Genomic DNA, 221,217 nt, shown 5'->3' on the forward strand with positions numbered 1-221,217 from the left:
ACACGGCGAACGTCCGCGCGGCCGTGCCGAGCGCCTCGGTGAGCACCCCGCCGAGCAGGGCGCCGACCGGGATGGCGCCCCAGACGACCGTGCGCCAGACCCCGAGCACCCGGCCGAGCAGCTCGCCGGGTACCAGCGTGTGCCGGGCGGTGGCGAGCACGACGTTCACCGCGACGACCGCGGCCGCGAACAGGCCGAACAGCGCCGCGCCGGCCACCGGCGAGCGCACCAGGCCCATCCCGCCGAACCCGGCGCCGCAGCACAGGATCCCGCCGACCACGACCGCCCGCCGCCCGGCCGCGCGCACCAGCCGCGGCGCGATGCCCGCGCCGGCCAGCCCGCCGATCCCGCCGACGAACGCGAAGAGCCCGTACGTCGCGTCGGAGAGGTGGAGGTCGTCGAGCGCGTAGAGCACCAGCTGCGCCTGCGCGAGCTCGCTGACCAGGCTCAACAGTCCGGCGACGACGACCAGCCGCAGCAGCAGCGCGTGCCCGCGCAGCCAGCGCAGGCCGTCCGCCAGCTCGGTGCGCAGCCTGGCCGGCGCCGCCTCGCCGCGGCCGCGGTAGGTGCCGGCGAGCCCGAGCAGCACGGCGGCGGCGATGGCGAAACCCGCGGAGTTGAGGATGAACGGGAAGGCGGCGAAGAGCGCGAAGGTCAGGCTGCCGATCGGGCCGCCGAGGAACGTCTGGCCGACGATCTCGCAGGCCTGCAGCTTGCTGTTGGCCGCGTCGAGCGAGCCGTCGCCGACGACCGCCGGGATCAGGGCGTTGGCCGCGCTGTCCGCGATCGTCTCGGCCGTCCCGATGACCAGGGCCGTGAGGTAGACCAGCCAGATCGTCATCCCGCCCGTGGCGACCAGCACGGCGAGGACGCCGACCACGGCGGCGCGGGCGGAGTTCGCGACGATCATCGCGCGCCGCCGGTCGATCCGGTCGACCAGCGCGCCGGCGACGGCGGCGAACAGCAGCCAGGGCAGGAACTGGGTGGCGGACAGCCCGGCGATGAGCACGGGGTCGTGCGTCAGCGTCGTGGCGAGCAGGGGCAGGGCCACTTTGCCGATGCCGTCGCCGAGGTGGGACGACGCGCTCGACGTCAGCAGCCACGTCAGTCTTCGGGTGTTGTCCATCCGGCCCCCCAGGCACGTATCGCAGTCGCCCCATGACTTCGGGTAACAGGATAAGCGCGTGGTCAGCCGATGGTGGTCACGTTGTCGCTACTAGTGGGAGCTCAGCCCCAGCCGAGCTCGTGGAGGCGGGCGTCGTCGATGCCGAAGTGGTGGCCCAGCTCGTGCACGACGGTGACGAGGACCTCCTCGACGACCTCGTCCTCGTCCTCGCACATCGAGAGGATCGGCTGCCGGTAGATCGAGATCCGGTCGGGCAGCACCCCACCGTACGACGAGGTCCGCTCGGTCAGCGCGATGCCGTGGTAGAGCCCGAGGATGTCCGGCGCCTCTTCGTTGAACTCCTCGACGAGCACGACCACGTTGTCCATCGCCTTGGCGAACTCGGCCGGCACCTCGTCCAGGGCTTCCGAGACCAGTTCCTCGAACCGCTCCCGGCTCATCTCGACGGGCATCAGCCGGACGTCTTCGTGGACGGCGGGGCCGAGCTCGACGTCGCCGGGCCGCCGCCGCCGTCCGAAGGCTGGCCGCCGTCCTGGGGCTGGCCGCCGTCGGGACCGCCGGGGGCCGCCTTGACGCTGCCGGTGACCGCCTGCAGGCCGCTCTTGTCCGGCAGCAGGGCCGCCACCTTGCAGTTGACCTTGGCCGACCCGGCGTCCCAGCTCTCCTGCTCCCGCAGGTCCCAGGTCAGGATCAGCTTCTTCGCGTCCAGGTCGGCGCCGCCGGTGTAGTCCGCCGCCTGCTTGGTGCACTCGGTGTCGAGCCAGGCCTTCTGGTCGTTCTGGGAGGGGTAGCCCTCCTTGAACTTGTCCTGCAGGTTCAGCGTCGCGATGATCTCGTACGAGTGCGGCTGCGCGCAGTCGATCGGGTCGCCGACGCCCTTGCCCTGCAGTGCGAGGCAGGTGCCCGGCTCGAAGACCAGGGACTGGTCCTGGCTCTTCGCCGGCCCGGTGGTCGGCAGCAGCTTGCCGCCCGGGCCCGCCCACTGCAGCCCGCACCGCAGCTGGCGGTCGCCGTCGTCCCACTGCGACGTCGTCGGGCGCAGCAGGTTCGTCGTGAGCTTCCCGTACGGGTCGAGCGGGTGGCCGAGGTAGGGCTTCACGTCCGCGGTGCACTTCTGCTGCGCGATCTGCTGCCACTGGTCCAGCGAGGGCACCGGCGCGCCGGCCGGGAACTGGGCGCCGATGTCGACCAGCGTGGTCACCTCGAACAGGTGCGGCTGGGTGCAAGCGACCTTGCGCGCGTCGCTCGCGTCCGGGTTGTCCCAGCTCAGGCAGCTGCCGGGGGGTGAGTGGAAGGCTGCTTCGGCCTCGGCCGAGAGCTTGCCGGCGCCGCCACCGGCCCCGCCGGCGATGCCGTCGCTCCACGAGAAGACGACACTGAGGGCGAGCGCGATGAGCGCGCCCGCGAAGATCCCGCCCATCACGACGCGGGTGCGCAGCGTCTGCGTGGCGGTGGGGAACCGATCGGCGCTGGGAGACATCGCAGTCCATGATGCCCGCGCCGCGCGCGACGTGCGCGATCCGGGTGGTTAGGGTGGTCACGGTTTCGTGGTGGCCGGTGATTACGGAGCGCACATGACGCAGGACAACAGTACTGGGGACCAGCCGCCCCCCGAGCCGCCCAGGCGCGGTTCGATGAGGTTTCAGGACTCGAACACGCAACCCAAGCAACCCTCGATCGCGGAACAGCGGGCGCGCCAGCAGGCGATCGCCCAGCAGGAACGCGACGACGAACTCGCCCGCCAGGCCGACGCGAAGGCGGCCACGCGGCGCAAGATCCTGATCGGCAGCGGCGTCACGGTCGGCCTCGTCGGCCTGGTCGCGACGTTCTACTCGGTCGCCAGGACGGAGAACGTCACCGCCGTCTGCACCGACGCGAGCGGTGTCGTCCAGAACGACGACAACTGCGACGAGAACTACGTCACGAGCCATCACGGCTACTCCAGCGGCGGGTTCTGGTTCATCCCGATCGGCAACGGCAACTACCAGAGCTACCGGTACAACTACGGCGGCACTGGCTCGATCGGGCAGCACGTCTCCGGCGGCAGCTACGACGCGCCGTCGTCGCGCACCAACGTCAACACGAAGTCCGGCAAGTCCGTCCAGCGCGGCGGCTTCGGCATCAGCGGCAAGAGCGGCAGCACCGGGGGCACCGGCGGCAGCGGCAAGAGCGGGGGATCGTAGGTGTACCGGGACCGGCGTGAGCCGCGGCGCGACTGGCAGCGGATCGTCGAGGAACAGGGACTCGTCTACGGCACGCCGGCCCGCGACAGCAGCGGCCGCATGCGGCCGTACTGGGACGAGTCGGTGCACTACGTCTTCGACATGGACGAGGTCCTCTCGCTCGAAGCGGACGTCGAACTGCTCCATTCGATGTGCCTGGAGGCCGTCGACAACGTCGTGACGACCGAGGGCTACCAGCGCTTCGGCATCCCGGAGTGGGTCTGGCCGCACATCGCCGAGTCGTGGAAGCGGCAGGACCCGCACGTCTACGGCCGGTTCGACCTGCGCTACGACGGCAAGTCGCCGGCGAAGCTGCTCGAGTACAACGCGGACACGCCGACCACGCTGCTGGAAGCGTCGCTGCTGCAGTGGCACTGGAAGACCGACGTCTTCCCGGACGACGACCAGTGGAACTCCATCCACGAGAAGCTCGTCGAGCGCTGGGGGCAGCTGCAGGACAAGCTGCCGTCGAACGAGCTGCACTTCACCTGGTCGGCCGCCGACCCGACCGGCGAGGACAACGTCACCACGGCGTACCTGCAGGAGACCGCGGCCGAAGCCGGGCTCGACACGGTGGGCCTGGCGATCGAGGAGATCGGCTGGGACCCGGTGCTCAAGCGGTTCGTCGACCTCGAAGAGTCCCAGATGGCGACCGTGCTGAAGCTGTACCCGTGGGAGTGGGTGGTCGACGAGGAGTTCGGCCGCCACGCCGTCGAGTCGCTGCCGCGGACGCTGTGGATCGAGCCGCTCTGGAAGATGATCCTCTCCAACAAGACGCTGCTGGCGATCCTGTGGGAGAACTACCCGGGCCACCCGAACCTGCTGCCCGCGTTCGCCGACGACCCCGGCCTGCTCACCGAGTACGTCCGCAAGCCGAAGCTGGGCCGCGAGGGCGCGAACGTCCAGATCGTCGCGACCGGCTACGAGACCCAGACGGACGGCGTCTACGGCGCCGAAGGGTTCGTCTACCAGGCGTTCGACCCGCTGCCCGAGTTCGACGGCTACCGGCCGGCGCTGGGCGCGTGGATCGTCGGCGACGGCTCCGCCGGCCTGGGCATCCGGGAGACCGGTGGGCTCGTCACCGACGACGGTGCCGCATTTGTCCCACATCGCATCCCCGAAGCGTGATACAACACCGTCGCTGATCAGCCCTTTCTCCTGGGAGACAATTCGTGAACACGACCCTTGCGCTGTCCGACACGTTCGGCTCCGACCTCGTGCGGGGGATCGGTGCGATCCTGCTGTACGGCGTCGTCGGCCTGCTGCTGATGTTCGCCGGCTTCTACGCGATCGACTGGACCACGCCGGGCAAGCTGTCGAAGCTGGTGCACGCGGGCCTGCCGAACGCCGTGATCATCACCGCGTCCGGGCTGCTCGCGATGTCGTTCATCATCGTGGTGGCGATCTTCAACTCGGCCAGCGACCTGACCGGCGGTCTGATCACGTCGCTCGTCTACGGCCTGCTCGGGATCGCCGTGCAGGTGATCGCGGTGCGGCTGCTGGAGTGGGCGACCCGGATCGACGTCGGCTCGATGATCGAGAGTGAGAAGTTCGAACCGGCCAGCGTCGTGGTCGCGGCCGCGCACATCGCGCTGGGTCTCGTGATCGCGGTCGGCATCTCCTGATCCGCTCGTCGTGGGCCATCCGGTGGGGATGGCCCACGGGCGTGGCCGCGTTCGCCCGTTCGCACTAGCGTGGGGTTCGTGCGCCTGCTGAGGACACCGGACGACCGGTTCACGGACCTGCCCGACTTCCCCTTCGAGCCGAAGTACGCGGAGCTCGACGACCCGTACGACGGCGTGATCAGAGTGGGGTACGTGGAGGCCGGACCGGCGGACGGTCCCGTGGTGCTGCTGCTGCACGGCGAGCCGAGCTGGTCCTACCTCTACCGCAAGATGCTCCCGGTCCTGGCAGCCGCGGGCTTGCGCGCGATCGCGCCGGACCTGGTCGGCTTCGGCCGGTCCGACAAGCCGGGCGACCTGGTGGACCACACCTACGCGCGGCACGTGGAGTGGATGCGTGCCTTCGCGTTCGACGCCCTCGACCTGCGGGACGTGACCCTGGTCGGCCAGGACTGGGGCGGCCTGATCGGGCTGCGCCTGGTCGCGGAGAACCCCTCGCGCTTCGCCCGGGTGGTGGCGGCCAACACGGGCCTGCCCACCGGCGACGTCGACATGCCGCCGGTGTGGCACAAGTTCCGCGAAGCCGTCGAGAACGCCCAGGTGCTCGACATCGCGCGCTTCGTCCAATCGGGGTGCCGGTCAACGTTGTCGGACGAGGAGCGCGCGGCCTACGACGCACCGTTCCCGAACGAGATGTACAAGGCCGCCCCGCGCGCGATGCCGTCCCTGGTCCCGTACCGCCCGGACGACCCGGCGTCGGAAGCGAACCGCGCGGCGTGGAAGACGTTGACGGAGCTGGAAATCCCGTTCCTGGTGGCCTTCTCCGACGGCGACCCGATCACGGGCGGAATGGCCCCGATCCTGCAGCGCTCGATGAAGGGCGCCCAGGGCCTGGAACACCCGGTGATCGCCGGCGCCGGCCACTTCCTGCAGGAAGACGCGGGCGAGGAACTGGCCCGGCACGTCGTGACCTTCGTGCGGGGCTGAGCTCGGTTCGGATCTTGCCCGGAACCGGCCGCGAGGAGGACTTCCAGGTCAAGGTGGCCGAGCTCAAGAAGCGGTACTACGAATGACAAGACGAAAGCTCCTGGTCGTGGCCGCGGTCGTGGTGGTCGCCGCCGGTGGGGTGACCGCTGTGGTGCTGTCGGCTCGGGGTGAACCGGCGGCGGGGCCGTGTGACATCCCGGCGTCGGTTCGCGAGGCGCCGGTGCCCGTGACGGGCGGGATCGAAGTCGAGGACAAAGGGGTTTCGACCGCCGGTTTGGTGAGCATGGGGGCGGTCCTGCGCAACACGGGTGATCGGATCGCCTACCGGACCAGGGTGACGCTCAAGGTCGTCGTGTCGGTCGACGGGTTGCCTCCGGGGCCCGTCCAGGGGCCGCTGATGACGATGGAGATCCCGGTGCTCATGCCGGGTCAGCGCGTGGGTGTGGGCCGGCCGCTCATCGGCGTCAGCGCGACGAACCGGGTCGTCTCGGCGGACGTCGAGGTGGGCACGACCACCTGGCTGCCCGCCGGGGCGCTCGGTGCGTTCAGTCCGGTGACGGACACCTACGAGTCCACCACGCGGGCCACGGCCTCGGTGCCCGCCGACGTCGTCCGGTACACCGAGCGGTCGGCCAACTGCCGGGCGCTGGCCGGCCGCCGGACCGCGGTGGTGTTCCGCGATGCCGGCGGCAAGATCGTCGGTGGCGGGCTGCTGCCGCCCGATGGGAAGGGCAACCCGGCCGGCAGCCCGCAGCCGGCGCCGGCGAGTCCGTCCTGCTCACCCGGCGAACGCAGCACCTGGGTCGTGCCCCTGCAGAACATCCCGCCCGGCACCGACGACAAGCGCACCGAGCTGTTCTCTTACTGCGATCTCGACGCGCCGCCGTCCGACGTGAACGCGGTCGACTAGACCTCCAGGGACTGGGTGCCGAGGACGGTGGCGAGCTCCAAGCGGTCGGCGTCCTCGGTGCCGGGCTCCGCCGTGTAGACGCTGATGCGCAGGTCGTCGAGGGTGACCAGCAGGGTGTCGCAGTCGAGGGTGATCGGGCCGACCGCCGGGTGGTCGATCGTCTTGCGGCGGGAGGGGTCCGTCAACGGTGGTGGGGCTTCGGCGTTCCACAGCTCGGCGAAGCGCGGGCTGCCCGCGGTCAGGTCCGCGACCAAGCGCCGCAGGGCGTGGTCGGCGGGGTAGCGCGACGCCGTCAGGCGCAGGTCGGCGACGAGCCTGGCCTCGTGTTCGGCCTGCTCCTGCGGGGTGTGGACGACCCGGGACGGCAGGTGCGTGACGGTGCGCCAGACGGCGTTGCGGTCCAGGCCGCGCCAGCTCGTCGTGTCGCCCATCAGCGCGTTGAACGGCGCGTTCGCCAGCACGAGCGTCCAGGTGGCGTCGTAGACGACCACCGGGGTGTGCGACAGCCGGTCGAGCAGCCGCTGCACGCTCGGCGTGATCCGCGACGGCACGACGTCCGGGCCCGGGGCCGCGTGGCCCGCCAGGCGGTGGAGCAGGTCGCGTTCGACGTCGGACACGCGCAGTGCCCGGGCCAGCGACTCCACGACCTGCGCCGACGGGGCCGTCGCGCGGCCCTGCTCGAGGCGGGTCAGGTAGTCGGCCGAGATGCCGGCGAGGGCGGCCAGCTCTTCGCGGCGCAGCCCGCTGGCCCGGCGCCGGCGGCCCGCCGGGACGCCGACGTCCTCGGGCGCCAGGCGGTCTCGCCAGCGGCGCACCGTCCGGCCGAACTCCCACTCCTCCACGCCGTCCATTCTGGACGAGCCGACGCCGGTTGTCCTGGCCCTGGCAGTCCTACGAAAACCGGACGACTGGTTGCCGTCCGGCCGTTTTCGCAGGCTGGAGCCATGACCGAACCCGGAACCGTGCTCATCACCGGCCCCACCCGCAACCTGGGCCGCCACGCCGTGCTGGCCCTCGCCGCCCGCCCCGAACGGCCAGATCTGCTGCTCGTCGGACGTGCCGGACCCGACCTGACCGCCGTCGCCGACGAAGCCCGCTCGCTTGGCGCCACCGTCCGCGAGATCGGCTGCGACCTGGCGAGCCTCGCCGACGTCCGCGCCGCCGCGGCCACCGCGCGCGAGCTGCTCGAAACCGGTGCGGTGCGGCCGCTGCGCGCGCTGGTCGCCAACGCCGGCGTGATGTCGGCCGACACCCGGCGTGCCTCGGCCGACGGCTACGAGCTGACCTTCGCCGTCAACCACCTCGCGCACGCCCAGCTCATCGGCGACCTGCTCGGTTCGTTCGCCGCCCCGGCGCGGATCGTGCTGATCGGCTCGAACACCTACCACGCCAACTTCTGGCGCAAGCTCCTCCACGTGGCCGAGGCCGACTGGGCCGACCCGCTCGAACTCGCCCGCCCGGGCACCGGCGAGCCCGGCATGGCGGCCTCCGGCGTCGCCTACTCGAACGCCAAGCTGGCGATCCTCTACTACGCCCACGAGCTGCAGCGGCACACGGACGTCCACGTGTCCGTGTTCGAACCGGGCTGGATGCCCGGCACCGCGCTGGGCCGCGGCGCCCCCGCGGCGTTCCAGGCGATCAGCCGCGCCCTGGCCCGGATCCCCGGCGTCTCGACGCCGCAACGCTCGGGGCCGCTGCTCGCCGCGATGGCCGTCGACGAGAAGTGGGCCCACCTGCGCGACGGCGCGTTCGTGGTGAAGGACAAGCTCACGGAGGTCCAGCCGGTCGCCCACGACCGTGGTCGTGAGCGCCGGCTGTGGGAGGCGACCGCCGAGCTGCTAGGCGAGCGCCGCGTGGGTGGCCGCCAGTGAGTCGACCAGGATGTCCAGCCCTTCCTGGGCTTCGTCGGCGGTGAGGGTCATCGGCGGGCCCAGGCGCAGGACGTTGCCGTGCAGGCCGCCCTTGCCGATCAGCAGGCCGCGCTTCTTCGTCTCCTCGAGCATCCGCGCGGCCGCCGCCACGAACGGCTCGGTGGTGCCCGGCTTGATCAGCTCGACGCCGATCATCAGGCCCTTGCCACGCACCTCCGCCACCAGCGGCGACGACGCGGCGCGCAGCCCATCGAGCAGCTGCGACCCGCGGGCCGCACAGTTCGCCTGCAGGTCGTGGTCCTTGATGTAGTCGAGCACCGCCGTCGCGCCGGCCATCGAGACCGGGTTGCCGCCGAACGTGGAGAACGACTGGGCCTGGAAGCAGTCCAGGACATCTCCGCGGGCGACCACGCCGCCCACCGCGAGGCCGTTCCCGAGGCCCTTCGCGAACGTCATCATGTCCGGCGTGACGCCGTGCGCGTCGATGCCCCAGAAGTGCTCGCCCGTGCGGCCCCAGCCGGTCTGGACCTCGTCGGAGACGAAGAGCACGCCGTAGGAGTCGAGGACCTCCTTCATGGCGCGGAACAGGCCGTCCGGCGGCAGGCTGAACCCGCCGACGCCCTGGATCGGCTCGGCGATCAGGCAGGCGACGTCGCCCGCGGTCGCCGTGTCGAGCACGTCGACGAGGTCCGCGACGCAGGCCTTGATGTAGTCCGCGTCCGACAGGTCCCGGAACGGGCTGCGGTAGCGGTAGCCGCCGTGGACGTAGTTGACCTTCACCGGGCTCAGCGCCGACGCCGACCAGCCGCGGTTGCCGGTGATCGCGACCGTCCCGAAGGACCGGCCGTGGTAGGAGTTCCGCATCGCCAGCACCTGGTTGCTGCGCCGGAACTGCGTCGCCAGCATCAACGCCGTGTCGTTGGCCTCGCTGCCGGAGTTGGTGAAGAACACCTTGGCGTCCGGGATGTTCGACAGCTTCGCGATCCGCTCGGCCAGCTCGACCTGCGAGCGGATCAGGTACAGCGTCGAGGTGTGCAGGATGCCGGTGTCGAGCTGCTTGCGGACCGCGTCGCCGATCTCCGCGACGTCGTAGCCCATCGAGTTGGTCAGCACCCCGGCGAAGAAGTCGAGGTACGTGCGGCCCTGCGAGTCCGTCATCCGCCGGTCGTGCGCGTGCACGATCTCGATCGGCTCTTCGTAGAGCAGCGACATCCAGGACGGCATGACAGCGCGGTGCCGGGCGAGCAGCTCGTCGGTCATCGAACGCCTCCTCTGCGGTTTCCCTGGAGTATGAGGAGGCCGTGAACAGCGCTTCAACGATCAGACTGTCGGGATAACCCAGTAGGGCCGCACAGTCTGTACGGACTACCCTTTGTCCTCGTGATTGACCCCAGGACACTGCGCGAAGACCCGGAGGCCGTGCGCGCGTCGCAGCGCGCCCGTGGTGAAGACGAGGGAGTGGTCGACAAGCTGCTCTCCCTCGACTCCCGGCGCCGGTCTTCGATCGCGGCTGCCGACAAGCTGCGCAACGAGCAGAAGCTCCTGGGCAAGCAGATCCCGAAGGCGCCGCCGGAGGAGAAGCAGCAGCTGCTGGCCACGGCCAAGGAGCTCGCCGCGCAGGTCAAGGCCGCCGAAGCCGAGCAGAACACGGCGTCGGAGGAGTTCGACCAGCTCTTCCGCACCCTGCCGAACCTCGTGCACCCGGACGCGCCGGTCGGCGGCGAAGACGATTTCACCGTGCTCAAGCACGTCGGCGAGCCGACGAAGTTCGAGTTCGCCCCGAAGGACCACCTCGAGCTGCTCGAAGCCCTCGGCGGCGTCGACATGGAACGCGGCGCCAAGGTTTCGGGCTCGCGGTTCTACTTCCTCACCGGCGTCGGCGCGCAGCTGCAGCTCGGCCTGCTCAACATGGCCATCGCGCAGGCACTCGAAAACGGCTTCACGCCGATGATCACGCCGTCGCTGGTCCGCCCGGAGATCATGGCCGGCACCGGCTTCCTCGGCCAGCACTCGAGCGAGATCTACCACCTCGAGGACGACGACCTGTACCTCGTCGGCACGTCGGAGGTGCCGCTCGCGGGCTTCCACGCCGACGAGATCCTCGACCTGAACGACGGCCCGAACCGCTACGCGGGCTGGTCGTCCTGCTACCGCCGCGAAGCGGGCTCGTACGGCAAGGACACCCGCGGCATCATCCGCGTCCACCAGTTCGACAAGGTGGAGATGTTCGTCTACGCCAAGCCGGAGGACGCCGAAGCGGAGCACGAGCGGCTGCTCGGCTGGGAAGAGCAGATGCTCGCGAAGATCGAGGTGCCCTACCGGGTGATCGACACCGCGACCGGCGACCTCGGCACGTCCGCGCACCGCAAGTTCGACTGCGAGGCGTGGATCCCGACCCAGGACACCTACCGCGAGCTGACCTCGACGTCCAACTGCACGACGTTCCAGGCCCGCCGCCTCTCGGTCCGCTACCGCGGCGAGAACGGCAAGCCCCAGATCGCCGCGACGCTCAACGGCACCCTGGCCACCACGCGGTGGATCGTCGCGATCGTCGAGAACCACCAGCAGGAAGACGGCTCCGTCCGGGTGCCCGAGGCGCTGCGGCCGTTCGTCGGCGGCAAGGAAGTCCTGACGCCGCGCTGAATCGGGCGGATCCCCGCTGCTCGCCCGTTCGTCCCAGTAGGGTGCGGCCGAACGGGAGGACTCATCGCATGCGCATGAAGTGGCAGGTCGTGGCGGCTCTGGCGGCCCTGACCGTGGTGTCCGGCTGCACGGTGGCCGTCGGCGGCTCGGCGGCACCGGTGCCCGGCCAGGGCCCGGTCGTCACGACCGTCGACGCCTGCAAGCTGCTGGACCAGGCCCAGATCGACGCGCTCGGTTACCAGTCCCCGGGGCGGTCGGTGCCGGAGGACAAGGACCGCCTCCAGCCGCCGATGTGCCTGTGGCACTCCAACGAAGACGTCGAGCCGTCGCAGATCCTCAACGTCGGCCTGGCGAAGGACATGGACTTCAACGAGTACATCGCCGGCGCCGTCCCGAAGTCCGCGCCGCAGCAGCTCGGCGGGTTCACCTGGACGCAGTACCCGTCGATCCTCGCCGACGACTGCTCGATGTACGCCCTGCTCGGCGACAAGTCCTTCGCGTTCGTCAGCGTTTCGGGGCCGCCGATCGACAAGTCGTGCGAGCTGGCGAAGACCGTCATCCCGCAGTTCGCGGCGCACCTGCCGGGTGGTCAGGACGCGCCGCCGCTCACGCCGTCGACGTCGGCGAAGCCGGAGCCGGGCGGGCCGCTGCTGTCGCTGGACCCGTGCACGATGCTGAAGCCGGACCAGGTGGCGCAGCTGAAGAACATCTCGCCGACCGGGGAGAAGGACAGCTCGTCGGCCGTGCCCAACGCGATGTACTGCCTGTGGGACGACACCGACGGCGACCAGGGGCAGAAGGCGTTCGAAGTCTGGCTCGGCCCGAGCACGCCGGTCACCGAATGGCCGGGCGCGAAGGGCGTCACCGCGACCGAGACCATCGACGTCGGCGGCCGGAAGTGGGGCCTCTTCCCGAACATGGGCGGCCTGCGCGTCACCTGCGGGGCGACCCTGCCGATCACCGACACGTCGTCGATCCAGGTGGTCAGCGGGTTCATCGGCGACGACACCAAGACCTGCGACCTGGTCAGGCAGGCACTGCCGCTGGTGACGGCGAACCTGCCGGGCTAGGCGGACACCTGGTCGGCGATGTGGCGCGCGATCTCCAGCGCGCTCGTCGCCGCCGGGGAGGGCGCGTTCAGGACGTGCACCTGGTCGCGCGCGGTCTCGATCAGGAAGTCGTCGACGAGGGAGCCGTCGCGGCGCATGGCCTGCGCGCGCACGCCTGAGCCGTGGCGGACGATGTCGTCCTCGGTGACGGCCGGCACGAGCCGCGCGAGGCTCGCGGCGAACCGCTTCTTCGAGAACGAGCGCCGGACCTCGTCGAGCCCGGTCGGGAACGCGTACTTCTTCGCGAGCCGCCAAGCCCCGGGGAAGGCCGCCACCTCGGCGACGTCCTTCGCGGAGAAATCGGCCCACCGGTAGCCCTCGCGGCGCAGGGCCAGCACGGCGTTCGGGCCGGCGTGGACGCTGCCGTCGAGCATCCGCGTGAGGTGCACGCCGAGGAACGGCAGGGTCGGGTCCGGCACCGGGTAGATCAGGCCCTTGACCAGGCCGCGGCGCTCGGGCTTGAGCTCGTAGTACTCGCCGCGGAACGGCACGATCTTCGCCGAGGGCGTGATCCCCGCCATCCGCGCGACCCGGTCGGAGTGCAGCCCGGCGCAGTTCACGAGGGCGTCGGCGACGACGACGTCGGAGCCGGTGGCGACCTCGACCCCGCCGTTCGCGCCCGCCCGGATGGCCAGCGCGGGGCTGTTCAGGCGCAGGTCGACGCCGGCTTCGTCGAGCAGCCGGACGAGCGCCTCGCAGACGCCAGGGAAGTCGATGATCCCAGTGGACTCGACCCGCAGGGCGGCGACGCAGGCCACCTCGGGCTCGTACTCGCGCGCCTCGGCGGGGGTGATCTTCTTCGCCGGGACGCCGTTCGCCTCGGCCCGCTCGGCGAGCGTGTTCAGCGCCGGGACCTCGCGTTCGTCGGTGGCGACGACGAGCTTCCCGCACACCTCGACGGGCACGCCGTACTGGCGCGCGAAGTCCACGATGGACCGGTTCCCGGCCACGGACATCCGCGCCTTGAAGGACCCCGGCTTGTAGTACAGGCCGGCATGGACGACGTTCGAGTTGTGCCCGGTCTGGTGAGCAGCCCAGCGGGACTCCTTCTCCAGCACCGTGACGTCCAGCCCGCGCCTGGTCAGCTCCCAAGCCACGGCCAGACCGACGATCCCGCCCCCGATGACCACCACGTTGCGCACGATCGACCAGGCTACGCGAACCGGGTGGCCGTCAGTCCGCCAGCCCGGCCGTGGTCAGCGCCTTCTGCGCGCTCATGCCCGCCCCGGTGCCGTACGCGCGCTCGAACGCCTCGGCGCCGAGCGCCGCCACGACCCGGGCCCGCACCGACGCGACGTCCGGGTCGCCGCTGATCGCCGTCCCGCGCACGGCCACCGCGCTGCCCAGGAGCAGCGCCGCCTGCTCGGGGCGGGCCTCCGCCGCGGCGACCCCGGCCAGGCCCTCCAGGGCGAACGCCACGACGTCCCCGGCGTGCCTGCGCCGCCCGGTGAGCAGGGCCTCGCGGTGCCACCGCGCGGCTTCGCCCGGGCGTCCTTCGACGACCGCGAGCCAGCCGAGGGCGATCATCGCCGCCGCGCGGACCGACTCCGCCGAGAACGAGCCCGCCGGGCTTTCGGTCAGGGCGCGCTCGCACAGCTCCCGGGCCGCGGCCAGATCGCCGGACAGCCGCGCGAGGGTCGCCAGGCCGACGTAGGCCGCCGAGCGCGACTCGGGCATCCCGGTGCGGCGGGCCGTCGCCGCCGCCAGCTCGTAGTCCGCGCGGGCGCCGGCGCGGTCGCCCGCCAGCAGCCGGGTCCCGGCGCGACGGCAGATCAGGTCCGCGACGTCGTCGCGTGCGCCGATCTCGTGCATCAGGCCCAGCGCCTCGTCCATCATCGGCAGCGCGGCGCCGTGCTCGCCGCGCCACGACAGCAGCTGCGACAGGTGGTCGAGCGCCATCGACAGGCCCCACCGCTCACCCAGCGCGCGGAACTGCGCCGCGCCCTCGCGCAGCCCCTCCTCGGCGCCGGCCAGATCGCCGGACATCATCGCGCGCAGGCCCATGCCGGTCGGCAGCAGCGCCCACGACCACGGGTCGCCCTGGGCCAGCAGCGCCTCGCCGCGGCCGAGCAGCTGCTCGTCGTCGCCCGGCGGGCCGGCGACCACGCCCAGCAGCATCACCAGGATCGGGTGCCGGGGCGCCCAGTCCACGCTCGTCGCGTAGCGGTGCACCAGCGGCAGGTACTGCTCCAGCGACTCGTCCGGCTGCCCGGACAGCGCGCCGAGCACGCACACCAAGAACTCCTCGACGTACTCCTCGCGGGCTTCCGGCCCGCAGCGCTCCACCACGGCCAGCGACAGCACCGCGCCCTCGAACCGCCGTCCGCGCATCCACCAGTACATCGCCAGCAGCGGCACCAGCCGCAGCGCGAGCGGGACGTCGTGCCCGGTCGCCCAGCGCAGGGCGGCCAGGAGGTTGTCGTACTCGGCGTCGATCCGGTCGAGCCACGCCAGCTGCGCGGCGGTCCGCAGCATCGGGTCGGCTTCTTCCGCTAACCGCAGGAAGTACTCGGCGTGCGCGCGGTGGAACGAGTCCGTCTCGCCCGCTTCGGCGAGCTTCTCCGCGCCGAACGCGCGGATCGTCTCGAGCATCCGGAACCGCCCGCCGACGGCTTCGACGAAGGACTTGTCCGCCAGCTCGAGCAGCAGGTCCGCGTCGGCGCCGCAGACTTCGGCCGCCGCGTCGAGGGTCGCGCCGCCGGGGAACACCGTCAGCCGGCGCGCGAGTTCGCGTTCGTCGTCGCCGAGCAGGTCCCAGCTCCACTCGACGACGCCCCGCAGCGAGCGGTGCCGCTCCTCGGCCGTCCGGCTGCCCCGGGCGAGCAGCCGGAACCGGTCGTCGAGCCGGGCCGCGACGTCCCCGAGCTCGAGACTCCGGACGCGCGCCGCGGCCAGCTCCAGGGCCAGCGGAAGGCCGTCGAGCGCCGCGCAGACGTGCTGGACGTCGCCGATCGTCGTGTCGTCGACGGTGAAGGCCGGGTTGCTCGCGGCCGCTCGGTCGGCGAAGAGCCGGATCGCCGGGTACGCCAGTGCCTCGGCGGCCGGCGTACCCGGCGGCGGGACGGCCAGCCGCGGTACGGGCGCCAGCTGCTCGCCGGTGATGCCGAGCGGCTCGCGGCTGGTGGCCAGCACCCGCAGGCCGGGGCAGGCGCCGAGCAGCCGCGCCGTCAGCCGGGCCGCGACGTCGACGACGTGCTCGCAGTTGTCGAGCACCAGCAGCACCGAGCGGTCGCGCAACGCCGAGACCAGCCGCTCGGCCGGGTCCGAAGAGGAGCGCTCCCGCAGTCCGAGTGCGCCGAGGACCGCGCGGGCGACGTCGGCGTCCCCGTGCGGGGCGAGCTCGACGAAAGCGACCGGGCCGGCCTCGGCGGCGCTCAGCTCGACGGCCAGCCGCGTCTTGCCGGTGCCGCCCGGGCCGGTCAGCGTCACGAGCCGGCTGCGCGTCAACAGGTCCGCCACCTGCCGCAGCTCGTCGGTCCGGCCGACGAAGCTGGTCAGCTGCGCGGGCAGCGCCGGGATCGCCGGCTGCCCGGTTTCGCCGCGAAGCACGGCGAGGTGGGCTTCGGCGAGTTCCGGGCCGGGGTCGGCGCCCAGCTCGTCGGCCAGGGTGCGCCGGGCGTCCTCGAACGCGGCGAGCGCGTCGGCCGGCCGGCCCGCGGCGGCCAGCGCGCGCACCAGCTGGGCCCGCGGCCGTTCCCGCAGCGGGTGCGCGGCGACGGTTTCCCGCAGCCCGGCGACGACGTCGTCGGCCTGCCCGAGGGCCAGCCGGGCTTCGACGAGGTCGTCCACCGCCTCGGCCCGCAGTTCACCGAGCCGGGTGGCCTGGACCACCGCGAACGGCGCGCCGGCCAGGTCGGTGAAGGCCGCCCCGCGCCACAGCGCCAGCGCCTCGCCCAAAGTGGACGCGGCCCGGGCGTGCCCGCCGTCCTTCAGCAGCCAACGGCCTTCGCGCACCAGGCGTTCGAAGGCGAGAACGTCCACTTCGCCCGGTTCGACGACCAACCGGTACCCGGCGGCGGTGAACTCGACCGGCGCGAGGTCCTTCAGCGCCACCCGCAGCCGTGAGACCTGGGACTGCAGGGCGTTGGCCGCGCCGTCCGGCGGGTGGTCGCCGTACATGCCGTCGATCAGCCGCTCGGCCGGGACGAACCGGCCGGCCTCCAGCGCGAGCAACGCGAGCAACGTCCGGGAGCGCGGACCGCCCACCGCGACGGGCGTGCCGTCCTCGCGCCACGCCGCGACGGCCCCCAGAACTCCGAAACGCATGATGAAAGCCTAAAGCGTCCCCCGACCAGGGGAAGTTGTCACTCGAAAGTGGCCTTCGGTGTGGGCCTGTGAATCACCTGAGCGGGCGTCTATACACTTTGGCGGGTCCCCACGCAATGGGAGAGGTATGTCGTCCGAAAGCATCGCTCTTGGCCAGCCGACCGTCGGTGAGGAAGAACTCGCCGCGGTCGCCGAAGTCTTCCGCTCCGGCTGGCTGGCCGGCGCCGGCCCCGCGTGCCGCCGTTTCGAAGAGCGGTTCGCCCACACCACGGGCACCGCGCACGCGCTCACGACCGCGAACTGCGGCTCGGCGCTCTTCCTCGGCCTCCAGGTCCTGGGCGTCAAGCCCGGCGACGAGGTCATCGTCGGGGACTACACGTTCCCGGCCACCGGGCACGCCGTCGTGCAGGCCGGCGCGAAGCCGGTGTTCGCCGACATCCGCCCGGACATCTTCAGCGCCGACCCGGCGCACGTCGAGTCCCTGATCACCCCGAAGACGGTCGGCATCCTCGCCGTCGACGTCGCGGGCCAGCCGGGTGACTTCGACGAATACCGCGCGATCGCCGACAAGCACGGCCTCTGGCTGTTCGAGGACGCCGCGTGCGCCGCGGGCGCGACGTACAAGACGCGCCCGGCCGGCAGCCTCGCCGACCTCGCCGCGTTCTCCTTCCACGGCCGCAAGGGCATCACCGCCGGTGAGGGCGGCGCGCTGGTCTCCGACCGCGAAGACCTCATCGCGCACGCCCGCAAGCTGCACACCTACGGCATCGAGCCGGCGATCAGCCGTGAAGGCTCGAACACGCTGCCGATCCCGGAGTTCCACGAGCTCGGCTACAACTTCCGCATGTCGGACGTGCAGGCCGCGATCATGAACGTCCAGCTCGACCGCCTGCCGGACCTGCTGGCCGCGCGCCGCTCGGTCGCCAAGCGCTACCACGAGGCGTTCGAAGACCTCGACGCGCTGACCGTGCCAGTCGAGCTCCCGGACCGCGAACACCCGTGGCAGGCCTACCTGCTCACGGTCGCCCCGGAGGTCAGCCGCGACACCCTCGCGCTGCGCATCCGCGAGACCGGCGTCCAGTGCAACTTCGGCACGTACGCCTCCCACCTGCAGCCGATCTACGGGCCCCAGGCTCCGCTGCCCGTTTCGGCCGACGCGTTCGCGCGTCAGCTCGCCATCCCCATGCACGCGAACCTCACCGACGCCGAAGTCACGCGCGTCGCCGAGGTCGTGCGCGAAGCCGTGCTGTCCCTTTCCTGAAAGTGCCGATCGAGGAGAATTTGGTGTCCGACAAGAAGGTGCTGTTCACCGGGGCCGGCGGGTTCATCGCCGCGCACGTCATCCCGCTGCTGCTCGAGGGCGGCTACACCGTCCGGATCTTCGACAACATGACCCGCGGCGACCGCGCGCGCGTCAACGAGTTCGTCGCCACCGGCAAGGTCGAGCTCGTCGAGAAGGACGTCCGCTACGGCGGCGCGGTGCGCGAGGCCATGCGCGGCTGCACGCACGTCATCCACTTCGCGACGGTTTCGATCAACAAGTCGATCGCCGACCCGCACGAGTCGATCGACATCAACATGACCGGCAACCACAACGTCTTCGCCGCGGCCGCGGACGAGGGCGTCCAGCGCCTGGTGTTCGCGTCGACCGCGTCGGTCTACGGCGACCCGAAGCGGCTGCCGATGCACGAGGACGACGAGCTCAAGCCGCTCACGCCGTACTGCATCTCCAAGCGCGCGGGCGAGGACCTGCTCGGCTTCTACGAGCGCACCAAGGGCCTGTCCTGGAACGCGCTGCGGTTCTTCAACGTGTACGGCCCCGGCCAGAAGATCGAGGCCTACTACACCTCGGTCATCAACCACTTCATCCAGCGCCTGCGCGCCGGCCACGCCCCCGTCATCGACGGCAAGGGCGACCAGTCGATGGACTTCGTGCACGTCCACGACCTGGCGCGCGCCGTCGTCGCGGCCCTGGAGTCCGAGAAGGCCAACCTGCCGATCAACATCGGCACCGGCATCGACACCTCGATCGCCGCGCTGGCGAAGATCCTCATCGAGGCCGTCGGCGTCGACGTCGAGCCGCAGTTCAACGAGCGTGACGTGCTGGTCTCGCGCCGTGCCGCCGACATCACCCGCGCCCGCGAGGTGCTCGGCTGGGAGCCGCAGATCACCGTCGAAGAGGGCATGCGGCAGCTGGTCAAGGACTCGGAGTGAGTGCCACCGCGGGGCCGGCCCGAGGGCGTGCGATGCGCATCGCGGTGGTGAACAACTTCTTCCCGCCCCGCGTGGGCGGCAGCGCGCACATGTCGGCGTCGCTGGCGGCGGAGTTCGTCAAGGCCGGTCACGAGGTCCTGGCGATCACGGCCGCGTACGGCGAGGCCCCGGCCGAGGAGGAGCGCGACGGCTACCGCGTCGTGCGCCTCCCGGCGACCAAGATGCCGCAGGTCGGTCTCTCGATCGACTTCGACATGACCTTCACGTCGGTGCGGCCCGGCAACTGGCGGCGGCTGTGGAAGCTGCTGAACGAGTTCAAGCCGGACGCGATCCACCTGCACGGCCAGTTCTTCGACCTGTCGTGGCTGGCCGGGATCTACGCGCGGCGGCGCAACATCCCGGTGCTGCTGACCATCCACACGCTCCTGATCAGCGACAAGAAGCTGTACGGCGGCGTGTTCCGGATGCTCGACGCGATGCTGGTGAAGCCGATCCTGAAGTACATCCGCCCGACGTACGTCATCCTCGACAAGCTCGGCGTGGACTACTGCGTGGAGCGCTACGGCACCAGCGACGCGAACTCGGAGTACTTCCCGATCGCGGTCGACACGGACCACTTCGAGAAGCCGGTGACGAAGGACGTCCGCGCGGAGCACGAGATCGGCGACGCCCCGCTGATCGTCTCGCTCGGCCACGTCATCCCGCTGCGCAACCGGCTGCCGCTGGTCGAGGCACTGCCGGCCATCCAGGAGAAGCACCCCGGCGTGCGGGTGATCGTCGTCGGCCGCGTCTACCACGACGCGTTCATCAAGCGGGCCGCCGAACTGGGCGTCTCGGACGCGCTGGTCGTCACGGGCGCGGTCCCGAAGGCGGACGTCCCGGCGTACTTCGCGGCGGCGGACATCGTCACGCACGACCTCAACGGCGGCTGCGGCACGGCGTCCCTGGAGGCGATGCTCTCCGGCACGGCGACGATCGCGTCGGTCACCGAGGACAACTACCCCGGCATCGAGCTGCGCAACGGCGAGAACGTGCTCCTGGTGCGCCCGGACGACTCGGAAGCCGTCGCCTCGACGGTCATCGAGCTGCTGGACGACCCGGAGAAGCGCGCGCTGCTCGCCCAGCGCGAGAGCGAAATGGTCCGCTCGAACTTCGGGCTGCCCGTCGTCGCCGAGGAGCACCTCCGCACGTTCGAGAAACTGGTGTCGGACGCCGATGTTCTTCGATGACGAGCGCAGCCACCGGCTGCGCCCGCAGATCCTGACCGAGCTCGTTTCGCAGTACATGAACGACGCCGAGCGGGCCAAGTACTACGGCCTGCCGGAGACGTGCCGCGTGCGCGAGCGGGTCAAGATCATCAGCCCCGAAAACCTGAAGATGGGCGACCACTGCTGGGTCGGCGAAGGCGCGGCGCTCGACGCGAGCGGCGGCCTGGAGATCGGCGAGCACACCAGCATCGGGCTCAACACGCTGATCTTCACGCACTCGAGCTGGCTCGCGAACATGACGTTGCAGAACCACTCGGGCAGCGACCTGATCGAGCGCAAGCCGGTCAAGATCGGCAAGGGCTGCTTCATCGGCGGCCTGGTGGTGATCATGGCGGGCGTGACGATCGGCGACTTCGCGACGGTCCAGCCGAACTCGGTGGTGGCCAAGGACGTCCCGCCGCGGACGCTGGTCGCGGGCAACCCGGCGCGCGTGTTCCAGCGCTACGACGACGAGTACATCCAGTCCGAAGTGGAGCGCGTCCAGGCGGAGAACGCCCGCCGCCGCGCGATCGCGGAGGACCGCGGCCAGGCCCCCGGCTGGGGCGCGCCGTCAGGAGACTTCTCGGAGTAGCTCCGGGTTGTCGCCCCGGCAGAACACTTTCGGGTGCAGCAGTCCCATTGGGCGACTACTCAGCGCACTGGCGTTCCGGCAGGATGACGTGGGAAGATGACGTCCAGTTACTGACGGCGAGGCGAAAGCGATGAGTGTCATGGACTGGCCTCACCGGCTCCTGTCCCTCGACGACTGGATCGACCTGCCGGAAACCCCGGAGCACCAGGTCGAAGTGGTCGAAGGGGTTCTCGTCGTGGCACCGCGTCCGATGCCGTTGCACCAGCGAGCTGTCGCCAGGCTGAGCTACTTGATCAATGAGCAGCTGCCGCTTGAATTCTGTGCGCTGGGCGAGGTAGAGATGCTCGTCGCCGAGGAGCCGCTGACGGTCCGGGTGCCCGATGTCCTGGTGGCGCCGACCGCGTTGGTGGAGACGAACCCGCCACGACTGGCCGCTCGTGATGTGCGGCTCGTGGTCGAGGTGCTGTCCGAGGGCAGCAAGCGGACCGACCGGGTCATGAAGCTTTCCGAGTACGCCGAGGCCGGGATCGAGCACTACTGGATCGTCGACCTCGATCCGCCGGTCAGCCTGATCACCTACCGGCTCGTCGACGACGACTACGAGGACTTCGGCGAGTTCTCCGGCGCCGCTCGGCTCGAGTTGGCCGGCGCGCCGCTCGTCCTCGACCTGGCCGCGTTGACCACGCGGCAGGCGCAGCGCCCGTAGCTCCGATCTTGGATGACGGCAGCGCCGGCGACATCGCCGGCGCCGCCGTCGTGGAACCGTCCCACCGCGCTGTGACGCAGGTCAGCAGGCATGCGACGGCGAAGATTTCCCCTCGAAGCGCCCACCGGACAATCTAGTGCCCGGTAACCGAGCGCAGGATTGCGGTTACGCAACGTTTCAAGCAGGCGGGGTACGCTCGGAAGATCGAGAGCAACCTTTCCCCGCCTCGGCCGTCGCTGGGAGAGACGGAACGGCGGTGACCCATGGCGCGTGGCGACGACGAGTTCGCGGACTTCGTGCGCGCCTCTTCGGCCCGGCTCACCCACGCCGCCTTCCTGCTCACCGGCGACCGCCACCAGGCGGAGGACGCCGCGCAGACCGCCTTCACCCGCACCTACGCCGCGTGGGCGCGCGTCCGCCACAAGGACGCCTACGGCTACGCCCGGACCGTCCTGGTGAACCACGTCATCGACGGCTGGCGGCGGCCGATCCGCGAGTACGCCACCGAGGCGATGCCCGAGCGGGAAGACCGGCTCGACGTCGACCGGGCCGTCACCCAGCGCGCGTGGCTCACCGCCGTGCTGAAGACGCTGACCGACCGCGAACGGGCCGTCGTCGTGCTGCGGCACTTCTTCGACCTGCCGGAAGCCGACGTGGCCCGTGAGCTCGGCGTTTCGCTGGGTACCGTGAAGAGCACGAACTCACGCGCGCTGGCGAAGCTGCGGATCGAGGCCGACACGGAGGACACGCTGATCGGAAGGAGCGGGCGGTGAACGATCTCGACGACTTCCGCGCCGCCCTCCGGCAGCCGCCCGAGGAGCCCTTCGCCGAGCCGGACCTGGCCGAGATCATGGCCGCGGGGACGCGCATCCGGCGTCGCCGCCGGGTGCTGACGAGCGCGGCCGGGATCGCCGCCGCGGCCGCCGTCGTGCTGGTCGTCGTGTTCGCCGTGCAGTTGCGGCAGCCCGCGCCCGCGCCGGTCGCGCAGCCGCCGTCACCCTCGACGTCGGTCACCAAGCCGCCGAGCCCGAGCGCGGCCACACCGGCGCCGCGGCCGGCCGGGGACGTCGTCGGCACCGGGATCCGGACCGGCGCCGGCGAGATCGTCTTCTTCGCCCAGGCCATCGACGACCCGCAGGCGCTGCCGGGGATCCACTTCGGGCTGACGGCCGGGTTCCGCACAGACGGGTCCCTGCAGGCCGTGCTGGCCACGAACGAGACCCGCGGCTCCGACCGCTCCTTCGGGTTCCACGCCACCGACGGCGGCGAGGTGATCCGCGACCAGGTCATCCCGGTCTTCGGCTACTTCGCCGGCCCGGCGGCGAGGATCACCACGACCGTGCACGGCAAGACGGTCGAGGCCAACCTGGCGAAGTGGACGGAAGACCCGGGCGTGGTCATCTTCTGGTTCGACCCGGTCGCCGTCCCGAGCTCCGGCACGCTGACCCCGCTGATCGCCTACGACACGGCCGGCAAGCGGCTCACGAAGTAGCCCGACGGCCGGTCGGCGGTACACGGCGCCGCCGCGCGGGCGTAAGACCGGACCGTGACCACTCGACGAGCGTTCCTCACCGCTTCGGCCGCCTCCGCGGTGACCGTGGCCGGCGTCCCTGCGGGCGCGGCCGAACCCGGGGATCCCGGTGGCCAGGTCCGGCCGCAACGACCGAGCCCGGAGCTCCGGGCGCTGCTCCGCCAAGTCGACGAACGGCGGATCGAGGCGACCGTGCGGCGGCTGGCCGCGTTCGGCACGCGGCACACACTGTCCACACAGGACGATCCGGTCCGCGGCATCGGTGCCGCGCGTGACTGGCTATTCGCGCAGTTCCAGCAGATCGCGGCCGCTTCCGGGGGCCGCCTGAGCGTCGAGCTCCAGTCGTACGTCCAGCCGCCGGCCGACCGGATCCCGGTGCCGACCACGATCACCAACGTCGTCGCGACGCTGCGCGGGGCCACCGATCCCGGCCGCGTGTACGTCGTTTCAGGGCACTACGACTCGCGCTGCACCGACGTCATGAACTTCACCGGCGACGCGCCGGGAGCGGACGACGACGCCTCGGGCGTCGCGGTCGTCCTCGAGCTGGCGCGCGTCTTCTCGGCCCGGCAGCCGGCCGCGACGATCGTCTTCGCCGCCGTCGCGGGGGAGGAGCAGGGCCTCTACGGCGCACGGTTCATGGCGCGGCAGTTCAAGGCGGCCGGCACCGACGTCCAGGCCATGTTCACCAACGACATCGTCGGGTCCAGCCGCGCCGACGACGGCACGCGGGACCCGACGACGATCCGCCTGTTCGCCGAGGGCGTCCCGACGGCGGAGACGCCGGCCGAGGCGAACCTGCGGCGCAGCATCGGCGGCGAGAACGACTCCCCGCCGCGGCAGCTGGCCCGGTTCGTGAAGTCGGTGGCGGAGAACGACGCGACCGGCATGACCGTCCGGGTGATCTACCGCCGCGACCGCTACCTGCGCGGCGGCGACCACATCGGCTTCCTCGAGCAGGGCTACCCCGCGGCGCGGTTCACCGAGCCCGCCGAGGACTTCGCGCACCAGCACCAGGACGTCCGCGTCGAGAACGGCATCCAGTTCGGCGACCTGCCGCAGTTCTGCGACTTCCCGTTCACCGCCCGCGTCGCGCGGGTGAACGGCGCCGCGCTGTGGTCGCTCGCGACGGCGCCGGGCACCCCGAAGGGGGCCAAGATCCGCACAGCGGCACTGACGAACGACTCAGAACTGTTGTGGGACGCGACGCCGGGCGCGACGGGCTACGAAGTCCTCTGGCGCGAGACGACCGCCCCGGACTGGACGCACGTGATCGACGTCGGACCGGCGCTGACGGCGAAGATCGACCTGTCGAAGGACAACGTCTTCTTCGCCGTCCGCGCGGTGGGACCGGATGGCCACCGGAGCCCGGCGGCGTTCCCGGTGCCGGTCAGCTAGCCGAACCGCCGCTGCTCTTCGCGGGTCAGGCGACAGCCTGCGTGAGCACCTGCTCGACGACGTTGTGCGACGGCAGGATCAGGTCGCGCTCGGTGTCGGCGTCGACCTTGCCCTCCAGCAGGTCGCAGAAGCGGTCCAGCTGGGTCGCCAGCGGCTCGCGCGCCGTGATGAGCTCCGGGATCTCGATCACCGTCTGCTGACGGTAGCCCTGGCCGTCCGGCGTCACGGAGTCGTGCGACACGTGCCGGTAGATCGTGACGTCGCGGCGGAGCAGGTCGATCTCGATCAGCCGGTCGAGCTCCGACACCACGAGCGACCGGACCTTGCGCTGGCCCAGGCGCGAAGCCGAAACCGTGGCCAGGCCGGACGGGAACGACAGCACCGTCTCGATGGTGTCCTCGGCGCCGTCGACCGACGACGGGTGGAAGTACCCGGCCCCGGAGGTCACGCGGGCGGGCGTGTTGCCGCCGAAGAACTGGATCGCCAGGTCGACGTCGTGCACCAGCAGGTCCCACGCGACGCCCGTCTTGATCCGCGGCGCGTACGGGCCGTGGCGGCGCGCCATCAGGTGCACCGGCTCGTTCACCAGCGCCAGCGCGGTCATGACCGCCGGGTTGTAGCGCTCGAGCAGCCCGCACATCAGCGGGACGCCCTTCGACGCCGACAGGGCGACGATCTCCTGCGACAGCTCGAAGCTGTTGCACACCGGCTTTTCGACGAGCATCGCCTTGCCCTGGCCGAGGATCTCCTGCGCCAGCTCGTAGTGCGCCTCGGTGGCCGAAGCCAGCACGACGGCGTCCACGTCGTTGAGCGAGCCGATCTCCGGCGTCCACACCGTCTCGTACCGCTCGGCGACGGCCTTGCCGACCTCTTCGCGCGGGTCGATCACGCGGACGAGCTGCACGCGGTCGTTCCCGGCGAGCACACGGGCGTGGAGGGAACCCATGTTCCCGGTCCCGACAAGAGCGATCCGATGCGTCATGCGCCCAGTACCTCGCGAACGGTTTCGATGATGGTGTCCAGGTCGGACTCGGTCAGGTGCGGGTGCACCGGCAGGGAGAGTGCCTGCTCCGCGACGGCCTTCGCCGCCGGGAAGTCTTCGACGCGCGCGCCCGGGATCAGGTCGTGGCCCCGGTAGCAGTCGTAGTCGAAAACGATCTTGGGGTAGTAGATCCCGTTGCCGATGCCGCGCTCGGTGAGCGCCGCGGCCAGCTCGTCACGCGAGAGGAACGCGTGCGGCCCGACCAGCACGGTGTACTGGTGCCACACGTGCTCGCGGCCCGGCAGCACCTGCGGGATGTCGAGGCCCGGCGTGCCGGCGAGCCCCTCCGAGAGGCGCTTCGCGTTCGCCTGGCGGGCGGCGGTCAGCTGGTCGAGCTTCGCCAGCTGCGGGATGCCGACGGCGGCGTGCAGGTCGGTCATCCGGTAGTTGTGGCCGGCGACCTCGTACTGGTAGCGGGCCCGCATGCCCTGGTTGCGCAGCACGCGCAGCTTGTCGGCGACCGCGTCGTCGTCCGTCGTGATGACGCCGCCCTCGGCGGTGGTGATGTTCTTCGTCGCGTACAGCGAGAAGCAGCCGATGCCGAACGAGCCGGCCGGCTTGCCCTCGAACGACGCGCCGACGGCCTGCGCCGAGTCCTCGATGACCTGCAGGCCGTGCTCGGCGGCCAGCGGGGCGAGCTTGCCCATGTCCGCGGTCTGGCCGTACAGGTGCACCGGCATGAGCACCTTCGTGCGGTCCGTGACCGCCTTCGCGACGGCGTCGGTGTCGATCGCGAAGTCGTCGCGCCGGATGTCGGCGAACCGCACGGTCGCGCCGGCCTCCAGGATGGCGTTCAGCGTCGCGACGAAGGTGAACGGCGACGTGACGACCTCGTCGCCCGGCTTCAGGTCCAGGACCTGCAGCGCGGCGACCAGGGCGGTCGTCCCGTTGTTGACCGCGATCGCGTGCTTGGTCCCGGAGACCGCCGCGAAGGCGTCTTCGAAGCGTTTGACCATCGGTCCCTGAGCGATGGCGCCGGAGCGCAGCACCTCGACGACGAGGTCCTCCGCGTCACGCACGTCGACCACGGTGATGGGGATCATGGGCAGTCTCTCTCGGCAGGCGATTTCGGCGCGTCCGGTACAGTGAGCCGCCGGTTCTGCGCCCGACCCCCCTGCACAACGCGGGCCACACGTTACCGGGCGCGGTAACACGCCCCTAACCCAGCCGCCGACGAACGGAAACCTGCACCCGTGCCCAACCGCATCCACCCGACCGCCGTCATCGGCGAAGGCGTCGAACTCGGCGACGACAACGTGATCGGGCCGTTCGCCGTGGTCGTGGGGCCCGTCCGCATCGGCGACGGCAACTGGATCGGCCCGCACGTGACGATCGGCACGCCCGGCGAGGACCGTAGCCGCCCCCACCCGGCCGCCTGGGACGCCGCGCCGGTGGGTGACGCGGATCACGACGGCCACGGCGTCGTCATCGGCAGCCGCAACCGCATCCGCGAGTACGTGAGCGTCCACCAAGGGACCTGGCGGACGACGACGGTCGGCAGCGACGGCTACTACCTGCGCAACTCCCACGTCGCGCACGACTGCCTGGTCGGCGACGGCGTGACGATCGCGTCCAACGCCGTGACCGGTGGCCACTGCCACATCTGGGACGGCGCCAACCTCGGCATGGGCGCGATCCTGCACCAGAAGGTCGTGGTCGGGCCGGGTGCGATGATCGGGATGGGCTCGGCCGTCCGCCGCGAGGTCGGCGCGTTCACCATCGCCGTCGGCAACCCCGCCCGGGTCACGGGCGTCAACGTGGTGGGCCTGTCCCGTCGTGGTCTGGACGAGGCCGCGATCGAGGCCCTCGGGCCGTGGCTGAAGGGCAAGGAAGGTCTCCCGGCCGTCGCCCTGCCCGAAGACCTCTCTACCTTGGTAAAGGCGTGGGACGCCCGCCCGCGCGCGGAACACTAGGAGCTGTGAGCATGTCGGAAGTCGCCCCCAAGCTGCGCGAGGTCTTCGTCGAGGCGCTGGACCTCGGCAGCGATGTGGACGTCGAGAACCTGAAGTACCGCGACATCGAGGCGTGGGACTCGGTCGGCCACATGGCGCTGGTCGCGGCCATCGAGGACGAGTTCGACGTCGAGTTCGACACCGACCAGGTGATCGACATGTCGAGCTTCAAGGTCGCCGTGGACATGGTGACCGAGCTGCAGTCGAAGAATGACTGATCTGACCGGGCGCGTCGCGCTCGTCACCGGCGGCACGCGGGGGATCGGCCTGGCCACCGCCCGCGCGCTCGCCGAGGCGGGCGCGACCGTGGTGCTCACCGGCCGCGACGAGGCCAAGGCCAAAGACGCAGCCGCGACCGCCGGCGCCGCGGCCGGGCTCGCCCTCGACGTCACCGACGCGAAGGCGGTGTCTTCGCTGGTCAGGGGCGTCGCGAAGGAGCACGGCAGGCTCGACGTCGTCGTCGCGAACGCCGGGATCATGGAGGACGCGCTCCTCGGGATGATCAAGGAAGAGCTCGTCGACACGACGCTGAGCACGAACGTCGCCGGCACCCTGCACACCGTCCAGGCCGCGGCCCGGGCGATGATGCGGAAGAAGACCGGGGCGATCGTGGTGCTCGCCTCGATCGTCGGCGAGCACGGGAGCGCCGGTCAGACGGTGTACGCGGCGTCGAAGGCGGCGGTGGCGAACATCGCGCGCTCGGCGGCGAAGGAGCTCGGCCGGTCCGGCATCCGCGTCAACGCGGTCGCGCCGGGCGTGATCGAGACCGACCTGACCGCGGGCCTGAGCGAAGAAGCGAAGGCCGAGAACACCGGCAAGACGCCGCTCGGGCGCCTGGGCCGGGCGGAAGACGTGGCGAACGCGATCCGGTTCCTGGTGAGTGATGAGGCGTCCTTCATCACCGGCCAGGTGCTGGGCGTCGACGGAGGCTTGGTGCTGTGACTTTGCTGGGTGCGGGAGCTCGGCTGGTGGACGTGGCCGGGGGCCGCACGCTGGCCGGCGCGGAACTGTCGGCCGAGGTCGGCCGGTCGGTGGAAGCGCTTGCCGCGCTCCCCGCCGGCGTCGTGTTCGCGCGGATGTCGGTCGACCTGCCGAGCGTGCTGACCTACCTGGGCGCGTTCGAGTCCGGGCGGGCCATCGCGCTGATCGACCCGTCGCTGGACGCCGACGTGCTGGCCGGCCTGGTCGAGCGCTTCCGGCCGGCGGCCGTGCTCGCCGCGTCCGGCGACGCGCCGCCGGGGTACGTCACGCGTGGCGGCGACTGGGTCCGCGAGTCGGCCGACGGCGTCCAGCCGCACCCCGACCTCGCCGTCCTGCTCCCGACCAGCGGGTCCACCGGCAACCCCAAGCTCGTCCGGCTCTCGCGCCAGGGGCTCCTGGCCAACGCCGACGCCATCGCGCAGGTGCTGCACATCGACGCCGACGAGGTCGCGCCGACCTGCCTGCCGCTGCACTACAGCTACGGCCTGTCCGTGCTGAACTCGCACCTGCTGCGGGACGCGACCGTGGTCATCGAGCCCTCCGGCGTGCTCGGCCGCGGGTTCTGGGACGCCGTGAACACCTACGGCGTCACGTCCCTTTCGGGCGTTCCGTACCACTACGAAATGCTGCGGCGGCTCAAGTTCGACCCCGCGAAGTACCCGACGCTGCGCACGCTGACGCAGGCCGGTGGGAAGCTGCGCGACGACCTGGTCGCCGAGTTCAACGAGAAGATGCTCGCGGTCGGCGGCCGGATGTACGTCATGTACGGCCAGACCGAGGCGTCGCCGCGGATGACGACGGTGCCCGCCGAGCGGCTGGCCGAAAAGCTCGGTTCCGCCGGGCCGGCGCTGCCGGGCGGCGCGTTCGCCGTCCGCCGGGACGACGGCTCGGAGACCACGCACCCGAAAATTGTCGGTGAGGTCGTCTACCGTGGGCCCAATGTGATGATGGGCTACGCCGACGACGAGTCCGGCTTGGCCAAGGGGGACGAATACGGCGGCGTGCTGGCCACCGGTGATCTGGGTTACCTCGACGAAGACGGGTACCTGTTCATCACGGGGCGGCTGAAGCGCATCGGCAAGGTGTTCGGCAACCGCGTCAGCCTCGACGACCTCGAGCACGCCGTGCGCACGGCGGCGGTCGGGATCGACGTGGTGGCGGCGGTGCCCGCGGGCGACAAGGTCGTCCTGTTCGCCGAAGGCGCGGACAAGGACATCTGCAAGGACGCTTCGCGGGCGCTGGCCGAGCGGCTGCACCTGCACGCCAGCGGGTTCGACGTCCGCCCGATCGACACCGTGCCGCTGCTGGCCAGCGGCAAGATCGACTACCGGACCTTGGAGGGGAAGGTATGAACGAGCTTGCGAGTGAATCATTCAACACAGCGCTCGCCGCTCAGGCCGAACTGAGCGTCAGCGAGGTCGGCGCATGAGCGTCTTCACGCGGTCGCAGGCCGACCGGGAGGCCTTGCTGCTGCCCGAACTCGCGGCCCTGACGGCCCACCACCGGGCGAATTCCGAGGGCTACGACCGGATCCTGGCCTCGCTCGGCATCGCGCCGGACGCTTCGTTCGCGACGATCGCCGACCTGCCCTGGCTGCCGGTGCGGATGTTCAAGACGCACGACCTCAAGTCCGTCCCGGACAGCGAGGTGTTCAAGACGCTGACCTCGTCGGGGACGACGGGCGCCGGCGCGTCGCGGATCTACCTGGACAAGGAGGCGGCGGGCGCCCAGACCAAGCAGCTCGGCGCCACGCTGCAGGAGGTCCTCGGCGGCGAGCGGCTGCCGATGCTGATGGTCGACACCATCGGCATCATCAAGAACCGCCGGTCGTTCTCCGCGCGCGGCGCGGGCGTGCTGGGCATGGCGAACTTCGGCCGCAAGCACACGTACGTGCTCGACGAGAACGACAAGCCGGACGTCGAGGCCGTCAAGAAGTTCCTGGCCGAGTACGGCGACAAGCCCTTCCTGATCTTCGGCTTCACGTTCATGGTGTGGCTCTACCTTTACGAGGTCGCGCGGGACAACGACCTGGACCTGTCGAACGGCATCCTCATCCACAGCGGTGGCTGGAAGAAGCTGATCGACCGCGCGGTGGACAACACCGAGTTCCGGCGGCGGTTCAAAGAGGACACCGGGCTCACCCGGATCCACAACTACTACGGGATGATCGAGCAGATCGGCACGGTGTTCCTCGAGGGCCCGTCCGGGAACTCGCTGTACTGCCCGGACTTCGCCGACGTCGTGATCCGGAACCCGGAGACGTGGGAAGAGCAGCCGGTCGGGGAGCCGGGCGTGATCGAGGTCGTCTCGACGCTGCCGCGGTCCTACCCGGGCCACGTGCTGCTGACCGAAGACCTGGGCGTCTACAACGGGATCGATGACGGCGACTGGCCGGGCAAGCACTTCTCCGTGCTCGGCAGGCTGCCCAAGGCCGAGGCCCGCGGCTGCTCGGACACCTTCTCGGGAGCGGCGGCGTGACTTCTCTGACCCAGCGGTTCCCCGAGGCGCCCGCCGTTTCCGTGCGCGACCTGGTCGACGAGCTGCGTGCCGAGCCGCCCGGCGGCCGGCTGCGCGTCGGCGATCCGCGGATCGTCGAGTTCGTCACGAAGTTCGCCCGCAAGCTGCTGGCCCCGGCGACCGCGCGGCGGTTCCCCGAGCTGGCGTCGCTCGGGTTCTTCCTGCGCAAGGGCGAAATCGCCAAGGCACTGTCCACACTGGACACGTCCGCCAGCGCGCTGCGGTTCCCGCGCGGGCTGGTCTTCCACGTGCCGCCGGCGAACGTCGACACGATCTTCGTCTACTCGTGGGCGCTGTCCGCGCTGGCGGGCAACCACAACGTCGTGCGCGTGTCGTCGCGCTCGGCCGGCGCCGCCGAGGCGGTGCTGGAAGCGTTGAACGCGGCGCTGTCCGAGGTGGACGCGTCCGTCGCGGAGGCCATCACGGCCACCCAGCGCATGGTGACCTACGACCGCAGCGACGAGGTCAGCGGCGCGCTGTCCCTGGCCGCCGACCTGCGCGTCATCTGGGGCGGCGACGGTTCGGTCGCGGCCCTGCGCAAGTACCCCCTGGCGCCGCACGCGCGTGACCTCACGTTCCCGGACCGCTCGTCGTTCGCCGTCGCGTCGGTGGCGGGCTGGCAGCGGGCCTCCGAGGAAGAGCGTCGCGCGGCCGCAGAGGGCTTCTACAACGACTCCTACTGGTTCGACCAGGCCGCCTGCTCGTCCCCGCGCGCGGTGTTCTGGGTCGGCGACGAGACGGGCGCTCGCGAGGCGGGGAGCGAGTTCCGCACGCTGCTGGCGTCGGTGCTCGCGTCGAAGCAGCACGTCACGGAACCGGCGATGGCCGTCCAAAAGCGCGTGTCGGCGTACGGCGCGGCGGCTGACGGACTGGTCAAGGAGATCGCGTTCGACGGCAACGGCCTGGCGACTCTGGAGCTGGCCGACCCGGCGGTGCTGCCGCGTGAGTGGCTCGGCGCCGGCACGTTCGCGAACGCACGAGTGTCCACTTTGTCCGACCTGGTGCCGATCGTGCTCAGGAAGGATCAGACAGTCAGCCAGTTCGGTTTCACAACCGAGGAGCTCACGGCGTTCGCGCACGAGCTCGCGGGCCGCGGTGTCGACCGGATCGTGCCGTTCGGCTCGGCCCTGACGTTCTCCGCGGTGTGGGACGGTTACGATCTGCTGGCCGAATTCAGCCGCCTGGTCACGGTACAGGCCTGAAAGGATCGTCGATGACGACAGTTGAGACGCCGGAGGGCATGCCGGCTGCCGGAAAGCAGCGGAAGTCCACCAAGGCGAAGATCCTGGACGTCGTCAGGTGGGTTGCGATCCTCCTGGTCGTCGGGTTCGCCGCGAAGCAGCTCGCATCCAACTGGAACGAGTTCTGGCACACGTTGCACGACGTCGCGTGGCAGTCGTCCCTGCTCAGCCTGGTCGCCCTGATCGCGGCGATCATGGTGTCGACGTGGGGCTGGCAGGTCATGGTCGACGACCTCGGCGAGCCGATCGGCTACGCCCGCGGCGCGCAGATCTGCCTGGTCGGCTCGCTCGGCAAGTACGTGCCGGGGTCGGTCTGGGCGTACCTGCTGCAGATGGAGCTGGGCCGCAAGGCCGGCCTGGCCCGCGCCCGGATCTTCACGGGCTCGCTGATCCAGCTGGGCGTCGGCGTGGTGTCGGCGCTGGTGGTGTCGCTCCTGGCGGCCCCGGCGGTGTTCAGCAACAGCCCGCGCGCGATGTGGCTGTTCGTGCTCATCCCGGTCGGCCTGGCCTTGCTGCACCCGAAGATCCTCACGTGGGGCACGTCGCTGGTCCTGAAGATCCTGCGCCGCCCGCCGTTGAAGCACCCGCTGAGCTGGAAGGTCATCGGCAAGGTCTTCGGCGCCTCGACGGCCGCGTGGTGCCTGCAGGGCATCCACCTGTGGCTGCTGGCCAACTCGGTCGGCACCCCGGGCTTCAGCGGCTTCATCCTGTGCGTGGGCGCGATGGCCGTGGCGATGACGGTGGGCACGTTCGCGTTCATCCTCCCGAGTGGCGTGGGCGTCCGGGAGGTGGCCCAGGTAGCGGTCCTGACGGCGAGCGGCCTGACGGTCGGCCAGGCCACGGCCTTCGCGGTGGCCTCCCGGGTGATGTTCACGGTGGCGGACCTGCTGACGGCCGGCCTGGCAGCCGTCGCGGCCCGTTCGACCCGCTCGACGGTCCCCGCGGCCTGACCTGCTCTCCTACGCGAAAACCCGGCGCCAGGTTCGTCCCGGCGCCGGGTTTTCTGCGTCTTGGGCCTGGCGGGTCGCGGTTCAGACCCGGCCTGTCGGGGGTCGCTGCCACCTGGCCTGCTCTGCATAGGCGAAACCCGGCGCCGAGGTGGTGACCGGCGCCGGGTTTCTACACCTCATGCCTGGTGGGTGACCTTCGCGATCAGGTTGTCCACCGCCTGTACCCAAGTTGTCCACAGCCCTTACTCACATGTGGACAACCGGGCGGGGCCGCGGGCCCTCAGCCCACGATCCGGTAGATCACCGCGTCCGGGTTGTGGTACGCCTCCTTGAGGAACGGCATCCCGGCCAGGTAGTCCAAGCCCGGCTGGTACGGGCCCTTGCCCGGGTCCGTGCGCGGCTTGCCGAGGATCACCCAGTGGATGTTCCACTTCTTGACCGCCGCGCGGACGGCCGGGTTGGTCTCGTACTCGCGGAAGTGGTCGGCCAGCAGCAGGGCGTCGGTCGGGGGCCACGTCTCGTCGAAGTGGCCCGCCACCGAGCGGACGCCCGACAGCGCGTACGTCCAGGCCGTCCCGTCGAAGCGGTCGTTCATCGCCCAGTCGCCCGGTTTGGCCAGCTTGCCGAGCTCCACCATCGCCGCTTCCTCGCCCGGCGTGATGCGCATCTTCTCCGGGTCCGCCGACTGGTAGCCGGTCCACACGCGGTCGCCGTTCGAGCGGTAGTACAGGCCGTTCGACAGGCCCACGAACGCCAGCATGACCACCACGCCGACGGCGACCGCCGGCACGTGGTGGCCGCGGATCGCCGGGAGCCGGTCGCGCAGCCACGCCTGCGTTTCCGCGAGGCCGTGCGCCGCCAGGACCGTCAGCGGGATCGCCGCCATCGAGAAGAACCGGAACGGGTCGTCCCACCACGGGCGCGACAGCGCCATCACGAGCGGCGCGTTGGTCGACGACACCGCGATGTAGGCGAACCCCGTCACCGCGGCCGTCAGGCCGATCCAGCGCAGCGCACCGGCCCGGGTGAAGAACACGATGCCCAGGAACAGCGCCACGGACAGCCAGACCTGGGGATGCGCTTCCAGGTGCTGGAAGCTCAACAGCGCCCCGAGCGCGGTCGACGCGCGCCATTCGTTCGGCCAGCCGAGGTAGGGGACGTTGCCCGCGGCCAGGCCCAGCGCACCGAACAGCTGCAGCCACGCCACGAACAGGGACAGGACCGCGATCGGCAGCAGCGCCAGCAGGTCCCGGCCGATCTTGCGCCAGTTCGTCAGCCAGCGCTGCACCAGCATCGGCCCGGCGAACAGGATGCCGCCGAACAGCGTCGACGAGTGGATGCACAGGAGGCCGACCGCCGCGAGCAGCAGGATCAGGCCGGTGTCCGGCGCGACGCGGTCCAGGTAGCGCTTCAGCGCCACCGCGGCCAGCGGCGTCAGCGTGACGCCCAGCGCGAACGGCAGCAGCGGCCCGCGGTCCATCGACTCGTACACGCCCATCACCGGCGCCACCGCGGTCAGCGCCACCGCGCCGGCCAGCACCGCGCGGCCGCGGAACGTGCGCACCAGCGTCACCAGCGAAAGGGCCAGCAAACCGGGCAGCAGCAGGGTGTTCGCGTCCAGCGTCGCCGGGATCGTCGCGCCGCTCAGCCGGTACGTCGTGGCCGCCAGCAGGTGGTAGGCGTTGGGGTAGAACACCGGGGTGGCGTCGCCCCACCAGTTCACGTTGCTCGTGCCGAACAGGCTGCCGTCACCGGTGTCGGCGATGTAGCGGACGGCGTTCCCGTGGTACACCGCGTCGAAGCCCTGCGGCAGCACACCGATGTGGCCCAGGCCACGCAAAGTCGCGTAGAACCCCACCGCCGCGGCGAACACCAGGCACAGCGCCACGGCGATGTGCCCGCGACGGTCCCACAGGCCGGGTTCCGGCTCCGGCGCCCAGCGGCGCACCGTCAGTTTCCGGACACCGTAAGCGATCGCGACGAACACGACGGTCGAAACGGCGTAGGTCACCGGGTTGAAGGAAATGCCCATCGCCGCAGTCCACGGCCCGGTCAGGCCGCCGATGGCGTAGCTCAGCAGCGGGGCCAGCCCGGCGAGAGTCCAGCCGCGCAAGCCCGCGGCGAGACCCGTCAACAGGCCGGGCACGGCGATGACGACGATGGCAACGCAAACAGAGAGCACGATGGAGACTAAGCCGGGAACGATCAGGCCCGTGCTCCGGGGTATGTCCCGGTCATCGAGACGGGGCCCGTCCGCGAGCGTCCCTTCGCGATACCCGATCGGGTTATATTGGCCGGTGGCGTTTCCCTGCTTGACTGGCGCCGGGCGGGGCGATCTTCACGAGGGGGCCGGGTGGTCTACGCGGTCGTGGTGGCGTGGCTGGTCCTCGCCGCCATCGTCGTGCTGACCTGGGGCCGCCTCGACACCGACCGCGGCTGGCGCGGCTTCGTGCTCGCGCTCACCCTGGGCCTTTCGCTGCTGCACCAGCTCCTCTTCGCGACGGTGACCGAGGACGCGCTCGTTTCCTTCCGCTACGCGCAGAACATCGCCGATGGCAACGGCCCGGTCTTCAACCCCGGCGAACGTGTCGAGGGCTACACCAACTTCCTCTGGCTGGTGCTCATCGCGTTGCCGCGGGCCGCGTTCGGTGTCGACGTGCGGACCGCCGCTGTCGTGTTCGGTGTCGTCTCCGCGCTCGGCTGCGTGCTCGTGTCGTACTTCCTGGCCAACCGGATCGTCGCGGCGGCCGCCCCGGCCGGTGCCGAGCCGCGGCCGGCGATCGGCGTCGCCGCCGCCGTGCTGACGGCGAGCGCGGGCGGGCTCGCCGTGTACGGGCCGTCCGGCTCCGAGGTCCCGCTGTTCGTGCTGCTCGTCCTCGCCGTCGGCCTCTCGCTCGCGGCGCGCCGTCCGGTGGTCGCCGGGGTGCTTGTCGCGTTCGCCACGATGACCAGCCCGGAAGGAGTGGTGGTCGCCGTGCTGGGCGGCCTCTGGCTGGCCGGTGCCGCGCTGAAGAAGAAGCACAGCTGGTGGGCACCGGCGGGGTACGTCCTGGGCGCGCTGGTGTTCCTGATCCCCCGGCTGGCCTGGCGCGCGACGTTCTACCAGCACTTCCTCCCGGCGCCGCTGGCGGCGAAGTTCGGCGGGCCACTGGGGCCGCAGGTCGCGGACGGCTGGTCGTACCTGTCCGGGTTCGCCTTGGCGCACCAGGGTTTCCTGCTGCTCGGGCTGGTCGCCGCGGTCGCGCTGGTGCTGCGGCGCACCGAAGCCGCCGAGGCCCGGGCCCTGGTCTGGCTGCTGTTCGCGACGGTCGCCGGGCTCGCGGCCGCCGCCGTGGTCGGCGGCGGCGATTCCGGGCCGTCGTGGCGGCTGCTGGCGCCCGTTCCGCCGCTGCTCGCCGTCGCGGCCGTCTCCGTGTACGGCGTGCTCACCGCCGACGTCGAGGGAAAGCCGTCGCCACGGCCGAAGGCGTGGCCCGCCGCGACCCGGCTCGTCCCGGTGACCGCCTGCGGGCTCGCCGGCATCGCGGTCCTGGTCTCGGTGTTCAGCCCCGACATGCTCGACCGCGTCCGCGACTGGCGGGCGCACGGCACCGAGCTCACCGAGATCGGCGGCTGGCTCGGCGAGTACCTGCCGGCCGGGTCGGTGGTCAGCGCCGCCGCGCCCGGCGCGCTCGCGGCCCACGGCGGGCAGTTGCTCATCGTCGACGTCCTCGGCCGCACCGACGACCACATCGCCCGCGAAGGGCGCCACGACGGCGGTGTCGCGACCGACTACGACTACGTGGTCAACGGCCGCCGCCCGACGGTCGCCGTGCCCGCCGACGGCGGATACGCCGACCGCCAGCACTGCGCGATCGACCCGGTCTACGCGGGCAAGTACGAGGTGGCCACGTTCCGCCGCGTCGGCACGCCTTACTGGGTCGCCGTCTACCCCCGTGCGGAGCAGGCCAAATCGGTAGTCACGGACCTCGACAAGGGCCCGGACTTCCGCTACGTACCCTGTCCTTCGTGAAGGTCGAGGCCCCGAGACGGCAGTTGGGTACCGAAACGCGGCTGGGGATCGGGGTGTTCGGCGCGTCGCTCGCGCTGTTCGTGCTGCGGTTCCTGGTGCCGCGCCCGGTCGCGATGTCCAACAACGGCGACGGCGCGCGCGTGCTGTGCGGCGCCGGGATCACCTGGGAGGGCGGTCCCGAGCCCTTCATCCACCTCGCCTACACCGCCGCACCCGGCGCCCAGCCGTGCCGGCCGACGTACCTGCTCACGCAGAGCTGGCTCGCGGACCTGGCCGTCCGGCTCGGCCGGCTGGTCGGCCTCCACACGACGTTGAGCCTGGTCGTGCTGGGCCTGCTCAGCAGCGTCATCGCCGCGGCCGCGATCGCCGCGATCGTGCTTGGCCTGCCGTACCGGCTCCGGACCCGGCTGATCGCGGCGGCCGCGCTGCTGCTGGTCGTCGCCGACTCGGCGTTCTTCGGCTACTTCGCCTCGGTGCTCGGCGAGGGCGCGGCCTTCCTGGGGCTGCTGCTGATCGTCGGTGGCCTGCTGCTGACGGCCCGCCCCGGCCGGTGGAGCTACGTCGGCATGGCGGTGACGTTCGTCGGCGGGGTCCTGGCCGTCAACGCCAAGGTCCAGACGCTGACCATCTTCCCGATCCTCGCGCTGGCGATCCTCCTCGTCCGCCCCGGCAACCTGCGCGGGCTGACGCGGTGGGCGGCGGCCGCGCTGGTGATCGTGGCCCTCGGCGGCGCCACGTTCCTCGCGCAGAAGAGCGTCGATCCGGCCGTCGCCCCCGACGGCACGGTCGCCGCCCGGCCCGGCGACGACTCACGCGAAGTCAACATGTTCAACTCGATCTTCCTGAGCATCGTCGACGGCAAGCACGACACCCAGGCCGACCTGGCCGACCTCGGGCTGCCGCCGTCGTTCGCGCAGTACGCGGGCAACGGCTGGTGGCACCCGCACCCCGCGACGGCGGACCCGCTCTACCCGCAGTACCGGCACCTGATGAGCCGCCGGAACGTCATCACGTACTTCGCGACGCACCCCGGCCGGACGCTGCAGGTGCTGAACAAGGCCGCGACCGACCAGCTCACCGCCCGCCCGGACTACCTCGGCAGCTTCGACAAGGACGCCGGGTTCGCGCCGCACGCGCAGGAGTACCGGGTGCCGGTGGTGTCGTGGCTGACCGGTCTGATCGCCCCGCTCGGCCTGTTCGTGCTGGTGCCGATCTGGCTGTTCGTGCTGGTCAGGGCCTGGATGCAGCGCCGGGGGCCGCTGGGCGTCGTGCTGGCGTTCCTGCTCGTGGTCTCGCTGTCGCAGTTCGGCACGGCCGCGCTGGGCGACGGCATCGAGGGCATCAAGCACCAGTCGGTCGCGCTCTTCACGATCCTGCTGGCGCTCGTGTTCGCCGCGCTGCCCCGGCTGCGGCCGGGCGAGGGCGACCCGGAGGAAGACGTGCAGCGGCCGTGAGCTTCGCCCGTTTTGTGTTCTTCCCCGCTTGAACGGCCGCCAAGAACCTACGGTCCCGTAACCTGGCCCGATGGCCGACTTCGTGTACCCGCCCGTGATCGCGGCGGCCCGGACCATGTTCCGGGTACTCGACAACCGCATCCGGGTCGAGGGCGCGGAGCACATCCCGCGGCACGGCGGTGCCGTGATCGCGTGCAACCACGTGAGCTACCTCGACTTCATCTTCTGCGGCCTCGGCGCGCGCCCGGCCAAGCGGCTGACGCGGTTCATGGCGAAGAAGGAGATCTTCGACAACAAGATCGCCGGGCCGCTGATGCGCGGGATGCACCACATCTCCGTCGACCGCTCCGCCGGCCTGGCCTCCTACCGCGAGGCCCTCGAAAAGCTGCAGGCCGGTGAGGTCGTCGGCGTCTTCCCCGAAGCCACCATCAGCCGGTCGTTCACGGTCAAGGAGATCAAGTCGGGTGCCGTCCGGATGGCCGCGGCGGCGGACGTCCCGGTGGTGCCGATGGCGCTGTGGGGCACCCAGCGGCTCTGGACGAAGGGCCGGCCGAAGGACCTGACCCGCCGGCACGTGCCGATCTCGATCCTCGTCGGCGAGCCGATGTACCCGGCGAAGGGCGACGACTGGGACGTCGTGACGAAGGAGCTGCGCACCCGGATGAGCGCGCTGCTCGACCGGGCCCAGGCCGAGTACCCGGAGCAGCCGGCGTCCGAGGACGAACGCTGGTGGCTGCCCGCGCACCTGGGCGGCACCGCCCCGACCCCGGTCGAAGCGGCGGAGCTCGACCGCCGCTAGAACCAGCGCTCGAGGACCTGCGCGACGCCGTCTTCGCCGGCCGGGCCGGTGATCTCGTCGGCCACGTCCTGGACCTTCCTGTGCCCGTTCTCCATCGCGACGCCGTGGCCGGCCCAGCGGAGCATCTCGACGTCGTTGGGCATGTCGCCGAAGGCGATCACCCGCTCGCGGTCGACGTCCAGCCGCTCGGCGACGTCGGCCAGGCCCGTCGCCTTCGTGATCCCCGGCGCGGACAGCTCCACGAGCCCGCCCGACGACGAGTAGGTCGCCGCCACCTCGTGCGGGAACAGGGACTCCACGGCGTCGGCGATTTCCTCGGACGACATCCCGCGGTGGCTGACCAGCAGCTTGATCGCCGGGTGGCCGAGCACTTCGGCCCGCGGCGCCGTGCGGCCTTCGCCGTCACCCCAGGGGTTGTGGTAGTTCGGCTCGATGACGAAGCTGCGCATCTCGTGGTCGACGCCGGTGCTGACGCGCTCGGCGGCCAGCCGGCAGTCGGGCAGGGCCTTGTCGAGCGCGTGCGCGAGGTCGTGGAGCAGCTCCGGCTTCAGGAGCCCGTGCACGGCGACGACCTCTTCGCGGCCGCAGTCGTAGAGCACGGCGCCGTTCGCGCACACCGCGTACCCGGTCAGCTCGAGCGGCTTCGCGACGGGCGCGATCCAGCGCGGCGGCCGGCCGCTGGCCAGCACGAACGGCACGCCGGCGTCGATCGCCCGCCGGACGGTCGCGATCGTGCGGGCGGTGAGCGATTCGGAGGGGCCGAGCAGGGTGCCGTCGACGTCGGACGCGATCAACTGGGGTCTCTCCACCCCGCCATTGTCCCTGACACGTTCGGGGGATGGCTTGCCCGTCCGTGCGACTGTCGGTGGTAACCGATAGCGTCCGGAACCGTGCGAGTAGGCATCGTGATTCTCCCGGAAGATCGTTGGTGGGCCGCCGAGCCGAAGTGGCGCGCCGCCGAGGAATACGGCTTCGACCACGCGTGGACGTACGACCACCTGGGGTGGCGCAACCTGGTCGACGGGCCGTGGTTCTCCGCGGTCCCGACCCTGACGGCCGCCGCGATGGTGACGTCCCGCATCCGGCTGGGCACGTTCGTGGCGTCTCCGGTCGCGCGGCACCCGGTGCCGTTCATGCGCGAGCTCAACACCCTTGACGACGTCTCGGACGGCCGGTTCGTCCTGGGCGTCGGCGCGGGCGTCGACCACCTGCACTACGACGGCCAGGTCCTGGAAGTGCCGGCCCTGACCGCGAAGCAGCGCGCCGACCGGTTCACGGAGTTCGTCGAGGCGCTCGACGGACTGCTCATGACCGACAAGTTCGACTTCGACGGCGAGTACTACCGGGCCCGCGAGGCCCGCAACCTGCCGGGCTCGGTCCAGCGGCCGCGGCTCCCGTTCGTGGTCGCGGCGAACGGCCCCCGCACGATGACGCTGGCGGCCCGCTTCGGCGCGGGCTGGGTCACGACGGGCAAGGGCGGTGCGACCGAGGACGAGTGGTGGGGCGGCATCAAGCAGCTCACCGAGGTCTTCGACCAGCGCCTCGACGCGGCCGGCCGCGACCGGGCGAGCATCCAGCGGCACCTGAGCCTGGACGCGTCGCCGGTGTTCTCCCTGAGCAGCGTGGAGGCGTTCCGCGACGCGGCGGGCCGCGCGGGCGAGCTGGGCTTCACCGACGTCATCGCCCACTGGCCGCGCTCGTCTTCGCCGTACGAAGGCCGTGAGGCAGTGCTGGAGCAGGTGGCGAGCGAGGTGCTCCCCGAACTCCACGCGAACTAGACCAGTTATTTGACCAACCGGTAGATGACCGCGCCCGGGTTCCGGTACACGACGGTCACGAAGTCGCGGCCGTCCAGGTGCTGCAGGCCCGGCGCGATCGGGGTGTCGCGGCGGATCGTGCCGCTGCCGACCAGCACGTAGTGGATGTTCAGCCGCTCGACCGCGGCGCGGGCCTCGGGGTCGGTGTCGTAGTTCGTGAAGTGCGTCGCCAGGTAGAGCGCGTCCGGCGGGGCCACGCCCGCGTCGTAGTGGCCGGCCACCGGGTGGACGCCGGTCAGCGCGTACATCCAGGCCGTGCCGTCCATCCGGTCGTTGAGCACCTTCTGGTCGGCCGGGATGCCCAGGGTGCCGAGCTTCTCCATCGCGTCGATCTCGTCGGCGCTGACCGGCGGGACCACCTCGCCGGGCAGGCCGTTGTAGTACAGCAGCGACACCGTCTTGGCGTTGGCCGCGCGGTAGAAACCGCCGGTCAGCACGCCCATCGCGACCACCAGCAGCACCGCCGAGGCCAGCCCGATCCGGCCGGTCAGCCACGGGCGGGCCCGCACCCACGCGCGTCCGCTCGCGAGCTTCGAGACCCAGCGCTGGGTCTCGCTCATGCCGTGCGCGGCGAGCAGGCAGAGCGGGATCGCCGCCAGCGCCATCAGCCGGAACCGGTCGTTCCACCAGGGCCGCGACAGGGTGATCACCCAGTCTTCGCCGCCGAAGCAGGCGACGACCACGAACAACGCGGACAGGCCGATCGTCGACAGCACCACCCAGCGCATCCGCCGCAGCGCGAGCAGCGTCAGCAGGCCGAGGGCGAGGAACACCGTCAGCCAGACCTGCGGCACCGGGAGCACCTGCTTGAACGTCGCCAGCATCGCCAGGGCCTTCCACACCGGCATGTGCGAGCCCCAGGCGTGGTACGGGTACGACCCGGCCGTGAAGGTGATCGCGCCGAGGATGTGCGGCGCGGCCAGCAGCCCGGCCACCACCATCACCGGCAGCGTCTTCAGCACGTCGCCGCCCAGGATCCGCCAGGCGGGCCGGCCGTCCGGGACGCCGTCGACGCGCTTGCCCCGCAGCGCCCGGTACCAGCGCTGCACCACCAGCGGGAACGCGAAGAGGAGGGCCCCGAACAGGGCGCTCGAGTGCGCGGCGAGCAGGCCGGTCGCGCTCAGCGCCAGCACCCCGCCGGTGTCGACGCCCGGCCGCACGAGGAACCGCTGCAGCGCGACCACGGCCAGCGGCGTCAGCACGATGCCGAGCGCGAACGGCAGCAGCCCGCTCGACACCGACTCGTACGCCCCGGTCGTCGCCTCGCCCGCGACGACCGCCGCGCAGCCGGCGAACACCGCGCGGCCGCCGAGCTGGCGCACCAGGGCGACCATGCCCAGCGCGAACAGCCCGGCGATCGGCATCGTGACCGCGTTGAGCGTGACCGGCACCGACGTGCCCGAGAGCTGGTAGACCAGGGCACCGACCAGGTGGTACGCGTTCGGGTAGAACGAGCCCTCGGGGTACCAGTTGATGGTGCCCATGCCGGTCAGCGAGCCGTCACCGGTGTCGGCGATGTACCGGATGCCGTTCGCGTGGAAGACGGTGTCCCAGCGCTGGAACACCGCGGTCGTCCCGCCGCGGCCGGTGACGACCACGGCGATCGACACGGCCGTCGCGATCGCGACGCAGGCGGCCACGGCCAGGTGGGCCCGGCCCGTCCACCGCTCCGGCGGCTCCTCGGCCCCCGGCGTGATCCAGCCGCGGACGACGGCGAGCCGGCGGGCGCCGGCCAGCACGGCGGCGAGCAGGAGGGTGCAGGCGGCGACGCTCAGCGGGCCGTACGGCACGTGCGCGATCGCCAGCCACGGGCCGGCCAGGCCGGTGATGGCGTAGCTGAGCAGCGGCGCGAGCCCGGCCAGGGCCCAGCCGCGCAGGCCGGCGGCCCACCCGACGACCCCGCCGGGGACCGCCAGCACGGCCAGATACGTCGCTACCGCGCCGAAGTAGCTCCAGAAGTCCTCGGGTGCAGGCACTGCTTTCCAGGTGTGTCGTAGGCCGAAATGTGATAGTCGGGTGCGGGCCGGACAACCCGACTGCGTACCCTCGACGCCCGTGAGCGCGCACACGAACCCCGCCAAGATTACTGAAGACGATTTCGCAGGTTACGACCTCATCGTCGTCGGGTCCGGTTTCTTCGGCCTGACCGTCGCCGAACGGGCCGCGGCCGAGCTGGGCAAGAAGGTCCTCATCCTCGAACGGCGTAGCCACCTCGGCGGCAACGCCTACTCCGAGGCCGAGCCCGAGACCGGGATCGAGGTGCACAAGTACGGTGCGCACCTGTTCCACACCTCGAACAAGCGCGTCTGGGAGTACGTGAACCGCTTCACCGAGTTCACGAACTACCAGCACCGCGTGTTCGCGCGGGTCAAGGACCAGGTCTACTCGTTCCCGATGAACCTGGCCCTGATCAACCAGTTCTTCGGCAAGTCGCACACCCCGGACGAGGCCCGCGAGCTGATCGCCAAGCAGGCGTCCGAGTTCGAGACCTCCGCCGCGCAGAACCTCGAGGAGAAGGCGATCTCCCTGGTCGGCCGTCCCCTCTACGAGGCCTTCATCCGCGGGTACACCGCGAAGCAGTGGGAGAACGACCCCAAGAACCTGGGCGAGAACATCATCACGCGCCTGCCGGTCCGCTACAACTTCGACAACCGGTACTTCAACGACACCTACGAGGGCCTGCCCGTCAACGGGTACACCGCGTGGCTCGAGAAGATGGCCGAGCACGAGAACATCGAAATTCGCCTGAACGTGGACTACTTCGACGTCCGCGAGCACATCCCGGCGGGCACCCCGACCGTCTACACCGGGCCGCTGGACCGCTACTTCGGCTACTCGGCGGGCCGGTTCACCTGGCGCACCGTCGACTTCGAGTCCGAGGTCGCCGAGACCGGTGACTTCCAGGGCACCTCGGTCGTCAACTACAACGACCAGGAAGTCCCGTACACCCGGATCATCGAGTTCCGGCACTTCCACCCGGAGCGGGACTACCCGAAGGACAAGACGGTCATCTTCCGCGAGTACTCGCGCTTCGCGGGCGAGGAAGACGAGCCGTACTACCCGATCAACACCCCGGAGAACCGCGAGAAGCTCGAGGCCTACCGGGAGCTGGCCAAGGTCGAGGCGCGTGAGAAGAACGTGCTGTTCGGCGGCCGGCTGGGCACCTACAAGTACCTCGACATGCACATGGCCATCGGCTCGGCGCTGTCGGCGTTCGACAATAAGATCGCCCCGCACCTGACCGACGGCGCGCCGCTCGACGGGTCCCTCGATGCTTGAGAAGGGCACCCCGACGGGTGAGGTCGCGGTCCTCGCGAAGACCCAGGGCTTTCTGAAGAGTGAAGCTTCGGTGAAAGCCGCGCGCGGCCTTTCGCACTTCGGCGAGCACGCGCTCGGCTGGTTCGGTCTTGGCCTGATCGGGGCCGTGGTCGACAAGAAGCGACGCAAGGACTGGCTGGTCGCTTCGGCCGGTGTCGTGGGCGCGCACGCCGCCTCGATCGCGGTGAAACGCGTGGTCAGGCGGCCGCGGCCGGATCACCCGAGCGTCGAGGTTCTGGTCGGCACGCCGAGCAAGCTGAGCTTCCCGTCGTCGCACGCGACGTCCACGACGGCGGCGGCGGTGCTCTACTCCGGATTGACCGGGCGTAACCTGGTGCCCGCCCTGGTACCGCCGATGCTCGCCTCGCGGCTCGTGCTCGGCGTTCACTATCCGACAGACGTCATGGCCGGTGCGGCCCTCGGGGGGCTGGTCGGCGGTCTGATACGACGGAAGCTGAAGAAGAACCCATGAGCGAAACGACCGAGCAGCGCACCAGCGAAGAAGCGGCCGTGACTCCTGAGGCTCCGGAGACACCGGTGGCTGAAGTGTCTTCGGAGACGACGGCAGCGACCGCGACCCGTGGGCCGTTCGGCCTGGTCGGCGGCGTGATCAAGACGGCAAGGCCGCGGCAGTGGGTGAAGAACGTCCTGGTCTTCGCGGCCCCGTTCTTCGCCTTCTCGAAGTCGACGGACCGCACCGGCCTGCTGATCGACGCGATCATCGCGTTCGTGGCCTTCTCGCTGACCGCGAGCTCGGTCTACCTCATCAACGACGCCATCGACGTCGAGGCCGACCGGGCCCACCCGACCAAGCGGAACCGGCCGATCGCGGCCGGGATCGTGCCGGTCCCCGTCGCGTACGGGGCCGCGGTCGTGTTCTTCCTGGCCGGCCTCGCCGTGTCGTTCGCGGCGAGCTGGCAGCTGGCCGTCGTGCTGGCGGTGTACGAGGCCGTCCAGCTCGGCTACTGCTTCGGCCTGAAGCACCAGCCGGTGGTCGACCTGGCCATCGTCGGTTCGGGCTTCCTGATGCGCTCGATCGCCGGTGGCGTCGCGGGCGGCATCGCCCTTTCCCAGTGGTTCCTGCTGGTCACGGCGTTCGGCTCGCTGTTCATGGTGGCCGGCAAGCGCTACGCGGAGATCATGCTGTTCGAGCGCACGGGCGCCAAGATCCGCTCGTCGCTGAAGAAGTATTCGGCCAGCTACCTGCGGTTCGTCTGGGCGACCTCGGCGGCCATCCTGATCATGTCGTACTGCCTGTGGGCGTTCGAGATCCGCCAGACCGAGCACAACTCGGTGTGGGCGCTCATCTCGATGGTCCCGTTCGTGGTGGCGGTGCTCCGGTACGCGGTCGACGTCGACGGCGGCATCGCGGGCGAGCCCGAGGAGATCGCCCTCAAGGACCGCATCCTGCAGGTCCTCGGCGCGACCTGGGTGGTCACGCTGTTCCTTTCGTTCTACCTGTGACTCATTGCGGATGGACAGGTTGGGTTCAGGTTCAGCACAGCTGAAGGGCGCACCCTGAGGTGGTGGGGGCGGGCACTGCGCCCGTCCCCGGTGACCACAGGAGCGACCATGAACGACCAGCCGCGCGAGGAGAAGGTCCCCGAGGGGGCCGGCCAGCCGACCGTCGAGCAGCCCACGGCCGAGACCGCCGGGCAAGTGCCGGGGGAGACCGCGGCGCAGCCCACACCCGCCGTGCCGGGTGACGAGACCACCGTGCACGCTCAGCCGCCCGCCGCGCCGGGCCAGGGCGAGACTGCCGTGCACGCTCAGCCGCCCGCCGCGCCGGGCCAGGGCGAGACTGCTGTGCACGCCCAGCAGCCCGCCGCGCCGGGCCAGGGCGAGACCGTCGCCCAGCCGTCGCCCGGCGAGGTGCCGAACGCCGATCAGACCGCCGGGCACGGCCAGCCCGCGCCAGGCCGGCTGCCCAACGCCGTCCACGGCCGGCAGCCGCCGCCCACCCCGCAGCTTTCCCAGCCCGGTCCCGGCCAGGCCTACGGCGCCTGGGGCCCGCCCGCGGCCGCGCCTCGGCAGCCCGGCGGCTTCCGGCGGTTCGTCGGGCACCGCGCCACCCAGCTCGTCGGCGTCGGCGTGCTCGGCGTCCTGATCGGCGGGGGCGTCGTCGGCGGGATCGCCTTGGCGACGTCCCACCACGGCCCGCAGGACGGCCGCCCGGGCATCCACCGCCAGCACAACGGCCAGGTCCCCGACGGTCGTGGCTTCCCCGGCCGCGGCGGCGGCAACTCGGGTAATTCGGGCAACACCGGCTCGGGCGACGGCATCTGACCGACGCCGTCGGCTGTGGGCTGGGCCACCCGTACTCCGCTCAGATCACGGATGCATCACAGGCGGGGTACGGTGGCCCGGATGCGAAGCGCCTCCGCAGAAGTCCCCGAGGCCGCCGGTGCGCTGCCGGCGGCCCTGCCCGTTGCCCGCTCGTGGGTCCTGCCGGCCGGGGCCGCAGTGGCTTCCGCGCTGGTGTTCGCCCTGGTCAGCAGGCATCTCATCGATGACACGTACATCACGCTGTCCTACGCGAAGAACCTCGCCTTCCACGCCCACTGGGGCCTGATCGAGCAGGGGACGGCGAACACCGCGACGTCCCCGCTGAACGTCCTGGCCCTGGCCGCGGTCACGTTCGTCGTCCGCGACGCCGTGCTGGCCGCCGGGATCGTGTTCGTCGCCGCGCAGGTGCTGCTCGTCCTGGGCCTGCGCCGGCTCGGCGAGCGCACCGGGCTGCCGGCGGCGTTCGCGCCCCTGACGTTCGCCTTGCTGCTGGTCAACCCGCTGCTGCTGTCGTCGGTCGGCCTGGAGGTCGCGCTCGGCGCCACCGGCGTCGTCTGGACGCTGGTCTACGCGGGGGAGCGCAGAGCGGGCCGGCTCGGGGTCGTGATCGGGCTGCTCGCGCTCGTCCGGATCGACCTCCTGCTCATCGCGGCGGTGCTGTTCGCAGCCCGCCGCGAGTTCTGGACGGGCATCTGGCGCACGGCGTTCGCCACCCTCGCGGTGACGCTGCCGTGGTTCGCCTTCAGCTGGGTCGTACTCGGCTCGGCCGTGCCGGACACGCTGGTCATCAAGATCAGCCAGCAGTCGTGGGGACCGTTCAGCTTCACCAACGGCCCGCTCCTGTACTGGCGCAACTTCCCGGCGGAAGCGTTCCTGTCGTTCCTGCCGCTGCCACTCGCCGCCCTGGCCGGCGCCGCCTGGGTGATCCTGTACCGCCGGGGCTCGGAGACCGCTCGCCGCCTGACGCCGTTCGCGGCGCTCGCCGTCGCGAGTGTCCTGCACTACCTGGCCTACAGCCGCCTGGGCGTGCCGCCGTACCACTGGTACTACGCGCCGAGCATCATCGGCGCGACGATCTTCCTCGCGGCGTGCGCCACCGCGGTGCCGGAGCGCGTGCGCCGCGGAACGCTGACGCTGGCCGGCGTGGGCATCCTGGCCGGCGCGGCCGTGTACGCCCTGCCCGGCCTCCCGCGGCAGTTCGCCCCGATCCAGAGCAACCACGCGTCGACGACGGAGTACCGCGAGATCGGCCAGCAGCTGGCATCGATCGCCCACGGCCGCAAGGTCGAGACGGCGGGCGAAGTCGGCGCGCTGGCGTACGCGTGCGACTGCGAGCTGGTCGACGAGTTCTCCGACCGCGGCGCGGTCGACCCGGCGATCGCGGAAACGAAGCGCCGCAGCGGCGACGTCGGCCGGGCCCTGCTCGAAGCCAACTTCCACAACTTCGACCACAGCGTGGCCCCGATCAACCCGGACCTGGTCCTGACGACGACCCGGAGCAGCCCGCCGCGGACCGCGCTGGCGAGCTGGCGGATCGACTCGCCGTGGATGGGCGTGCAGAGCCTGTACCTGGTGCCCGCCCACGCCGCCGGCGGCTGAGCGCGGTCACCGCCGCGTGAACATCCGGTGCATCGTGCCCTCCCGGGCCAGCAGCACCTGCGTGACGACCTGCAGCAGCACGAAGCTCGCGATCGACACCCCCGTGTCGAGCCCCGGGACCGCGTCCACCGGGAGCGTGTACGCCATCGCGATGCTGATCCCGCTGTGCACCAGCCCGCCGACGCCCCAGACCACCGTCAGCACCCACCAGACCCGGCGGAACGACGGCGTGTCCGCCCAGCGGGCCTCCAGGTCCGCCGCCCGGGCCGGCAGCAGGGCCAGCGTCGCCTGGAACGTCGTCGGGCGGCGGCCGATGCGGAGGCTGGCCAGCATCCAGACGCCGATCAGCACGCTGAACCACGCCCCGCGGACCAGCTGCAGCCGCGCGTCGCCGGTCACCACCGTCGTCAGGAGGCCGATCGCCACGATGACCAGCACGAACACGCCCATGCCGTCGACCCGCCGGTGCCGCGCCGCCAGGTAGAGCACCCGCAGCGCCGGCGGGAGGCCGCTGAGCGTCAGGGCCCAGACCGGCGCCACGTCGAACGCGCGCAGCAGGTAGTAGCCGCCGACCGGCGCGGCGAGGTCGCAGAACAGCGTGACCAGCGATTTCCCCATGCTTCGAGCATCGAGGAGTCACGCCGCCGCGACCATCGTCGACCCGGCTCCTACGCATCCACCGTCCGGTTGATGCCCGGGCTCAACCGCCGCCGTGTGAACCTGACGCCGAGCACGACGCTGACCACAGTCAGCACCGAGTCGAGGATCGGTACGACGTCCACCGGCAGCGTGAACGCCAGCACCACGACGGCGCCCGCCAGCAGCACCAGACCGGTGCCCCACCAGAGCGTGGCCGTGCGCCACCGGTCCCGGAACGCCGGGGAGAGGCCCCACAGCCGTTCGAGGTCGCCGGCGCGCGCGGGCTGGAGGGTGCACACGGCGCGGAAGAGCAGCGGGCGCCGGCCGGCCACCACGCTGGCGAGCATCACCGCGCCGAGCGGCAGCGTGAGCCAGGCACTGCGGATGAGCAGCAGCCGGGCGTCACCGGAGAAGATCGCCACCGTCGCGTTGATCAGCAGCACGGCCAGCACGAACGCGCTGACGGGGTCGATCCGGCGGTGCCGCGCCAGGACGTAGCCGGTCCGCAGCACCGGCGGCACGGCGCTGACCAGCAGTGCCCACAGGGGCGCGACCTCGAAGGAACGCAGCACGTAGTACAGCGCCATCGGGAGCGCGACGTCGCGGAGGAACAGCGTCCAGCCACCGCGGTCGCTCGTCGGGTTCGTCATGAGCCCAGTCTGTTTTCGCGGCCTCGCCACCACATCGGCGCGCGGACCGGGCCCGGATGGACTTCCGGCTCAACCCCGGGGTGGAGAGAGGGCGCGCGACACCTTCATCGGCGCGAGCGCGTCGCGCAGGAACACCGCCGAGCCGTCGCCGAACCCGAAGCGGATCGACGGCGACGGCGGGAAGCTGTGCCCGCCGAGAACCGCGTCCAGCCGGACGACCACGCGCGCGTCGAACTCCTCCGCCGTCGTGAACGGGCCGCCGCTGCCGCCCACCAGGCGGCTGGTCGGGTAGACGACGGCGAGGCGCTGGTTGGTCCAGGTCAGCCGGGCGTGCCCGACGCTCGCGGCGAAGTGGTCGGCCAGCCGGACGGCGACCTGGCCGGCGTCGCCGGCCGTCGCCCAGTAGCCGAGCGCCGGGTCGTCGGTCCAGTCCTCGTCCGCGACGACGTCGGTGGGCAGCGGCCAGCGCCCCGGCGGCTCGGTCACCTTCGGCAGCTCGCGCCCGGGCACGTACGGCGCGTGCCGGACGCCGCCGAGCCGCACGCCGACGTGCGCGTGGTACGGCGCGCAGCCCAGCCGCAGGACCTCGCCGCGGCGCAGCCAGTGCGAGCCCAGCTCGCGTTCGATGATCTTGTCGACCTTGGCCGCGGTCGTGGCCTCGAGGTTCACCGCGCTCCGTTCGTCCGGGCCAGGAGCCAGTCGAAGTGGTCGTCGGCGTCGAACCGGAAGTCGACGCCCGAACCGTCCACAAGGGACATCCGCAGCACCGGCTTTCGGCCGCGCTTCGCGATTTCCGCGCCGGTGATCCGGTCGCCGGGCAGCTCGGCGACGACCTGGAACTCCCGCAGCGCGATCGGCTCGCCTTCGCGGTTGTAGCCATAGGTCTTCGTGCGGTCGGTGAGGATCGCGGCGACGTCCCGGCCGAAGCCGATCGCCTTGCCCAGGAAGGACTTCGCCGGTTCCGGCGCCGGAGCCGGCACGCGCTCGTCGAGCACGGCCAGCCGGTGCGGCGTCAGCACCCACAGGCGGCGGACCGCCGCTCGCGCCGGGAGTTCGCGCAGGAACTCGTGCGCCAGCACCCCGGCGCGGTCACCGAACGCGATCACCTGCGGGTCCGGTGGTCGGTCGGGCCCGCTGTCGCTGTCGCTGATCGCCTCGGACAGGAACTCGGCCGCGCCCGACCCGATCCTGCGCAGGAGTCCCGTGGCCGGCTGCCCTTCCGGCGTCATGCCCCGGACGTCGAAGGTGACCACCCGGCCGTACGCCGCCCACCGCAGTGCTTCGCCGGGGCGCAGGTACGGCCGGGCCTGGGTGGCCGCGCCGAGCGGGTCGGAGAGCTTCACTCGAGCGTGAACCCGCGGTCGGTCGCCTCGCGGCGCTCTTCGTCGGACGACGGGTCCTGGGACTCGTGGTATCCGTACTTCACGCCCTGCTCGACGCCCTGTTCGACGACGTTGCCGGCACTGCCGCGCCACGCCGCCTTGCCGACGCTGGTCGTGCCGCTCAGGCCGGCCGCGCGCAGCCCGGCCTCGGTGAGGTTCGTGGTCAGGGCGTCCGCCCCTTCGCCGCCGACGCCGAACCGGCCGGCGAACTTGTTGCCGGTCTTCGACGCGCCGGTCACCGGGTTCGCCTTCGTGAGGATCTTGGCGAGCGGGTGCTTGTCGATCTGGTCGGCGAGGCGCTTTTCGAGGAAGTTGCCGTTGCGCAGCCCTTCGGCCCGTTCGACGACCTTCTTGAGCGGCCCGGTGCGCAGCTTCCGCAGCAGCTTTTCGAGCTCCTCGATCAGCGGCTTCAGCTTGCCGAGCAGCTCCTTGACCTTCATCCCGAGCCGTCCGCCGGTGACCGCGACCTCGCCTTCGGTGGCCGCCGTCGCCGCGCCGACCGACGCCCCGGCCGTGATCCACGAGGCGGCCAGCGCGGCCAGCCACTCGATGATCAGGCCCATCACCAGTTCCTGGAGGATGTCGATGACGATCTCCACGAACGCGTCGAACAGGTCGGCCGCGATCTCCAGGATCTGCTGCAGCCCGCGGACCTCGCTCGCGAACGCCTTCGCGCCGCCCGCGAACTCCGTCATCTGCATGCGGAACGCGTCGCCCGCGTCGCCCTTCCAGGGCTCCTTCGTGAGGTCGGCGCGCTTCCGCTCGTGCTCGGCAGTGCCGTCGAGCCACTGCGCGACCTGTTCCCAGCCCTTCGCCGTGCTGCGCATCTGCTCGGGGTCGCCGATGGCCGGCTCGAGGACGAACTCGACCAGCGGGCTGATCACGATGCCGATCAGGAACCCGAGGCCGTTGTCGAGGAACGACTGGCCGGGGCTGGTGATCAGCTGCAGCTGCTCCATCCGCGCGTGCACGGTGGCGATGGCGACGTCCGGCGGGCTGCTCGCCTGCGAGACCTCGGACGCCGTCGAAAGCCAGCTGCTGCCGTAGCCGCCGTTCTGCTCCCAGTAGCCCTTGCGGTCGGCGTCCCCGGCGTGGTCGACGTCGACGCCCGGGCCGCTGCCGCCGTCGGCCAGCCCGGCGATGGCCGTCGACGTGCCGGCCTCGTGGTCGCTGTAGGCCTTCGCGGCCACGGTCGTCTTCTCGGCGATCTCGTCGAGGAACGTCTTGGCCTGGTTCGCCAGGTCCTGGCACTCCTGCAGCGAGTCGAAGTACTTGTAGGCCATCAGCTCGCCGAGCGGGCCGAAGCAGTCGTCGCTGACGCGCGCCTGCTGCAGCAGCTCGGCGAGGCTGCCGAAGTGCCCGGCGGCCTCCTTCGACCCGGACGCGTGCGCGGTCAGCGCGGCCGGCTGGACGTCGTACCCGGTGCTCAAAACCGCTCCCGGCGCAGGATCGGGCCGCCGAAGTCGTCGTCTTCGGCGGGCGGCCGGGGCCGCGCGGGTGCGGCCGGTGGCGGTTCGCCCGGGCCGAGTGGCTCGACGTGCGCGTTGAATGCCTCGCGGAACTGCTCCGCGCGTTCGCCCAGGATCGGCTCGACGCTCTCGTTCAGCGCCGCCGAGGCCTGTTTCGTGGCGTCCCGGATCGCCGTCAGGATCTCCTGCTGCAACGCCGTGTGCGAGCGCTGCACGGCTCGCGGGCTCAGCTGCAGGCCCAGCACGGCGCCGGACGGCGCGACCGTCACGGTCACCGAGCCGTCGGCGTTGCGGGCGCTTCCGCGCAGCCCGGCGATCCGCTCCTTGAGCTCAGCGGCCTTCGCCGCCCGCTCCTGGAACGACCGCAGGGCGGCGTCCAGTTTGGTCCCCAGATCCATTTCGCTCCCTCGCGTCGCGGATGTCCCCTTCGGACGGTTCCGGCGGCGCGGGGGTTCCGCGTCAGATCGGGAGCTTGCGGAAGATCGGCCGCGGCACGTGCCGCAGCGCCGACATCACCAGCCGGAACTGCGCCGGCGCCCACACGAGGTCCTTGCCGGAGCGGGCCGCGGTGACGGCGATCTCGGCGACCTGCTCGGCCGTCTGCGCCAGGGGAGCGTCCTTGAGCCCCTCGGTCATCTTCGTCTTGACGTGCCCCGGGCGGACGACGGTCACCTTCACGCCGTGCGGCGCGAGGGCCTCGCCCAGGCCCAGGTAGAAGCCGTCGAACCCGGCTTTGGTCGAGCCGTAGAGGAAGTTGGACCGCCGGACGCGCTCGCCGGCCACCGACGACAGCGCGATCACCGTGCCGTGTCCCTGGACCTTGAGCTTCTCCGACAGCGCGACGCCCACCGACACCGCGGCGGTGTAGTTCACGGTCGCCAGCTCAACGGCCTTCGCGTGGTCTTGCCAGACCTCTTCGGGGTCGCCGAGCAGGCCGAACGCGACGACCGCGACGTCGATGTCGCCGCCCTCGAACGCCTTGTCCAGCACGCCCGGGTGCGAGGCCGTGTCCTTCGCGTCGAAGTCGACGGTCGAGACCTCGGCGCCCTTGTCCTTCAGGCGCTGCGCGGCCGCCTCCAGCCGCGGCGACGGCCGGGCCGCGAGCACGACCCGCAGCGGCGCCTCGGCGAGGTATTTGTCGGCGATCGCCAGCGCGATGTCGGACGTGCCGCCGAGCAGCAGCAGGGACTGGGGGTTGCCCACGGCGTCGATCACAGTGCGAGCCTCCGGCTCATGTCAGAGGCGAAAACGCCTTCGGGGTCGATGGCGGCGCGGACCTTGCGCCATTCTTCGAGGCGGGGGTACATCTTCGCGAACGTCTCGGGCGAGGTGCGCGAGTCCTTCGCGGTGTACAGCCGCCCGCCCAGCTCCAGGACGTCTTCGTCGAGCTCCTGGCAGAACCGGCCCAGGCCCGCCTTGATCGGGAAGTCGACGCAGACCATCCAGCCGGGGTGCGGGAACGACAGCGGTGCCGCGTTGCCCTCGCCCATCCGCTTGAACACGTTGAGGAACGAGACGTGCCCGGACTCGGCGATCTTCGTGACGATCTTCCGCAGCGGCTCGTGCGCGTTCAACGGCGTCGAGAACTGGTACTGCAGGAAACCCTTGGAGCCGTAGGCCCGGTTCCACTCGCCGAACATGTCGAGCGGGTGGTAGAAGGCCGTCAGGTTCTGGATCACGCCGCGGGCTTCCTTCGGCGTCTTCCGGTAGTACAGCTCGCCGATGCCGCCGAAGGTCAGCTTGTTGGCCAGGCCGTTCGGGAAGACGTCCGGCAGGGTCGCGATCTGCGGGGCGTCGAACTTGAGCGGGTTCGCGCGCAGCTTGGGCGGCAGCTCGTCGAGCTTCGCGAGCGAGCCGCGGCCGAACGCGGCGCGGCCCATCTTCGCGCCCGTCGAGATCGTGTCGAACCACGCCGACGAGTAGGTGTACTTGTCGTCCGAGCCGTTGCTGACCAGCTCGAGCGTCTCGTCGAGGTTGTCCGTGCGCTCGTTGTCCGCGAGGAAGTACGCGGTCTCCGTCTTGGTCATCCGGATGGTGGCGCGGACGATGATCCCGGTCAGGCCGATGCCGGCGACGGTCGCCCAGAACAGCTCGGCGTCCGGGCCCTCCGGCGTCAGCGTGCGGATCTGCCCGTCGGCCGTGACGAGGTCCATCGACACGACGTGGTTGCCGAAGCTGCCCGCACTGTGGTGGTTCTTGCCGTGGATGTCGTTGGCGATCGCGCCGCCGATCGTCACCTGGCGGGTGCCCGGCAGCACCGGGACCCACAGGCCGTGCGGCAGCGCCTCGCGCATCAGCTGGTCGAGGCTCACGCCGGCGTCGAGGTCGACCAGCGCCGTGTCCGGGTCGATCGAGTGGATCCGGTTCAGCGGGGTCATGTCGACGACCAGGCCGCCCGCGTTCTGCGCCGGGTCGCCGTAGGAGCGGCCGAGGCCGCGCGCGATGACGCCGCGCTCACCGGCCCGCGTAACGGCGCGGGCGATGGCTTCGACATCCGGGGTGCTCAGGACGTCCGCCGTGGTCGGAGCGGTCCGCGCCCAGCCCGTGAGCGTGCGTCGCCGTGTCTCGGGTAGGTGGGTCACCCGACCAGGGTAGCCACGCCGAACGACGCCCGAGACGTGACCCTGAAGTGGCCGTCTCTACACTTTGCGCATCAAGGCACAAGCGCCCGCGCGGGTGACCATGACACAGGCAACGAGGTAATGCAGTGGTGGCGACCGATCCGCAAGCCGACGTGACGGCTGCGCAGCCGTCCTCTCTGGGACTGCTGGGGCAGCTGATCCGCTTCGCCCTGATCGGCGGTTTCTGCGCCCTGGTCGACCTGGGCACGTACACCCTGCTGACCCAGGTCGCCGGCATGGCCGCTTCACCGTGGGTCGACATCGCCCGCGCTATCTCTTTCATCGTGGGCACCACCACGGCGTTCTTCCTGAACCGGAAGTTCACCTTTTCCGGTGGGCGCCGGGACGGCAAGGCGCAGATCGGCTCGTTCGTCCTGCTCTACACCGTGACGTTCTTCGTCGCGGTCGGGGTGAACCAGCTCATGCTGCAGGTCCTGCCGCCGTCCGCGTGGCAGCACACACTGTGCTGGGCCGTGTCGCAGGCCACTGCCACGGTGATCAACTTCGTGATGCTCAAGTGGGTCGTGTTCCGCGAGCCGTCGACCAAGGAGAACTGAGGACCTTCATGCCCGGTAAAACAGCAACCCCGGCGCCGACCACCGAAGCCGGCGCGGCCGCCGAGACGCGGTTCACCGAGCACACTCCGCAGGGTCGCCTGACGGCGCAGCGCGGGCTCTACGCCGGCCCCGCGCCGATCGTGAGCAAGGACCTGTACGCCGAGCTCGAGTGGGGCTCGGCCGTGCGGGAACGTGCGGTGATCTCCCTCGAGCCCGCCTCCAAGGTGTCGGGCAACACGTACTTCGGCCGGTTCCCGGCCTCCTACTGGCAGCGCTGGACGACCGTCACCGAGGTGTCGGTCGAGGCCGTCGTGACCGGCACCGGCCTGCTGTCGATGGGCGCGTCCGACGTCGAGGGCGAGCCGCGCGTCGTGGCCGCCGAGCAGGTCGCCGACGCCAAGCAGGCGAAGGTCACGCTGACCGGCAAGCTGGACAAGTTCTACGACGGCGGCGCGCTCTGGCTGGACCTCGAGACCGAGGGCGGCCAGACGCTGCGCGTCGAGCAGGTCCGCTGGACGGTCGAGGCCCCGGAGAAGATCCGCCCGACCGCCGTGACCATCTGCACGATGAACCGCGCCGACGACTGCCTCAAGAACCTGCAGGCCCTCGCCGCGGACGTCTCCTCGCTGGAGACGCTGGACGCGATCTACGTCGCCGACCAGGGCACCGACCTGGTCGAGTCCCGTGAAGGCTTCGAGCAGGTCGCCAAGGACCTCGCCGACAAGCTGCACTACATCAAGCAGCCGAACCTCGGCGGCGCCGGCGGCTTCACCCGCGGCCTCTTCGAGGTGGCCGGGCACACCGCGACCGAGCACGCGAACGTCCTGTTCATGGACGACGACGTGCTGCTCGAGCCGGACCTGGTGATCCGGATGACGGCGTTCTCCAACCGCGCCGCCAACCCGATCATCGTCGGCGGCCAGATGCTGAACCTGTTCCACCCGAACCAGCTGCACGTCGGCGCGGAGTACGCCCGGCTCAACACGCTGGAGCCCGGCCAGCCGGTCGAGCACTCGCTGTCGACGGCGGACCTGCTCGGCGTCGACGAGGAGACCCTCAAGCCGAACCGCCAGGAGCGGCGCCTCGACGCCGGCTACAACGGCTGGTGGTCGTGCCTGATCCCCTACGAGGTCGTCCAGGCCACGGGCTACCCGCTGCCGTTCTTCTTCCAGTGGGACGACGCGGAGTACTCCTACCGCGCCCGCGCGCACGGCTTCCCGACCGTCACCCTGCCGGGTGCGGGCGTGTGGCACGCGGACTTCCACATGAAGGACTGGGACGAGTGGCACCGGTACTTCAACCTGCGCAACTCGATCATCACCGCAGCCCTGCACTCGCCGTTCAACCTGAACCTGCTTTCGCGCGTGCTGATGGCGCAGCTGGTCCGGTACCTGCTCGGCATGCAGTACGGCCTGTCGGCCACGCTGATCAAGGCGATCGAGGACTTCCTCGAGGGCCCGGAGGTCCTGCGTGACGGCGGTGTCGAGGCGATGAAGGAGATCCGCCGCATCCGCGACGCCTACCCCGAGACCAAGCGCCACAAGGCGACCGACGTCCCGGGCATCGCGTCCAACGACATCGGCATCATCAACAGCGCGCCGCGGCCCAGCATGCAGCGCCTGGTGCTGATCAAGCGGATCCTCGACCGCGTGCTCGGCCGCAGCCGCTTCGGCCTCGGCGCGGTGCCGATCGACGAGGCGCACTGGTGGCACATCGCCCTGTTCGACAAGGCGGTCGTCACGGACGCGAACCAGGAAGGCGTCCGCGTCCGGTCCTACGACAAGGTGAAGATGTTCGCGCTGGCCAAGCAGGGCGCGAAGGTCATCCAGCGCCTGCGCAAGGAAGGCGCGGCCGTGCAGGAGCAGTACAAGCGCGCCATGCCGGAGCTCACGTCGCGTGAGAACTGGAAGCGCCTGTACAAGCTCTGAGCCCGCTGTCCCCGGAGGCCGTCTCACGCTGGTCGTGAGGCGGCCTCCGTGCGTCAGGCGTGCAGCCCGAAGACCTTGCTCTTCCGGGTGAGGTCGTCGACGTAGGCGGCGGCGACGTGGGCGAAGTTGATCGCGACCACCGAGTTGTCCGTGGTGGTCACCGTCTCGACCGCGCCGGCCTTCACGAGCTGGGCGAGCCTGCCCGCCAGTTTGCCGGATTCTTCGGTCGTCAAGGCGAACAGCAGTGGCTCGCCACCGGTGGCGAGGTGCAGCACGAGTGCGGGTTTGGGATCGGCCATGCGTCCATCGGACCAGCGGCGATCTTGCCGCGGCAAGGCGGTTCGCTGAGGGCGGAGCCGTGGACTACCGTGGTTGCGACGAAACGGGGGACGCAAACGATGCCGCACTCGTTCTCGCTGTCACTGGCAGCGGTGGACATCCTGCTCGAGCAGCTCGGGCTGGGCCGCGCGCCGACGCCGTTCGAGGTGCCGCACGTCGGCACCACCGGCGAGCAGCGCGCGATGATCCGCGACGCCGTCGTCCGCGACCTGACCGGCCGGGGCCTGTGGAGCCGCGGCCGCCTCGACGCGGACGCCGAGCTGGCGCTGGCCACCTTCGTCCGCGGGAGCGTGTCGATCAACGCGGCCGCCGAGCTGGGCGACCGTCACCTGTTCGCCCGCGTCGCGTCCGACGGCCAGTTCGCGGTCCTCGCCCGCCAGGACGAGAACCTGATCGTCTTCGAGGAGGTCCGCCCGACGGGCATCGTCCCGGCGATCGTCGACCTCCTCCCGCTGACCCCGGCCGCCCCCGGCCAGTCGGTCACCATCTCCCGCCCCGCGGCGCAGCCCCGCCACCAGCGCCGCGACGACGCGTACGACCCCTTCGCGGGCGTGAGCGGCCCCCGCTCGTCGGGCGGCAGCACCGCCGGCGGCCCCCAGGTCCGCATGATCGAGCGCGTCTTCCAGGAGCCGAAGAAGCGGGTGGGCCAGTTCACGGCCCAGACCCCGGGCGGCACGTTCCCGCCCCTGGCCTGGTTCGACACGGAGTCGGGCCGCTGGCTGATGTCCTCCCGCGCGGCCGCGGACGGCCAGCGCTGGATCACCTACGCCCCGGCGGACAACGCCCGCCTGGCCCAGCAGCTCTACGCCCAGCTCGAAGGCCAGTTCTGAGCACCGGGAACCAGCCGAGCGCGGGTTCCGTCCAAAGTGAAGATCGGTGAACGACGGTTGCGCAGGGTACGCGGCTAGTAGACTCCCGGGTACACACGCATGGGCGAAGCGATTCAGGTGGGGCGGCGATGAGTTTCCAGGCTGATCCGGGGCAGGTTTCGGTAGGGGCCTTCAAGAACGTCGGCAGCATCATCGGCACGGCGGGCATCAACGCCGCGGCTCTTGCCCAGGCCAGCGCCGAGACGGCCAAGCTGGTGGATGCCGCCAAGAGCGGCGGCTTCAAGATCTCCCCCGAAGGGGTGGCTCCACTCCGCAAGGCGCTCGCCGACATGGCGGAGAAGCTCGAGGGACTGTTCTGGGACACCGGGAGCCTGGACCAGGCACCCCAGCTCGGTAGTCACCCCTACGGGCACACCGTGGCTAATCACGACCAGAAGAGCGCGTCGCAGTCGACCGGGTCGGCCAAGGTCGTACTGGAGCAGTTCAAGCAGGTCCTCAAGTCGGCGGATGAGGCGCTTGCCCGGGCATCCGGGTTGTACAAGGAAGCCGAGAACCAGGCGATCTCCGCCACCTCCACGATCCAGGCCTGAGGGATGACGAAACTTCTCGTACGCGCACTTCTGCCGCTCGTCGCCGGTAGTGCCTTGCTAGCCGGATGCACGACGACCGAGGGCGGTACAGCCTCACCCGCGGGCTCATCATCGGCGTCGGCCTCGTCTGCCGCGCCGAGCGCCTCGTCCGGCGCAACTTCGACGACCGGGCTCGATCCCTGTCAGCTGCTCACAGCGGCGGACATCGTGGGCTACGGTCAGTTCAAGCCTGCCGAAGCGAAGACGCTCGGTGCTGCGCGAACCTGCAAATACGAGAAAGAGCTTGCTTCGGCGAGCGAAGAGGCGCTGGCCCTGGGAGTCGGGGTGCGCGACACCCAGGGAGTCGACTCGGCTACGGATGTCGGGGGCGGCACGATCGCCGGCAACGTGAACGGACGCAAAGCCGTCCAGATCCCGTCGCCGAACGCCCCGAAGGGCTGCACTCTGGCACTTGCCGTAGGCGACGGTGCCCGCGTGGACATCCTCGTAATCAACGACGACCCGACAAAGGCCTGCGACATCGCGTCCCAGCTGGCCGACAAGGTCGAGCCGAAGCTGCCGAAGGGATAAGGGGATCCTGATGACCACGCGACAGACACCGCCAGGGCAGAAGTCCGCGGATCTCACCAACGAGCAGATCCAGAACCTCTCGCCGGCCGCTCGGGATGCCTACTTCGACCAGAAGGCGCGAGACGGGGTTGATCCCAATGCGCCTTGGTTCGGGATGTTCAAGCAGTGGTTCGAGCAGGCGAAGGGCCGTCAGCAGTCGCACCAGGTCGGGGATCAGAACGTCAAGGACAGCACGCAGGGGCGTGACGTCCAGTACGTGTCGGGGCTGAGCCCGTCCGATGCGGACTACATGGGCAACCAGCACACCCAGCTCAAGGAGTTCCTGGACAACAACCTCAACGTCCAGCAGGTGTCCGACGTCTCCACCGCCTACTTCAACGTCCACAAGGCCTTCGAGGGCTTCGGCACCGCGATGAGCGAAGCCGTCAGCAAGTCGAAGGGCACTTGGGAGGGCGGTGCGGCCGAGGGGGCGCAGTCGTACTTCACCAGCCTCGGCAAGTGGTCGGACGCGAACTCGCAGAACGCCCGGCTGGCGTCCGAGACGGTCTACGACCAGGGCACGGCCGCGCAGACCGCGAAGAACGCGATGCCCGAGCCGATCCCGTTCAGCTGGGGTGACGAGTTCAAGTCCTGGGCGACGTCGAACCCGTTCAACCTGGCCGACAACGTCGACAAGTCCATCCAGAAGCAGAAGGACAGCCAGGAGGCCCACACCCAGGCCGCCGGCGTGATGTCGACCTACGACAAGAGCCTCTACGAGGCCGCGTCGAAGCAGCCGGAGTTCGCGCCGCCGCCGAGCTTCACCAACCCCGGCGGCTCCGGGGACCCCAACGGCGGCGGGGACAAGAACGGCAGCAACAACCCGTCGGGCGTGAACGTGCCCGGCCACGGCTCGGTGAACTCGCCGGGCGGGTCCGGCAACTTCGCCACGGGCAACGTTCCCGGCTCCACCGGGACGCCGCACTTCTCCGGTCCCGGTTCGACCACGGGCGCGGGCCTGCTGCCGGCGGGCACCACGACGCCGTCCGGCTTCACGCCGGGCTCGATCCCCAGCGGGTCGACGTCGAACCCGAACCAGAGCTTCGGGGGCATGCCGCCGATGAGCCCGATGCCGATGGGCGGCGGCATGAACTTCGGCGGCGACGAGGCCTACAACTCCAAGGTCGGTGGCGGCGGCGGAGGACGCGGCGCGGGTGGCTTCGGCCCTGGCGGCTCGGGCGGCGCCGGCAATGCGACGGGCGCGGGGTCCGCGTCGGGCGCGGCCCGGCCGGGTGGCATCGGCGCGGCCGAGGCAGCCGCCGGGCGCGGCATGGGTGGTCTCGGCTCGGGCAGCGCGGCCGGCCGAGGTGGCATGGGCGCCGGCGGCATGGGCCGCGGCCAGAAGGGCGAGGGCGACGAGGACACGGAGCACTCGCGGCCGACGTACCTGGTCGAGGGCGACCCCGACGAGGTCTTCGGCACGGACCTGCGCACCGCCCCGCCGGTCATCGGCGAATAAGGGACAACGAAAACGGCCCCGGGGAAACCCGGGGCCGTTTCGCTCAGTAGCGGTAGAACTTCTCCGCCCGGCCTTGCCGCACCAGCTTCAGCCACTGCAGGAACGCCTTCGGGTCGCGCTTCACGCCGACGAAGTACAGTCCGAACCGGACGATCTCCAGCGCGCCGATCTTCCGCATGCCCGGCTGCGACAGGAGGTACCCGCGGTTGCGGTAGGTGTAGTACCGCTTGACGGCGTTCTCCGGGTCCTGGGCGTGGAACTTGCCGCCCAGCATCGGCTTGAACTCGTCCGAGCCGTCCGGGTGCAGGTACTTCGCCTTCAGGGACGTGCCGAACGGGAGGCCGGAGCGGACCAGCCGGCGGTGCAGCTCGACCTCGTCGCCGCGGAAGAACAGGCGCAGGTCCGGCACGCCGACGACGTCCAAAGTGGACGCGCGGAACAGCGCGCCGTTCATCAGGGACGCGATGCCGGGCAGGAAGTCCACGCCCAGCTCGGACTGCGACCGCTTCCAGGTCAGGCCGCGGCGGAGCGGGAAGGCCAGCTTCTCCGGTGCGTCGATGTTGGACACCACCGGCGAAACCTCCGCCAGGTTCCGCTTTTCCGCCTCCGCCAGCAGGGTCGCCAGCACGTTCTCGTCGGCCGGGCGGCCGTCGTCGTCGGCCAGCCAGACCCAGTCCGCGCCGAGGGCCAGCGCGTGCAGCATGCCGAGCGCGAACCCGCCCGCGCCGCCGAGGTTCCGGTGCGACGGCAGGTACGTGTGCGGCAGCGGGTAGTTCTCGACGACTTCGCGGGCCGAGTCGTCCGGCCCGTTGTCGACCACCACGAGGTGGTCGACCGGCCGCGTCTGGGCCGCGATGACCTTCAGCGAGTCCGTGAGCAGCTCGCGCCGGTGCCGCGTGACGACCACGCCGACGACCGCGCCGTCGGGCAGCTGCCGGGTCTCGCTGGTCATCATTCCCCGCCGTTCTTCGTCGCCGCCGGCTCGATGCCGAACCGCTCCAGGGTTTCCTGGCTCATGTTGTCGAAGGGGTCACGCCCCTTGTACGACGTGAGGACGTCCCGCAGCGAGCCCTGTTGCTTGAGGTGACCTTCGTCCATCCAGATGGCCGAGTCGCACAGCTCGAACAGGAACTCGTCCGAGTGGCTGGCGAAGACCAGGATCCCGGAGCGCTTCACCAGGTCCTTGAGCCGGTCGCGCGCCTTGTTGAGGAACGCCGCGTCGACCGCGCCGATGCCCTCGTCGAGGATCAGGATCTCGGGGTCGATCGAGGTGACGACGCCCAGCGCCAGCCGCACGCGCATGCCCGTGGAGTACGTCCGCAGCGGCATCTGCAGGTAGTCGCCGAGCTCGGTGAACTCCGCGATGTCGTCGACCCGCTTCTCCATCTCCTTGGCGGTCATGCCGAGGAAGAGGCCGCGGATGATGATGTTCTCCTCGCCGGAGATCTCCGGGTCCATGCCGATGCCGAGGTCGAAGACCGGCGCGATCTTGCCCTGGATCCGCGACGAGCCGCGGGTCGGCTCGTAGATGCCCGCGAGCAGCCGCAGCAGCGTGGACTTGCCGGCGCCGTTGTGCCCGACGAGGCCGACGCGGTCGCCCTCGCGCAGGTTCAGCGTCACATCGTGCAGGGCCTCGATGATCGGCACCTTGGACTCGGTGCCGATCTTGCCGCCGACCTTGCCCAGGACGCGCTTCTTCATCGACCGCGTCTTCGCGTCGAAGATCGGGAAGTCGACGTACGCGTTGTGGACGTCAATGGAAACCATGTGTCACACCCAGTAGGAGACGCGGGCACGGTAGTTGCGCATCGCGACGAGCGCGAGCGCCCAGCCGACGACGGTGATGGAGCCGACCACGATCCAGTTGCCGATGCTGAACTCCTGGCCGAGCAGCGGTGCGCGGACCACCTGCATGAAGTGGTAGAGCGGGTTCGCCTTGACGATCGGCAGGATCCACGACACGCCTTCCCGGGACCCGCCGCTCATCAGCTGGTCGACCGGCCAGACGATCGGCGTGCCGTAGAACAGCAGCTGGATCAGCGAGTTCACGACCTGCGGGATGTCGCGGAAGCGGGTCGAGATGATGCCGAACAGCAGCGTCACCCAGGCGGCGTTGATCGCCAGCAGCAGGAACCCGGGGATGGCCAGCAGGATGTTCCAGCTGAGGCCCGGGTGGCAGATGTGGTTGGGGATGCACGTCCCGTCACCCAGCAGCGAGTACTGCTTGCTGAGGGCGCCGAAGAAGATCGCCAGCACGGCCACGTAGACGATCATGTTGTGCGCCAGCATCAGGGTCTGCCGCCACACGGTGCGCAGCATGTACACGCTCAGCGGCGCCGGGAGCTGCTTGATCAGCCCCTCGTTGGCGATGAACGTCTCCATGCCCTCGGACAGGCACCCGCTGATGAAGCCCCAGATGATGAAGCCGGTGGAGATGTAGGGCAGGAACACCTCGACGGGCAGCTTGAACAGCTGCGAATAAAGCAGCCCGAGCCCGAGCGCGAGGACGGCCTGGCTGATCGTGATCCAGAAGGGCCCGATCACCGACCGGCGGTAGCGCTGCTTGATGTCCTGCCAGCCGAGGTGACCCCAGAGCTCGCGGGCGCGGAAACCGGCCTTGATGTCGGCGAAGGCACGTGCGAACGTCTTGCTGTCCGACGCCGGCGGCACCGACGACGACGCTAAGGGTGAGTTCGCGGCCTGGACCGTGCTGGTGGCATGCACGTGGACGAGGGTACCGATGGGATGAGCGGCGTCTTGAGAGGGCACTCGGGTCGGGCGGGGCCGCCCCGGCGGACCACGGGATAAGGTCGGTGACGGCCCGCAGCACGCAGCGACCCGGAGGTCTTCATGTTCACGCTCGGCGAGCACCCGGTCGGTGCCGACCACCCGCCCCTCGTGATCGCCGAGATCGGGATCAACCACGAAGGTGACCCGAAGAAGGCGCACAAGATGGTCGACGACGCCGCGGACGCCGGCGTCCAGGTGGTCAAGATCCAGACCCACGTCGTCGACGACGAGATGATCCCGAACGACGTCGTGCCCGGCAACGCCGACGAGCCGATCTGGGACATGATGAACCGCGTCGCCCTGACCGCCGAGGACGAGCGCGAGATCAAGGCGCACGCCGAGGAGCGCGGCCTGGTCTTCCTGTCGACGCCGTTCTCGCGGGCCGCGGCCGACCGCCTGGCCGAGCTCGGCGTCGAAGGCTTCAAGATCGGCTCGGGGGAGTGCAACAACTACCCGCTGATCCGGCACGTCGCGTCGTTCGGCAAGCCCGTGATCCTCTCGACCGGGATGAACGACATCGCGTCGATCACCCCCGCGGTCGAGATCCTGCGCGAGGCCGGCGTCGGCTTCGCGCTGCTGCACTGCACGTCGCTGTACCCGACGCCGCCGGAGCAGGTCCGGCTCGGCGCGCTCGCCGAGCTGCACGCCGCGTTCCCCGACGCCGAACTCGGGCTTTCCGACCACACGGTGACGATCTACCCGTGCCTGGGCGCGGTCGCGCTCGGCGCGTCGGTGCTCGAGCGGCACTTCACCTCCGACATGAGCTGGCCGGGCCCGGACATCCCCGTGTCGTCGACGCCGGCGGAGTTCAAGCAGCTCGTCGAGGGGTCCCGGCTGATCCACGCGGCCCGGGGCGGGTCGAAGCAGATCCTCGCCGAGGAGCAGCCGACGATCGACTTCGCGTACGCCTGCGTCGTCACCACGAAGGACGTCGCCGCCGGCGAGGCGCTGAGCACCGACAACATCTGGGTCAAGCGACCGGGCACCGGCGAGATCAAGGCGAAGGACTACGAAAGCCTGCTCGGCCGGGCCGTCTCGCGGGCGCTGCCGGCGAACACGCAGGTGAGCTGGGCGGACCTTGGCTGAGGCGGAGCGGCGCGAGGTCCTGTTCCTCACCGGGACGCGCGCCGACTTCGGGAAGCTGCGGGACGTCATGCTCGCGGTGCAGAAGAGCTCGGTGCTGTCGGCGCGCATCGTCGTCACCGGCATGCACATGCTGCGCAGCTACGGCTACACGGTGCGGGAGATCGAGCTGGCCGGCCTCGAGCGGCTGCACCTGATCCCGAACCAGATCGTCGACGAGCCGATGGCGCTCGTGCTGGCCAACACCGTCCAGGCGCTGGCCAGGCTCGTGCACGAGGAGCAGCCCGCCGCGATCGTCGTGCACGGCGACCGCGTCGAGGCCCTGGCGGGCGCGATCGTCGGGTCGCTGGCGAACGTGCGCGTGGTGCACATCGAGGGCGGCGAGGTCAGCGGCACGATCGACGACGTCATCCGGCACTCGCTGTCGAAGCACGCCCACGTGCACCTGGTCGCCAACGAGCAGGCCCGGCGGCGGCTGCTGCAGCTCGGCGAGGAGGAGGACCGGATCTTCGTCGTCGGCAGTCCCGAGGTCGACGTCCTGACGTCCCCGCGCCTGCCCGACCTCGACGAGGTCCGCCGGCACTACGAGATCCCGTTCACCGACTACGGCCTGCTCGCCCTGCACCCGGTGACCACGGAACGCGACCTCAACCGCCGCAACGCCGCCGCCGTGGTGGACGCGGTGCTCGCCGAGGGCAACTGGGTGGTCATCGACCCGAACAACGACGAGGGCTGCCGCGAGATCCGGAGCGAGCTCGACCGGCTCGCGGGCCCGCGGTTCGTGCGCCTGCCGTCGATGCGCTTCGAGTACTTCATCACCCTCATGAAGCACGCGGCGGTCGTGCTCGGGAACTCCAGCGCGGGGGTCCGGGAGGCGCCGGTGCTGGGCACGCCGTCGGTCACGGTCGGGACCCGCCAGCGCAACCGGGCGGTCGCGCCCAGCGTGCTGTCGGTGGAGCCGACCGCCGAGGCGGTCCTCGCCGGGATCGGCAAGGCCAGGGCGATGGGCCGGTGCGCGCCGCACACCGCGTTCGGCGAGCCGGGCGCGCACCGGCGCATCGTCGAGCTGCTCGAAGGCGACGAGCTGTGGCGGCCGTCCCTCTACAAGGCCTTCGTCGACCGCTGATCAGCCGTGGGCCGCGGCCCGCTGTTCGGCCAGGACCAGGTCGGCCGCCGAATCGATGTCGATCGCGCGCTCGACCGGCACGAACTGCGGCCGCACCTCCGGGATGAAGAACCGCTCGTGCCGCCGCAGGTCGCCGGCCCGGACCAGGTAGATCCCGCCGGTGGGGCGCAGCACGGCGGGCAGGGTCTGGCGCGGCGCTTCGAGGTCGGCCCACTCCCGCACCGGGGCGATGCCGCCGTCCGGCGTCTCCAGGCACACCTTGAGCGGGTGGTGGTCGGCCGCCCGGCACATCTGGACCACCGATCCGCTGGGCCGGCCGGCGTGGATTTCGAGGCATTCGGCGATGTCGGCCGCGGTGCGCAGCGGCGACGTCGGCTGGAGCAGCAGGACCATGGTGGCGTCCGGGACGTCGAGCGCGTCGAGGGCGTGGAGCACCGCGGGGAGGGTGCGGCTGGTCGCGTCCGCGAGGTGCGCGGGCCGTTCGACGGTCCTGGCCCCTTCGGCGGCCCCCGCGGCCGCGATCCCGGGGTCGTCGGTCGTCACGACGACGTCGGTGACGCCGGCCGCGACCGCCGTGTGCACCGTGTGCGCGACCAGTGGACGGCCCCGGAAGAGCGCCAGGTTCTTGCCCGGCAGCCCCACGGAGCCACCCCTCGCGGGGACGACGGCCAGCGCGGTCACACTGCACCCCTTCCGGGTGATGGCATCGGTCTGTCAGCTATTGTCCGTCTGCTCGACTGCCGCCGGACGGCGGCCCGGTCAATGGCAGGGTCGCCACGCGCCCGGACAAGTCGGTGAGGAAGCAATGAACCGGACTCAGTTCGCAAACGACACGTCGGGACTCGACGAGGGTGATGCCGACTCCATGCTTCGGGAGCTGCTGCGCGCGTACGGCCGTGGCCAACAGGTCCGCACCGTCACCGTGGTGGGAAACGCGCCGATGGCCCCCGACGCCGCGCGCGCCGAGCTGATCGACAGCAGCGACCTCGTCATCCGGATGACGACGTTCGCGCTCGACGAGCCGGACGCCGCGCCGGCGTACGGCACGCGCACCGACGTCGTCGTCATCCACCGCGGCGTCATCGTCTCGCCGTACACCTTCGCCGACTACACCTCGCGCCTCTACCTGCTCGCCGAGCCGGGCCGGCTGTTCTGGGAACCCGAGTTCCTGCCCGACTGGTGGCCGGCCGACCTGGGGTTCGTGCCCATCTCCAACCGGCAGTACGTGCTGCCGCTGTCGCGCCGGCTCGGCCTCGCGACCGATGAGCACGTGTGGGCCACGACCGGCACCCTGGTGACGTACCTGTGCAAGAGGCTGTTCCCCGAGGCGACCGTGCGCTTGACCGGCGTGTCGATCCTGGAACGGCCGGACCAGACCGATTTCGAGCACGCCTGGGGCGGCAAGGTCGGCGTGACGGCGGAACACCGGCTCAGCGCCGAATCGCGGTTGCTGAGCTCGTGGCGCGACTCCGGAAGAATCGAGATAGTGCAGTGAGCGAATTTCAGGGCGCGGTTTCGCGGGCGAAGGGGCTCGTGCGCGCCGCCGGACGGCCGGTCTTCGGGCGGATGCGCCCGCGGATCGAGACCATCGCGTTCGAACGGCTCCGGCCCGAGCTCGACGCGCTGCGCGAGGACCTCGCGGGCGTGCGCGAGGAGATCAAGGACGTCAAGGACGCCGCCGCCGAGCTCGACGGCCACGTGAAGTGGCTTTACGACGAGCAGCGCCGGCTCGCCCCCCACCTCGCCGCCCTCGAGGCGCGCGTCGCTGCTTTCGAACGCCCCGGATCGATCACGCGGGCCGCGGACCGCATCGAATACGCCCCAGACGAGACCGAGGAGGTCCGTGCCGAGCACGCGCGGATCCGCGCCCGCCTCGCGGCGGTCTCGAAGTACGAAGAGCGGCTGGCCCGGGTCGAAGAGGCCCTCCGCGCCCGCGCCGAGGCCGGGGCCTGAGCCGGCTCACCGCACCAGGACGTCCGACCTCGTGGTGGGGCGCGCTGTTCCTGGTGCCGCTCGTGTTCACCGTCGTCTGGACGGGGCTCGACCACGACGTGCGGTTCGTCCTGGGCACGCTCGAGACGGCCGGACGGTCGGGGTTCGCACCGGCCGAGGTCTTCGTCCACCGGCCGATGGCCTACCGGCTGGTGCTCGCGCTGGCCGACCCCGCGTCCGCGCTGCCCAACGCCGGCCGGGAAGCCTTCGTGCGGGTGGGCGCCCTGGTGCTGGTGCTGCTGGTCGCGGTGCTGCTCCGCGCGGGCTTGGCGCGCTACCGCCCGGCGGGGGAGGCCACGGCCGTCGCCGCGGCCGCCGGGCTGGCCTTGGCGCTGGCCCCGAACTGGGACTTCCTGCAGCCGGAGTGGCTGGCCGCCGTGTTCGCCGCCGGCGCGATCGGCGGCACGCTCTTCTTCCGGCGGACGCTGCCCGCCGCCGCGGCCGGTGGCGTGCTGCTCGCCCTGGCCGTGCTGGTCAAGTACACGACCCTGCCGACGGCCGTGGTGGCGCTCGGCGTGCTCGCGGCGCTCGACCGGCGCCGGGCCGTGTTCACCGGCGCGTTCGGTGGTGTGGCCTGCCTCGGCCTGTTCGGGGTGAGCGTGCTGGTGGAGCCGCGCGAGTGGCGGTGGTTCGGGGAGCTGTCCCGGTTGAACGGCGACAGCCCGCTGAGCCGCGGCCTGCACTTGGGCGACGCGAAAGCGCTGCTCAGCACGGTCCTGAACGAGGCCATCGCGGTGCCGATGGTGGCGTTGCTCCCGGTGAGCGTCGTGCTCCTGGTGCGGCTGGCGCCCGGGCGGCGTGCCCGGATCGGCTGGCTGGTCCTCCCCGCGGCCGCCGTCGTCGTCGTGCTGGCCGCGGTGGTGCTCCAGGCGCAGTGGTTCCAGTACCACCTCGCCGCGCTGGTGCCGTTCGCCGCCGGGCTGTGGGGCCTGGCCGTCGCGCGGTGGTCGGCGGAGCACGGCGGCCCGCCGCGCGCGCTGGTCCTGGCGACGGTCGTGCTCGGCGTCGGCGTGCCGTTCGTTTCGGCGGCGACGCCGGAGTGGCGGCTCGCGCACGGGACGCCCGTCTACGGCGCGCTGGTGGCAGTGGTGGCCATCGCGACGGTGCTCTCGCTCAAGGAGCGGGCCCGGACGTGGCCGTTCCTGGCCGTGCTCGGCGCGTTCGCGGTGCTCGTCGTGCCGGTTTGGCCGGCCGCGCCCTACTCGTTCGACGGCATCCACGCGGACTACACGAACGCCGAGCGCGTCGCGGCCGCGCAGGTCGACGAGCGGCTGATCGCGCCGGTCCGCGACCGGATCGGTGCCGACACGCCGGTGCTGTACCTGGCCTTCGGCGACATGGCGTACTTCGTCGGCAACCCGGCCGACTGCCGCTACCCGGCCCCGGTGTTCGTCCAGCGCGGCACCTACCTCCCGGCGGTCCGGGAACTGGAGAGCTACCGCGAAAACCTCGGCTGCTACGAGCACACGGACGCCCGGTACCTGGTGGTGCAGCCGTCCTGGCTGACGGTGGACCGCCTGCCCGCCGACGTCGCGGCGGACCTGCGCGCCCGCTTCGACTGCGACCACGCCCTGCCCGCCGGCGAACTCGAAGTGTGCCCGAGCCGCTAGGGATCGAGGACCGGATCTGTCCGCGATGGTTCCTACCGTGGACGCATGACTTCAGAGATCACGCCGTTCCGGATCGACGTCCCGCAGGCCGACCTCGACGACCTCCGTGCGCGGCTGGCGAACACGCGCTGGCCCGACCAGCCCGCCGATGCCGGGTGGCGGCTCGGGGCGCCCGTCGACTACGTGCGTGAGCTGGCCGAATACTGGCGGACGGGCTTCGACTGGCGGGCGCAGGAGGCGCGGCTCAACGCCTTCCCGCAGTTCACGACCTCGATCGACGGGACGACCGTGCACTTCCTGCACGTGGTCTCGCCGGAACCGGACGCGAAGCCGGTGCTGCTGACCCACGGCTGGCCGGGCTCGGTCGTCGAGTTCCTGGACGTCATCGGGCCGCTGACCGACCCGCGCGCGTACGGCGGCGACCCGGCGGACGCGCTGACCGTGGTCGTCCCGTCGATCCCCGGTTACGGCTTTTCGGGGCCGACGCCGGAAACCGCGTGGGGGCCGGACCGGATCGCCCGAGCCTTCGCGGAGCTGATGACCCGTCTGGGCTACGAGCGGTTCGGCGCCCACGGCGGCGACTGGGGCGCGATCATCTCGCGCGAGCTGGCGGTGCGGTTCCCGGAGCGCGTGACCGGCATCCACGTGACGATGCTCGCCTCGGCCGTCGTCCGGACCGAGGCCGACCTGGACGGGCTGCCCGACCAGGAGCTGGGCCGGCGTTCGCTGGAAAAGGGACGCGCGTTCTCGATGTCCGGCACGGGCTACGCGATGATCCAGGCGACCAAGCCGCAAACGCTTGCGTACGGTCTTCACGACTCGCCGGCGGGGCAGCTGGCGTGGATCGCCGAGAAGTTCCGGTCGTTCTCGAACACCTCGGAGGACCTGATCGACCGCGACGACCTGCTGGCCGACGTCTCGATCTACTGGTTCACGGAGACGGCGAACTCGTCGGCCCGCCTGTACGCGGCGCTGACCGGCGGGTGGGGCGCGCCGCCGCCGGAGAACACCGTGCCGACCGCCGTCGCGGTCTTCCCGGACGACATCGGGCTGCCGGTCCGGGCGCTCGCGGAGCGGACCGACAACGTCGTGCGCTGGACCGAGTTCAAGAGCGGCGGGCACTTCGCGGCCCTGGAAGAGCCGGATGCGCTGATCGGCGACCTGCGGGCGTTCTTCCGGACCCGGTAGTTGTCCACAGGGGTTGTCCACATCCCCGCCGGTCTGTGGACAACCCCGGGGCCGTCGTCAGAGGTACTGGCCCGTGCCCGAGATCCCCGGCCCGTGCTCGTGGCCGTGCCCGGCCGCCGAAGGGCCGGCCGGCAGGCCGCGCCGCATCTGCTCGAGCTGGACCCGCGCCGCCATCTGCTGGGCGAAGAGGGCCGTCTGGATGCCGCTGAACAGCCCCTCGAGCCAGCCGACCAGCTGGGCCTGCGCGATCCGCAGCTCGGCGTCCGAGGGCGTCGAGTCGTCGGTGAACGGGCGGACCAGGCGCTCCAGCTCGTCCTGGAGCTCCGGGGCCAAGGAAGCCGCCAGCTCCTTCACGGAGGTCTGGTGGATCTCGCGGACGCGGTTGCGGGAGGCGTCGTCCAGCGGGGCCGCGCGGACCTCTTCCAGCAGCTGCTTGATCATCGTGCCGATCCGCATCACCTTCGCCGGCTCTTCGACGAGGTCGCCGACCGACTCGGCGTTGTCCTCCGTGGGCAGCTTCGCCGCGCCCACCGGTGTGCCGTCCGGTCCGACGACCACCACGTGGGGTGAAGATTCCTGGCCCGCGTCACCCGCAGTGAAGTTCGGCTCGGTCATGTGCTCCATCCTGGGTCGCGTTCGCCACGCTCCGCGACACGCGCGGGGCGTCCGTCTCCGAGCGTAGCGGGAATCGGGGTTCGCGGTGGCTCTCCACCCAACCCCGGGCGCGCGGCGAAACCGCACGTCCGTACGGTGTCCCCATGGCGTTCGACGTCGCTCGTATCCGTGGGCTCTTTCCCGCGCTGGGTGACGGCTGGATTCACTTCGACGGCGCCGCCGGAATGCTGGTCCCGGAACAGGTCGCTTCGGCCGTGTCCACGGCGATGCGCGCCCCGGTGTCCGGGCCGGGCGGAGCGTTTCCGGCCTCACAGCGCGCGGAAAGCATCGTGACCGCGGCCCGCAGGGCCGTGGCCGACCTGGTCGGTGCCGACCCGGCCGCCGTCGTGCTCGGGCCCAGCGCGCCGGTGATGCTGCGCCGCCTCTGCGACGCGCTCGCCGAGCGCTGGACCATCGGCGACGAGGTCGTCGTTTCCCGGCTCGACGAACAGGCCAACCTCGCGCCGTGGCAGCGCGCCGCGAAGCGTGTCGGCGCCGTGGTGCGGTGGGGCGAGATCGACATCGAGACGTGCGAGCTGCCCGCGTGGCAGTACGAGCAGCTCGTGTCGGCGCGCACGAAGGCCGTGGCGGTCACGCTCGCCTCGGGGTCCGTCGGCACCCGGCCGGACGTCCCGACGATCATCGAGTTCGCGAAGCGGGTCGGCGCGCTCGTCGTCGTCGACGCCACGTACGCCGCGCCGTTCCTGCCGCTGGACATCAACGCGCTCGGCGCGGACGTCATGGTCGTGTCCGCGCAGGCGTGGGGCGGGCCGTCGGTGGGCGCGCTCGTCTTCCGCGACCCCGAGCTGATCGAGCGGATCCCGTCGGTCTCGCTCGACCCGATGGCGCGCGGCGCCGCCCGCCTCGAACTGGGCCCGCACGCCTACCCGCTGCTGGCCGGGCTGATCGCGTCGATCGACTACCTCGCGGGCCTCGACGACGCCGCCACCGGGTCGCGCCGCGAGCGCCTGGTCACCTCGCTCGGCTCGGCGAAGTCGTACCACGCCGGGCTGCTCGCGCAGCTGTCGACGGAACTGCTTTCGCTGCGGCACATCATGGTCATCGGCAACGCGATGCGCCGCATCCCGTCGCTCGCCTTCGCCGTCGCGGGCAAGAAGGCACCCGAAGTGGCGGAATACCTGGCGTCACAGGGGTTGTGCGCCTTCGCCGACGACGGCACGGCCGGTGTCTTCGCGTCGCTCGGCGTCGGAGAAGTGGGCGGCGCCGTGCGGATCGGGCTCGCCCACTACTCCAACGTCTTCGAGATCAACCAGCTCGTGCGCGTGCTGGAAGAACTGCGTTAGGACTTCGCCGCCAGCAGGACCTTCCCGAAGATCGAACCCTCTTCGAGCGCGCGGTGCGCGGACGCGGCTTCGGCCATCGGGACCACCTGGTCGATCACCGGCTTCACCGAGCCCTGCTCGACCAGCGGCCACAGCCGCTCGCGGACGTCGGCGACGATCGCGGCCTTCTGCTCCAGCGGCCGGAACCGCAGGCCCGCCGCGAACACCTCGGCCCGCTTGCCGAGCAGCGCGCCGACGTTCAGCTCGCCCTTCACCCCGCCCTGCATGCCGATGATCACCACGCGGCCGTCGGGCTTCAGCACGTCGACGTTGCGGCCGAGGTAGGCCGCGCCCATGTTGTCGAGGACGACGTCCGCGCCGCCGGTCTCCTTCTTGAGGACCTCGACGAAGTCTTCGTCCTTGTAGTTGATCACGATGTCGGCGCCGAGCTGGCGGCAGCGCTCGAGCCGCTCCGCCGAGCCCGCGGTGACGGCGACGGTCGCGCCCAGCGCCTTGCCGACCTGGATGGCGTGCGTGCCGATCCCGCCGGCGCCGCCGTGGACGAGCAGCACCTCGCCCTCGGCGAGCTTCGCGTGCATCACGACGTTCGCCCACACCGTGCACGCCACCTCGGGCAGCCCGGCCGCGGCGAGCAGCCCGACCTCACCCGGCACCGGCAGCAGCTGCCCCGCCGGGACGACGGCCTTCTCCGCGTAGCCGCCGCCCGCGAGCAGCGCGCAGACCTCGTCGCCGACGTTCCAGCCTTCGACACCTTCGCCGAGCTCCGCGATCGTGCCGGAGCATTCGAGGCCGAGGGTTTCGCTGGCGCCGGGCGGCGGCGGGTAGTGGCCCTGGCGCTGCAGGAGGTCCGCCCGGTTGACCGCGCTCGCCGCGACGTCCAGCAGCACTTCGCCGGGGCCGGGCCGCGGATCCGCGACCTCCGCCCACTCGAGAACTTCCGGCTCACCTGGTTCACGGATGGTGATCGCGTACATGTGTCGACCGTATACCGCACGGAGAAGTTCCCGCCGAATGACGCATTGACGTTCTTCGCATTCGGAACAAAGGTGAGCAACCATGTCAATCACACGAAGAAGACTGTTCGTACCGGCGGCCCTGGCCGCCTGTACGGCGCTCGCGTTCGGCACGACCCCGGCCGCGGCGGGTCCCGCGGCCCAACCCGATGGCCCGGCCCTGGCGAAACAGCTCGTCAGCAAGGTGACCGTCAACGGCATCAACCGGCACCTCGTCGCCCTGCAGCGCTTCGCCGACACCAACGGCGGGACGCGCGCGGCGAGCACCGAGGGACACGGGAAGTCCGCCGAGTACATCGCGACGAAACTGGAGGCGGCGGGCTACCAGGTGACCCGCCAGGAGTTCCCGTTCACCTACTCGCAGACCCTGGCCGAGAAGCTCACCGCGGGCGGCGCGAACGTGCCGGTCACGGCGATGGAGTACACGAAGAACACCCCGGTCGGTGGGATCACCGCGCCGCTGGGCGTCGTCCCGGCCGCCGGTGACGCGACCCCGGGCTGCGAAGCCACCGACTTCGGCGACCTCACCGGCAAGATCGCGCTGATCTCGCGCGGCGGGTGCACGTTCGCCGTCAAGCAGCAGAACGCCGCGGCCGCGGGGGCGGTCGGCGCGATCATCTACAACAACGTCGACGGCCCGCTGAACGGCACGCTCGGCGACCCGGCGAACGCCGCGGTCCCGACCGGCGGCGTGACGGCGGCCGACGGCGCGCACCTCGCGACGTTGAGCGGCCAGAACGTGACGCTCGAACTGCGCACCATCCAGGAGGCGCGGACCAGCTACAACGTCATCGCCGAGACCAGGACCGGGCGCCACGACAACGTCGTGATGCTCGGCTCGCACCTGGACAGCGTCCCGGCGGGCCCCGGCATCAACGACAACGGCACCGGCTCGGCGACCCTGCTCGAGACCGCGCTGCAGCTCGGCAGCTCGCCGAAGGTCAACAACGCCGTGCGGTTCGGGTTCTGGAGCGCGGAGGAGTTCGGGCTGATCGGCTCGACCTACTACGTCGACTCGCTGAGCTTCGAGCAGCAGCTCGACATCGCGCTGTACATGAACTTCGACATGATCGGCTCGCCGAACGCGGCGTACTTCGCCTACGACGGCGACGACTCCGACGGCGTCGGCGCGGGCCCCGGCCCGTACGGCTCGGCGCAGATCGAGCAGACGCTCGCCGGGTACCTCAACGCCAAGGGCATCCCGACCGAGGGCACCGACTTCGACGGGCGTTCGGACTACGGCGAGTTCATCGCGGTGGGCATCCCGGCCGGCGGCCTCTTCACCGGCGCCGAAGGCGTCAAGACCGCCGCGCAGGCCGCGAAGTGGGGTGGCACGGCGGGGATCGCCTACGACCATTGCTACCACCAGGCCTGCGACAACCTGGGCAACGTCGACCGGGTCGCGCTCGACCGCAACGCGGACGCCGTCGCCTGGGCGACGGGGGTCTACGGGACGAGCACCGAGAGCGTCAACGGCGTGCAGCCGGGCAAGAGCAAGACGGCCAAGCAGAAGGCCGCCGAACGCGGTGCGCAGCGGAACTTCTCCGCCCGCGCCGTGGCCGGCGACCCGCACGCGCTGGCTTCCTGACCATGCAGAAGGGGCCGTCCCGCTGCCGGGACGGCCCCTTCTCCACGTCTCAGCCCAGGTTGTTCGTGCCGAAGGTGTCGCAGCGGGCCGGGTCACCGGTCTGGAAGCCGGTGGTGAACCACTTCTTGCGCTGCGCGGACGTGCCGTGGGTGAACTTCGAGCGGTCGACCTGGCCGCCGCCGAGGTTCGCCTGGATGTAGTCGTCGCCGATGCGGGACGCGGTGTCCAGCGCGGAGTTGATGTCGTCCTGCGTGACGTCGGTGATCAGCGGCTTGCCGCTCTCGGTCGGCGTCGTCGAGGCGTGGTTGCCCCAGACGCCGGCGTAGCAGTCGGCCTGCAGTTCCAGGCGCACCGAGCCGGACGTCGGGCCCGTGCCGGTGCCCTTCTTCGACGTCCCGAGCAGGTTCTGCACGTGGTGCCCGTACTCGTGGGCGAGCACGTACGCCTCCGTGAAGAGGCCGCCCTGTGCCCCGAAGCGGGTCTTCAGCTCGTTGAAGAAGGAGAGGTCGATGTAGACCTCGGAGTCGGCCGGGCAGTAGAACGGCCCGGTGTCGGAGGTGGCGCTGCCGCACCCGGTGCGCACGCCGCCGTTGAAGAAGTTCGTCGGCGCCTTCCGGTAGGTCGAACCGGAGCGCGCGAACTGCTGCGTCCAGTAGTCCTGCACGGAGTTGACGATCGCGACGATCGCGCAGTCGTGGTTCTTGTTGGCGTCCGCGCCGGTCTTGCACTGGCTCGCCAGCTTCGAGTTGTCGACCTGCTGGCCGGACCCGACGCTGCCGAGGCCGCCGCTCAGGCTGTTCCCGCTGCCGCCACCGATGCTCACCCCGCCGAGCTGGGAGAGCACGAAGTAGATGATCAGCCCGACGACGCCGAGCCCGCCGCCGCCCAGGGCAACGCGGCCGCCGATCCCGCCGCCGCCTCCACCGCTTCCGCGCAGGTCTTGGACTTCGGAGGCGTCCAAGCCGGCGTCGTCGTCGAATCTCACCCGCGAATGGTAACGAGCCTGGGTGCGGCCGTCGCGCTGGCGGCCGCACCCAGGACCTGTACCGAGGTTGTGTCTTTTCGGTCGAGCGGTTGGCCGCGACCGGGCCGGCGTTCAGGCGCTGTCGCCACGGCTTCGGAGGTCGTGACCGGAAACAGGCCCGATCGACGCCGGATGCTGAACGCACCGTAGAAGCCCGCGCACATGCTGTTCACAATCGCGCCCGGCCCGTTCTTGGTCCGTTCCGGTCGCGGGGACACAGCTGGCGGTCAACCGCGAGGATCACCCGCCACGCAACCACCTGACCTCTCCCGGCGGGGAGCCGGGCCGGCACGTCGCCGTCGTCGCGCCGCATACCCTGGCCGACCTTCCGCCGACAAGCAGAATGCGCCTTTTCGAGCCGAGTCTCAACCTTTTCGTAACCCCACCTTCGGGCGATGTTGCGACCGCATTTTCAGGGGCACGCAGTTCGGCGTCGGACCGCGCGGTTCCTTGATCAGCGTTCTACGCTGCCTTATGACCGAGGAGCGGCCTGTGCGTTGGTTGAACGATGCCGAGATGGCGGCGTGGCGCTCCTACATCGTCGCGACCCTGCGGCTGCGGCAGCGGCTGCACCGCGAACTGGCGGTCCGGCACGAAGTGTCGCTCGTCGACTACGAGGTGCTGGTCTGCCTGGAGATGCAGGCCGGCCACCGGATGCGGATGTCGGAGCTGGCCGTGCTGATGGGCTCGACGAAGAGCCGCCTGTCCCACCAGGTCGCCCGGCTCGAGGACGCGGGCGTCGTCCGGCGGGCGCGGGACCCCGAGGACAAGCGTGGCGTCATCACGGAGCTGACGGAGGAGGGCATGGCCCTGCTCCGAACCGCGGCACCGACCCACCTGGAAGGGGTGCGCGAGCACCTCATCGACCTGCTGAGCCCCCAGGAACAGGCGACGATCGCCGCGGCGTTCGAGCGCGTGCTGGACCACCTGTCGGAGGCGGAGGGCTGAACCCGGGCGCGGCTACCGCGCGCCCGGGGCCCGAAGCGGTAGCGGTGGGATTCGAACCCACGGAGAGGTTGCCCTCTCGCATGTTTTCAAGACATGTTCCTTCGACCGCTCGGACACGCTACCTCGCCCCACGAGGGTAGCCGACGGACTCGGCACCCCCGCTCGGGCGGGCTTCCGGGCACGGTGGCCTGCCACCACGGCGCACCTGCGGGGCACGGGCCGTGGCCATCCGCCCCGGAGTCTTCGGGTCGCCGACCCGCGCCCGGCCGTCGGGCTACGTCCAGCTGAGGGTCAGGGCCGCTCCCTGGGCGCGGCCCGCCTCCGCGGCCGGGGTGCGGGCTGCCGGGTCCATCGGGTTCTCGCCGATCGCCGCCAGCGAAGCCTCGTCCGGGGTGATCAGCGTGACCTCCGCGCCCGCCTCGCGCAGGTCGTCGAGCACTGTGAGCAGGGGTTTCTCCATCGGCAGCGGGGCGTCCGTGCCCATCGGGGAAACCACCGTCACGCGCGTGAAGCCCGTTGCGTAGTCCGCGTTCTCCGCCGAGCGGACGCCGCCGTCCACGTAGCGGCGGCCGTCGATCGTCACCGGGGGCCAGATGCCCGGGACCGCGCAGCTCGCCGCCACCGCGTCGACCAGGGACACCCCCGACGCGCGGTCGAAGCGGCGGGGCTCGCCCGTTTCCGCGTCCACGGCCACGATCACCAGGCACTGCTCCGGCCAGTCGTGCACCGGCAGGCGGGCCTCGATCACCGCGCGGCGGTCCTGTTCGGACACCGTTTCGGCCCGCAGCGCGAGCTCGCCCATCGCGCGGCGGAGCTCGGCCGGGGCCGTCGTGCCCGTGACCACGTCGCCGAAGGCCGCGGCGAACTTCTCGAAGTCGATCTCCGCCGGGATCTCCGGGGTCTGGCGCGCCGGGTCGGCCTGCCGCGCGAAGAGCTCGTCCAGCGGGACACCACTCGTCACCTGCGCCGCGACGGCCGCGCCCGCGGACGTCCCGACGAGCAGGTCCGCGCCCGTGAGGTCCTGGCCGTGCTCGGCCAGCCCCGTCAGCACCCCCGTCGTCCACGCGATCCCGGCGACCCCGCCGCCACCCAGTACCAAAGCCTGTCCACCCATGGCGGGCAGCCTAGCGAGCGGGTCCGACAGTTTACGGGCGCTTCAGCGCCTGGGCCGCGATCCGCGCGCGCACCTCGGGACGCCGCAGCGGCGGGACGGTCGCCGGTGGCTGACGGCGTTCCGGCAGCTGCTCCAGCAGCCGCGTGGTGATTTCCGTGATCTCGGCGACCGCGGCTTCGAACGGTTCGCGCGTCGCGTCCGACAGCGACTGCACGCCGGTCACCTTGCGGACGTACTGGCGGGCCGCGGCCTCGATCTCCTCGCCCGTCGCGGCCGGCTGGAGCCCCCGGAGGGTGGTGATGTTTCGGCACATGCCGCCCAGGGTACGTCGCTTCGGAGGTCCCGATCACACGGTCGGGTAGGCCGGGGCCCAGCTCGTTGACGCCCGAACGGGCCGTTGGGCAAGGTCGGGTGAGTGCCTCTCAGACCGCGTCCCTTCCGCTCCGCCCGCCCCGAACCCCGCACCGCCGAAGAAGGAACGCCGGAAACCCCGATTCCGGAACAGGCCTGGCCCCGCGTGCGGGCCGACGAACTGGTCACCCTCGTGGCACACGTCTTCGCCGCCCACGGCTTCCCCGAACCCCGGGCCCGGATGGCCGCGGAAGCCCTGTGCCACGGCGATCTGACCGGTTCACCGGAGTTCGGCGTCGCCGATCTGGCCCGGATCCACTTGCCCCTGCTGGAAAGCGGGCTCGTCGTGCCGCACGCCGAGCCGCTGATGATCGCCGACCGCGGGGCCGCCGCCCTGCTCGACTACCGCCGCGCGTCCGGGTTGTGGGCCGTCGGCGACGCCATGGACCGGGCGGTGACGCGGGCCGGGCGCTTCGGGGTCGGGCTCGTTTCGCTGCGCGGGATCGGGCCGTTCGGCCGGGCCGGGCACCACGCCGCGCGGGCGCTGCCGCACGCGATGATCGGGCTGGTGCTCGCCGCGGGCGGCGAACCCGGCGACCCGGTGAACCCGCTCGGCATGGCGGCGCCGGGTGGCGCGTACCCCGAGTTCGTCTTCGACATGGACCGCCCCGGCTCGGAAGCCGCAGGGCTGACCCTGCTGGTGGAGGTGCTCGCCGGGGTGCTCTCCGGCGTCGCCGACCACGAGCACGACACGGGCCTGCTGGTCCTGGCGATCGCGCCGACGACGTTGCGCAGCGCCGACGGCTTCTACCGCGCGGCGAGCGCGTTGTTCGGCAGCATGCTCGGCTGGGAGGGCGGCGCGCCGATCCGCTACCCGGGCTGGCGCGAGGCCCAGCACCTCGAGCAGTGCCGCGCGCTGGGCGTGCCGCTGGCCGGCCCGGTCCGGCGGCAGCTGGACGCGCTGGCCGCGTCGCTCGGGCTGCCGCCGCTGACCAGCGTGGGCTAGTGGACCAGGACGACCTTGCCGCGGTCGGGGCCGACGGCCACGACGTCGCCGTCGGTCAGCTGGCGGCCGCGGCGGGTCTCGACCTCGCCGTTGACGGTGACCTCCTCCGCGTCGATCAGGTCCTTCGCGTGGGAGCCGTCTTCGGCGAGGCCGGCCAGCTTGAGGAACTGGCCGAGCCGGATCGGCTCGCCGGTGATGGGTACGTCGACGGGATCGCTCATACCCCGCATCATGCCCGGGCGGTCGTCTGCCGGTAGAGGGCCTGGACGTCCTTGTCGAAGTAGCTCGAGTAGGACGTGTCGGGGTCGTCGCCGCCGGACTCGTAGCCGCCGATCACGCCGATGACCGTGCCGAGCCGGGTCTTGGGGTCCGCGCCGGCGACCCACGGGCCGCCGCTGGTGCCCGTCGGGAAGCCCGCGCAGTCCACTTTCAGCTGGTAGGTGTCCTGGCGGCTGGTCGTGTTCTGGCAGACGGCGGGCACCTCGGCGTCGTCCGGGTAGCCGGTCAGCGTGATCGCCTGCTCGAAGTCCGTGCCGGTGGCCAGGGTGTTCGCCCCGACCAGGCCTTCCAGGGACTTCGCGGCGCCGTCCTGGTGCGCGGTGGCGAAGCCGACGTCGAGGTCCGGGTCGGACGACGAGCTCCAGCCCGGCGCGACGAGCTCGTCGGACACCGTCCAGTAGCCGAAGGGCGCGATGCCGTTGTGGTAGCCGGGCGCGAACGTGACGCCGGTGAGGTAGTCGCCGCCTTCGCCGTCGTGGATGCAGTGGGCCGCGGTCAGCAGCACGTCGCCCTGGTCGCTGTGGACGACGCTGGCGGTGCAGTAGTGCACGCCGTCGGCGAACAGCGCGCCGACCGCCGGGCTCGATCCCGCGGGCAGGTCGGGCGTCGAGACGGGCGCCGCTTCGATCACCCCGGTGTCCGGGGTGGTCGTGGCCGCGCCCCGCGGCTGCCGGTTCGCGAACACGACGAAAGCCGCCCCGAGCAGCAGGACGGCGGCGAGGGTGAGCAGGACGGCGGGCCGCCGCACGCGCATCGCCTCCTCGTTCTCGCTCGGACTCCATCACCTTAAGGTGCAGCGCCGACACGATGAGCACACCCACAGGAAGCTCACAGCCGCTAGTATCCGTAACTCGGGAGTAACACCCAACCGGCGGGAGGGCCGATGAAGCAGTTCGCGGACAAGGTCGCGGTGGTCACCGGGGCGGGCTCGGGCATCGGCCGGGCACTGGCGTGCGAGTTCGCCCGGCGCGGGGCACGGGTCGCCGTTTCCGACGTCAACGCCGCCAACGCGGAGGAGACGGCGAAGCTGGCCGGCGACAACGCGCGCGCGTTCACCCTGGACGTCGCCGACCGCGCCGCCGTGCTCGCGCACGCCGAAGAGGTCGCCGAGGAGTTCGGCCGGGTCAACGTCGTCGTCAACAACGCGGGCGTGGCGCTCGGCGCGACCGTCGAAGAGATGACTTTCGAGGACTACGACTGGCTGATGGGGATCAACCTCGGCGGCGTCGTGAACGGGACGAAGGCGTTCCTGCCGCACTTGATCGCGTCCGGTGACGGGCACGTCGTGAACATTTCCAGCGTGTTCGGCTTCGTCGGCGTGCCGACGCAGAGCGCGTACAACGCGGCGAAGTTCGCGGTCCGCGGATTCACCGAAGCGCTGCGTGAGGAAATGCTGATCGCGCGGTACCCGGTCGCGGTGAGCTGCGTGCACCCCGGCGGGATCAAGACGAACATCGTGCGCAACGCGCGCAGCATCGCCGACGACCAGGAGAAGGCCGCGCAGGGCTTCGAACGCATCGCGAAGACGACGCCGGAGAAGGCGGCACAGACGATCCTGCGCGGGATCGAGCGGAAGTCGGCGAGGATCCTCATCGGACCGGACGCCTACGTGATCGACGCCATCCCGCGCGTGCTCGGGTCGGCGTACCAGCGCCCGCTCGCCCTGCTGGCGCGGATGGGGCTCAAGCAGATGGAAAGCTGAAAAGCATTCGGACTACGACTTTCGGGTCGGTTCGCGCGGCGGTCTGATCGCAATAGGCTTCACCCAATGGAGTTGCGTTTCTGACAGACTCGTCCGAAATGGTCCAGAATGCGTGGGGTCCGTGAGCCCCTTACCGGAGGTCCCGATGCTTCGCGCCGCACCGCTGCGCGCCGCACAGCACACTGCGGCCCGTTCGACCAGCGACCGCGCCGCGGCCGAGCTGCTGGACCGCACCGGCATCATCGCGGCGAGCCTGCCCCAGCGCCGCCGCACCGACGACGACGTCCCGGCCGACGAGCCGATCTACACCCGGCCGCCGGTGTGCGACCAGGACCTCCGCCCGAAGTCGGTCGTGATCCGGCGGCGTGCCCGCACCTGGCTCGGCACCGGCGCCGCGGTGGTGCTCGTCGGCCTCGGCTGGCTGGCCGGCGGGATGTTCACCGGGAGCCTGTTCGGCCCGAGCCCGGCCGACGTGGCCCAGCTGGACGCGCGCCCGGCCGTCGCCGAAGCGCCCGCGCCGCAGCCGCAGGCCCCGCAGGCGCCGGTGGCCACCCCGGCGCCGACGACGGTGTTCGTGCCGGTGCCCGCGAAGCCGGCGCCGAAACGCGTGCAGGTGCAGGCGAAACCGCAGGCGAAGAAGTCCGTTCAGGACGAGGAGGACGTGCCGCGCGTCGACCTGCCCTCGTCGAAGCCTTCGCCCTCGGCGGCCAACCCGGTCCAGTCCTGGGTGACCGTGGCCGAGAGCATGATGCAGCAGTACCAGTACCGCTCCGAGACGACCACGATCGGCCGCTGACGTCAGGCTCCTGACCAGCGGTATTCGTGCTCGGGGCGGCCCGTGGCGCCGTAGCGCAGCCGCATCTGGACGGTCCCCGACTCCGCCAGCGCCGTGAGGTAGCGCTGCGCCGTCGCCCGCGCCATGCCCAGCTCGCCCGCGACCTCCGCCGCCGACAGCGGACGCCCGGCGCGCCGCAGTTGTTCCGAGACGAGCCGGGACGTCGCCGTCGACTGGCCCTTGGGCGCGGACGTCCGGTCCTGGTCGTGCAGCACCCGGTAGGCGCGGTCGACGTCGTCCTGGGCGAAGGCGCGGTCCTCGGCGAGCAGGCCGCGGAAGCGCGCGTAGGACGTCAGGCGCTCGGCCAGCTGACGCGTGGTGAACGGCTTGATCAGGTAGTTCAGCGCCCCGGCCCGGATCGCGGCCGCGACCGACGCGCTGTCGGTCGCCGCGGACAGCACGATCGTGTCGGTCTGCAGCTCGGGGAGCACCGCGAGACCGGACTCGTCGGGCAGGTAGACGTCGAGCAGGATCAGGTCCGGCGCCAGCTCCCGGACGCGGGCGCGGGCCTCCGCCGCGGTGTGCGCGGTGCCGACCACCGCGAAGCCGTCGACCTCCTCGACGAACCCGGCGTGCACCCCGGCGACGCGGAAGTCGTCGTCGACGATGAGCGTGCGGATCATCCGTCCTCCGTCAGCATTCCGGGCAGTTTCGCGACGAACAGGGCTCCCGTCTCGCCGTCGCCGGGGCCGGCCAGCCAGACGTCGCCACCGTGGGCGCGCGCGGCCTGGCGGGCCAGCGCCAGGCCGAGCCCGTGGCCGGGGGCGAGCTTCGTCGAGACGCCTTCGTCGAACAACGTCCCCCGCAGCTCTTCCGGCACACCGGTGCCACTGTCCACAACGGACAGGTGCAGCGTGCCGCCCTCGGCGAGCAGGCTGACCTCGACGGTCGCCGGCCGCCGCGGGCCCATCCGGGCGGCGTGCAGCGCGTTGTCGACGAGGTTGCCGATCACGGTGTTGGCGGCGATCGGGTCGGTCACGGTCGTGGGCACCCAGGTGTCGTCGGCCAGCTTCAGCGTGAGGCCCTTTTCCTGCGCCTGCTCGGTTTTCGCGACGAGCAGCGCCTGCAGGTACGGGTCCGCGACGGCGTCGCCGAGCTCGCTCGGCCGCGCGGACGGCGAGTCCGTCAGCGTCTGCAGGTATTCGACGGCTTCGGTGTGGTGGCCGAGCTGGAGCAGCCCGTAGAGCGTGTGCAGCCGGTTCGCGAACTCGTGGCGTTGCGCGCGGAGGCCGTCGGAGAGCGCGCGGATGCCGTCGAGCTCCCGGGTGAGCGTGTCGAGGTCGGTGCGGTCGCGGAAGGTCAGCACGGTGCCGATCGGCCGGTCGTCGAGGCGGACGGCGCGCGAGTTGATGACGAGCACCCGGTTCCCGGCCACGGCCAGGAGGTTGTCGACCGGCCGTCCTTCCCCGACGGCCTTGTGCAGCCGCGGGCTCAGCTCGAGCTCGGCCATCGCCGCGCCGATCGGGAGTTCGGTGCCCAGCAGCCGTTCCGCTTCGTCGTTGCGCACCGAGACGCGGTTGGCTTCGTCGACCGCGAGCACGCCTTCGCCGATGCCGTGCAGCACGGCTTCGCGTTCGTAGAGCAGTTCGGTCAGCTCGTGCGGCTCGAGGCCGTGCGTGACGCGCCGAAGCCGCCGGTTCAGCAGCGCCGACGCGCCCGCGCCGAGCAGCAGCGCGCCACCCGCGAAGAGCAGGGTGATCACCAGGAGCCGGTTGAAGTCGCCGGTCGGATCGCCGACTTCGAAGCCGACGCTCACCTCGCCGACCACCCGTGGTCCCTGCCAGATCGGGGTCTTGCTGCGCACGGACAGGCCGAGTGTGCCGCTCTGCACCGCGCTGACCTCGTCGCCGCCGGCGAGGGCGACGTCCGGCGGGGTGCTGACCGGCTTGCCGATCTCGCTCGGCGTCGGGTGCGCCAGCCGGATGCCCTTGTCGTCGGTGATGACGACGAACAGCGCGTCGTTGGCCTTCGTGACGGCGAGAACGCGTTCTTCGAGCGGCCCGCCGGGGATCTTCGCGGCCGCGTCCGCGACGACGACCGGGTCCGCGGCGACGGACTTCGCGATGGCCAGGGCGCGGCGGCCGTACTGGTCGGTGAGGGTGCGGGAGAGGAGCACGCTCACCAGCGCGACGCCGACCCCGACGACGAGCACGACGACGCCGATCTGCAGCAGCAGCACCTGCCTGCTGAACCGCATCCGCGGGAAGAGCGCCCACTTTGGCATGGCTCGGAACCATACCCCCTGGTCAGCGCCGTGCGCTAAATGAGCAAAACATTCAGAACGCACAGCTCGCGCGGAGAACGTCGACAAGCTTCACGCGCTCGCCACACGTACTTAACGTCCTCTCCCAACGCGTGACCCCCACCACGTGACGAAGGAGTCACCCCCCGATGGTCCCCCCTCTGATCGAACTCACCGGAGCCACCAAACGGTTCCCGAGCGGGTCCGGTTCCGTGCACACGGCCGTCCGCGACCTGACCATGACCGTGCAGCCCGGCGAGTTCGTCGCCGTCGTCGGCCCGACGGGCTGTGGCAAGTCGACGACGCTCTCGCTGGTCTCCGGGCTGCAGCCGCCGTCCGCCGGCCGGGTGCGGGTCAACGGCGAAGACGTGAAGTCCATTCCGGACGGTGTCGGCTACATGTTCCAGACCGACGCCGTGATGCCGTGGCGGTCGGTGCTGGACAACGTCGCTTCCGGCCCGCGCTTCCGCGGTGTCCCGAAGGCCGAGGCCCGTGCGCAGGCCGTCGACTGGATCGCCCGGGTCGGGCTCGCCGGGTTCGAGAAGTACTACCCGCACCAGCTCTCCGGCGGTATGCGCAAGCGCGTCGCGCTGGCCCAGACGCTGGTCACCAAGCCGAAGATCATGCTGATGGACGAGCCGTTCTCGGCCCTGGACGTCCAGACGCGGGCACTGATGCAGGACGAGCTGCTGCGGCTGTGGTCCGGTTCGGGGGCCGCGGTGATCTTCGTGACCCACGACCTCGACGAGGCCATCGCGCTAGCGGACAAGGTCGTCGTGCTCACGTCGTCGCCTGCCACCGTGAAGGACGTCTTCGAAATTCCCCTGGAGCGGCCGCGGAAGGTCGAGGACCTCCGGCTCACCGACGAGTTCCGCAAGCTCTACGCGGACATCTGGGAATCGTTGCGCAGCGAGGTCGACAAGGCCCGCGAGAAGGGAGCGAGCAATGTCGCTTGAGACCCCCGCCGCTCCGGCCACTTCGCTGCCGGTGCTGGAAACCGAACAGGACATCCTGACGAAGGCGAAGCGGGCGACGTCCCGCCGGAGGCGCAACACCTGGTTGCTGCGGCTGGCGCTGGTGGTCGTCTGGCTCGGCAGCTGGGAGCTGACCGCGACCTACTGGATCGACCCGTTCTTCTACTCGAAGCCGTCCCGGATCTGGGAGCGGCTCAGCCAGTGGGTCACGAGCGGCACCGACTTCGGTTCGCTCTGGTACCAGCTGTGGGTCACCGTCGAGGAAGCCCTGGTCGGCTTCGCGATCGGCGCGGTGGCCGGCGTGATCCTCGGCGTGGTCCTGGGCCGCAGCCAGTACCTGGCCGACGTGCTCGCGCCGTTCATCAAGGCCGCCAACGCCGTGCCGCGCATCGTGCTCGCCTCGCTGTTCGTGATCTGGTTCGGGCTGGGGCTGGCGTCGAAGGTCGCCACCGTCGTCGTGCTGGTGTTCTTCGTGGTGTTCTTCAACGCCTTCACCGGCGCCCGCGAGGTGGACCGCAACCTGATCGACAACGCGCGCATCCTCGGCGCGGGCCGGATGCAGGTGATCAAGGCGATCGTGCTGCCGAGCGCGACGTCGTGGATCCTGTCTTCGCTGCACACCGCGTTCGGCTTCGCGCTGATCGGCGCGGTCGTCGGCGAGTATGCCGGGTCCAAGGCCGGCATCGGCTTCCTCATCTCGAACGCGCAGGGCACGTTCGACTCCGCGGGCATCTACGCCGCGATGATCATCATCACCGTCGTCGCCCTGTTCGCCGAGTGGGGCATCGGGAACCTCGAAGGCCGGCTGCTGCGGTGGCGGCCCTCGATGTCCTCCGCCTCCGACAAGACCGTCATCTGAAAGGGAACGAATCGATGAGGATTCGACGCATCGTCGGCGTGCTCACCGCGCTGACCGTGGCGGCGGCGCTGACCACCGCCTGCCAGGACTCCCGCGTCGCCGCGACGGGCGAGGGCGGCAAGCCGAAGGTCACGATCATGGTGGGCGGCCTGGAAAAGGTCATCTACCTGCCCGCCATGCTTACCCAGCAGCTGGGGAACTTCGCCGCGCAGGGCATCGACGTCGAGCTGCAGAGCGAGCAGTCGGGTGCCAACGCCGAGACCGCGCTCGTCGCCGGGCAGGTGCAGGGCGTGGTCGGGTTCTACGACCACACGATCGACCTGCAGGCCAAGGACCAGTGCATCAAGAGCGTGGTGCAGATGGCCAACATCCCCGGTGAGGCCGAAGTCGTCGGCACCGCGCACGCCGACCAGATCAAGAGCTCGGCCGACTTCAAGGGCAAGAAGCTGGGTGTCACGTCGCTCGGGTCGTCCACCGACTTCCTCACGAAGGCGCTGGCGGCGAAGGCGGGCGTCGGGGCCGACCAGTACACGCCGGTGAAGGTCGGCGCCGGCCAGACGTTCATCGCGAGCCTGGACAACGGCGGCATCGACGGCGGCATGACGACCGACCCGACCATCGCACAGCTGACGAACACCGGCAAGGCGAAGGTGCTGTACGACCTGAGGACGGTCGAGGGCACAAAGGCCGCGCTGGGCGGGCTGTACCCGGCGTCGTCGCTGTACATGAGCTGCGACTTCGTGGACCGGAACAAGGACGCCGTGCAGAAGCTGGCCAACGCGTTCGTGGCCACGCTGAAGTGGATCGGCCAGCACAGCCCGGAGGAGATCGCGGCGAAGATGCCGGCGTCCTACAGCGGCGGCGACAAGGCGCTGTACATCAAGTCCATCAAGGACAGCATCGGCATGTTCAACGCCGACGGGAAGATGGACGCCGACGGCGCCAAGAACGCGCTCAACGTGCTTTCGAGCTTCTCGAAGAACGTGCAGCCGAAGAAGGATTCGATCGACCTGTCGAAGACCTACACGACCGAGTTCGTCGACGCGGCCGCGAAGCAGGGCTAGCAGTCCCCGCTCACCTGACCGGGCGGTTGGTGAGTGTCCATGACCCGTGAAGGCCTCTTCCCCCGCGGAGGCCTTCACGGGTCTTTTCGTTCATTCCCGCGCAATTCCGGCAAATGGTGAGTATTTCCCGGAATGTGAAGACCCTTCGAAAGTAGCTACCTTCTCGCGGTCGCGAATCCAACACTTGGACACACGGCTTTCCCGGTCCCCCTCGGTGAACGGAGTCCCCGCATGTCCAGAATCCTCGCGTCGCGTGCTGCCCGCGTCCTCACGGCGGTTGCCGCGGCGGCCGCCGGCCTCGCCGTTTCCGGCACCGCGCACGCCGCGGTCGAGTACGGCTCGCACTTCCACGGTCACCAGTTCTCCGGCGGGAACTGGGGTGGTTACGTCAGTTTCGGCAGCTTCACCACGGCCACCGCGAGCTGGACCGAGCCGTCGGTGACGTGCCGGTCGACCAACGACCTGTTCGCGCCGTGGGTCGGCATCGACGGCGACGGGTCGTCCACAGTGGAACAGACCGGCGTCGAGACGGACTGCTCGAGCGGGCGTCCGGTGTACTCGGCCTGGTACGAGATGTACCCAGCCGCTCCCGTGTACTACAACGTCTCGGTCGGCGCGGGTGACCACATCACCGCGACGGTGACGCGGACCGCCACGAACACCTACCGGCTCGACCTGACCGACAGCACCAAGGGCTGGACGAAGACCACCACGAAGTCGCTGACGTCGAAGCACTCCTCGGCGGAGGCGATCATCGAGTCGCCGACCGACTCCTACCCGACGATCTCGGGCGGCATCACGTTCACCGGCGTCAAGTTCAACGGGACGAACCTGGCCTCGACGAACCCGTCCGGGCTGAACGCCGACGACCGCGGCACGAACACCTGGATCCCGGGGGCGATCGGCTCGGACGGCCAGAGCTTCACCATCTCCCGCCACTGAGTCACTTCAGGTTGTTGATCGCCCACGCGACCACCATCACGGCCAGGATCAGCGACACGACCGCCTGCAGCATCATCGTCATCTTCGCCCAGATCCGCAGGGGCATGACGTCGGTGGGGCTGAAGGCGGCCGCGTTGGTGAAGGAGAAGTAGAGGTAGTCGAGGTAGGACGGCTCCCAGTTCTGGCGCGCCAGGTCCGGGTCGGCCATCTGCGGGAACTGCAGGTCGGGGAACTCCGCCCGGCCTGCGGCCCGCCGGCCGGGGCCACCGCGGTCGAACTCCCAGTACCAGAGCGAGAAGGCGACGATGTTCGTCCAGTAGACGATCCCGCCGGTGACGAGCACGGCGCCGGCGCGGTCGCCGATGGTGCCGGTCGCGATGCTGTAGACGAGCGTGACAGCGGAGCCGGCGTTGACGGCGGTCACGGCGGCGACCAGCAGCAGCGAAATGACCCGTTCGACGGCGCTGAACTCCGACATCCGGCCGGGGTTCACCAGCAGCAGCGCCACGACCAGCAGCCCGGACACCGAGGGCAGCAGCCACGCCGGGCGCAGGGCCATGTCGTCGGGCAGGGCGACCTGCAGCGCGAGCGTCACGACGACGACGCCCATCGCGGGCCAGCGCGTTTCCCCGGAGGTCCGCCGGCGCCAGGCGGGAAGTGCCTCTTCTGTCACGCGTCCAACGTAGGACGCCCTCGCCCGGCTAGCCAGCCGGTGCGGTCGTCACCTCGCCGGGGAGCTTGCGCGCCACGTCCGTCCGAGACCTCGCGCCCAGCTTCCGCAGCACCTTCGCGACGTGCTGTTCGACCGTGCGTGGCGAGAGGAAGAGGCCGTCCGCGATCTCGCGGTTGGTCCGGCCCTCCGCGAGCATCCGCGCCACCTCGCGTTCCCGCGGCGACAGCTCGCTCCCGTACCCCCGCCGCCCGCGTTGCGAAGGCGCCCACGCGCCGTGCTCGCGCAGCTGGTGACGGCACCGCCCGGCGTCCCGCGTCGCCCCGAGCTGCTCGTACGCCTCGGCCGCGGCCGTCAGCTCGTCGACGGCGTCCCGGTTGCCCGCCGCGAGCCGGCACATCGCCGCGCGTTCCCGCGTCGCCGTCGCGGGGTAGGGCATCGGCAGCGCCGCGTAGCCCGACGCGGCTTCGTCGAACAGCGCCGCCGCGGCGAGGTGCTTGCCGCGAGCTTCGAGCAGCACCGCCCGGCCGGCCACCAGGGCCGCCGACGCCACCGGCGCGTCCCGGCCTTCGATACCGCGGGCGAACGCCTCGACCACGCTGTCGGCCTCCGGCCAGCGCCCGGCCCGCGCGTAGGCCTGGGCCGCGGCCGGGACCAGCCCCGCCGCCCAGATCCAGACGCCCTTGCGGCCGGCCGCGGCCACCGCGGTGTCCGCCGCCGCGCAGGCGCCGTCGACGTCGTCGGTCGCGAGCAGCACCGTGATCAGCACGCCGGCCGCCGAGAGCACCACCGGGATCGGCCCGCGGTCCGGCGCGTGCACGCTCGCCGCGGTCAGGTGCCGTTGCGCGGCGGCGAACTCGCCGCGCACGGCCGCGAGCCCGCCGAGCACCAGCGACGACTCCATGACGATCGGGCCCAGCTCCGGGTAGCTGTCGCGCAGCTGCTCGGCCGTTTCGGCGAGGCCGTGCCAGCGCCCGCGCACCCAGTCGAGCCGGACGCGCGTGCCCTGGATCAGGCCGATCGCGTACAACGCACCCGCGTCGGTCGCGCGCCGGACGCCTTCGGTCACCAGCCGTTCCGCGCGGTCGAGGTGACCGGCCCACGACTGGCCGTCGGCGAGGTTGCACCACAGCCGGGCCAGCTGGACGCGCTCGGCGACCGTGCCGACGGTGTCCGACAGCGCCTCGAACTCCGCCCACGCCGAGCCGTCGCCGACGTGCGAGGCCGCCGCGATGCGGTCGGCGGTCAGGGCGAGCCGCAGCTCGGGGTCGTCGAGCCGCTCGTACACCTCGCCCGCGCGGGCGCGCCAGGATTCGTGCCAGGACAACGGCGTCAGGCCGTCGATCGGCTGGGCCAGCAGCGTGATCCCGCGGGCCGCCAGGTCGGGCCGGTCGGTCAGCTCGCCGATCGCGCGCTCGACTTCGAGGCGCCCGCGGCCCAGCCCGCCGATGGTCCGGACCTGCAGCATGCCGAGGCTGAGCCGGATCGAGCCGCGGACCGACGGCGGCAGCGTCACCTCTTCGAGGACGCGCTCGAGGGTGCCGATGACGTCGGGGCGGAACCCGCGCAGCGCGACCTGGCTCAGCTTGCCGGCGACGCGCCCGACGTCGGACTCCGCCGGGCCCGGCTCGGCCAGCACCGACTGGAGGAGGTCGATCGCGCGGGACGTCTCGCCGCGCGTGATGGCTTCGTCGGCGGCCGCTTCGGCGTAGTGCCGCCACTGGTCGACGCGGCCCGCCGCGCGGGAATGCCGGGCCAGCAACGTGAGCGGCGGCGACGGCTGCGCGGCCAGCACGCGGATCGCCTGCGAGTGCAGCAACGCGCGTTCGGGCCCGCTCACCGTGTCGTAGACCGCCTTGCGCGCCAACGGGTGCCGGAAGCCGTACTTGCCGTCGCCGACTTCGCCGAGCACCCCGCCGGACAACGTCGCGAGCAACGCCGTGCGCAGGGTGTCTTCCGGCAGCCCGGCCAGTTCGCCGAGCACGGCGGCTTCGGCGCCGACGCCGAGCACCGCGGCCGCGCCGGCCAGTTGCGCGGCCGGCCCGGGCAGCGCGGAAAGCCGTTCGGTGACGGCCTCCCGCAGCAGCACCGGGACTTCGAGGTTCTCCAGCATCCGGTCGGAAAGGACTTCGCCGACCGGCAGCCGCTCGGCCGCTTCGCGCAGCGCGCGCAGGGTTTCCTCGACCACGAACGGGATCCCGGCCGTGCACTCGTGCAGCTTGGCCGCGAACTCGTCGGTGACCCGGGGCAGTTCGAGGATTTCGACCGCGAGCTTCCGGACCGCGGTGACGTCCAGCGCGCCGAGCGCGACGCGGGCGGAGTGCACCGAGGCATCGGTCCGGAACGGCGCGCCGAGCGGCCCGGGGCGGACATCGGTCGCGGACCGGTAGGTGGCGACCACCGCCAGCTCCGGCGGCATCGACCCGGCGAGGAACCGCAGGAGGTCGCGGGTGTCCTCGTCGGCCCACTGGAGGTCGTCGATCAGCACCAGGGTGGGCCCGCACGCGGCCAGCAGCTCCCGGATCGCGCGGAACACGCGGTGGCGCTCGGCCACCGGGTCGGCGAGGGGCTCGGGACGCGGGGGAAGCGCTTCCGCGAGCTCCGGCAGCAGCGGCCGCAGCACCCCGGCGACCGGGCTGAGCGGTCCGAGAGGCACCTCGCTCGTTTGCGGCGAAGCACCGGACGTCACGGCATGCGTTTCGGGGGTCCGGGTGGCGAAGCCCCCGGCCCGGGGCGAGGCCCCGGATGTCACCGTGCGAAGCGCTTCCAGCACCGGCCCGTAGGGGAACGGTTCGCGCAGCGGCTGGCAGGCGCCGGTCAGCACCCGGCCGCCGTCGAACTCCTTGCGGCGCCCGATCTCCGCGAGCAGCCGGGTGCGGCCCATGCCGGGCTCGCCCTCGATCAGCACGGCCGCCGGGCGCCGCCGGAGCACGTCGACGATAGCGTCGAGCTCGGCGTCGCGGCCGGTCAGCCGGGCGGGTCCGGACCGGACGGAGACCGAGGTGGGGCGGGGAGCCGTCAGCCACATACGGACCTCCTCGACGTTGTGCGCGGGAGCCTAAGCAGCGCCTCTCGCCCCGTAAACCATTAACCGAATACGTGGCCGGCACGGCCCTCACACGTTCGCCTACCCGCCGTCACCGGATCGCCGCGGGATTCGCGGGTCCGGCGTCACTGCGCGTGGAAAATCTCCGCGCCTACCGCGTTCCGGTGGCGCTTACCGCGTTCCGGGCGGTGTCCCGGCTACTGAAAGTAGTCCACGGAAACCCTACTTAAGGACCTGTCCGACCGGGTGACGACCTGCGGTCGGGACCGCTTGGAGCAGGGGATACGTCCGGACCGAATGCGTATACGCATTCGCCGGGTGCCCGGATTGCACCGTAACGCCCACTGCGGGGACCCTCACCCGGGGGAGTACCACTGCGTGGCCAGTGCAGAGCCGCGCGTAACCACCTAGGGAGAAGCATGAAGATCGCCAGACTCTTCGGTGCCGCTGCCGCCGCGGTGACGATGACGGGTGCGCTCGTCGCGGTCGCCGTCCCCGCGTCGGGCCAGGACCTGCTGAACCCGGACATCGTGCCCGCCATGCAGCGCGACCTGGGCCTGACCCACGACCAGGTGCTGACGCGGCTGAAGAGCGAAGACGTCGCGAACAAGGTCACCGAGGCCGTCACCGCGACGCTCGGCGACGCCTTCGGCGGCGCCACCTACAACGCCGCGACGGGCAAGGCGCACATCCAGACCACGAACGCCGCGGACGTCGCCAAGATCCAGGCGGCCGGGGCCGAGGCGGAGGTCGTGAAGTTCAGCGCCCGCCAGCTCGACTCCACTGTGGACAGGTTCAAGGCCCTCGACGCCACGGCGCCGTACGCGATCACCGGCTGGGGCGTCGATTCCGTCACCAACCGCGTCACCCTTTCCGTCCTGCAGGGCCAGCGCGCCGCGGCCGACGCGTTCGTCGCGCGGTCCGGTGTGGACAAGTCGTCGGTCACGATCCTCGACGCGACGGCGAAGCCGACGCTGCACGCCAACATCCGCGGCGGGGACGCCTACTACATCGGTGGCTCGGCGCGCTGCTCGGTCGGTTTCGCGACCACGACCGGCTTCGTCACCGCCGGCCACTGCGGTGCGCTCACCGGCGGCGGCTCGCTGACCGGCTCGAACGGCGCCGCGCTCGGCAGCTGGATCACCTACCGCTTCCCGGGTGTCGACTACGCGGCGGTCCGGACCAACAGCAGCTGGACCCCGGTCGCGCAGATGAACAACGGGACCGCGGTGCGCGGGTCGTCGAACGCGGCGACCGGCTCGTCGGTCTGCAAGGCCGGCTCGACCACCGGCTGGACCTGCGGCACCATCGGCGCGAAGAACCAGAGCGTCCGCTACTCCGAGGGCACGGTCAACGGCATGACCGCGACCAACGTCCACTCGGCGGCCGGTGACTCCGGCGGCGGCTTCATCGCCGGCAATTACGCGCAGGGCGTCCTGTCCGGCGGCAACAGCAGCGTGACCTACTTCTACCCGATCGCCGGCGCGCTGTCCGGCACCGGCACGACCCTGAAGACCAGCTGACGTCCCGGACACAGCGAAAGGGCGGGTTTCGAGTGCCTCCAGCGCACTCGAAACCCGCCCTTCGTCCTCGCCGCGGGAATGGGAGGTTCGGGGGTCAGACGTTGCTGATCTCCTCGATCAGCCCGTCGACGTCGAAGTGCGCGCTCTCTTCGCCGAGCGGCACCAGTTCGTAGGACGCCTCGAGGAACGTCCGGACGTCCTCGACTTCCAGCTCGAACGACGCATAGCCGTCCGGTGACTCGATTTCGAGGGTGAGGAAGTCTTCGTCCTCGGACAGGTCCGGGCGGATCCGGACGTCGCCGAGGCCGGCCGGCTCGTCGAGCCCGGCCACGAGGAGGTCACGCGCGAAGGTCCACTCGATCCACCGGCCGCGCTCGGTCCGGAACGCGACGGTGACCGCGAACGGCTCGTCGGCGTGGTAGGACAGCCGGGACAGGACGGGCGTGGTGCTCTCGTTCAGCACCACGAACTGGCTCTGGTGAACGGCGTCGGTCTGCATGGCCCCTCCTGGAGTCCGGGTGGCGGTTCGCGCGGCGCGAACTGTTCGAGGAGGAGATGACCAGGCCCGACGGTCATGACGAAGAAACTCTCACGTTCACTTGATCGGTTGCATCCGTCCATTGTGGTGTAACGTCCGGCACATACCCCTTGCGGTCATCCGGCGACTGCCGGTGACGACTCGCGCAGCGCCCCCGGGAGCTTCTTCCGCAGGACGAGCAGCGCCGGGACCGCGGACGCGCAGGTCAGGGCCAGTACCGACCAGGTCAGCGCGTTGCCGGCGCTGAGCAGGGCGGCCAGCAACCCGGGCGCGAGCGCGACGGGCAGGCCCCAGGAGAGCTGGAAGATCGAGCTGGCCCGGCCTTCGGCACCCGGCGGCGCGGCCGCGGCGGCCGTCGCGGTGCCGGTCGGCCCGAACATCGCCTCCGCGACGGAGAAGCCGAGGCTCGTGACGAGGATCAACCCGGTCGCGACGGGCAGGGGGACGATTTCCAACGGGATCAGCAGGGCGAAGGAAACCGAGAACAGCACCGCGGCGCCGATCAGCGCGGCGGTCCGGCTGTGGCCGGCGAGCTTCGCGACGATCGGGCGCTGCGCCGTCACGACGACGACGGTGCCGAGGGTGATCGCGGTCCCGGCGATCCACTGTGGACCGTGCAGCAGGTCCCGGACGACGATCGGCAGCACGGCGAACTTGCTCGCGCTGGCGAGCGTGAAAGCCGTGTGGGTGAGGCAGAAGCCGGTGTACGGCCGGTCCCCGAGCACGGCCCGCCAGCCGCCCGCGGCGCCACTTCCACGTGAAGGTGGCGCCGCCTGGTGGTCGCGTTCACGTGGAAGTGCCGGCAGCAACGCCATCAACACCGCCGCGACCGCGAAGCTCGCCGCGTTCGCGTACGCCAGTGCGTGGAAGGCCGCCTGGCTCGTGATCGTCGGCAGCACCGCGGTCGCCGCCGCGCCGATCCCGGCGCCCGCGAACCGGCCGATCGTCTGCGTGGCCAGCATGCGGTCGGTGCCCGGCCCGTCGGTGAGCCGCGCGACCATCGGCGCGTTGCACGTCCAGAAGAGCCGGTCGCCGAAGCCGGCCACCAGCGAGACCGCGATCACCTGCCAGCTGGTGTGGACCAGTGGGTACGCGCAGAAGGCCGCGAGCCGCACGAGGTTGCCCGTGAGGAGCAGGGCGCGCGGGCCGAAGCGGTCCATCGCGGCCCCGGTGGCCGGGCCGGTGACGAGCGCGAGCAGCGCGCCGGTGCTCAGCGACGTGCCCGCGTCGAGCAGGCCCATGCCCTGCCCGTGCACGAGGAACAGCAGCGCGAACGGGACCCACAGTCCGCTGCCGAGCGCGTCGATCAAGGTGGCGGTCAGGAAGATCCGGCGGTTCCGAAGCATGCACCCCCCAGGTGGACAGCGCTCCAGGATATCGCCCGCCTACGGCCCGAGCGGCAGCCCGAGCCCGACCTTCACGCGGTCCATCGCCACGCTCGTCGTGAAGTGCCGGACGTTCGGGTTGTCGAAGAACATCCGCCGGGTGAACGCCTCGAAGCCCGCCATGTCCGGGCACGTCACGACCAGCACGAAGTCCGCGTTGCCGGTGACGTAGTAGCACTGCTGGACGCAGTCGTCGGCCAGGACCTGCCGGCGGAACGCGTCCAGGACCGCCAGGTTCTCCCGCTCCATCTCGACCATGACGACGAACGTCATGCTCAGCCCGAGCGCCTCCGGCGACAGCACCGCGACCTCGCGCTCGATCACGCCCGCCTCGCGCAGCCGCTTGATCCGCCGTTGCACCGCCGCGGCCGAGAGGCCGACCTTCGCGCCGATCGTCTCGGCGATCGTGCGGGCGTCCTGCTGGAGGCAGGCGAGGATGGCGATGTCGAGCTGGTCGAGGTCGGGTGTCTGCACTCCAGCAGGCTAGCCGGGGGCTCCGACAGTTCGCCGGAGTTCGCTCTCGGCTCCCTCCTCCGTGACGTCGCTCACTACTCCGTCCGAGGCGAAAGTGAAACAACTTTTTCCGTGACCTGGAACACAACTCACCGGTCTACCAGGGGGTAGCCCATAGAAGTGGAAGACCTGCCGGTCGTTCGCCAACCCGCCGGCGTGGGGAGGCTCCACCGTGCCCGCACCTGCCGCCGTGTTGACCGGCCTCGGTTCGATGTTGCCGACGAAAGTCCTGGACAACCACGAGATCGCGGCCCGGCTCGACACCACGGACGAGTGGATCCGGACTCGCACCGGCATCCGCGAGCGCCGCGTCGCCGGGCCCGGCGAGTCCACTGTGGACCTCGCGGTCGGCGCGGGCCGGGAGGCGCTCGGGGGCGGGTCGGCCGACGCCGTCGTCCTCGCCACCTCCACGCCCGACCAGCCCTGCCCGGCCAGCGCGCCGCAGGTCGCCGCCCGGCTCGGGCTCGGCACCGCCGCGGCCTTCGACGTCAACGCCGTGTGCAGCGGCTTCGTCTACGCCCTGGCGACCTCGGCGGGCCTGATCGCGGGCGGCCTCGCCGAGCGCGTGCTCGTGATCGGCGCCGACACCTTCACCACGCTGATCGACCCCGGGGACCGCACGACCGTCCCGATCTTCGGCGACGGCGCCGGCGCGGTCCTGCTGCGGGCGGGCGACGCGGCCGAGCCCGGCGCGTTCGGGCCGTTCGACCTGCACAGCGAGGGTGACCACGCCGCCCTGCTGTGGGTCGAGGCCGGGGGCGCGCGCAAGCGGCTCTCGGACACCCCGGCCGACCGGTTCCTCGCCATGCAGGGCACCGCGGTGTTCCGGCACGCCTGCGCGCGGATGGCGGAGTCGTCGCGGACGGTCCTGGAGCGCGCGGGCTGGATGGTCGGCGACGTCGACCGCTTCGTCGGGCACCAGGCCAACATCCGGATCCTCCAGGCGACGGCGAAGCAGCTGGGCATGCCGGCCGACGCGGTCGTCGCGAACATCGACCGGGTCGGCAACACCAGCGCCGCGTCGATCCCGCTCGCGCTGGCCGACGCCCGGGCGGACGGCACCCTCGCGCCCGGCCACCGCGTGCTGCTCAGCGCGTTCGGCGCGGGCCTGACCTGGGGTTCGACGGTGCTGCGCTGGCCGGAGCTGGGTCAACCGTCCTGAGGGTCCGGGCCGGCCGTCCAGGTCGGCGTCGGCTCCTGGCGGCCGCGTAGCTCCAGCTCGCCGTGCTTGCGCCAGTGCGCGGCTTCGCTCGGCAGGGCCGCCGAGACCACGGCGTCGCTGGCGAGGATCCGGGACGGCACCGCCTTGGCCAGCTCGGTCAGCCGCGCGGCCTCGTTGACCGCGTCGCCGATCACCGTGTACTCGAGCCGGCTGCTGGTGCCGAGCTGCCCGGCGAACACCGGGCCGCTCGAGACGCCGATGCCGAGGTCGAGCTCGCCGTCCGCGCACACCTCGTCGCGGATCGCGCGGGCCGCGGCCAGCGCGGCCGTCGGTGCGTCCGAAAGCCGGGTCGGGGCGCCGAAGATGCACAGCGCGGCGTCGCCCTGGAACTTGTTGACCAGCCCGCCGCGGGCGTTCACCGCGGACACGACGGCGGCGAACAGCCGGTTCAGCTTCGCCACCAGTTCTTCCGGCGGCGTGCGGTAGGCGAGCGCGGTCGAGTCGACGACGTCGACGAACAACGCCGTGACCTCGCGGACGTCGCCGGACAGCGACGCGCCGTACTCCAGGGCGTGCCGGGCGACGTCGGCGCCGACGTGCCTGCCGAACAGGTCCCGCATCCGGGCCTGCTCGCGCAGGCCGGCGGCGAGCTGGTTGACCGACGTCTGGAGCAGGCCGATCTCGCTGGAGTCGTCGACGTCGACCGCGACACTGTTGTCGCCGCGCGCGATCCGGTCGAGGGCCACGCGCAGCCGGTGCAGCGGCGCCGCGACCGCCCGGGCCAGCAGCGCGGTGCCGATGGCCCCGACGCCGAGGCCGATCACCGACAGCATGATCAGGCTGGCCCTGTGGTCGCCCGAGCCGAGGTCGGGCGGCGTCGCGATGAGCAGGACGCCGACGAACGGGACGCCGCTGGCGAGCGCCCAGGTGACGACCAGCCGCGTCAGCACGGTCACCGGCAGCGAGCCGCGCGGCGGCAGGATGCCGAGCGCGATCGTCATCACCGGCCGCGCCACCCACTCGGCGGCCAGGTAGGTGAGCCCGACGGTGGTGAGGCCACCGAGCCCGATCACGGTCGCCATCCCGACCGCGTCCTCGGCCGAGCCGAGCACCCCGGCCAGCACGCTGAGGACGACCGTGCCGATCAGCCAGAGCGTCCCGCTGACCACGGCCATGTCGACGGGCAGCCGCAGCGCGCGCTTGGCCTCGCTCTCCGAGGGCGGGCGGCCGAGCACGAACCAGATCGCGGTGCGGCGCTGCAGGAAGGCCGTCCACAGTGTCCCGACGAGCAGGGAGACGGCGACGATCCCGGCGGCGGTCAGGCCGAGCACCCAGCCGCGGTCGCCGACGTCGTTCGGCAGCCCCTGCAGCAGCAGGAGCAGGGCGACGACGCCGGAGCCGGCCACACTGGACCCGACGCCCAGCCCGGCGAAGCCCAGGCTGGTGCGCAGGACCACCCGGAAGTTGCCGATCTTGCGCACGGCGTCGATCGTACGGCGGAAAATGCGTGGCCACCCCCGGTGGCCGTGGTTACCGTGCGGAGCATGGACCCACTCGGCCAGGACGAGATCCGGGCCTCGTTCGTCAACTGCACCCGCGGCGAAGCGAAGGGCGTGACGCTGCCGGCCCGGCCCGGGGAAATCCCGTGGGAGAAGCGCGAGTTCCTCGGCTGGCGCGACCCGAAGGCGCCGGCGCGCGCCTACCTCGTGCTGCCCTTCCACGGCGAAGTGGTCGGGCTCGCCCTGCGTGCCGCCCCGGCGCCGAAGTCCCGGCTGCGCAGCAACACCTGCGGCTTCTGCACGACCACCCACGGCCTCGCCGACATCACGCTGTTCTCCGGCAGGCGCGCCGGGAAGCCCGGCCGCGAGGGCAACACGCTGGGCATCTACGCCTGCGGCAACCTGGGCTGCTGCCAGTACGTCCGCGGCGAACTGAAGTCCGACGTGCCCCAGCCGTTCGAGACGCTCACCCTGGACGAACGCCTCGCGCGGCTGGAGGAGAAGCTGCACAAGTTCGTCGCGCGGGTGCTGGAGTCCCGTTAGGAGCGCGCGGCGTCCAAGGAGGACACCAGGCCGTGGCGTTCCCCGGTGTCACTGCTCCTCGGCGGCGAAGTCGTGCGCGTAGGTCTTGGCGTCGACCAGGTGCTTGAGGGTCAGCTCGCGGGCGGCGGCGGGGTCGGACCGGCGGATGGCGTCGAGGATGGCCCGGTGGTCGTCGACGGCCTTGCGGATCTGGCCGGGCAGCCGCAGCGCGGCCCGCCGCTCCTCGCCGACCAGGGCGAGCACGGACCGCAGCAGCCCGGCGACGTCGTCGTTGCCCGCGTTCTGCGCGATGACCCGGTGGAACTCGGCGTCGGCGGCGATGACGTGCAGCATGTCCCCGTCCTCGGCGGCCCGCGCCATCTCGGCGACGTTGTCCTCGAGCCGGCTCACGGTCTTGGCGGTGGCGTGCCGGGCCAGCCGCTCGGCGAGCGTCGGCTCGACGGTCGCGCGCAGGTCGAACAGCTTCTCGACGAGCTGGTCGTGCTCGGTGAACCAGGTCCGCAGGGGCTGTTCCCGCTGCTCACGGACGTAGGTGCCGGAGCCCGCGCGGATCTGGACGTACCCGATGGAGTCGAGCACGCGCAGCGCCTGCCGCAGCGACCCCCGGCTGATGCCGAGCTCTTCACAGAGCACGCGCTCGGCAGGCAGCCGGCTCCCGGGCGCCAGGTCCCCGGAGTCGATCCGCGCCCGCAACCGGTCCACGGTCGCGCTCCAGACCTGCTCGGTGTCCACACGCCCATCCTCTCAGCTCCGGAAACCGTCGGTGGTGACTGTCATGATCACGCGATGACCGCACGGTTCAAGGACCTCGCGCTCGACGCGAACGACCACCAGGCGCTGGCGGACTGGTGGTGCCGGGCGCTGGGCTACGTCCGCCGGGACTCGCTGACCGGCGACACGCGCCCGGACGACTGGCCCGTCCCGATCGTCGACCCCGCCGGCGTGGGGCCGCTGATCTGGCTCAACCCGGTCCCGGAGCGCAAGACGGTCAAGAACCGCATGCACCTGGACGTCTTCGGCGACCCGGCGGAACTTCGTGCCCTGGGCGCGGCGCTGCTCCGCGAGCGCGGCGGCGACGTCGACTGGGAGGTGATGGCCGACCCGGAAGGGAACGAGTTCTGCGTCTTCACGCCGCGGTGAATGTCCGACCGGACACATCTGCGTCGCGGGAGCGGCCCACGATGCTTAGGCTCCGCACGTGATTGCTAAATGACGTGGTGGCACGCGGTGATCGTCGTGGTCGCCGGGATCTGGGCAGGCACCATCAACGCCGTCGTCGGGTCGGGGACGCTCGTCACCTTTCCGGTGCTCGTCGCGCTCGGGTACCCGCCCGTGACCGCGACGACGTCCAACGCGATCGGGCTCGCGCCCGGCACGCTCAGCGGCGCCTGGGGGTACCGGCACGAGCTCACCGGCTACTGGCGGCAGGTCGCCCGGTTCGCGGTCGCGTCGTTCCTCGGCGCGATTGGCGGCACCGTCCTGCTGCTGTCGTTGCCGAAGGACGCCTTCGAAGCCGTCGTCCCGGTGCTCGTCGGGCTCGCCGTGATCCTCGTGATCGTGCAGCCCAAGGTGTCGAAGTGGGTCGCGAAGCGCCGCGAAGAGAACGGCGAAGAGCACAAAGCCGGTCCGCTGCTGATGTTCTTCATCTTCCTCATCGGCATCTACGGCGGGTACTTCACCGCCGCGCAGGGCGTGATGCTGATGGCCGTCATGGGGATGCTGCTGTCGGAACCGCTGCAGAAGCTCAACGGCGTGAAGAACGTGCTCGCCGCCGTCGTCAACGTCGTCGCCGGGGTGATCTACGCGTTCGTCGCGCCGATCAGCTGGCCCGTCGTGCTGTGGCTGGCCGTCGGGTCGACCGCCGGCGGCTTCCTCGGCGCGAAGATCGGCCGGAAGCTGCCGCCGGCGGTGCTGCGCGGCGTGATTGTGGTGATCGGCGTCGCCGCCGTGATCCAGCTGGTGGTCAAGCAGTTCAGCGACTGAATTCCCGCGCCGCGGCCAGGAAGAGGTCGTTCTCCTCGCGGGTCCCGATGGTCACGCGCACGCCGTCGCCGGCGAAGGGCCGCACCACCAGCTTGCGGTCCAGCGCGTGCTCGGCGAACGGCACCGCCTGCTCACCCAAGGGCAGCCAGACGAAGTTGGCCTGCGTCTCGGGCACCTGGTAGCCGGCCGCGATCAGCTCGTCGCGGACCCGGCCGCGCTCGGCGACGATCTCCTGGCAGCGCTCCAGCAGTTCGTCGGCGGCGTCGAGGGACGCCAGCGCGGCGACCTGGGCCAGCATGTTCACCGAGAACGCGACGTACACCTGGCGGAGCGCGTCGGCGATCGCCTCGGGCGCGACGGCGTAACCGACGCGAAGGCCCGCGAGGCCGTACGCCTTCGAGAACGTGCGAAGCACCATGACGTTCGGGCGCGTGCGCGTGTACTCGACGCCATCGGGCACCTCAGTGTCGGTGACGAACTCCTTGTACGCCTCGTCGAGCACGATCAGCACGCGCTCGGGGACGGCGTCCATGAACCGCTCCAGCTCGGCGCGCCGGATCGCCGTCCCGGTGGGGTTGTTGGGGTTGCACACGAAGACCACGCGCGTCCGGTCGGTGATCGCCGCGAGCATCGCGTCGAGGTCGAGCTCCTGGCCCTCGGTGATCGGGACCAGCACCGGCTTGGCGTGGGCCACCTGCGTCACGATCGGGTAGGCCTCGAACGAGCGCCAGCCGAAGAGGACCTCGTCGCCCGGGGCGCAGGCCGCCTGGATCGTCTGCTGGCAGAGCGACACCGAGCCGCAGCCGATGGCGACCTTCTCCACCGGCACGTCCAGCTCGCGCGCCAGCCGCTCGCGCAGCGCCTGCGAGCCGGTGTCCGGGTAGCGGTTGATGCCCACCGCGGCCTCGGCGATCGCCCGCGCGACGCTCGGCAGGGCGCCGCCGGGCACCTCGTTGCTCGCCAGCTTGATGGCGCCTTCGATCGTCCGGCCGGGGATGTATTTCGGCAACGATTCGAGATCGGCACGAGGGGACACGGACGACATCTTCGGCGCTCCTCCGATTGAACGGGACGACCCCGTCACCGTATCTTTTCCGCCCTCCGCCCCGCGACTCCCTTCAGGCGGTACCTCGATCGGCCACCTGGTTAACTGGGTTCCTTCCGTTCACCTCCAAGTGATTGAGTGACGCAATGACGTCGACCAGCACCGTGGACTACCAGCGCACCGACGGCCGCGCCCTGCGCCTGACCTTCTCGGCGCCCGAAGGCGCGTTACGCGGCGGCTTGGTGGTCCTGCACGAGGCGGACGGGGTCACCGACGGGGTGAAACTGCTGCTCGCGAGCCTCGCCCTCGAAGGCTGGCTGACCGTCACCCCGCACCTCGAAAACGCCGAGCTGACGCAGCAGGACCTGCTCGACGCGACGGACATCACACTCGCCTGGCTCGTCGAGCGCGGCGTCCAAGCCGACCTGCTCGGCGTGATGGGCTTCGACCTGGGCGGCACCGCGGCTCTCGTCGTCGCTTCGCACCGCAAGCTGGGTGCCGCCGTCAGCGTCGGCGGGCAGCAGGCCGCCGAACTGCCCGCGCTGGTCGAGATCGCCGGGAAGCTCACCAGCCCGTGGCTCGGCATGTACGGCGACGAGGGCGACGAAGCGGGCGGCGCCGAGGTCGAGCGGCTGCGCGACGCGGCGGCGTCGGCGAAGGTCGCCACGAACGTCGTCCACTACCCGGGCGCGAACCACCGCTTCGACGCCGACCCGGGCGCGGCCGCGGAAGCCTGGCAGCGCACCCTGAACTGGTTCGACGCCCACCTGCGCTGATCGCGATCACCGATCCGGCCAGAAGTAGGCCGGCCCCAAGCGATGGCGACCGTTGCCACGAAAGCCATCCGGCCGCAGCTGTGGTCGGATGGGTGATGAACGGCACAGTACAGTCGTGACGTGACGCACACCGCCGACGCCCCCGAAGTGCTCTGGCGCCCTGAGCCGAGCCACGTTGCCGACACCAAGATCGAAGCCTTCCGCCGGTGGCTGCGTGCCGAACGCGGCGTCGAGGTGGACGACTACCGCTCGCTCTGGGAGTTCTCGGTCGAGCACGTCCCGGACTTCTGGTCGGCCGTCGCGGACTTCCTCGGCGTCCGCTGGCACGACCGGCCGGGCGAGGTGCTCGCGGGCGGGATGCCGGACGCCGTGTGGTTCGACGGCGCCACGCTGAACTACGCCGAACACGCGCTCACCCCCGGCGTCGCGGGTGCCGCGAAGGGCGACGAAGAGATCGCCGTGATCTTCCACCGCGAAGACGGCTTCGCGGCCCAGCTGACGTACGGCGAGCTTCGCGCGCAGGTCGGCGCGGCCCGGGCGGCGTTGCTCGAACTGGGCGTCGGCAAGGGCGACCGCGTCGTCGCGCTGGCGCCGAACTGCCCGCAGACGCTCGTCGCGTTCCTGGCGACCGCGAGCGTCGGGGCGATCTGGTCGTCGTGCTCGCCGGACTTCGGGGTCCGCGCGGTCGCGGACCGCTTCGTGCAGATCGAGCCGAAGGTGCTCTTCGCGGTCAACGCCTACGCGTACAACGGGCGCGAATTCGACATCCGGACGACGGTCGCCGACCTGCAGCGGCAGCTGCCGTCGCTCGCCGCGACCGTGCTCGTCGAGTACGTCGGCGAAGGCCGGATGGCCGGCGCGCACGACTGGGCCGAGCTGCTCGCGCGGCACGAAGGCGCGCCCCTGCTGTTCGAGCCGGTCGAGTTCGCGCACCCGCTGTGGGTGCTCTACTCCTCCGGCACCACCGGCCTGCCGAAGGGCATCGTGCACGGTCACGGCGGCATCACGCTGGAGCACCTCAAGGCTCTCGCGCTGCAGACGGACCTCGGGCCCGGCGACCGGTTCTTCTGGTTCAGCACCACCGGCTGGATGATGTGGAACTTCCTCATCTCGGGCCTGCTGGTCGGCACCACGGTCGTCCTCTACGACGGCAGCCCCGGGTACCCCGACCTGAACGCGCTCTGGCACCTGGCCGAGCAGCACCGCGTCACGTACTTCGGCACGTCGGCGCCGTTCATCCAGAGCTGCCTCAAGAAGGGCATCAAGCCCGCGGAGCGCTACGACCTCACGGCGTTGCGCGCGCTCGGCTCGACCGGGGCGCCGCTGAGCGTCGAGGGCTTCCGGTGGATCGTGAACGAGGTCGGCGCGACCGTCCAGATCTGCTCGGTCTCCGGCGGCACGGACCTGTGCGCGGCGTTCGTCGCGTCGGCGCCCGACGTCCCGGTGTGGCTGGGGGAGCTGTCCTGCCCGGCGCTCGGCGCCGCGGTCAACGCCTTCGACGAGGCCGGCCACGCGGTCGTCGAGCAGGTCGGCGAGCTGGTCATCACGAAGCCGATGCCGTCCATGCCGGTGTTCTTCTGGAACGACCCCGACGGCTCCCGGCTGCGTGAGGCGTACTTCGAGATGTACCCCGGGCTGTGGCGCCACGGCGACTGGATCCGGGTCACGGACCGCGGCTCGGCGGTGATCTACGGCCGCAGCGACTCGACGCTCAACCGCGGCGGCGTCCGGATGGGGACGGCCGAGTTCTACCGGGTGGTCGAGGGCTACGACGAGGTCACGGATTCCCTGGTCGTCGACACCTCGGCGGCCGGGAACGAAGACGGCGAGCTCATCTGCTTCGTCGTGCTCGCGGACGGCGTCGCGCTCGAGGACGTCGAGCCGCGCCTGCGCAAGGAGCTCCGTAGCGCCCTGTCACCGCGGCATGTACCCGATCGATTCATAGTGGTTTACGAGATTCCTCGTACCTTGAACGGTAAGAAGTGTGAGGTACCGGTGAAGAAGATCCTCGCCGGTGTGGCTCCCGACCGGGCCGTCAGCCGCGACGCGCTGGCCAACCCGGCCGCCTTGACGCCGTTTGTGGAGCTCGCCGGGGGGTAGACGGGGGAAGCATGATCGCTCGCAACGGGTTGCACAGGTGGTGACGGGAACCAGAGCGCAGATCACCTGGCAGGTGGCCGGAGCCACCACCGTGGGGGTGATCACGTGGGTGACCCGGCTCGCCGGACTGATGACGCTCGTGTCGGTCCTGGTGCCGGCCGGGCGCCGAAACCTGCGCGGGCACCTGTCGGAGTGGCTGGAACTGCCGCAGGAGGCGACCGTCGCGGCGGCGACCGTGGCGCTGGTCACGGGCGTGCTGCTGCTGATGCTGGCCGCGGGCCTGCGCCGCCGCAAGCGCCGGGCCTGGCAGCTGGCCGTCGGCGCGACGGTGCTGCTGACGCTTTCGCACCTCGGGCTCAGGCACGTCTTCGCCGCCGGGGTGGTGTCGGTGGTGCTGCTGGTGGGCCTGATCGCGAACCGGCGCTACTTCGTCGCGAAGCCGGACCCGGTCGCCGGGCGCTGGCGCGCGGTGCGCGTGTTCCTGCAGCTGGTGCTGGCCGGGCTCGTGCTCAACGTCATCCTGCTGTCGGTGGCGTCGCGGGCGGTGCTGGAGCCGCTGAGCTTCCCGGACCGGCTCGCGGAGGCCGCGCTCGCGCTGGTCGGGGCCAGCGGTCCCGCGGTGTTCCACCAGATGTGGCTGGAGGACATGACCGCGGCCGTCGGGCTGCTGTTCGGGCTCGCCGCGGTCCTGGTGTCGGCGTACTTCCTGCTGCGGTCGGCCGAGCCGGCGCCGCGGCTGACCGACGAAGAGGTGGCCCGCCTGCGCAAGCTGCTCGACGAGCACGGCGAGCGTGACTCCCTCGGTTACTTCGCGCTGCGCCGCGACAAGTTCGCGGTGTTCTCGAAGACGGGCAAGGCCGCCGTCACCTACCGCGTGATCGCCGGCGTGGCGCTGTGCTCGGCCGACCCGCTGGGCGACCACGAGGCGTGGCCGGGCGCGATCGAGGAGTACCTCGAGGTGTGCCGGCGCAACGGCTGGATCCCGGCGGCGATGGGCGTCTCGGAGCTCGGCGCGACGGTCTGGGCCCGGTTCGGCCTGGAGGTCCTGGAGATCGGCGACGAAGCCGTGGTCGACGTCGAGGGCTTCACGCTGGACGGCCGGGTGATGCGCGGCGTCCGCCAGGCGGCGGCCCGCACGAAGCGCGCGGGCTACAAGGTGCTGGTGCGCCGGGCCGAGGACCTGCGCGAAGGTGAGCTGGACGAGCTGGCGGCGCTGGCCGCGAACTGGCGCGGCACGGAGACCGAGCGCGGCTTTTCGATGGCGCTGGGCCGCATGGGCGACCCCGGCTCGGTGCTGGTGACGGCCGAACAGGGCGGCCGCGTGCGGGGCGTGCTGCAGTTCGTGCCGTGGGGTGCGAAGGGCCTGTCGCTGGACGTCATGCGCCGCGACCGCACGGCCGACAACGGCGTCAACGAGCTGATGATTTCGGAGCTCCTGCTGGCGGCGCGTCGCCACGGCGTCGAGCAGGTGTCGCTCAACTTCGCGGCGTTCCGCGCCCTGATGGAACAGGGCCGCCGGATCGGCGCGGGCCCGGTCGCCAAGACGGCGGCGAAGGTCCTGCACTTCTTTTCCCGCTGGATCCAGATCGAGACGCTCTACCGGTTCAACGCGAAGTTCCAGCCGCGCTGGGTCCCCCGCTACCTGGTGTACCCGGGCGTGCGCGAACTCCCGCGCGTCGGCATCGCGACGTTCGAGGCGGAAGGCCTCGGCGGCCGCTCTCCGCGCCTGCTCAGGCTGCTGCGCCGGGCGTGAGGGGGGTGCTGTTGGAGGGTGATCGGGGGGTGTGTAACCTATCTGAGCAGTGGTCGTTGGGCCCAGGAGGCTTCGCCTAGTCTGGTCTATGGCGCCGCACTGCTAATGCGGTTGGGGGTAACCCCCCCTCCCGGGTTCAAATCCCGGAGCCTCCGCTGGTGCCCGGTTCGCCGGGTGCTAGGTTAGAGAACAACTGAACACGCGCCCGTAGCTCAGCTGGATAGAGCATCTGACTACGGATCAGAAGGTCAGGGGTTCGAATCCCTTCGGGCGCACGTCTGGTTGAGACAGCAAAGGCCCCTCCGGTTCGCCGGAGGGGCCTTTCTCATGCCTCCGTTTCCGGGGGCGGAATCCGCGGTCGAGCGATCGCGCGGCCGCCGCCGCGCAGGGCCGGATCCGCCTCGCCGCGACTGCTTTGCGTAACTGGACTGGACCAGTGAACACGCCAACGTCGCAGCTGGTCAGGCGGCGTTCGGCACTCTCCGTACTCGTGCTTCCCTAATTGGTCTGGACCACGTACCGTCTTCGCAAACGGCGCAAAACACCGTCTCGGTCCCCCGTGGTGTGCGCTGTCCTCGCACCTGGTCCAAGGGAGAGCAATGTCCAGAAAGAGATGGCACCTCCTCGGTCTGTTCACCGCGGTCGGCGCGCTCGCGGTCGGACTCGTCACCGTGCCGGCGAGTGCCGCCGGTGGCGTCAGCGCCGGCTTCACCAAGGGCTCCGACTGGGGCACCGGCTACGAAGGCAAGTACACGATCACCAACGGGTCCGGCTCGACGCTGGCCGCCTGGACGGTCGAGTTCGACCTCCCGTCCGGCGCGACGATCTCCTCCCTCTGGGACGGCAGCTACACCGCGTCCGGCCAGCACGTCACCGTGAAGAACAGCTGGAACGGCAACGTCGGCAACGGCTCGACCGCCAGCTTCGGCTTCAACGTCGCCTACTCCGGCACCTACTCGGCGCCGTCGAACTGCAAGCTGAACGGCGGGTCCTGCGACGCCGGCGGGGGCACCCCGACCACCACGCCGACGACCCCGACGCAGCCGACGACCACCCCCACGACCCCCACCACCCCGCCGACCACGACCACGCCGCCGCCGTCCGGTGGGTCCCTGAAGAACGTCGGCTACTTCGTGCAGTGGGGCGTCTACGGCCGCAACTACCACGTCAAGAACATCGAGACGTCGGGTTCGGCGAGCAAGCTGACCCACATCAACTACGCGTTCGGCAACGTGAAGAACGGCCAGTGCACGGCGAACGACGACCCGTACGCCGACTACCAGAAGACCTACGACGCGGCGGGCAGCGTCGACGGCGTCGCCGACACCTGGGACCAGCCGGTCGCGGGCAACTTCAACCAGCTGCGCAAGCTGAAGAAGCTGCATCCGGGCCTCAAGGTGATCTGGTCGTTCGGCGGCTGGACCTACTCCGGTGGCTTCGGCCAGGCTTCGCAGAACGCCGCCGCGTTCGCGCAGTCCTGCTACAACCTGCTTAAGGACCCGCGCTGGGCGGACATCTGGGACGGCATCGACATCGACTGGGAGTACCCCAACGCGTGCGGCCTTTCCTGTGACACCAGCGGTGCCGCGGCCTACAAGAACCTGATGGGCGCGCTGCGGGCCAAGTTCGGCTCGTCGTTCCTCATCACCTCGGCGATCACGGCCGACGGGAGCAGCGGCGGCAAGCTCGACGTCGCCGACTACGGCGGCGCCGCGCAGTACGTCGACTGGTACAACGTGATGACCTACGACTACTTCGGCGCCTGGGCCGCGCAGGGTCCGACGGCCCCGCACTCGCCGCTCACCAACTTCAGCGGCATCCCGACGCCGGGCTTCTACTCCGACGCGGCGATCCAGAAGCTGAAGAGCAAGGGCGTCCCGTCGAGCAAGCTGTTGCTGGGCATCGGGTTCTACGGCCGCGGCTGGACCGGAGTCACGCAGAGCACGCCGGGCGGCACCGCGACCGGTCCCGCGCCGGGCACGTACGAGCAGGGCATCGAGGACTACAAGGTCCTGAAGAACACCTGCCCGTCGACCGGCACGTTCGCCGGCACCGCGTACGCGAAGTGCGGCAGCAACTGGTGGAGCTACGACACCCCGGCGACCATCGGCGGGAAGATGTCCTACGCCAAGCAGCAGGGTCTCGGTGGCGCCTTCTTCTGGGAGCTGACCGGTGACACCACGGGCGGCGAGCTCATCACCGCGATGAAGAACGGCCTGTCGTGAGCCGCCGGTGGGTGCCCGCACTCGGGCTCGCGGCCGCGGCCGCCACGATCGGCGCGCTGTTCGTGATCGCTCCGGCGAACGCGGCGGGCGGCGTGTCCGCGACCTTCTCGAAGGGCTCCGACTGGGGCACCGGGTACGAAGGCAAGTACACGATCGCCAACGGCTCGGGCTCGACGCTGGCCACCTGGACCGTCGAGTTCGACCTGCCTTCGGGCGCGAAGATCTCGTCGCTCTGGGACGGTAGCTACACGGCGTCGGGCCAGCACGTCACGGTGAAGAACTCGTGGAACGGCAACGTCGGCAACGGCGCGTCCGCCAGTTTCGGGTTCAACGTGGCGTACTCCGGTTCGTACGTCGCGCCGTCGAACTGCAAGCTGAACGGGGGTTCGTGCGCCGCCGGGGGCACACCCCCCACGACCACACCGCCGCCTACGACGACGCCCCCGCCCACGACCACCCCGCCGCCGGGCACCGGTGGCAAGGGCGCGCCGTACCTGTACATGGGCTGGGGCAGCCCGCCGAACCCGCAGACGGTGATGAACGCGACCGGCGTCAAGTGGTTCACCATGGCGTTCATCAACGCCTCCGGTGGCTGCAACCCGGCGTGGGACAGCAGCCGTCCGCTTTCCGGCAGCGCGGACGCCACCGCGATCTCGCAGATCAAGGCGGCGGGCGGCCAGGTCGTCCCGTCGTTCGGCGGCTGGAGCGGCAACAAGCTCGGCCCGAACTGTTCGACGCCGGCCGCGCTGGCCGGCGCCTACCAGCAGGTGATCAACGCGTACGGGCTCAAGGCGATCGACATCGACATCGAGAACTCCGACGAGTTCGAGAACGAGGCCGTCCAGGACCGGATCCTGGGCGCGCTGAAGATCGTCAAGCAGAACAACCCCGGGATCCAGACGATCCTGACGTTCGGCACGTCGACGACCGGCCCGAACTACTACGGCAACCGGCTCATCGACCAGTCGAAGGCCCTGGGCGCCAACGTGGACGTGTACACGATCATGCCGTTCGACTTCGGCGGCGGCTCGAACATGTACACCAGCACGGTGAGTGCGGCGAACGGCTTGCGCGACAAGCTGAAGTCGACGTTCGGGTGGAGTGACGCCACGGCGTACAGCCACGTGGGCATCTCGGGCATGAACGGCCTGTCCGACCAGCAGGAGCTGACCGATCTCTCGACGTGGACCCAGATCACCAACTGGGCCAAGACGAACAAGATCGGCCGCCTGGCGTTCTGGTCGGTCAACCGCGACCGGGGCTGCCCCGGCGGCGGCGTCCAGTCGGCGTGCAGCGGCATCGCCCAGAACGACTGGGACTTCACCAAGGTGACGGCGGGCTTCTGACGGTCTGCCGCGGCTGGTCGTGGGTGTTCGGGGCGGTGCCAACCGCCCCGAACACCCACGACCTAGTGGCCCACGAAGAAGTGCCAGCCGACCCACCACCAGGCCAGCACGAACGCGATCCGCGCGCTGCGCCGCCGCATCACCACGGCCAGCACGCTCGTCAGCTTCGGGATCCGCTTCGGCCACACGTGGCTCGCCACGCCCAGCCCGATCGCCGCCAGGACGATCAGCCCGAACCCCAGCTCGGTGATGACCCGGGTGCTCATGACCGTCTCGCCGTCGCCGCCGCGCGCAGCATCGCCAGGCCCGCCGCCAGCCAGCCCGTGATCGCCAGCGCCTGGACGACCCGGCTGGTCAGGAGCGGGTCGACCAGGTCGCTCATCGTCGGGTGGGTCAGCGACAGCCCGCCCGCCGCCTGCTCGTAGACGAACGACAGCAGCTCCCAGCCGCACCAGCTCAGCGCGACCGCGGACCACAGCCACGCCCGGCGCGGCACCGGGCGGTCGGCCGGCAGTGACGGGTCCCGCCACTCCGCGAACAGCGCCACCAGCCCGATCGCGGAGATCGCGACCGCCACCGGGACGCTGTCGCGGCCGAACGCCAGCACCAGCAGCCCGGCCGCGACCACCGCGAACCCCGGCACGCGGAACGGCTCCCCGAGCTCCGCGATCTCCTCGCGCGGCCGTTCGGTGATCAGGAGGACCAGCGTGACCGCCAGGAAGATCAGCGCGTCCGCGGGCGCGCCCCGGATCCAGTGCGCGATCGCCGCGAGGACGAGCGCGATGACGGGGAGGTCGACGGTGAGCGAGCGACTGGGGAAGCCGAGAGCCATGGCGTAGCTCCTTCGCGACAGGTCCTTGTCCTTGCTAACAAAAAACCCGCCGCTCGGCTACCGCATTCCGCCCTCAGAGCAGCTTGACGGCGTCCCCGATCGCCTGGTCGAGGATCGACACGCCCAGCGAAATCTCCTCTTCGGACGCCGTCAGCGGCGGGGCGATCCGGAACACCCCGCCCATCCCCGGCAGCTGCACGATGTTCATGTGCAGCCCCAGCTCGAGGCAGCGCTGCGTCACCCGGGCGCCCAGCTCGTCCGAACTTTGCTTGGTCTGGCGGTCCACCACCAGCTCCAGCCCGGCCAGCAGGCCGCGGCCGCGGAGGTCGCCGACCACCTCGTGGCGCTCGGCGATCCCCTCCAGACCCTGGCGGAGCACCGCGCCCAGCGAAAGCGCCCGTGCGTCGAGGTGGTCGCGGGACAGCACGTCCAGCACCGTGTTGCCGACCGCCGCCGGGAGGGGGTCCGCCACGTGCGTCGTGAAGAACAGGAAGCCGCGCTCGTGGGCCTCCTGCTCGATCTCCGCGCTCGTCAGCACCGCCGCGAGGGGGAGGCCGGCGCCGAGCGTCTTGGACAGCGTCAGGATGTCCGGGACGATGCCGTCGCGCTCGAACGCGTACCAGTTCCCCGTACGGCACAGGCCCGTCTGGGCTTCGTCGAGGATCAGCAGCATGCCGCGTTCACGGCACTTCTCCCGCAGGGCGGCGAAGTAGCCGGGCGGCGGTTCGATGATGCCGCCGGAACTCAAGATCGGCTCGACGATGCACGCGGCGAGGCTGCCGACCGACTGCGCGTCGATCAGGTCGAAGCCGAAATCGAGCTGACGCCGCCAGTCGAGCTCGCCGTCGGCGTCGGTGAAGTCGGGGCGGTACGCGTTCGGCGCCGGGATAGCGAAGTTGCCGGGCGCGGCGGGCCCGTAACCCTTGCGGCCGGCGCTGTAGGTCGCGCTCGCCGCGGCCTGGGTCATGCCGTGCCACGACCGGGCGAACGAGACGATCTCGTGCTTGCCTGTGACGAGCTTCGCCATCCGGATGGCGGCCTCGTTCGACTCGGCGCCGGTGGTGAGGAGGAGGGCCTTCTCCAGCGGCGCCGGGAGCGTCTCGGCGAGCCGCCGGGCGAGGTCGACGACCGGGCGGCTCAGCATGCCGCTGAACAGGTGGTCGAGCCTCGCGGCCTGCCGGGTCACGGTCTCGACGATCTCCGGGTGCGAGTGCCCCAGGATCGCGCTCATCTGGCCGGAGGTGAAGTCGAGGATGCGACGGCCGTCTTCGGTGAAGACGAAACTGCCTTCGGCGCGGTCGATGATCTCGCGCGTGAAGGCGCCGCCGTAGCGGACGAGGTGCTTGTCGACGTCGGACCAGAAGGAAGCAGCCATGGCATCGACGGTAAGTCCGCACCGAGCGCCACGTCCATCTCACGATTCCGGCTTTCTTGTTCGAGTTTTCCGCACAAGAATGGGGCGATGCTGAACCCGTGGCGCCTGAGGCTGCTGAGCCGGCTCGACACCCTGGGCACGGTCCGCGCGGTGGCGCAGGACGCGAACCTGAGCGCGTCGAGCGTGTCGCAGCAGCTGGCCGTGCTCGAAGCGGAAACCCGCACCCAGCTGCTGGAACGCACGGGCCGCCGGGTCCGGCTGACGCCGGCGGGCCTGATGCTGGCGCGGCGCGCGCGGGCGATCCTCGACCACATGGACACGGTCGAGGCGGAGCTGCGCAGCCTCGGCGAGGAGCCGGTCGGCCAGGTGCGGCTGGGCGCGTTCCAGAGCGCGATCCACACGATGGCGGTCCCGGCGGTGACCCGGCTGGCGGGCGCGTACCCGCACCTGGACGTCGAACTGCTGGAGCTGGAACCCCACGAGAGCATCCCGGCCCTGCGCGGCGGCGACGCGGACGTGATCATCACGACGACGGACTTCGTCGAGCTGCCCCTGGGCCCGGACCTGGACATCGTCCCGCTGGCCTCGGACCCGATCGTCCTGGTCTCCTCCGGCGACTCCCCGAGGGGGCCGGTCCCGCTCTCGGCCTACGCGGATTCGCCGTGGGCGCTGGACATGCCGCAGTCGTACATGGCCAACCTGACGCTGCGCCTGTGCCGCGAGTCGGGCTTCGAGCCGCGGGTGGTGTGCCGGTTCAGCAACTACCTGATGACCTTGCAGCACGTCGAGGCCGGGTTGTCGATCGCGTTGCTGCCGTTGCTGGCGGTGGACCGGCGCTACCGGGTGGTGACGCGGGAGCTGGCCTCACCGGTGACCCGCACGATCGCGGCGGTGGTGCGCCGGGGAACGCCGCTGCGCGCGGGGGTCAACGTGGTCCTCGACGCCCTGCGGCAGCCGCCGGACCTGCCGGAACTGGCCGCCTGGGTGGAGGAGAGCGCAGACTGAGCGGGTGCGCGTGGCGATCAGCGTCACCGGGGTGGTGCAGGGCGTCGGGTTCCGGCCCTTCGTCCATCGGCTCGCGCAAGGGCTCGGCGGCTTCGTCGGGAATGACGGGCGCGGGGTGTTCATCGAAGTCGAAGGGACGCGCGACCAGGTGGCGGCCTTCGTCGAGGCCCTGACGAAGGATGCTCCGCCGCTTGCGGTGGTCGACGAGGTCCGGACGCGCGAGGTTCCCTCGCGCGGGGAGCGCGGCTTCCGGATCGTGGCCAGCCCGGCCGACGGCACCGCCGACACGCTCGTCTCCGCCGACTCCGCCACCTGTGACGACTGCCTGCGGGAGCTGCGAGACCCCGCCGATCGACGTTATAGGTACCCCTTCGTCAACTGCACCAACTGCGGGCCGCGGTTCACGATCGTCAAGGGCGTGCCCTACGACCGTCCGCTCACGACCATGGCCGCGTTCGCGATGTGCGCTCTGTGCAAGCGGGAGTACGAGGATCCAGCCGACCGGCGGTTCCACGCCCAGCCCGTCTGCTGCCCTGCCTGCGGGCCCACGCTCAGGTTCGAACCCGGCGGCGGGGACCCGATCCCGGCGACCGTCGCGGCGATCGAGCAGGGTGCCGTCGTCGCCGTGAAGGGGCTTGGCGGCTATCACCTCGCGGTCGGTGCGCGGCAGGAAGAAGCCGCGAAGACGTTGAGAACACGGAAGCACCGCGAGGACAAGCCTTTCGCCGTCATGGTGGCCGATCTCGGGCAAGCCCGGGAGATCGCTCACGTCGGCGACGAAGCCGCGCGGGTCCTTCAAGGACGGCGGCGGCCCATCGTGCTGCTGCCCTCCAAGGGAGGCCTTGCTCAGGCCGTCGCGCCCGGGAACCGGCGGATCGGGCTCATGCTGCCCTACACGCCGCTCCACCACCTGCTGCTGGACCAGACCGGACCCCTCGTGCTGACCAGCGCCAACGTCTCCGACGAACCCATCGTCCACCGCGACGAAGACCTCGGCCGGCTCGAGGGCATCGCCGACGCCCACCTCACCCACGACCGGCCGATCCACATCCGGACGGACGATTCCGTGGTGCGCATCGTCGGCACGAAACCGCAGCTCCAACGGCGTTCGCGCGGCTACGCGCCCGAGCCGATCCGGCTGGAAACGAAGAAACACCTGCTCGGCTGCGGTGCCGAACTCAAGAACACCTTCTGCCTCGCCAAAGGCCACCACGCCTTCGTCTCCCACCACATCGGCGACCTGGAGAACTACGAGACCCTCAAGTCCTTCACCGAGGGCATCGAGCACTTCAAACGCCTGTTCGCGATCGACCCGGTGCTCGTCGCGCACGACCTCCACCCCGAGTACCTGTCCACGAAATACGCCCTGGACCTGGACATCGACCTGCTCGGCGTGCAGCACCACCACGCCCACATCGCCGCTTGCCTTGCCGACAACGGCGAGGACGGCCCGGTGCTCGGCGTCGCCTTCGACGGCACCGGGTTCGGGCCCGACGGCACCATCTGGGGCGGCGAGTTCCTCCTCGCCGACCTGACGTCCTACCGGCGGCTCACGCACCTCAAACCGGTCGCGATGCCGGGCGGCACCAGCGCGATCCGGCAGCCGTGGCGGATGGCAGCGTCCTATGTGGACGAACTCGGGCGGCCGGCGCGCGAAGACGTCGTCAAGCTCAAGCGCAGTGGCCTCAACTCACCGCTGACGTCGAGTGCCGGCCGCCTCTTCGACGCGGCCGCCGCGCTGCTCGGGGTCCGGGACACCGTCAACTACGAGGGCCAGGCCGCCATCGAGCTGGAACAGCTGGCCGATCCCGGCGAGCAGGCGGGCTACCGGGCGCGGATCGACGACGTCGTCCACGGCGAAGACCTCATCGCCGCGCTCCTGGACGACAACGCCACACCGGCGAAGAGAGCTGCCCGGTTCCACAACGGGGTCGCCGCCGCGATCGTGGACACCTGTGACCGGCTGAGGGACCGCAGCACCACGGTCGCGCTGTCCGGCGGGGTGTTCCAGAACGTCCTGCTGCTCGACCGGACCGTGGCCGGCCTCGAACACCGGGGGTTCCGCGTGCTGACCCACCGGAACGTGCCGGCGAACGACGGCGGGATCAGCTTCGGTCAGGTCGCCGTAGCCAGTCGTACCACGCGGTGAGGCCGTCGCCGCGGGTCGCGCTGACCTGCAGCAGGGCCGCCGACGGGTTCACCCGGCGGACGTCCCGCTCGAACTCGGCGACGTCGAAGTCGACGTACGGCAGCAGGTCGACCTTGTTCAGCAGCACCAGGTCCGTCGCGGTGAACATGTGCGGGTACTTCAACGGCTTCCCCGGTCCTTCGGTCACGGAGAGGATCACCACGCGGGCCGCCTCGCCGAGGTCGAACAGGGCCGGGCAGACGAGGTTGCCGACGTTCTCGATGAACAACGTCGAACCCCGGGCGGGCGACAGCGAATGCAGAGCCCGGTGCAGCATCGACGCGTCCAGGTGACAGCCCGCACCCGTGTTGATCTGGACGACCGGCGCGCCCGTCGCCTTGATGCGTTCGGCGTCCAGCAGCGTCTCCTGGTCGCCTTCGATCACGGCGCAGGGACCATCGAGAGCGAGGATCGTCCGTTCCAGCAGCGTCGTCTTCCCGGCACCCGGCGAGCTCATCAGGTTGACCGCGAAGACGTCCGAAGCGCGCAGGTGCGTCCGGTTGTGCGCCGCCAGCTCGTCGTTCTTGGCGAGGATGTCCTGCTCCAGGACCACGGTGTGCGCGTGGTCGGTGATCCGGACGTCCGAATCCGAGCAGCCGCAGGTGTCACACATGGCTGACCTCCACCGAGGTGATGCGCAGTTCGCGGCCCGCCAGCACCGACGCGTTGGCGCTGCCGCAGGGACACAGCACGATGAAGTCGTCGAGCGAGAACTCCTCGCCGCAGTCGCGGCAACGCGCTCGCCCGGACGGCTCGGCGATGTCGAGCCGGGCGCCTTCCAGGGACGTCCCCGTGCAGAGGACGTCGAAGCAGAAGCGGACGCTGTCCGGGACCACGCCGGACAGCCGGCCGATCTCGAGCCGCACGCACGACACCGGCGCCTCGCCGAGGCGGGCGACGATCGCGTCCACGACCGACTGCGTGATCGCCATTTCGTGCACTAGCAGATCCTCGGCAGCGGGTCCCCGACCAGCAGGTCCACGATCCGGGTGCCGCCGAACGCGGTGTTCAGCAGCACGATGCCCGGCGGGTCGCCGGCGACGCGCCCGATCACCGCGGCGTCCGCGCCCAACGGGTGTGCGCGCAACGCGGCCAGGGCATCGGCGGCCTGAGTGCCGTCGACCACGACGACGATCCGGCCTTCGCAGGCGACGTACAGCGGGTCGATGCCCAGCAGTTCCGACGCGCCGCGGACCTCTTCCCGGACCGGGACGGCCTTCTCGTCGACGACCACGGCGACTTCGGCGGCCTTCGCGATCTCGTTGAGGATCGTCGCGACGCCGCCGCGGGTCGCGTCCCGCATCGCGCGCACGCCCGGCACCGCGGCCAGCAGCCCGGCGACCAGGTCGTGCACCGGCGCGGTGTCGGACTCGAGGTCGGCGTCGATGTCCAGTTCGCCGCGGGCCAGCATGATCGTGACGCCGTGGTCGCCGATCGGCCCGGAGACGAGGACGGCGTCTCCGGGCTTCACGGTGGCGACGCCGAGCCCGGTGCGGGTCAGGACGCCGACGCCCGCGGTGTTGACGTACACGCCGTCGGCCTTGCCGCGCTGCACGACCTTCGTGTCGCCGGTGACGATCTGGACGCCCGCCTCGAGGGCCGCGGTCTTCATCGAGTCCACGATCTTCAGCAGGTCTTCGACCGGGAAGCCCTCTTCGAGGATGAACCCGGCGGTCAGGTAGAGCGGCCGCGCGCCGGACACGGCGAGGTCGTTCACCGTGCCGTTGACGGCCAGGTCGCCGATGTTCCCGCCGGGGAAGAACAGCGGCGAGACGACGTAGGAGTCCGTCGTCAGCGCCAGCCGCGCGTCGCCGACCGTCAAGGACGCCGCGTCTTCGAGCGGTTCCAGCAGCGGGTTGCGGAACGCGTCGAGGAACACGGCCTCGATCAGCGTGTGCGTCGACTTGCCGCCCGCGCCGTGCGAAAGCGTGATGCGCTCTTCACGCACCTTCGCGCGCCGGCGCCGGGCGCGTTCGATGCGGTCGAGGACCTGCTGCTCGCGTTCGGTGGTGGTCATGCGCGGCTCGCCTCCCGGACGCGCTGACGGCTGAACCGGCCGAAGTTGTAGTACGCCGCGCAGGCGCCTTCGGGCGAGACCATGCACGTCCCGATCGGTGTCTCCGGGGTGCACGCGGTGCCGAACACCTTGCACTCCCACGGCTTCAGCACGCCCTTGAGCACCTCGCCGCACTGGCACGCCTTCGGGTCGGCGACGCGCAGGCCCGGGATCTCGAAGATCCGCTCGGCGTCGAACGCGGCGTACTTCGCGCGGATCGCCATCGCCGAGTGCGTGATGAACCCGAGGCCGCGCCACTCGAAGTAGGGCCGCAGCTCCATGACCTCGTTGATGGCCTTCAACGCGACGAGGTTCCCGTCCCACGGGACCACGCGCGAGTACTGGTTCTCCACTTCGGAGCGCCCGGAAGACAGCTGCAGCATCAGCATGTAGATCGACTGCAGGATGTCCAGCGGTTCGAACCCGGCGACGACCACGGGCTTGCCGTAGTCGCGGGCGATGAACTCGTACGGCCGGCAGCCGATCACGGTGGACACGTGACCCGGGCCGATGAAGCCGTCGAGCCGCAGGTCGGGGGAGTCGAGGATGGCCTTGATGGCCGGGATGATCGTGACGTGGTTGCCGAACACCGAGAAGTTCTCGATGCCTTCGGCGGCCGCGCGCAGCAGCGTCATCGCGGTGGACGGCGTCGTCGTCTCGAAGCCGATGGCCATGAACACGACGCGCAGGTCCGGGTTCTGCCGCGCGATCTTCAGCGAGTCGAGCGGCGAGTAGACCATCCTGATGTTGGTGCCTTCGGCGTTGGAGTCGAAGAAGTTCCCGCCGGAGCCGGGTACGCGCATCATGTCGCCGAACGACGTCATGAGCACGCCGGGCTGCCGGGCGATGTGGATGGCGTCGTCGATGCGGCCCATCGGGATCACGCACACCGGGCAGCCCGGCCCGTGCACCAGCGTGATGCTTTCGGGCAGGTAGTCCTCGAGGCCGTGTTTGTAGATGGTGTGCGTGTGCCCGCCGCAGACCTCCATGAACTTGTAGTGGCGGCCCGGCTCGCACAGCGACGTGATCTTCGCGGACAGCGCCCGCGCCTTCTCCGCGTCGCGGAACTCGTCGACGAAACGCATGACGACTCCTACTCGATCCGGGATTCCAAGAGCGCGGCCATTTCGTCCTCGTACGCCTTGCCGATGCTCTCGAGGAACTCCAGGGCGGCCGCGGCCTCCTGCTCGTCTATTTTGGACAGTGCGAAGCCGACGTGGATGAGGATCCACTCGCCGGGCTTCGGCGGGTCGTCGTCGAGCAGGCCGATGTTGATGGTGCGCTTGACACCGCTCACCGACACCTTGGCGAGGTCCGGTCGCTCCTCGCTGATTTCGATGATCTCGCCCGGGATCCCGAGGCACACGGCCGTTACATCCGGCTCATCTCGAGGTACCGCCGGATGTCGGGCTCGAACTGCTTCACGAGCCAGGTCACCCCGCCGAACAGCAGGACCAACAACAGCAGGCGCTTCATCTCAGACCTCCGTCTTCTCCTTGAGTGGCAGCTCCGGGCTGGTTCCCCAGGCGAGTTCGGTGACCGCGCGGACCGCGGCCGGGATCGCGGCTTCGACCTCGGGGGACAGCCCGATCCCGCCGTCGAGGCAGGCCGGCTCGCAGCCCACGAGGAGGACGCGGCCGGCGTCGCCGCCGAGGAGGCGCAACAGCCGGAACACCGCGTCCGGCTGCATGCCGTGCGCGTCGATCGACGCCGACGCCGCCAGGTCCTCGGTGTCGGCCTCGATGAGCGAGAGCGTCCCGGGTGGCCGTCCGTGCGGGGTGGCGTCGAGCAGGATCGTCGTGTCGTAGCCGCCCAGCAGGTCGTAGGCGAGGTGCATGCCCGCGATGCCGTAGTCGGCGATCTGCACCCACGGCGGCAGGTCGGCGCCCTCGAGCTCCTTGATGACCTCGACGCCGAAACCGTCGTCGCTCAGGAAGATGTTGCCGATGCCGGCGACCAGGACTCGTGGCCTCATTCCGCGACCTCCAGGGGTTCGATCTCGTCGGGGGAGAAGTACCGGTACCGGCCGTGCGCGTGCTGCAGGTCGGCGCCGGGATCGTCGTCGAGCGTCACCGCGACGTGCGTCATGCCGTCCACATCGGACAGCACGACCCGGACGGTGGCGGTCTTGCCGGTGAGGAACATGTCCTGGGCGTCGGCACCACGCAGGTTCGGCCGCAGGCGCACGCGCGACCCTTCGATGACGCGCACGCCGCCGACGACCACCGAAGGCGGGACCGGCCGCAGGGACCGGACCGCGCCGTGCAGGCGTTCCAGCAGCTCGGGCGGCATCGTGTCGACGCGGTCGACGATCGCCGCCGCGCGCGGGTCGGTGGCCCGGGCCTCGCGCTTCTCCTCGTCGGTCAGCGTCATCGTGCGCAGGGTCAGGATCTCGTCGATCTCGGTGCCGTCGAAGAGGTCGCCCGGGCTTTCCTCGGCGATCGCCGGGTCGTCGTAGAGGATGATCGGCGACGCGAGCACCACCGTGCTGCGCGAGGTGTCGCCGATCAGCACCGGCCAGAGCCGTTCCTGCCGGCAGGCTTCGACGGCCGGTTTCGCCCACTCCGGCGGGTCCAGCATCGACAGGAAGTGCCCGGTGTCGAGGCTGAGCACCAGGTGGGCGGCGAGCAGGGAGTGGCGCAGGGCGTGCTCGCGGACGCCGTCGGAGGGCCACGACGTCGTGTTGTGCACCTCGACGCGCAGCCGGGCGCCGCCGAACGGCCCGTCGAGCGGGTCGACGCGGGCGGCGAGGACGCCGGACAGCTCGTGGGTCCGTTCGCCGTCGCCCGGCACGCGGAACGGCGTCTCGACCGGGAGTTCCGAAAGCGGCAGGTCGAAGTCGCTCTCGTGCTCGACGGCTTCGTCCCACCCGGACTGCGTCCGCGTCTGCAGGAATCGCACCTTGACGTGCAGGATCGTGCGTTCCAGCGGCTCGAACACGCACTCGGCGCGCGCCGACGCGTGTTCGCCGATCTCCGCCGACGCGAACGACGGCGGCACGAGCACGCCCCACTGCCAGCGCACCCGGTTCTTCGGCGCCGACGCCCGGTACGGGTAGAGCAGGTAGCCCTCGTAGAGCACGGCGTCACCGACCGCGCGGGCCTGCTCGAGGGCGTTCACGGCTCACCCGCCAGCAGTCGCTCCACCGCGGCCTCCCAGGTCGGGATCGCGTGCTGCGCCTTGTACTTGAGCAGCGCGTCGACGGTTTCGCGCGGCAGCTTGATCCACGCGACGTTCGGGAAGTACCGCGCCATCAGCTCGTCCCAGACGGCGACCGGCATCCGGCACTCGGCCTGGGTGTGCCACGGCACCTGCTCGACCCAGAACCCCGGCCCGCCCCTGCCGAACACGGTGCCGCTGAACAGCAGCACCATCGGCACGACCCCCTCGGCCAGCGCGTGGAAGTACTTGCCGGCCGCGACTTCGAGGTCGTAGGTGCACGGCACCTCGGCGTCGATCTCGGTGGCGCCGGTGAACCCCGGCACGGTCACCGACACCGTCGTGAACTGGAACGGCTTCAGCGTCTCGCCCCACCGGGCGCGCTCGCCGAAGAGGTGGGTGAGCAGCTCCGACTCGCCCTCGGCGTACCGGCGGCGCTGCGGCTCGATGCGGATCTGGACGCGCAGCACCATCGCGTGGACGGGCTGCCCGGTCAGCTCGGAGATCCGCAGCTTGAACGCCAGCGTCGGCGACGCGGCGTAGCGCAGCGGCCGGACGTCGATGCAGTCGAAGGTCAGCTCAGCCATCGCCGCGCTCCCGCAGCCGGGCGAAGAAGCCGTCGATGGCCTCGTGCGCTTCGGTGCCGCCGTCGAACCCCCGCCAGGTCGTCCGGACCAGCCCGACCAGCTCGTAGCAGACGTCGATCGGCACCGAGAAGGCCTCGAAACCGTCGTCGAGCCGGTTCACCAGCAGCGCTTCGACGTCGTCGGCGAGCTCGGTGACCAGGTCGTCGGCCGTGCCCAGTGGGAGCAGGGACTCCGTCGCCCCCGCCGGGCTCGGGTAGAACGCGACCGTGCGGTCCTGCACGGAGTTGCGGAACAGGAACGCCGTCTTGACGGGGATGCCGGCCGATTCCCACAACGCGGCGCCCGGCTCGAACCGGGGATGGTGCCGCACGCGGTCGGGCACCGCCCGGTGCCGCTTCCCGCCCGCGCCGGCGTGGGTGAAGAGCAGGTAGCAGCCCCGGCAGGTGCACAGGATCGTGCGGGACTCGAGGTCGATGACGTGCCCGTGTTCCGCGCCGATCGGTTCCGCGCACATCTCGCACCGCTCGCCCGGCGCGGCGCGCGGTGCGGGAGTGCGGAACCGGCGCAGGCCGCCCGTCACGGGACCTCCACGGGGCAGAGGGGGAGCAGCGGCCGCCCGCCGGGGCCGGTCTCTTCCTCGGCGACGCCCTCGACGACGACGTCCGAGATCTCCGGCGCCGCCTCCCGGACGACGCGCTCGATGGCGTACTTCGCGGTGACCGTCGACGACGGGCAGCCGTCGCAGGAACCTCGCAGCCGCAGCCGCAGGACGCCGTCCTCGATCCCGACGAACTCGACGTCGCCGGCGTGCGAGCCGAGGTACGGCCGGACCTTGTCGAGGGCCTCGGCGACCCGCTCGTGCGTCGACCGCGGGTGCAGGTCGTGCAGCACGAGCAGGCCGCGGATGTGGTCGTCCTCGGCGAGCCGGTCCAGCAGCGGCCGGTCGACGACCTCGACGATCCGGGCCAGGCCGGCGCCGTAGAACTCGAGCAGCGTGTGGACGAGGTCCTCGGCGAGCTCGGCGTCGCGGCCGTCGAACTCGCCCAGCAGCTGCTCGATGCGCTCGCCGACCCGGTCGACTTCCGTCATCAGGCTAGCTCCCCGCCGAACGCGTGCGGGGTGTGCAGCCGCTCGAGCACCTTCCCGGACCCGGTGTACATGTGGACGCCGCAGGGCAGGCACGGGTCGAAGCTGCGGACCGCGCGCATGATGTCGATGCCCTTGAAGTTCTCCTGCGTGTTCTCCTCGAAGATCGGCGTGTTCTGCACGGCGTCCTCGTACGGCCCCGGCGTCCCGAAGCTGTCGCGGACGCTGCCGTTCCACGGCGTCGGCGGGTACGGGTGGTAGTTCGCGATCTTGCCGCCCTTGATCACCATGTGGTGCGAGAGGACACCGCGGACCGCTTCGGTGAAGCCACAGCTCACGCCTTCGTCCGGGACCTTGAACGGCTCCCACGTCTTGGTGTTGCCCTTGCGGACCTCACCGAGCGCCTGGTCGGCGAAGTGCAGCGCCAGCGCGGCCGCGTACGCCTGGAAGTACGTCCGGGCGCGGTTGCGTTCGAGCGCGTTGCTCCAGCGCGGGATCTTCCACTCGAACTCGACCTCGGGCTTGGTCGCCGTGCGCGGCAGCGTGATCTTGACGCTGTGGCCGGTCGACTTCAGGTACGGCGTGTCGACGAGCCCGGCCAACGCCGTGACCCACAGCCGGGCGATCGGGCCGCCGCCGGTGTCGAGGGCGAGGTGGTCCTTGCCGTCGAACCAGCGCGGCGACATCGTCCACGAGTATTTGCCGTCGAAATCGCGCTTCGCCGGGCGCGGGATGGTGTGCTGGTTCCACGGGTGGCGCTGGTCGACCGGGTTGCCCAGCGGGTCCTGCGTGACGAACATCGGCTGGTCGGCCCAGTCCTCGTAGAACGAGCTGCCGAGCAGGATGCGGATGCCGAGGTTGATGTCGACCAGGCTGGTCGTGACGAGCTTGCCGTCGACGACCACGCCCGGCGTCACGAACATCTTGCGACCCCAGGCCGCCATGTTCTCGTAGGTGAAGTCGCAGTGCTCGGGGTCGTTCAGGCTGCCCCAGCAGCCGAGCAGGACGCGCCGCCGGCCGACCTCTTCGTAGCCGGGGATGGCTTCGTAGAAGAAGTCGAAGAGGTCGTCGTGCATCGGCAGGCAGCGCTTCATGAACTCGACGTAGCGCATCAGCCGGGTCAGGTAGTCGGTGAACAGCTGCACGGTGGCGACCGTGCCGACGCCGCCGGGGTACAACGTGGACGGGTGGACGTGCCGGCCTTCCATCAGGCAGAACATCTCGCGCGTGCTGCGCGACACTTGCAGGGCCTCGCGGTAGAACTCGCCTTCGAGCGGGTTGAGCGAGCGCATGATGTCGCCGATGGTGCGGTAGCCGTGGTCGCCCGCGTGCGGGGCCTCGGTGCGGTTCGCCAGCTCCAGGACGCCGGGGTTGGTCTCGGCCACCATCTTCTCGCAGTAGTCGACCCCGACCAGGTTCTCCTGGAAGATGTTGTGGTCGAACATGTACTCGGCGGCCTCGCCGAGGTTGATGATCCACTCGCCGAGGTGCGGCGGGCGGACGCCGTAGGCCATGTTCTGGTTGTAGACCGAGCACGTCGCGTGGTTGTCGCCGCAGATCCCGCAGATCCGGCTGGTGATGAAGTGCGCGTCGCGCGGGTCCTTGCCCTTCATGAAGATGCTGTAGCCGCGGAAGACCGACGACGTGCTGTGGCACTCGACGACCTTCTTCTGCGCCCAGTCGATCTTCGTGTAGATGCCGAGGCTGCCGACGATCCGGGTGATCGGGTCCCACGCCATCTCGACGAGGTCGGTCTTTTCTTTCATCTCGGTCATGACCGCGCCCCTGCCTGGTAGCCGGTGTCGAGCTTGGTGCCCTTGTGGCGCCACTTCGGTTCGGTGTCGGCCTTGCGCTCGGTGATCTTCCGCAGCCGGCGGATCACCGACCCGTACGCGCCGCTGGCCAGCGACGACACGTTCGCGCCCGGCGGCTCGTCCATGAACGGCATGAACTTGTCCGGGAAGCCCGGCATGGTGCAGCCGATGCAGATCCCGCCGACGTTCGGGCAGCCGCCGACGCCGTTGATCCAGCCGCGCTTGGGCACGTTGCACTTCACGACCGGGCCCCAGCAGCCCAGCTTGACCAGGCACTTCGGGGAGCCGTACTCGGTGGCGAACTCGCCCTGCTCGTAGTAGCCGCCGCGGTCGCAGCCTTCGTGGACGGTCGCGCCGAAGAGCCACTGCGGCCGCAGGTGGTCGTCGAGCGGGATCATCGGCGCCTGCCCGGCGGCCTGGTAGAGCAGGTAGGTGATGGTCTCGGACAGGTTGTCCGGGTGGGTCGGGCAGCCGGGCACGCAGACGATCGGGATGCCGGCGCCGGACTTCCAGTCCCAGCCCAGGTAGTCGGGCACGCCCATGGCACCGGTCGGGTTGCCCTCCATCGCGTGGATGCCGCCGTAGGTGGCGCACGTGCCGACGGCCATCACCGCAAGTGCCTTGGGCGCCAGCCGGTCCAGCCACTCGCTGGTCGTCATCGGCTGGCCGGTTTCGGGGTTGTTGCCGAACCCGCACCAGTAGCCCTCGTCCTTGATCGCCTCGTTCGGGATCGAGCCCTCGACGACCAGCACGAACGGCTCCAGCTCGCCGCGGTCGGCTTTGTAGAACCACTCGATGAACGTGTCGGCCCCCTTGTCGGGGCCGCATTCGAAGTCGATCAACGGCCAGTGGACCGCGATCTTGGGCAAGCCGGGCAGAGCGCCGAGGACGATTTCCTCGATGCTCGGTTGCGTGGCGGCCGTCAAGGCGACGGAGTCACCGTCGCACGAGAGGCCGGCGTTGATCCAGAGGATGTGGATGGGCTGTTCTTCGGTCTGTTCTGCGGCATGCGTCACGGCTGTTCAACCCCGAGTTCGTCGAGCGCGCCGAGGGTGAGCTCCCACAGCGCGTGGTAGAGGGTCGTCTGGGCTTCCTGGATGCGGTGCACGGACGGTGACGGGACGACGAAGAGGTGGTCGATGCTGTCCAGCTCGGCCATTTTTCCCCCGTCGTAGCCGGCGATGCCGACGGTCACCATGCCGCGCCGGGCGGCTTCGTCGAAGGCGCGCAACAGGTTCGCGGAGTTCCCGCTGGTGGACAGGCCCACCGCGATGTCGCCGGGACGCCCGAACGCGCCGATCTGCCGGGCGAACACGACGTCGAACCCGATGTCGTTGGACAGGGCGGTCACCACCGCGATGTCGTTCGTCAGCCCGAAGGCGGGCAACGGCTTCGCGTCGCCCGCCGGGCTGAGGAACAGGCTGGCGAGGTCCTGGGCGTCGGTCGAGCTGCCGCCGTTGCCGAAGGCGAGCAGGCGGCCGCCGCCCTGGAACGCGCGCGCCAGTTCCTGCGCGCACGCGAACAGCCGGTCGCGGTCGGTGGCGAGGACGTCACCGCGCAGGGCGACGATCTCGCGCACCTTGTCCACAGTGGACTGTTCGACCTGGCGGAGGACGGCGTCGAGGTCGCTTTCACCCGAGTACAGGAACGGGTACAGCGCTTCGAGACCGTCGGTGACGGGGCGTTCCCGCGTCATGCCGGTTCTCCCGCGGCTTAGGACTTCTCCAAGCGTGCGATGGCTTCCCCGGCGTGCACCAGGATGCGGTCGCCGACGCCGGCCTCGACCAGCGCCACACTGACCTCTTCCCGGGTGGATCCGGTGTCCACGACAGCGAGCTCGTGCTCGAGGAGCTCGACCACGGTCACCTCGACCGCGGTGTCGGAGCAGGTGATGCAGACCCCGTCGTGACAGACGGGGCCGGCTGGTCTGTCGGCGTCACGGGCGCTCACGACGCCACCTCCGGGGTCAGCACGCCGGGTTGCTCGAAGAAGACGTGCACCAGCTCCCAAAGCACGTGGTAGGTGGTCACGTGGACCTCCTTGACGACCCTCGGGTCGGTCGAACGGGCGACGAGCACGTGGTCGAGGCCGGGGGTGCGGGCGATCGCCCCGCCGTCGCCGCCGGTCAGCGCGACGGTGAGCATCCCGAGGTCCCGGGCGGTTTCGAGGGCGCGGCGGACGTTCGCACACCCGCCGTCGGTGGAGATGCCCAGCGCGATGTCGGCCGGGTCGGCGATGATCCGCAGCTGGTGGGCGAAGACGTCTTCGAGGCCGACGCGGTTGGCGACGCCGGTGACCGTCGCGACGTCGGCGGTCAGCGAGAGGGCCGGCAGTGCGCGCTTGCCGACGATCACCGGGTGGACGAACTCCACCGCGACGTGCTGGGCGTCGGTGCTGGGGCCGCCGTTGCCGAACACCACGAGCTTGCCGCCGCGGTGGAAGCGGCGGGCCATGCCGTGGCACGCCTCGGCCACCGTCCTGGCGTCCTCGGCCAGGGCGAGCACGGGTGTCTTGCGGCGCTCGAAGAGGGCGTCGACGGAGTCCGGGTGATTCGGTGACCACGACACGCGGCACACTTCCTCAGCGATGGCTCGGCGGTGGGAGCCCACCCAGGCTAGAGCTGTGAGTTGGATCACACAATAGATCGATCGGTCAGAAGTGGTGCTCTCGGTCGTCCTGGACGTGCTCCGCCCGGGCTAACCACTGTTCGGCCTCGTGGGCGGCGCCCCTCGACCGCAGCATCCGCGCCAGGCTGAGCATGCCCTGGACGTCGCCCGTGTCGGCGGCCCGGCGGAACCACTGCTCCGCTTCGGCGAGGTCGTCGCGGTGTTCGGCGAGGTGGCCGAGGTTGGTGAGGGCGGGGACGCTGCCGTGTTCGGCGGCCTTGCGGTACCAGGCGCCGGCCTCGCCTTCGTCGCCGCGGTTGCGGGCGAGCACCCCCAGGTTGGTCATCGCCGCCGGGTCGCCCCGCTCGGCGGCGTCGAGGTACCAGTTCTCCGCTTCTTCGAGGTCGCCGCGCCGGTGCAGCAGCAGCCCGAGCCGGACGATCGCCTCGACGTGGCCGCCGAGCGCACCCTGGCGGTACCACGCTTCGGCGTCGCCGGGTCTGCCGAGGCGCTCCGCCTGCCTGCCGAGCTGGCAGGTCGCCGCGAGGTCCCCGGCCAGCACGGCCGAGCGCCACCAGCGGGCCGCTTCGGCGGCTTGACCGCGGTCGCGCAGCACCATGCCGAGGTCGATCATCGCGCCGGTGATCCCGGATTCGGCGGCCTGCCGCAGCCACGACTCGGCCTCTTCGGGCCGGCCCTGTTCGCGGAGGATGTGCCCGAGCGCGGCGATCGAGGGCAGGTCGCCGGTGTGGGCCGCCTCGCTGTACCAGTGCTGGGCGTCTTCGCGCTTGCCACGCCGTTCGTAGGACCGGGCGAGGTTGAGCATCCCGTGCGGCTCGCCGGCCAGCGCCGCTTCGTGGTACCAGCGCTCGGCCTCGTCCCGGGCCCCGCGCTCGGCGAGCAGGTGCGCCAGCGACGTCATCGAGACGCGGTCGCCCCCCATCGCGGCCTTGCGGAACCACGCCTCGGCCTCGGCGAGTTCCCCGCGCTCGCGCATCGCGGAGCCCATCCGCGCCATCGCGACGACGTTGCCGCCCTCGGCGGCCTTGCGCTGGAAGAACTCGTCGAACTTCTTGAGCCGGCCGGGCATCGGCTGCTCCCTCCGGATGGGTCCTGCTCCGGTAGTCGCAGATGATCGGCTCGGTGTGACACCTCCGCCGTGGGTGGGCGAGGTCACATTCGCGCCAGGTCGTCGTGTCGGCGCGGTTTTCCCAGGCCGGCACGGGTGAGACTACGCCGCGCGCACGCACAGGTGAGAGGAGAAAATCTTGGCGGCCCGCGGCTTTCGGCTCAGCGTGACGCAGCGATCTCTGCTGGTAGTCGCGGTCCTGGCGATCGCCCTCTTCGGCTACTGGGCGACGAGCCGGAGCTCCGGCGCGACCCCGCCGCCGTCGTCGTCCTCGGCACCGGTTCCGGTCACCGCGGCCGACGCGCAGAAGCAGCTCGGGGAGCTGAAGATCGCCGACCGGACGTCCATGGACGGCTACTCCCGCGAGAAGTTCCCGCACTGGGACAGCCAGGGGTCGGGCTGTGACACCCGCGAAGTCGTGCTGAAGCGCGCCGGCAAGGACGTCAAGACCGACAAGGACTGCAGGGCGACGTCCGGGACGTGGACCAGCGTCTACGACAACGAGACCTGGACGAAGGCGACCGACCTCGACATCGACCACATGGTCCCGCTCGGGCAGGCCTGGGCGAGCGGCGCGAAGACGTGGACGACCGAGAAGCGCGAGCAGTTCGCCAACGACCTGACCCGGCCGCAGCTGTTCGCCGTCACCGACAACCTCAACCAGCAGAAGAGCGACAAGGCACCCGACCAGTGGAAGCCGCCGCTGGTGTCGTTCTGGTGCACCTACGCGACCGACTGGATCGTGGTCAAGCACTACTACGGGCTGACCGTCACGCAGCCCGAGAAGACCGCCTTGACGGACATGCTGCGCCGCTGCTGAGCTGGCCGGCATGACGACCTTCGCGCTGGTCCACGGGGGCGGCGGCAGCGGCTGGGACTTCCACCTGCTCGGCCCGGAGCTGGTCGCGCGCGGCCACGGCTTCGTCGCGCCGGACCTGCCGATCACCGACCGGGCGGCCGGGCTGACCGCGTTCACCGACACGGTGCTGGCGGCCCTGGGCGACGCCTCGGACGTCGCCGTCGTCGGGCATTCGTACGGCGGGTTCACCGCGCCGTTGGTCGCGGAGAAGGTCCAGGCGCGGCTGCTGGTGTACCTGGCCGGGATGATCCCGGCGCCGGCCGAGCCACCGGGGCGGTGGTGGTCCGCCACGGGCTTTTCGGCACCCACGGGCTTGAGCGAGGCCGAGCAGTTCTTCAACGGCGTCCCCGCGTCGCTCGCCGAGGAGTGCCAGGCGCGCGGGCGCGACCAGGTGAGCAAGGAGTGGGACGAGCCGTGGCCGCTGCCGGCCCACCCGGACGTCCCGACCCGGGTGCTGCTGTGCCGCGACGACCGGTTCTTCACGCCGGACTTCCAGCGCCGGGTGGCCGTCGAGCGGCTCGGCGTCACCCCGGACGAGATCGACGGCCCGCACTGCGTGCCCCTGAGCCACCCGGCCGAGCTGGCCGACCGGCTGGTGAGCTACCTCTGACTGCGCCGATCGGGTAGCGGAAAACTTAAAGGTCTAGACCTATTGACTGTGTGGTCCAGGCCACTTAACGTCTTTTTCAGCGGCGAACCCGCGCCTCCCCACCTGCGTCACCTCCACCCCGGTCCCCACCATGGAGGTTCCTCGTCATGCGCTTCGCCAGGGTCCTCACGCTCGCGGCGGTCGCCGCCGGCGGTCTCCTCGTCGCTCCGGCGGCACCCGCGTCGGCGGCCGCCTTGCCCGCCTGCCAGCACTTCTACCAGGGCACCATCCCCGACCGCCCGGTCACCGGCGGGCACGGCCCCGGCACGCTCGTCGGCGCGGTCGACGTCAGCAACCGCTTGCCCGCACCCGGTTCCGTCACCGGCGGCCTCGGCAGCGACGGCAAGGTCACCTTCACCTTCGCCCGCGTCCCCGGCGCGAAGGCCTACCGCGCGTTCCGCAACGGCCAGGCCCTGCAGTGGATCAGCGACTGGGGCCAGCCGACGCTCACGGTGACCGACGCGAGCCCGTGCCAGAACGCGAACTACCAGCTCTACGCGATGACGGCCGAGGACAACTCGCCCGGCTCGCTCGGCCAGATCTCGACGGCCTACCGCCTCGACAGCGGCAACCACCTCGCCGCCTACCGCATCCCGGCCGGCACCACGCTGACCTACCGCGTCACGTCCTACAACGACGTCGCCCAGACCGCGCTCGGCTACGACGCCGGCCCGGGCTTCTGCGCCGTCGACGCGCGGAACATCCCGTGGGGCACCAGGTTCTCGGTGCCGGGCTACGGCGAGTGCTACGCGGCGGACATCGGCAGCTGGATCAAGGACGACATCGTCGACGTCTGGCTCCCCGGCGCGCAGGCCGACGCCTGGGGCATCCAGCGGCTCACCCTGACCGTGCGCTGAGAGGAGTGCCGTGAAAGCCAAGCTCGCGCTCGCCGCGACGATCCTCTCCGCGGCGACGGTGCTCGTCGTCTCGCCCGCGACGGCCGCCACCGCACCTTCGGCCGCGTTCGCCAAGGACTCCGACTGGGGCTCCGGCTACCAGGCCAAGTACACGATCAGCGCGGGCACGTCCGCGTTGACGAGCTGGAAGCTGGAGTTCGACCTGCCGGCCGGCTCGACGCTCGGGTCCTATTGGGACGCGCTCGACACCCCGAGCGGCACGCACCACTCGTTCGCCAACCGGGAGTACAACGGCTCGGTCGCCGCGGGCGCGTCGACGAGCTTCGGCTTCCTCGTGAGCGGCAGCGGCCTGCCCGCGAACTGCACGCTCAACGGCCGGCCGTGCACCGGCACCACGGTCCCCCCGACCACGACCCCGCCGCCGACGACCACCACCACGCCGCCACCGAGCGGGGGCAGTGCGCGCGTGTCGCCGTACATCGACATCACGATGGCGACGCCGTCGCTGGTTTCGGTGGCGAACGCGACCGGCCAGAAGAACTTCACGCTCGCCTTCGCGCTCGGCAGCAGCCTCGGCTGCGACCCGCAGTGGGGCGGCACGGTGCCGCTGCTGGATTCGCGGATCATCAACGACGTCACCGCGTTGCGGTCGCTCGGCGGCGGGGTCACGGTGGCGACGGGCGGCGCGCTCGGCCCGTACCTGGAGAACGTCTGCGGCTCGGTGGACGCGCTCTACAACGCGTACGTGAAGGTCCTGGACGCGGTGGGCAGCAACAGCCTGGACGTCGACGTCGAGGCGTCGATCCCGACCGCGACGGTCAACCAGGCCCTGCTCAGGCTGCAGCAGCAACGCGGTACGCACATCAGCTACACGATGCGGATCCAGGGCCAGGACTACGGGATGGACCCGTTCTCGGTGCAGATCCTGCAGGACGCGGCTTCGCGCGGGTTGACCGTGGTGGTCAACCCGATGCTGATGGACTTCGGCTACAGCGGTTCCTGGGGCGACGCGCTGGTCTCGGCGGCCACGGCGACACTGGGCCAGCTGAAGACGATCTGGCCGGCGAAGTCCGACTCGGAGATCAAGGGCCTCCTGGGCCTGACCCCGATGATCGGCCGCAACGACACGGGCCCGATCACGGACCAGGCGGCGGCCCGGCAGCTGCTGTCGTTCGCCCAGGCCAACCACGTGGCGAGCATCGGCTTCTGGTCGGTCGGCCGCGACAACGGCGGCTGCCCCGGGGGCGGCGCGGTCCCGAACTGCTCCGGGATTTCCCAGTCGCAGTACGAGTTCACGAACATCTTCAAGGCCTACACCGGCTGAGCCTCCCGCCCGCCGAAAGGCCGTGAAGGCCTCCTCGCCGACGTCCCCCCTGCCCCGGCGAGGAGGCCTTCATGGGCGGTGCCTCACCAGCGGTCGAGGTGCAGCACGTCTTCCAGCGGCTGCCGCGCGGCCGGCTTGAAGGTGTCGCCCGTGTAGAACGCCGTCGGGATGAGCGCCGCCTGGTGGACGTTCTTCGGCAGCCCCAGGACTTCCGCCGCTTCCTGCTCGTACTTCAGGTGCAGCGTCGTCCACGCCGTGCCCAGGGTCACGGACCGGGCCGCCAGCATGTAGCTCCACACGGCAGGCAGCAAGGAGGCCCACAGCCCCGCCTGGTTGCCCTCCGGCAGCTCCGCCGACGCCGTCTCCAGGCACGGGACCACCAGCACCGGGACCTCGCCCATCCGGTCGGCCAGGTACTCGACGCTGCTGCCGACCCGCTGCTGCACCGCGGCCCGCGAAGGGTCGTCGGCGAACTGCTTGCCCGCCGCGTTCGGGGACGCCAGGTACTCGTGGCACGCGCGGCCGTAGATGCGCCCGAGCGCCGCCCGCTGGCCGGCGTCGGTGACCACCAGCCACTGCCAGCGCTGGGTGTTCGAGCCGCTCGGCGCCTGCAGGGCCACCTGCACGCAGTGTTTCACCAGGTCGAGCGGGACCGGCCGGTCGAAGTCCAGGCGCTTGCGGACCGTCCGGGTGGTCGTCAGGAGCTCTTCGGGCGTCATCATCGGCCCATCATGCCGGGACTACCAGCGATCGTGCACGAGCGGCCGGACGAGCTCGTCGTACGTGGCGCGGACGCCGTCGAGCGCCTCCGCGGACAACGGCGGAAGGGAAGCCGCCACCGTGTTCGCCGTGGCTTGCGAAGCGTTGCGCGCGCCCGGGATCACGGTGCTCACGCCCGGCTGGTCGAGGATCCAGCGCAACGCGAACTGCGCCAGCGTCTGCCCTTCGGGCACCAGCCCGCGCAGCCGCTCGACCGCCTCCAGCCCGACCTCGAACGGCACGCCCGCGAACGTCTCGCCGACGTCGAACGCCTCGCCGTGGCGGTTGAAGGTGCGGTGGTCGTCGGCGGCGAACGTCGTGGCCGCCGTGTAGCGCCCGGACAGCAGGCCCGACGCCAGCGGCACGCGCGCGATGATCCCCGCGCCCGCCTCCGCCGCGGCGGGCAGCACGCGCTCGAGGGGCTTGAGCCGCAGGCAGTTCAGGATGATCTGGACGGACGCCACGTTCGGCCGCGCCAACGCCGTCAGGGCCTCTTCGCAGGTCTCCACGCTCACGCCGTACGCCTTGATCCGGCCTTCGGCGACCATCTCGTCCAGTGCGTCGTACACCGCGTCCGACGAGTACACCGGCGTCGGCGGGCAGTGCAGCTGGACGAGGTCGAGCGTGTCGACGCCGAGGTTGCGGCGCGACCGGTCGTTCCACTCGCGGAACTTCGCCGCGACGTAGTTCTCCGGCACCTGCTCGACCCGGCGGCCCATCTTGGTCGCCACGAACACGTCGCGCCCGGCGGCGAAACGGCCGACCAGCCGCTCGCTGCGGCCGTCGCCGTAGACGTCGGCGGTGTCGAAGAACGTGACGCCGGCGTCGGCGGCCGCGTGCAGCACCGCCAGCGCGTCCTGCTCGTCGACCTCGCCCCAGTCCGCGCCCAGCTGCCAGCACCCGAGCCCGACGACGGACACCTCGCGGCCCAGCCGGGCGATCTTCCGGTTCTCCATGCCGCGATCCAAGCACACGGCCCCGCCTATGATCGGCCGTCATGGCCATGACGTCGGGTCCGGACGGACTCGGGACCCGGATGCGGCACGTCCTCGAGATCTTCGAGGCCGACGTCGCGAAGTTCCTCGCCGACATCGGTCTCGACGACTACCGCCCGCGGTACTCGCCGGTGGTGCGGGCGCTGCTCGCGCACGGTCCGCTGGCCATCCGGGAACTCGCCGCGGAGATGGGCGTGACGCACTCGGCGGCGAGCCAGACCGTCGCGCAGATGAACCGCGCCGGGCTCGTCGCCCTCGAACCCGGCGCCGACGCGCGGCAGCGGATCGTGTCGCTGACCGGCAAGACCCGGAAACTGCTGCCGCTGATCGAGGCGGAGTGGACGGCGACGACCGAGGCGTCCGAGGCGCTGGAGGCCGAGCTGCCGTACCCGCTGCGCGGGGTGCTGGACGCGATCGTCGAGGCGCTGGCGCGGAAGCCGTTCCGGCAGCGGATCGGGGAGACCGGCGCCGCGCGGGAGCTCCTGGGTCCCTGATCAGGCGCCGGGGACGAGGAAGACCGCCCAGACGAACTTTCCGCCGGGGCAGCGTTCGAAGCCCCAGTCCTCCGACAGCGCCTGGACCAGGACGAGCCCCCGGCTGCGGGCCTGCGCCGGCGACGGCGCCCGCAGCTCGGGCAGCAGGGAACCGGTGTCGTACACCCGCAGCGTGAGCCGTCCGTCCGCGTACGCCAGCTCAAGCGCCTGGGGGCACTCGCCGTGTTCGAAGGCGTTCGTGACCAGCTCGGACGTCGCCAGCAGCACGTCGTCCAGCTGCGGCTCGGTGAACCCGAGGCCGAGCATGGCGGAGCGGACCTCGTGCCGCGCCCGCGCCGGGGCCGTGACGTCGGCCGGCAGGGGCACCGTGAGCGGCGCGGCGGGCACAGCCGGGCGCTGCGGCAGCTTCGACGTCGTCATCGGTCCCCCTCCCAGTGAGTCCGGTACCGTCCGCGAGGTACCCACGCGCGCGAACGGCTAATCAGGTGCCGTCGGCGAGCTCGGATTCGTCCAGGCCCGAACGCAGCTTCTTCAAGGTCGCAGCCAGCAACCGCGACACCTGCATCTGGGAGACACCGACACGGCGCGCGATGTCCGACTGGCTCATCCCGGAGCCGAACCGCAGCGCGACGATCTTGCGCTCCCGGTCCGGCAGGCTCTCCAGCATCGGGCGCAGCGCCTCGCGCAGCTCGGCCTGGCCGAGCTCGGCGTCCGGCGCCCCGAACCGGGTGTGCGCCGCGTTCTCCAGCAGGTGGTCGAGCGACGCGCCGTAGCGGCCCTGACCAGCGCGAAGGCCCTCGTAGACGTCTTCGATGGGCACACCGAGCCGGGCGGCGATCTCACTGGGCTTCGGCGCGCGCGAAAGCTGCACCGTGAGCTCCTCGCGCGCGGCGGAGATGTTCGCGTTCAGCTCCTTGAGCCGCCGCGGCACCCGCACCGACCAGCTGTTGTCCCGGAAGTGGTGGCGCAGCTCGCCGGAGATGGTGGGGACGGCGAAGGCCAGGAAGTCGGTGCCCTGGCCGGGGTCGAACCGGTCGACGGCGTGGATGAGCCCGACCGTGGCGATCTGGACCAGGTCCTCCATCGCCTCGTCGCGGTTGCGGAACTTCCGGGCGAGGTTGCGCGCCAGCTCGAGGTGGCCGCGCACCAGCGTGTCCCGGATGGTCTCCCGTTCCGGGGAGCCGGCCGGCAACGCGGCGAGCCGGGTGAACAGGGCGCCGACGTCGAGAGCATCCTCGCCGCGCTCGGCGGGGTCGGTCACGAGTCCGCCGCCTGGCTCTCCCGGACGAGGTCGACCCGGGACAGGTAGCGGCCGTCCTCGGGCGTCACCGTGCGCTGGGCCGACGTCGCGAGCGCGGTGAGCAGCTGCCACGACAGGCCGGTGTCGTCTTCGTGGTCCGGAGTGTCCGAAAAGACCGAAACCGAAACCTCGATGCGCGGCCCGTTCCACGAGAACGTGCAGGTCAGCTTGCCGTCCGAGCTGGCGGGGAGCAGCAGCGAGCAGGCTTCGTCCACCGCCATCCGGAGGTCTTCGACGGCGTCCAGGTCGAAGTCCTGGCGCATCGCGATGTCCGCCACGATGGTGCGCAACGTCGGCACGACGTGCGGGATCGCGGCCGTCCGCACCTCGATGACCTGCGCGCCTTCCGGCACGAGCGGGGCGTTGTCCTCCACGGTTGTTCCTTTCTCCGGCTCGCGCTCCAGGGTTCGGCGGTGTCCTCTTCACGCCCGGTCGCGAGATGCCCGTGGGGTGAGCAAACCAAACCCGGGTTTGATCCGCTGCACCGGCGGGCATGTAGCGATCGACATGATTGACCTGGGAAAGGCAGGGACGACATGGCTGACGTCAGCCGGCTGCCCAACGTGGTTGCTGAAGAGTGGGAATGGCAGCTGCGCGGTTCGTGCCGGGGCGCGGACAGCAGCCTTTTCTTCCACACGGACAACGAACGGGGTTCGGCGCGGGAGCGGCGCGAGTCCCGGGCCAAGGCCATCTGCCAGACCTGCCCGGTCCTGGCCCAGTGCCGCACGCACGCGATGACGGTACAGGAGCCCTACGGCATCTGGGGCGGCCTCGGCGAGATCGAACGGCGGCAGCTGTTCCTGCGCCAGCGGCGGGCGGCGCGGAAGGCCGTGAGTGCGCACTGACCAGGCAGGATCCGATCGCACGTGAACAGTCCGCGCGAAAGGGCGGCGGCCGTGGCGGGCTCGGCCGCTTCCTGGGTTAGGGTTGGCCCCGGAGTTGCCTTGACCGTGCCCCGCGAGAGCTTGGGAAGGCACGGTGACACGGTTGCCGCTTGAGACAACAGGCGCGTACCCGGCGCAGGAGCAGCGCCTGACGAGGAGAAACTGCATGCCCGCAGCCGACCAGAACGCCACCCCGCCCGGGTTCGGCATCACGCTGGACACCGACGCGACGGAGCCCCGGGTGGTGGTCACCGGCGAGCTCGACCTGCTGACCAGCCCGCAGCTGCAGGAGGCCCTGGCGGGGCTGATCGCGGACAAGCGGGCGCAGCGGGTCGTGGCCGATCTGACCGGGGTGACCTTCTTCGATTCCTCCGCGCTGAACGTGGTGCTGCGCGCACAACGCCAGGCCGGCGAGCAGGACGTCGAGCTCGAGGTCGTCCCGAGCCCCGCCGTGAGCCGCGTGATCGAGCTCACCGGCGTGGCCGAACACCTGAGCGTGTCGGAGGACCCCCAAGCCTGACCGCCCGCTACGGTTCCGCGGACCGAGTTCGGTGCGGGGACGTTGGGGGCGGCACGATGATGGGGCGGACGCACGCCCTGACCGGCTGGTGCGCGGGCTTGGCCCTGGCGCCCGCGGTCGGGGCGGGTTCGGTGCACCAGGCGGTGGTTTTCGCCGCCACGACGGCGGGTTTCACCCTGCTGCCCGACCTGGACCACCCCGGCGCGAGCGCGTCCAAGCTCCTCGGCTGGCTGACGGGCGCGTTGTCGTGGCTGCTGCGCCGCGTCTCGGCGGCGTTCTACGCGCTGACGAAGGGCCCGCGCGACGAGAAGGTGACGGGCCAGCACCGCCACCTGTCCCACACGGTCCTGTTCGCGGCCGGCCTCGGCGCGTTGACGTCGTGGGGCACCGAGGCGGGCGGTCCGTGGGCCGTCGTCGGCGTGGTGGTCTTCGGGCTGATGCTGGCCGAAGGTGCGCTGGGCGACTGGCTGCTGCCGGTGAGCGGCGCCGCGATCGCCTGGTGGTTCTTCACGGCGCCGCCCGACCGGGCCGGCGAGCTGGCTTCCATCACGGGCTGGCTGGGCGTCGCGGTGGCGGCCGGCTGCCTGACCCACTGCCTCGGCGACGCGCTGACCGAGTCCGGCTGCCCGTTCCTCTTCCCGATCCCCATCGCCGGCGAGACCTGGTACGAGCTGGGCCCGCCGAAGGCCCTGCGGTTCAAGACCGGCAAGAAGGTCGAGAAGCGGCTCGTCTTCCCGGTGTTCGCGGTGCTGGCGGTGCTGCTGGTGCCGGGGGTGTGGGACTACGGCGTCAGCACGTTCGAGCGCCTGTTCATCCCGCCGGCGTCCCAGCAGGCGACCACGCCTTGAGCCGGTCCGCCGCGGCCGCGGTGTCGGTGTAGTCGCGGGTGTGCGCGATCAGGCCGTCCTCGACGGTCATCACCATCACGTAGGGGACGACGAAGCTCTCGCCGCCCATTTCCTGGTGGAGGTCGAACTCGGCGACGAGCACCGCCGGATCGGCCGTCTCGTGCACCACGACGTTGCCGGCCTTCGTGACGCGGCGGGCCGCGCCCGCGCGGCGGAACCGGCGGCGCAGCTCCTCGCGGCCGTGGGTCACCCGCGGTGCTCCGGGCAGCGTGAACGGCATTTCGAGGACGACGTCTTCGGCGTAGCAGTCGGCGAGGTCGTCCCAGCGGTTTTCGACGCTCGCGGCCAGGAAGCGGTCGAACACCTCGCGCGTGCGCAGTGAGGCGAGGGAGAGGTTCGGGTAGTCGCGGTAGGCCGTGATCTCCCCGCCGGCCACCGTGACCACGCCGACCGACGACGGCCGGCCGGAAACCGCGAGTTCGAGGACGAACCCGGATTCCGTCACCTGCGCCGTGACCTGGGCTTCCGTCACGCCCAGGGCGCGCGCCCGCACACCGGCCGCGTCGAGTTCCGCGACGATCGCGTCCCGGCCTTCGGTGCGCTGACCGAGGAACGGCAGCTCGTACACGGCGTCAGCGGCGAAGAGGTCCGCGAACGGCGTGGTGTCCAGCGTGGACATCCCTTCCCGGACGCGGGTGGCGATTTCGGGCACGGTGCGTGGCATCGGAATTCTCCTGGAAGACTGGACGTTGAATCGGAACGGTGCACCCGCTTACGACGATACGGAGCGCGCGTTCCGGTTGTCAACGAGGAGACGAACATGGAGAAGATGCGCGCGGACGCGCGGCGCAACCGGGCCAAGGTCCTGGCTGCCGCCGAAGAGGCGTTCGCCGCCGACGGGCTCGCCGTGCCGCTGGACGACATCGCGCGGCTGGCCGGCGTCGGCGCCGGCACCGTCTACCGGCATTTCCCCAGCAAGGAAGCGCTCTTCCAGGCCGTCGTGCTCGAGCGCATCGAGCAGTTCGCCGAAGAGGCCCGCGGGCTCACCGGCGCCGCGGACCCCGGCGAGGTCTTCCTCGACTACTTCGTCCGCGTCATCAAGCAGGCTTCGCTCAACCGCGCCATCTGCGACGCCCTCGCCGAGTCGAGCGGGCACGCCTTCAAGGCCGGCGCGGGCGACGAGTTCCGCGCGGCCCTGGCGGAACTGCTTACCCGCGCCCAGGAAGCCGGCACCGTCCGGCGGGACATCGACGGCGACGACCTGCGGGCGCTCATCGTCGGCTGCCTGGCCGTCGAGCGGTATTCGCCGGGCAGCCGCCACCTGGTGCGCGTGGTCGTCGACGGGCTGCGCGCGTCAGCCGGAGAAGGCGACGTCGCGTAGCTGCGCCCGGCTGGCGATGCCGAGCTTCGGGAACAGCTTGTACAGGTGGTAGCCGACGGTCCGCGGGCTGAGGAACAGCCGCGCGCCGATCTCCCGGTTCGACAGCCCGGCCGCCGCCAGCTCCGCCACCTGACGCTCCTGCGTCGTCAGCTGTCCGGTCCCCGGCACGGCCGCCCCGGTCGCGCGCAACTCCCGGCCCGCGGTCGCCGCCCACTCGGCCGCGCCGAGGCTTTCGAACGTCTCGAGCGCGGCCCGCAGCGGACCTTTCGCCTCGGTGACGCGCTTTTCCCGGCGCAGCCGCTGCCCCTCCCGGAGCCGCCTGCGCGCCTGCTCGAAGGGCAGGTCGATCGCCGCAGCGGCGACGTCCCGGTGGCCCGGCGCGGCGGCCCGGGCCGACTCCGTGTCGGCGCGGTCGATCGCCGCGGCAGCGACCACGTCCCGGTGCCCGAGTGCCGAAAGCCGTTCGGCCGCCTCGGCGAATTCGCCGCGCGAGAGGTGCAGCGAGCCCACGGCCCACCGGGCCTGGGCCGCGGCCAGCGCGTTGTCCTGGGCCGGCGCCGCGCGCAGCACGCGCTCCGCGTACCGGCGGCACGCCGTGGCGTCCCCGCGCAGGGCCGCGAGCCGGGCCAGGACCGCGTGGGCGTCGGCCGACGTCACGTGCTGCTCGGCCGCGGTGCGCAGGGCCTCCTCCGCGTGCGCCTGCGCGTCGGCCCAGCGGCCCAGGTCGAGTTCGAGGTCCGCCAGCCAGACCAGCAGCACCGCGTGCAGGGCGAGGATTCCGTTGGTCCGCAACCGTTCCGCCGCGACGAGCCCGAACTCCCGCGTCGCCTGCCGGTGCGGGCCGCGGCGGCTGATCGCCATCGTGACGAGCCAGCGGTGCGCGTGCCGCTCGGTGAGCGTGTCCGGTACCGCGTCGAGGATCTGCCACGGGTCCGGCGTCTCTCGGTCGCCGGCGAGCAGCTCGGCCAGGACGTGGAAGCCGGGTTCGCACGGCAGCGCCGTGATCCGCTTCGCCAGCTCGAGGACGTCGTCCCAGCGGTCGCGGTGGTGGGCCGCGTCGATGGCCAGGAACAGCAGGCGCGCGGCGTGGCTCGGCTCCACGTGACCCGCGAGCCGCGTCAGGTGGTCCTGCGCCGCGGCGAGGTTGCCGCTGTACAGCTCGATCAGCCCGCGCAGCCGGCCTGCCCGGGGCCGCGCGACGGGCTCGGGGACCGTCGAGGCCATGACGTCGAGGAGCCGCCGCGCCCGGGCCGGGTTGCCGGCCTTCCACGCGGAATGGGCCGCCTCGGCCAGCCGGCCGGCCCGCGCGCTTTCGTCCATGGCCTCGAAGCTAAGACCCGCCGGCTGAGACGCCGTTCAGGTCGCGCAGCTTCCGCAGCGGCGACCACACCAGGAACGCGGCCGACGCGAGGACGCCGGCCGCGGCGACGTGCAGGGTCACCCGCATGCCGAACGCGCTGGCCAGGGCGCCGCCGAGGAGGCTGCCGAGCGGGACCGCGCCGAGGATCAGCGTGTGCGTGATCGAGTTGACCCGGCCCAGCAGCGCCGGGGGCGCGACGGCCTGCTGGAAGCTCATCTCGAACACGTTCAGCACGATGACGCCGAAGGACGCGAAGAACCCGGCGACGACGTAGCACGCGAGCGCCCAGCCCGGTCCGGTGAACGGGTAGAGCTGGTACGCCACGCCGTAGAGCACAGCCGCACCCACCAGCGCCCGCGCGTCGCCGAACCGCCGTCCGATGCGCTGCGCGGTCAGCCCGCCGGCGAGGGCACCGGTCAGCGTCGACGTGCCGAGCAGCCCGATCGCCCACGCCGAGAGCCCGACGTCGCGCGCGAGGAAGACGATCACGATGGCGAGGTGCACGGACTGGAAGAGGCTGGACACCGCGCCGTGCAGGCTGATCGCCCGCAGCACGCGGTCGCCGCGGACCACCTTCAGGCCGTCGCCGATCTCGCGCCACAGCCGGCGCGGACCGGGCTCGGGCCGCACGTCCGGGGTCTCGATCCGGCGTAGCCAGAGCGCCGACCAGAGGTAGCTGACGGCGTCGACGGCCAGCGCCGCGGCGTTGCCGAGCGCCTGGATGATCAGCCCGGCCAGGCCGGGGCCGGCGACCGCCGCCATCGACAGGTTCGTCTGCAAGCGCGCGTTCGCGTCCGGCAGCTGCCCGGGCGGCACCAGTCGCGGCACGTAGGTCTGGTGGGCGATGTCGAAGAACACCCCGAACAGCCCGACCCCGAGCACGACGACCAGCAGGTGGGCCAGCCCGAGCACGCCGAACAGCGCGGCCACCGGGATCGACGCGATCAGAACCGCGCGCCCGACGTCGGCCGCGATCAGCAGCGGGCGGTGGCGCACCCGGTCGCACCACGCGCCGACCTGCAGGCCGAGCACCAGGTAGGGGAGGGTTTCCGCGGTCCGCAGCAGGGAGACCTCGAAGACGGAAGCGCCGAGCACCGTGGTGGCGAGCAGGGGGATCGCCAGTACGTCGATCCGGCTGCCGAGCTGGCTCGCCAGGTCGGCGAGCCAGAGCCGGCGGAAGTCGCGGTTCCCCAGTGCCCCCATGATCCCAACGTGCCACGCTCAACAAAGTTGCGTCAACCAGACTCAAGGTGCACGTTCTGTAACAGAAGATATGATCAACGCGAGTTAGTCCTCGAACCTGCGCTGCGCGTGGCGAGGGGGTGCCGGGATGGGTCGCCGTACTGCTTGGGACTCCGCCGCGGTGACCGGGCTGGCGGGTTTTGCCACCGGGTTGCTGGTGGCCGCGCTGCTCGTCGCCGGCCGGACGGCACCCCGGCCCGCCGAAAACGTCGTCGTCGCCCCGCCGACCAGCACCGTTCCCGCCGTGCCGGTCACCGTGACCGCCTCCGTGGCGCCGTCCACCGTCACCTCGGTCGACACGCCGGCGCCGTCCACCACCACGAGCGTCGTCCAAGTGACCGTGACACCGCCATCGCCGACTTCGGCCACCCCGACCTCGACGACGCCCGCGTTGCCGCTGACCAGCGGGTGGCGCGACTGAGGAGGCAACCGGCCGGCCGCTGACTCCGTCTGGTCGGTATGCGAAGGATTCCGTGGATCGCGGCGGTCGTGCTCGTGGCCGGGTGCTCGGCGCCGGAGGTCGCGTGCCTGGCGATCGGCACCCCGATCGGCATCGGCCTGACCGTCCCGGACCCGGCGGGCATCACCCGCGCCACGCTCGACGCCTGCTGGGGCGACCAGTGCGTCACGCGCCGGGTGGACCTGCGGCCCGACGACGCGACGGGGGGCTTGCAGGGCTTCGCCGACATTCCCGGCCTGCGGGCCGAGCCGGTCAAGGTCACCGTCCGCTTCGACGACGGCAAGCCGCACACCACGGTCGTCACCCCGGCCTTCACCGAACCGGGCGGCCCCGCCTGCGGGAAGGCGGGGCCGCAGGCTCAGGTCGTGGCCGGGCCCGACCGGGAGATCCGGCCGCGCTAGCCGACGTCCCGGCGCCGCCAGCCGGCGAGCCCGGCGACCAGCGCGACGACCGCGACCGCCATGAGCCACACGAGCGGGGTCGCGACGAGCTCCTGGCCGGGCAGCTTCGGCGGGTGCTGGAACGGCGAGATGTCCAGCACCGCCTGCGGCAGGTTCACGACCGGGCCGAACAGGCTGAGCAGCAGCGCCAGCGCGCCGACCGCCCACGCCGTCGCCGAGTACGCGGGCAGCAGCCCGAAGATCGCCACCGCCAGCGCGACGACCACCCAGGCCGCGGGCAGCTGGACGAGCATGCCGGACAGCGCGTCGCCGATCGAGCCGCCGACGTCGTGCGTGCGCAGGCCGTTGGCCAGGCCCATGAACACGCCGCCGGCCAGCAGCAGCAACGCCGTGCCGAAGAAGGCGAACACCAGGTGACCGCCCGCCCAGCGCAGCCTGCCGACGCTGGTGGCCAGCACCGGTTCCAGGCGGTTCGCCGTCTCCTCGCCCCGCATTCGCAGCACGGCCTGGACGCCGTACAGCGACGCGACCATGGCGAACATCCCGGCCATCGCGGCGAGGAACGCCTGCGTCAGCGCGTGGCTGCCGCCGAGCCGTTCGAAGATCTCCTGCGCCTGCGGGCTCGAGCCGACGAGGTCGCCGATGCCGCTGGCGATCGAGCCGAACACCGCGCCGACCACGGCCGTGCCGACGGTCCAGCCGAGCAGCGGGCCGCGGTGCAGCCGCCAGGCGAGCGCGAGCGGGGACCGCAGACTCGCCGCCGCCCGCGCCGGGCCCGGCCGTGGCGGCAGGATGCCGACGCCGACGTCGCGGCGGGGGAGCAGCCAGTACCCGGCCGCGCCGACGACGAGCGTGAGGGCCACCGGCAGCAGCAGGACCCACCAGCGTTCGCCCGCGAACGCGCGGACCTGCTGCACCCAGCCGATCGGCGAGAGCCACGACAGCCAGCGAGCGTCCACAGTGGAGTCTCCGGCGCCGCGCAGCAGGAAGGCCGCGCCGACGACGGCGGTGCCGATCCCGTTGGCCGTGCGCGAGTACTCGGCGAGCTGGACGGCGACCGCCGCGACGGCCGTGAACACCAGGCCCGCCAACGCTTCCGACGCGCCGAAGGCGACCGAACCCGCCGCGGGCAGGCCGGCGCCGATCATGCTGACCGCCTGGACCAGCCCGATCAGCACGCTCGCCCCGCCGGCCACGAGCAGCGACGCCGTCAGCGCCGCGTACCGGCCGACGACCGCGGACGCGAGCAGCTCCGCGCGGCCCGTGTCCTCCTCGGCGCGCGTGTGCCGGGTGACCGTGAAGACCACCATCAGCCCGGTCAGCAGCGCGAGGAACCCGCACATGCGCCAGGCGATGAACCCGCCGGCCGTGGTCAGGTCGAACGGCGGCCCGTAGAGCAGCGCGTACGACGGGTTCGTGTTCGCGCCGGCCTGCAGGGCCAGCCGGTCGGCGACGGTCGGGTAGAACTGCGTGAAGGTGTTGACCGTGCTGGCCGGGACGATGCTGAGCAGCACGATCCAGATCGGCAGGACCACGCGGTCGCGGCGCAGCGCGAGCCGGGTGAGGTGCCAGGTGCCGGCCAGCTCGTGGGCCGGCGCGACGTCGGCTTCGGCGCGCGAAAGGGTCGCGGTCATTTCGCGCTCGCCTCGGTGGTGTAGTGCCGCAGGAACAGCTCTTCCAGCGTCGGCGGCTGGCTGACCAGGCTCCGGACGCCGACCTCGGTCAGGTGGCGCAGGGCCTCGTCGAGCGAGCGTGTTTCGACGTCGAACCGGACGCGGTTGCCCTCGACCTTGAGGTCGTGGATGTTCGCCAGTTTCGTCAGGCCGTTCGGCGGGCCGGCCAGCTCGGCGGTGATCGACGTCCGGGTCAGGTGGCGCAGCTCGGCGAGCGTGCCGGACTCGACGGTCCTGCCGTTGCGGATGATGCTGACCTTGTCGCACAGGGCTTCGACCTCGGCGAGGATGTGGCTGGAGAGCAGCACGGTCCGGCCCTGCTCGCGCTCCTCCTGGATGGCGTACTGGAACGTCGCCTCCATCAGGGGGTCGAGGCCGGACGTCGGTTCGTCGAGGATCAGCAGGTCGACCCGGGACGCGAGCGCGGCGACGATGGCGACCTTCTGCCGGTTGCCCTTCGAGTACGTCCGCCCCTTCTTCTTCGGGTCGAGGTCGAACCGCTCGACGAGGTCGGCGCGGCGCTTCTCGTCGAGGCCGCCGCGCAGGCGCCCGAGCAGGTCGATCACCTCGCCGCCGGAGAGGTTGGGCCAGAGGTTGACGTCGCCGGGCACGTAGGCCAAGCGGTGGTGCAGGCTCGCGGCGTCCTTCCAGGGGTCGCCGCCGAGCAGCCGGACATCCCCCGAGTCCGCGTGGAGCAAGCCGAGCAGCACCCGGACGGTGGTCGACTTCCCGGCGCCGTTCGGGCCCAGGAAGCCGTGCACCTCCCCAGCGGGTACCTGCAGATCAAGGCCGTCCAAGGCCTTAGTCCGGCCGAACGCTTTGTGCAGGCCGGAGATCGCGATGGCGTTTTCCATGCTTCGGAAGCTACACTGGTTTCACAAAGTTGTGAAGTTAAGAAAATGTCTAGATGGAGTGATCTTGGTGGGGTGGTACGAGAGGATGACCGGATGACGACGCCTGGCACGAAGCGGGATGAGGACGCCGTCCGCCGGTACGTCGAGAGCCTCGCGCTCGTGCTCTCGCAGATCGGGATGCAACGCATGGCCGCGCGGGTGTTCGCCGCGCTGATGACCACCGACGAAGGCCGGCTGACCGCGGCCGACCTCGCCTCGCAGCTGTCGGTCAGCCCGGCGGCCATCTCCGGCGCCGTGCGCTTCCTCGAGCAGATCGGCCTGGTCGCCAAGGAGCGCGAACCCGGCGAGCGCCGCGACCACTACCGCCTCTACGACGACCTCTGGTACGCCACGTTCCTCAAGCGCGACCGCATGATCACCATGTGGCGCGACGCGGCCGAGAACGGCATGGACGCCCTCGGCGAGGACACGCCCGCCGGGCAGCGGCTCGCCGAGATGCGGGACTTCCTGTCGTTCATGCTCGTGGAGCTCAACGGCATGTACGAGCGCTGGCACAAGCTCCGCGACGAGAAGAACGCCTAACCCTGCCGGGCGGGCCGGATGGTGAGGTCGCCGATTTCGACGTCGTCGGGCTGCTCGACGGCGAACGCGATCGCCCGCGCCACGGCGTCGGGGCCGATGCCCAGCGCCGCCATGGCCTGCTGGGCCTGGTCGCGCTGCCCGGGCTCCTCGATGTGGTCGAGGAGCTCGGTGCGGACGTACCCGGGCGAGACGGACGTCGTGCGGACGACCCCGTCGGTCGACTCCTGGCGCAGGGCCTCCAGCAGCGTGCGCACGGCGTTCTTCGTGCCCGCGTAGACGGCCTGCTCCGGCACGATCTTCAACCCCGACGTCGACACCGTTGTGACGAAGTGCCCGCGGCCCTGGCGGCGGAACACCGGCAGCGCGGCGGCGATGCCGTTCAGCACGCCGCGCAGGTTGACGTCGATCATCGCGTCCCAGTCGTCGACGTCGAGGTCGCCGACCGGGGCGATCCGCGCGACGCCGGCGTTGGCGACCAGGACGTCGAGGCGGCCGAAGCGGTCCACCGCGAGGCTCACCAGCCGCTCGAGGTCGGCGCGCTTCGTGACGTCGACGGTCCGCACCTCCGCCCGGCCGCCGCCGGCCCGGATCCGCTCGGCCAGTGCGTCGAGCCGATCGGTCCGCCGTGCGCCCAGCACGACCGCCGCACCCCGGGCCGCGAGTTCTTCCGCGGTCGCCGCGCCGATGCCGCTGCTCGCGCCGGTGATGGCGACGACCTTGCCGTCCACTCCGCTCATCGCGGTCTCCTCCACTAAGCTGACAGTTGTCCGGTTACGCCTCCGAACGTACCGGACAGTTGTCCACTTCGCTGTCGGGAGGTGTTGTGACGGGTCGTGAGCGCCGGTCGGACGCGGTCGCCAACCGCGACCGGATCGTCGAGGCCGCGCGGGCCGAGCTGAGCCGGTCCAACGGCGCGGCCGCCGAGCTGAAGCTCCACGCGGTCGCCAAGGCGGCCGGCGTCGGGCAGGGCACGCTCTACCGGCACTTCCCGACCCGCGAGCACCTGCTGGCGGAGGTGTACCGCAGCGAGCTCACCCAGCTCGTCGACGCCGTGGCCCCGCTGCTGGCCGAGCACGCACCGCTGGTGGCCCTGACCCACTGGCTGGCGCGGCTGGTCGAGTACGCGCGGGTGAAACGCGGGGTCATGGCGGCGATCGAGGCGTCGGCCTGGCAGGACCTGTACGCGGACCAGCACCACCGGCTCGACGACGCCCTCGAGTCGGTGCTCGAGCGCGGCAAAGCCGCCGGTGAGGTGCGCGAAGAGGTCGACGCCGCCGACGTCATCCTGCTGCTCGGCGCGTTGTCCCGGATCCCCGAGGCGGAGTGGGACGCCCGGGCGGCCAAGGTCGTCGCGGTCGTCGTCGACGGCCTTCGCGCACCGCTAGCTTCGAGAACATGGTGATCCTCGCGCAAGCCCTGTACGTCAAGCGGAAGACCCCGCGGCTGCCCGGTGCGGCGGGCCCGGCCGAAGGGCTCGTGCCGGGGAGCGGCGAGCCGTTGCGCCTGGCCGTGCTCGGCGAGTCCACGGTGGACGGCGTCGGCGCCGCCACCCACGAGGAAGCGCTCACCGGCTGCCTCGCCCGCGAGCTGGCCCGCGGCGGCCGGGCCGTGCGCTGGCAGGCGGTCGGCCGGACCGGCGCCAACGCGAGGACCGTCCGCGACGAACTGGTCCCGCTGGTCCACCCGGCCGACCTGGTGGTGATCGCCCTCGGCGTCAACGACACCATCGAACTCCGGACGGCCGCGGGCTACCGCCGTGACCTGCTGAGCCTGGTCGTCGAGCTGCGACGGCGGCTCGGCCCGGTCGACGTCGTCCTGGCCGGGGTGCCGCCGATGGCGCGGTTCCCGGCCCTGCCGCGGCCGCTGCGGGACGTCCTTTCCGCGCGTTCGGCCGCGCTCGACGAGGCGGCCGCGGCGCTGGCCCGCGTCCCCGGCGTCCGGCACGTCCCGATGGACCCCGCCCTGCTCGACCCCACGGCGTTCGCGAGCGACAACTTCCACCCCGGACCCGCCGGATACGCCCGCTGGGCGCACAACCTGGCACTCCCCGTGATCGCTTAGCGGCACTGCGTCGATCTTCAAAAAAAGTTCGCCGTTCGTGTATCTGGCCCTCCCGCCACTGCGTCCTGTGGAGCAGCCACGCACGGAGAGAGGAACACGGCAGGGGGTGCCGGGTTCGGAAATGCGCGGTGACCGGGAGCCGAGGGGGCTACCGGACACCGTCGGCCGGGTGCCTTTCGGGGGAGGGGACATCCGGCGGGGCCCGTTGGGGAGCGGGCCCTTGAGGGAGGGGAGTATCGGTCGGCGCGGGTTCACCCGCCCGCGTCGGCCGGTGCCTCCCCCAGTCGTCATTGACCGGAAGCGCGACCGACCAAGTAAGTTGACTGATGTATCCGAGATCCACCTGCACGCTCCTTCCCCCCGAAGGACCCGCGATACTGCCGATGCCGACTCGAAGACTTTTCCGAAGAGGGGCAGATACCGTGACCGACGTGCAAACCACAGAGGTTGACCCGCCTTGGGAGGGCTTGACCGGCGCCGAGCTGCACGCCGCGTGCATGCAGGCCGCCCGGGACGGTGACCGCCGGGCGATGGACCGCCTCGTCGCCGAGCTGACCCCGCTCGTCTGGCACGTCGCCCGGGCCAACGGCCTCGACCGTTCGGTCGCCGAGGACGTCGTCCAGACCGTGTGGCTCGCCCTCTTCAGCCAGCTCGGCAAGCTCCGCGACCCCAAGGCCCTCGCCGCCTGGCTCATCACGACGACCCGGCGCGAGGCCACCCACCCGTTCGGCCGCCGCATCCAGCCCGTGCCGCTGAGCGACGAAGTCGCCGAAGCCATGCCGAGCACCCAACCGGCACCCGAAGACGAAGCCGTCCGCGCCGACCGCGACCGCCGGGTCTGGCGCGCCTTCGTCCGGCTGCCCCACCGCTGTCAGGAACTGCTCCGGCTGACCGTGCTCGCGGGCCGGGCGGAGTACCAGCTCGTCGCCGAGGCGCTGCGCATGCCACGCGGCAGCGTCGGACCGACCAGGGGGCGCTGCCTCGACCAGATGCGCGATCTCCTCGCCAGTGAAGGGGGAAGCCGATGAACGACCTCGGAACGCCGGGCGAGGCCTTTTCCGACGAACTGATCCTGGCCGACGTCGGCCGCTTCCTCGACGAACTGGACCCGCCACCGGACGACCTGGTGCAGCGGGTCCAGTTCGCGCTCGCGCTCGAAGACCTCGACGTCGAGGTCGCGCGCTGGGAGCGGCTGGACACCCTCGCCGGCGTGCGCGGCGGCGGCACCGGCACGATCACCTTCACCGTCAGCGACCTGACCGTGATGATCAACCTGACCAAGATGGGCAAGCTGCACCGCATCGACGGCTGGCTGGTGCCGGCGGGGCAGTACGGCGTCGAGGTCCGGGTCGCCGAGCACGGCACGTCGTCCACGACCGCCGACGAAGGCGGCCGGTTCGTGCTGGACAACGTGCCGCGCGGGACGACGCAGATCCTCGTGCACCTCGGCGACGTCTCGTGCCGCCGGACGGTCGTGACGCCGACCGTCGTGCTTTAACCCAGGAAGTCGGCCAGGGGGACGGGAGTCAGCCCGTCTTTCTTGGCCTGCTCGACGAACGCCGTGTAGTCCTCTTTGAAGGTCTTCCGGAAGTGCATCAGCACGATGTCACCGGGCTTGAGCTTGTCGCCGGCCTGGAACTGGACGTGCCCGTCGTTGACCGCGGCCGTCCACAGCACCGCGACGCGCATGCCGCACGCGGCCGCCGCGCGCTGGGTGTTCTGGTCGTAGATGCCGAACGGCGGCCGGAACAGCGACGGCCGCACGCCGAGGCTCTTCTGGAAGTCGTCGGCGTCGTCGCAGATCTCCTTGCGCTGGAACTCGAACGGCTTGCCCTTGAGGTTCGGGTGGTCGACCGTGTGGTCGCCGAGCGTCGCGCCGGTGGCGTCGAGGATCTGCTTGAAGTAGGCCTCGTGGCCCTTCACGTACTTCTCGTTCAGGAACAGCACCGGGTGCGTCCCGTTCTGCTGCATCAGCTTCAGCGCGTCGGGGTCCTTCACCGCGCCGTCGTCCATGGTCAGGAAGACGTACGGCTTGTCGGTCGCGATCCGCTTGACGACCGGGACCTCGCCGTTCGCCACCGCGGGTGCCTTCTGCTGGACCGTGCCGAACGGGTACGGCGCCGACACCGTGCCCCCGGGGCCGCCGCCCGGGGCCGGGTTGGGCTCGCTGGTGCCGGAACCCCTTGGGGTCGGCCCGCTCGTCGAACAGGCGGTCAGTGCCAATGCCGCGGCGACGACCACGGCTGCGACGCGCTTCATCCCGCGTCCCCCTTTCGCGTAGTAAAGACTACCCGAACGAGTGACGTCGGAGGGTGGGGTGAAGTTGCGTCGCCTGATCTTATGTGGCCGGGACCACCCAGGTCAGCGTCCTGTTTCCGCCGCCTTGACCAGCTTGCCGGAGAAGAGCTTGATCACCCGTTCGAGTCCGGCTGCGAGGATCGGGCCGCTGCCCTTGACCGGCTCGGTGAACGACCCGGTCCAGCGCAGGTGCGTGCCGCCGTCGGCGGTGGGCGTCAGGAGCACCTCGGCGCGGTAGTCCTTGATCGGGTTGGCGCCGAAGAACGTGTAGACGTGCTTGCGGCCGGGCTCGTACTCGACCGTCTCCTCGCGGATGAGCACCGGCCAGAGGCCGACCTCGCGGACGGCGCCGACGCCGGGTCCCGGACGCTTCCAGCGGGCCTGCACGATGAGTGGCTTTCCCCACTCCGCCCAGCGCGGCCCGTCGGCTTCGCGCTCGAACAACGCCTCCGGTGGCGCACTGCTCGTGCGGTTGACCTCGAAGGAGTACTTGCGGCCCACCGGAACCTCCCACGTTGTTGACAGGTTGATAATTAATCGTCTCGGGCAGCGTAGGTCAAGATGGGGGCGTGAGCACGCCGCGTCCCGACCTCGCCGCGCCGCACTGGCTGACCCAGCTCCTGCGCAGCAAGCCGGTCCCGGTGCCCTGGAACATGGTCGCCCGCGCGGTCATCGCCCTGGCCGTGCCGCTCGCGGTGGGGTACGCGGCGGGCGACATCGCCGTCGGCGCGCTCGTCTCGACCGGCGCCCTGCCCGCCGTGCTGTCCGAGTCGGCCGGGCCCTACCGCTACCGCGCGCGGCGCCTGGGCGGCGCGACCCTCGCGGCGACGGCCGGCTACGTCGTCGGGCTCGTCACCGGCGGCACGCCCGCGCTGTCCGTGCCCGCGGTGATCCTGGTCGCCGCCGTGTCCGCGCTGATCAGCGCGGCGGGCAGCAACGCCTCGGTCGCCGGGCTGCAGATGTTCGTGTTCGCCGTCCTCGGCACCGGCCAGCACGCGACCGGCGTCCGCGTCGAGATCCTGCTCGGCCACTTCTGCCTCGGTGCCGTCTGGAGCCTCCTGGTGGCGCTGGTCAGCTGGACGTTCCGGGCGACCAGCCCCGAACGCACCGCCGTCGCGCACGTCTACGTCGAGCTGGCCGCGATGCTCTCGGCGACCGACGAAGCCGTCTCGCGGGTGGCCCGCCACCGGCTGACCACGGCCATGAACACCGCCTACGACCAGCTGCTGACCGCGCGTTCGTGGCTGTCCGGCCGCGACGCCGCCTACCGCCAGCTGCTCAACCTGCTCTCCGCGACGACGCCCGCGGTCGAGGCGTCGGTCGCGATGGTCAACGCCGGGCGCCGCACGCCGCCGGAGGTCATCGACCACTTCGTCGCCTTGTCCGCGACGGTGCTGGCCAGCCAGCCGCTGCCGGAACCGCCGCCGGCACCCGAAGACGAAAGCGACCCGGTGCTCGCCGCCCTCTACGCGGGCCTGGTCCGGATCGGCAAGGGCGACGACCGGAAGCGCCGCGAGCCGACGCCGTGGCACCGGCGCCTGCGGACCTGGGCCGGCTCGCTCGCCTCCGGCCCGCTGACCTGGATCGCCGCGCTGCGCTTGACCCTGTGCGTCGCGATCGCCGAGGTCGTCGGCCTGCTGGTGCCGTTCGAGCGGTCCTACTGGATCACCCTGACAGTCGGGATCGTGCTCAAGCCCGACTTCGGCTCGGTCTTCGGCCGCGCGGTGCTGCGCGGGATCGGCACGGTCGTCGGTGTCGGGGTGGGCGCGATCATCCTCGGCGTCGACGGGCACGGCTGGCTGCTCGTCGCGCTGATCGCGATCTTCGCCGGCGGGGTCGCGGTCGGGAAGGTGCGCAACTACGGCATCCTCAGCGCGTTCGTGACGCCGTTGATCATCCTGCAGATGGACCTGGCGCACACCGGCAGCTGGAACGTCGTGGTGGCGCGGCTGGTCGACACCGTCCTGGGCTGCGTGATCGTGCTCGTCTTCGGGTACCTGCTCTGGCCGGGCAGCCGCCGTCCCCAGGTCGGCGGGCGGCTGGCCGACGGCCTGGACGCGGTCGCGAGGTACGTCTCGTCCGCGCTGGTCCAGGCGTCCGAAGGGGACGCGCGGCTCGCGCGGTCGCGGGCGCGCCGCGGTGCCTACCGGGCGCTGGCCGACCTGCGGACGGCGTTCCAGCAGGTGGTCGTCGAGCCGTCCGCGAACGGCCGCCAGGCGGTGGCGTGGTGGCCGGTCATCGCCGCGCAGGAACGCGTCGCGGACGCCGTCACCGAGGTCGGCGTGACCATCGGGCGGGGCGTGGCACCGCCGGACCCCGGCGACGTCGAGCTGCTCACCGCGGCCCTCGACGAGCTGGCGTCGGCGATCCGCGAGCAGCGCGAGCCGCGGTCGGTGCCGCTGCCCGACAGCCCGCAGCTGTCCGGGGTGGTCGACCAGCTGGAGTCGGCGTTCGACGCCGTCCGCGGCCCCGACCTGGTGGAACGCACCCCGCTCCGGCTGGTCAGGCGGTTCCTGCCCTACCACAGGCGCACGTGACGTCCGTGCTGTTCAATTGCCGTCATGGGAATCGACTTCGATGCGTTGAAGGGCAAGGCCGAAGAGGCCCTGCGTGAGCACGGCGACAAGATCGAGGAAGGCCTCGACAAGGCCGGTGACTTCGCCAAGTCGAAGTTCGCCGGCCACGACGAGCAGATCGACAGCGGCATCGAGAAGGCCAAGAGTTTCCTCGACAAGTTCGACGACAAGCCGGACACGCCCCCGGCCCAGTAGCTACTGCACTTCGCCGGTCGCGATCCCGTCCGAGAGGCCGGTGATCCGGCCACCGCGTTCGCCGAGCGCGATGAGGCCCTGCCGGGCGTCCGGCGCCGAAAGGCTGATCCGGACGCCCGCGCGCTCGACGTCCAGGCTGGCGGCCAGCGCCTGCGCGCCCTCGTAGCCCGCGTTGATCGTGGCCGCGAGCCCGCCGGTCGACGCGAGCGAACCCCGGGCGGCGCCGAGCCGGCCGAGGGCCTCGTCGACGATCGGCAGCAGCGCGTCCCGGTTGCCTTCGGTCATCGCGCGGACGAGGTGCGGGCTCGACCCCGCGACGCGCGTGCCGTCGCGGTAGGAGCCGGCGGCCAGCGACATCGCCAGCGGCCCGCCCTCGGCGCCGATCGTGGCCAGGATCGCCGCGAACAGGTGCGGCAGGTGCGAAATCCGGGCGACGGCTTCGTCGTGCGACTCGGCCGGCAGCGGGACGACGTGCGCCCCGAGGTCCAGCACCAGCCTGGCGACCTCGGCCCAGGTCTCGAGGTCGGTGTCCTCCTCGACCGCGACGACCCAGGCCGCGCCCTGGAACAACGCGGCGTCCCCGGCCAGCCAGCCGGAGTTCGACGTCCCGGCCATCGGGTGCCCGCCGACGAAGCGCGTGTAGGGCACGCGACGGCGCACGGCGTCCAGGACCGGCGCCTTCACGCTGGTGACGTCGGTGAGCAGGCAGTGCGACGCGTGCTGGGCGACCAGGCGCAGCACATCCTCGACCGCCGGGAGCGGCACGGCCAGCACGACCATCGCGTCCTCGGCGGCGGCCCGGTGCAGCGCGGCCTCGACGTCGGTCGTGACGTCGAACCCCGCTCTGCTCGCCGCGTCCGCGTCCACCTCGGAAACCGCGGCACCCCACGCCGTGCGGCCGGTCGAGGCCGCCGCGCGCAGCAGCGAACCGCCGATCAGCCCGAGCCCGATCACGCATACGTCTCGCACGGCGCCCATCCTGCCAGTAACAACCGGGGCTCCGCCCCGAGCCGGGGGCTCCGCCACCCGGAGCCCCCCAAAAAAGGTGTGCCGGACGCTTCCCGGGCTACAGCGATGCGGCGAGCCTCGTTCCCTGGTCGATTGCGCGTTTCGCGTCGAGTTCCGCGGCGACGTCGGCACCGCCGATGAGGTGCACCGGCGTCCCGGCAGCGCGCAGTTCGTCGGCGAGGTCCCGCACGGGCTCCTGACCGGCGCAGACGACGATCGTGTCGACTTCGAGCAGCCGCGGCGCGCCGTCCACGGTGAGGTGCAGGCCGGCGTCGTCGATCCGCTCGTACGTGACACCCGGGATCTGCTCGACGCGTTTCGCCTTGAGCGCGGCGCGGTGCACCCAGCCGGACGTCTTGCCGAGCCCGGAACCGATCCCGGTCTTCTTGCGCTGCAGCAGGTACACCTGCCGCGGCGACGGCTCGGGCTTCGGCGTCGCGAGCCCGCCCGCCGCCTGTTCCGGGTCGGTGACACCCCATTCCGCCATCCACGCGTCGAGGTCGAGCGCGGGCGAGCCGGTGTGCGTCAGGAACTCGGAGACGTCGACGCCGATGCCGCCGGCGCCGATCACCGCGACCCGCTCGCCGACCGGCTTCCCGTGCCGCACGACGTCGACGTAGGACAGCACCTTGGGGTGGTCGATCCCGGGCAGCGACGGCACGCGCGGCGCGACGCCGGTCGCCACGACGACCTCGTCGAAGCCGGTCAGGTCCGCGGCCTTCACGCGCTTGCCCAGGTGCAGCTTCACGCCGGTGACTTCGAGGCGACGCTGGTAGTAGCGGATCGTCTCGGCGAACTCCTCCTTGCCGGGGATCTTCCGCGCGATGCCGAACTGGCCGCCGATCTCGTCGTCGGCTTCGAACAGCTCGACGCTGTGCCCGCGTTCGGCCAGCGCGGTCGCGGCCGCCAGCCCGGCGGGCCCGGCGCCGACGACGGCGACGTGCTTCGACCGCCGCGTCGGCGCGAGCGTCAGCTTGGTTTCGTGGCCCGCGCGCGGATTCACCATGCAGGACACGAGCTTGCGCTTGAAGGCGTGGTCGAGGCAGGCCTGGTTGCAGGCAATGCAGGTGTTGATCTCGTCCTCGCGGCCGGTCTCGGCCTTGCGGATCCACTCGGGGTCGGCGAGGAACGGCCGCGCCATGGACACGAGGTCGGCGTCGCCGCTGCTCAAGGCTTCCTCGGCGACCTGCGGCATGTTGATCCGGTTCGAGGTGACGACCGGGATGCCCACGTGCGGCTTGAGCTTCCCGGTCACCCAGGTGAACGCCCCGCGCGGCACCGAGGTGACGATCGTCGGCACCCGGGCCTCGTGCCAGCCGATGCCGGTGTTGATGATCGTCGCCCCGGCGGCTTCGACCTCCTTCGCGAGCGCGACGACGTCCTCCCAGCGCTGCCCGCCCGGCACGAGGTCGAGCATGGAGAGCCGGTAGACGATGATGAAGTCGTCGCCGACCTTTTCCCTGGTGCGCTTGACGATCTCGAGGGCGAACCGGCGGCGCTTCTCCGGCGTGCCACCCCAGGCGTCGGTGCGCTTGTTGGTGCGCTCGGCCAGGAACTGGTTGATCAGGTAGCCCTCGGAGCCCATGATCTCGACGCCGTCGTAGCCCGCTTCGCGCGCGAGAGCGGCACAGCTCGCGAAGGCGTCGATCTGCTTGCGGACGCCGTGACCGGTCAGCGCGCGCGGCCGGAACGGGTTGATCGGCGCCTTGATGCTCGACGCGGACACGCTCAGCGGGTGGTAGGCGTACCGGCCCGCGTGCAGGACCTGCAGCGCGATCTTGCCGCCGGCCTCGTGCACCGGCGCGGTGAGCTGCCGGTGCTGCTTCGCTTCGGCCGACGTCGTCAGCTTGGACGCGAGCGGCAGCAGCCACCCGGTCTTGTTCGGCGCGAAGCCGCCGGTGACGATCAGGCCGACGCCGCCGCGAGCGCGTTCGGCGTAGTACTCGGCCAGCTCGGGGAAGTGCGCGGCCTTGTCCTCCAGGCCGGTGTGCATCGAGCCCATGAGCACGCGGTTGCGCAGCGTCGTGAAGCCGAGGTCGAGCGGCGACAGCAAGTTCGGGTACGGGGTCATCAGGCGTCCTTGGGGTGGTGGAGGGCGGCGAGGACTTCGTCGAACCACTCGACCTGGCCCTCTTCGACGCGGATGCCGCCGCGCAGGACCAGGTACTGGTGCAGGTGCTGGCCGTGGAGATGCGCGGGCGCGGGGAAGTCGCGCTTTTCGATCTGGCGGTAGACGTCGAGGCGTTCGGCGTGCGCGGCCCGGTGCCGGACGATCTCCGCGGCGACCGCGCCGGGGTCGCCGAAGGTGGCGCCGCGGATCTTCACGGCGAGTTCGACCGGCCCGGCCGACGGGTCCGGCTCGGCGAGCCAGCGGACCAGCTCGGCGCGTCCGGTGTCGCTGACCGTGTAGACCTTCTTGTCCGGCCGTCCCGACTGCGCGACGACGTCGACGGCCACCCAGCCGGCCTCTTCCATCCGCTTCAGCACGCGGTAGATCTGCTGGTGGGAGGCGCTCCAGAAGAGCCCGATCGACTTCTCGAACCGGCGCGTCAGCTCGTAGCCCGAGCCGGCGCGCTCGGACAGCGAGACGAGGATCGCGTGCTCCAGTGCCATGGTCCGAGGGTCCTATGCAACGAGTTGCAGTGCAACGAGGCGCGCATCACTTCACCCCCCTAGGGGGATAAATCGGGTCGACTGGACGCGCGAAACGACGAGGATGGAAAGGGTGCACCCGGTACTCGAACTGATCTCCGAACGGTTGGCGGCGGGCAGTGTCCCGGGAGAACGCACCGACGGCAGGCGCCTGGCGCTCGCCATCGAAGGCGGCAGCAGCCGCGGCACCTACTCGAGCGGCATGGTCCTGGCCCTGGACGAACTGGGCGTCACGCCCGCGTTCGACGCCGTCTACGGCTCGTCGGCCGGCGCGCTGAACGGCGCCTGGCTGCTCTGCGGCCGCTCGTCCACCGGCGTCCGCACCTGGTGGAACCCGGTCGTCATGCGCCGCATCATCAACCCGCTGCACACCCTGCGCGGCCGCGCCGTCATCGACCTCGAATACCTCGTCCACCAGGTGTATTCGGTGCTGGAGCCGATGGACTTCCCGGCGATCCTGGCCAACCCGGTCACGTTCCACCCGCTCGCCACCGACGCGGACACGGGGGAGTCAACCGACCTGCACCCCTTTCTCGACGACGTCGACGCGATCAAGGTCGCGCTCGCCGCGTCGTCGTGCATGCCGGTGCTGGCCGGGCCGCCGATCCCGATGGCCGGCCGCCGGTTCGTCGACGCGGGCGTCGCCGAACCGATCCCGTACCGCACGGCGCTGGCCCAAGGCGCGACCGACGTCCTCGTCCTGCGCACCCGCCGCGCCGACGAACTGCCCCTGCCGCCACCGCGGGCGTACGACGTCGTCGTCCCGCGCTTCCTGCGCCGCCAGGCACCCGGCGCGATCCCGGCCTGGCGCGACACCTACCGCCGCGACGTCGAGGACGAACGCACCCTGGCGTCCGACCCGCGCATCCTCAGCGTCCGCCCGCCCGTGGGCTCCCCGGACGTCCAGGTGCTCGAACGCGACCCGGACGTCCTGCGCAAGGCCGTCGACCTCGGCAAGAGCGCGGTCCTGGACGTCCTGGACGGGCTGCGCGAGGCTTCCTGACCGCAGCCAGGCCAGTCGACCCGGGGGTGATCAGGGCTTGCGCGCGACCCCGCCGATCACGCGGGACTCCGACGGCGCGGCGGCGAACACCGTCCGCTCGTCCGGGTGCCACGCGGGCGCGTACACGAGCCCGGGTTCGAGCATCGGCCAGCCGCCGAAGAACCGCTCGAACTCGGCCATCGGCCGCAGGAACCCGGGGTTCGTCGTGGTCTCGTAGTACTCGAGCAGGTCGATCAGGGCCTGCCGCTCGTCTTCGTTGACCGGGTTCTCGTTGGTCATCTGCGACAGCACCAGCAGCGAGCCGGACGGCAGCCGGTCGCGGTAGAACTCCAGCAGCTCGTCGGGGTTCTGCTCGTCCTTGATGAAGTGCATGACGGCGTTGATCACCAGGGCGATCGGCTCGCCCGCGTCGCTGATCCCGGACGCGGTCACCCGGTCCCACAGCTCTTCCGGCTCGAAGAAGTCCCCGGCGATCGCGTGGTGGCGCTCGGGATCGGCGGTGTCGGCGAGCAGCAGCGTCGAATGCGCGAGCGCGATCGGTTCGTTGTCGATGTAGAGCACGCGCGTGTCGAGTTCTTCGCGCTCTTCGTCGGCGACCTCGTGCACGTTGCCCGCGGTCGGCAGCCCCGACCCGATGTCCACGAACTGCCGGATGCCTTCGCGCACGCACTGGCGGATCGCGCGGCCGAGGAACTGCCGGCTCGTCAGGCAGTAGTCGCCCATCAGCGGCAGCCGGGCGCGGACCTTTTCGGCGAAGTCGCGGTCGATCGCGTAGTGCGTGTTGCCGCCGATGAAGTAGTCGTAGATCCGCGCGGCGGACGGCCGGTCGAGACTGCTCTCGACGGCCTTGAGCGCGTCGTCGTGGTTGATCATGCCGGTGCCAGTGCCTCCCGGTAGGCGTTCACCGACTCTGTCAGGCGATCCAGCTCGGCGCGCAGCCGGGCCACCCCCGCGTCGTCGAGGCTCATCGCCGTCCCGATCACGTCCGGGATGCCCTCCGCCTTCTCGCGCAGGGCCTTCCCGGCGTCGCTCAGGCTGACGCGGACCGAGCGCTCGTCGTCGGCCTGCCGGTTCCGGACCACCAGTCCCGCGGTCTGCAGCCGCTTGAGCAGCGGCGAAAGCGTGCCCGAGTCGAGGTTCAGCTCGGCACCGAGTTCCTTCACCAGGCGGTGGTCCCGCTCCCAGAGAGCCAGCATGACCAGGTACTGCGGGTAGGTCAGGTCGAGGTCGTCGAGGACGACCCGGTACAGCGACGTCACGGCGCGCGACGCCGAGTACAGCCCGAAGCAGAGCTGGTCGTCCAGCCGCAGCGATGCCATGGCGCCCTCCTCTCTCGTAACTCTCCATGATCCCCGAGATGACGGGGCGCGGCAACTTAAGTGCCCTGCATCTCATTGGGCGTCATTCAGTTGTGCGCAACTCAGTTGAGAGCTACGTTGTTGGCATCAGCTCGAACCGAGGAGGACGACATGACCGCCAACCCGCACAACCTCGCCCTGGAGCCGGCCGCGCAGGCGTTCGCCGAGGCCACGGACCAGCCGCCGTACCTGTTCCAGCTGCCGCCCGAGGAAGGCCGCAAGGCCGTCGACGGCGTGCAGGACGGCGAAGTCGCCATGGCCGCCGCCGACATCGAGGTGCTGACGGTCCCCGGCGGCCCGACCGGCGAGGTCGAGACCCGCATCGTCCGCCCGGCCGGCGTCGAAGGCCCCCTCCCGGTGATCCTCTACATCCACGGCGCCGGCTGGGTGTTCGGCGACTTCCACACCCACGAGCGGCTGGTGCGCGAACTGGCGGCCGGCGTCGGCGCGGCCGTCGTCTTCCCCGAGTACGACCGCTCGCCCGAGGCGCGCTACCCGGTCGCGATCGAGCAGAGCTACGCCGTCGCGAAGTGGGTTGCTTCGGAAGGAGCCTCGCACGGCCTGGACACCTCGCGCATCGCGATCGCGGGCGACTCCGTCGGCGGGAACATGACCGCGGCGCTGACCATCCTGGCCAAGCAGCGCGGCGACGTCACCTTCAAGCAGCAGGTGCTCTTCTACCCGGTGACCGACGCGAACTTCGACACCGAGTCGTACCTGAAGTTCGCCGAGGGCTACTTCCTCGGCCGCGAAGGCATGAAGTGGTTCTGGGACCAGTACACGACGGACGAGGCCCAGCGCGCCGAGATCACGGCGTCGCCGCTGCGCGCGTCGCTCGACGAGCTCGCGGGGCTCCCGCCGGCCCTCGTGATCACCGGCGAGGCGGACGTGCTTCGCGACGAAGGCGAGGCGTACGCGGCGAAGCTGCGTCAGGCCGGCGTGCCCGTCACGGCCGTCCGGTACCAGGGGATCATCCACGACTTCGTGATGGTGAACGCGCTCCGCGAGACCCACGCCGCTGAGGCGGCGATCACCCAGGCCATCACCGTGCTGACCCGCGCTTTGGGGAAATAACTGAGAAAACGCTGAGCCGGTGACCCGTTGCGGCCCTATGACGCAACTCACAGGGCCGCAACGTGGCCACCTGCTCAAACGTGATATATACGCGACTCCCGATCGATCCGGGCGCGCATTTCCCGCCGCCCGGAAGGACCGAACCCATGCACCTGAGCAGCATCAGGCTGGACTCGCCGGTCAACATGATCATCGTGATCGTGCTGACGCTGCTCGCGATCATCGCGGTGCCGTTCTTCTGGGACCGCTGGAAGCGCAAGCGGTTGTGGCGCAGCGCCACGATCCTGCTCGCGGTCGTCCTCCTGGTCGTGACCACCGGCATGGCGGGCAACATGATCGGCGGTTTCTTCCCGACGCTCGGCTCGCTGCTCGGCACCGGCGTCTACTCCGGCCAGGGCACCGACGCGGAGGCGGCGCAGAACGGCGAAGACCTCGAGAAGCTGCGCGACACGGGCATCGCGCACGCCCGCGAAGGCAAGGGCACGGTCGTCCACATGAAGGTGACGGGCCGGCGCACCAAGATGACCCGCGACCTCGCGGTCTACCTGCCCCCGCAGTACTTCGACGCGGCGTACAAGGAACTCCGGTTCCCGGCGATCGAGTGGATCCCGAACTACCCGTCCGGCCCTGAGGTCTTCACCAGCGGCTACGGCATGCCGCAACAGCTCGACGCGGCGATCGCGAAGAAGGTCCTGCCCCCGACGGTGGTGATCGTCCCGGACCCGACGGGCGTCCCGAAGGTCGGCCACGACACGGAATGCGTCGACGAGGTCAACGGAACGGCCAACGACACGTACCTGACCGCGGACCTGCGCGATTGGGCGCTGCAGAAGCTGGGCGTCTCCTCGAGCCGCCGCGCGTGGACGGTCGCGGGCTGGTCCTCGGGCGGCTACTGCGCGATGAACCTGGTGACCCGCCACCCCCAGTGGTACGGCCAGGCGGTCAGCGTCAGCGGCTACGACAAGGCCCAGGTGGACGGCGAGACGGAGGACCTGTTCCACGGCCGCCAGGACATCAACGACGCCAACAACGTCCGGCTGAACGTCCGCCTCCACCCCGCCCCGCTGGACATCCTGGCCGTCTCGGGCGACAAGGAGAACTACGAAAGCTTCGCCATCGACCAGATCCGCCTGGCCGCCCGCCCGCCGGTGCAGTTTTCGTCGTGGCGCATCCCGGACGCCGGGCACAACATGAATACGTTCAAGTCCCAGATCCCGGACGTCCTGACCTGGATAGGCGCCCACACCTCGGCCCCGGTCGCGGCGGGTCGCCAGATCGAGACCACCGGCGGGGTGCTGCCGTGGCCGTTGCCGAAGTCCGGCGCCCACGGAGCCTTGGCCGACACAGACCAGTAGCGAAGCGGTCACCTCGCCGCGCTGACGTCGCCCTGGGCACGCGGAGAATCCGACATCGTTGTCACCAGCGGGTCACGCCGTGACCGATCGTGACGGCCACGCGCACCCAGTGAGACGCGCCTCAGCTTGCGCATGACCCGGATTGCCTCCGTACCCCGGAACGGGCGAATTTGTGAACGGCTCTCGAACCGGCCCCCGACCACGCAATGCCGCGGGGCCCGGCGGGCAAGCGCCGTCGTTTCGCGGACTGTGTCCGCGGGGTACCTGTGTGCGGTGACGATCGTCACCACCCGCTGGGAAGGACTGGAGTCATGACTCACGCGAATGGCGCACGCATCCGGGTTCGCGGCCTGCAGCCGGCGCAGGTGCTGGCCGGGTTGGCCGGGATCGCGTTCCTCGTCGTCGGCATCATCGGGTTCACCAGGACCGGCATCGGGAACTTCGCCGGCCACCACGACGCCGGGTTCTGGCGGTTCTCCGGGAACCCGCTCATGAGCCTGGTCCGCGTCGTGACCGGCGTCGTCGGCCTGCTGCTGGCGTTCGGCTCGGGCCGCGCCCGGGCGTTCGGCTGGCTGCTGTTCATCTTCTACGGCGCGCTGTTCGTGTGGGGCCTGATGATCGACGGCCTCATCTCGAGCAACCCGTTCGCCAACTACGGCAACCCGATGGACCTCGGCCGCGCCGACACCTGGCTGCACCTCGGCGTCGCCGCCCTCGGCCTGCTGATCGCCGTGCTGCCGGCCCGCCGCACCATCCTCGTCCCCGAGGACGAGGTCGTCGACGAGCCGACGGTCGCCGAGGAGCGCACGGACCGCGTCGCGGACGCCGAGCGCACCGACGTCATCCCGGCCGACGAGCCGCGTCGCCGTCGCCCGTTCCTGCGTCGTGACGCGGAACGAGGCCCGGAGGTCGCTCGCGAAGAGCGTCCGCCGGGCCTCGCCCACTAGGAAGTTCGTGGTGGCTCAGTAGGTGGTGCCACCGGCGCCGGAGTTGCTGCTCCCAGCGCCACTGCTGGCCGGAGCCTGGTTGGCGGTGGAGCTGGGAGTGGTGCCGACCTTGCAGCCGTTGGGCTCGATGACGAACCAGGTGCCGTTGACGCCCATGCCGTTCGCGTCGCCCGGCTTCAGGTCCTTCGAGAAGGTGTAGACCGGCCAGCCGCCGATGGTGACCTGCTCGGTGCCGTCCGTGCGCTTGATGCTGCCGAGCAGCTTCGAGTCGATGCCCTGCAGCTCGACCTTGCCGTTGGAGAGCACCGGCGGCCAGGTCTTGGCGCAGTCGCCGTTGCAGGAGGACGTCTTGGCCTTCTTGGTGTCCTTCGTGAAGAGGTAGAGCGTCATGCCGTTCTGGTCGACGATCGCCTCGCCGAGGCCGTCGATGTTGCTGGCGCTCAGCTTGACGACACCCGCTTCGGCGCCGGCCTGCCCGGCCTTGCCGCCCTTGGCGTTGGCGGCGTACCAGGCACCGCCGACACCTTGGCCGGTCGCCTCGCCGGGCTTGGTGTCCTTGGCGTAGCGGTAGAGCGCCCACCCGCCGACGGTGATCTGTTCGGTCCCGTCGGAGCGTGTCACCTTCCCGACGATGTTCTTGTCGACCCCCTGCACCTGGACGTCGCCGGTGGCGAGCACCGGTGGCCAGGCCTTGGCGCAGTCACCGTCGCAATTGGACTTCGGCGGCTTGGCTGTGTCCTTGTCGAACCGGTAGAGGGTCATGCCGTTCTGGTCGGTGATCACCTGCCCGACGTTCGCCACGTCCGCGACGACGAGTTTCGACTCGTTCGACGCGGGGGCGGCGTTGCCGACCTGCCCGTTGGCGATCTGGCCACCACCGGTGCCACCGGCAGCCGCGGGGGCGATGACCGGCTGAGCAGTTTCGGCACCCGAGCAAGCGGTGAGCACTGCCAGCCCGGCTGCCGCAGCGGCGACGGAGACGGCGATGCGCGTGCGAAGCATGGAAGTTCTCCTTGTGTCCGTTGGGGTTTCCCGCCGCTCGGTGCGGCTGCTGATACCCACTACACGGACCCCCGCGGGAGGCGGTTCAAAGTTTTTTCCGCCGCGGATCACCCCAGGTCGAGCCCGGTGCGCCGGCTCAGTCCCCGGCGTCGCCGCGCGTCGGCTCGCCGAGCGCGCGGTCGACCAGCGTGCCCGCCGCGCCGGTGTAGGCGGCCGGGTCGAGGAGGCCGTCCAGCGCCGCCGGGGTGAGGACCTCGGTGATCGCGGGCAGCTCGTCGAGCACCTCCCGCAACGGCCGGTCCTCGGCCACGGCCCGCCGCGACGCCTCGCCCAGCAGTTCCTTGGCCTTCGCCTTGCCGAGCAGCGGAGCGAGCACGGCGGACAGCCGTTCGGACACGATCAGCCCGTGCGTCGACGCCACGTTCGCCCGCATCCGCGCCGGCTGCACGGTGAGCCCCCGCGCCAGCTCGACGGCGGTGTGCGCGGCACCGCCCGTCAGCCGGAGGCACTCGCGGACGAGCTGCCACTCGGCGTGCCAGACACCGGCCGAGCGTTCGTCCTCGGTCAGCATCGACTGCGTGACGCCCGCGGCCAGCACCGGCACCTGCAGCGCCGCCGAGCGGATCAGCGTCGCGAGCACCGGGTTCCGCTTGTGCGGCATCGCCGACGAGCCGCCCCGCCCGCCGGCGGTGGGTTCGGAGACCTCGCCGAGCTCGGTCCGCGTGAGAGTCTCGACGTCGACGGCCAGCTTCCCCAGCGCACCCGCGGTGAAGGCAAGCGCCCCCGCGAGGTCGACGACCGGCGTCCGCACCGAATGCCACGGCAGCACCGGCGCAGCCAGCCCGGTCTCCTCGGCGAACGCGGCGACGAGCCGTTCGGCATAGGTGTCGTCGACGCCCGCCAAGCCAGCCGGCGCCGGGTCGGCCTGGCCCGCCCGTGAGCTGCCCGGCGACGTCTCCGGGCCGGGGCCGCCTTCCGGGCCCCCGCCCCCGCCCCCGCCCCCCTCCCCACCCCGTCCCGCTTGCCCCTCTGCCATGCCCTCCGCCGTGCCCTCGGCCAGGCGGGCGTACTCCAGGTACGCCGCCAGCGTCCCCGCCGCGCCGCCCAGTGAGACCGGCAGGCCGCCGTCGAGCACGCGCCGGACCCGGACGGCCGCGTCCAGCACCAGCTGCCGCCAGCCCGCGGCCTTCAGCCCGAACGTCGTCGGCACCGCGTGCGCCGTCAGCGTCCGGCCGGCCATCGTCGTGTCCCGGTGCTCGCGCGCCAGCCCGGCGAGCGCCTCGGCCGTCGCGTCGAGGTCGGCCACGAGCAGCCGGAGCGTCCGGTCGGCGACCAGCATCATCGCCGTGTCGAAGATGTCCTGGCTCGTCGAGCCGCGGTGCACGTACTCGGCAGCTTCGGGCGCGTCCGCGCCGACGGCCGACGTCAGCGCCTTGACCAGTCCGACGACCGGGTTCGCGGTCGCCCGCGACCCGCGCGCCAGCTCGACGACGTCGATCCGAGCACTGCCCGCGGCCCGCGTGATCGCCTCCGCGGCCTCGGACGGCACCGTCCCGAGCCGCGCCTGCGCTCGGGCGAGCGCGGCCTCGGCGTCCAGCATGGCGCGCAGCCAGGCCTCGTCGCCGGTCGACGCTTCGGCCGGCGTACCGGCCCGGACCGGGGACAGAAGTCCGGAATCGGGGTCGACGGTCATGGCGCCAGCATCGCACGCGCCCGGGCTCGGCAGCCGTCACACAGCCGGGTCTGGCACGCTCATCCGCCATGAGCAGCGTCACGTCCGACGAAGACACCGTCGACTCCGAGGTCCGGGGGATGGCCGCCGAGCGGCTCACCTTCTTCTCGGACGCCGTCGTCGCCATCGCGATCACCCTGCTCGCGCTCGAGCTGCCGCTGCCGGAGGGCGCGACCAGCGCCGAACTGCTGCGCTCACTCGGCACCCATCAGTCCGAATACATCTCCTTCCTGATCAGCTTCGTCGTCATCGGCGGGCACTGGCGCGCCCACCACCGCCTGTTCCACCACGTCACCACGGTCGGCGGCGGGCTCCTGCACCTCACCTTCGGCTGGCTGCTGATGATGGTGCTGATGCCCTTCGCCACGAAGGTGATCGCGGAGGACGGCGGGTTCGAGTTCCGCTTCGTCCTGTACGCGCTCGTGCAGGTCGTCGCGCTCGTCCTGTTCCTCGTGATGGTCCGGCAGATCCAGCGCCACCGCCTCTACCGCGCGGACACCCCGCCGGAGCTCTTCGGCGAGTTCTACCGCGGGGTCGGCACGATGGTCGTCGCCTTCGCCGCCTCGATCCCGGTCGCGTTCGTGACGCAGTGGGCCTACGCGTGCTGGATCGTCATCCCGGTCGTGGGCAACCTCCTCTTCCGGCTGCGCCGCCGGGCGGCGCGAGCCTGAGCCGTCATTCGCCGGTGGCGCCGTCGATCCGTTCGCGGATCAGGTCGGCCTGGCCGATGTGGCGCGCGTACTCGCCGATCATGCGCAGCATCAGCCAGCGCAACGTGAACGGCGTTCCGGTGCTGATGCGCGTTCCCGTCTGCTCCAGCGAACTCGCCGCGACGATCTCCCGGGACCGCGCACATTCGGCGTGCCACAGGGAAAACGCCTCGCCGACGTCGTCGTCCAGGGCCGTGAAGTCCTGGTTCGGATCGTCGTCGGAGTAGTAGAGGTGAGGCACGTCCTCGCCCGCGAACTGGATCCGGAACCACCAGCGCTCGACGCCCGTGAGGTGCCGCAGGAGGCCGTGCAGGGTCAGTGTCGAAGGTGGTACCGAGCGCTCGGACAGGCGCGCCGGGTCCAGACCTTCGCATTTCAGCTCGAAGGTGCGTCGGTAGTAGTCGAGGCTCTCGGTGAGCGCTTGGCGCTCGTCGGCCACTTGCGTCGGGTCAGTCCGGTCGCCGGTGAGGCGGGCCGGGACGGCCACCGGGGTGCTGTGTTCGGTCATGTGCGGAGCGTGCCACGAGGGTACGACAGTTTTGGGTCCGTGCAGTTCCGGCGCCAGCCGGCCTCCACAGAGGAGCGTCAGAGAGCGAAGGCCTCGGTGCGACCTCGATCCCTTACGGCACAAGCGGTTTCCTCGATACTCTGCTCAGTGGTGTCGAGGACGTTCCGCTCGAGCTCACCCAATCCGGTGAACGCGCCGTGCATCCCGGTGAGCGGCTCGACGTCGGTGAGTTCGGGGGCTTCGCCAGCGGTCCCACGGGCGAGCGTGACCTCAAGACTGGGGCGCAGGACGACGTAGAAGAGGTCCAGGCCATCGCGCTTCGCGGCGTGACGGAACGGCGGCAGCGCCCACGGCCCGACAACACCGTCGATGACGACGTCGTAGCCACCGCGGGCATAGCCGCACGCGGCCTCGGCGATCACCCCGAGCACGACGTCGTTCTGCCGCGCGGCCTCGGGCAGGTAAGGCGCCACGAACCCGGTCCGGATCGAGACGTAGAAGCTGTCGGTGTGCAGGTGCACGGCCGGCCGCGGCGCACCCTCGGCGACCAGCCGCGCGACGGTGGACTTCCCGGCACCGGGCGGCCCGGTGAGGATCAGCAGTGAGCCGGCCATGCACGCATCATGGGCGGCACCGGCCCCGAGAACCAGTCTTGACCTTGCCCCCGACCTCACCCGGACCCCCGGTGTGCAGGCGGGCGACGCCCCCCTGGCTAAACTTGGGGCGCGGGCCGTTAGCTCAATTGGTAGAGCTGCGGACTTTTAATCCGTAGGTTCTGGGTTCGAGCCCCAGGCGGCCCACCATTCCTCGGCTTGCTGCAGCGAGGCGACAGGCGGTGTACATGGACGCGACCCGGCGGCTCGTCATCCTCCGGCACGCGAAATCGGCCTGGCCGGACGGGGTTCCCGATCACCAACGGCCGCTTGGGCCGCGGGGGTTGCGGGACGCGCCCAAGCTTGGACGTTGGCTCGGCGACAACGGTTACGTCCCCGAGCGCGTCCTCTGCTCCACCGCCCGTCGCACCAAGGACACCTGGGCGCTCGTTGCCGCGGAACTGCCGGGGCAGCCGGTCGTCGAGTACGCAGATGATCTCTATGGTGCCGGTCCTGAAGAGTTCCTCGACGCCGTCAGGCGGATTCCGGACGCCGTCACCACGCTTGCCCTCGTCGGGCACGAGCCCGGGGTCGGTGAGCTGACCCTGCAGCTCGCCGGCTACGGGGACGACACGCGGCTGGTCCAGGCCAAGTTCCCGACCGGCGCGGCGGCCGTGCTGGCCACCGACGACACCTGCGCCGACCTCGTCACGGCGCGGCTCGTCGGGTTCTTCCGGCCTCGCGACTGAACCGAACGGGCATTGCCCAAGGCGTGTTCACATGCGTACGCTCCATTCACTCACAGGTCTGACGTTCATATTTGTGAATGGAGCCGACATGGTTCTCCGCCACACCGTCGTGGCCGTGCTTGCCCTCGTGGCCACCTCCTTCGCCGCACCGGCGGAGGCCGCACCCGCGGAAGCCGCGCCGGCGGCGCACGGCTGCAGCGTCCCGGTCATCGGGGCCATCTGCGCGCCGCAGACCGCCGTTCTCGACGGCGGCCGGTTGTTGCGCACGAAGTTCGCCGCGCTCGTCGGGGAACGCACCGCCAAGACCGCCCTCGGCAACCTGTTGACGCAAGCCAGGACCGACCTCACGGCCGGGCCGTGGAGCGTCACCGCCAAGAAGCAGGTCCCGCCGAGCGGTGACAAGCACGACTACCTCAGCCTCGCGCCCTACTGGTGGCCGACCACCGCGCCGACCGCCGAGAACCCCTGGGGCTGTCCGTTCGTGCAGAAGGACGGCCAGCGCAACCCGATCGTCGACGAGATCACCGACCACGCCTACCGCGGCGAGGCCTTCACCGCGATCTACCGGCTCGCGCTCGCCTGGTACTACACGGGTGACGCGCGGTACGCCCAGCGCGCGGCCCTCGACCTGCGGACGTGGTTCCTCGACGCCGCCACGAAGATGAACCCGAACCTGAACTACGCCCAGGGCATCCCCTGCAAGGTGGACGGCCGCGGCATCGGCATCATCGAGTTCTCCTACACCCTCACCGAAGTCGTCGACGCCACCGCGATCCTCGCCACCGGCGCCCCGGGCTGGACCGAGACCGACCAGGCCGGCATGACCGGCTGGTACACGCAGTTCCTGGATTGGCTGCGCACCAGCAAGAACGGCACCGACGAGGCCAAGGCCCAGAACAACCACGGCAGCTTCTACGACATGCTGGCCGCCGGGCTGGCGCTCGGCACCGGGCAGCGTGACCTGGCCAGGACGATCGTCCAGGACGCCGGCCCGAAGCGGATCGCGCCACAGATCGACGCCACCGGCTACCAGCCGCAGGAAGCGAGCCGGACCCGCAGCTGGCACTACTCCAACTTCAACCTCGTCGCGCTGACGCGGCTCGCGCAGATCGGCAAGCACGTCGGCGTCGACCTGTGGCACTACACCGCACCCAGCGGCGCGACGCTCTTCACGGCCGTCGACTTCCTGATCCCGGGCGCGACGCAGGGGCAGTGGTCCTACCCGGAGCTGGACTTCCGGCCGTACGCCGCACTGGACGTGCTGCACGCGGCCGCCGACGCGGGTGACAAAGCCGCGCGGACGGCGTTGCCGCTGGTGCCCGTCCAGCCGGGCGGCGACCTCTACCCGGTCCGGCCCGCCGCGGAACAGCTCGACGACATTTCGACGTCCTGACGCGGAATGGGCCCGGCCGGGAACGGCCGGGCCCATTCCGGGAATCAGACGCCGGCCACCTGGGAAATCCAGCTGCGATAACGCGTGATGTTCGTGTACGCCGTGTTGTTCGACCGGTCGCTCGTCGACGCGACGCCGACCTGGCGGCCGGAAGCGAACATCGGGCCGCCCGAGTCGCCGCCCGCGGTGATGCCGTCGACGCGGTTCGCGCACACCGCGACGCCGCCGGTGTAGTCGCTGCAACCGATCGAGTTCACCCGCACCGTCGCGACCTTCAGGTACCGCGACTGGCAGTTGATCTCGGAGCCGCACTGGCTGGTCGCGCCCCAGCCGTAGACCGAGACGTTCTGGCCGACCGAGACGTCACCGACGTTGCCGAGCGGCGAATACGTCGCGTTCACCGAGGTCGTGAGCCGGACGATCGCCAGGTCGGCGCTGCCGGGGTAGCGCGTGATGGTCGAGCCGGTGGCCATCGTCCCGCCGCTGGACTGGTCGAGGCTGCCGATCCGGAACGTGTACGTCCCGGAGCTGCTGACGCAGTGCTTCGCGGTGAGGATGTACTGCGGCGCGATGATCGTCGCGGTGCAGTTCTGCTGGCCGTTCACGAACAGCCGGGCCGCCCAGGGACCGCTCGAGGCGGTGCTGCCGCCGATGATCGACGGCTGGGCCTGCGGGGTGCCGGCCGCCGAAGCGGGACCGCCGAGACCGACGACGGCCAGCGCGGTGGACGCGGCCAGCAGGACGAACTTGCCGAATTTCACGCTCACTCCTTTGCGTGCGGAGAACCGCACGGGAAAGCCGGTGGGGACCGAACGAGAAGAGTGTCCGAGTTGCCGGGGAATGTCCGAAACCGACGAAAGTCCGGTCGGTTCCGTATTTATTTCCGCGATCGGGCTACGTGCAGTTCCCGTACAGTTCCGCGCTCCACCCACGGGTGGAGGGAGGTTCAAACCGCGGCTTGAGGACTCCGGCGTCGCGCCGCCCTAGCGTTCCCGACGGGACCGGAGGGGGAGACATGGCGGCGACGAACGAAGTGCGGACCGAGCGGATCGCGGTGGGGGTGATCCTGGCTGTCGCGGCGGTCCTGTGGGGGTGGGCGCTCGGGAGCCGTCCGCTGCAGCCGTACTACGCGGCCGCGGTGCACTCGATGTCCCACGACGTCTCGGCGTTCTTCTTCGCGGGCTTCGACCCGGCGGGCGTCGTCACGGTCGACAAGCCGCCGCTCGCGTTCTGGACGCAGGCGCTCGGCGTCGCGGTGTTCGGCTTCCACCCGTGGGCGATCGCGTTGGTGCAGGTCATCGAGGGTGTGGCGGCCGTGTTCGTGCTGCACCGGGTGGTGCGCCGATGGGCCGGCCCGGCGACCGCGCTGCTCGCCGCGGCCCTGTTCGCGCTGACGCCGATCACCGCGGCGATCAACCGCGACAACGTGCCGGACACGCTCCTGGTGCTTCTGCTGCTCCTCGCCGCCTACTGCGTGACCCGCGCGATCGAGAACGCGCGATGGCTGCTGTGGGCGGGGGTCTTCGTCGGTCTGGGCTTCCTCACCAAGATGCTCGCCGCGTGGATCGTGCTGCCCGGCTTGGCGCTGGCCTACTTCGCCGGGGCGCCCGGCTCACGCGGCCGGCGGCTCGGGTGGATCGGCCTGGCCGGAGTCGTGACGCTCGTCGTGTCGCTGGCCTGGCCGGTCGTCGTCACGGTGTGGCCGGGGACCAAGCCGTTCGTCGGCAGCACCACGGACGCTTCGGTGTGGCAGCTGGCCTTCGGCTACAACGGCCTGACGCGGTTGGTCGGCGGGACGACCGGGATCGGCGGCGGCTACGGCGCCACGGTCGGCGCGGCGCTCGGCGGCGGAGCGGGTCCGTTGCGGTTGTTCGACGCCGAGGTCGGCGGGCAGATCGCGTGGCTGGTGCCGCTCGCTTTGACGTCCTTGGTCGTCGCCGTGTGCCGCGCTCGGGGTGCCGAGCCGCGCGTGAAGGCGGGATGGGCGTTGTGGGGTGGCTGGCTGGTCGTGGGGGCCGTGGTCTTCTCGTTCACCGGCGGCATCTTCCACGCGTACTACACCGCCGAACTCGCTCCGGCGATCGCCGCGCTCTCGGCGGCCGGCCTCGTCACGGCTTGGCGGTGGCACCGGGCCGGGGGAGCGGCGCGGTTCGTGTTGCCGGTCGCGGTGGCGGGAACCGCGGTGCTCGCGTACGTCCTGCTCGACCGGACGCCGGAATGGGCGCCTTGGCTGCGGTACTCCGTGCTCGCGTTGGCGCTGCTCGCTGTCGTCGCGGCGCTTCTGCGGGCTTCGCGGGTGGCTGCGTTGGTCGGCTTGGCGGCCGTCGTGGCCGGTCCCGCGGCCTTCGTCGTCGAGACGGCGGTCCGGCCGGTCAGCGTGCTCGAGTCCGCCGATCCCGCCGCCGGCCCGCCGTCGACGACGGCGTTGCACACCGTGGTCGGTATCAACACCGGGCAGGGCGCCGAGGCGGGGTACGTCCGGTTCATCGACGACGCGTACCGGCTCAGCACCGGCCAGCGGGAGGTGCTCGCGTACGCCGAGGCGCAGGCCCCGTCCGCTTCGGTCGTCCTGGCGGTCGAGGGGGGCACGTACGGCGCGGACCCGTTCCTGCTGAACACCGACGCGCGCGTCGCGCCGCTCGGTGGTTACCTCGGCTTCGACCCGGCGCCGTCCGCCGGGGAGCTGCCGCAGTGGGTGGCAGCCGGGAAACTCCGGTTCGTGCTGCTGCCGCAGGTGTTCCTCGACATCGGCCGCGCCGGGGCGAACCGGACCACAGCGGCGGTCGCGGGGGACGCCGGTGAGCTCACGCGGCGGATCGGCTGGGAGGCGAAGCACTGCCGTCCGGTGCCGCCGGCGCGGATCGGCGCGGACGCGGCCACGGCCGGGGTGTTGTTCGATTGCGGCGTCAGGCGGTGACTTCGGTGGGGGCGGTCCTGCGCAGCCAGTACAGGCCGATCACCGGCAGGACCAGCGGGATGAACAGGTAGCCCTCGCCGTAGACCGACCAGACGGTCGGGTGCCGGAACGCCGCCGCGTCCACGAGGCTGAGCGTGCCGATCGTCAGGACGCCCAGGAGCTCGATCGAGCAGGCCGTGAGAGCGACGCGCCACCAGCCGTCGCCGCGCTTGGCCAGGGCGATCGTCGCGACGATGTAGACGACCGCGGCGAACGCCGACAGCAGGTAGGCCAGCGGTGCCTCGTGGAACTTCGTGCCGATCTGGACGCCGGCCCGCGACGTCGCGGCCAGCGCGAAGATCGCGTACACGGCCACGAGCACCCGTCCGGGGCCGGAAGCCGTCTTACGCTGTTGCTCCACTCCACACCTCGTTCAGTCGCAGCACCATCACCGGGATGGCCAGGCAGGCGATGCCGAGCACCACCGTGCTCGACCGGCTCCGCTCGGCCAGCGCCCAGACCGCGCCGGCGGGCAGCACGAGCAGGCAGCCGATCAGGTAGGCCAGGTACGTCGCCAGGCTGCCGGGCCGTTCGCCGCCGGCGAGCAGCACGATGCCGATCACCAGCTGGACGACCAGCAGGGCCTCGACGACCGCGAGCCCGATCAGGAGCGGGTTGTCCGGCAGCCGGTTGCGGGCCGACTGGACGAAGCTCCAGAGCGCGACGAGCGTGGCCGCCACGGCGACCGCCACGGCGAATCCGAAGATCACCCATTCCTCCTTCCGGTCCGCCGGCCGCCAACTTACTCCGTAGTACCGGCGGGTCCGTTCGCCGAGGTGCCGCGGGCGTGGCGTGGGCCACCGGATCGCTCCACAGTGGACAGGATCGGGCAACGAGGTGTGCGGGCACCGGGAAAATTGATCACCAGATGGTGTTGATGGCATTGTGCCAATTCGGTGGTTTATTCTGGGCTACCCTTGTGTGGACCTGCGGGAATGTCGTAAAAAGCTTCGTGTTACACCCCGACAGAGTGGTTGGCCGTTGGCCAAGAATCACGCTGGGTTCGTGTACCGACTGGTAAGTGACCTTTTTGCCTACCTCGGATAGCCCAGTTGAACCCCCGGGTTGGCGGATAGGCGCGAGGCCGCCCGGCATGGGGGAATATTCCTCGTCCCGGAGCCGCGACGCCCGGGGGATCGCACGGAGGAGTATCTTCGATGGACCTGCGCTACGAAGCATTTTGCTTCGCCGACCCGTTGTTCTTCGACGAACAACAGGAAATCGGCGCGCCGTCCGACGATTTCGCCCAGGTGCTGCCGGCGCCGTCCGCCGGCTGGGTCGCGACCGACCGCGGCGTGTGGCGGGCCCTGCGCCCCGAGGGGCGCGAACTTCCCGGCCAGGGTTGGAAAATCCACGTTTCCGCTGGTCTGGACAACGCACGGCGCGTGCTCGTGCAGGTGCACGAGTACTGTATCGAGCACCGGATCGCCTACAAGCACCTCCGCTCGCTGATGATCCTGCTCGCCCGGAATTCGAAATACGCTCCCCGTGACGGCAGCGCCAAGCTCATCACCATTTACCCGGCTGACGACGACGAGCTGGAGCGTGTTCTCGAAGATCTGGCGGCCCGGCTCGAAGGCGAGCACGGCGCTTATATCCTGAGCGACCTGCGATACGGAAGCGGGCCATTGTATGTCCGTTACGGCGGCTTCGCAGAGCGATGGGTGGAGCACGGCGGCTCACGCGTCCTGGCGATCAGCAAACCGGACGGAACGCTCGTACCCGATAATCGGGAGCCCCGGTTCTCGGTGCCCGACTGGGTGCGGGTCCCGGCGTGCCTGACCGCCAGCATCGCCGCGCGAAAGGCCGGGGACCCGGCGCAGTTCCCCTACCGGGTGACGAGTTCCCTGCACTTCTCCAACGGCGGCGGCGTCTACCTGGCGACCCGCAAGAGCGACGGCGAGGAGGTCGTCCTCAAGGAGGCCCGGCCGCACGCCGGTCTCGACCGGACGCGCACCGACGCCGTCGAGCGCCTGCGCCGCGAACACGAGGTCCTGGAGCGCCTGGACGGCATCCCCGGCGTGCCGCGGACGTTCGAGCGGTTCACCGTCTGGGAGCACCACTACCTGGCCATGGAGCACATGCCGGGCACCCCGCTGGGCGGCTGGCTCGCGCTGAACTACCCGCTGACCCGGCGCAACCGCACCGACGGCGACCTGACCGCCTACACCGAGCGCGCTCTCGGCCTGCTCGGCAAGCTCGAGCGGATCCTCGCCGCGGTGCACGAGCGCGGGCTCGTCTTCGGTGACCTGCACCCGCAGAACGTCCTGATCGACCCGGAGACCGACGAGCTCTCGCTGATCGACTTCGAGCTGGCGGCGGACGCCGACGGCGGCGACCGGCCCGCGCTCGGCGCGCCGGGCTTCCGGGCGCCGCCCGACCGGTCGGGCACCGAGGTCGACGACTACGCGCTCGCCGCGTTCCGGCTGTGGTTCTTCCTGCCGCTCACGACGCTGCTCGAGCTGTCGCCGGCGAAGCTGCGCGGCTACGCGGACTTCGTGCAGCGCACGTTCGACGTCCCCGAGGGGTACGCCGACGCGATCGTCGCCGGACTCGCTCCGCGCTCGGAGCCGGCGAGTCCGGCGATCACCACCACCGAGCTGGACACCCCGCGGCCGGACTGGGCCCTCGTCCGCAAGCAGGTCGCCGCCGCGATCCTGGCGTCGGCGACCCCGCACCGGACCGACCGGCTGTTCCCCGGCGACATCGAGCAGTTCCGGCTGGGCGGCGCGTGCTTCGGCAACGGCGCGGCGGGCGTCCTGCACGCACTGGACGTGGCCGGCGCGGGGCGGTTCCCCGAGTACGAGCGGTGGCTGCTCGACTCGGTCCGCCGCGAGCCGCCGCCGCGGCCCGGCTTCTTCGACGGCACGCACGGCATCGCCTACGTGCTGGAGAACTTCGGCCACCACGACGCCGCGACCCGGCTGCTGGCCTCGTCGGCGCAGCTGGTCACGCAGACCACCGACCACGCGCTCGAAGGCGGCCTCTCGGGCATTGCGCTGACCCAGCTGCACTTCGCGGCGCGGCGGCACGACAACGAGTACGGCCGCCAGGCGCTCGCCACGGCGGTCCGCCTGGCGGAAGCGCTGGACACCGCCACACCGCCCGGGAAGGCCGGCCGCGCCGGGCTGCTCAACGGCTGGTCCGGGCCCGCGCTGCTGTTCGTCCGCCTGTACGAGCAGACCCACGAGCAGCTGTGGCTCTCCCTGGCCGACCAGGCGCTGCAGCGCGATCTCGAAGAGTGCGTCACCACCGACGACGGATCACTGCAGGTCCGCGACGGCGAAAGCCGGACGTTGCCCTACGCGGGCGTCGGCAGCGCCGGGATCCTGATGGTCGCCGAGCAGCTCGCCCGGCACCGTCCGGAGGCCGAGTCGCTGAAGAGCCGTCCGGGCCTGCGCGAAGCCTGCCGTGGCGAGTTCGTCGTCTTCCCGGGCCTGCTCTTCGGCCGGACCGGCCTGCTGGCGGCGCTGGCCATGGACCCGGACCCGGACGAGGCCGTCCGCGCGGCGGTCGACATGCACCTGGCCCGGCTGGCCTGGCACGCCGTGCCGTACAAGGACGGTCTCGCGTTCCCCGGCAACCTGCTCCTGCGGTTGTCGATGGACGTCACCACCGGCGGCGCGGGCATCCTGCTCGGCCTCGCTGCGGTACTGGACGGCAGGGCGTTGCTGCCCTTCCTCGACGGAACGCCGTCCCCCCAGATCTCCGGTCGCTGACCGGGGCGTAAGAGAAACAGAGAAGGGAAGATCATGGAACTCGTTCTGGAGTTGCAGTCGCTCGAGGCCCTCGACGGTCACGAGGGTGGCGGCGGCGGTGGCCAGTCGAACCTGAGCCTGCTGGCCAACTGCCACAACAGCACCCTCAGCGTGGTCGCCTGCCCGTGATCGGGTGAGGAAGGTGCGGGAGCGGCACAGGCCAAGTGCGCCGCTCCCGCACCTTCATTCTGCGCTCCCGCACCTCGTGCGGGAACTCGTTCGAAGGAGTGAGATGACGGCGTCCGCGGACCGGCTGCTCGTCGCGACGCTCCGGCTGGACCGAGGCCGTCTCTGTGCGCTGGGCGTGACCGCGCTCGTCGCCACCGGGGCGGCCCTGCTGCTGCCCGGCGCGCTCGCCGCCGCCGTCGACGCGGCTGTCTCCGGCCGCCCGGCCCTGCCCGCCGTCCTCTGGCTCCTCGCCGTCGGCGCGGCCGAGATCGCGGCCGACATCGCGGGCAGCCTGCTCACCGTCCGGTTGATCAGCTCCGCCACGGCCTGGCTGCGGCGTGAGCTCGCCGGCCGGCTCTTCGCGCTGGGCGCGCGGTCGCCCCTCGCCGAAGGAGACGCGATCAGCCGCCTCAGCGGCGACTGCACCGGCGCCGGCGCCATCGGCACGCTCGTGGTCCAGCTCGTCGCGATCGCCCTGATCTCCACCGGCGCGATCGCCCTGCTCGCGCGCCTCGACTGGCGGCTCGCGGTCGTCTTCCTCGTCAGCGTCCCGTTCGCGCTGCTCATCGCCCGGGCTCACCTGCGCCGCACCGCCGACGACGTCCTCACCTACCAGCGGGTCTCGGGCGAGCTGGCGGCACGCATGGTCGACGCGGTCGCCGGCCTCCGCACGATCGCGGCGTCGGGCATCGCGGACCGCGAAGCCACCCGGGTGCTGCGGCCGCTGCCCCGGCTCAACCGGGCCGGCCGCGGCATGTGGCGCACCCAGGCCCGGATGGTCTGGCGCGCCGCGCTGCTGTTCCCGGCCGTCGAGCTCGCTGTGCTGGTGGCCGCCGGGTTCGGCGTGCAGGCGGGCCGGCTCAGCATCGGCGACGTCCTCGCCGCGCTCGGCTACGTCGCCCTCGGCATGCGGCTCGTCTCCCAGATCCCGCTGCTCACCGCGGTTTCGAAGGCGCGGTCGTGTGCCGAGCGGCTGACCGAGGTCCTCGACCTGCAGGTGCCCGAGCCGGGCAAACTCGGGCTCCTGCCGGGCGACGGCACCCTCGTCGTCCGGCACGCCCGCGTGGCCGGCGCGCTGGACAACATCGACCTGACGGTGGCGGGCGGCACGTTCGCCGCCGTCGTCGGCCGGTCCGGGGCGGGGAAGTCCGCGCTGGCCGGTGTCCTCGGCGGGCTGACGACGCCGGACGAGGGCAGCGTCCTGCTCGACGGCCGCCCGCTCGACCGGCTGCGCCCGGAGGAGCTGCGCGCCGTGGTCGGGTACGCGTTCGAACGCCCGGCGCTGCTGGGCGCGACGGTCGCGGACGCCGTCGGCTACGGCTCGTGGGCGGGCGATTCCGCCGTGCGCGCCGCCTGCCGGACCGCGCAGGTCGACGACGTCGTCGTCCGCCTGCCCCACGGCTACCACACGCCGCTGGCCGAAACCCCGCTGTCCGGCGGCGAAGCGCAACGCCTCGGGCTCGCCCGCGCGATCGTGCACAACCCGCGCGTGCTCATCTTCGACGACGCGACAGCCAGCCTCGACACGATCACCGAGGCGGCGGTCGAGCAGGCCATGGCGACCGCGCTGCCCGGCCGCACCAGGATCGTGGTCACCCACCGCGCGAGCACGGCCGCCCGCGCCGACCTCGTCGTCTGGCTCGAGGACGGCCGGATCCGCGCGACGGCTCCCCACGAGGCCCTGTGGCGCGAGCCGGCCTACCGCGCCGTCTTCACCGAGGACAGCGTCACGGCAGGCGGCCCGTGACCCTGCGACGGCTGTACTGGGCGACGCTCGCCGGCCAGTGGCGCGGCGGCCTCGTCCTGCTGTTGTGCTCGGCGCTCGAAGGCGTGCCCGCGTTCTTCTCGGGACGCCTGGTCGAGCTGGCCGTCGACCGCGGGTTCGCGGCCGGGAGCCCCGCGGCCGGGCTGGTCTGGCTCGGCCTGTTCGGCCTCGCCGCGCTGCTCGGCGCGCTGGGCTCGCGCCTGGTGTGGCACCAGCTCGGCCAGGTCGTCGAGCCGCTGCGCGACGAGCTGGTGACCGCCGTGGTCCGCGGTGTGCTCCACGACGAGTCGCCACCCCGCAACCAGCCGGACGCCAGCGGCGTCGCCCGCATCACCCAGCACGTCGAGGTCGTCCGCGACGCCACCGGCGGCCTGCTCGTCCAGGCCCGCGGCATGCTCGTGACGACGATCGGCGCGCTCGCCGGCCTGGTGACCGTGGCCGGCGGGCTGGTCGTGCCGGTCGCCATCCCGGTCGTCGTCGCGGTGACCGCGTTCGCGTGCCTGCTGCCGTCACTGGCTCGCCGCCAGCGCGCGGCGGCCATCGCCGAAGAGCACATGGCGGCGACCGCGGGCGCGTCGCTGTCCGGCCTGCGCGACGTCGTCGCGTGCGGTGGCGAGCCGATCGCGACGCTGGCTGTGTACGAGGCCGTCGACGCCCAGGCCCGCGCTGCCGTCCGGGTGGCGCGTTCGGGCGCGCTCCGGTCGCTGGTGATCTCGATCGGCGCGTTCGTGCCGCTGCTGCTGGCCCTGGTGCTGGCCCCCGGCCTGGTCGCGCGCGGCGAGCTCACCGCCGGCGCGGCGCTGGGCGCGCTGGTCTACCTCGCCACCACGATGCAGCCCGCACTGCGCGGCCTGGCCGCCACCGCCAGCACGGTCGTCCTCCGCCTCCTCGTGGCGCTGCGCCGCCTGTCCGAGACCGCCCGGGTCCCGGCGGCCCAGGACGGTGCCGCCCGGCCACGCGGTGCGGACGTCCGGCTCCGCGGCCTGACCTTCGGCTGGGGCGCCGCGGCCGAGCCCGTCCTGCGCGACCTGGACCTCGACCTCCGGCCGGGTGACCACCTGGCCGTGGTCGGCCCGAGCGGGATCGGCAAGTCGACATTGGCCGGGCTGGTGACCGGCATGCTGACCCCCCAGGAAGGCCGCGTGCTGCTCGGCGGGGTGCCGGTGCGGGACGTGCCCCCGGCGCTCCGGCACGAGCTGGTGGCACTGATCCCCCAGGAGGCCTACGTCTTCGCCGGCACCGTGCGGGACAACCTCGCCCTGTTCGCTCCCGGCGCGTCCGACGCCGTGCTGCTGGCCGCGGTGACGGCCATCGGCGCCGACGACCTCCTCCGCCGGCTCGGCGGGCTGGACGGCACGATCGGCCACGGTGGCGAAGGCGTTTCCGCGGGTGAAGCGCAGCAGCTGGCCCTCGCGCGGGTGTACGCGACTTCAGCGCGTGTGGTGATCCTCGATGAAGCCACCTCCCATCTGGACCCGCCGTCGGAAGCCCGTGCAGAGCGGGCCTTCGCCGCACGGGACGGTGTTCTCGTGGTGATCGCGCACCGGTTGTCCTCCGCCCTGCGCGCACACCGGGTGCTGGTCATGGACGGCCGCGAGACCGTGCTCGGCAGCCACGCCGAGCTGCTCGCCCGGTCCGCCCGGTACGCCGAGCTGATGCAGGCCTGGGCGCCGGTGACTGGGGAAGCAGCCACCGAAGTTCCGTCGCCCGCGGGCGCGGCGGTGGCGGTCGGCGCCGAAGTGGTGCGCCGGCACCGGATTTCCCGGACCACGCGGGCGAGCTGACTGCGTGTCCACTGTGGACCGAGCTCGACCGCTGTTCCAGATTATCGCCGCCGACGGCGCGCGGAAGCCCCGTCCGCGAATCTGTGGACAACTCGCCGATCCGCGCGGCCCCTGTGGACAACTCGGGCGGTTCGGCCGGAATCGTCGGTGCGGTCGTGCATGATCGGAAGCACGGGAAGTTCCCGGCCCGGAACCGGCACCGTCAGAGAGGAGGTGAACCGCCGGCGGTCGGCGTCATCCGGGTCGCAGTGCTTCCAGTGCTTCACGCAGCTTGCCGGAGAGCGGTACCGGCCGGCGGGACTCGCGGTCCACGAAGACGTGCACGAAGTGCCCTTCCGCGACCAGGGACTCGTCGGCGGCGTACATCCCGATTTCGTAGCGCACGCTGGAGTTCCCGAGGTGTGCCACCCGCAAGCCGACCTTCAGCGAACCAGGAAAGGAAACCGATGCGTGGTACCCGCAGTGCGACTCGACGCACAGCCCGATCACCTCCCCGGCCTCGATGTCGAGACCGCCCTGCTCGATCAGCCACGTGTTGATCACCGTGTCCATCAGCGAGTAGTGCACCACGTTGTTGACGTGCCCGTAGACGTCGTTGTCCTTCCAGCGCAACGGAACCGTCTGCCAGTGCGGGTACCCGTTCATCGCGGGGACACCGACTCGCGCAGGATGGCCGCGAGGTCGTCCTCCGACGGCTCGCGGGGTGCAGTGGCCAGCAACCGCTGCTGCTTCAGGGTTCCCTCGACGAGCGAGTCCACATCGGACTCCGCGTAGCCGACGGCACCGATGCCGTCCGGGATGCCGATCTGCCGCATCAGGTCGATCAGCACCGCGGGCAGGTGGTCGGCGAAGTCGCCGGGCCACTCGAAGTCGGGCGCCAGCAGGCGTGCGACGCGCAGGTGGCGGTCCGGCGCCGCGTCGAAGGTGAAGCGGAACGCGGCGGGCGCCGTGAGCGACACGGCCATGCCGTGCGGCACCAGGGGTTCTTCGCCCGGATACCCCTCCGGGTGGAAATCCCTGACCTGCCCGGCGATCGGGTACGCGTTCGCGTGCGGGATGTGGACCCCGGCGTTGCCGAACCCGAGCCCGGCGAACGTCGCGGCGAGGGCCATGGCTTCGCGGGCCTTGAGGTCGTCGCCGTCGCGGACCGCGGCGGGGAGGGCCCACGACAGCAGGCGAAGGGACTGCTCGGCGAACATGTCGGCCAGCGGGTTCGAGCCGCAGTACGGCACGCGCTGCTCCGGGCGCTTGCGCTCGAAGTCGGTGTACGGCTTGGCGGTGTAGCTCTCCGCGGCGTGGCAGAGGATGTCCATGCCGCTCGCGGCGGTCACCCCGGCCGGCTGGCTGACGGTGAGCCGCGGGTCGACGACGGCGAGGGTCGGGCGCAGCCGCAGGTGGCTGATCCCGCTCTTGACGCGCAGGGACAGCACGTCGAGGACGCAGACCGTGGTGCTCTCCGAACCGGTGCCGGTGGTGGTGGGGACCGCGACCAGCGGCTTCAGCGGGCGGTCGGGTGCGCGGCCGCCGCCGACCGGCGCGTTGACGTAGTCCATCAGCTCGCCGTCGTTGCTGGTGAGCAGGTTCGCGGCCTTGGCGGTGTCGATGCTGGACCCGCCGCCGACGGCGACGAACGCGTCGTACGGGCCGGTGCCGCGGGCGAAGTCGACCGCCTTCTGCATGCTGACGTCGGTGGGCTCGACGTGGACGCCGTCGAAGATCTCGGTCTCGATGCCGTGGCCCGCGATGCCGTCGGCGATGCGGCGCGGCCAGCCGGTCGCGGCGACCTGCGGGTCCGTCACGACCAGGACGCGGTGGACGCCGTACTGGCTGAGGTCGTAGCCGATCTCGTCGGCGGCGCCGGTGCCGTACTTCAACGCCGGTGCGCCATAAGTAAAAACGGTTTCATGTTCGGTCGCGGCCAAGACTGCGGTCCTCGCTCCCATGATCGGCTAACAGTCGGTCAAAGCGGACATTCAGTCCATCCTTACCGGGTTTCGGCGAAGATCACTTGACTGCACTGAACGGTGCCCGCCTAAGCTCTCCTCATTAGATACCAACTGGGAGCGACCGTCGCCCAGACGGCCGTGCGGATCCTGACCGAGGCGCGTGTCCGCCGTGTCTACGCGGTGGTCGGCGAGTCCTTCCTGGAACTGCTCGACGCTCTGCAGCGCGAGCGGGAGATCACGCTGGTCTCGGCGCGCCACGACGCGGGCGCGGCGTTCATGGCGGAGGCGGAGGGCAAGCTCACCGAGCGGCCCGCCGTGCTGCTCGCCAGCCGGGGCCCGAGCGCGGCGAGCCTGGCGATCGGCGTCCAAACGGCCTACCAGGACGAGACTCCGATGGTCGTGCTGCTGGAGACGCCGGCGACCGAGCCGATGTCGTCTTCGTCCGGGGAACTGCCGACCTCGGACCTGACGGCGATGTTCGAGTCGATCGCCAAGTCGACATTGCGGGTGACCGACCCGGACGGGCTGCCCGGGTTGCTCGCGCACGCGCTGACCACGTCGCAGGAAGGACGGCCGGGGCCGGTCGTGCTCGGCGTGCCCTGCGACATCTGGGGCATGCCCTACGACGCGGCCAAGCCGATGGCGCGGGTGCGGCCGCCGGCGTCCGGCACGCTGGGCCGTTCGGCGGACGCCGTCGCGCAGCTGGTGGACGAGGCGAAGTACCCGGTGGTCATCGTCGGCGGGCGGGCGCGGTCGGCGCGCGACGAGCTGATCGCCGTGGCCGACGAGCTCGCGCTGCCCGTCTACAACGCCTTCCGGCGGCAGGACGCCTTCCCGGAGAACCACGCGCGCTACGCCGGTCACCTCGGGCTCGGCATCCCGGCCAGGCAGCTGGACGCGCTCGAACGGGCCGACCTCGTCCTCGCGCTGGGCACCCAGCTCGACGAGGTGACCACCCAGGCCTACCGCTACCCGACGCCCCAGCAGACGCTGGTCATGGTCGGGACCGGCATCGACGTCAGCCCGAAGCGGCGCGGGCTCACCTTCCGGGTCGACTCGGAGGTCGAGCCGTTCCTGCGGGAGCTGCGCGAGGTGGCGTCGCCGCGGGCGCGGCGGGCGTCGGCGGCCAACGCGGCCGTCCACACCTTCATGACCCCGCCCGACACCAGCGGTAACACGCGGGTGCACCCGGTCGACGTCGTCCGCGCGCTGCGGAAGCTGGCGCCCGAGGACACCATCGTGACCAGCGACGCGGGCAACTTCGCGCAGTTCATGCACCGGTACTGGTGCTTCACGGCGCCGCGCAGCCAGCTCGGCCCGAGCAACGCCGCGACGGGGTACGCCGTGCCGGCCGCGGTGGCGGCGAAGCTGGCCGAACCGCGGCGGACCGTCGTGGCCATGGTCGGCGACGCCGGGACGCTGATGACCGGGCAGGAAATCGAGACGGCCGTCCGGTACCGGGCGCCCGTGATGGTCGTCGTCTTCCAAAACGGCGTGCACGGTGCGCTCGCCATGCACCAGGCACGCACGCACGGACGGCTGTCCGGGGTGTCCATCCCGCTGACCGACTTCGCTTCGTGGGCGCGTGGCCTGGGCGCGGCAGGGTACACGGTGGACGATCGCGAAGAGCTCGAGCCGATCATCGCCAGTGCGCTGGTGCGGCAGCGGCCGTGCGTCATCGACGTGCGCACGGACCCGGACGTCGTGACGCCGGACGTGCGGCTTTCGGCCCTGCTCGGCCAGGTCCGACCGCAACCTCCCGCCCAGTAAGGGTTTTTCCCGATATCGGTGCGGAAACGCCGGGAAAGTCGTGTGGTAGCGCGGCGACGGCTCGGGTAATCTGACGGTGTTCCGGTGGTGGTTCGCCGCTGAACGTTCCCGGCCGGGTCCCGGCCGGCGACAACCGGTTTCTGTCGGTGCCGCATGGCACCATCGCGGTCATGCCCAGCAGGGAAGCGGGCAGGGAACGAGGGGAGTTTCGACGTGACCGATCACCAGCACGCACCCGAACCAGCGCGGAAGTCCTCCGGCGTCGTACCGGTGCTGTTCAGCGCCAGTTCGGAGGCCCACGACGACGCCGTGGTGGCCGGGGAGCACGACACGACCTGGCGTTCGCCGTTCGGCGCGGACGGGCTGCGCCCGGCGAGTGGCGAATAGCTCACCTCGCCCGGGTGAAGACGGGTTGTCCGCCCTCCTCGAGGTGTGCTTTACTGCACTTGGTCTCGATTTTTGTGTTCGTGTTGAGTCACGCTCGCAGAATTCAGCGGGCGTAGTGTCTCCTCGCCGAGGAAGCAAACCGTCCGGGTGTTGACCCGGGACGCCGAAGTGGCTTCCTGTTTTTTTGGTGTTACACATGGAGATTTTTGATGACTCAGGGCACTGTGAAGTGGTTCAACTCCGAGAAGGGGTTCGGCTTCATCACCCCCGACAACGGTGGCGGCGACGTCTTCGTTCACTACAGCGAGATCCAGGGTAACGGCTTCCGTACCCTCGAGGAGAACGCTCGCGTCGAGTTCGAGATCGGCCAGGGCCAGAAGGGTCCGCAGGCCACGTCGGTCACCGTGATCTGACTTTGATCTTGGGAAAAGGCCGTCACCCGTTCGGGGTGACGGCCTTTTTCGTATGCTGCGCACCATGATCGAGCACGGGTACACCGTCTCCGGGATGAGCTGCGGGCACTGCGCCCAGTCGGTCACCGAAGAGCTCACGGCGCTGCCGGGAGTGACCGAAGTGGACGTCGACGTCTCGGCGAAGCGGGTGGTCGTCCGCGCCGAAGCGGCGCTGGCGGAGAGCGACGTCCGCGCCGCCGTCGAGGAGGCCGGCTTCACCTACGAGGGCACGGCCAGCCTGGTTTCGTGACAAGATCGTCCACTGGCGATCGGACGCCGGTGTGACTTACGGCTCAGTAGGGTCCCCGGACCCGGCCGACCAGGCCTTCGCCGCATCTTGAATACTGCAACGCCCTGCAACCCTTCCCCTTTCGCCCCGTTCGGGGTCTCCTGTTCACCGGTGACGTGTCAGGAGGTCAGGTGGGCGAAACGGTGGCGGGGATCGTCGCGAATCCGGCTTCGGGGCGGGACATCCGCCGGCTGGTCGCGCAGGCTTCGGTGTTCCCCACCGCGGAGAAGGCGAACATGGTCCAGCGGCTCCTCGCCGCCTTCGCCGTGACGGGGCTGGACCGGGCGCTCGTCTCGACCGACCTCGGCGGGATCTCCGCCGCGGTGCTGCGAGCCCTCGGGCGGGGCGGGACCTGGCCGAAGGTCGACTTCTGCGCCGACGACCCGATCACCGGGACCGCTGCCGACACGACCAACGTCGTCCGGCGGATGGTCGAGGCCGGGGCCGGGGTCATCGTCGTGCTCGGCGGCGACGGCACGGCGCGCGTCGCCGCCGCGGCCTGCGAAGACGTTCCGATCCTCGCCCTCTCCACCGGCACCAACAACGCCTTCCCGCAGATGCGGGAGGCGACCGTCGCCGGGCTGGCGGCCGGATTGATCGCCACCGGCCAGGTCGACCCCGACCTCGTGACGCACCGGGTCAGCGTGCTCGAGGTCGTCACCAAAGCACGCCGGGAGATCGCGCTCGTCGACGTCTGCGTGTCGCTGAGCAAGCACATCGGCGCCCGGGCCGTCTGGGACCCGGCGTCCCTCACCGAGCTGTACTGCACCTTCGCCGAGCCGGACGGCATCGGCCTGTCCAGCGTTCCCGGCCAGCTCTGCCCGAGCCCGCGGTCGAGCCCGGACGGCGTCGCGCTGCAGCTCGGGCCCGTCGGGGAGACGCCGTACGTCGTGCACGCGCCGATCGCGCCCGGCCTGGTCCGGCCGGTCGGCGTGCGCGGGTGGGGCGTCCTGCAGCCCGGTGTGCGGGTCGAGCTGGCCGCGGCCGGCGGGGTCATCGCGCTCGACGGTGAGCGCGAACTCGAACTGAAGAACGGCGAAAGCGCCTTCGTCGAGCTCAAACCGGACGGGCCGTGGGTCGTCGACGTCCGGGCGGCGATGGCGGAGGCGGCGAGAAAAGGGCTGTTGCGCACGGAAACCGATCAAGGGAAGGAGCGTCGAAGATGACGGACACCCTGCGGGAGGCGTATCGCGTGATGCGCACCATCCGGGCCTTCGAAGAGCGGGTGCACGCGGAGTTCGCGACGGGCGAAATCCCCGGGTTCGTGCACCTCTACGCCGGTGAGGAGGCCTCCGCCACCGGCGTTTGCCTCCACCTCGACGACCGCGACGCCATCGCCAGCACCCACCGCGGCCACGGCCACTGCATCGCCAAAGGCGTCGACGTCAAAGGGATGATGGCCGAGATCTACGGCCGCAGGACAGGATCCTGTCACGGCAAGGGTGGCTCGATGCACATCGCCGACCTCGCCAAGGGCATGCTCGGTGCCAACGGCATCGTCGGGGGCGGCCCGCCCCTCATCTGCGGCACCGCCCTCGCCGCCAAGCAGCAGAACACCGGCGGCGTCGGCGTCGCGTTCTTCGGCGACGGCGCCAGCAACCAGGGGACGACCCTGGAAGCGCTGAACCTCGCGTCGGTCTGGGACCTCCCCGCCGTCTTCGTCGCGGAGAACAACGGCTACGCCGAAGCCACGTCGAGCACCTGGTCCGTCGCCTCCGACAACATCGCCGACCGCGCCGCCGGGTTCGGCATGCCCGGCGTGATCGTCGACGGGTTCGACTTCTTCGCCGTCCACGAAGCCGCGGGCGAAGCCATCGGACGCGCCCGCGACGGCGGCGGCCCGACGCTCATCGAGGTCAAGTTCACCCGCTACTTCGGGCACTTCGAGGGCGACCAGCAGACCTACCGGGCCGGCGAAGTCGCCGACGCCCGCGAGAACCTCGACTGCCTCAAGCGCTTCCGCGAACGCGTCACCGAGAGCGGCGAACTGCCCGGCCAGGTCCTCGACGACATCGACGCCGAAGTCGCGAAGCTCATCGAAGACGCGGTCTCCGAAGCGAAGGCCGCGCCGAAACCCCGGAAGGAAGACCTCGAAACCGACGTCTACGTCTCGTACTGAAGGGAGCGCACGTCATGGCCAGGACGATCAGCTACCGCGAGGCGATCAACGAGGCGCTCGCGCAGGAGATGGAACGCGACGAGACGGTCATCGTCATGGGCGAGGACAACGCGGGCGGCGCCGGCAGCCCCGGCGAGGACGACGCCTGGGGCGGTGTCCTCGGCGTCACGAAAGGTCTCTTCCACAAGTTCCCGGGCCGGGTGCTCGACACGCCGATCTCCGAATCGGCGTTCGTCGGCGCGGCGATCGGGGCCGCGACGCGCGGGCAGCGGCCGGTCGCGGAACTCATGTTCATCGACTTCATGGGCGTCTGCTTCGACCAGATCTTCAACCAGGCGGCCAAGTTCCGGTACATGTTCGGCGGCAACGCGCGGACGCCGGTCGTCATCCGCACGATGTACGGCGCCGGGCTGCGCGCCGCGGCGCAGCATTCGCAGTGCCTGTACCCGATCTTCACGCACATCCCGGGCCTGAAGGTCGTCGTGCCGTCGAACCCGTACGAGGCGAAAGGCCTGCTCATCCAGTCGATCCGGGACGACGACCCGGTGATCTTCTGCGAGCACAAGGCTCTTTACGACACCAGCGGCGAGGTGCCGGAGGACAGCTACACGATCCCGTTCGGCGAGGCCAACGTCGTCCGCGACGGGGACGACGTCACGATCGTCGCCATCGGACGCATGGTCGCCATCGCCGAAGAAGCGGCGAAAGAGCTGGCGGACAACGGCATCGAAGCCGAGATCATCGACCCCCGCACGACGAGCCCGCTCGACACCGAGACGATCATCGAAAGCGTCGAAAACACCGGACGCCTGGTCGTCGTCGACGAGGCCTCGCCGCGTTGCAACCTCGCCACGGACATCTCGGCGCTCGTCGCGAAGGAGGCGTTCGGCTCGCTGCGGGCGCCGATCGAGATGGTCACGCCGCCGCACACGCCCGTCCCGTTCTCCGACGCGCTCGAGGACCTCTACATCCCCGACGCCCAGAAGGTCGTCAACGCGGCGAAGGCGGTCGTGGAGTACCGGCGATGATCCGCAAGGTCACGATGCCCAAGTGGGGCCTCTCGATGGAGCGCGGCCGGATCTCCGACTGGATCGCGGCCGAGGGTGACGAGGTCGCGGCGGGCGACGACCTCGCCGACATCGACACCGACAAGATCAACGGCACCCTCGAATCCCCGGGTGACGGCGTGCTGCGGCGGGTCGTCGCCGCGGTCGGGGAGGAGGTGCCGGTCGGCGGCACGATCGCGCTGCTCGCCGACGCGGCCACCGGAGACGCCGAACTCGACGAAGCCGCGAGACAGGCCCGCGAGGAGATCGACGCGGGTGCCGTCGCGGCGCCGGCGGGGCCGGTCATCAGCAGCGTGGAGGTCGGCGGCCGGACGCTCAGCTACGCGACGCTCGGCACCGAGGGCGACGTCGTCGTGCTCGTCCACGGCTACGGCGGCGACAAGAACTCCTGGCTGTTCATCCAGGAGCCGCTGAGCGAGACGATGCTCGTGCACGCGCTCGACCTGCCCGGACACGGCGAATCGACCAAGGACGTCGGCGACGGCTCGCTCGACACCCTCGCTGACGCCGTCCTCGGCTTCCTCGACGCGCTGGGCATCGAACGCGCGCACCTGGCCGGGCACTCGCTGGGCGGCGCGGTCGTCACGGCGGCGGCCGCGAAGGCGCCGGGCCGGGTCAGCGGGCTCACGCTCGTCGCCCCGGCCGGCTTCGGCCGCGAGATCAACGCCGGCTACCTGCGCGGATTCGCGTCGGCGACGTCCCGGCGCGAGCTGAAACCGCACCTGGGAGCTCTGTTCGCGAACCCGGACCTCGTCACCCGCCGGCTGGCCGACGACCTGCTCAGGTACAAGCGCCTCGACGGCGTCGACAAGGTCCTCACGACGCTCCTGGACACACTCCTCGACGGGGACGCGCAAGCCATCGACGCAGTTCCGCTGCTGTCCGAAGTGGACATACCGGTGACGGTCGTCTGGGGGCGCGAGGACGCCGTCCTGCCGCCGCGAGGCAACGCGACCCTGGTCGACAACGCCGGGCACATGGTGCACCTGGAGTCCCCGGGCGCCGTGATCGCCGCGATCACGGGCTGACCGGCGAGACGGCCGCCACCTTCCGATCGGCCGACCGAAAAGGCAGACTGAGAAGGGAGCACAGGGAGCGGCGGTTTGGGTCAGCGAGACCTCGAGGCAGCGTTGCCGGCCGGGGCGGACCCCCGGCGGCACGCCCGTGTCCTCGCACAGGTGCACGAAGCGGCCCTGACCGGGAAGACGCCGCCCAGCCGGCCGCGGCCGGTGATCGACGCGTCCTGGCAGCGGATGCGCCGCCTCGGCATGGATCCCGACACCCGCGCGGCCGCGCCCGTCCTGACCGCCGAGGAACTGGAAACGCGCCGCCGCACGAGCGGGCTGGCCGAAGCGCTGCCGACGTTGCGCGGCGCCCTGACCAGCCTCGCCGAGCAGGCCGCGCACATCATGGTGATCGTCGACGCCGGCGGGAAGGTGCTGTGGCGCGACGGCAGCGCCGCGGTCCGCCGCCGCGCGGACGGGCTCGGCTTCGTCGAAGGTGTCGACTGGCAGGAGGAAGCCGTCGGCACCAACGCGATCGGCACGGCGCTCGTCGCGCGCCGCCCGGTCCAGATGTACGCCGCCGAGCACTTCGTCCGGTCGCACCACTCCTGGACGTGCGCCGCCGCGCCGCTGCACGACCCGCGCGACGGCAAGCTGCTCGGCGTCGTCGATCTCTCGGGTGCGGCCTCGACCGTCCACGCGACGACGTTGGCGCTGGTCGACGCCGTGACGCAGCTCGCCGAGGCCCAGCTGCGCACGACCCACCTCACCGAGCTGGAACGGCTGCGGCGCTTCGCCGTCCCGGTGCTGGCGAAGGCCGGTGGCCGGGCCGTCGTGGTCGACGACCACGGCTGGGTCGCCGCGGCCGGCGGCCTCGCGCCGGTCGACCGGATCTCGCTGCCCACCGGCTTGACCCCCGGCGGGGTGTGGCTGCCGGCGTACGGCAGCTGCGCGGTCGAGCCGGTGCCCGGCGGCTGGCTGATCCGCGTCGCCGAGAGCGACCCCGCGCCGCCGACCCGGGTCGTCCTCGACGTCCGGTCGCCGCGCGAACCCGAGCTGACCGTGGCCGGCGCGGCCGGGACGTGGACGCACCGGCTCAGCCCGCGGCACGCCGAAATGCTGTACGTGCTGGCCAGCCACCGCGGCGGCCGGTCGGCGTCGGAGCTGTCGTCCGACCTGTTCGGCGACGCGGGCCGCACGGTCACCGTCCGCGCCGAGATGTCCCGGCTGCGCCGCCACTTCGGCGGCATCCTCGGCGCGAAGCCGTACCGCTTCGCCGACGACGTCGAGGTGCTGGTCCGGCGGCCGCCGAGTCCCGAAGCGGTGCTGCCGCACTCGCTCGCCCCGGCCATCCGCGGCTGACCTGACCAGGGAAGATGGGAACGTGCCGAACCGTCCCCTGCTGCCCGACACGATCGCGCCGAGCTGGCTCGTGGTGCAGGTGCTCGGCACCCTGTTCGTCGCGGGGACGCTGCTGACCGCCCGCGAGCCGGACCCGCGGATCTGGACCGCCTACGGCGTCGCGAGCGCCTGCTGGCTCGGGTTCGTCGTGCTCGCGCCGCGAAGGCCGAAGACGGCGGCCGCCCTGCTCGCCGTGGCCAGCGCCTTGCCGGCGACGCTCGTCGGCGAGGCCGCGGACTCGTCGGCGATCCTGCTGGCCGTCATCGCGCTGGGCCGGCTCGCGGCGCTCACCGCCGTCAGCGTCGGCGCGATCGTCGGGGCCGGCGTGCTCGACATCGCGCTCGCGGTGACCGCCCACCTCATCGCCGGGCAGTCCTCCGGCGACGCGCTCGCCGACGCCGGCGTGATGCTGCTGCTCGTGCTGATCGGGCTCAACCGCCGCCAGTACGAGGTCCAGGCGTCGCAGGCCGGGGCGCTGCTCGACCAGACCCGGCTCGCGCAGGCCGAACACGCGCGCGCCGCCGCGCTCGACGAACGCACCCGCATCGCGCGCGAGATCCACGACGTCCTCGCGCATTCGCTGGGCGCACTGGGGGTCCAGCTCGAACTCGCCGAAGCGCTGCTCGCCGAGAAGTCCGATGTGGACGGTGCGCTGCGGTCGGTCCGGCGGTCGCGACGGCTCGCCGCGGACGGGCTCGCCGAGGCGCGCAACGCCGTCGCCGCGCTCCGGCGGGACGTCCCGCCGCTGGCCGGCGCGCTCGCCGCCGTGGCCGCAGAACACGCCGGAAACCACGGCGTCTCCGTCGACTTCGCCGCTGAGGGCGACGCGCGGCCGTTGCCCTCCGCGGCCGTCGTCGCGCTGGTGAGCGTCGCGCGCGAGGCCTTGACGAACGCGGGCAAGCACGCTCCCGGCGAAGACGTCCGGATGCGGCTGAGCTACGTGTCCGGGAGTGTTCGGCTCGAGGTCCGGAACGCGCTCACCGAATTCACTCGGACAGGTGAAGGTTTCGGTCTGGCGGGCATGCGAGAGCGGCTTGCCCTCGCCGATGGCACCCTGGACGCCGGTCCGGTGGACGGTCAGTGGCGCGTCCTCGCGGAGGTGCGGGACTGAGCACGCCGCAGATCACGTGCTGATGACGGCGGGCGGTGCCCGTCACCGCGCGTGCGGCGTCTCGGCTACCTTTTGCGTACGGCTCGCAGCAGTCTTTAGGGGGCTCCGGGTGGCGAAGCCCCCGGCCTGGGGCGAAGCCCCGGAAGCCACGGGGAGGAATCGGGGATGACCAGCACTGCGACGGCGCCGGGGCCGTCGGCGCCCGCGCCGGGGCCCCCACCGCCGTCGCCACCGGACGGCCGCGACCGCGCCGGGGGCCGCAGCGGCCTGCTGGGACTCCTCGACCTGCCGGGTCAGGCGGTCCGCGCGATCGTCAAGTCGGCCGCGACCACGCCCGGCCGGCTCACCGTGATCGCCGTCGGGCTGGTGCTGCTGTCCCTGGTCGCCGGGCTGGTCGCGACGCTCTCGGTGCAGAACCGCGACGACACGATCACCGGCGTCATCGACCACCGCGAACCGCTGGCCGCCGCGTCGCAGCAGGTCTACCGCTCGCTCTCGGACGCCGACGCGACCGCGGCGAGCGCGTTCCTCTCCATCGGCACCGAGCCGCCCGAGCTGCGCCAGCGCTACGAGCGGGACATCGCCGAGGCCGGCGCCGCGCTCGCGAAGGCGGCTTCGGACGCCGCCGACGTCGCCGACGCGGCCGGTCCCGTCGACACCCTCAACCAGTCGCTGCCGGTCTACACCGGGCTAGTCGAGACCGCGCGGGCGAACAACCGCCTCGGCTACCCGGTCGGCGCGAGCTACCTGCGCGAGGCGTCCGAGCTGATGCGGGCGAAGGTGCTGCCCGCCGCGCAGGACCTCTACCGCGTCGACACCGAGCGGCTGATCGACGAGCAGGACAGCGCCACCGGCTTCCCGTGGCTCGCCACGATCCTGATGCTCGCGCTGCTCGCCGCGCTCATCGTCACCCAGGTCCACCTGACCCGGCGCACCAACCGGCTGCTCAACGTCGGGCTGGTCGTCGCGACGGTCGCCGTCGTGGTTTCGCTGCTGTGGGGCGCGGTCGCCCTGCTCTTCCAGGGCAGCCTGGTCGGCAGCGGCCAGGACGACGGCTCGCACCGCGTCGACGTGCTGGTCCGCGCGCGGATCGCCGCGCTGCAGGCCCGCGCCGACGAAACGCTGACGCTGGTCGCCCGCGGCGACGGCGCGGCGTACGAGAAGGACTTCGGCGCCAACGCGGCCCAGCTGGTCGGCCCGGACGGGCAGGGCGGCCTCCTCGGCGAAGCCCGCGGCCTGATCCAGGACGGCGAAGGCGCCGCGAAGGTCGCCGACGCGACGAAGGCCGCGAACGACTGGCTGAAGGCGCACAAGCAGGTCCGCACCCAGGACGACGCCGGGCAGTACCAGGACGCGGTCGACACCGCGGTGGTCGAGGACAAGCAGGACGGCTCCGCGCCGGCGTTCCGGCGGCTCGACGACAGCCTCCAGGCGGCGATCGACGTCGGCAGGCAGGAGTTCCTGGACGACACCCACAACGGCGACCGCGCGCTGACGCTCCTCGCGCCCGGCCTGGCCGTGCTGGCGATCGTCGCCGCGGCGGGTGTCACCATGGGCATCCGGGAGCGACTGAGGGAGTACCGGTGAGCAGGCGGGGGAACACGGTCCGGGCGGGCGTGCTGGCGCTCGTCGCGCTGCTCGCGGCGTCGTGCGGAAGTCCCGGGAAACCGGTCGACCCGGCCCCGGTCGGCAACGCGGCCTGGCCGCAGCCCGCGCACGTCGGCGGCCCGGACGCGACCGCCGGCGGCGGCGCCGACACCAGCTGCAACCCGCTGGCCAGTCTCTCGCCGAACGGGTCGGTCGCCGATGGCTCGACCATGGCGAAGATCAAGGAACGCGGCAAGCTGATCGCCGGCGTCGACCAGACGACGTACCTGTTCGGCTTCCGGAACCCGACCTCGGGCAACCTCGAGGGCTTCGACATCGACATGGTCAACGCGATCGCGAAGGCCCTGTTCGGCTCCGCCGAGGGCCACGTCCAGTTCCGCGCGATCCCGTCTTCGCAGCGCGAGGACGTCCTGAAGCAGCACCAGGTCGACATCGTCGTCCGGACCTACAGCATCACGTGCGCGCGCAAGAAGGACGTGCAGTTCTCGTCGGTGTACTACCAGGCGGGGCAGCGGATCCTGGTCACCAAGGAGTCGAAGGTGACCAAGCTCGCCGACCTCGGCGGCAAGCGCGTGTGCGCGACGAAGAAGTCGACGTCGCTGGCCAAGATCGCGACGGACCCGGCGAAGCCGGTGCCGGTCTCGGTGGACAACTGGTCCGACTGCCTGGTCATGCTCCAGCAGGGCCAGGTGGACGCGGTGTCGACCGACGACACGATCCTCGCCGGGATGGCCGCGCAGGACCCGACGCTGCAGGTCGTCGGCGACCAGTTCACGCAGGAGAACTACGGCATCGGCATTCCGAAGGACAACGAGGACATGGTGCGGTACGTCAACTCCGTGCTCGACCAGATCCGCGGCTCCGGCGTCTGGCAGGACAGCTACCACCACTGGGTGGAGCCGTCGCTGGGCGCGGCCACGCCACCGTCGCCGCAATACCAGTGAGCGCGCCGGAACTAGGATCGGTCCCCGCACACCGGGGATCTGGGAGGTAGCAGTGTCGGAGGAGCCGCGCCGTCCTCGGCACGCCGCGCCGGACGGGGAGCCGCAGCCGGCCACGCCGAGCTGGCAGCCGCCGCCACCGGTGCGGTGGGAGACCCCGGAGCCGTCGATCTCCGGCCGTCTCGACGACGCCGAACCCGCCGGCAGACCCGGTGGTCCCGGGAAGCCCGGTGGCGAGGAGACCGTCATCCACGCGCCCGTGCGCCGTCCGCCGACGCCGCCGCGCGGGCAGCCGTCGGCCGTGCGCGGGACGATCCCGGGCGCCGAAGACCCGACCCGCCCGCCGGGCAGCATCACCCCGGTCGTGCCGCCGGTCCAGCCGGCGCAGGCCGCGCAGCCGCCGACGCAGGCCATCCGGCCGGACGCGAACGCGCCGCAGCCGACGAGCGTGCTCGCCGCGCCGGCGCCGGAGACCCAGAGCATCATGCCGCCGGTACCGCGGCCCGACTCCGGCCCGGGGACGCCGTTGCCCGACCCGGGCACCGAGAGCGTCCTGCCCGAGCGCACCAGCGAAGGCCGCCACACCGGGACCGGCACGGGCACCGGCAGCGGCTCGGACTCCCGGTCCGGCTCCGGGGCGTTCCCCGGCACGTCGAGGCGGACGTCGTCAAGGACTTCGCGGTCGCGTCGCGGGCGGCTCGGTGCCGGCCTGGTCGAGGTCCCGCCGGTCCCCGCGCGCGACCCCGCGTCCGCGGTGCTGACGAACCCGGTGGTGTCGGAGGAAAAGCGGTTCTGCGGGAACTGCGCCGCGAAGGTCGGCCGCGGCAAGGACGGGAAACCGGGTGCCGCGGAAGGAAAGTGCGACAACTGCGGTGCGCCGTTCTCGTTCGTCCCGAAGCTGCAGCCGAACGAGCTGGTCGGCGGCCAGTACGAGGTGCTCGGCGCGCTCGCCTACGGCGGCCTGGGCTGGATCTACCTGGCGCAGGACCACAACGTGTCCGACCGCTGGGTCGTCCTCAAAGGACTGATCGACACCGGTGACCAGACGGCGATGGCGGCCGCGGCCAACGAACAGCGGTTCCTGGCCGAGGTCGAGCACCCCAACATCGTCAAGATCCACAACTTCGTGCAGCACCCGGACCGCCAGAGCGGCACGACCGTCGGCTACATCGTCATGGAGTACGTCGGCGGCCAGTCGCTGCGGCAGCTCGCGCTCGCGCACCACCGCGAAAGCCGTCGCCCCGAGCCGCTGCCGATCGGCCAGGTCATCGCGTACGGGCTGGAGATCCTGCCCGCGCTCGGCTACCTGCACAGCCAGAACCTGCTCTACTGCGACCTCAAGCCGGACAACGTGATCCAGACGAACGAACAGCTGAAGCTGATCGACCTGGGCGCGGTCCGGCGGATGGACGACTACGAGAGCCCGCTGTTCTTCACCACCGGCTACAGCGCGCCGGAACTGGCGAAGCAGGGCGCGTCGGTGGCGTCGGACCTGTTCACCGTCGGGCGCACGCTCGCCGTGCTGAGCTTCGAGTTCACCGGCTACACCACCAAGTTCAAGACGAGCCTGCCCGGCCCGGACGCGGTCCCGCTGTTCGCGCTGTTCGGTTCGTACTACCGGTTCCTGCGGCGCGCGACGCACGCCGACCCGGACCGGCGGTTCCTCTCCGCCGAGGAGATGGGCGACCAGCTCACCGGCGTGCTGCGCGAGATCATGGCGCTGGGCACCGGCAAGCCGCGACCCGGCGCGTCGACGGTGTTCGGCCCGGAGAGCCGCACCTTCGGCGTGCAGCTCGTGGTGCCGGAGACCGGCCGGAGCGTGCCGCTGCCCGGCGCGGACGAGGTCGTCGCCGGCCTGCCGATCCCGCAGGTGGACACGGACGACCCGGCGGCCGGCGTGCTCGCGACGACGACCGCGCTCGACCCGCGTGGCGCCATCGAGGCCCTGGCCGGCGCGCCGCGCGAGTCGATCGAGGTGCGGCTGCGGATCGTGCGCGCCCGCATCGAGCTGGGCGAGCTGGCCGAGGCGCAGCGGCAGCTGCAGGCGGCGCAGTACCTGGCGATCAAGAACGGCTTCCCGCACGACTGGCGGATCGACTGGTACCGCGGCCTGATCGAGCTGGCCGGCGGCCGCTCGCGGGTCGCGCAGGTCGCGTTCGAATCCGTGTACGACGACCTGCCCGGCGAGATCGCGCCGAAGCTCGCGCTGGGCATCAGCGCCGAGGGCGTCGGCGACTACTTCGCCGCGGCACGGTTCTACGAGCTGGTCTGGCGGACGGACCGGACCTACGTCAGCGCCGCGTTCGGCCTCGCGCGGGTGTACCTCGCGCAGGGCGCGCGCAACAGCGCCGTGGAGGTGCTCGAGACGGTCCCGCCGTCCTCGACCCACTACGTCGACGCGCAGGTCGCCGCGATCAAGATCAAGACGACGGCGACCAAGGCGAACGGCCGCGAGACGCCGGTGACCGAGCACGACCTGCTCGACGCGTCGGCGCGCCTCGAGCGGCTCCGGCTGGACGTCGAACGTCAGACGCGGCTGTCCGCCGGCGTGCTCGAAGCCGCGCACGAGTGGCTCAAGCAGGGCAAACCCACCCCGGGCGCGCGCGTGCTGGGGTGCGCGCTGGAGGAGCGTGAGCTGCGGTTCGGGCTGGAACGGTGCTACCGCGCCCTGGCGCGGCTGGCCGGGACGGTCGAGCAGCGCGTCGAGCTGGTCGACCGGGCCAACGCCGTCCGCCCCCGCACGCTCACCTGACGAGCGGCGTCAGGGGTTGATCTCCCAGTCGCCGCGCTGCCGCTGGTTCTTCTCGTGCTGGGCAGCCAGCTTCTCCAGCGCCTGCGGGTCGCCGTGCGTGCTGAAGTGGTCGAAGCCCACCACGATGAACAGCGCGCGGGCGCTGACCGCGATCGGGCCGTCCTCGGCGTCGAGGCGGCCGTCGGCGCTGACGTAGATCTTGCGGCCCGCGATGCCGTCCAGGCGGGCCTGGATGAACAGCGTCGAGCCGACCGGGACCGGGCGCCGGAAGTCCGTCTCGAGCTTGCCCGTCACCGCCGGGCGGCGCATCAGGTTGCCGACCGTCGAGCCGAGGGCCTCGTCGAACGCGCAGGCCAGCAGGCCGCCGTGGGCGAGCCCGGGCGCGCCCTGGTGGGCCGCGGTCACGGTGAACCGCGAGTGGATCACCTGGCCCTCGCCGACCGTCGAGCGCAGGTGCAGGCCGGCCTCGAGCTCGTCGCCGCACCCGAAGCACTCACCGAAGTGCACGCCGAGCTCGGTGCCCGGCTCCGGCGCCTTCGGGTGCGGGACCGCCGGCTCCACCGGCACCGGCGGCCAGGGTTGAGAAACACGACTCATGCGCTGACGTTAACTCGCCGGTAGCCGCCCGCCGCGCGCGACCCGCGGCGTATGCAGGCAACGTACACCTCTCAGTAGCCGGAAAGTTCCCCACCGTAGAAGATTTCCGGCTCAGACTGCCGACCGCTGCCCACCGGGCAAGACTGGGTTGATGAGCTCGAACGGCCCAATGGGCACTGCACGGAGGAGGTCGTCGCCGGCATGAGCGAACCAGCAGGAAAGACGAGCGCACCGAAGGCCGACGAAAGAACCGTCAAGCGGGCCGTCTGGGCCTCGGCCATGGGCAACGCCACCGAGTGGTACGACTACGGAGTCTTCACCTCCGGTGCCATCGCGGTCAGCATCGGCTCGGAGTTCTTCCCCGGCGAAGGCAACGCCGTGCTGAAGTCGCTGGCGCTGCTCGCGGTCGGCTTCATCGTGCGGCCGTTCGGCGGCGCGTTCTTCGGCCCCCTCGGCGACAAGATCGGGCGCAAGCGGGTCCTCGCCATCACGATCCTGCTGATGTCCGGGTGCACCTTCCTGGTCGGTGTCCTGCCGACGTACTCCGGCAGCTACAGCATGGGCATCGCGGCGCCGATCGCGATCCTGCTGCTCCGGATCATCCAGGGCTTCTCGACCGGTGGGGAGTACGGCGGTGCGGCGACGTTCATCGCCGAGTACTCGCCGACGAAACGCCGGGGCTTCTTCGGCAGCTTCCTGGAGCTCGGCACGCTGGCCGGCTACGTGCTCGGCAACCTCGTGGTGCTTTCGGTGACGCTGTCCATGTCGGCCGAGCAGGTCGACGCCTGGGGCTGGCGGATCCCGTTCTTCGTCGCGCTGCCGCTCGGCATGGTCGGGCTGTACCTGCGGAACAAGCTCGAGGACACCCCGGAGTTCCGCCGGATGGAGGCCGCCGGCCAGGCGCCGCAGAAGTCGCCGCTCAAGGAGATCTTCGCCCGCAACTGGCGGATGATCCTCAACCTGATCGGCATCGTGCTGCTGCTGAACATCGCGGACTACCTGCTGCTGACCACGATGCCGACGTACTTCACCGACACCCTCGGCATCAACGACAACACGTCCACGCTGATCATCATCGGTGTCGAAATCATCCAGATGGCGGTCATCATCCCGCTCGGCGCGCTGTCGGACCGGATCGGCCGGAAACCCCTGCTGCTCACCGCGGCCATCGGGTTCGTGGTGCTGAGCTGGCCCAGCCTCAAGCTCATGCAGTCCGGCAGCGTCCTGTGGCTGTTCGTCGGCTTCCTGATCGTGGCGCTGCTGCTGGTCCTGATGCTGGCCGTGATCGGCTCGACGTTCCCGGCGATGTTCCCGACCCGCGTGCGCTACGGCTCGTTCGCGATCGGCTACAACGTCTCGACGTCGATCTTCGGAGGTACGTGCGGTGTCGTCGTGACCGCGCTCGTCAAGGGCACCGGCAACGAAGACTGGCCGGCGTACTACCTGATCATCGCGGCACTGATCGCGATCGTCCCGATCATCAAGATCCCGGAGACCTCGCAGGTGCCGATCGAGCAGATCGACACCGAGGACACCGGCGGCAAGTCCCTGACCGGAGCGTCCGCTCAGCGTTGAGCGGCCGCCCCCGAAATAACGTGTGCCCCGTCCGGATCACCGGGCGGGGCACACGTGCGCTGCGGGTCAGCTGGCGTTGCTCCGAGGAGCGAAGCGCTTGCGGGACCAAGCGGCCAGCGCTCCAGCGACCACGACAGCGATTCCGGTTTCGACGATCAATGCGGCGAGCACCATGTGCTTCCTCCTCGGTTTCTCGGGCCGGCGACCGAGCGTCCGGCTGAGCAGTTCCTCCGGTGTCCGATCGGAACACCACAGGGCATATCGCCACGACCCGCCCGGGTATTTCGTCCGAAACCCACTTCGGCGCGGTGATCTGCACCACGTCGCTGACCTGCGGAAACGTCGCTAGCGCGTGGTGGTGGCCGAGGGTGCGACCGGGATCTTGCTCGTCCGCGGAGCCGAGGGCGGCGCGGTGGTGGTCGGCGTCGGCCGTCCGGTCGCCCGGCTCGCGGACGGCATCTCCGGGACCGGCTGCTGGGTGCGCCCCGGCGTGCGGGTCGGCTCGGCCGCCGGCGGCGCGACGGACGTCGCCGGCACGTCCTCCGGGGTCGAGGGTGCGGGGGAGGCCGTGCCGATCGTGGACAACCCGGGCCCGGCGGGCTGCACCGGCTCCGGCGGGCCCGCGCGGTGGGCGGCCAGGAAGCCCGCCACCGCGAGGATCACCGCCGTCGCGGCCGAGGTGCCCGCGACCGCGAACCGCTTGCGTCGTCGCCGGACCCGGCCGCCGCGCTCGATCACGTCGGTGGCGTCGAGGCGCATCGGCGGCTGCGGGCCGCCGGCCGCGCCGGTCAGGATCGCGCGGACGTCGTCTTCGGGGTCCATGTTCGTCACCTCCCCTCCGTGGTCGCGCTGAAGGTCAGCGCGCCGTAGTGCGGGCCGAGCCGGTTGCGCAGCGTCGCCAGGCCCCGCGAGGCCTGGCTCTTGACCGTGCCGGTGCTGCAGCCGAGCGCCTGCGCCGTCTCCTCGACGCTCAGGTCCTCGAAGTACCGCAGCACCAGCACGGCCCGCTGCTTGGGGGCCAGGACGGCCAGGGCCTGCCGGACCAGCATGTCCTGCTCGCGGCCGGCGGCCTCCGCCGGGAGTTCCGGCGGCGTGTCGGTGAGGCGCTCCCGTTTCCACCTGCTGCGCCGGTGCTCGGCGAGGAACGTGCGCAGCACGACCTTGCGGGCGTAGGCGTCCAAGGCGTCGTGGCGCGACAGCCTCGGCCAGGCGAGGTACAGCTTGAGCAGCGCGGCCTGCGTGAGGTCCTCGGCCTGGTGCCAGTCACCGCAGAGCAGGAAGGCCGTGGACCGCAGGCTGTGCGCGCGCTCGCCGAAGTACCGGGCGAACTCGCCGTCCCACGGCGAGCCCGGCCCGGTCGACGGACGGGAGCGGGAGATCACCGGGCTACCGGGTCACCCCGACGGCCGGCAGGTGCAGGTCACCGGTCGGCCCGGCGGGCACGGCGACGGGAACGCGCGGCGTCCGGGAGGGTGCCTTGGTCGTCGCACGCGGCGCGGGCACGGCCGTCGGCGCCTGGGCGGGCCGGCTCGTGGTCGGGATCGCGGACGGCGGCTCGGTCGGGGTCGGCCGCGCCGTGGTCGGGGCCGGCGGCTGCGCCTCCGAAGCCAGCGCGATGCCCCCGGTCAGGGCACCACCGGCGAGCACGAGAGCGCCGAGGGAAAGGGCGATACGGATACGCAAGACAGCTCCTCTTCTCGCGGGCGCGGCCGTGGATCGCCGCGCCTCTGCCCCTAGTCATGCGCCCGGTGATCACCGGGGTTGCACCGGATTTCCGGCGAGACGCGAACGGCCGGGAAGCCCGCGTGGACTTCCCGGCCGCCCGGTCTTCCTCGGTGGTCTCAGCCGGCGAGCGCCGACAGCTTCTGCCAGCTCGCCCAGTCGTACGTCCAGTCGCTGTAGTCGCCGTCCTTGGCGCTCAGCGTCTGCGTGCTGCCGGTGATCTCGACGGGGTCGCCCGTGAGCACGCCGTCGTAGTACTCCTTGGCCCGCGCGGGCGAGAGGTTCAGGCAGCCGTGCGAGATGTTCTTCTTGCCCTGTGCCCAGACCGACGCCGCGAGGCCGTGGATGAACTCGCCGTTGTTGGAGATCCGGACCGCCCACGGCACCACGACGTTTTCGTAGTGGTACTTCGGGTTGCTCATCGCGTACGTGGCCTGCTTGCCCATCACGACGTGCGTGCCGCTGTGCGTGACGCGGCCCGGGTCGGAGTCGAGGCCGTAGCTCACCGGGTAGTCGGCGATCTGCTGGCCGTCGCGGATCACCTGCATCGTGTGCTGCTGGGTGTTGCCCTTGACGATCTGCGAACGGCCGATGGTGAAGCTGGCCGACACGTCCTGCTTGCCGTACGTGCCGTCACCGATCTTGACGCCGTAGATCTTGGCGTTGACCTTCACCGTGGTGCCCGGCTTGTAGTACTCCTTGGGCCGCCAGTGCACCGACGTGTCGCCGTCGGTCCAGCCCCACGAGCCTTCGGTCTTCGGCGTGGTCTCGACCGACAGCGCCTTTTCGACGGCCGCCTTGTCGGTGACCCGGCTCGGGAAGCTCAGCGCGATGGGCATCGCGATGCCGTACGTCTGGCCGTCGCCCACGTTCAGGCTGGCCGACATCTGGCGCCGCGGCTTCACCGTGGTGAACGCGCCCCCGATGGCCACGTTCTTGCCGTCCGCGCCCTGCGCCTGGCCCGCCCAGGTGTAGGTCTTGCCGTAGCCGAGCTGTTCGGTGGTGCTCCAGCTCTTCTTGTCCGCCGACGTCTGCCCCTGGACCTGCTTGCCGTCCGGGTTCGTCAGCGTCACCGAGACGATCGTGCCGTCGGCGACCTGGACGCCGACCGGTTCGCCGGGTGCCACGTCCTGCGCGCCGCCGGCCGGCGTGACCGTCAGCTTCGCGGGCTGCGCGCTCGGCGCGGGCGCGGAAGTCGGGCCCCCGCCCGAAGTCCCGCTCGCCGACACGGTCGGCTCGCTGCTGCACGCCCCCAGCGTGAGCACGGCGACCAAGCCCAGTGCCACAGCCGCGCCCCGGCGCCGCGTGGAAGTCCTCACCGTCACACCCATTCCCCTTTGCCCCTTTGGTGCTTCCCCTCATCGAGACGTCCCGTGGACCGGCGACGTTGAGCAGAAGTCGCGTGACGAAGGTCACAATGGTCGCCGGAGGTCTTCACCGAGGGGGTCGGAACGACTCCGAGCCGTGTCCGGTGATCACGGTGTCGCTGTGCTGCGCAAGACTATCCGGTGGGTCCGGCAGATCGTGGCCGGGAGCCCTACGACGTTCCGGTGACCTTGGCCCGGACAGGCGGTTTTCGCCTCGATCACGGGGTTCAACTTTGGCCAGATCCCGGTAGTCTGCTCTCAGGCCGTCGTTTTGCGTGTTAGTGGCTTCACACTCGCGGAACTTCTGACGCGAGCCATGGAGCCGACACGCTCTTGACTCGACTCGTTGGAACCGCCCGGGACGGTCGGGGTGCCGCTTCGGTGGCATTCGAAGCGGATCTGTGTAACGAGGAGTACAGCGGTGGCGCAAGGCACTGTGAAGTGGTTCAACGCGGAGAAGGGCTTCGGCTTCATCGCGCAGGACGGCGGCGAAGGCGACGTGTTCGTGCACTACTCGGAGATCGAGGGCCGCGGCTTCCGCACCCTCGAGGAGAACCAGCGGGTGGAGTTCGAGGTCGGCCAGGGTCAGAAGGGGCCGCAGGCCCAGAAGGTCCGCGCGATCTGACAACAGGCCCTCTGCGTGTCTTAAGGCCTGAGCGAAGGGCCCCCGGCGATGTCATCGCCGGGGGCCCTTTCTCGTGGGGTTCTTGGGGCTACCGTCGCCCGACGGCCGGCGCGTCGAAGGCGTCGGCGGGGAAGTGGAACTCGTCGGTGAGGTCGTGCAGGTCGCCGCCGTGCTGGCGCTGGTCCTGCAGCGAGGAGGCCTGGCCTTCCCAGTTGAGCCGCTCGAGGATCCACTCCTGGGCGAGCGCCTGGGGCGAGATGTCCCGCTCGGCGGCGATGTCCTTCAGCTGCTGGTTGGCGATGAGGCTCATCCGGAGCTGGATGACCTGGGCCTCGCCGAACCGCTTGCCGGTCCCGGTGCTCTCGTTGTCGGCATCGGGCGCCAGGGCGGCGAGGTAGGAGGTGAGTTCCTTGTCCTCGACAACACCATCGTCCGCAGGCTTCGCGGCACCACGATGGCGTCCGGAGGACGCGGCTTTGAGGTTCGTCCGGCTGCTCAAGCGGCCAAGGGAGGGAAGAGGCACGCAGGCCACGATAACGGTTAGGTCTCGCCCCGCAAACCACTGTGAGCCACGACACGCTGAGAACCCGCCCCATTCAGCCCAACCCCCACCCAAACGGCCCAACAACCAATAAACACACCGCAACAGGCCGTTAACGCAACGAATCGATCACGACAAGCCCAGCCAGGACCAGCTGAGGTCAGAGGTGGCGATGGGCGAAGGTGAGCGAGTCGCGACGGCCGCGCACGAAAGGCGACGCGCGAAGGACAGCGGCGAGGCGCGGCCGGGGGTGCGGGACGACGCGCGGCGGCGAGCCGGGAGCGGTGCCGCCAGCAGCAGGCGGCACAACACGAACGCCGAACGAACACGACCAACCAGACAGACGCCGCAAGGGCGCCCAGCGCCCGAAGCGAAAAGCCAACCGGGCTGGAAGCCGCACCAGCCGCACCGTGGGGGTCCGGGGGCTCGGCCCCCGGGCAATACGCCGGAATGAACGGGGGAAAGCGAAGCGCCCCCGGAAATGGAGGACCCCCGCGCCAGGGGGAGGAACGCGGGGGTCGGAGGGGATCTCCACAGGCGCTGACCGGGGGTGTGTCAGCACTTCGATTGTTGCACGAGTTTCGCCCTTGGGCGAGTGGAGCGCGGGAAATTTCCGCGTGCGGTGTCACTTCCGCGCCGGGTGACGTTCGTTCGGGTGGTGTGCTTCTTCGGTGTTGCCGATTGCGCTGCGTTGAGCGGAGCGTGGCCTCAGGTTCACTCTCCGGGGGGCTGTGTGTGGCGGCCGGCGCTGGTTAGCCTCGCGGCCAAGCTGTTGTGAGCCGTATGGAGGGGCTATGAGCGGGTCTGTTGAAGTGCGGCAGTTCCTCCTTCGGTACGAAGGTGCCGATGGGGGGAGTGCTCAGTTCGCCGGGGGGTTGCCGGCGCAGCGGAGTGGGGCCGCGGATGCGCAGCGGGTGTCGGACGATCAGGTCCGGCGGGCCCGGCTGGCGGTGGCGAATGGTGCGCTGGGGGTCGAGGACTGTGTTCAGCTGCTGGAGATGCTGGGCCTGAACCTGGACGACGACGGGCAGGCGCCGGTCCAGCGTTGAGGGTGTTCCGGGTGGGCTCGGCGGGTGTCGCCGAGCCTGTCCCGTGGGGTTCGTGCGGGGTGTTTCCGTTTCCGGGCAATGATTCTCGAGGTCTCAGAGGTTTCGTGACGCCGGTTTAGTAACAGTGTTACGTTTGCCGTGGCGAAAGGGGCGGCCATGATGACGATCGAAGGCGCGGCGAGCCGGATCCGGTCCGTGGTGCAGGTGCTGGGCGGGAAGTTCATGACGTTGCCGGAGCCGGCGGCGGTCGAGGCCGAGGCCGGCTTGCCGCCGCGCTCCCTTTACGTGCGGGGGCGTTCGGCGGTGCTCGGGGACGTCCCGCCGAAGGTGGCCGCGGAGCTGTTCGAGATCTTCCCGCACTGGCTCTTCGAGTACGTCCTGCCGCCGGCGGCCGCGGTCTTGGACGCGCCCGCCGCCGTCCGTGCCTACTCGGAGTCATCGGCCCGGTGGGCGCGTGTCAACCTTTCGGCCGTACCGGAGCCCGGCTGTCTGGCGGAGCTGCTGTTCCGCGCCATCGACGCCGCCGACGCCGGCGGGCTGGAAGAACGTGCCGCGTCCCACGGCGGACGTCGAACGGCTCGGCTTCGCGTTGACGGTCTTCCGCGAGCTGCGCGGCGGCCTGCACTTCGCGGCGCTGCGAGCCGTGGGACTGTCGGTCCCGGAGGCCGTGATCGCCGACCCCGAGGGTGGCCGCGCCCGGCTGCTGCGCACGGGGTGGCCGGTGGCACCGCGCGGAGGCCCTGACCGACGAGCGGATCGACGAGCTGCTGACCGCCTCGCTGACGCCGGCGGAGCGGACCGAGCTCGAACGCCGCCTGGCCGAACTGTTTGCGCAGGTCCCGGCCTCGGCCAGGGGTTAAGGAGCCCCCGGTGCAAAGCGGTGGCGGCGTGCCCTATGCTTGTAATCGCTCCCGGGGGGACCTGAGAGCGCGGTCGGTCGGTCACCCGAAACCGGCCGGGCTCCCATCGTCCAGCGGCCTAGGACTCCGCCCTTTCAAGGCGGCAACGCGGGTTCGAATCCCGTTGGGAGTACGCAGTACAGTAGTCGGCAACACAGCAGTACACGCAAGGCCCTGTGGCGCAGTTGGTTAGCGCGTCGCCCTGTCACGGCGAAGGTCGCGGGTTCGAGTCCCGTCAGGGTCGCAAGATCGTTCGGCTCCTCGCCGGCGTTCCCGGCCAGGTAGCTCAGTTGGTACGAGCGTCCGCCTGAAAAGCGGAAGGTCGCCGGTTCGACCCCGGCCCTGGCCACCACGAACCACCCCGATGTGTCGGGGTGGTTTTTTGTGGTTCGACCACCGGGGGTCAGCGTGAACATCTGGGACGCGGAAGCCGCGACCTTCGACGACCAGCCCGACCACGGCCTCCGCGACCCGGAAGTCCGTGCCGCCTGGGCGAAGCTGCTTCTCCCGCTCATGCCACCGAAAGCGACCGTCGCCGACCTGGGGTGCGGGACCGGGAGTCTTGCTCTTCTGCTCGCCGAGCATGGCCACCACGTCTGCGGGATCGACCTCTCCCCGGCGATGCTCGATGTCGCCCGCGGGAAAGCCGGTGACCTCGAGATCGACTTCCGGCTGGGCGACGTCGCCGATCCGCCCGCCGAACCCGGGTCCTTCGACGTCGTCCTCGTGCGGCACGTGCTCTGGGCGATGCCCGATCCGCAAGCCGCGGTCGACACCTGGGTGCGGCTGCTCGCTCCCGGCGGACGGCTGATCCTCGTCGAGGGCCGGTGGTTCACCGGTGCCGGGCTGAGCCAGGACCGGTGCCGGGCCATCGTCGAACACCGGCGCCGGGCGGTCGAAGTGCGGGTGCTGGACGATCCCGCCTTGTGGGGCAAGGAAATCGACGACGAACGCTACCTCCTCCTGAGCCCGCCCGTTAGGCCGGACGAGTGAACCCCGGACCCGCGTGTCCGGACCGGGAGAGCCGCTCCGACCACCGGGCATGAAATACCTCCTGACGCTCCACATGAACCCGGCCCTCTGGGGCACCCTCACCGACGACCAGAAGAACGGCGTCTTCGAAGGCCACGGCGCCTTCATGAAGGAAATCACCGGCTCCGGCGAGATGGTCGAGACCAAGGCGCTCGCCGAGGCCGCCGGGACCAGGACCGTCCGGGTCGAGAACGGCGAGGCGCGGACCCGGACCGGTCCCTACGTCGAGTCGGACGCTTTTCTTTGCGGCTACTACATCGTCGACGTCGAGAGCGAGGCGCGCGCCGTCGAACTCGCCGCGAAGATCCCCGATGCGCAGTACACCGCCGTCGAGGTGCGGAAGATCGTGCACGAGGGTTGACCTCGATCGAGGTCGAGGGTGCAGGCTGATCCCATGACCAACGAATGGGGCATCGACGCCGTCGACCTCGACGCGTACCTCGCGCGGATCGGGCAGCCCGCCCGCGAACCGTCGGCGGACGCGCTGAAAGACCTCATGCACGCGCACGTCCGGGCCATCCCGTTCGAGAACGTCGACGTCGTTCTCCGGCAGCACCAAGGGATTTCCCTCGACGTCGTGACCGCGAAGCTCGTCGGACGGCGGCGGGGCGGCTACTGCTACGAGCAGAGCGGCCTCTTCGCCGCCGTCCTCGAGCGGCTCGGCTACACCGTGCACCGGCTCGCCGCGCGCGTCCAGCCGCGGCGGCCGGGGCCGTACACCCACATGACCGTCGTGGCCGACGTGGGCGGGCAGAGCTTCCTCGCCGACGTCGGGTTCGGCGCCGGGATCTTCGAGCCGATGCCGCTCGTCGACGGCCACGAGGTCGACCAGGCCGGCTGGCCGCACCGGCTCACCGAGCGGAACGGCTGGTGGACGCTCGAAAAGGGCGACGAGGACATCCTCGAGTTCCGCCTCGACGAGATGCACCCGATCGACTACCAGGTCTACCACCACTACACGTCGACGCACCCGAAGTCGCCGTTCACCGGGCGGCTGGTGATCATGACGCTCGAACCGGGCGTCAGCCGGAAGCTGCTGGGCCGCGAACTGACCGTCGAAAAGCCGGGCGGCAGCAGCGAAACCACCACCGTCGCGCCGGACGAACTCGACGCCACCCTCAAGGACCTGGGCATCGAGCTGACGGCCGACGAGCTGCGGAGGCTGGAAGAGCTCTACTGACCGAACAGCTCGGCCGCCGCCACCGGGCGGCCGAGGTGGTAGCCCTGCGCCTGGTCGCAGCCCAGCGACCGGAGCAGGTCCACCTGCTCCGCCGATTCGACGCCCTCGGCGATCACCGTCAGGTCGACGGCGTGGGCCATCGCGATGATGCTCGTGACGATCGCCGCCGCGTCGCGTGATTCGGCGATGCCGGTGATGAACGACCGGTCGATCTTGAGCGTGTCCAAGGTCAGCCGGCGCAGCTGCGCGAGCGACGAATAGCCGGTGCCGAAGTCGTCGATCGCCAGCAGCACGCCCAGCGACCGCAGGGACGCCAGGACTTCGCCCGCCGCCTCCTGGTCGCGCATCAACGCGCTTTCGGTGACCTCCAGGCACAACGCGCTCGCCGGCAGGCCGGTCTGCGCGAGCGCGTCCTGCACCGTGGGCACCAGGTGCGGGTCGTCGAGCTGGCGCGCCGACAAGTTGACCTTCAGCGTCAGGTCCAGACCTTGCGAACCGCGTCGCGTGGCCAGCTCGCGCGTGGTCGCGCGGAGCATCTCCTTGCCGATCAGGTTGATCAGGTCGCTCTCCTCGGCGAGCGGGATGAACTCCGCGGGCGAGATCGCGCCGTGCCGGGGGTGCGTCCAGCGCAGCAGGGCCTCGACCGCGACCATCTCGCCGGTCGTCAGGTCGACGACGGGCTGGTACGCGGGCCAGAGCTGGCCGTCGTGCACCGCGTCGCGCAGGTCCTGCTCCATCCGCAGCCGCCGCTGCATCCGCTCGCGCAGGCCGACGTCGAAGACGTGGTGCCGGCCCCGCCCGAGCGTCTTGGCCTGGTACATCGCGACGTCGGCGTCGCGCAGCAGGTCCTCGGCGCTGCGCCGGTCGCCGGTGCCGACGAGCACGACGCCGATGCTGGCGTCGAGGTGCAGCTGCCTGCCGAGCACGCCGATCGGCTCGGCGAGCGCCGCGCGCAGGTGCTCGGCCAGCGCGCGGACCTCGCCGGGTTCGGTGACCTCGCCGGTGACGACGACGAACTCGTCGCCGCCGAGCCGGCCGACCAGGTCGTCGCGGCCGGAGCTGCGGCGCAGGCGCTCGCCGACGATCCGCAGCACCTGGTCACCGACCGAGTGCCCGAGCGAGTCGTTGATGACCTTGAACTTGTCGAGGTCGAGGAACAGCACGGTGACCGCTTCGCGCCCGTGGACGTCGAGCCGGCTCAGCACCAGCGTCCGGTTCGCGAGCCGGGTGAGCGGGTCGTGCGTCGCGTCGTGCGCGAGCTGTGCGCTGATCGCACGGGGCTCGGTGATGTCGGTGAACGTCGTGACGACGGCCAGCGCCGCCGGGTCGTCCGGGTTGAGCAGCCGCGAGGTCAGCGACACCCAGACGTCCAGGCCGTCGGGCCGGCGCAGCCGCACGACGAGGCCGTTGTGCGCGACACCGGTGCGTCGCGTCTGCACCGACGGCATCTCGTCCGGCGGGATCCAGTGCCCGGACTCGGTGAACAGCACGAGCGTGTGGCACGGGATGCCGACCAGGTCGGCTTCGGCGACGCCGAGGATCCGGCAGGCGGCCGGGTTGGCGGCCTCGATGAGCCCGGTGGGGCCCATGACCAGCACGCCTTCGTCGAGCGACGCGACGACCGTGCGGTAGTTCTGCTCGGCCCGCCGCCGCGCGGTTTCGTCCGCGCAAACGAGGACGTAACCGTCGTTCATCTCAGCTGCCGAAACGCGGACCGCCAGGGGAGCGCCGTCCCGGCGCCGGTGCACCGCTTCGGTGACCCCGCCGCCGAGCAGGTCCAGCGGCGCGCCGACCAGCTCGCTCGCCCGCCGCCCGACGGCCTCGGCCGACGTCCAGCCGTACACCGCCTCGGCTGCCGGGTTCCAGCTGGTCACGACGCCTTCGCCGGTGGTCGCGATCAGCGCGTCGCTGACGTGTGCCACCAGGGCGGCCTGGTAGCGGAGGGCGTCCGCGGCGGCCTTCTTCGCCGTGATGTCGCGCATGACGACCTGGTAGGCGCGCGGGGCGCCGAGGCGCACCCACACCGTCTCGACGGCGAACTTGCTCCCGTCCAACCGGGACATCAGGGCTTCGACCGGCTCGCTCGCCTGACCCGGTTCGGTCAGCCGCGCGAGCTTGTCCGCCACGGCGGCGCGCGAGTCCTCGGCGACGAAGTCGGTGAAGCGGCGGCCGACGACCTCGTCGGCGGAGCGGGCGGCGAAGGTGTCGAGGGCGGCGCGGTTGGCGTAGGTGAGGACGCCGTGCTCGTGGACGCAGATCGCGTCCGGACTCAGCTCGACCAGTTCGGCGAGGGAGCCTGCCTCCATGAGCGTCCGTCCCCCTGGCAGTCGGCGTGTGGCCCGTCGATTACACCACCGACTCCGGCCCCTGCCTACCCGCCGGAACGCGGGCCGCGCGCCGCAGCCGCGGGCCCCAGAACAGCAGCCCGAAGTGCGCGGCGAAGGCGTGCCCGAGCAGCGTGACGACCGCGTCGAGCTGCCCCGGGTCGTCGGAGAGCCAGATCACCGCGATGAACCCTTCCACCGCCGCGAGCGCCGCGAGCCGCGCGCGGCCGCGCAGCAGGAACACGAGCGCGCCGGCGGTGGTGAAGAAGCCGTAGCTGACGCCGATGTCGAGCCAGTGCCCGGCCGAGTTCGGCAGCACGTGCGCACTGATCAGGGCCATCACCGGCAGCTCGGTGACGAGCGTGGCCAGCACGTGGCCGGAGAAGAACACGGTCACCGCGCGGCGGGCGCCGAACCGGCGTTCCAGTGGCGCGACGGCGATCGCGAAGATGAGGACGTAGACGAGCCAGCCCTCGTCCGCGAGCCAGAGGGCGCTGGTCACCAGCGAGGTCAGCGGCCGCCGCCAGAGGTTGTGGGCGTCCGTGCTGGACAGCCGGAGGAGGCGGTCGGTGAGGTCCGCGTCGGCGAACCTGAGCAGCAGCGTCGTGCCGAGCAGGACGACCAGGTAGCCGAACGTGAAGGGCGTCGTCTTCGGGGCCGGGACGAACCGGGCGAAGTCCCGCCAGGTGCGCGAAGGCGAAACGACGACCTCGTCGATCGGCTGTCCCGCCTTGAGCAGCATGGCTTCAGCTTCGCCGGGCATGCTGGGAGTCTCCCGAATGTCGGCTGTGAATCCGCTGTGGAATGTCACCCACAGTCAGTTTGCTTGTTACGTGACGAATTTTTGCTCAAAACTCACCCGTTCGGGTGCTATGTGCGGTAAAAAGACGGCCACGATGTCGGCCGAAAGGCCTCTCGGGAAGGTCTGTCGGGGTGAACGACGAGGTATCGGTCGCCGAGCTGCTCGTGCGCGAGGGCTGGGGTGAGCGGGCGGAAGCGGGCCAGTCGCGGTGGCGGGTGCTCGCGGTGATGCTCGCCGTCGTCATCGGCTGCGGTGCCGCCGCGGTGCTGGTCGGGCTCAGCGGCAAGGGCACCCCGGACGCGTCCCCGGTCGACCAGATGCAGGTCATCCCGTTCCCGCAGCGCACCACCGGGCTGGGCGGCGCCGACCAGGCCACGGACTCGCCGCCCGAAGGCGGCACCGGCGGCGGTGACGTCGTCCCGGGCTCCGGCGTGCCGCGTGAGACCGTCACCGAGGTGCCGGGCACCACGCCGACGTCCGAGACGAGCAGCAGCGAGACGTCGACGACCACCACGCCGACCAGCGGCGGCGACCCGGGGACGTCGGTCACCCCGACGACGACTCCGCCCGGCGGTCACCACCCCACGACGACCCCGGCGCCGCCGCGGCCGTCGTGCCTGCTGATCATCTGCTGGTGATCAGGCCAGCTTCTCGGCCAGGTCGCTGAAGTCCGAGGTGTTCCAGCGCTCCGGGCGCATCACGATCGCGATGTTCTGCCCGTGGGTGTCGTCGGTCGCGTCCGTGTAGGCCTCGCTCACGCCCGGCGGCAGGTAGCGCGCCGCCATCTCGTGCCGCTCCGCCTTGGTCATCGGCCACGTCTTCACGACCGGGCCCTCGACCGAGACGTACTTGTAGACGCCGTCCTGCTGCTGGACGCACAGCGCGAACCTGCCGGCCTCCTCGATCAGCCGGGTCTTGCGCAGGCCGGGTGAGGTCATCACGACGACGTCGCCGCCCGGCTCGTAGCGGTACCAGATCGGCGTGGTCAGCGGGGCCCGGCCGGGCTCGGCCGTGACGCTGAGGACGCCGACCTGCGGCTGGGCGAGGAACGCTTCGCGCTCTTGCTTGGTCATCTTGCGGGCCATCTCGGGCTCCTTAAAGCCGTCTCGTTTGCTTTAACGATAGCCACGGGCGACGCGCAAAAGCAAGCACGTTTGCTTTAAGGTGAGGGCATGACCCGACCCGGTGGCCGCAGCGCGCGTGTCCGAGACGCGGTGCACGACGCCGTCGTCGAGCTGCTCGCCGCGGGCGAGATCGACGCGACCGTCCCGCGGATCGCCGAACGCGCGGGGGTCAACCCGACCAGCATCTACCGGCGCTGGGGCGGCCGCGACCACCTGCTGCTCGACGCCGCGGTGACACGGCTGCGCGCGACGTCGCCGATCCCCGACACGGGCTCGCTGCGCGGCGACCTGCTCGGCTGGGCCGAAGGCGTCGAACGTGCGATGCGCGACCCGCGCGGCCAGATCCTGCTCCGCGCGCTCGTCGCGACCCTCAGCCCGGGCGAGAAACCGCTCGAGTACCTGCAGGCGCGCGGCCAGGACCTGCAGGTGACGATCGACCGGGCCGCGGCACGCGGTGAGCCCGTGCCGTCGGTCGACGAGGTGCTCGACTTCGTCCTGGCCCCGCTCTACCTGCGGGTGCTGTTCCGGCGCCCGGTCGAGCCGGGCACGGGCGGCCGGCTCGTCGAACGGCTGCTCAGGTCCCTGCCGGCTCCTCGCGCCGGCCGAGGTGGTTGAACAGCAGGTTCAGCACGAACGCCAGCACCGCCGCCACCGTGATCGAACTGCCGCAGATCGTCTGCAGCCACGCCGGGAAGTGCTGGAAGATCTTCGGCGCGAACGCCGGCAGCAGGCCGACGCCGAGGGCGACCGCGACGATGAACGTGTTGTGGTTGCCGGAAAACTCGACCGTGCGAAGGTTCTGCGCGCCGACCGCGGCGACCATCGCGAACATCACCACCGCGACCCCGCCGACCACCGGCTGCGGGATCGCCGCGATGAACGCGCCGATCTTCGGCACCAGCCCCATCAGCACGAGGATCCCGCCGGTCACCGCGACCACCCAGCGGCTGCGCACCCCGGTCATCCGCACCAGGCCGACGTTCTGCGCGAAAGCCGTGTCGGGGAAGGAGTTCATCACGCCGCCGAGGACCGCGGAGAAGCCGTCGGTGGCCAGGCCGCGCGCGAGGTCGGCGTCCGTCGGCGGGCGCCCGGTGATCTCGCCGACGGCGATCATGTCGGCCGTCGACTCGGTGAACGTCACGAGCATGACCACGCACATCGACAGGACCGCGGCGACCGGGAACGTCGGCGCGCCGAAGTGGAACGGCGACGCGAGCCCGAACCAGCTCGCCGCACCGAGGCCGTCCCAGTGCACGAGCCCCATCGGGATCGCGACCACCAGGCCGATCGCGAGGGCGAGCAGCGGCCCGATCTGGTTGGCGAACCCGCGCAGCACGCGCGTGAACAGGATCAGCAGGGCGAGGACGCCGAACGCGAGCAGGATGTGCGACAGGGCCGCGTAGTCCGGCGCCGCCGGGTCGTTGCCCGCGATCAGGCCCGCGCCCGGCCCGAGCAGCGAGACGCCGATGACGAGCAGCAGCGTGCCGGTGACCAGCGGCGGGAAGAACCGGATCAGCTTCGCGAAGGGCCTGGCGATGAGCAGCCCGAACACGCCGGACGCCAGCATCGCGCCGTAGACCGCGGTCAGGCCGTACTGGGACGCGATCAGGATCATCGGGTTGACCACGCTGAACGTCGCGCCCGCGACCACCGGCAGCCGGATGCCGAGGAGCCTCCCGATGCCGACCGCCTGGATCAGCGTGGCGACGCCCGCGACGAGCAGGTCCGCGTTGACCAGCAGCCCGATCGTCGCCGTGTCGAGCTTCAACGCGCTGCCGACGATCAGCGGCACCGCGACCGAACCGGCGTACATGATCGACATGTGCTGCAGGCCGAGCAGCGCCAGCCGGCCGGCGGGCAGGCCCTGGTCGACCGGGTGCACCGCGGGTTTCGTCATGGTCAGGCCCCTTTCACCGCGGCACAGCCAACGCGGTGCGCGTGACGGTAGCAAGACCCGGGCGTCATGATCTTGTTTCGGGGGGCGGCGGAACGGTCCCGGATGTGTGACCATCGGTGCATGACTTCGGGCGGCATTCCCCAGGTGGGCCCGCCGTTTCGCGCCGATCACGTCGGGAGCCTCCTGCGGCCCCCGGTGCTGCGCGACGCGCGACGGCGGCACGAAAGCGGCGAGATCGGCGCGGAGCAGCTCCGCGCGGTCGAGGACGACGCGATCCGCGACGTCATCAAGATGCAGCGGGCGGCCGGGCTGAGCTCGGCCACCGACGGCGAGTTCCGGCGCGCTTCGTGGCACATGGACTTCATCTACTCGCTCGGCGGGGTCTCGAAGAGCGACGAGCGGCTGCACGTCAAGTTCCACAACCTCGCGGGCGACCTCGAGTTCAGCCCGCCGGGCCTGCAGGTCGACGGCAAGGTGCGGCTCGACGAGCCGATCTTCGCCTCGCACTTCGAGTTCCTGAAGTCCCATGTGGACGAAGGCGTGACGCCGAAGCTGACCATCCCGTCGCCGAGCATGGTCTACTACCGCGGCGGCCGGGCGGCGGTCAGCGAGAGCGTCTACCCGGACCTCGAGGAGTTCTACGCCGACCTGAGCGCGGCGTATGCGGCGCAGGTCGCCGCGGTGCACGACCTCGGCTGCCGCTACCTCCAGCTCGACGACACCAGCCTCGCCTACCTGAACGACCCGGCGCAGCGGGAGCTCGTCGCGCGGATGGGCGGCGACCCGGACCGCCAGCACCTGCGCAACATCGCGACGATGAACGCGGCGCTCGCCGGCCGTCCCGAGGACCTCACGGTGACGACCCACCTGTGCCGCGGCAACTTCCGGTCGTCGTGGGTCGCTTCCGGCAGCTACGAGTTCGTCGCCGAAGCGCTCTTCGGCGACCTGGCCGTCGACGGGTTCTTCCTCGAGTTCGACGACGACCGCTCCGGTGGCTTCGAGCCGCTGCGGTTCGTGCCGAAGCACAAGAAGGTCGTGCTCGGCCTGGTCACCACCAAGCGGCCGGAGCTCGAGGACCCGGACGTCCTGGTGCGCCGGATCGAAGAGGCGTCGCAGTACGTCGACGTCGACCAGCTCTGCCTTTCGCCGCAGTGCGGATTCTCCTCGACCGAGGAGGGCAACGACCTGACCCCGGACGACCAGCTGCGCAAGCTCGAGCTGATCGTGGCGACGGCCGACCGCGTCTGGGGCGGCCACTGATGATCACGTGCGTCGTCGACTACGTCATCGACCCCGCCAAGCTCCCCGACTTCGAACGCTTCGCCGCCGCGTGGATGCGGTTGGTGCAGCGCGAAGGCGGTGTCCACCACGGCTACTTCCTGCCGGCGGAGGGGGCGAGCGACGAAGCCCGGGCGCTGTTCAGCTTCGAAAGCCTGGCCGCGTACGAGAAGTACCGGACGCTGTTCGGCGTCGACCCGGACTTCATCGAAGCCGACAAGATCCGCGACGAAAGCGGCTGCGTGCTCCGGTACCGGCGGACGTTCATGCGGCCGCTGCTGCCGGACGACGATCTGTGAGACACAGCGCGAAGCGGCCGCCGTCGGTCGTGGACCGCGTCCTCGACCTCCTGGGCGCGTTCACGGCCGAGCGGCCGCGGCTGACGCTGTCCGAGCTCAGCCGCCGCGTCGGGCTGCCGCTTTCGACGACCCACCGGATCGCCGGGGAGCTGACCAGGCGCGGCGCGCTCGTGCGCGACGAAGCGGGCGTGTACCGCGTCGGGCTGTGGCTGTGGGAAGTCGCCTCGCTCGCGCCGCACGGCGCGGAGCTGCGCGAGAGCGCGATGCCGTTCCTGGAGGACCTTTACGAGGCCACGCACCAGAACGTGCAGCTCGCGGTGCTCGACGGCCCGGAGGTCGTGTACGTCGAGCGCATCTCCGGCCGCGGCGCGGTCAACGTCGTGACGCGCGTCGGCGGCCGGCTGCCCGCGCACGCGACCGGCGTCGGCCAGGTGCTGCTCGCGCACGCGCCGCCCGAGGTCCAGGAGGAAGTCCTCGGAGGCCCCCTCAAGACGTTCACGCCGAAGACGATCGGCTCGGCCGGGCAGCTCCGGCGGGTGCTGGCCGACGTCCGCCGCGACGGCTACGCGATCAGCGACGGCCAGATCGAGCTGATCGCCCTCTCGGTGGCGGCGCCGGTCCACGACTCGACGGACGAGGTCGTCGCGGCGATCTCCGTGGTCGTCCCGGCGGAGGGCACCGACCCGCGGACGCTGGTCCCGGCGGTCCGCGCCGCGGCACGCGGGATCTCGCGGGTGCTCGGCGCACCGCGGGCCCTGCGCTCCTCGGGCGACGCCTCGACGGCTTGAGGGTCTTGTGATCGGATGGCGGGTATGGGTGCACAGAACACGGTTCTCGTCGTCGGGGCGGGGCAAAGCGGGTTCCAGGCCGTAGCGTCGTTGCGGGACCGCGGCTTCGCCGGCCGGCTGGTGCTGATCGGGGACGAGCCGGGCGTGCCGTACCAGCGGCCGCCGCTGTCGAAGGCCTACCTGGCCGGTACCGCCGGGGTCGCGCAGCTGCACCTGCGCGGGGAGGACTTCTTCGCCGAGAAGGACATCGAGCTGGTCGCCGGCCGGGTCGCGTCGATCGATCGCGCGGCCTCGCGAGTGCGGCTCGAAGACGGCACCGAACTGGCCTACGACCACCTCGTCCTGGCGACCGGTTCGCGCAACCGGACGCTGCCCGTGCCCGGCGCGGACCTGCCGGGCGTGCTGACCCTGCGCACGCGTGACGACGCCGACCGGCTCCGGGAGTCCCTGGCCTCCGCTTCGGACGTCGTCGTGGTCGGCGGCGGCTTCATCGGACTGGAGTTCGCCTCGCACGCCGGGCGTCCGGTGACGGTCGTCGAGGCGCAGGACCGGCTGCTCAACCGCGTCGCGACGCCCGAGATCTCCGCCTACTTCGCCGACCTGCACCGCGATGCCGGGCACAAGGTCCTGCTGGGCCAGGGCGTCTCGGCGCTGCACGGTGACTCACGGGTGCGGGAAGTCGAGCTGTCCGACGGCACCCGGCTGCCCGCCGACCTGGTCGTCGTCGCCGTCGGCGTCGTGCCGGAGACGACGCTCGCCGCGGACGCCGGCCTCCCCGTGGACAACGGCGTGGTCGTCGACGCGCACCTGCGGACCGCGGACGACCGGATCTTCGCGATCGGCGACTGCGCGAACTTCCCGTGCGTGCAGGCGGGGGCCGCGACCCGGCTGGAGTCCGTGCAGAACGCCGTCGACCAGGCCCGGTGCGTGGCCGCGGCGATCACCGGCACCGAGGAGCCCTACGCGAGCCTGCCGTGGTTCTGGACCGACCAGTCCGGCGCGAAGCTGCAGATCGCCGGGATCCTTGCGGGTGCCGACCGGACCGTCGTCGCCGGTGACCAGGCGGCGGGCAAGTTCTCCGTGCTGTCCTTCCGCGACGACGTCCTCATCGCGGTCGAGTCGGTGAACCGGCCGGCCGACCACATCGCCGCGCGGCGGCTGTTCACGGCCGATCCGCACCCGCGGTACGCGGACCTCGAAGCGAGCGACTTCAACCTGAAGGGACACCTATCGTCAACTCGTGGTTGACGACCAAGGATCGTCAACCTACAGTTGACGGCATGGACCTTCCTGCGAACGTCAAACTCGACGACCTCATCAGCGCGATCAAGAGCAACAACGACAAGGACGCCCTCGCCCAGCTGTCCGACGCCGTCTACATGGGCGAGCACCTGGGCGAGGTGGCCGACCACCTGATCGGCCACTTCGTCGACCAGGCCCGCCGCTCCGGTGCCTCCTGGACGGAGATCGGCCAGAGCATGGGCGTCACCAAACAGGCCGCGCAGAAGCGGTTCGTGCCGAAGGTCGACCCCGGCGGCGACCCGAGCGGGACCATCGAACGCGTCTACGGCCGCTACACCGACCGGGCCCGGCACGTCGTGGTCGAGGCGCAGAAGGCGGCGGCCGAGCACGGCAGCCCCGGCATCGACACCGTGCACATCGTGCTGGGCCTGCTCACCGAACCCGCGGCCCTCGCGGCGGGCGCGATCATGGCCCAGGGCGTCTCGCTCGACGCCGTGCGGGAGGCCGCCGAGGCGCGGCTGCCCGAGGCGGTCGTCCCGGCGCCGGACCCGATGCCCTTCACCGGCACCGCGAAGAAGACCCTCGAGCTGACCCTGCGCGAGGGCCTGCGGCTCGGGCACAACTACATCGGCACCGAGCACATCCTGCTGGCAGTGCTGGAACAACGCGAAGGCGCCGGGTTCGAGGTGCTCGACGGCCTGGGCGTCAAGAAGGACCGGGCCGAGGCCAAGATCCAGGAGGTGCTGGCGGAAATCCTCGCCGCCCGGGGATGAGGGTGCTGCTGGCCGCGGCGCTCCTGGCCGTGGTGCTGGTGACGCTGCTCTGATCGGGAAGGACCAGGGGGTCTCCCCGATCAGAGCAGCACAACACTCAGGCTTCGGATTCCGGGCGGCCGTCGGCGGCCCAGGCCGTGTGGAACGAGCCTTCGCGGTCCACGCGGCGGTAGGTGTGGGCGCCGAAGAAGTCCCGCTGGCCCTGCACGAGCGCGGCCGGGAGGCGGTCGGCGCGGAGGCCGTCGTAGTAGGCCAGCGCCGTCGAGAAGCCCGGCGTCGGGATGCCGAGCCGGACCGCCGTCGAGATGACCGACCGCCACGAGTCCTGCGCGTCCTCGACCGCCTTGCGGAAGCCGCCCGACGTCAGCAGGGTCGGCAGCGCGGGCTCGTCGGCGTAGGCCGAGGTGATGTCGTTGAGGAACTTCGCGCGGATGATGCAGCCGCCGCGCCAGATCGAGGCGACCTTGCCCAGGTCGATGTCCCAGCCGTACTCCGTCGCGCCGGCCTGGATCTGGTTGAAGCCCTGCGCGTACGCGACGACCTTCGACGCGTACAGCGCCTGCTCGACGTCGTCCGCGAATCGCTCCAGCGAGGATCCCGACAGCGGCGCCGCCGACGGCCCACCCAGGCCGCGGGCCGCCGCGCGCAGCGGCTTCGACCCGGACAGCGAACGCGCGAAGACGGCTTCGGCGATGCCCGAGATCGGGACGCCGAGGTCGAGGCCGATCTGCACCGTCCAGCGGCCGGTGCCCTTCTGCTCGGCGGCGTCCTCGACGACGTCGACGAACGGCTTGCCGGTCGCCTTGTCGACGTGCGCCAGCACCTCGGCGGTGATCTCGATCAGGTAGGAGTCGAGCCGGCCGGTGTTCCACGTGCGGAACACGTCGGCGATCTCGGCGGGGGCGTAGCCGCCCGCGTGGCGCAGCAGGTCGAACGACTCCGCGATCAGCTGCATGTCGGCGTACTCGATGCCGTTGTGCACCATCTTGACGAAGTGGCCGGCGCCGTCCGCGCCGATGTGCGTGCAGCACGGCTCGCCGTCGACCTTCGCCGAGATGTCCTCGAACAGCGGGCCGAGCGACTCGTACGACTCCTTCGAGCCGCCGGGCATGATGCTCGGCCCGTGCAGGGCGCCTTCTTCTCCGCCGGAGACGCCACTGCCGACGAAGTGCAGGCCACGCTCGCGCAGCGCCTTCTCGCGGCGGCGCGTGTCGGCGAAGTGCGCGTTGCCGGCGTCGATGATCACGTCGCCCTCTTCGAGCAGCGGCGCGAACTCCTCGATGACGGCGTCCGTCGGGTCACCCGCCTTGACCATGATCACGACCTGCCGGGGCCGCTCCAGCGCGTCGACGAACGCCTGCGCCGAGTACGCCGGGATGAAGTCGCCCTCGTCGCCGAACTGCTCCACCAGCGCGCGGGTCCGCTCCTCGGACCGGTTGTGCAGGGCCACCGTGTGCCCGTGCCGCGCCAGGTTGCGGGCCAGGTTGCGGCCCATGACCGCCAGCCCGGTGACCCCGATGCTCGCCTTCTTGCTCATCCGCATCCTTCCGAAGACTCTCTCGATTCAGACAGTAGTCCCACGGCGAGCGGGTGCCGCAAGTTCAGGAGAAGCAGCGGATCGGGCCGCGGTTGATCGCGACCATGTCCAGCACGGCCGCGGCGAGGTCGATCGGCGCGCCCCACCCGGCGCCGTCCAGCTCGGCGTACGCGCGGTGCAGGTTGCCCGGCAGCCGCTCCTGCTCGGTCATCGACGCGAACTCGCCGAGGTCCGTCTCCTTCGCCTGCTCGAGCGGCGACCGGCCGGCGGCCTTCCCGCGCTTCGCCGTCTCCTGCACGAAGGCCAGGTACCGGTCGACGGTCTCCACCACGTCGAGCCCGCACGGACCACCGTGCCCGGGCAGGATCACGTCCGGCTGGAGTTCGCGGATGACGTCCAGCCCGGCGCGCCAGCCGGCCACCGAGCCCATCAGCGCGAACGGGCTGCCGCCGTTGAACACCAGGTCGCCGGCGTACAGCACGCGCTGCTCGGGCAGCCAGACCAGGACGTCGTTGGTGGTGTGGGCCGCGTGGCCGGGGTGGATCAGCTCGAGGGTGACGTCGCCGGCGTGCACGGTCAGCCGGTCGTCGAACACGACCTCCGGCGGCCGCGACCGCAGCTCGCCCCACTCGCTGCCGGTGAAGACGCCTTCGTAGGTCTGGATGCCCTCGGCGACCATCAGCTCCCGCGTCTTGCGGTGGCCGATCACGGTCGCGCCGGCGACGAGGTAGTTGCCGTTGGTGTGGTCGCCGTGGTGGTGGGTGTTCACCAGGGTCGTCACCGGGCTCCCGGTGGCGGCCTCGACGGCGTCGAGCAGCGCGCGCGTGCGGCGCTCGGTCGAGCACGTGTCGATGAGGACGGTGTGGTCGCCGGCGTCGACGAACCCGCAGTTGTTGATGTACCAGGAGCCGTCCGGCTGGACGTACGCCTGGGCCTGGTCGGCCAGCCGGGTGACGGCGGCGGCGGAGGGCGAGCGATCGGTCACGCGCCCCACTATGCCCTCCTCCGCTGCCCGCCGGTTGGCCGAAAGGTCACGAATCCGCTGGTCCAGGCGAGTGAAGACCGCAGTGACTGGCATTCCGCGACATTTCCTGGAACGCTGCGCGATGTCATCATCGAGATCCGCAAGGTGAAGCACTAACCTGGGTGGGTTCGATAGTTCGCGTGCGACGGCGGCCGGTGGCCGCCGTTGCTTGGTAGTGGTCCGGGAGAGCAGGGCGATGGCCAGCACCGTCACCTCGCGCCGGAAGCAGCTCGGGAACGAGCTCCGGCACGCTCGGACCGCGGCGCGGATGACGCAGCAGCAGGTCGCCGAAGTCCTCGGCTGCACCCAGGGCAAGGTCAACAAGATCGAGTCCGGTGCCGTCGGGGTGAAGCTCGGGGATGTGCGATCGATGCTGAACGCGTTCGGGATCAACGGCGAAGAGGCCGACACGCTGATGAACCTGGCGCGCGCCGCCGCCGGGCAGCGCGGCCACTGGTCCGGCTACCGCTCGGTGGTGCCGCACTGGTTCC

The 221,217-nt window shown here is 71.1% G+C and carries 224 protein-coding genes, 7 tRNA genes and 1 pseudogene (2 of these 232 cut by a window edge); 130 read left to right on the forward strand and 102 right to left on the reverse strand.

Annotated features, from left to right (window positions below):
* From ACWEN0_RS10360 to ACWEN0_RS10370, 3 genes are all read right to left on the reverse strand, one after another.
* Positions 1 to 1,126: the 5' portion of an MFS transporter gene (locus tag ACWEN0_RS10360; protein ID WP_451971290.1), read on the reverse strand. Its footprint begins 116 nt before the window's first position; only the first 1,126 of its 1,242 coding nucleotides appear in the window; its start codon is at positions 1,124 to 1,126; the stop codon falls past the left edge of the window.
* A gap of 101 nt (positions 1,127 to 1,227) precedes the next feature.
* The gene (locus ACWEN0_RS10365) at positions 1,228 to 1,578 is read right to left on the reverse strand and encodes a metallopeptidase family protein (RefSeq protein WP_451971293.1); all 351 of its coding nucleotides are present in this window, start codon (positions 1,576 to 1,578) and stop codon (positions 1,228 to 1,230) included.
* Positions 1,578 to 2,606, reverse strand: a complete 1,029-nt coding sequence (locus tag ACWEN0_RS10370; protein ID WP_451971296.1) for a septum formation family protein — start codon at positions 2,604 to 2,606, stop codon at positions 1,578 to 1,580. The genes ACWEN0_RS10365 and ACWEN0_RS10370 overlap by 1 nt, the downstream gene beginning before the upstream one ends.
* Positions 2,607 to 2,760: 154 nt before the next feature.
* On the opposite strand from ACWEN0_RS10370, the gene ACWEN0_RS10375 reads away from it, so the two are divergent.
* The 5 genes from ACWEN0_RS10375 to ACWEN0_RS10395 all read left to right on the forward strand — a co-directional run bounded on the left by ACWEN0_RS10375 (position 2,761) and on the right by ACWEN0_RS10395 (position 6,867).
* On the forward strand, positions 2,761 to 3,309 hold the full coding sequence (locus ACWEN0_RS10375; protein ID WP_451971299.1) for a hypothetical protein: 549 nt from the start codon (positions 2,761 to 2,763) through the stop codon (positions 3,307 to 3,309).
* Positions 3,310 to 4,476: a glutathionylspermidine synthase family protein gene (locus ACWEN0_RS10380; protein ID WP_451971302.1), complete on the forward strand. Its 1,167-nt coding sequence runs from the start codon at positions 3,310 to 3,312 to the stop codon at positions 4,474 to 4,476.
* Positions 4,477 to 4,520: 44 nt separating this feature from the next.
* Positions 4,521 to 4,973 carry a DUF350 domain-containing protein gene (locus ACWEN0_RS10385; RefSeq protein ID WP_400901572.1) on the forward strand — a complete coding sequence of 151 codons (453 nt, stop codon included), beginning with the start codon at positions 4,521 to 4,523 and terminating at the stop codon, positions 4,971 to 4,973.
* 69 nt (positions 4,974 to 5,042) lie between these two features.
* Entirely contained in the window at positions 5,043 to 5,957 is a 915-nt protein-coding gene (locus ACWEN0_RS10390) for a haloalkane dehalogenase (RefSeq protein ID WP_451971305.1), read from the forward strand.
* An 82-nt stretch (positions 5,958 to 6,039) separates the two neighbouring features.
* Positions 6,040 to 6,867, forward strand: a complete 828-nt coding sequence (locus tag ACWEN0_RS10395; RefSeq protein WP_451971308.1) for a hypothetical protein — start codon at positions 6,040 to 6,042, stop codon at positions 6,865 to 6,867.
* On the opposite strand, the gene ACWEN0_RS10400 is transcribed toward ACWEN0_RS10395, so the two are convergent.
* Positions 6,864 to 7,709, reverse strand: coding sequence for a helix-turn-helix transcriptional regulator (locus tag ACWEN0_RS10400; RefSeq protein WP_451971311.1), 846 nt, complete (start codon positions 7,707 to 7,709; stop codon positions 6,864 to 6,866). The two genes, ACWEN0_RS10395 and ACWEN0_RS10400, sit on opposite strands and share 4 nt — an antisense overlap.
* 102 nt (positions 7,710 to 7,811) lie before the next feature.
* On the opposite strand from ACWEN0_RS10400, the gene ACWEN0_RS10405 reads away from it, so the two are divergent.
* Positions 7,812 to 8,738, forward strand: a complete 927-nt coding sequence (locus ACWEN0_RS10405) for an SDR family NAD(P)-dependent oxidoreductase (RefSeq protein ID WP_451971313.1) — start codon at positions 7,812 to 7,814, stop codon at positions 8,736 to 8,738.
* Here ACWEN0_RS10405 and ACWEN0_RS10410 read toward each other — a convergent pair.
* Complete coding sequence (locus ACWEN0_RS10410) at positions 8,706 to 9,998, reverse strand: aspartate aminotransferase family protein (protein WP_451971316.1); 1,293 nt, start codon at positions 9,996 to 9,998, stop codon at positions 8,706 to 8,708. The genes ACWEN0_RS10405 and ACWEN0_RS10410 overlap by 33 nt on opposite strands.
* A 120-nt stretch (positions 9,999 to 10,118) precedes the next feature.
* Between ACWEN0_RS10410 and serS the strand changes: the two genes are divergently transcribed.
* Positions 10,119 to 11,381, forward strand: coding sequence for a serine--tRNA ligase (serS, locus tag ACWEN0_RS10415; RefSeq protein WP_451971318.1), 1,263 nt, complete (start codon positions 10,119 to 10,121; stop codon positions 11,379 to 11,381).
* 68 nt (positions 11,382 to 11,449) lie between these two features.
* Positions 11,450 to 12,451, forward strand: a complete 1,002-nt coding sequence (locus ACWEN0_RS10420; RefSeq protein WP_451971321.1) for a DUF3558 family protein — start codon at positions 11,450 to 11,452, stop codon at positions 12,449 to 12,451.
* On the opposite strand, the gene lhgO is transcribed toward ACWEN0_RS10420, so the two are convergent.
* Entirely contained in the window at positions 12,448 to 13,632 is a 1,185-nt protein-coding gene (gene lhgO, locus ACWEN0_RS10425) for an L-2-hydroxyglutarate oxidase (protein ID WP_451971324.1), read from the reverse strand. The genes ACWEN0_RS10420 and lhgO overlap by 4 nt on opposite strands.
* Before the next feature lie 31 nt (positions 13,633 to 13,663).
* Complete coding sequence (locus tag ACWEN0_RS10430) at positions 13,664 to 16,756, reverse strand: BTAD domain-containing putative transcriptional regulator (RefSeq protein WP_451971327.1); 3,093 nt, start codon at positions 16,754 to 16,756, stop codon at positions 13,664 to 13,666.
* Between the two features lie 127 nt (positions 16,757 to 16,883).
* Here ACWEN0_RS10430 and ACWEN0_RS10435 point away from each other — a divergent pair, with 127 nt between their 5' ends.
* The 8 genes from ACWEN0_RS10435 (at position 16,884) to ACWEN0_RS10470 (ending at position 24,444) form a co-directional block, all read left to right on the forward strand.
* On the forward strand, positions 16,884 to 18,017 hold the full coding sequence (locus tag ACWEN0_RS10435; protein WP_451971328.1) for a DegT/DnrJ/EryC1/StrS family aminotransferase: 1,134 nt from the start codon (positions 16,884 to 16,886) through the stop codon (positions 18,015 to 18,017).
* Between the two features lie 23 nt (positions 18,018 to 18,040).
* Complete coding sequence (locus ACWEN0_RS10440) at positions 18,041 to 18,970, forward strand: NAD-dependent epimerase/dehydratase family protein (RefSeq protein ID WP_451971330.1); 930 nt, start codon at positions 18,041 to 18,043, stop codon at positions 18,968 to 18,970.
* A 32-nt stretch (positions 18,971 to 19,002) separates the two neighbouring features.
* Positions 19,003 to 20,199 carry a glycosyltransferase family 4 protein gene (locus ACWEN0_RS10445; RefSeq protein ID WP_451971332.1) on the forward strand — a complete coding sequence of 399 codons (1,197 nt, stop codon included), beginning with the start codon at positions 19,003 to 19,005 and terminating at the stop codon, positions 20,197 to 20,199.
* Positions 20,186 to 20,809 carry an acyltransferase gene (locus ACWEN0_RS10450; protein ID WP_451971335.1) on the forward strand — a complete coding sequence of 208 codons (624 nt, stop codon included), beginning with the start codon at positions 20,186 to 20,188 and terminating at the stop codon, positions 20,807 to 20,809. Before ACWEN0_RS10445 ends, ACWEN0_RS10450 begins: the two co-directional genes overlap by 14 nt.
* A 139-nt stretch (positions 20,810 to 20,948) precedes the next feature.
* A complete protein-coding gene (locus ACWEN0_RS10455) occupies positions 20,949 to 21,515 on the forward strand; it encodes a Uma2 family endonuclease (RefSeq protein ID WP_451971338.1) in 567 nt (188 codons plus the stop codon).
* A gap of 263 nt (positions 21,516 to 21,778) precedes the next feature.
* On the forward strand, positions 21,779 to 22,288 hold the full coding sequence (locus ACWEN0_RS10460; protein ID WP_451971340.1) for a SigE family RNA polymerase sigma factor: 510 nt from the start codon (positions 21,779 to 21,781) through the stop codon (positions 22,286 to 22,288).
* Positions 22,285 to 23,007, forward strand: coding sequence for a hypothetical protein (locus tag ACWEN0_RS10465; RefSeq protein ID WP_451971343.1), 723 nt, complete (start codon positions 22,285 to 22,287; stop codon positions 23,005 to 23,007). The genes ACWEN0_RS10460 and ACWEN0_RS10465 overlap by 4 nt, the downstream gene beginning before the upstream one ends.
* A 54-nt stretch (positions 23,008 to 23,061) precedes the next feature.
* Positions 23,062 to 24,444 (forward strand): M20/M25/M40 family metallo-hydrolase, encoded by a 1,383-nt coding sequence (locus ACWEN0_RS10470; protein WP_451971345.1) that lies wholly within the window; start codon positions 23,062 to 23,064, stop codon positions 24,442 to 24,444.
* Positions 24,445 to 24,469: 25 nt separating this feature from the next.
* Here the strand turns inward: ACWEN0_RS10470 and ACWEN0_RS10475 are convergent, their stop codons facing one another.
* Together ACWEN0_RS10475 and ACWEN0_RS10480 are read right to left on the reverse strand one after the other, a co-directional pair.
* On the reverse strand, positions 24,470 to 25,426 hold the full coding sequence (locus ACWEN0_RS10475; RefSeq protein ID WP_451971347.1) for a Gfo/Idh/MocA family protein: 957 nt from the start codon (positions 25,424 to 25,426) through the stop codon (positions 24,470 to 24,472).
* Positions 25,423 to 26,529: a DegT/DnrJ/EryC1/StrS family aminotransferase gene (locus ACWEN0_RS10480; RefSeq protein WP_451971350.1), complete on the reverse strand. Its 1,107-nt coding sequence runs from the start codon at positions 26,527 to 26,529 to the stop codon at positions 25,423 to 25,425. The genes ACWEN0_RS10475 and ACWEN0_RS10480 overlap by 4 nt, the downstream gene beginning before the upstream one ends.
* A 150-nt stretch (positions 26,530 to 26,679) precedes the next feature.
* Here ACWEN0_RS10480 and ACWEN0_RS10485 point away from each other — a divergent pair, with 150 nt between their 5' ends.
* The 7 genes from ACWEN0_RS10485 (at position 26,680) to ACWEN0_RS10515 (ending at position 33,127) form a co-directional block, all read left to right on the forward strand.
* A complete protein-coding gene (locus ACWEN0_RS10485; protein WP_451971353.1) occupies positions 26,680 to 27,399 on the forward strand; it encodes a UDP-N-acetylglucosamine acyltransferase in 720 nt (239 codons plus the stop codon).
* A gap of 11 nt (positions 27,400 to 27,410) precedes the next feature.
* Positions 27,411 to 27,656, forward strand: coding sequence for an acyl carrier protein (locus ACWEN0_RS10490; protein ID WP_451971356.1), 246 nt, complete (start codon positions 27,411 to 27,413; stop codon positions 27,654 to 27,656).
* Entirely contained in the window at positions 27,649 to 28,380 is a 732-nt protein-coding gene (locus ACWEN0_RS10495) for an SDR family NAD(P)-dependent oxidoreductase (protein ID WP_451971358.1), read from the forward strand. Before ACWEN0_RS10490 ends, ACWEN0_RS10495 begins: the two co-directional genes overlap by 8 nt.
* Complete coding sequence (locus ACWEN0_RS10500) at positions 28,377 to 29,771, forward strand: AMP-binding protein (protein ID WP_451971361.1); 1,395 nt, start codon at positions 28,377 to 28,379, stop codon at positions 29,769 to 29,771. The genes ACWEN0_RS10495 and ACWEN0_RS10500 overlap by 4 nt, the downstream gene beginning before the upstream one ends.
* Positions 29,772 to 29,844: 73 nt before the next feature.
* The gene (locus ACWEN0_RS10505; RefSeq protein WP_451971364.1) at positions 29,845 to 30,897 is read left to right on the forward strand and encodes a LuxE/PaaK family acyltransferase; all 1,053 of its coding nucleotides are present in this window, start codon (positions 29,845 to 29,847) and stop codon (positions 30,895 to 30,897) included.
* The gene (locus tag ACWEN0_RS10510) at positions 30,894 to 32,138 is read left to right on the forward strand and encodes an acyl-CoA reductase (protein ID WP_451971367.1); all 1,245 of its coding nucleotides are present in this window, start codon (positions 30,894 to 30,896) and stop codon (positions 32,136 to 32,138) included. The genes ACWEN0_RS10505 and ACWEN0_RS10510 overlap by 4 nt, the downstream gene beginning before the upstream one ends.
* An 11-nt stretch (positions 32,139 to 32,149) precedes the next feature.
* The gene (locus tag ACWEN0_RS10515) at positions 32,150 to 33,127 is read left to right on the forward strand and encodes a lysylphosphatidylglycerol synthase transmembrane domain-containing protein (protein WP_451971370.1); all 978 of its coding nucleotides are present in this window, start codon (positions 32,150 to 32,152) and stop codon (positions 33,125 to 33,127) included.
* Between the two features lie 280 nt (positions 33,128 to 33,407).
* Here the strand turns inward: ACWEN0_RS10515 and ACWEN0_RS10520 are convergent, their stop codons facing one another.
* Positions 33,408 to 35,309: a DUF6541 family protein gene (locus tag ACWEN0_RS10520; RefSeq protein WP_451971372.1), complete on the reverse strand. Its 1,902-nt coding sequence runs from the start codon at positions 35,307 to 35,309 to the stop codon at positions 33,408 to 33,410.
* 171 nt (positions 35,310 to 35,480) lie between these two features.
* On the opposite strand from ACWEN0_RS10520, the gene ACWEN0_RS10525 reads away from it, so the two are divergent.
* The 3 genes from ACWEN0_RS10525 (at position 35,481) to ACWEN0_RS10535 (ending at position 39,392) form a co-directional block, all read left to right on the forward strand.
* Positions 35,481 to 37,139, forward strand: a complete 1,659-nt coding sequence (locus tag ACWEN0_RS10525; RefSeq protein WP_451971375.1) for a hypothetical protein — start codon at positions 35,481 to 35,483, stop codon at positions 37,137 to 37,139.
* The gene (gene wsfD / locus ACWEN0_RS10530) at positions 37,136 to 38,593 is read left to right on the forward strand and encodes a glycan biosynthesis hexose transferase WsfD (protein WP_451971378.1); all 1,458 of its coding nucleotides are present in this window, start codon (positions 37,136 to 37,138) and stop codon (positions 38,591 to 38,593) included. The genes ACWEN0_RS10525 and wsfD overlap by 4 nt, the downstream gene beginning before the upstream one ends.
* Before the next feature lie 70 nt (positions 38,594 to 38,663).
* Positions 38,664 to 39,392: a lysophospholipid acyltransferase family protein gene (locus tag ACWEN0_RS10535; protein WP_451971381.1), complete on the forward strand. Its 729-nt coding sequence runs from the start codon at positions 38,664 to 38,666 to the stop codon at positions 39,390 to 39,392.
* On the opposite strand, the gene ACWEN0_RS10540 is transcribed toward ACWEN0_RS10535, so the two are convergent.
* Positions 39,389 to 40,186: an HAD family hydrolase gene (locus ACWEN0_RS10540; protein ID WP_451972004.1), complete on the reverse strand. Its 798-nt coding sequence runs from the start codon at positions 40,184 to 40,186 to the stop codon at positions 39,389 to 39,391. The two genes, ACWEN0_RS10535 and ACWEN0_RS10540, sit on opposite strands and share 4 nt — an antisense overlap.
* A 96-nt stretch (positions 40,187 to 40,282) precedes the next feature.
* Here ACWEN0_RS10540 and ACWEN0_RS10545 point away from each other — a divergent pair, with 96 nt between their 5' ends.
* Complete coding sequence (locus ACWEN0_RS10545; protein ID WP_451971384.1) at positions 40,283 to 41,170, forward strand: LLM class flavin-dependent oxidoreductase; 888 nt, start codon at positions 40,283 to 40,285, stop codon at positions 41,168 to 41,170.
* 5 nt (positions 41,171 to 41,175) lie between these two features.
* On the opposite strand, the gene ACWEN0_RS10550 is transcribed toward ACWEN0_RS10545, so the two are convergent.
* The gene (locus tag ACWEN0_RS10550; RefSeq protein WP_451971387.1) at positions 41,176 to 43,185 is read right to left on the reverse strand and encodes a DUF6541 family protein; all 2,010 of its coding nucleotides are present in this window, start codon (positions 43,183 to 43,185) and stop codon (positions 41,176 to 41,178) included.
* A 79-nt stretch (positions 43,186 to 43,264) separates the two neighbouring features.
* On the opposite strand from ACWEN0_RS10550, the gene glf reads away from it, so the two are divergent.
* The 5 genes from glf to ACWEN0_RS10575 all read left to right on the forward strand — a co-directional run bounded on the left by glf (position 43,265) and on the right by ACWEN0_RS10575 (position 48,412).
* Positions 43,265 to 44,488 carry a UDP-galactopyranose mutase gene (glf, locus tag ACWEN0_RS10555; RefSeq protein ID WP_451971389.1) on the forward strand — a complete coding sequence of 408 codons (1,224 nt, stop codon included), beginning with the start codon at positions 43,265 to 43,267 and terminating at the stop codon, positions 44,486 to 44,488.
* The gene (locus ACWEN0_RS10560; RefSeq protein ID WP_451971392.1) at positions 44,481 to 44,999 is read left to right on the forward strand and encodes a phosphatase PAP2 family protein; all 519 of its coding nucleotides are present in this window, start codon (positions 44,481 to 44,483) and stop codon (positions 44,997 to 44,999) included. Before glf ends, ACWEN0_RS10560 begins: the two co-directional genes overlap by 8 nt.
* Positions 44,996 to 45,991, forward strand: a complete 996-nt coding sequence (locus tag ACWEN0_RS10565; RefSeq protein ID WP_451971395.1) for a decaprenyl-phosphate phosphoribosyltransferase — start codon at positions 44,996 to 44,998, stop codon at positions 45,989 to 45,991. Before ACWEN0_RS10560 ends, ACWEN0_RS10565 begins: the two co-directional genes overlap by 4 nt.
* A gap of 108 nt (positions 45,992 to 46,099) precedes the next feature.
* Positions 46,100 to 46,813, forward strand: coding sequence for a hypothetical protein (locus ACWEN0_RS10570; RefSeq protein ID WP_451971398.1), 714 nt, complete (start codon positions 46,100 to 46,102; stop codon positions 46,811 to 46,813).
* Between the two features lie 81 nt (positions 46,814 to 46,894).
* Positions 46,895 to 48,412 carry a hypothetical protein gene (locus tag ACWEN0_RS10575; protein ID WP_451971401.1) on the forward strand — a complete coding sequence of 506 codons (1,518 nt, stop codon included), beginning with the start codon at positions 46,895 to 46,897 and terminating at the stop codon, positions 48,410 to 48,412.
* Positions 48,413 to 48,418: 6 nt separating this feature from the next.
* Here the strand turns inward: ACWEN0_RS10575 and ACWEN0_RS10580 are convergent, their stop codons facing one another.
* The 8 genes from ACWEN0_RS10580 to ACWEN0_RS10615 form a co-directional block, all read right to left on the reverse strand.
* Positions 48,419 to 49,030 carry a VC0807 family protein gene (locus ACWEN0_RS10580; RefSeq protein WP_451971404.1) on the reverse strand — a complete coding sequence of 204 codons (612 nt, stop codon included), beginning with the start codon at positions 49,028 to 49,030 and terminating at the stop codon, positions 48,419 to 48,421.
* Between the two features lie 50 nt (positions 49,031 to 49,080).
* Entirely contained in the window at positions 49,081 to 49,701 is a 621-nt protein-coding gene (locus tag ACWEN0_RS10585) for a VC0807 family protein (RefSeq protein WP_451971407.1), read from the reverse strand.
* Between the two features lie 69 nt (positions 49,702 to 49,770).
* A complete protein-coding gene (locus ACWEN0_RS10590) occupies positions 49,771 to 50,370 on the reverse strand; it encodes a hypothetical protein (protein WP_451971410.1) in 600 nt (199 codons plus the stop codon).
* Positions 50,367 to 51,044, reverse strand: coding sequence for a hypothetical protein (locus ACWEN0_RS10595; protein ID WP_451971412.1), 678 nt, complete (start codon positions 51,042 to 51,044; stop codon positions 50,367 to 50,369). Before ACWEN0_RS10595 ends, ACWEN0_RS10590 begins: the two co-directional genes overlap by 4 nt.
* The gene (locus ACWEN0_RS10600) at positions 51,041 to 52,513 is read right to left on the reverse strand and encodes a WXG100 family type VII secretion target (protein ID WP_451971414.1); all 1,473 of its coding nucleotides are present in this window, start codon (positions 52,511 to 52,513) and stop codon (positions 51,041 to 51,043) included. The genes ACWEN0_RS10595 and ACWEN0_RS10600 overlap by 4 nt, the downstream gene beginning before the upstream one ends.
* Positions 52,510 to 52,950, reverse strand: a complete 441-nt coding sequence (locus ACWEN0_RS10605; RefSeq protein ID WP_451971417.1) for a YbaB/EbfC family nucleoid-associated protein — start codon at positions 52,948 to 52,950, stop codon at positions 52,510 to 52,512. The genes ACWEN0_RS10600 and ACWEN0_RS10605 overlap by 4 nt, the downstream gene beginning before the upstream one ends.
* 61 nt (positions 52,951 to 53,011) lie before the next feature.
* Positions 53,012 to 53,767 carry a decaprenylphospho-beta-D-erythro-pentofuranosid-2-ulose 2-reductase gene (locus ACWEN0_RS10610; RefSeq protein WP_451971420.1) on the reverse strand — a complete coding sequence of 252 codons (756 nt, stop codon included), beginning with the start codon at positions 53,765 to 53,767 and terminating at the stop codon, positions 53,012 to 53,014.
* Positions 53,764 to 55,134, reverse strand: coding sequence for an FAD-binding protein (locus ACWEN0_RS10615; RefSeq protein WP_451971423.1), 1,371 nt, complete (start codon positions 55,132 to 55,134; stop codon positions 53,764 to 53,766). The genes ACWEN0_RS10610 and ACWEN0_RS10615 overlap by 4 nt, the downstream gene beginning before the upstream one ends.
* 125 nt (positions 55,135 to 55,259) lie before the next feature.
* Here ACWEN0_RS10615 and ACWEN0_RS10620 point away from each other — a divergent pair, with 125 nt between their 5' ends.
* Together ACWEN0_RS10620 and ACWEN0_RS10625 are read left to right on the forward strand one after the other, a co-directional pair.
* The gene (locus ACWEN0_RS10620) at positions 55,260 to 55,730 is read left to right on the forward strand and encodes a GtrA family protein (protein ID WP_451971426.1); all 471 of its coding nucleotides are present in this window, start codon (positions 55,260 to 55,262) and stop codon (positions 55,728 to 55,730) included.
* 8 nt (positions 55,731 to 55,738) lie between these two features.
* Positions 55,739 to 57,658, forward strand: coding sequence for a glycosyltransferase (locus ACWEN0_RS10625; RefSeq protein WP_451971429.1), 1,920 nt, complete (start codon positions 55,739 to 55,741; stop codon positions 57,656 to 57,658).
* 53 nt (positions 57,659 to 57,711) lie between these two features.
* Here ACWEN0_RS10625 and ACWEN0_RS10630 read toward each other — a convergent pair whose 3' ends face one another.
* A complete protein-coding gene (locus ACWEN0_RS10630) occupies positions 57,712 to 57,957 on the reverse strand; it encodes a hypothetical protein (protein WP_451971432.1) in 246 nt (81 codons plus the stop codon).
* Between the two features lie 99 nt (positions 57,958 to 58,056).
* Between ACWEN0_RS10630 and ACWEN0_RS10635 the strand changes: the two genes are divergently transcribed.
* The 4 genes from ACWEN0_RS10635 (at position 58,057) to ACWEN0_RS10650 (ending at position 61,485) form a co-directional block, all read left to right on the forward strand.
* A complete protein-coding gene (locus ACWEN0_RS10635) occupies positions 58,057 to 58,827 on the forward strand; it encodes an ESX secretion-associated protein EspG (RefSeq protein WP_451971435.1) in 771 nt (256 codons plus the stop codon).
* 128 nt (positions 58,828 to 58,955) lie between these two features.
* Positions 58,956 to 59,417, forward strand: a complete 462-nt coding sequence (locus ACWEN0_RS10640; RefSeq protein WP_451971438.1) for a hypothetical protein — start codon at positions 58,956 to 58,958, stop codon at positions 59,415 to 59,417.
* A gap of 3 nt (positions 59,418 to 59,420) precedes the next feature.
* Positions 59,421 to 59,987 carry a DUF3558 domain-containing protein gene (locus ACWEN0_RS10645; RefSeq protein WP_451971440.1) on the forward strand — a complete coding sequence of 189 codons (567 nt, stop codon included), beginning with the start codon at positions 59,421 to 59,423 and terminating at the stop codon, positions 59,985 to 59,987.
* 10 nt (positions 59,988 to 59,997) lie between these two features.
* A complete protein-coding gene (locus ACWEN0_RS10650; protein ID WP_451971443.1) occupies positions 59,998 to 61,485 on the forward strand; it encodes a hypothetical protein in 1,488 nt (495 codons plus the stop codon).
* Between the two features lie 43 nt (positions 61,486 to 61,528).
* Here the strand turns inward: ACWEN0_RS10650 and glfT1 are convergent, their stop codons facing one another.
* The 3 genes from glfT1 to wzm are packed head-to-tail and all read right to left on the reverse strand — an operon-like array spanning position 61,529 to position 64,209.
* Positions 61,529 to 62,437 carry a galactofuranosyltransferase GlfT1 gene (gene glfT1, locus ACWEN0_RS10655; RefSeq protein WP_451971446.1) on the reverse strand — a complete coding sequence of 303 codons (909 nt, stop codon included), beginning with the start codon at positions 62,435 to 62,437 and terminating at the stop codon, positions 61,529 to 61,531.
* Positions 62,437 to 63,252 (reverse strand): galactan export ABC transporter ATP-binding subunit Wzt/RfbE, encoded by an 816-nt coding sequence (gene wzt, locus ACWEN0_RS10660; protein ID WP_451971449.1) that lies wholly within the window; start codon positions 63,250 to 63,252, stop codon positions 62,437 to 62,439. Before wzt ends, glfT1 begins: the two co-directional genes overlap by 1 nt.
* 3 nt (positions 63,253 to 63,255) lie before the next feature.
* Positions 63,256 to 64,209: a galactan export ABC transporter permease subunit Wzm/RfbD gene (wzm, locus tag ACWEN0_RS10665; RefSeq protein ID WP_451971451.1), complete on the reverse strand. Its 954-nt coding sequence runs from the start codon at positions 64,207 to 64,209 to the stop codon at positions 63,256 to 63,258.
* Positions 64,210 to 64,335: 126 nt separating this feature from the next.
* On the opposite strand from wzm, the gene ACWEN0_RS10670 reads away from it, so the two are divergent.
* Positions 64,336 to 65,361, forward strand: a complete 1,026-nt coding sequence (locus ACWEN0_RS10670) for an N-acetylneuraminate synthase family protein (protein ID WP_451971455.1) — start codon at positions 64,336 to 64,338, stop codon at positions 65,359 to 65,361.
* Complete coding sequence (neuC, locus tag ACWEN0_RS10675) at positions 65,354 to 66,484, forward strand: UDP-N-acetylglucosamine 2-epimerase (protein WP_451971458.1); 1,131 nt, start codon at positions 65,354 to 65,356, stop codon at positions 66,482 to 66,484. Before ACWEN0_RS10670 ends, neuC begins: the two co-directional genes overlap by 8 nt.
* Here the strand turns inward: neuC and ACWEN0_RS10680 are convergent, their stop codons facing one another.
* On the reverse strand, positions 66,485 to 67,165 hold the full coding sequence (locus ACWEN0_RS10680; protein WP_451971461.1) for an acylneuraminate cytidylyltransferase family protein: 681 nt from the start codon (positions 67,163 to 67,165) through the stop codon (positions 66,485 to 66,487).
* A gap of 184 nt (positions 67,166 to 67,349) precedes the next feature.
* Here ACWEN0_RS10680 and ACWEN0_RS10685 point away from each other — a divergent pair, with 184 nt between their 5' ends.
* From ACWEN0_RS10685 to ACWEN0_RS10700, 4 genes are all read left to right on the forward strand, one after another.
* A complete protein-coding gene (locus ACWEN0_RS10685) occupies positions 67,350 to 67,979 on the forward strand; it encodes a hypothetical protein (RefSeq protein WP_451971464.1) in 630 nt (209 codons plus the stop codon).
* On the forward strand, positions 67,976 to 68,437 hold the full coding sequence (locus ACWEN0_RS10690) for a hypothetical protein (RefSeq protein ID WP_451971467.1): 462 nt from the start codon (positions 67,976 to 67,978) through the stop codon (positions 68,435 to 68,437). The genes ACWEN0_RS10685 and ACWEN0_RS10690 overlap by 4 nt, the downstream gene beginning before the upstream one ends.
* Before the next feature lie 62 nt (positions 68,438 to 68,499).
* Entirely contained in the window at positions 68,500 to 70,086 is a 1,587-nt protein-coding gene (locus ACWEN0_RS10695) for a hypothetical protein (protein WP_451971469.1), read from the forward strand.
* A 45-nt stretch (positions 70,087 to 70,131) separates the two neighbouring features.
* Positions 70,132 to 71,274 carry an epoxide hydrolase family protein gene (locus ACWEN0_RS10700; protein ID WP_451971472.1) on the forward strand — a complete coding sequence of 381 codons (1,143 nt, stop codon included), beginning with the start codon at positions 70,132 to 70,134 and terminating at the stop codon, positions 71,272 to 71,274.
* A gap of 57 nt (positions 71,275 to 71,331) precedes the next feature.
* Here ACWEN0_RS10700 and ACWEN0_RS10705 read toward each other — a convergent pair whose 3' ends face one another.
* Positions 71,332 to 71,898 carry a bacterial proteasome activator family protein gene (locus ACWEN0_RS10705; RefSeq protein ID WP_451971474.1) on the reverse strand — a complete coding sequence of 189 codons (567 nt, stop codon included), beginning with the start codon at positions 71,896 to 71,898 and terminating at the stop codon, positions 71,332 to 71,334.
* 134 nt (positions 71,899 to 72,032) lie between these two features.
* Here ACWEN0_RS10705 and ACWEN0_RS10710 point away from each other — a divergent pair, with 134 nt between their 5' ends.
* Positions 72,033 to 73,232 (forward strand): cysteine desulfurase-like protein, encoded by a 1,200-nt coding sequence (locus ACWEN0_RS10710; protein WP_451971477.1) that lies wholly within the window; start codon positions 72,033 to 72,035, stop codon positions 73,230 to 73,232.
* Here the strand turns inward: ACWEN0_RS10710 and ACWEN0_RS10715 are convergent.
* Positions 73,229 to 74,206: an NAD(P)H-quinone oxidoreductase gene (locus tag ACWEN0_RS10715; RefSeq protein WP_451971480.1), complete on the reverse strand. Its 978-nt coding sequence runs from the start codon at positions 74,204 to 74,206 to the stop codon at positions 73,229 to 73,231. The genes ACWEN0_RS10710 and ACWEN0_RS10715 overlap by 4 nt on opposite strands.
* An 82-nt stretch (positions 74,207 to 74,288) precedes the next feature.
* On the opposite strand from ACWEN0_RS10715, the gene ACWEN0_RS10720 reads away from it, so the two are divergent.
* Positions 74,289 to 75,833 carry a M28 family metallopeptidase gene (locus ACWEN0_RS10720; RefSeq protein WP_451971483.1) on the forward strand — a complete coding sequence of 515 codons (1,545 nt, stop codon included), beginning with the start codon at positions 74,289 to 74,291 and terminating at the stop codon, positions 75,831 to 75,833.
* A 49-nt stretch (positions 75,834 to 75,882) separates the two neighbouring features.
* On the opposite strand, the gene ypfJ is transcribed toward ACWEN0_RS10720, so the two are convergent.
* Entirely contained in the window at positions 75,883 to 76,818 is a 936-nt protein-coding gene (ypfJ, locus tag ACWEN0_RS10725; RefSeq protein ID WP_451971486.1) for a KPN_02809 family neutral zinc metallopeptidase, read from the reverse strand.
* Positions 76,819 to 77,331: 513 nt separating this feature from the next.
* On the opposite strand from ypfJ, the gene ACWEN0_RS10730 reads away from it, so the two are divergent.
* Positions 77,332 to 77,805 carry a MarR family winged helix-turn-helix transcriptional regulator gene (locus ACWEN0_RS10730; protein ID WP_451971489.1) on the forward strand — a complete coding sequence of 158 codons (474 nt, stop codon included), beginning with the start codon at positions 77,332 to 77,334 and terminating at the stop codon, positions 77,803 to 77,805.
* A gap of 36 nt (positions 77,806 to 77,841) precedes the next feature.
* Here the strand turns inward: ACWEN0_RS10730 and ACWEN0_RS10735 are convergent.
* The 3 genes from ACWEN0_RS10735 to ACWEN0_RS10745 form a co-directional block, all read right to left on the reverse strand.
* Positions 77,842 to 77,928 (reverse strand) — tRNA-Ser (locus ACWEN0_RS10735).
* Between the two features lie 151 nt (positions 77,929 to 78,079).
* Complete coding sequence (locus ACWEN0_RS10740) at positions 78,080 to 78,919, reverse strand: patatin-like phospholipase family protein (protein WP_451971491.1); 840 nt, start codon at positions 78,917 to 78,919, stop codon at positions 78,080 to 78,082.
* A 31-nt stretch (positions 78,920 to 78,950) separates the two neighbouring features.
* Positions 78,951 to 79,232, reverse strand: coding sequence for a DUF2277 domain-containing protein (locus tag ACWEN0_RS10745; RefSeq protein ID WP_451971494.1), 282 nt, complete (start codon positions 79,230 to 79,232; stop codon positions 78,951 to 78,953).
* A 102-nt stretch (positions 79,233 to 79,334) separates the two neighbouring features.
* Here ACWEN0_RS10745 and ACWEN0_RS10750 point away from each other — a divergent pair, with 102 nt between their 5' ends.
* Positions 79,335 to 80,276 carry an Ldh family oxidoreductase gene (locus tag ACWEN0_RS10750; protein WP_451971497.1) on the forward strand — a complete coding sequence of 314 codons (942 nt, stop codon included), beginning with the start codon at positions 79,335 to 79,337 and terminating at the stop codon, positions 80,274 to 80,276.
* Here ACWEN0_RS10750 and ACWEN0_RS10755 read toward each other — a convergent pair.
* Together ACWEN0_RS10755 and ACWEN0_RS10760 are read right to left on the reverse strand one after the other, a co-directional pair.
* Positions 80,273 to 80,497, reverse strand: coding sequence for an RNA-binding S4 domain-containing protein (locus ACWEN0_RS10755; RefSeq protein WP_451971500.1), 225 nt, complete (start codon positions 80,495 to 80,497; stop codon positions 80,273 to 80,275). The genes ACWEN0_RS10750 and ACWEN0_RS10755 overlap by 4 nt on opposite strands.
* Positions 80,498 to 80,505: 8 nt before the next feature.
* Positions 80,506 to 81,309 (reverse strand): trypsin-like serine peptidase, encoded by an 804-nt coding sequence (locus ACWEN0_RS10760; protein WP_451971503.1) that lies wholly within the window; start codon positions 81,307 to 81,309, stop codon positions 80,506 to 80,508.
* A 129-nt stretch (positions 81,310 to 81,438) separates the two neighbouring features.
* On the opposite strand from ACWEN0_RS10760, the gene ACWEN0_RS10765 reads away from it, so the two are divergent.
* Positions 81,439 to 82,257: an SDR family oxidoreductase gene (locus ACWEN0_RS10765; RefSeq protein WP_451971505.1), complete on the forward strand. Its 819-nt coding sequence runs from the start codon at positions 81,439 to 81,441 to the stop codon at positions 82,255 to 82,257.
* 145 nt (positions 82,258 to 82,402) lie between these two features.
* Positions 82,403 to 83,053 carry a hypothetical protein gene (locus ACWEN0_RS10770; RefSeq protein WP_451971508.1) on the forward strand — a complete coding sequence of 217 codons (651 nt, stop codon included), beginning with the start codon at positions 82,403 to 82,405 and terminating at the stop codon, positions 83,051 to 83,053.
* Positions 83,054 to 83,055: 2 nt separating this feature from the next.
* Here ACWEN0_RS10770 and ACWEN0_RS10775 read toward each other — a convergent pair whose 3' ends face one another.
* Positions 83,056 to 83,715 carry a response regulator gene (locus ACWEN0_RS10775; protein ID WP_451971511.1) on the reverse strand — a complete coding sequence of 220 codons (660 nt, stop codon included), beginning with the start codon at positions 83,713 to 83,715 and terminating at the stop codon, positions 83,056 to 83,058.
* On the reverse strand, positions 83,712 to 85,289 hold the full coding sequence (locus ACWEN0_RS10780) for a sensor histidine kinase (RefSeq protein WP_451972007.1): 1,578 nt from the start codon (positions 85,287 to 85,289) through the stop codon (positions 83,712 to 83,714). Before ACWEN0_RS10780 ends, ACWEN0_RS10775 begins: the two co-directional genes overlap by 4 nt.
* A gap of 194 nt (positions 85,290 to 85,483) precedes the next feature.
* Between ACWEN0_RS10780 and ACWEN0_RS10785 the strand changes: the two genes are divergently transcribed.
* From ACWEN0_RS10785 to ACWEN0_RS10800, 4 genes are all read left to right on the forward strand, one after another.
* The gene (locus ACWEN0_RS10785; RefSeq protein WP_451971514.1) at positions 85,484 to 86,290 is read left to right on the forward strand and encodes an ABC transporter ATP-binding protein; all 807 of its coding nucleotides are present in this window, start codon (positions 85,484 to 85,486) and stop codon (positions 86,288 to 86,290) included.
* Positions 86,280 to 87,167: an ABC transporter permease gene (locus ACWEN0_RS10790; protein ID WP_451971517.1), complete on the forward strand. Its 888-nt coding sequence runs from the start codon at positions 86,280 to 86,282 to the stop codon at positions 87,165 to 87,167. The genes ACWEN0_RS10785 and ACWEN0_RS10790 overlap by 11 nt, the downstream gene beginning before the upstream one ends.
* A gap of 14 nt (positions 87,168 to 87,181) precedes the next feature.
* Entirely contained in the window at positions 87,182 to 88,231 is a 1,050-nt protein-coding gene (locus ACWEN0_RS10795; protein ID WP_451971520.1) for an ABC transporter substrate-binding protein, read from the forward strand.
* Between the two features lie 231 nt (positions 88,232 to 88,462).
* Positions 88,463 to 89,173, forward strand: a complete 711-nt coding sequence (locus ACWEN0_RS10800; protein ID WP_451971523.1) for a G1 family glutamic endopeptidase — start codon at positions 88,463 to 88,465, stop codon at positions 89,171 to 89,173.
* Position 89,174: 1 nt separating this feature from the next.
* Here the strand turns inward: ACWEN0_RS10800 and ACWEN0_RS10805 are convergent, their stop codons facing one another.
* Both ACWEN0_RS10805 and ACWEN0_RS10810 read right to left on the reverse strand, forming a co-directional pair.
* Entirely contained in the window at positions 89,175 to 89,783 is a 609-nt protein-coding gene (locus tag ACWEN0_RS10805; RefSeq protein WP_451972010.1) for a hypothetical protein, read from the reverse strand.
* A 91-nt stretch (positions 89,784 to 89,874) separates the two neighbouring features.
* Positions 89,875 to 92,871 (reverse strand): ATP-binding protein, encoded by a 2,997-nt coding sequence (locus tag ACWEN0_RS10810; RefSeq protein WP_451971525.1) that lies wholly within the window; start codon positions 92,869 to 92,871, stop codon positions 89,875 to 89,877.
* A 437-nt stretch (positions 92,872 to 93,308) separates the two neighbouring features.
* Between ACWEN0_RS10810 and ACWEN0_RS10815 the strand changes: the two genes are divergently transcribed.
* On the forward strand, positions 93,309 to 94,412 hold the full coding sequence (locus tag ACWEN0_RS10815) for a S1 family peptidase (protein WP_451971528.1): 1,104 nt from the start codon (positions 93,309 to 93,311) through the stop codon (positions 94,410 to 94,412).
* Positions 94,413 to 94,506: 94 nt separating this feature from the next.
* On the opposite strand, the gene ACWEN0_RS10820 is transcribed toward ACWEN0_RS10815, so the two are convergent.
* From ACWEN0_RS10820 to ACWEN0_RS10830, 3 genes are all read right to left on the reverse strand, one after another.
* Positions 94,507 to 94,911, reverse strand: a complete 405-nt coding sequence (locus ACWEN0_RS10820; protein WP_451971531.1) for an SsgA family sporulation/cell division regulator — start codon at positions 94,909 to 94,911, stop codon at positions 94,507 to 94,509.
* Positions 94,912 to 95,066: 155 nt separating this feature from the next.
* On the reverse strand, positions 95,067 to 96,296 hold the full coding sequence (locus ACWEN0_RS10825; RefSeq protein ID WP_451971534.1) for an MFS transporter: 1,230 nt from the start codon (positions 96,294 to 96,296) through the stop codon (positions 95,067 to 95,069).
* Positions 96,297 to 96,335: 39 nt separating this feature from the next.
* Complete coding sequence (locus tag ACWEN0_RS10830; RefSeq protein WP_451971537.1) at positions 96,336 to 96,809, reverse strand: Lrp/AsnC family transcriptional regulator; 474 nt, start codon at positions 96,807 to 96,809, stop codon at positions 96,336 to 96,338.
* Positions 96,810 to 97,020: 211 nt separating this feature from the next.
* Here ACWEN0_RS10830 and ACWEN0_RS10835 point away from each other — a divergent pair, with 211 nt between their 5' ends.
* Positions 97,021 to 98,010, forward strand: a complete 990-nt coding sequence (locus ACWEN0_RS10835) for a beta-ketoacyl-ACP synthase III (protein WP_451971540.1) — start codon at positions 97,021 to 97,023, stop codon at positions 98,008 to 98,010.
* Here ACWEN0_RS10835 and ACWEN0_RS10840 read toward each other — a convergent pair.
* Positions 97,998 to 99,491: an adenylate/guanylate cyclase domain-containing protein gene (locus ACWEN0_RS10840; protein ID WP_451971543.1), complete on the reverse strand. Its 1,494-nt coding sequence runs from the start codon at positions 99,489 to 99,491 to the stop codon at positions 97,998 to 98,000. The two genes, ACWEN0_RS10835 and ACWEN0_RS10840, sit on opposite strands and share 13 nt — an antisense overlap.
* 63 nt (positions 99,492 to 99,554) lie before the next feature.
* Here ACWEN0_RS10840 and ACWEN0_RS10845 point away from each other — a divergent pair, with 63 nt between their 5' ends.
* Positions 99,555 to 100,052, forward strand: coding sequence for an FBP domain-containing protein (locus ACWEN0_RS10845; protein ID WP_451971546.1), 498 nt, complete (start codon positions 99,555 to 99,557; stop codon positions 100,050 to 100,052).
* 48 nt (positions 100,053 to 100,100) lie between these two features.
* Here ACWEN0_RS10845 and ACWEN0_RS10850 read toward each other — a convergent pair whose 3' ends face one another.
* Positions 100,101 to 100,784 (reverse strand): FadR/GntR family transcriptional regulator, encoded by a 684-nt coding sequence (locus ACWEN0_RS10850; protein WP_451971549.1) that lies wholly within the window; start codon positions 100,782 to 100,784, stop codon positions 100,101 to 100,103.
* A gap of 54 nt (positions 100,785 to 100,838) precedes the next feature.
* Here ACWEN0_RS10850 and ACWEN0_RS10855 point away from each other — a divergent pair, with 54 nt between their 5' ends.
* Positions 100,839 to 101,192 (forward strand): VOC family protein, encoded by a 354-nt coding sequence (locus ACWEN0_RS10855; protein ID WP_451971552.1) that lies wholly within the window; start codon positions 100,839 to 100,841, stop codon positions 101,190 to 101,192.
* 69 nt (positions 101,193 to 101,261) lie between these two features.
* Positions 101,262 to 102,035 carry a sulfite exporter TauE/SafE family protein gene (locus ACWEN0_RS10860; RefSeq protein ID WP_451971555.1) on the forward strand — a complete coding sequence of 258 codons (774 nt, stop codon included), beginning with the start codon at positions 101,262 to 101,264 and terminating at the stop codon, positions 102,033 to 102,035.
* Here ACWEN0_RS10860 and hisC read toward each other — a convergent pair.
* On the reverse strand, positions 102,025 to 103,080 hold the full coding sequence (hisC, locus tag ACWEN0_RS10865) for a histidinol-phosphate transaminase (RefSeq protein ID WP_451971558.1): 1,056 nt from the start codon (positions 103,078 to 103,080) through the stop codon (positions 102,025 to 102,027). The genes ACWEN0_RS10860 and hisC overlap by 11 nt on opposite strands.
* Positions 103,081 to 103,226: 146 nt before the next feature.
* Between hisC and ACWEN0_RS10870 the strand changes: the two genes are divergently transcribed.
* The 7 genes from ACWEN0_RS10870 (at position 103,227) to ACWEN0_RS10900 (ending at position 111,280) form a co-directional block, all read left to right on the forward strand.
* Positions 103,227 to 103,856, forward strand: a complete 630-nt coding sequence (locus tag ACWEN0_RS10870; protein ID WP_451971560.1) for a dienelactone hydrolase family protein — start codon at positions 103,227 to 103,229, stop codon at positions 103,854 to 103,856.
* Between the two features lie 120 nt (positions 103,857 to 103,976).
* Positions 103,977 to 105,956, forward strand: a complete 1,980-nt coding sequence (locus ACWEN0_RS10875; protein ID WP_451971563.1) for an acetoacetate--CoA ligase — start codon at positions 103,977 to 103,979, stop codon at positions 105,954 to 105,956.
* Between the two features lie 37 nt (positions 105,957 to 105,993).
* Positions 105,994 to 107,709, forward strand: coding sequence for a phosphatidylglycerol lysyltransferase domain-containing protein (locus tag ACWEN0_RS10880; protein WP_451971566.1), 1,716 nt, complete (start codon positions 105,994 to 105,996; stop codon positions 107,707 to 107,709).
* 65 nt (positions 107,710 to 107,774) lie between these two features.
* Positions 107,775 to 107,864 (forward strand) — tRNA-Ser (locus tag ACWEN0_RS10885).
* A gap of 46 nt (positions 107,865 to 107,910) precedes the next feature.
* Positions 107,911 to 107,984: transfer RNA gene (locus ACWEN0_RS10890), tRNA-Arg, on the forward strand.
* Between the two features lie 324 nt (positions 107,985 to 108,308).
* A complete protein-coding gene (locus ACWEN0_RS10895) occupies positions 108,309 to 109,934 on the forward strand; it encodes a glycosyl hydrolase family 18 protein (protein ID WP_451971569.1) in 1,626 nt (541 codons plus the stop codon).
* The gene (locus ACWEN0_RS10900) at positions 109,931 to 111,280 is read left to right on the forward strand and encodes a cellulose binding domain-containing protein (protein WP_451971572.1); all 1,350 of its coding nucleotides are present in this window, start codon (positions 109,931 to 109,933) and stop codon (positions 111,278 to 111,280) included. Before ACWEN0_RS10895 ends, ACWEN0_RS10900 begins: the two co-directional genes overlap by 4 nt.
* Before the next feature lie 62 nt (positions 111,281 to 111,342).
* Here the strand turns inward: ACWEN0_RS10900 and ACWEN0_RS10905 are convergent, their stop codons facing one another.
* From ACWEN0_RS10905 to ACWEN0_RS10915, 3 genes are all read right to left on the reverse strand, one after another.
* Positions 111,343 to 111,546 carry a DUF6186 family protein gene (locus ACWEN0_RS10905; protein WP_451971575.1) on the reverse strand — a complete coding sequence of 68 codons (204 nt, stop codon included), beginning with the start codon at positions 111,544 to 111,546 and terminating at the stop codon, positions 111,343 to 111,345.
* A complete protein-coding gene (locus ACWEN0_RS10910; RefSeq protein ID WP_451971578.1) occupies positions 111,543 to 112,112 on the reverse strand; it encodes a hypothetical protein in 570 nt (189 codons plus the stop codon). The genes ACWEN0_RS10905 and ACWEN0_RS10910 overlap by 4 nt, the downstream gene beginning before the upstream one ends.
* 73 nt (positions 112,113 to 112,185) lie before the next feature.
* On the reverse strand, positions 112,186 to 113,487 hold the full coding sequence (locus ACWEN0_RS10915) for an aspartate aminotransferase family protein (RefSeq protein ID WP_451971580.1): 1,302 nt from the start codon (positions 113,485 to 113,487) through the stop codon (positions 112,186 to 112,188).
* A gap of 87 nt (positions 113,488 to 113,574) precedes the next feature.
* Here ACWEN0_RS10915 and ACWEN0_RS10920 point away from each other — a divergent pair, with 87 nt between their 5' ends.
* A complete protein-coding gene (locus tag ACWEN0_RS10920) occupies positions 113,575 to 114,492 on the forward strand; it encodes a LysR family transcriptional regulator (protein WP_451971583.1) in 918 nt (305 codons plus the stop codon).
* A gap of 4 nt (positions 114,493 to 114,496) precedes the next feature.
* Entirely contained in the window at positions 114,497 to 116,641 is a 2,145-nt protein-coding gene (gene hypF, locus ACWEN0_RS10925) for a carbamoyltransferase HypF (RefSeq protein WP_451971586.1), read from the forward strand.
* Here hypF and hypB read toward each other — a convergent pair.
* The 17 genes from hypB to ACWEN0_RS11010 form a co-directional block, all read right to left on the reverse strand.
* Positions 116,598 to 117,293 (reverse strand): hydrogenase nickel incorporation protein HypB, encoded by a 696-nt coding sequence (hypB, locus tag ACWEN0_RS10930; protein ID WP_451971589.1) that lies wholly within the window; start codon positions 117,291 to 117,293, stop codon positions 116,598 to 116,600. The two genes, hypF and hypB, sit on opposite strands and share 44 nt — an antisense overlap.
* The gene (locus tag ACWEN0_RS10935) at positions 117,286 to 117,621 is read right to left on the reverse strand and encodes a hydrogenase maturation nickel metallochaperone HypA/HybF (protein ID WP_451971592.1); all 336 of its coding nucleotides are present in this window, start codon (positions 117,619 to 117,621) and stop codon (positions 117,286 to 117,288) included. Before ACWEN0_RS10935 ends, hypB begins: the two co-directional genes overlap by 8 nt.
* Positions 117,621 to 118,697: a hydrogenase expression/formation protein HypE gene (gene hypE / locus ACWEN0_RS10940; RefSeq protein ID WP_451971595.1), complete on the reverse strand. Its 1,077-nt coding sequence runs from the start codon at positions 118,695 to 118,697 to the stop codon at positions 117,621 to 117,623. Before hypE ends, ACWEN0_RS10935 begins: the two co-directional genes overlap by 1 nt.
* Positions 118,694 to 119,821 (reverse strand): hydrogenase formation protein HypD, encoded by a 1,128-nt coding sequence (gene hypD, locus ACWEN0_RS10945; RefSeq protein WP_451971598.1) that lies wholly within the window; start codon positions 119,819 to 119,821, stop codon positions 118,694 to 118,696. The genes hypE and hypD overlap by 4 nt, the downstream gene beginning before the upstream one ends.
* 8 nt (positions 119,822 to 119,829) lie before the next feature.
* Positions 119,830 to 120,102 carry a HypC/HybG/HupF family hydrogenase formation chaperone gene (locus ACWEN0_RS10950; RefSeq protein WP_364595210.1) on the reverse strand — a complete coding sequence of 91 codons (273 nt, stop codon included), beginning with the start codon at positions 120,100 to 120,102 and terminating at the stop codon, positions 119,830 to 119,832.
* A 5-nt stretch (positions 120,103 to 120,107) separates the two neighbouring features.
* Positions 120,108 to 120,212 (reverse strand): DUF6893 family small protein, encoded by a 105-nt coding sequence (locus tag ACWEN0_RS10955; RefSeq protein WP_451971601.1) that lies wholly within the window; start codon positions 120,210 to 120,212, stop codon positions 120,108 to 120,110.
* A gap of 1 nt (position 120,213) precedes the next feature.
* Positions 120,214 to 120,711: a hydrogenase maturation protease gene (locus ACWEN0_RS10960; protein ID WP_451971604.1), complete on the reverse strand. Its 498-nt coding sequence runs from the start codon at positions 120,709 to 120,711 to the stop codon at positions 120,214 to 120,216.
* Positions 120,708 to 121,856, reverse strand: a complete 1,149-nt coding sequence (locus ACWEN0_RS10965; RefSeq protein WP_451971607.1) for a hypothetical protein — start codon at positions 121,854 to 121,856, stop codon at positions 120,708 to 120,710. The genes ACWEN0_RS10960 and ACWEN0_RS10965 overlap by 4 nt, the downstream gene beginning before the upstream one ends.
* Complete coding sequence (locus ACWEN0_RS10970) at positions 121,853 to 122,482, reverse strand: DUF6084 family protein (protein WP_451971610.1); 630 nt, start codon at positions 122,480 to 122,482, stop codon at positions 121,853 to 121,855. Before ACWEN0_RS10970 ends, ACWEN0_RS10965 begins: the two co-directional genes overlap by 4 nt.
* Positions 122,475 to 123,062, reverse strand: coding sequence for a DUF5947 family protein (locus ACWEN0_RS10975; RefSeq protein ID WP_451971613.1), 588 nt, complete (start codon positions 123,060 to 123,062; stop codon positions 122,475 to 122,477). The genes ACWEN0_RS10970 and ACWEN0_RS10975 overlap by 8 nt, the downstream gene beginning before the upstream one ends.
* Positions 123,059 to 123,571, reverse strand: a complete 513-nt coding sequence (locus tag ACWEN0_RS10980) for a NifU family protein (protein WP_451971616.1) — start codon at positions 123,569 to 123,571, stop codon at positions 123,059 to 123,061. The genes ACWEN0_RS10975 and ACWEN0_RS10980 overlap by 4 nt, the downstream gene beginning before the upstream one ends.
* The gene (locus ACWEN0_RS10985; RefSeq protein WP_451971619.1) at positions 123,571 to 125,343 is read right to left on the reverse strand and encodes a nickel-dependent hydrogenase large subunit; all 1,773 of its coding nucleotides are present in this window, start codon (positions 125,341 to 125,343) and stop codon (positions 123,571 to 123,573) included. The genes ACWEN0_RS10980 and ACWEN0_RS10985 overlap by 1 nt, the downstream gene beginning before the upstream one ends.
* Positions 125,340 to 126,398, reverse strand: coding sequence for an NADH-quinone oxidoreductase subunit B family protein (locus ACWEN0_RS10990; RefSeq protein ID WP_451971622.1), 1,059 nt, complete (start codon positions 126,396 to 126,398; stop codon positions 125,340 to 125,342). The genes ACWEN0_RS10985 and ACWEN0_RS10990 overlap by 4 nt, the downstream gene beginning before the upstream one ends.
* Positions 126,395 to 127,078, reverse strand: coding sequence for a D-sedoheptulose-7-phosphate isomerase (locus tag ACWEN0_RS10995; RefSeq protein WP_451971625.1), 684 nt, complete (start codon positions 127,076 to 127,078; stop codon positions 126,395 to 126,397). Before ACWEN0_RS10995 ends, ACWEN0_RS10990 begins: the two co-directional genes overlap by 4 nt.
* A gap of 17 nt (positions 127,079 to 127,095) precedes the next feature.
* Positions 127,096 to 127,332, reverse strand: a complete 237-nt coding sequence (locus ACWEN0_RS11000) for a HypC/HybG/HupF family hydrogenase formation chaperone (protein WP_451971627.1) — start codon at positions 127,330 to 127,332, stop codon at positions 127,096 to 127,098.
* Entirely contained in the window at positions 127,329 to 127,949 is a 621-nt protein-coding gene (locus tag ACWEN0_RS11005; RefSeq protein WP_451971630.1) for a D-sedoheptulose-7-phosphate isomerase, read from the reverse strand. The genes ACWEN0_RS11000 and ACWEN0_RS11005 overlap by 4 nt, the downstream gene beginning before the upstream one ends.
* An 85-nt stretch (positions 127,950 to 128,034) precedes the next feature.
* A complete protein-coding gene (locus ACWEN0_RS11010; protein ID WP_451971633.1) occupies positions 128,035 to 129,078 on the reverse strand; it encodes a tetratricopeptide repeat protein in 1,044 nt (347 codons plus the stop codon).
* Between the two features lie 178 nt (positions 129,079 to 129,256).
* Between ACWEN0_RS11010 and ACWEN0_RS11015 the strand changes: the two genes are divergently transcribed.
* From ACWEN0_RS11015 to ACWEN0_RS11030, 4 genes are all read left to right on the forward strand, one after another.
* The gene (locus ACWEN0_RS11015; protein ID WP_451971635.1) at positions 129,257 to 129,937 is read left to right on the forward strand and encodes an HNH endonuclease family protein; all 681 of its coding nucleotides are present in this window, start codon (positions 129,257 to 129,259) and stop codon (positions 129,935 to 129,937) included.
* A 10-nt stretch (positions 129,938 to 129,947) separates the two neighbouring features.
* Positions 129,948 to 130,586, forward strand: a complete 639-nt coding sequence (locus ACWEN0_RS11020) for an alpha/beta fold hydrolase (RefSeq protein WP_451971638.1) — start codon at positions 129,948 to 129,950, stop codon at positions 130,584 to 130,586.
* Between the two features lie 146 nt (positions 130,587 to 130,732).
* Positions 130,733 to 131,482, forward strand: coding sequence for a 3D domain-containing protein (locus ACWEN0_RS11025; RefSeq protein ID WP_451971640.1), 750 nt, complete (start codon positions 130,733 to 130,735; stop codon positions 131,480 to 131,482).
* A 10-nt stretch (positions 131,483 to 131,492) separates the two neighbouring features.
* Entirely contained in the window at positions 131,493 to 132,806 is a 1,314-nt protein-coding gene (locus ACWEN0_RS11030; RefSeq protein ID WP_451971642.1) for a cellulose binding domain-containing protein, read from the forward strand.
* A gap of 83 nt (positions 132,807 to 132,889) precedes the next feature.
* Here ACWEN0_RS11030 and ACWEN0_RS11035 read toward each other — a convergent pair whose 3' ends face one another.
* Together ACWEN0_RS11035 and ACWEN0_RS11040 are read right to left on the reverse strand one after the other, a co-directional pair.
* Positions 132,890 to 133,525, reverse strand: a complete 636-nt coding sequence (locus ACWEN0_RS11035) for a nitroreductase family protein (protein WP_451972013.1) — start codon at positions 133,523 to 133,525, stop codon at positions 132,890 to 132,892.
* Positions 133,526 to 133,546: 21 nt separating this feature from the next.
* Positions 133,547 to 134,521: an aldo/keto reductase gene (locus ACWEN0_RS11040; RefSeq protein ID WP_451971645.1), complete on the reverse strand. Its 975-nt coding sequence runs from the start codon at positions 134,519 to 134,521 to the stop codon at positions 133,547 to 133,549.
* A 41-nt stretch (positions 134,522 to 134,562) separates the two neighbouring features.
* Between ACWEN0_RS11040 and ACWEN0_RS11045 the strand changes: the two genes are divergently transcribed.
* Positions 134,563 to 135,054, forward strand: a complete 492-nt coding sequence (locus ACWEN0_RS11045; RefSeq protein ID WP_451971647.1) for a MarR family winged helix-turn-helix transcriptional regulator — start codon at positions 134,563 to 134,565, stop codon at positions 135,052 to 135,054.
* On the opposite strand, the gene ACWEN0_RS11050 is transcribed toward ACWEN0_RS11045, so the two are convergent.
* From ACWEN0_RS11050 to ACWEN0_RS11060, 3 genes are all read right to left on the reverse strand, one after another.
* On the reverse strand, positions 135,055 to 135,474 hold the full coding sequence (locus ACWEN0_RS11050) for an ATP-binding protein (RefSeq protein ID WP_451971650.1): 420 nt from the start codon (positions 135,472 to 135,474) through the stop codon (positions 135,055 to 135,057). It abuts the gene before it with no gap.
* A gap of 61 nt (positions 135,475 to 135,535) precedes the next feature.
* Positions 135,536 to 136,315 (reverse strand): SigB/SigF/SigG family RNA polymerase sigma factor, encoded by a 780-nt coding sequence (locus ACWEN0_RS11055; RefSeq protein ID WP_451971653.1) that lies wholly within the window; start codon positions 136,313 to 136,315, stop codon positions 135,536 to 135,538.
* Positions 136,312 to 136,728: an anti-sigma factor gene (locus ACWEN0_RS11060; protein ID WP_451971655.1), complete on the reverse strand. Its 417-nt coding sequence runs from the start codon at positions 136,726 to 136,728 to the stop codon at positions 136,312 to 136,314. Before ACWEN0_RS11060 ends, ACWEN0_RS11055 begins: the two co-directional genes overlap by 4 nt.
* 162 nt (positions 136,729 to 136,890) lie before the next feature.
* On the opposite strand from ACWEN0_RS11060, the gene ACWEN0_RS11065 reads away from it, so the two are divergent.
* The 3 genes from ACWEN0_RS11065 (at position 136,891) to ACWEN0_RS11075 (ending at position 138,606) form a co-directional block, all read left to right on the forward strand.
* A complete protein-coding gene (locus ACWEN0_RS11065; protein WP_310968083.1) occupies positions 136,891 to 137,199 on the forward strand; it encodes a WhiB family transcriptional regulator in 309 nt (102 codons plus the stop codon).
* A gap of 205 nt (positions 137,200 to 137,404) precedes the next feature.
* A complete protein-coding gene (locus tag ACWEN0_RS11070) occupies positions 137,405 to 137,758 on the forward strand; it encodes an STAS domain-containing protein (RefSeq protein WP_086862300.1) in 354 nt (117 codons plus the stop codon).
* Between the two features lie 59 nt (positions 137,759 to 137,817).
* Positions 137,818 to 138,606, forward strand: coding sequence for a metal-dependent hydrolase (locus ACWEN0_RS11075; protein WP_451972016.1), 789 nt, complete (start codon positions 137,818 to 137,820; stop codon positions 138,604 to 138,606).
* Here the strand turns inward: ACWEN0_RS11075 and ACWEN0_RS11080 are convergent.
* Positions 138,569 to 139,330, reverse strand: coding sequence for a nuclear transport factor 2 family protein (locus tag ACWEN0_RS11080; protein WP_451971658.1), 762 nt, complete (start codon positions 139,328 to 139,330; stop codon positions 138,569 to 138,571). The two genes, ACWEN0_RS11075 and ACWEN0_RS11080, sit on opposite strands and share 38 nt — an antisense overlap.
* A gap of 96 nt (positions 139,331 to 139,426) precedes the next feature.
* Here ACWEN0_RS11080 and ACWEN0_RS11085 point away from each other — a divergent pair, with 96 nt between their 5' ends.
* Positions 139,427 to 139,987, forward strand: a complete 561-nt coding sequence (locus tag ACWEN0_RS11085; protein WP_451971661.1) for a TetR/AcrR family transcriptional regulator — start codon at positions 139,427 to 139,429, stop codon at positions 139,985 to 139,987.
* On the opposite strand, the gene ACWEN0_RS11090 is transcribed toward ACWEN0_RS11085, so the two are convergent.
* Together ACWEN0_RS11090 and ACWEN0_RS11095 are read right to left on the reverse strand one after the other, a co-directional pair.
* Complete coding sequence (locus ACWEN0_RS11090) at positions 139,961 to 141,307, reverse strand: LuxR C-terminal-related transcriptional regulator (RefSeq protein ID WP_451971664.1); 1,347 nt, start codon at positions 141,305 to 141,307, stop codon at positions 139,961 to 139,963. The genes ACWEN0_RS11085 and ACWEN0_RS11090 overlap by 27 nt on opposite strands.
* A 10-nt stretch (positions 141,308 to 141,317) precedes the next feature.
* Positions 141,318 to 142,550 (reverse strand): MFS transporter, encoded by a 1,233-nt coding sequence (locus tag ACWEN0_RS11095; RefSeq protein ID WP_451971667.1) that lies wholly within the window; start codon positions 142,548 to 142,550, stop codon positions 141,318 to 141,320.
* Between the two features lie 127 nt (positions 142,551 to 142,677).
* Between ACWEN0_RS11095 and ACWEN0_RS11100 the strand changes: the two genes are divergently transcribed.
* Positions 142,678 to 143,010, forward strand: a complete 333-nt coding sequence (locus ACWEN0_RS11100) for a hypothetical protein (RefSeq protein ID WP_451971670.1) — start codon at positions 142,678 to 142,680, stop codon at positions 143,008 to 143,010.
* Positions 143,011 to 143,048: 38 nt separating this feature from the next.
* Positions 143,049 to 143,450 (forward strand): hypothetical protein, encoded by a 402-nt coding sequence (locus tag ACWEN0_RS11105; protein WP_451971673.1) that lies wholly within the window; start codon positions 143,049 to 143,051, stop codon positions 143,448 to 143,450.
* Here the strand turns inward: ACWEN0_RS11105 and ACWEN0_RS11110 are convergent.
* Both ACWEN0_RS11110 and ACWEN0_RS11115 read right to left on the reverse strand, forming a co-directional pair.
* On the reverse strand, positions 143,447 to 145,084 hold the full coding sequence (locus ACWEN0_RS11110) for an ABC transporter permease (RefSeq protein WP_451971676.1): 1,638 nt from the start codon (positions 145,082 to 145,084) through the stop codon (positions 143,447 to 143,449). The two genes, ACWEN0_RS11105 and ACWEN0_RS11110, sit on opposite strands and share 4 nt — an antisense overlap.
* Positions 145,081 to 145,977 (reverse strand): ATP-binding cassette domain-containing protein, encoded by an 897-nt coding sequence (locus ACWEN0_RS11115; RefSeq protein ID WP_451971679.1) that lies wholly within the window; start codon positions 145,975 to 145,977, stop codon positions 145,081 to 145,083. The genes ACWEN0_RS11110 and ACWEN0_RS11115 overlap by 4 nt, the downstream gene beginning before the upstream one ends.
* Before the next feature lie 93 nt (positions 145,978 to 146,070).
* On the opposite strand from ACWEN0_RS11115, the gene ACWEN0_RS11120 reads away from it, so the two are divergent.
* Positions 146,071 to 146,559: a GbsR/MarR family transcriptional regulator gene (locus ACWEN0_RS11120; RefSeq protein WP_451971682.1), complete on the forward strand. Its 489-nt coding sequence runs from the start codon at positions 146,071 to 146,073 to the stop codon at positions 146,557 to 146,559.
* Here ACWEN0_RS11120 and ACWEN0_RS11125 read toward each other — a convergent pair.
* A complete protein-coding gene (locus ACWEN0_RS11125; protein WP_451971685.1) occupies positions 146,556 to 147,296 on the reverse strand; it encodes an SDR family oxidoreductase in 741 nt (246 codons plus the stop codon). The genes ACWEN0_RS11120 and ACWEN0_RS11125 overlap by 4 nt on opposite strands.
* A gap of 86 nt (positions 147,297 to 147,382) precedes the next feature.
* Between ACWEN0_RS11125 and ACWEN0_RS11130 the strand changes: the two genes are divergently transcribed.
* The 4 genes from ACWEN0_RS11130 to ACWEN0_RS11145 all read left to right on the forward strand — a co-directional run bounded on the left by ACWEN0_RS11130 (position 147,383) and on the right by ACWEN0_RS11145 (position 150,118).
* On the forward strand, positions 147,383 to 147,961 hold the full coding sequence (locus tag ACWEN0_RS11130; protein ID WP_451971687.1) for a TetR/AcrR family transcriptional regulator: 579 nt from the start codon (positions 147,383 to 147,385) through the stop codon (positions 147,959 to 147,961).
* Complete coding sequence (locus tag ACWEN0_RS11135) at positions 147,955 to 148,620, forward strand: SGNH/GDSL hydrolase family protein (protein WP_451971690.1); 666 nt, start codon at positions 147,955 to 147,957, stop codon at positions 148,618 to 148,620. Before ACWEN0_RS11130 ends, ACWEN0_RS11135 begins: the two co-directional genes overlap by 7 nt.
* A 422-nt stretch (positions 148,621 to 149,042) precedes the next feature.
* Positions 149,043 to 149,648: an RNA polymerase sigma factor gene (locus ACWEN0_RS11140; protein WP_086863115.1), complete on the forward strand. Its 606-nt coding sequence runs from the start codon at positions 149,043 to 149,045 to the stop codon at positions 149,646 to 149,648.
* Complete coding sequence (locus tag ACWEN0_RS11145) at positions 149,645 to 150,118, forward strand: carboxypeptidase regulatory-like domain-containing protein (RefSeq protein ID WP_451971693.1); 474 nt, start codon at positions 149,645 to 149,647, stop codon at positions 150,116 to 150,118. Before ACWEN0_RS11140 ends, ACWEN0_RS11145 begins: the two co-directional genes overlap by 4 nt.
* On the opposite strand, the gene ACWEN0_RS11150 is transcribed toward ACWEN0_RS11145, so the two are convergent.
* Positions 150,115 to 150,861, reverse strand: a complete 747-nt coding sequence (locus tag ACWEN0_RS11150) for a polysaccharide deacetylase family protein (RefSeq protein WP_451972019.1) — start codon at positions 150,859 to 150,861, stop codon at positions 150,115 to 150,117. The genes ACWEN0_RS11145 and ACWEN0_RS11150 overlap by 4 nt on opposite strands.
* Before the next feature lie 120 nt (positions 150,862 to 150,981).
* A complete protein-coding gene (locus ACWEN0_RS11155) occupies positions 150,982 to 151,419 on the reverse strand; it encodes an SRPBCC family protein (protein WP_451971696.1) in 438 nt (145 codons plus the stop codon).
* Between the two features lie 68 nt (positions 151,420 to 151,487).
* Between ACWEN0_RS11155 and ACWEN0_RS11160 the strand changes: the two genes are divergently transcribed.
* Together ACWEN0_RS11160 and ACWEN0_RS11165 are read left to right on the forward strand one after the other, a co-directional pair.
* Complete coding sequence (locus tag ACWEN0_RS11160; protein ID WP_451971699.1) at positions 151,488 to 153,455, forward strand: FUSC family protein; 1,968 nt, start codon at positions 151,488 to 151,490, stop codon at positions 153,453 to 153,455.
* A 24-nt stretch (positions 153,456 to 153,479) separates the two neighbouring features.
* Positions 153,480 to 153,689 (forward strand): antitoxin, encoded by a 210-nt coding sequence (locus ACWEN0_RS11165; RefSeq protein WP_451971702.1) that lies wholly within the window; start codon positions 153,480 to 153,482, stop codon positions 153,687 to 153,689.
* Here the strand turns inward: ACWEN0_RS11165 and ACWEN0_RS11170 are convergent, their stop codons facing one another.
* The 3 genes from ACWEN0_RS11170 to ACWEN0_RS11180 form a co-directional block, all read right to left on the reverse strand.
* On the reverse strand, positions 153,690 to 154,667 hold the full coding sequence (locus ACWEN0_RS11170) for a prephenate dehydrogenase (protein ID WP_451971705.1): 978 nt from the start codon (positions 154,665 to 154,667) through the stop codon (positions 153,690 to 153,692).
* 88 nt (positions 154,668 to 154,755) lie between these two features.
* Positions 154,756 to 156,768, reverse strand: coding sequence for an FAD-dependent oxidoreductase (locus tag ACWEN0_RS11175; protein WP_451971707.1), 2,013 nt, complete (start codon positions 156,766 to 156,768; stop codon positions 154,756 to 154,758).
* On the reverse strand, positions 156,768 to 157,310 hold the full coding sequence (locus tag ACWEN0_RS11180) for a PadR family transcriptional regulator (protein WP_451971709.1): 543 nt from the start codon (positions 157,308 to 157,310) through the stop codon (positions 156,768 to 156,770). Before ACWEN0_RS11180 ends, ACWEN0_RS11175 begins: the two co-directional genes overlap by 1 nt.
* Before the next feature lie 103 nt (positions 157,311 to 157,413).
* Here ACWEN0_RS11180 and ACWEN0_RS11185 point away from each other — a divergent pair, with 103 nt between their 5' ends.
* The gene (locus ACWEN0_RS11185) at positions 157,414 to 158,352 is read left to right on the forward strand and encodes a patatin-like phospholipase family protein (RefSeq protein ID WP_451971712.1); all 939 of its coding nucleotides are present in this window, start codon (positions 157,414 to 157,416) and stop codon (positions 158,350 to 158,352) included.
* Between the two features lie 30 nt (positions 158,353 to 158,382).
* Here ACWEN0_RS11185 and ACWEN0_RS11190 read toward each other — a convergent pair whose 3' ends face one another.
* Together ACWEN0_RS11190 and ACWEN0_RS11195 are read right to left on the reverse strand one after the other, a co-directional pair.
* Positions 158,383 to 159,225, reverse strand: a complete 843-nt coding sequence (locus tag ACWEN0_RS11190) for an SAM-dependent methyltransferase (protein WP_451971714.1) — start codon at positions 159,223 to 159,225, stop codon at positions 158,383 to 158,385.
* Positions 159,222 to 159,671 carry a MarR family winged helix-turn-helix transcriptional regulator gene (locus tag ACWEN0_RS11195; protein WP_451971717.1) on the reverse strand — a complete coding sequence of 150 codons (450 nt, stop codon included), beginning with the start codon at positions 159,669 to 159,671 and terminating at the stop codon, positions 159,222 to 159,224. Before ACWEN0_RS11195 ends, ACWEN0_RS11190 begins: the two co-directional genes overlap by 4 nt.
* Positions 159,672 to 159,821: 150 nt before the next feature.
* Here ACWEN0_RS11195 and ACWEN0_RS11200 point away from each other — a divergent pair, with 150 nt between their 5' ends.
* From ACWEN0_RS11200 to ACWEN0_RS11210, 3 genes are all read left to right on the forward strand, one after another.
* A complete protein-coding gene (locus ACWEN0_RS11200) occupies positions 159,822 to 160,784 on the forward strand; it encodes an alpha/beta hydrolase (RefSeq protein ID WP_451971720.1) in 963 nt (320 codons plus the stop codon).
* Between the two features lie 146 nt (positions 160,785 to 160,930).
* The gene (locus ACWEN0_RS11205) at positions 160,931 to 162,139 is read left to right on the forward strand and encodes an alpha/beta hydrolase (RefSeq protein WP_451971723.1); all 1,209 of its coding nucleotides are present in this window, start codon (positions 160,931 to 160,933) and stop codon (positions 162,137 to 162,139) included.
* 311 nt (positions 162,140 to 162,450) lie between these two features.
* A complete protein-coding gene (locus tag ACWEN0_RS11210; protein WP_451971726.1) occupies positions 162,451 to 163,086 on the forward strand; it encodes a DUF4383 domain-containing protein in 636 nt (211 codons plus the stop codon).
* A 15-nt stretch (positions 163,087 to 163,101) separates the two neighbouring features.
* On the opposite strand, the gene ACWEN0_RS11215 is transcribed toward ACWEN0_RS11210, so the two are convergent.
* Entirely contained in the window at positions 163,102 to 164,088 is a 987-nt protein-coding gene (locus ACWEN0_RS11215) for an SCO0930 family lipoprotein (protein WP_451971729.1), read from the reverse strand.
* Positions 164,089 to 164,224: 136 nt separating this feature from the next.
* Positions 164,225 to 165,781, reverse strand: coding sequence for a class-II fumarase/aspartase family protein (locus tag ACWEN0_RS11220; RefSeq protein ID WP_451971732.1), 1,557 nt, complete (start codon positions 165,779 to 165,781; stop codon positions 164,225 to 164,227).
* Between the two features lie 68 nt (positions 165,782 to 165,849).
* Here ACWEN0_RS11220 and ACWEN0_RS11225 point away from each other — a divergent pair, with 68 nt between their 5' ends.
* Positions 165,850 to 166,491: a TMEM175 family protein gene (locus ACWEN0_RS11225; RefSeq protein WP_451971735.1), complete on the forward strand. Its 642-nt coding sequence runs from the start codon at positions 165,850 to 165,852 to the stop codon at positions 166,489 to 166,491.
* A gap of 4 nt (positions 166,492 to 166,495) precedes the next feature.
* Here ACWEN0_RS11225 and ACWEN0_RS11230 read toward each other — a convergent pair whose 3' ends face one another.
* Both ACWEN0_RS11230 and ACWEN0_RS11235 read right to left on the reverse strand, forming a co-directional pair.
* A complete protein-coding gene (locus ACWEN0_RS11230; protein ID WP_451971738.1) occupies positions 166,496 to 167,038 on the reverse strand; it encodes a DinB family protein in 543 nt (180 codons plus the stop codon).
* Between the two features lie 77 nt (positions 167,039 to 167,115).
* Positions 167,116 to 167,652 carry an AAA family ATPase gene (locus ACWEN0_RS11235; RefSeq protein ID WP_451971741.1) on the reverse strand — a complete coding sequence of 179 codons (537 nt, stop codon included), beginning with the start codon at positions 167,650 to 167,652 and terminating at the stop codon, positions 167,116 to 167,118.
* 113 nt (positions 167,653 to 167,765) lie between these two features.
* Between ACWEN0_RS11235 and ACWEN0_RS11240 the strand changes: the two genes are divergently transcribed.
* The 3 genes from ACWEN0_RS11240 to ACWEN0_RS11250 all read left to right on the forward strand — a co-directional run bounded on the left by ACWEN0_RS11240 (position 167,766) and on the right by ACWEN0_RS11250 (position 169,773).
* Positions 167,766 to 167,841: transfer RNA gene (locus ACWEN0_RS11240), tRNA-Lys, on the forward strand.
* 38 nt (positions 167,842 to 167,879) lie between these two features.
* A complete protein-coding gene (locus tag ACWEN0_RS11245) occupies positions 167,880 to 168,380 on the forward strand; it encodes a SixA phosphatase family protein (RefSeq protein WP_451971744.1) in 501 nt (166 codons plus the stop codon).
* A gap of 88 nt (positions 168,381 to 168,468) precedes the next feature.
* Entirely contained in the window at positions 168,469 to 169,773 is a 1,305-nt protein-coding gene (locus ACWEN0_RS11250; RefSeq protein ID WP_451971747.1) for an alginate lyase family protein, read from the forward strand.
* A gap of 44 nt (positions 169,774 to 169,817) precedes the next feature.
* Here the strand turns inward: ACWEN0_RS11250 and ACWEN0_RS11255 are convergent, their stop codons facing one another.
* Positions 169,818 to 170,534 (reverse strand): S1 family peptidase, encoded by a 717-nt coding sequence (locus tag ACWEN0_RS11255; protein WP_451971750.1) that lies wholly within the window; start codon positions 170,532 to 170,534, stop codon positions 169,818 to 169,820.
* A gap of 254 nt (positions 170,535 to 170,788) precedes the next feature.
* Between ACWEN0_RS11255 and ACWEN0_RS11260 the strand changes: the two genes are divergently transcribed.
* Positions 170,789 to 172,690 (forward strand): ArnT family glycosyltransferase, encoded by a 1,902-nt coding sequence (locus ACWEN0_RS11260; protein ID WP_451971753.1) that lies wholly within the window; start codon positions 170,789 to 170,791, stop codon positions 172,688 to 172,690.
* Here the strand turns inward: ACWEN0_RS11260 and ACWEN0_RS11265 are convergent.
* Complete coding sequence (locus ACWEN0_RS11265; protein ID WP_451972022.1) at positions 172,680 to 173,051, reverse strand: hypothetical protein; 372 nt, start codon at positions 173,049 to 173,051, stop codon at positions 172,680 to 172,682. The two genes, ACWEN0_RS11260 and ACWEN0_RS11265, sit on opposite strands and share 11 nt — an antisense overlap.
* A 22-nt stretch (positions 173,052 to 173,073) precedes the next feature.
* Entirely contained in the window at positions 173,074 to 173,439 is a 366-nt protein-coding gene (locus ACWEN0_RS11270; RefSeq protein WP_451971756.1) for a hypothetical protein, read from the reverse strand.
* 447 nt (positions 173,440 to 173,886) lie between these two features.
* On the opposite strand from ACWEN0_RS11270, the gene lanKC reads away from it, so the two are divergent.
* The 4 genes from lanKC (at position 173,887) to ACWEN0_RS11290 (ending at position 180,204) form a co-directional block, all read left to right on the forward strand.
* Positions 173,887 to 176,448, forward strand: coding sequence for a class III lanthionine synthetase LanKC (gene lanKC / locus ACWEN0_RS11275; RefSeq protein WP_451971759.1), 2,562 nt, complete (start codon positions 173,887 to 173,889; stop codon positions 176,446 to 176,448).
* A 33-nt stretch (positions 176,449 to 176,481) separates the two neighbouring features.
* Positions 176,482 to 176,616: a SapB/AmfS family lanthipeptide gene (locus ACWEN0_RS11280; protein ID WP_451971761.1), complete on the forward strand. Its 135-nt coding sequence runs from the start codon at positions 176,482 to 176,484 to the stop codon at positions 176,614 to 176,616.
* A 103-nt stretch (positions 176,617 to 176,719) separates the two neighbouring features.
* Positions 176,720 to 178,402 carry an ABC transporter ATP-binding protein gene (locus tag ACWEN0_RS11285; RefSeq protein WP_451971764.1) on the forward strand — a complete coding sequence of 561 codons (1,683 nt, stop codon included), beginning with the start codon at positions 176,720 to 176,722 and terminating at the stop codon, positions 178,400 to 178,402.
* Positions 178,399 to 180,204, forward strand: a complete 1,806-nt coding sequence (locus ACWEN0_RS11290) for an ATP-binding cassette domain-containing protein (protein WP_451971767.1) — start codon at positions 178,399 to 178,401, stop codon at positions 180,202 to 180,204. The genes ACWEN0_RS11285 and ACWEN0_RS11290 overlap by 4 nt, the downstream gene beginning before the upstream one ends.
* A 234-nt stretch (positions 180,205 to 180,438) precedes the next feature.
* Here ACWEN0_RS11290 and ACWEN0_RS11295 read toward each other — a convergent pair whose 3' ends face one another.
* Together ACWEN0_RS11295 and ACWEN0_RS11300 are read right to left on the reverse strand one after the other, a co-directional pair.
* Positions 180,439 to 180,849, reverse strand: a complete 411-nt coding sequence (locus ACWEN0_RS11295; RefSeq protein ID WP_451971770.1) for an acyl-CoA thioesterase — start codon at positions 180,847 to 180,849, stop codon at positions 180,439 to 180,441.
* Entirely contained in the window at positions 180,846 to 182,147 is a 1,302-nt protein-coding gene (locus ACWEN0_RS11300; protein ID WP_451971773.1) for a hydroxyacid-oxoacid transhydrogenase, read from the reverse strand. Before ACWEN0_RS11300 ends, ACWEN0_RS11295 begins: the two co-directional genes overlap by 4 nt.
* Before the next feature lie 114 nt (positions 182,148 to 182,261).
* Between ACWEN0_RS11300 and ACWEN0_RS11305 the strand changes: the two genes are divergently transcribed.
* The 13 genes from ACWEN0_RS11305 (at position 182,262) to ACWEN0_RS11365 (ending at position 197,051) form a co-directional block, all read left to right on the forward strand.
* The gene (locus ACWEN0_RS11305) at positions 182,262 to 183,920 is read left to right on the forward strand and encodes a thiamine pyrophosphate-binding protein (RefSeq protein WP_451972025.1); all 1,659 of its coding nucleotides are present in this window, start codon (positions 182,262 to 182,264) and stop codon (positions 183,918 to 183,920) included.
* 213 nt (positions 183,921 to 184,133) lie between these two features.
* Entirely contained in the window at positions 184,134 to 184,307 is a 174-nt protein-coding gene (locus ACWEN0_RS11310) for a hypothetical protein (RefSeq protein WP_451971776.1), read from the forward strand.
* Between the two features lie 209 nt (positions 184,308 to 184,516).
* Positions 184,517 to 184,720 (forward strand): cold-shock protein, encoded by a 204-nt coding sequence (locus ACWEN0_RS11315; protein WP_004563013.1) that lies wholly within the window; start codon positions 184,517 to 184,519, stop codon positions 184,718 to 184,720.
* Positions 184,721 to 184,784: 64 nt separating this feature from the next.
* Complete coding sequence (locus ACWEN0_RS11320) at positions 184,785 to 185,009, forward strand: heavy-metal-associated domain-containing protein (protein ID WP_451971778.1); 225 nt, start codon at positions 184,785 to 184,787, stop codon at positions 185,007 to 185,009.
* A gap of 170 nt (positions 185,010 to 185,179) precedes the next feature.
* Positions 185,180 to 186,214, forward strand: a complete 1,035-nt coding sequence (locus ACWEN0_RS11325; protein ID WP_451971781.1) for an ATP-NAD kinase family protein — start codon at positions 185,180 to 185,182, stop codon at positions 186,212 to 186,214.
* Positions 186,211 to 187,167 (forward strand): thiamine pyrophosphate-dependent dehydrogenase E1 component subunit alpha, encoded by a 957-nt coding sequence (locus tag ACWEN0_RS11330; RefSeq protein ID WP_451971783.1) that lies wholly within the window; start codon positions 186,211 to 186,213, stop codon positions 187,165 to 187,167. Before ACWEN0_RS11325 ends, ACWEN0_RS11330 begins: the two co-directional genes overlap by 4 nt.
* A gap of 14 nt (positions 187,168 to 187,181) precedes the next feature.
* Positions 187,182 to 188,195, forward strand: a complete 1,014-nt coding sequence (locus ACWEN0_RS11335; protein WP_451971786.1) for an alpha-ketoacid dehydrogenase subunit beta — start codon at positions 187,182 to 187,184, stop codon at positions 188,193 to 188,195.
* On the forward strand, positions 188,192 to 189,262 hold the full coding sequence (locus ACWEN0_RS11340; protein WP_451971789.1) for an acetoin dehydrogenase dihydrolipoyllysine-residue acetyltransferase subunit: 1,071 nt from the start codon (positions 188,192 to 188,194) through the stop codon (positions 189,260 to 189,262). Before ACWEN0_RS11335 ends, ACWEN0_RS11340 begins: the two co-directional genes overlap by 4 nt.
* Positions 189,263 to 189,337: 75 nt before the next feature.
* Complete coding sequence (locus tag ACWEN0_RS11345) at positions 189,338 to 190,600, forward strand: GAF domain-containing protein (RefSeq protein ID WP_451971792.1); 1,263 nt, start codon at positions 189,338 to 189,340, stop codon at positions 190,598 to 190,600.
* A 22-nt stretch (positions 190,601 to 190,622) separates the two neighbouring features.
* The gene (locus ACWEN0_RS11350; RefSeq protein WP_451971795.1) at positions 190,623 to 191,750 is read left to right on the forward strand and encodes a sensor histidine kinase; all 1,128 of its coding nucleotides are present in this window, start codon (positions 190,623 to 190,625) and stop codon (positions 191,748 to 191,750) included.
* Between the two features lie 165 nt (positions 191,751 to 191,915).
* Positions 191,916 to 193,337 carry a hypothetical protein gene (locus tag ACWEN0_RS11355; protein ID WP_451971798.1) on the forward strand — a complete coding sequence of 474 codons (1,422 nt, stop codon included), beginning with the start codon at positions 191,916 to 191,918 and terminating at the stop codon, positions 193,335 to 193,337.
* The gene (locus ACWEN0_RS11360; protein WP_451971801.1) at positions 193,334 to 194,302 is read left to right on the forward strand and encodes a glutamate ABC transporter substrate-binding protein; all 969 of its coding nucleotides are present in this window, start codon (positions 193,334 to 193,336) and stop codon (positions 194,300 to 194,302) included. The genes ACWEN0_RS11355 and ACWEN0_RS11360 overlap by 4 nt, the downstream gene beginning before the upstream one ends.
* A gap of 52 nt (positions 194,303 to 194,354) precedes the next feature.
* Positions 194,355 to 197,051 carry a tetratricopeptide repeat protein gene (locus ACWEN0_RS11365; RefSeq protein WP_451971803.1) on the forward strand — a complete coding sequence of 899 codons (2,697 nt, stop codon included), beginning with the start codon at positions 194,355 to 194,357 and terminating at the stop codon, positions 197,049 to 197,051.
* 9 nt (positions 197,052 to 197,060) lie between these two features.
* Here ACWEN0_RS11365 and ACWEN0_RS11370 read toward each other — a convergent pair whose 3' ends face one another.
* Positions 197,061 to 197,648: a PaaI family thioesterase gene (locus ACWEN0_RS11370; protein WP_451971806.1), complete on the reverse strand. Its 588-nt coding sequence runs from the start codon at positions 197,646 to 197,648 to the stop codon at positions 197,061 to 197,063.
* A gap of 201 nt (positions 197,649 to 197,849) precedes the next feature.
* Here ACWEN0_RS11370 and ACWEN0_RS11375 point away from each other — a divergent pair, with 201 nt between their 5' ends.
* Positions 197,850 to 199,223 carry an MFS transporter gene (locus ACWEN0_RS11375; protein ID WP_451971809.1) on the forward strand — a complete coding sequence of 458 codons (1,374 nt, stop codon included), beginning with the start codon at positions 197,850 to 197,852 and terminating at the stop codon, positions 199,221 to 199,223.
* A gap of 345 nt (positions 199,224 to 199,568) precedes the next feature.
* Here ACWEN0_RS11375 and ACWEN0_RS11380 read toward each other — a convergent pair whose 3' ends face one another.
* The 4 genes from ACWEN0_RS11380 to ACWEN0_RS11395 all read right to left on the reverse strand — a co-directional run bounded on the left by ACWEN0_RS11380 (position 199,569) and on the right by ACWEN0_RS11395 (position 202,276).
* Positions 199,569 to 200,045 (reverse strand): hypothetical protein, encoded by a 477-nt coding sequence (locus ACWEN0_RS11380; protein WP_451971812.1) that lies wholly within the window; start codon positions 200,043 to 200,045, stop codon positions 199,569 to 199,571.
* 5 nt (positions 200,046 to 200,050) lie between these two features.
* Complete coding sequence (locus tag ACWEN0_RS11385) at positions 200,051 to 200,605, reverse strand: SigE family RNA polymerase sigma factor (RefSeq protein ID WP_451971815.1); 555 nt, start codon at positions 200,603 to 200,605, stop codon at positions 200,051 to 200,053.
* A gap of 4 nt (positions 200,606 to 200,609) precedes the next feature.
* Positions 200,610 to 200,906 carry a hypothetical protein gene (locus tag ACWEN0_RS11390; protein ID WP_451971818.1) on the reverse strand — a complete coding sequence of 99 codons (297 nt, stop codon included), beginning with the start codon at positions 200,904 to 200,906 and terminating at the stop codon, positions 200,610 to 200,612.
* Between the two features lie 158 nt (positions 200,907 to 201,064).
* Positions 201,065 to 202,276, reverse strand: a complete 1,212-nt coding sequence (locus tag ACWEN0_RS11395; RefSeq protein ID WP_451971821.1) for a L,D-transpeptidase — start codon at positions 202,274 to 202,276, stop codon at positions 201,065 to 201,067.
* A gap of 457 nt (positions 202,277 to 202,733) precedes the next feature.
* On the opposite strand from ACWEN0_RS11395, the gene ACWEN0_RS11400 reads away from it, so the two are divergent.
* Positions 202,734 to 202,937: a cold-shock protein gene (locus ACWEN0_RS11400; RefSeq protein WP_003097368.1), complete on the forward strand. Its 204-nt coding sequence runs from the start codon at positions 202,734 to 202,736 to the stop codon at positions 202,935 to 202,937.
* Positions 202,938 to 203,025: 88 nt separating this feature from the next.
* Here ACWEN0_RS11400 and ACWEN0_RS11405 read toward each other — a convergent pair whose 3' ends face one another.
* Positions 203,026 to 203,460, reverse strand: coding sequence for a hypothetical protein (locus ACWEN0_RS11405; RefSeq protein WP_451971824.1), 435 nt, complete (start codon positions 203,458 to 203,460; stop codon positions 203,026 to 203,028).
* A gap of 812 nt (positions 203,461 to 204,272) precedes the next feature.
* On the opposite strand from ACWEN0_RS11405, the gene ACWEN0_RS11410 reads away from it, so the two are divergent.
* From ACWEN0_RS11410 to ACWEN0_RS11445, 8 genes and pseudogenes are all read left to right on the forward strand, one after another.
* Positions 204,273 to 204,527, forward strand: a complete 255-nt coding sequence (locus tag ACWEN0_RS11410; protein ID WP_451971827.1) for a hypothetical protein — start codon at positions 204,273 to 204,275, stop codon at positions 204,525 to 204,527.
* A 222-nt stretch (positions 204,528 to 204,749) separates the two neighbouring features.
* A pseudogene (locus ACWEN0_RS11415) lies at positions 204,750 to 205,452 on the forward strand (helix-turn-helix domain-containing protein).
* Between the two features lie 34 nt (positions 205,453 to 205,486).
* Positions 205,487 to 205,559, forward strand: a tRNA-Glu gene (locus tag ACWEN0_RS11420).
* Positions 205,560 to 205,596: 37 nt separating this feature from the next.
* A tRNA-Asp gene (locus ACWEN0_RS11425) sits at positions 205,597 to 205,670 on the forward strand.
* 31 nt (positions 205,671 to 205,701) lie between these two features.
* Positions 205,702 to 205,778: transfer RNA gene (locus ACWEN0_RS11430), tRNA-Phe, on the forward strand.
* Positions 205,779 to 205,834: 56 nt separating this feature from the next.
* Positions 205,835 to 206,419, forward strand: a complete 585-nt coding sequence (locus ACWEN0_RS11435; RefSeq protein WP_451971829.1) for a class I SAM-dependent methyltransferase — start codon at positions 205,835 to 205,837, stop codon at positions 206,417 to 206,419.
* A 49-nt stretch (positions 206,420 to 206,468) separates the two neighbouring features.
* On the forward strand, positions 206,469 to 206,819 hold the full coding sequence (locus ACWEN0_RS11440) for a YciI family protein (protein WP_451971832.1): 351 nt from the start codon (positions 206,469 to 206,471) through the stop codon (positions 206,817 to 206,819).
* A gap of 33 nt (positions 206,820 to 206,852) precedes the next feature.
* Entirely contained in the window at positions 206,853 to 207,638 is a 786-nt protein-coding gene (locus tag ACWEN0_RS11445; RefSeq protein WP_451971835.1) for an arylamine N-acetyltransferase family protein, read from the forward strand.
* Here ACWEN0_RS11445 and ACWEN0_RS11450 read toward each other — a convergent pair.
* Positions 207,632 to 209,944: a sensor domain-containing protein gene (locus tag ACWEN0_RS11450; RefSeq protein ID WP_451971838.1), complete on the reverse strand. Its 2,313-nt coding sequence runs from the start codon at positions 209,942 to 209,944 to the stop codon at positions 207,632 to 207,634. The two genes, ACWEN0_RS11445 and ACWEN0_RS11450, sit on opposite strands and share 7 nt — an antisense overlap.
* Before the next feature lie 40 nt (positions 209,945 to 209,984).
* Complete coding sequence (locus tag ACWEN0_RS11455; protein ID WP_451971841.1) at positions 209,985 to 210,725, reverse strand: rhomboid-like protein; 741 nt, start codon at positions 210,723 to 210,725, stop codon at positions 209,985 to 209,987.
* A gap of 170 nt (positions 210,726 to 210,895) precedes the next feature.
* Here ACWEN0_RS11455 and ACWEN0_RS11460 point away from each other — a divergent pair, with 170 nt between their 5' ends.
* On the forward strand, positions 210,896 to 211,402 hold the full coding sequence (locus tag ACWEN0_RS11460; protein ID WP_451971844.1) for a hypothetical protein: 507 nt from the start codon (positions 210,896 to 210,898) through the stop codon (positions 211,400 to 211,402).
* Here ACWEN0_RS11460 and ACWEN0_RS11465 read toward each other — a convergent pair whose 3' ends face one another.
* On the reverse strand, positions 211,403 to 211,849 hold the full coding sequence (locus ACWEN0_RS11465; protein ID WP_451971847.1) for a pyridoxamine 5'-phosphate oxidase family protein: 447 nt from the start codon (positions 211,847 to 211,849) through the stop codon (positions 211,403 to 211,405).
* Between the two features lie 87 nt (positions 211,850 to 211,936).
* Between ACWEN0_RS11465 and ACWEN0_RS11470 the strand changes: the two genes are divergently transcribed.
* The gene (locus ACWEN0_RS11470) at positions 211,937 to 212,503 is read left to right on the forward strand and encodes a TetR/AcrR family transcriptional regulator (RefSeq protein WP_451971850.1); all 567 of its coding nucleotides are present in this window, start codon (positions 211,937 to 211,939) and stop codon (positions 212,501 to 212,503) included.
* Here the strand turns inward: ACWEN0_RS11470 and ACWEN0_RS11475 are convergent.
* Positions 212,463 to 213,785 carry a nucleobase:cation symporter-2 family protein gene (locus tag ACWEN0_RS11475; protein WP_451971853.1) on the reverse strand — a complete coding sequence of 441 codons (1,323 nt, stop codon included), beginning with the start codon at positions 213,783 to 213,785 and terminating at the stop codon, positions 212,463 to 212,465. The genes ACWEN0_RS11470 and ACWEN0_RS11475 overlap by 41 nt on opposite strands.
* Positions 213,786 to 213,905: 120 nt before the next feature.
* Here ACWEN0_RS11475 and ACWEN0_RS11480 point away from each other — a divergent pair, with 120 nt between their 5' ends.
* From ACWEN0_RS11480 to ACWEN0_RS11500, 5 genes are read left to right on the forward strand one after another with little or no spacing between them, the layout of a single operon-like run.
* Positions 213,906 to 215,045: a 5-methyltetrahydropteroyltriglutamate--homocysteine S-methyltransferase gene (locus ACWEN0_RS11480; protein WP_451971856.1), complete on the forward strand. Its 1,140-nt coding sequence runs from the start codon at positions 213,906 to 213,908 to the stop codon at positions 215,043 to 215,045.
* Positions 215,045 to 215,362, forward strand: coding sequence for an NIPSNAP family protein (locus tag ACWEN0_RS11485; RefSeq protein WP_451971859.1), 318 nt, complete (start codon positions 215,045 to 215,047; stop codon positions 215,360 to 215,362). The genes ACWEN0_RS11480 and ACWEN0_RS11485 overlap by 1 nt, the downstream gene beginning before the upstream one ends.
* The gene (locus tag ACWEN0_RS11490; RefSeq protein WP_451971862.1) at positions 215,359 to 216,150 is read left to right on the forward strand and encodes an IclR family transcriptional regulator; all 792 of its coding nucleotides are present in this window, start codon (positions 215,359 to 215,361) and stop codon (positions 216,148 to 216,150) included. Before ACWEN0_RS11485 ends, ACWEN0_RS11490 begins: the two co-directional genes overlap by 4 nt.
* Before the next feature lie 24 nt (positions 216,151 to 216,174).
* On the forward strand, positions 216,175 to 217,398 hold the full coding sequence (locus ACWEN0_RS11495; RefSeq protein WP_451971865.1) for an NAD(P)/FAD-dependent oxidoreductase: 1,224 nt from the start codon (positions 216,175 to 216,177) through the stop codon (positions 217,396 to 217,398).
* Positions 217,399 to 217,430: 32 nt separating this feature from the next.
* Positions 217,431 to 218,165, forward strand: coding sequence for a Clp protease N-terminal domain-containing protein (locus tag ACWEN0_RS11500; RefSeq protein ID WP_451971868.1), 735 nt, complete (start codon positions 217,431 to 217,433; stop codon positions 218,163 to 218,165).
* A 97-nt stretch (positions 218,166 to 218,262) separates the two neighbouring features.
* Here ACWEN0_RS11500 and gndA read toward each other — a convergent pair whose 3' ends face one another.
* Together gndA and ACWEN0_RS11510 are read right to left on the reverse strand one after the other, a co-directional pair.
* Positions 218,263 to 219,702, reverse strand: a complete 1,440-nt coding sequence (gndA, locus tag ACWEN0_RS11505) for an NADP-dependent phosphogluconate dehydrogenase (protein ID WP_451971871.1) — start codon at positions 219,700 to 219,702, stop codon at positions 218,263 to 218,265.
* A 64-nt stretch (positions 219,703 to 219,766) separates the two neighbouring features.
* Positions 219,767 to 220,687 carry an MBL fold metallo-hydrolase gene (locus tag ACWEN0_RS11510; protein ID WP_451971873.1) on the reverse strand — a complete coding sequence of 307 codons (921 nt, stop codon included), beginning with the start codon at positions 220,685 to 220,687 and terminating at the stop codon, positions 219,767 to 219,769.
* 235 nt (positions 220,688 to 220,922) lie between these two features.
* Between ACWEN0_RS11510 and ACWEN0_RS11515 the strand changes: the two genes are divergently transcribed.
* Positions 220,923 to 221,217 carry the start of a helix-turn-helix domain-containing protein gene (locus tag ACWEN0_RS11515; RefSeq protein WP_155548665.1) on the forward strand. The gene runs 569 nt beyond the window's last position, so the window shows 295 of its 864 coding nt (coding positions 1-295); the start codon lies at positions 220,923 to 220,925; the stop codon falls past the right edge of the window.

It is taken from the genome of Amycolatopsis sp. NPDC004378, assembly GCF_053602455.1.

Coding starts and splice junctions, on each gene's coding strand:
- ACWEN0_RS10760 (WP_451971503.1), bottom strand. CDS start 81,309: ATGCGCGTGCGGCGGCCCGCCGTCCTGCTCACCCTCGCCGCCGTCCTG.
- ACWEN0_RS10395 (WP_451971308.1), top strand. CDS start 6,040: ATGACAAGACGAAAGCTCCTGGTCGTGGCCGCGGTCGTGGTGGTCGCC.
- ACWEN0_RS11095 (WP_451971667.1), bottom strand. CDS start 142,550: ATGGGGGCACTGGGGAACCGCGACTTCCGCCGGCTCTGGCTCGCCGAC.
- ACWEN0_RS11340 (WP_451971789.1), top strand. CDS start 188,192: ATGATCCGCAAGGTCACGATGCCCAAGTGGGGCCTCTCGATGGAGCGC.
- ACWEN0_RS11190 (WP_451971714.1), bottom strand. CDS start 159,225: ATGATCAACCACGACGACGCGCTCAAGGCCGTCGAGAGCAGTCTCGAC.
- ACWEN0_RS10640 (WP_451971438.1), top strand. CDS start 58,956: ATGAGTTTCCAGGCTGATCCGGGGCAGGTTTCGGTAGGGGCCTTCAAG.
- ACWEN0_RS11395 (WP_451971821.1), bottom strand. CDS start 202,276: ATGGGTGTGACGGTGAGGACTTCCACGCGGCGCCGGGGCGCGGCTGTG.
- ACWEN0_RS11495 (WP_451971865.1), top strand. CDS start 216,175: ATGGGTGCACAGAACACGGTTCTCGTCGTCGGGGCGGGGCAAAGCGGG.
- hypE (WP_451971595.1), bottom strand. CDS start 118,697: ATGACCACCACCGAACGCGAGCAGCAGGTCCTCGACCGCATCGAACGC.
- ACWEN0_RS10785 (WP_451971514.1), top strand. CDS start 85,484: ATGGTCCCCCCTCTGATCGAACTCACCGGAGCCACCAAACGGTTCCCG.
- ACWEN0_RS10715 (WP_451971480.1), bottom strand. CDS start 74,206: ATGTACGCGATCACCATCCGTGAACCAGGTGAGCCGGAAGTTCTCGAG.
- ACWEN0_RS10765 (WP_451971505.1), top strand. CDS start 81,439: ATGAAGCAGTTCGCGGACAAGGTCGCGGTGGTCACCGGGGCGGGCTCG.
- ACWEN0_RS10720 (WP_451971483.1), top strand. CDS start 74,289: ATGTCAATCACACGAAGAAGACTGTTCGTACCGGCGGCCCTGGCCGCC.
- ACWEN0_RS11180 (WP_451971709.1), bottom strand. CDS start 157,310: ATGGCACTGGAGCACGCGATCCTCGTCTCGCTGTCCGAGCGCGCCGGC.
- ACWEN0_RS10515 (WP_451971370.1), top strand. CDS start 32,150: ATGACGACAGTTGAGACGCCGGAGGGCATGCCGGCTGCCGGAAAGCAG.
- ACWEN0_RS10985 (WP_451971619.1), bottom strand. CDS start 125,343: ATGACCGAGATGAAAGAAAAGACCGACCTCGTCGAGATGGCGTGGGAC.
- wzt (WP_451971449.1), bottom strand. CDS start 63,252: ATGGTTTCCATTGACGTCCACAACGCGTACGTCGACTTCCCGATCTTC.
- ACWEN0_RS11125 (WP_451971685.1), bottom strand. CDS start 147,296: ATGAGCGGAGTGGACGGCAAGGTCGTCGCCATCACCGGCGCGAGCAGC.
- ACWEN0_RS10455 (WP_451971338.1), top strand. CDS start 20,949: ATGGACTGGCCTCACCGGCTCCTGTCCCTCGACGACTGGATCGACCTG.
- ACWEN0_RS10605 (WP_451971417.1), bottom strand. CDS start 52,950: ATGGATCTGGGGACCAAACTGGACGCCGCCCTGCGGTCGTTCCAGGAG.
- ACWEN0_RS11115 (WP_451971679.1), bottom strand. CDS start 145,977: ATGGAAAACGCCATCGCGATCTCCGGCCTGCACAAAGCGTTCGGCCGG.
- hisC (WP_451971558.1), bottom strand. CDS start 103,080: ATGTCGTCCGTGTCCCCTCGTGCCGATCTCGAATCGTTGCCGAAATAC.
- ACWEN0_RS10775 (WP_451971511.1), bottom strand. CDS start 83,715: ATGATCCGCACGCTCATCGTCGACGACGACTTCCGCGTCGCCGGGGTG.
- ACWEN0_RS11260 (WP_451971753.1), top strand. CDS start 170,789: ATGGCGGCGACGAACGAAGTGCGGACCGAGCGGATCGCGGTGGGGGTG.
- ACWEN0_RS11470 (WP_451971850.1), top strand. CDS start 211,937: ATGACCCGACCCGGTGGCCGCAGCGCGCGTGTCCGAGACGCGGTGCAC.
- ACWEN0_RS11455 (WP_451971841.1), bottom strand. CDS start 210,725: ATGCCCGGCGAAGCTGAAGCCATGCTGCTCAAGGCGGGACAGCCGATC.
- ACWEN0_RS10645 (WP_451971440.1), top strand. CDS start 59,421: ATGACGAAACTTCTCGTACGCGCACTTCTGCCGCTCGTCGCCGGTAGT.
- ACWEN0_RS11010 (WP_451971633.1), bottom strand. CDS start 129,078: ATGCCCGGCCGGCTCAAGAAGTTCGACGAGTTCTTCCAGCGCAAGGCC.
- ACWEN0_RS11200 (WP_451971720.1), top strand. CDS start 159,822: ATGACCGCCAACCCGCACAACCTCGCCCTGGAGCCGGCCGCGCAGGCG.
- lanKC (WP_451971759.1), top strand. CDS start 173,887: ATGGACCTGCGCTACGAAGCATTTTGCTTCGCCGACCCGTTGTTCTTC.
- ACWEN0_RS11285 (WP_451971764.1), top strand. CDS start 176,720: ATGACGGCGTCCGCGGACCGGCTGCTCGTCGCGACGCTCCGGCTGGAC.
- ACWEN0_RS10815 (WP_451971528.1), top strand. CDS start 93,309: ATGAAGATCGCCAGACTCTTCGGTGCCGCTGCCGCCGCGGTGACGATG.
- ACWEN0_RS10895 (WP_451971569.1), top strand. CDS start 108,309: ATGTCCAGAAAGAGATGGCACCTCCTCGGTCTGTTCACCGCGGTCGGC.
- ACWEN0_RS10405 (WP_451971313.1), top strand. CDS start 7,812: ATGACCGAACCCGGAACCGTGCTCATCACCGGCCCCACCCGCAACCTG.
- hypB (WP_451971589.1), bottom strand. CDS start 117,293: ATGTGTGACACCTGCGGCTGCTCGGATTCGGACGTCCGGATCACCGAC.
- ACWEN0_RS11065 (WP_310968083.1), top strand. CDS start 136,891: ATGGCTGACGTCAGCCGGCTGCCCAACGTGGTTGCTGAAGAGTGGGAA.
- ACWEN0_RS10970 (WP_451971610.1), bottom strand. CDS start 122,482: ATGGCTGAGCTGACCTTCGACTGCATCGACGTCCGGCCGCTGCGCTAC.
- ACWEN0_RS11370 (WP_451971806.1), bottom strand. CDS start 197,648: ATGAGTCGTGTTTCTCAACCCTGGCCGCCGGTGCCGGTGGAGCCGGCG.
- ACWEN0_RS10490 (WP_451971356.1), top strand. CDS start 27,411: ATGTCGGAAGTCGCCCCCAAGCTGCGCGAGGTCTTCGTCGAGGCGCTG.
- ACWEN0_RS10475 (WP_451971347.1), bottom strand. CDS start 25,426: ATGACGCATCGGATCGCTCTTGTCGGGACCGGGAACATGGGTTCCCTC.
- ACWEN0_RS10560 (WP_451971392.1), top strand. CDS start 44,481: ATGCTTGAGAAGGGCACCCCGACGGGTGAGGTCGCGGTCCTCGCGAAG.
- ACWEN0_RS10710 (WP_451971477.1), top strand. CDS start 72,033: ATGGCGTTCGACGTCGCTCGTATCCGTGGGCTCTTTCCCGCGCTGGGT.
- ACWEN0_RS10780 (WP_451972007.1), bottom strand. CDS start 85,289: ATGCGGTTCAGCAGGCAGGTGCTGCTGCTGCAGATCGGCGTCGTCGTG.
- ACWEN0_RS10565 (WP_451971395.1), top strand. CDS start 44,996: ATGAGCGAAACGACCGAGCAGCGCACCAGCGAAGAAGCGGCCGTGACT.
- ACWEN0_RS11475 (WP_451971853.1), bottom strand. CDS start 213,785: ATGACGAAACCCGCGGTGCACCCGGTCGACCAGGGCCTGCCCGCCGGC.
- ACWEN0_RS10915 (WP_451971580.1), bottom strand. CDS start 113,487: ATGGCTGCTTCCTTCTGGTCCGACGTCGACAAGCACCTCGTCCGCTAC.
- ACWEN0_RS11235 (WP_451971741.1), bottom strand. CDS start 167,652: ATGGCCGGCTCACTGCTGATCCTCACCGGGCCGCCCGGTGCCGGGAAG.
- ACWEN0_RS11120 (WP_451971682.1), top strand. CDS start 146,071: ATGACGACGCCTGGCACGAAGCGGGATGAGGACGCCGTCCGCCGGTAC.
- ACWEN0_RS10420 (WP_451971321.1), top strand. CDS start 11,450: ATGCGCATGAAGTGGCAGGTCGTGGCGGCTCTGGCGGCCCTGACCGTG.
- ACWEN0_RS10860 (WP_451971555.1), top strand. CDS start 101,262: ATGACGTGGTGGCACGCGGTGATCGTCGTGGTCGCCGGGATCTGGGCA.
- ACWEN0_RS10800 (WP_451971523.1), top strand. CDS start 88,463: ATGTCCAGAATCCTCGCGTCGCGTGCTGCCCGCGTCCTCACGGCGGTT.
- ACWEN0_RS11070 (WP_086862300.1), top strand. CDS start 137,405: ATGCCCGCAGCCGACCAGAACGCCACCCCGCCCGGGTTCGGCATCACG.
- ACWEN0_RS10480 (WP_451971350.1), bottom strand. CDS start 26,529: ATGATCCCCATCACCGTGGTCGACGTGCGTGACGCGGAGGACCTCGTC.
- ACWEN0_RS10575 (WP_451971401.1), top strand. CDS start 46,895: ATGCGAAGCGCCTCCGCAGAAGTCCCCGAGGCCGCCGGTGCGCTGCCG.
- ACWEN0_RS11220 (WP_451971732.1), bottom strand. CDS start 165,781: ATGACCGTCGACCCCGATTCCGGACTTCTGTCCCCGGTCCGGGCCGGT.
- ACWEN0_RS10730 (WP_451971489.1), top strand. CDS start 77,332: ATGACCGAGGAGCGGCCTGTGCGTTGGTTGAACGATGCCGAGATGGCG.
- glfT1 (WP_451971446.1), bottom strand. CDS start 62,437: ATGACCAGCGAGACCCGGCAGCTGCCCGACGGCGCGGTCGTCGGCGTG.
- ACWEN0_RS11225 (WP_451971735.1), top strand. CDS start 165,850: ATGAGCAGCGTCACGTCCGACGAAGACACCGTCGACTCCGAGGTCCGG.
- ACWEN0_RS10650 (WP_451971443.1), top strand. CDS start 59,998: ATGACCACGCGACAGACACCGCCAGGGCAGAAGTCCGCGGATCTCACC.
- ACWEN0_RS11465 (WP_451971847.1), bottom strand. CDS start 211,849: ATGGCCCGCAAGATGACCAAGCAAGAGCGCGAAGCGTTCCTCGCCCAG.
- ACWEN0_RS11035 (WP_451972013.1), bottom strand. CDS start 133,525: ATGACGCCCGAAGAGCTCCTGACGACCACCCGGACGGTCCGCAAGCGC.
- ACWEN0_RS10430 (WP_451971327.1), bottom strand. CDS start 16,756: ATGCGTTTCGGAGTTCTGGGGGCCGTCGCGGCGTGGCGCGAGGACGGC.
- ACWEN0_RS11440 (WP_451971832.1), top strand. CDS start 206,469: ATGAAATACCTCCTGACGCTCCACATGAACCCGGCCCTCTGGGGCACC.
- ACWEN0_RS11165 (WP_451971702.1), top strand. CDS start 153,480: ATGGGAATCGACTTCGATGCGTTGAAGGGCAAGGCCGAAGAGGCCCTG.
- ACWEN0_RS10905 (WP_451971575.1), bottom strand. CDS start 111,546: ATGAGCACCCGGGTCATCACCGAGCTGGGGTTCGGGCTGATCGTCCTG.
- ACWEN0_RS11450 (WP_451971838.1), bottom strand. CDS start 209,944: ATGGAGGCAGGCTCCCTCGCCGAACTGGTCGAGCTGAGTCCGGACGCG.
- ACWEN0_RS10630 (WP_451971432.1), bottom strand. CDS start 57,957: ATGGCCGATCCCAAACCCGCACTCGTGCTGCACCTCGCCACCGGTGGC.
- ACWEN0_RS11025 (WP_451971640.1), top strand. CDS start 130,733: ATGCGCTTCGCCAGGGTCCTCACGCTCGCGGCGGTCGCCGCCGGCGGT.
- ACWEN0_RS10980 (WP_451971616.1), bottom strand. CDS start 123,571: ATGACGGAAGTCGACCGGGTCGGCGAGCGCATCGAGCAGCTGCTGGGC.
- ACWEN0_RS10450 (WP_451971335.1), top strand. CDS start 20,186: ATGTTCTTCGATGACGAGCGCAGCCACCGGCTGCGCCCGCAGATCCTG.
- ACWEN0_RS11045 (WP_451971647.1), top strand. CDS start 134,563: ATGGCCATGACGTCGGGTCCGGACGGACTCGGGACCCGGATGCGGCAC.
- ACWEN0_RS11040 (WP_451971645.1), bottom strand. CDS start 134,521: ATGGAGAACCGGAAGATCGCCCGGCTGGGCCGCGAGGTGTCCGTCGTC.
- ACWEN0_RS11050 (WP_451971650.1), bottom strand. CDS start 135,474: ATGACGACGTCGAAGCTGCCGCAGCGCCCGGCTGTGCCCGCCGCGCCG.
- ACWEN0_RS10855 (WP_451971552.1), top strand. CDS start 100,839: ATGACCGCACGGTTCAAGGACCTCGCGCTCGACGCGAACGACCACCAG.
- ACWEN0_RS10910 (WP_451971578.1), bottom strand. CDS start 112,112: ATGGCTCTCGGCTTCCCCAGTCGCTCGCTCACCGTCGACCTCCCCGTC.
- ACWEN0_RS11320 (WP_451971778.1), top strand. CDS start 184,785: ATGATCGAGCACGGGTACACCGTCTCCGGGATGAGCTGCGGGCACTGC.
- ACWEN0_RS10585 (WP_451971407.1), bottom strand. CDS start 49,701: ATGACGAACCCGACGAGCGACCGCGGTGGCTGGACGCTGTTCCTCCGC.
- ACWEN0_RS10445 (WP_451971332.1), top strand. CDS start 19,003: ATGCGCATCGCGGTGGTGAACAACTTCTTCCCGCCCCGCGTGGGCGGC.
- ACWEN0_RS10845 (WP_451971546.1), top strand. CDS start 99,555: ATGGACCCACTCGGCCAGGACGAGATCCGGGCCTCGTTCGTCAACTGC.
- ACWEN0_RS11300 (WP_451971773.1), bottom strand. CDS start 182,147: ATGGGAGCGAGGACCGCAGTCTTGGCCGCGACCGAACATGAAACCGTT.
- ACWEN0_RS10790 (WP_451971517.1), top strand. CDS start 86,280: ATGTCGCTTGAGACCCCCGCCGCTCCGGCCACTTCGCTGCCGGTGCTG.
- ACWEN0_RS10810 (WP_451971525.1), bottom strand. CDS start 92,871: ATGTGGCTGACGGCTCCCCGCCCCACCTCGGTCTCCGTCCGGTCCGGA.
- ACWEN0_RS11020 (WP_451971638.1), top strand. CDS start 129,948: ATGACGACCTTCGCGCTGGTCCACGGGGGCGGCGGCAGCGGCTGGGAC.
- ACWEN0_RS10955 (WP_451971601.1), bottom strand. CDS start 120,212: ATGAAGCGCCTGCTGTTGTTGGTCCTGCTGTTCGGCGGGGTGACCTGG.
- ACWEN0_RS10670 (WP_451971455.1), top strand. CDS start 64,336: ATGTTCACGCTCGGCGAGCACCCGGTCGGTGCCGACCACCCGCCCCTC.
- ACWEN0_RS11230 (WP_451971738.1), bottom strand. CDS start 167,038: ATGACCGAACACAGCACCCCGGTGGCCGTCCCGGCCCGCCTCACCGGC.
- ACWEN0_RS11445 (WP_451971835.1), top strand. CDS start 206,853: ATGACCAACGAATGGGGCATCGACGCCGTCGACCTCGACGCGTACCTC.
- ACWEN0_RS11485 (WP_451971859.1), top strand. CDS start 215,045: ATGATCACGTGCGTCGTCGACTACGTCATCGACCCCGCCAAGCTCCCC.
- ACWEN0_RS11315 (WP_004563013.1), top strand. CDS start 184,517: ATGACTCAGGGCACTGTGAAGTGGTTCAACTCCGAGAAGGGGTTCGGC.
- ACWEN0_RS10745 (WP_451971494.1), bottom strand. CDS start 79,232: ATGTGCCGAAACATCACCACCCTCCGGGGGCTCCAGCCGGCCGCGACG.
- ACWEN0_RS11195 (WP_451971717.1), bottom strand. CDS start 159,671: ATGGCATCGCTGCGGCTGGACGACCAGCTCTGCTTCGGGCTGTACTCG.
- ACWEN0_RS11250 (WP_451971747.1), top strand. CDS start 168,469: ATGGTTCTCCGCCACACCGTCGTGGCCGTGCTTGCCCTCGTGGCCACC.
- ACWEN0_RS10795 (WP_451971520.1), top strand. CDS start 87,182: ATGAGGATTCGACGCATCGTCGGCGTGCTCACCGCGCTGACCGTGGCG.
- ACWEN0_RS10365 (WP_451971293.1), bottom strand. CDS start 1,578: ATGCCCGTCGAGATGAGCCGGGAGCGGTTCGAGGAACTGGTCTCGGAA.
- ACWEN0_RS11330 (WP_451971783.1), top strand. CDS start 186,211: ATGACGGACACCCTGCGGGAGGCGTATCGCGTGATGCGCACCATCCGG.
- ACWEN0_RS10755 (WP_451971500.1), bottom strand. CDS start 80,497: ATGAGCGATCCCGTCGACGTACCCATCACCGGCGAGCCGATCCGGCTC.
- ACWEN0_RS10505 (WP_451971364.1), top strand. CDS start 29,845: ATGAGCGTCTTCACGCGGTCGCAGGCCGACCGGGAGGCCTTGCTGCTG.
- ACWEN0_RS11145 (WP_451971693.1), top strand. CDS start 149,645: ATGAACGACCTCGGAACGCCGGGCGAGGCCTTTTCCGACGAACTGATC.
- ACWEN0_RS11480 (WP_451971856.1), top strand. CDS start 213,906: ATGACTTCGGGCGGCATTCCCCAGGTGGGCCCGCCGTTTCGCGCCGAT.
- ACWEN0_RS11375 (WP_451971809.1), top strand. CDS start 197,850: ATGAGCGAACCAGCAGGAAAGACGAGCGCACCGAAGGCCGACGAAAGA.
- ACWEN0_RS10435 (WP_451971328.1), top strand. CDS start 16,884: ATGTCGTCCGAAAGCATCGCTCTTGGCCAGCCGACCGTCGGTGAGGAA.
- ACWEN0_RS11080 (WP_451971658.1), bottom strand. CDS start 139,330: ATGCCACGCACCGTGCCCGAAATCGCCACCCGCGTCCGGGAAGGGATG.
- ACWEN0_RS10625 (WP_451971429.1), top strand. CDS start 55,739: ATGCCCGGTAAAACAGCAACCCCGGCGCCGACCACCGAAGCCGGCGCG.
- hypD (WP_451971598.1), bottom strand. CDS start 119,821: ATGCGTTTCGTCGACGAGTTCCGCGACGCGGAGAAGGCGCGGGCGCTG.
- ACWEN0_RS10370 (WP_451971296.1), bottom strand. CDS start 2,606: ATGTCTCCCAGCGCCGATCGGTTCCCCACCGCCACGCAGACGCTGCGC.
- ACWEN0_RS11100 (WP_451971670.1), top strand. CDS start 142,678: ATGGGTCGCCGTACTGCTTGGGACTCCGCCGCGGTGACCGGGCTGGCG.
- ACWEN0_RS10920 (WP_451971583.1), top strand. CDS start 113,575: ATGCTGAACCCGTGGCGCCTGAGGCTGCTGAGCCGGCTCGACACCCTG.
- ACWEN0_RS10700 (WP_451971472.1), top strand. CDS start 70,132: ATGACTTCAGAGATCACGCCGTTCCGGATCGACGTCCCGCAGGCCGAC.
- ACWEN0_RS10995 (WP_451971625.1), bottom strand. CDS start 127,078: ATGACGCGGGAACGCCCCGTCACCGACGGTCTCGAAGCGCTGTACCCG.
- ACWEN0_RS11085 (WP_451971661.1), top strand. CDS start 139,427: ATGGAGAAGATGCGCGCGGACGCGCGGCGCAACCGGGCCAAGGTCCTG.
- ACWEN0_RS11210 (WP_451971726.1), top strand. CDS start 162,451: ATGACTCACGCGAATGGCGCACGCATCCGGGTTCGCGGCCTGCAGCCG.
- ACWEN0_RS10805 (WP_451972010.1), bottom strand. CDS start 89,783: ATGGGCGTCGTCGTCGTGACGCTCGCGCTGCAGGTCGCCCTGCCCGAC.
- ACWEN0_RS11135 (WP_451971690.1), top strand. CDS start 147,955: ATGGTGATCCTCGCGCAAGCCCTGTACGTCAAGCGGAAGACCCCGCGG.
- ACWEN0_RS11105 (WP_451971673.1), top strand. CDS start 143,049: ATGCGAAGGATTCCGTGGATCGCGGCGGTCGTGCTCGTGGCCGGGTGC.
- ACWEN0_RS10635 (WP_451971435.1), top strand. CDS start 58,057: ATGCCGCACTCGTTCTCGCTGTCACTGGCAGCGGTGGACATCCTGCTC.
- ACWEN0_RS10375 (WP_451971299.1), top strand. CDS start 2,761: ATGAGGTTTCAGGACTCGAACACGCAACCCAAGCAACCCTCGATCGCG.
- gndA (WP_451971871.1), bottom strand. CDS start 219,702: ATGAGCAAGAAGGCGAGCATCGGGGTCACCGGGCTGGCGGTCATGGGC.
- ACWEN0_RS11175 (WP_451971707.1), bottom strand. CDS start 156,768: ATGACCCCGTACCCGAACTTGCTGTCGCCGCTCGACCTCGGCTTCACG.
- ACWEN0_RS10410 (WP_451971316.1), bottom strand. CDS start 9,998: ATGACCGACGAGCTGCTCGCCCGGCACCGCGCTGTCATGCCGTCCTGG.
- ACWEN0_RS11075 (WP_451972016.1), top strand. CDS start 137,818: ATGGGGCGGACGCACGCCCTGACCGGCTGGTGCGCGGGCTTGGCCCTG.
- ACWEN0_RS11295 (WP_451971770.1), bottom strand. CDS start 180,849: ATGAACGGGTACCCGCACTGGCAGACGGTTCCGTTGCGCTGGAAGGAC.
- ACWEN0_RS10870 (WP_451971560.1), top strand. CDS start 103,227: ATGACGTCGACCAGCACCGTGGACTACCAGCGCACCGACGGCCGCGCC.
- ACWEN0_RS10825 (WP_451971534.1), bottom strand. CDS start 96,296: ATGCTTCGGAACCGCCGGATCTTCCTGACCGCCACCTTGATCGACGCG.
- ACWEN0_RS10495 (WP_451971358.1), top strand. CDS start 27,649: ATGACTGATCTGACCGGGCGCGTCGCGCTCGTCACCGGCGGCACGCGG.
- ACWEN0_RS11170 (WP_451971705.1), bottom strand. CDS start 154,667: ATGGGCGCCGTGCGAGACGTATGCGTGATCGGGCTCGGGCTGATCGGC.
- ACWEN0_RS11280 (WP_451971761.1), top strand. CDS start 176,482: ATGGAACTCGTTCTGGAGTTGCAGTCGCTCGAGGCCCTCGACGGTCAC.
- ACWEN0_RS10570 (WP_451971398.1), top strand. CDS start 46,100: ATGAACGACCAGCCGCGCGAGGAGAAGGTCCCCGAGGGGGCCGGCCAG.
- ACWEN0_RS11110 (WP_451971676.1), bottom strand. CDS start 145,084: ATGACCGCGACCCTTTCGCGCGCCGAAGCCGACGTCGCGCCGGCCCAC.
- ACWEN0_RS10820 (WP_451971531.1), bottom strand. CDS start 94,911: ATGCAGACCGACGCCGTTCACCAGAGCCAGTTCGTGGTGCTGAACGAG.
- ACWEN0_RS10580 (WP_451971404.1), bottom strand. CDS start 49,030: ATGGGGAAATCGCTGGTCACGCTGTTCTGCGACCTCGCCGCGCCGGTC.
- ACWEN0_RS10770 (WP_451971508.1), top strand. CDS start 82,403: ATGCTTCGCGCCGCACCGCTGCGCGCCGCACAGCACACTGCGGCCCGT.
- ACWEN0_RS11185 (WP_451971712.1), top strand. CDS start 157,414: ATGGAAAGGGTGCACCCGGTACTCGAACTGATCTCCGAACGGTTGGCG.
- ACWEN0_RS11380 (WP_451971812.1), bottom strand. CDS start 200,045: ATGGACCCCGAAGACGACGTCCGCGCGATCCTGACCGGCGCGGCCGGC.
- ACWEN0_RS11090 (WP_451971664.1), bottom strand. CDS start 141,307: ATGGACGAAAGCGCGCGGGCCGGCCGGCTGGCCGAGGCGGCCCATTCC.
- ACWEN0_RS10705 (WP_451971474.1), bottom strand. CDS start 71,898: ATGGAGCACATGACCGAGCCGAACTTCACTGCGGGTGACGCGGGCCAG.
- ACWEN0_RS11215 (WP_451971729.1), bottom strand. CDS start 164,088: ATGCTTCGCACGCGCATCGCCGTCTCCGTCGCCGCTGCGGCAGCCGGG.
- ACWEN0_RS11205 (WP_451971723.1), top strand. CDS start 160,931: ATGCACCTGAGCAGCATCAGGCTGGACTCGCCGGTCAACATGATCATC.
- ACWEN0_RS11500 (WP_451971868.1), top strand. CDS start 217,431: ATGGACCTTCCTGCGAACGTCAAACTCGACGACCTCATCAGCGCGATC.
- ACWEN0_RS11410 (WP_451971827.1), top strand. CDS start 204,273: ATGAGCGGGTCTGTTGAAGTGCGGCAGTTCCTCCTTCGGTACGAAGGT.
- ACWEN0_RS11355 (WP_451971798.1), top strand. CDS start 191,916: ATGACCAGCACTGCGACGGCGCCGGGGCCGTCGGCGCCCGCGCCGGGG.
- ACWEN0_RS10740 (WP_451971491.1), bottom strand. CDS start 78,919: ATGGGTGGACAGGCTTTGGTACTGGGTGGCGGCGGGGTCGCCGGGATC.
- ACWEN0_RS10960 (WP_451971604.1), bottom strand. CDS start 120,711: ATGAGGCCACGAGTCCTGGTCGCCGGCATCGGCAACATCTTCCTGAGC.
- ACWEN0_RS10685 (WP_451971464.1), top strand. CDS start 67,350: ATGCTTCGGGAGCTGCTGCGCGCGTACGGCCGTGGCCAACAGGTCCGC.
- ACWEN0_RS10535 (WP_451971381.1), top strand. CDS start 38,664: ATGGCCGACTTCGTGTACCCGCCCGTGATCGCGGCGGCCCGGACCATG.
- ACWEN0_RS10460 (WP_451971340.1), top strand. CDS start 21,779: ATGGCGCGTGGCGACGACGAGTTCGCGGACTTCGTGCGCGCCTCTTCG.
- ACWEN0_RS11245 (WP_451971744.1), top strand. CDS start 167,880: ATGGACGCGACCCGGCGGCTCGTCATCCTCCGGCACGCGAAATCGGCC.
- ACWEN0_RS11335 (WP_451971786.1), top strand. CDS start 187,182: ATGGCCAGGACGATCAGCTACCGCGAGGCGATCAACGAGGCGCTCGCG.